Source organism: Halotia branconii CENA392 (assembly GCF_029953635.1).
In the GTDB taxonomy this organism is placed as follows: Bacteria; Cyanobacteriota; Cyanobacteriia; order Cyanobacteriales; family Nostocaceae; genus Halotia; species Halotia branconii.
The window spans coordinates 2,018,505-2,249,190 of the sequence record NZ_CP124543.1; the positions used below are offsets into that span (position 1 = coordinate 2,018,505).

Annotated in this window: 193 protein-coding genes, 2 tRNA genes and 1 pseudogene; 91 read left to right on the forward strand and 105 right to left on the reverse strand. The window is 39.9% G+C overall.

The genetic code is table 11. From position 1 onward, the window contains the following. Positions 1 to 9: 9 nt before the first annotated feature. Positions 10 to 732, reverse strand: a complete 723-nt coding sequence (locus QI031_RS08960) for a response regulator transcription factor (RefSeq protein ID WP_214437518.1) — start codon at positions 730 to 732, stop codon at positions 10 to 12. Positions 733 to 1,130: 398 nt separating this feature from the next. Between QI031_RS08960 and QI031_RS08965 the strand changes: the two genes are divergently transcribed. From QI031_RS08965 to QI031_RS08975, 3 genes are all read left to right on the forward strand, one after another. Next, complete coding sequence (locus QI031_RS08965) at positions 1,131 to 1,487, forward strand: hypothetical protein (RefSeq protein ID WP_281484834.1); 357 nt, start codon at positions 1,131 to 1,133, stop codon at positions 1,485 to 1,487. Positions 1,488 to 2,382: 895 nt separating this feature from the next. Then, the gene (locus QI031_RS08970; RefSeq protein ID WP_281484835.1) at positions 2,383 to 3,705 is read left to right on the forward strand and encodes an ATP-binding response regulator; all 1,323 of its coding nucleotides are present in this window, start codon (positions 2,383 to 2,385) and stop codon (positions 3,703 to 3,705) included. A gap of 37 nt (positions 3,706 to 3,742) precedes the next feature. Continuing rightward, positions 3,743 to 4,867, forward strand: a complete 1,125-nt coding sequence (locus tag QI031_RS08975) for a sensor histidine kinase (RefSeq protein WP_281484836.1) — start codon at positions 3,743 to 3,745, stop codon at positions 4,865 to 4,867. A gap of 65 nt (positions 4,868 to 4,932) precedes the next feature. Here the strand turns inward: QI031_RS08975 and QI031_RS08980 are convergent, their stop codons facing one another. From QI031_RS08980 to QI031_RS09050, 15 genes are all read right to left on the reverse strand, one after another. Continuing rightward, complete coding sequence (locus tag QI031_RS08980; RefSeq protein WP_281484837.1) at positions 4,933 to 5,388, reverse strand: response regulator; 456 nt, start codon at positions 5,386 to 5,388, stop codon at positions 4,933 to 4,935. Positions 5,389 to 5,675: 287 nt separating this feature from the next. Beyond that, positions 5,676 to 7,055: a hypothetical protein gene (locus QI031_RS08985; RefSeq protein ID WP_281484838.1), complete on the reverse strand. Its 1,380-nt coding sequence runs from the start codon at positions 7,053 to 7,055 to the stop codon at positions 5,676 to 5,678. A gap of 26 nt (positions 7,056 to 7,081) precedes the next feature. Beyond that, complete coding sequence (locus tag QI031_RS08990) at positions 7,082 to 8,263, reverse strand: glycosyltransferase (RefSeq protein ID WP_281484839.1); 1,182 nt, start codon at positions 8,261 to 8,263, stop codon at positions 7,082 to 7,084. A gap of 19 nt (positions 8,264 to 8,282) precedes the next feature. Next, complete coding sequence (locus tag QI031_RS08995) at positions 8,283 to 9,497, reverse strand: glycosyltransferase family 4 protein (RefSeq protein ID WP_281484840.1); 1,215 nt, start codon at positions 9,495 to 9,497, stop codon at positions 8,283 to 8,285. A 227-nt stretch (positions 9,498 to 9,724) separates the two neighbouring features. Further along, positions 9,725 to 10,897, reverse strand: a complete 1,173-nt coding sequence (locus tag QI031_RS09000; RefSeq protein WP_281484841.1) for a glycosyltransferase — start codon at positions 10,895 to 10,897, stop codon at positions 9,725 to 9,727. 17 nt (positions 10,898 to 10,914) lie between these two features. Further along, positions 10,915 to 11,874 (reverse strand): glycosyltransferase family 2 protein, encoded by a 960-nt coding sequence (locus QI031_RS09005; protein ID WP_281484842.1) that lies wholly within the window; start codon positions 11,872 to 11,874, stop codon positions 10,915 to 10,917. 65 nt (positions 11,875 to 11,939) lie between these two features. Further along, positions 11,940 to 12,863: a glycosyltransferase family 2 protein gene (locus QI031_RS09010; RefSeq protein ID WP_281484843.1), complete on the reverse strand. Its 924-nt coding sequence runs from the start codon at positions 12,861 to 12,863 to the stop codon at positions 11,940 to 11,942. 126 nt (positions 12,864 to 12,989) lie between these two features. Continuing rightward, entirely contained in the window at positions 12,990 to 14,135 is a 1,146-nt protein-coding gene (locus tag QI031_RS09015; protein WP_281484844.1) for a polysaccharide pyruvyl transferase family protein, read from the reverse strand. A gap of 109 nt (positions 14,136 to 14,244) precedes the next feature. After that, entirely contained in the window at positions 14,245 to 15,357 is a 1,113-nt protein-coding gene (locus QI031_RS09020; RefSeq protein WP_281484845.1) for a nitroreductase family protein, read from the reverse strand. Between the two features lie 79 nt (positions 15,358 to 15,436). Further along, positions 15,437 to 16,912, reverse strand: coding sequence for an MOP flippase family protein (locus tag QI031_RS09025; protein ID WP_281484846.1), 1,476 nt, complete (start codon positions 16,910 to 16,912; stop codon positions 15,437 to 15,439). A gap of 170 nt (positions 16,913 to 17,082) precedes the next feature. Next, complete coding sequence (locus QI031_RS09030; protein ID WP_281484847.1) at positions 17,083 to 17,769, reverse strand: acyltransferase; 687 nt, start codon at positions 17,767 to 17,769, stop codon at positions 17,083 to 17,085. A gap of 183 nt (positions 17,770 to 17,952) precedes the next feature. Beyond that, positions 17,953 to 18,747, reverse strand: coding sequence for a WecB/TagA/CpsF family glycosyltransferase (locus QI031_RS09035; RefSeq protein WP_281484848.1), 795 nt, complete (start codon positions 18,745 to 18,747; stop codon positions 17,953 to 17,955). A gap of 755 nt (positions 18,748 to 19,502) precedes the next feature. Further along, a complete protein-coding gene (locus tag QI031_RS09040) occupies positions 19,503 to 20,066 on the reverse strand; it encodes a class I SAM-dependent methyltransferase (RefSeq protein WP_281484849.1) in 564 nt (187 codons plus the stop codon). 683 nt (positions 20,067 to 20,749) lie between these two features. Next, positions 20,750 to 20,833: transfer RNA gene (locus QI031_RS09045), tRNA-Leu, on the reverse strand. A gap of 84 nt (positions 20,834 to 20,917) precedes the next feature. Continuing rightward, positions 20,918 to 22,036 (reverse strand): alpha-hydroxy acid oxidase, encoded by a 1,119-nt coding sequence (locus QI031_RS09050; protein ID WP_281484850.1) that lies wholly within the window; start codon positions 22,034 to 22,036, stop codon positions 20,918 to 20,920. A gap of 356 nt (positions 22,037 to 22,392) precedes the next feature. Between QI031_RS09050 and QI031_RS09055 the strand changes: the two genes are divergently transcribed. Next, positions 22,393 to 23,064: a Mo-dependent nitrogenase C-terminal domain-containing protein gene (locus QI031_RS09055; protein WP_281484851.1), complete on the forward strand. Its 672-nt coding sequence runs from the start codon at positions 22,393 to 22,395 to the stop codon at positions 23,062 to 23,064. A gap of 223 nt (positions 23,065 to 23,287) precedes the next feature. After that, positions 23,288 to 24,316 carry a GTPase ObgE gene (gene obgE, locus QI031_RS09060; protein WP_281484852.1) on the forward strand — a complete coding sequence of 343 codons (1,029 nt, stop codon included), beginning with the start codon at positions 23,288 to 23,290 and terminating at the stop codon, positions 24,314 to 24,316. Between the two features lie 41 nt (positions 24,317 to 24,357). Here obgE and QI031_RS09065 read toward each other — a convergent pair whose 3' ends face one another. From QI031_RS09065 to QI031_RS09090, 6 genes are all read right to left on the reverse strand, one after another. Then, positions 24,358 to 26,196, reverse strand: coding sequence for an ABC transporter ATP-binding protein (locus QI031_RS09065; protein WP_281484853.1), 1,839 nt, complete (start codon positions 26,194 to 26,196; stop codon positions 24,358 to 24,360). 101 nt (positions 26,197 to 26,297) lie between these two features. Then, a complete protein-coding gene (locus QI031_RS09070; RefSeq protein WP_281484854.1) occupies positions 26,298 to 27,215 on the reverse strand; it encodes a hypothetical protein in 918 nt (305 codons plus the stop codon). 152 nt (positions 27,216 to 27,367) lie between these two features. Continuing rightward, positions 27,368 to 27,550, reverse strand: a complete 183-nt coding sequence (locus QI031_RS09075; protein ID WP_281484855.1) for a lasso peptide — start codon at positions 27,548 to 27,550, stop codon at positions 27,368 to 27,370. Positions 27,551 to 27,662: 112 nt separating this feature from the next. Further along, complete coding sequence (locus tag QI031_RS09080) at positions 27,663 to 29,663, reverse strand: lasso peptide isopeptide bond-forming cyclase (protein ID WP_281484856.1); 2,001 nt, start codon at positions 29,661 to 29,663, stop codon at positions 27,663 to 27,665. After that, on the reverse strand, positions 29,660 to 30,103 hold the full coding sequence (locus tag QI031_RS09085; protein WP_281484857.1) for a lasso peptide biosynthesis B2 protein: 444 nt from the start codon (positions 30,101 to 30,103) through the stop codon (positions 29,660 to 29,662). The genes QI031_RS09080 and QI031_RS09085 overlap by 4 nt, the downstream gene beginning before the upstream one ends. Continuing rightward, on the reverse strand, positions 30,087 to 30,401 hold the full coding sequence (locus tag QI031_RS09090; protein WP_281484858.1) for a PqqD family peptide modification chaperone: 315 nt from the start codon (positions 30,399 to 30,401) through the stop codon (positions 30,087 to 30,089). Before QI031_RS09090 ends, QI031_RS09085 begins: the two co-directional genes overlap by 17 nt. A gap of 565 nt (positions 30,402 to 30,966) precedes the next feature. On the opposite strand from QI031_RS09090, the gene QI031_RS09095 reads away from it, so the two are divergent. Both QI031_RS09095 and QI031_RS09100 read left to right on the forward strand, forming a co-directional pair. Next, positions 30,967 to 31,038: transfer RNA gene (locus tag QI031_RS09095), tRNA-Gln, on the forward strand. A 443-nt stretch (positions 31,039 to 31,481) separates the two neighbouring features. Further along, complete coding sequence (locus tag QI031_RS09100) at positions 31,482 to 33,686, forward strand: GumC family protein (protein WP_281484859.1); 2,205 nt, start codon at positions 31,482 to 31,484, stop codon at positions 33,684 to 33,686. 72 nt (positions 33,687 to 33,758) lie between these two features. Here the strand turns inward: QI031_RS09100 and QI031_RS09105 are convergent, their stop codons facing one another. Further along, positions 33,759 to 34,238, reverse strand: a complete 480-nt coding sequence (locus QI031_RS09105; RefSeq protein WP_281485968.1) for a hypothetical protein — start codon at positions 34,236 to 34,238, stop codon at positions 33,759 to 33,761. Positions 34,239 to 34,468: 230 nt separating this feature from the next. On the opposite strand from QI031_RS09105, the gene QI031_RS09110 reads away from it, so the two are divergent. Beyond that, entirely contained in the window at positions 34,469 to 35,755 is a 1,287-nt protein-coding gene (locus tag QI031_RS09110) for a hypothetical protein (protein WP_281484860.1), read from the forward strand. A 248-nt stretch (positions 35,756 to 36,003) separates the two neighbouring features. Here QI031_RS09110 and QI031_RS09115 read toward each other — a convergent pair whose 3' ends face one another. Continuing rightward, positions 36,004 to 37,149, reverse strand: coding sequence for a SpoIID/LytB domain-containing protein (locus tag QI031_RS09115; RefSeq protein WP_281484861.1), 1,146 nt, complete (start codon positions 37,147 to 37,149; stop codon positions 36,004 to 36,006). A gap of 159 nt (positions 37,150 to 37,308) precedes the next feature. On the opposite strand from QI031_RS09115, the gene QI031_RS09120 reads away from it, so the two are divergent. Next, positions 37,309 to 37,467 (forward strand): hypothetical protein, encoded by a 159-nt coding sequence (locus QI031_RS09120; RefSeq protein WP_281484862.1) that lies wholly within the window; start codon positions 37,309 to 37,311, stop codon positions 37,465 to 37,467. Positions 37,468 to 37,570: 103 nt separating this feature from the next. On the opposite strand, the gene QI031_RS09125 is transcribed toward QI031_RS09120, so the two are convergent. The 3 genes from QI031_RS09125 to ffh all read right to left on the reverse strand — a co-directional run bounded on the left by QI031_RS09125 (position 37,571) and on the right by ffh (position 41,467). Beyond that, positions 37,571 to 38,782: an ATP phosphoribosyltransferase regulatory subunit gene (locus QI031_RS09125; protein WP_281484863.1), complete on the reverse strand. Its 1,212-nt coding sequence runs from the start codon at positions 38,780 to 38,782 to the stop codon at positions 37,571 to 37,573. Continuing rightward, entirely contained in the window at positions 38,782 to 39,726 is a 945-nt protein-coding gene (locus QI031_RS09130; RefSeq protein WP_281484864.1) for a J domain-containing protein, read from the reverse strand. The genes QI031_RS09125 and QI031_RS09130 overlap by 1 nt, the downstream gene beginning before the upstream one ends. Before the next feature lie 277 nt (positions 39,727 to 40,003). Then, positions 40,004 to 41,467: a signal recognition particle protein gene (gene ffh, locus QI031_RS09135; RefSeq protein ID WP_281484865.1), complete on the reverse strand. Its 1,464-nt coding sequence runs from the start codon at positions 41,465 to 41,467 to the stop codon at positions 40,004 to 40,006. Between the two features lie 80 nt (positions 41,468 to 41,547). On the opposite strand from ffh, the gene QI031_RS09140 reads away from it, so the two are divergent. Both QI031_RS09140 and QI031_RS09145 read left to right on the forward strand, forming a co-directional pair. Continuing rightward, positions 41,548 to 41,733 (forward strand): hypothetical protein, encoded by a 186-nt coding sequence (locus tag QI031_RS09140; protein ID WP_281484866.1) that lies wholly within the window; start codon positions 41,548 to 41,550, stop codon positions 41,731 to 41,733. 187 nt (positions 41,734 to 41,920) lie between these two features. Further along, positions 41,921 to 42,148: a hypothetical protein gene (locus QI031_RS09145; protein ID WP_281484867.1), complete on the forward strand. Its 228-nt coding sequence runs from the start codon at positions 41,921 to 41,923 to the stop codon at positions 42,146 to 42,148. Between the two features lie 236 nt (positions 42,149 to 42,384). On the opposite strand, the gene QI031_RS09150 is transcribed toward QI031_RS09145, so the two are convergent. The 6 genes from QI031_RS09150 to QI031_RS09175 form a co-directional block, all read right to left on the reverse strand. After that, positions 42,385 to 45,519, reverse strand: coding sequence for an efflux RND transporter permease subunit (locus tag QI031_RS09150; RefSeq protein ID WP_281484868.1), 3,135 nt, complete (start codon positions 45,517 to 45,519; stop codon positions 42,385 to 42,387). Positions 45,520 to 45,611: 92 nt separating this feature from the next. Then, positions 45,612 to 45,998, reverse strand: a complete 387-nt coding sequence (locus tag QI031_RS09155; protein ID WP_281484869.1) for a four helix bundle protein — start codon at positions 45,996 to 45,998, stop codon at positions 45,612 to 45,614. 48 nt (positions 45,999 to 46,046) lie between these two features. Beyond that, positions 46,047 to 47,654 carry an efflux RND transporter periplasmic adaptor subunit gene (locus tag QI031_RS09160; RefSeq protein WP_281484870.1) on the reverse strand — a complete coding sequence of 536 codons (1,608 nt, stop codon included), beginning with the start codon at positions 47,652 to 47,654 and terminating at the stop codon, positions 46,047 to 46,049. A gap of 709 nt (positions 47,655 to 48,363) precedes the next feature. Further along, the gene (locus QI031_RS09165; RefSeq protein WP_281484871.1) at positions 48,364 to 49,695 is read right to left on the reverse strand and encodes a hypothetical protein; all 1,332 of its coding nucleotides are present in this window, start codon (positions 49,693 to 49,695) and stop codon (positions 48,364 to 48,366) included. A gap of 605 nt (positions 49,696 to 50,300) precedes the next feature. Further along, positions 50,301 to 52,223, reverse strand: a complete 1,923-nt coding sequence (gene mnmG / locus QI031_RS09170) for a tRNA uridine-5-carboxymethylaminomethyl(34) synthesis enzyme MnmG (RefSeq protein ID WP_281485969.1) — start codon at positions 52,221 to 52,223, stop codon at positions 50,301 to 50,303. 216 nt (positions 52,224 to 52,439) lie between these two features. Then, positions 52,440 to 53,705, reverse strand: a complete 1,266-nt coding sequence (locus QI031_RS09175) for a CCA tRNA nucleotidyltransferase (protein ID WP_281484872.1) — start codon at positions 53,703 to 53,705, stop codon at positions 52,440 to 52,442. 86 nt (positions 53,706 to 53,791) lie between these two features. On the opposite strand from QI031_RS09175, the gene QI031_RS09180 reads away from it, so the two are divergent. Continuing rightward, entirely contained in the window at positions 53,792 to 54,040 is a 249-nt protein-coding gene (locus QI031_RS09180; RefSeq protein WP_281484873.1) for a Ycf34 family protein, read from the forward strand. Positions 54,041 to 54,100: 60 nt separating this feature from the next. Here QI031_RS09180 and QI031_RS09185 read toward each other — a convergent pair whose 3' ends face one another. Further along, positions 54,101 to 54,670: a Uma2 family endonuclease gene (locus tag QI031_RS09185; protein ID WP_281484874.1), complete on the reverse strand. Its 570-nt coding sequence runs from the start codon at positions 54,668 to 54,670 to the stop codon at positions 54,101 to 54,103. A 256-nt stretch (positions 54,671 to 54,926) separates the two neighbouring features. On the opposite strand from QI031_RS09185, the gene tsaB reads away from it, so the two are divergent. Then, positions 54,927 to 55,613 (forward strand): tRNA (adenosine(37)-N6)-threonylcarbamoyltransferase complex dimerization subunit type 1 TsaB, encoded by a 687-nt coding sequence (gene tsaB, locus QI031_RS09190; protein ID WP_281485970.1) that lies wholly within the window; start codon positions 54,927 to 54,929, stop codon positions 55,611 to 55,613. Positions 55,614 to 55,623: 10 nt separating this feature from the next. Here the strand turns inward: tsaB and QI031_RS09195 are convergent, their stop codons facing one another. Then, positions 55,624 to 56,328, reverse strand: coding sequence for a P-loop NTPase family protein (locus QI031_RS09195; protein ID WP_281484875.1), 705 nt, complete (start codon positions 56,326 to 56,328; stop codon positions 55,624 to 55,626). A 293-nt stretch (positions 56,329 to 56,621) separates the two neighbouring features. On the opposite strand from QI031_RS09195, the gene QI031_RS09200 reads away from it, so the two are divergent. Next, positions 56,622 to 57,608, forward strand: a complete 987-nt coding sequence (locus QI031_RS09200) for a zinc-dependent alcohol dehydrogenase family protein (RefSeq protein WP_281484876.1) — start codon at positions 56,622 to 56,624, stop codon at positions 57,606 to 57,608. A 270-nt stretch (positions 57,609 to 57,878) separates the two neighbouring features. Here QI031_RS09200 and QI031_RS09205 read toward each other — a convergent pair whose 3' ends face one another. Both QI031_RS09205 and QI031_RS09210 read right to left on the reverse strand, forming a co-directional pair. After that, entirely contained in the window at positions 57,879 to 58,505 is a 627-nt protein-coding gene (locus QI031_RS09205; RefSeq protein ID WP_281484877.1) for a Uma2 family endonuclease, read from the reverse strand. A 222-nt stretch (positions 58,506 to 58,727) separates the two neighbouring features. After that, positions 58,728 to 60,005, reverse strand: a complete 1,278-nt coding sequence (locus QI031_RS09210; RefSeq protein WP_281484878.1) for a serine hydrolase — start codon at positions 60,003 to 60,005, stop codon at positions 58,728 to 58,730. Positions 60,006 to 60,885: 880 nt separating this feature from the next. On the opposite strand from QI031_RS09210, the gene QI031_RS09215 reads away from it, so the two are divergent. From QI031_RS09215 to QI031_RS09230, 4 genes are all read left to right on the forward strand, one after another. Further along, positions 60,886 to 62,109: an alpha/beta hydrolase family protein gene (locus QI031_RS09215; RefSeq protein WP_281484879.1), complete on the forward strand. Its 1,224-nt coding sequence runs from the start codon at positions 60,886 to 60,888 to the stop codon at positions 62,107 to 62,109. Between the two features lie 267 nt (positions 62,110 to 62,376). Continuing rightward, on the forward strand, positions 62,377 to 63,408 hold the full coding sequence (locus QI031_RS09220) for a tellurite resistance TerB family protein (RefSeq protein ID WP_281484880.1): 1,032 nt from the start codon (positions 62,377 to 62,379) through the stop codon (positions 63,406 to 63,408). Positions 63,409 to 63,814: 406 nt separating this feature from the next. Next, on the forward strand, positions 63,815 to 64,267 hold the full coding sequence (locus QI031_RS09225) for a hypothetical protein (protein WP_281484882.1): 453 nt from the start codon (positions 63,815 to 63,817) through the stop codon (positions 64,265 to 64,267). 307 nt (positions 64,268 to 64,574) lie between these two features. Continuing rightward, a complete protein-coding gene (locus QI031_RS09230; RefSeq protein ID WP_281484883.1) occupies positions 64,575 to 65,312 on the forward strand; it encodes a peptidylprolyl isomerase in 738 nt (245 codons plus the stop codon). A 439-nt stretch (positions 65,313 to 65,751) separates the two neighbouring features. Here QI031_RS09230 and ilvB read toward each other — a convergent pair whose 3' ends face one another. The 3 genes from ilvB to QI031_RS09245 all read right to left on the reverse strand — a co-directional run bounded on the left by ilvB (position 65,752) and on the right by QI031_RS09245 (position 69,792). Then, positions 65,752 to 67,659: a biosynthetic-type acetolactate synthase large subunit gene (ilvB, locus tag QI031_RS09235; RefSeq protein ID WP_281484884.1), complete on the reverse strand. Its 1,908-nt coding sequence runs from the start codon at positions 67,657 to 67,659 to the stop codon at positions 65,752 to 65,754. 141 nt (positions 67,660 to 67,800) lie between these two features. Beyond that, positions 67,801 to 69,060, reverse strand: coding sequence for an MFS transporter (locus QI031_RS09240; protein WP_281484885.1), 1,260 nt, complete (start codon positions 69,058 to 69,060; stop codon positions 67,801 to 67,803). Positions 69,061 to 69,228: 168 nt separating this feature from the next. Beyond that, positions 69,229 to 69,792 (reverse strand): hypothetical protein, encoded by a 564-nt coding sequence (locus QI031_RS09245; RefSeq protein ID WP_281485971.1) that lies wholly within the window; start codon positions 69,790 to 69,792, stop codon positions 69,229 to 69,231. Positions 69,793 to 70,154: 362 nt separating this feature from the next. On the opposite strand from QI031_RS09245, the gene QI031_RS09250 reads away from it, so the two are divergent. Beyond that, on the forward strand, positions 70,155 to 71,273 hold the full coding sequence (locus QI031_RS09250) for a ferrochelatase (protein WP_281484886.1): 1,119 nt from the start codon (positions 70,155 to 70,157) through the stop codon (positions 71,271 to 71,273). 739 nt (positions 71,274 to 72,012) lie between these two features. Here the strand turns inward: QI031_RS09250 and QI031_RS09255 are convergent. Continuing rightward, positions 72,013 to 72,558, reverse strand: coding sequence for an NADPH-dependent FMN reductase (locus QI031_RS09255; protein ID WP_281484887.1), 546 nt, complete (start codon positions 72,556 to 72,558; stop codon positions 72,013 to 72,015). 440 nt (positions 72,559 to 72,998) lie between these two features. Between QI031_RS09255 and ftsH the strand changes: the two genes are divergently transcribed. Both ftsH and QI031_RS09265 read left to right on the forward strand, forming a co-directional pair. Then, the gene (gene ftsH, locus QI031_RS09260; protein ID WP_281484888.1) at positions 72,999 to 74,912 is read left to right on the forward strand and encodes an ATP-dependent zinc metalloprotease FtsH; all 1,914 of its coding nucleotides are present in this window, start codon (positions 72,999 to 73,001) and stop codon (positions 74,910 to 74,912) included. 386 nt (positions 74,913 to 75,298) lie between these two features. Further along, entirely contained in the window at positions 75,299 to 75,685 is a 387-nt protein-coding gene (locus QI031_RS09265) for a hypothetical protein (protein WP_281484889.1), read from the forward strand. Positions 75,686 to 75,696: 11 nt separating this feature from the next. Here QI031_RS09265 and QI031_RS09270 read toward each other — a convergent pair whose 3' ends face one another. Continuing rightward, positions 75,697 to 76,278, reverse strand: coding sequence for a hypothetical protein (locus QI031_RS09270; RefSeq protein ID WP_281484890.1), 582 nt, complete (start codon positions 76,276 to 76,278; stop codon positions 75,697 to 75,699). 193 nt (positions 76,279 to 76,471) lie between these two features. On the opposite strand from QI031_RS09270, the gene QI031_RS09275 reads away from it, so the two are divergent. Then, entirely contained in the window at positions 76,472 to 77,059 is a 588-nt protein-coding gene (locus tag QI031_RS09275) for a hypothetical protein (protein ID WP_281484891.1), read from the forward strand. Positions 77,060 to 77,062: 3 nt separating this feature from the next. Here the strand turns inward: QI031_RS09275 and QI031_RS09280 are convergent, their stop codons facing one another. Continuing rightward, entirely contained in the window at positions 77,063 to 78,313 is a 1,251-nt protein-coding gene (locus QI031_RS09280) for a glycosyltransferase family protein (RefSeq protein WP_281484892.1), read from the reverse strand. A 298-nt stretch (positions 78,314 to 78,611) separates the two neighbouring features. Between QI031_RS09280 and QI031_RS09285 the strand changes: the two genes are divergently transcribed. Both QI031_RS09285 and QI031_RS09290 read left to right on the forward strand, forming a co-directional pair. Next, complete coding sequence (locus tag QI031_RS09285; protein WP_281484893.1) at positions 78,612 to 82,598, forward strand: magnesium chelatase subunit H; 3,987 nt, start codon at positions 78,612 to 78,614, stop codon at positions 82,596 to 82,598. A gap of 54 nt (positions 82,599 to 82,652) precedes the next feature. Continuing rightward, positions 82,653 to 83,228, forward strand: coding sequence for a Uma2 family endonuclease (locus tag QI031_RS09290; RefSeq protein WP_281484894.1), 576 nt, complete (start codon positions 82,653 to 82,655; stop codon positions 83,226 to 83,228). Between the two features lie 22 nt (positions 83,229 to 83,250). Here the strand turns inward: QI031_RS09290 and QI031_RS09295 are convergent, their stop codons facing one another. Continuing rightward, on the reverse strand, positions 83,251 to 83,733 hold the full coding sequence (locus QI031_RS09295) for a hypothetical protein (protein ID WP_281484895.1): 483 nt from the start codon (positions 83,731 to 83,733) through the stop codon (positions 83,251 to 83,253). Positions 83,734 to 84,455: 722 nt separating this feature from the next. On the opposite strand from QI031_RS09295, the gene QI031_RS09300 reads away from it, so the two are divergent. From QI031_RS09300 to radC, 7 genes are all read left to right on the forward strand, one after another. Beyond that, complete coding sequence (locus QI031_RS09300) at positions 84,456 to 84,680, forward strand: addiction module protein (protein ID WP_281484896.1); 225 nt, start codon at positions 84,456 to 84,458, stop codon at positions 84,678 to 84,680. Continuing rightward, positions 84,677 to 84,973, forward strand: coding sequence for a type II toxin-antitoxin system RelE/ParE family toxin (locus tag QI031_RS09305; RefSeq protein ID WP_281484897.1), 297 nt, complete (start codon positions 84,677 to 84,679; stop codon positions 84,971 to 84,973). The genes QI031_RS09300 and QI031_RS09305 overlap by 4 nt, the downstream gene beginning before the upstream one ends. Positions 84,974 to 85,137: 164 nt before the next feature. Next, a complete protein-coding gene (locus tag QI031_RS09310) occupies positions 85,138 to 85,260 on the forward strand; it encodes a hypothetical protein (RefSeq protein ID WP_281484898.1) in 123 nt (40 codons plus the stop codon). Between the two features lie 30 nt (positions 85,261 to 85,290). Continuing rightward, positions 85,291 to 85,491, forward strand: a complete 201-nt coding sequence (locus QI031_RS09315; protein WP_281484899.1) for a hypothetical protein — start codon at positions 85,291 to 85,293, stop codon at positions 85,489 to 85,491. A 41-nt stretch (positions 85,492 to 85,532) separates the two neighbouring features. Continuing rightward, entirely contained in the window at positions 85,533 to 85,751 is a 219-nt protein-coding gene (locus QI031_RS09320; protein WP_281484900.1) for a ParE family toxin-like protein, read from the forward strand. Between the two features lie 237 nt (positions 85,752 to 85,988). Next, a complete protein-coding gene (locus QI031_RS09325; protein ID WP_281484901.1) occupies positions 85,989 to 86,135 on the forward strand; it encodes an addiction module protein in 147 nt (48 codons plus the stop codon). Positions 86,136 to 86,319: 184 nt separating this feature from the next. Further along, positions 86,320 to 87,054 carry a RadC family protein gene (gene radC / locus QI031_RS09330; protein ID WP_281484902.1) on the forward strand — a complete coding sequence of 245 codons (735 nt, stop codon included), beginning with the start codon at positions 86,320 to 86,322 and terminating at the stop codon, positions 87,052 to 87,054. Here the strand turns inward: radC and QI031_RS09335 are convergent. The 4 genes from QI031_RS09335 to QI031_RS09350 form a co-directional block, all read right to left on the reverse strand. Continuing rightward, positions 87,048 to 87,380 carry a hypothetical protein gene (locus QI031_RS09335; protein WP_281484903.1) on the reverse strand — a complete coding sequence of 111 codons (333 nt, stop codon included), beginning with the start codon at positions 87,378 to 87,380 and terminating at the stop codon, positions 87,048 to 87,050. The genes radC and QI031_RS09335 overlap by 7 nt on opposite strands. A gap of 487 nt (positions 87,381 to 87,867) precedes the next feature. Further along, positions 87,868 to 89,268 carry a carotenoid oxygenase family protein gene (locus QI031_RS09340; protein ID WP_281484904.1) on the reverse strand — a complete coding sequence of 467 codons (1,401 nt, stop codon included), beginning with the start codon at positions 89,266 to 89,268 and terminating at the stop codon, positions 87,868 to 87,870. A 271-nt stretch (positions 89,269 to 89,539) separates the two neighbouring features. Next, on the reverse strand, positions 89,540 to 90,010 hold the full coding sequence (locus QI031_RS09345; RefSeq protein WP_281484905.1) for an ester cyclase: 471 nt from the start codon (positions 90,008 to 90,010) through the stop codon (positions 89,540 to 89,542). A gap of 33 nt (positions 90,011 to 90,043) precedes the next feature. Beyond that, on the reverse strand, positions 90,044 to 91,216 hold the full coding sequence (locus QI031_RS09350) for a pyridoxal phosphate-dependent aminotransferase (RefSeq protein WP_281485972.1): 1,173 nt from the start codon (positions 91,214 to 91,216) through the stop codon (positions 90,044 to 90,046). 214 nt (positions 91,217 to 91,430) lie between these two features. Here QI031_RS09350 and QI031_RS09355 point away from each other — a divergent pair, with 214 nt between their 5' ends. Together QI031_RS09355 and QI031_RS09360 are read left to right on the forward strand one after the other, a co-directional pair. Beyond that, the gene (locus tag QI031_RS09355; RefSeq protein ID WP_281484906.1) at positions 91,431 to 92,720 is read left to right on the forward strand and encodes a carbamoylphosphate synthase large subunit; all 1,290 of its coding nucleotides are present in this window, start codon (positions 91,431 to 91,433) and stop codon (positions 92,718 to 92,720) included. 254 nt (positions 92,721 to 92,974) lie between these two features. Continuing rightward, the gene (locus QI031_RS09360; protein WP_281484907.1) at positions 92,975 to 94,888 is read left to right on the forward strand and encodes a GTPase family protein; all 1,914 of its coding nucleotides are present in this window, start codon (positions 92,975 to 92,977) and stop codon (positions 94,886 to 94,888) included. A 56-nt stretch (positions 94,889 to 94,944) separates the two neighbouring features. On the opposite strand, the gene QI031_RS09365 is transcribed toward QI031_RS09360, so the two are convergent. Next, positions 94,945 to 100,566 carry a trifunctional serine/threonine-protein kinase/ATP-binding protein/sensor histidine kinase gene (locus tag QI031_RS09365; RefSeq protein ID WP_281484908.1) on the reverse strand — a complete coding sequence of 1,874 codons (5,622 nt, stop codon included), beginning with the start codon at positions 100,564 to 100,566 and terminating at the stop codon, positions 94,945 to 94,947. 660 nt (positions 100,567 to 101,226) lie between these two features. Further along, entirely contained in the window at positions 101,227 to 101,865 is a 639-nt protein-coding gene (locus QI031_RS09370; RefSeq protein ID WP_281484909.1) for a response regulator, read from the reverse strand. A 259-nt stretch (positions 101,866 to 102,124) separates the two neighbouring features. Between QI031_RS09370 and lipA the strand changes: the two genes are divergently transcribed. Together lipA and psaX are read left to right on the forward strand one after the other, a co-directional pair. Beyond that, complete coding sequence (gene lipA, locus QI031_RS09375) at positions 102,125 to 103,030, forward strand: lipoyl synthase (RefSeq protein WP_281484910.1); 906 nt, start codon at positions 102,125 to 102,127, stop codon at positions 103,028 to 103,030. A 220-nt stretch (positions 103,031 to 103,250) separates the two neighbouring features. Further along, complete coding sequence (gene psaX, locus QI031_RS09380; RefSeq protein WP_281484911.1) at positions 103,251 to 103,388, forward strand: photosystem I protein PsaX; 138 nt, start codon at positions 103,251 to 103,253, stop codon at positions 103,386 to 103,388. A 22-nt stretch (positions 103,389 to 103,410) separates the two neighbouring features. Here the strand turns inward: psaX and QI031_RS09385 are convergent, their stop codons facing one another. After that, a complete protein-coding gene (locus tag QI031_RS09385; protein WP_281484912.1) occupies positions 103,411 to 104,277 on the reverse strand; it encodes a branched-chain amino acid ABC transporter permease in 867 nt (288 codons plus the stop codon). A gap of 184 nt (positions 104,278 to 104,461) precedes the next feature. Between QI031_RS09385 and hrmK the strand changes: the two genes are divergently transcribed. After that, positions 104,462 to 106,258: a hybrid histidine kinase/response regulator HrmK gene (hrmK, locus tag QI031_RS09390; RefSeq protein WP_281484913.1), complete on the forward strand. Its 1,797-nt coding sequence runs from the start codon at positions 104,462 to 104,464 to the stop codon at positions 106,256 to 106,258. A gap of 352 nt (positions 106,259 to 106,610) precedes the next feature. Here the strand turns inward: hrmK and QI031_RS09395 are convergent, their stop codons facing one another. Together QI031_RS09395 and QI031_RS09400 are read right to left on the reverse strand one after the other, a co-directional pair. Beyond that, a complete protein-coding gene (locus tag QI031_RS09395; RefSeq protein WP_281484914.1) occupies positions 106,611 to 107,054 on the reverse strand; it encodes a type II toxin-antitoxin system VapC family toxin in 444 nt (147 codons plus the stop codon). After that, positions 107,042 to 107,281: a hypothetical protein gene (locus QI031_RS09400; protein WP_281484915.1), complete on the reverse strand. Its 240-nt coding sequence runs from the start codon at positions 107,279 to 107,281 to the stop codon at positions 107,042 to 107,044. The genes QI031_RS09395 and QI031_RS09400 overlap by 13 nt, the downstream gene beginning before the upstream one ends. A gap of 502 nt (positions 107,282 to 107,783) precedes the next feature. On the opposite strand from QI031_RS09400, the gene larE reads away from it, so the two are divergent. Next, positions 107,784 to 108,608, forward strand: coding sequence for an ATP-dependent sacrificial sulfur transferase LarE (larE, locus tag QI031_RS09405; protein ID WP_281485973.1), 825 nt, complete (start codon positions 107,784 to 107,786; stop codon positions 108,606 to 108,608). Here the strand turns inward: larE and QI031_RS09410 are convergent. Continuing rightward, positions 108,601 to 108,963 (reverse strand): DUF4864 domain-containing protein, encoded by a 363-nt coding sequence (locus QI031_RS09410; RefSeq protein WP_281484916.1) that lies wholly within the window; start codon positions 108,961 to 108,963, stop codon positions 108,601 to 108,603. The genes larE and QI031_RS09410 overlap by 8 nt on opposite strands. Before the next feature lie 19 nt (positions 108,964 to 108,982). After that, complete coding sequence (locus QI031_RS09415; protein ID WP_281484917.1) at positions 108,983 to 110,053, reverse strand: SGNH/GDSL hydrolase family protein; 1,071 nt, start codon at positions 110,051 to 110,053, stop codon at positions 108,983 to 108,985. 263 nt (positions 110,054 to 110,316) lie between these two features. On the opposite strand from QI031_RS09415, the gene QI031_RS09420 reads away from it, so the two are divergent. Beyond that, positions 110,317 to 110,601 (forward strand): DUF2470 domain-containing protein, encoded by a 285-nt coding sequence (locus tag QI031_RS09420; protein ID WP_281485974.1) that lies wholly within the window; start codon positions 110,317 to 110,319, stop codon positions 110,599 to 110,601. A gap of 7 nt (positions 110,602 to 110,608) precedes the next feature. Here QI031_RS09420 and QI031_RS09425 read toward each other — a convergent pair whose 3' ends face one another. The 5 genes from QI031_RS09425 to QI031_RS09445 form a co-directional block, all read right to left on the reverse strand. Next, entirely contained in the window at positions 110,609 to 111,400 is a 792-nt protein-coding gene (locus QI031_RS09425) for a Tab2/Atab2 family RNA-binding protein (RefSeq protein ID WP_281484918.1), read from the reverse strand. A 43-nt stretch (positions 111,401 to 111,443) separates the two neighbouring features. After that, entirely contained in the window at positions 111,444 to 111,602 is a 159-nt protein-coding gene (locus tag QI031_RS09430; RefSeq protein WP_281484919.1) for a hypothetical protein, read from the reverse strand. 530 nt (positions 111,603 to 112,132) lie between these two features. Then, on the reverse strand, positions 112,133 to 112,981 hold the full coding sequence (fghA, locus tag QI031_RS09435; RefSeq protein WP_281484920.1) for an S-formylglutathione hydrolase: 849 nt from the start codon (positions 112,979 to 112,981) through the stop codon (positions 112,133 to 112,135). A gap of 81 nt (positions 112,982 to 113,062) precedes the next feature. Next, complete coding sequence (locus QI031_RS09440) at positions 113,063 to 116,179, reverse strand: GAF domain-containing protein (RefSeq protein ID WP_281484921.1); 3,117 nt, start codon at positions 116,177 to 116,179, stop codon at positions 113,063 to 113,065. Positions 116,180 to 116,471: 292 nt separating this feature from the next. Beyond that, a complete protein-coding gene (locus tag QI031_RS09445; RefSeq protein WP_281484922.1) occupies positions 116,472 to 116,693 on the reverse strand; it encodes a DUF4327 family protein in 222 nt (73 codons plus the stop codon). Between the two features lie 714 nt (positions 116,694 to 117,407). On the opposite strand from QI031_RS09445, the gene glpK reads away from it, so the two are divergent. From glpK to rph, 3 genes are all read left to right on the forward strand, one after another. Next, positions 117,408 to 118,892, forward strand: coding sequence for a glycerol kinase GlpK (gene glpK, locus QI031_RS09450; RefSeq protein WP_281484923.1), 1,485 nt, complete (start codon positions 117,408 to 117,410; stop codon positions 118,890 to 118,892). A gap of 29 nt (positions 118,893 to 118,921) precedes the next feature. Further along, on the forward strand, positions 118,922 to 119,806 hold the full coding sequence (locus QI031_RS09455; protein ID WP_281484924.1) for a mechanosensitive ion channel family protein: 885 nt from the start codon (positions 118,922 to 118,924) through the stop codon (positions 119,804 to 119,806). 207 nt (positions 119,807 to 120,013) lie between these two features. Next, complete coding sequence (gene rph / locus QI031_RS09460; RefSeq protein ID WP_281484925.1) at positions 120,014 to 120,751, forward strand: ribonuclease PH; 738 nt, start codon at positions 120,014 to 120,016, stop codon at positions 120,749 to 120,751. Here the strand turns inward: rph and QI031_RS09465 are convergent. Beyond that, positions 120,740 to 121,375, reverse strand: coding sequence for a PEP-CTERM sorting domain-containing protein (locus QI031_RS09465; protein WP_281484926.1), 636 nt, complete (start codon positions 121,373 to 121,375; stop codon positions 120,740 to 120,742). The genes rph and QI031_RS09465 overlap by 12 nt on opposite strands. A 619-nt stretch (positions 121,376 to 121,994) precedes the next feature. Here QI031_RS09465 and pgl point away from each other — a divergent pair. The 6 genes from pgl to QI031_RS09495 all read left to right on the forward strand — a co-directional run bounded on the left by pgl (position 121,995) and on the right by QI031_RS09495 (position 127,992). Further along, complete coding sequence (pgl, locus tag QI031_RS09470; protein ID WP_281484927.1) at positions 121,995 to 122,717, forward strand: 6-phosphogluconolactonase; 723 nt, start codon at positions 121,995 to 121,997, stop codon at positions 122,715 to 122,717. 654 nt (positions 122,718 to 123,371) lie between these two features. Next, the gene (locus tag QI031_RS09475) at positions 123,372 to 124,211 is read left to right on the forward strand and encodes a double zinc ribbon and FHA domain-containing protein (RefSeq protein WP_281484928.1); all 840 of its coding nucleotides are present in this window, start codon (positions 123,372 to 123,374) and stop codon (positions 124,209 to 124,211) included. Between the two features lie 200 nt (positions 124,212 to 124,411). Beyond that, on the forward strand, positions 124,412 to 125,155 hold the full coding sequence (locus QI031_RS09480; RefSeq protein WP_281484929.1) for a M50 family metallopeptidase: 744 nt from the start codon (positions 124,412 to 124,414) through the stop codon (positions 125,153 to 125,155). A 39-nt stretch (positions 125,156 to 125,194) separates the two neighbouring features. Beyond that, positions 125,195 to 126,691 carry an aldehyde dehydrogenase family protein gene (locus QI031_RS09485; RefSeq protein WP_281484930.1) on the forward strand — a complete coding sequence of 499 codons (1,497 nt, stop codon included), beginning with the start codon at positions 125,195 to 125,197 and terminating at the stop codon, positions 126,689 to 126,691. A gap of 146 nt (positions 126,692 to 126,837) precedes the next feature. Then, on the forward strand, positions 126,838 to 127,203 hold the full coding sequence (locus tag QI031_RS09490) for a VOC family protein (protein WP_281484931.1): 366 nt from the start codon (positions 126,838 to 126,840) through the stop codon (positions 127,201 to 127,203). Positions 127,204 to 127,284: 81 nt separating this feature from the next. After that, positions 127,285 to 127,992: a M15 family metallopeptidase gene (locus QI031_RS09495; protein ID WP_281484932.1), complete on the forward strand. Its 708-nt coding sequence runs from the start codon at positions 127,285 to 127,287 to the stop codon at positions 127,990 to 127,992. Between the two features lie 4 nt (positions 127,993 to 127,996). On the opposite strand, the gene QI031_RS09500 is transcribed toward QI031_RS09495, so the two are convergent. From QI031_RS09500 to QI031_RS09510, 3 genes are all read right to left on the reverse strand, one after another. Beyond that, the gene (locus tag QI031_RS09500; RefSeq protein WP_281484933.1) at positions 127,997 to 129,502 is read right to left on the reverse strand and encodes an FAD-dependent oxidoreductase; all 1,506 of its coding nucleotides are present in this window, start codon (positions 129,500 to 129,502) and stop codon (positions 127,997 to 127,999) included. A 299-nt stretch (positions 129,503 to 129,801) separates the two neighbouring features. Beyond that, positions 129,802 to 130,275: a TspO/MBR family protein gene (locus QI031_RS09505; RefSeq protein ID WP_281484934.1), complete on the reverse strand. Its 474-nt coding sequence runs from the start codon at positions 130,273 to 130,275 to the stop codon at positions 129,802 to 129,804. 77 nt (positions 130,276 to 130,352) lie between these two features. Further along, a complete protein-coding gene (locus QI031_RS09510; RefSeq protein WP_281484935.1) occupies positions 130,353 to 130,826 on the reverse strand; it encodes a TspO/MBR family protein in 474 nt (157 codons plus the stop codon). A gap of 478 nt (positions 130,827 to 131,304) precedes the next feature. Here QI031_RS09510 and QI031_RS09515 point away from each other — a divergent pair, with 478 nt between their 5' ends. Next, positions 131,305 to 131,877 carry a DUF3611 family protein gene (locus QI031_RS09515; protein ID WP_281485975.1) on the forward strand — a complete coding sequence of 191 codons (573 nt, stop codon included), beginning with the start codon at positions 131,305 to 131,307 and terminating at the stop codon, positions 131,875 to 131,877. 176 nt (positions 131,878 to 132,053) lie between these two features. On the opposite strand, the gene QI031_RS09520 is transcribed toward QI031_RS09515, so the two are convergent. The 3 genes from QI031_RS09520 to QI031_RS09530 form a co-directional block, all read right to left on the reverse strand. After that, entirely contained in the window at positions 132,054 to 132,683 is a 630-nt protein-coding gene (locus QI031_RS09520; RefSeq protein ID WP_281484936.1) for a class I SAM-dependent methyltransferase, read from the reverse strand. A 46-nt stretch (positions 132,684 to 132,729) separates the two neighbouring features. Next, positions 132,730 to 133,227: a protein tyrosine phosphatase family protein gene (locus QI031_RS09525; RefSeq protein WP_281484937.1), complete on the reverse strand. Its 498-nt coding sequence runs from the start codon at positions 133,225 to 133,227 to the stop codon at positions 132,730 to 132,732. Between the two features lie 152 nt (positions 133,228 to 133,379). Continuing rightward, on the reverse strand, positions 133,380 to 133,919 hold the full coding sequence (locus tag QI031_RS09530; protein ID WP_281484938.1) for an SH3 domain-containing protein: 540 nt from the start codon (positions 133,917 to 133,919) through the stop codon (positions 133,380 to 133,382). Between the two features lie 153 nt (positions 133,920 to 134,072). On the opposite strand from QI031_RS09530, the gene QI031_RS09535 reads away from it, so the two are divergent. Then, entirely contained in the window at positions 134,073 to 135,062 is a 990-nt protein-coding gene (locus tag QI031_RS09535) for a TauD/TfdA family dioxygenase (RefSeq protein ID WP_281484939.1), read from the forward strand. An 86-nt stretch (positions 135,063 to 135,148) separates the two neighbouring features. On the opposite strand, the gene QI031_RS09540 is transcribed toward QI031_RS09535, so the two are convergent. The 4 genes from QI031_RS09540 to QI031_RS09555 all read right to left on the reverse strand — a co-directional run bounded on the left by QI031_RS09540 (position 135,149) and on the right by QI031_RS09555 (position 138,284). Then, positions 135,149 to 136,657, reverse strand: a complete 1,509-nt coding sequence (locus QI031_RS09540) for a UbiD family decarboxylase (protein WP_281484940.1) — start codon at positions 136,655 to 136,657, stop codon at positions 135,149 to 135,151. Between the two features lie 415 nt (positions 136,658 to 137,072). Further along, a complete protein-coding gene (gene msrA, locus QI031_RS09545; protein WP_281484941.1) occupies positions 137,073 to 137,552 on the reverse strand; it encodes a peptide-methionine (S)-S-oxide reductase MsrA in 480 nt (159 codons plus the stop codon). A 110-nt stretch (positions 137,553 to 137,662) separates the two neighbouring features. Continuing rightward, positions 137,663 to 138,031 carry a DUF5615 family PIN-like protein gene (locus QI031_RS09550; RefSeq protein WP_281484942.1) on the reverse strand — a complete coding sequence of 123 codons (369 nt, stop codon included), beginning with the start codon at positions 138,029 to 138,031 and terminating at the stop codon, positions 137,663 to 137,665. Positions 138,032 to 138,038: 7 nt separating this feature from the next. After that, positions 138,039 to 138,284 carry a DUF433 domain-containing protein gene (locus QI031_RS09555; RefSeq protein ID WP_281484943.1) on the reverse strand — a complete coding sequence of 82 codons (246 nt, stop codon included), beginning with the start codon at positions 138,282 to 138,284 and terminating at the stop codon, positions 138,039 to 138,041. A gap of 550 nt (positions 138,285 to 138,834) precedes the next feature. Between QI031_RS09555 and pstS the strand changes: the two genes are divergently transcribed. The 5 genes from pstS (at position 138,835) to QI031_RS09580 (ending at position 144,191) form a co-directional block, all read left to right on the forward strand. After that, a complete protein-coding gene (gene pstS / locus QI031_RS09560; protein ID WP_281484944.1) occupies positions 138,835 to 139,875 on the forward strand; it encodes a phosphate ABC transporter substrate-binding protein PstS in 1,041 nt (346 codons plus the stop codon). A gap of 86 nt (positions 139,876 to 139,961) precedes the next feature. After that, positions 139,962 to 140,963: a phosphate ABC transporter permease subunit PstC gene (gene pstC / locus QI031_RS09565; protein WP_281484945.1), complete on the forward strand. Its 1,002-nt coding sequence runs from the start codon at positions 139,962 to 139,964 to the stop codon at positions 140,961 to 140,963. A gap of 20 nt (positions 140,964 to 140,983) precedes the next feature. Continuing rightward, positions 140,984 to 141,871: a phosphate ABC transporter permease PstA gene (gene pstA / locus QI031_RS09570; protein WP_281484946.1), complete on the forward strand. Its 888-nt coding sequence runs from the start codon at positions 140,984 to 140,986 to the stop codon at positions 141,869 to 141,871. A gap of 86 nt (positions 141,872 to 141,957) precedes the next feature. After that, on the forward strand, positions 141,958 to 142,737 hold the full coding sequence (pstB, locus tag QI031_RS09575) for a phosphate ABC transporter ATP-binding protein PstB (protein WP_281484947.1): 780 nt from the start codon (positions 141,958 to 141,960) through the stop codon (positions 142,735 to 142,737). A gap of 668 nt (positions 142,738 to 143,405) precedes the next feature. Continuing rightward, positions 143,406 to 144,191 (forward strand): phosphate ABC transporter ATP-binding protein, encoded by a 786-nt coding sequence (locus QI031_RS09580; protein ID WP_281484948.1) that lies wholly within the window; start codon positions 143,406 to 143,408, stop codon positions 144,189 to 144,191. A gap of 143 nt (positions 144,192 to 144,334) precedes the next feature. On the opposite strand, the gene QI031_RS09585 is transcribed toward QI031_RS09580, so the two are convergent. The 3 genes and pseudogenes from QI031_RS09585 to QI031_RS31565 all read right to left on the reverse strand — a co-directional run. After that, positions 144,335 to 145,861, reverse strand: a complete 1,527-nt coding sequence (locus QI031_RS09585) for a hybrid sensor histidine kinase/response regulator (RefSeq protein ID WP_281484949.1) — start codon at positions 145,859 to 145,861, stop codon at positions 144,335 to 144,337. A gap of 23 nt (positions 145,862 to 145,884) precedes the next feature. Then, positions 145,885 to 146,997, reverse strand: a complete 1,113-nt coding sequence (locus QI031_RS31560; protein ID WP_425526029.1) for a PAS domain S-box protein — start codon at positions 146,995 to 146,997, stop codon at positions 145,885 to 145,887. Between the two features lie 27 nt (positions 146,998 to 147,024). Continuing rightward, a pseudogene (locus QI031_RS31565) lies at positions 147,025 to 147,855 on the reverse strand (PAS domain-containing protein); the annotation flags it as partial. Between the two features lie 845 nt (positions 147,856 to 148,700). Between QI031_RS31565 and hppD the strand changes: the two are divergent. Both hppD and QI031_RS09600 read left to right on the forward strand, forming a co-directional pair. After that, the gene (gene hppD / locus QI031_RS09595) at positions 148,701 to 149,738 is read left to right on the forward strand and encodes a 4-hydroxyphenylpyruvate dioxygenase (RefSeq protein ID WP_281484951.1); all 1,038 of its coding nucleotides are present in this window, start codon (positions 148,701 to 148,703) and stop codon (positions 149,736 to 149,738) included. A gap of 153 nt (positions 149,739 to 149,891) precedes the next feature. After that, positions 149,892 to 150,584 (forward strand): HAD family hydrolase, encoded by a 693-nt coding sequence (locus QI031_RS09600; protein WP_281484952.1) that lies wholly within the window; start codon positions 149,892 to 149,894, stop codon positions 150,582 to 150,584. 145 nt (positions 150,585 to 150,729) lie between these two features. Here the strand turns inward: QI031_RS09600 and QI031_RS09605 are convergent, their stop codons facing one another. Beyond that, positions 150,730 to 151,356, reverse strand: a complete 627-nt coding sequence (locus tag QI031_RS09605; protein WP_281484953.1) for a CPP1-like family protein — start codon at positions 151,354 to 151,356, stop codon at positions 150,730 to 150,732. Between the two features lie 691 nt (positions 151,357 to 152,047). On the opposite strand from QI031_RS09605, the gene QI031_RS09610 reads away from it, so the two are divergent. Further along, positions 152,048 to 152,764 carry a response regulator transcription factor gene (locus QI031_RS09610; RefSeq protein WP_281484954.1) on the forward strand — a complete coding sequence of 239 codons (717 nt, stop codon included), beginning with the start codon at positions 152,048 to 152,050 and terminating at the stop codon, positions 152,762 to 152,764. Between the two features lie 264 nt (positions 152,765 to 153,028). Here QI031_RS09610 and QI031_RS09615 read toward each other — a convergent pair whose 3' ends face one another. The 7 genes from QI031_RS09615 to QI031_RS09645 form a co-directional block, all read right to left on the reverse strand. Beyond that, positions 153,029 to 153,226 (reverse strand): DUF2811 domain-containing protein, encoded by a 198-nt coding sequence (locus QI031_RS09615; protein WP_281484955.1) that lies wholly within the window; start codon positions 153,224 to 153,226, stop codon positions 153,029 to 153,031. A 604-nt stretch (positions 153,227 to 153,830) separates the two neighbouring features. Then, on the reverse strand, positions 153,831 to 154,172 hold the full coding sequence (locus QI031_RS09620) for a cupin domain-containing protein (protein ID WP_281484956.1): 342 nt from the start codon (positions 154,170 to 154,172) through the stop codon (positions 153,831 to 153,833). A 2-nt stretch (positions 154,173 to 154,174) separates the two neighbouring features. Beyond that, positions 154,175 to 155,350, reverse strand: coding sequence for a zinc-dependent alcohol dehydrogenase (locus QI031_RS09625; RefSeq protein WP_281484957.1), 1,176 nt, complete (start codon positions 155,348 to 155,350; stop codon positions 154,175 to 154,177). A 283-nt stretch (positions 155,351 to 155,633) separates the two neighbouring features. Next, entirely contained in the window at positions 155,634 to 156,059 is a 426-nt protein-coding gene (locus QI031_RS09630; RefSeq protein ID WP_281484958.1) for a hypothetical protein, read from the reverse strand. 306 nt (positions 156,060 to 156,365) lie between these two features. Continuing rightward, positions 156,366 to 157,064 (reverse strand): SRPBCC family protein, encoded by a 699-nt coding sequence (locus tag QI031_RS09635; protein ID WP_281484959.1) that lies wholly within the window; start codon positions 157,062 to 157,064, stop codon positions 156,366 to 156,368. Positions 157,065 to 157,146: 82 nt separating this feature from the next. After that, positions 157,147 to 158,238 (reverse strand): DJ-1/PfpI/YhbO family deglycase/protease, encoded by a 1,092-nt coding sequence (locus QI031_RS09640; protein ID WP_281484960.1) that lies wholly within the window; start codon positions 158,236 to 158,238, stop codon positions 157,147 to 157,149. Between the two features lie 77 nt (positions 158,239 to 158,315). Further along, positions 158,316 to 158,717 (reverse strand): DUF2267 domain-containing protein, encoded by a 402-nt coding sequence (locus QI031_RS09645; protein ID WP_281484961.1) that lies wholly within the window; start codon positions 158,715 to 158,717, stop codon positions 158,316 to 158,318. Positions 158,718 to 159,043: 326 nt separating this feature from the next. On the opposite strand from QI031_RS09645, the gene QI031_RS09650 reads away from it, so the two are divergent. From QI031_RS09650 to QI031_RS09690, 9 genes are all read left to right on the forward strand, one after another. Next, complete coding sequence (locus QI031_RS09650; protein WP_281485976.1) at positions 159,044 to 159,442, forward strand: DUF6335 family protein; 399 nt, start codon at positions 159,044 to 159,046, stop codon at positions 159,440 to 159,442. A gap of 216 nt (positions 159,443 to 159,658) precedes the next feature. Next, positions 159,659 to 161,131, forward strand: a complete 1,473-nt coding sequence (gene gatB, locus QI031_RS09655; RefSeq protein ID WP_281485977.1) for an Asp-tRNA(Asn)/Glu-tRNA(Gln) amidotransferase subunit GatB — start codon at positions 159,659 to 159,661, stop codon at positions 161,129 to 161,131. A gap of 341 nt (positions 161,132 to 161,472) precedes the next feature. Then, positions 161,473 to 162,276: a hypothetical protein gene (locus QI031_RS09660; protein ID WP_281484962.1), complete on the forward strand. Its 804-nt coding sequence runs from the start codon at positions 161,473 to 161,475 to the stop codon at positions 162,274 to 162,276. A 372-nt stretch (positions 162,277 to 162,648) separates the two neighbouring features. Beyond that, on the forward strand, positions 162,649 to 163,644 hold the full coding sequence (locus QI031_RS09665; RefSeq protein ID WP_281484963.1) for a glycosyltransferase family 2 protein: 996 nt from the start codon (positions 162,649 to 162,651) through the stop codon (positions 163,642 to 163,644). Between the two features lie 234 nt (positions 163,645 to 163,878). Continuing rightward, complete coding sequence (locus tag QI031_RS09670; RefSeq protein ID WP_281484964.1) at positions 163,879 to 164,817, forward strand: glycosyltransferase family 2 protein; 939 nt, start codon at positions 163,879 to 163,881, stop codon at positions 164,815 to 164,817. A gap of 192 nt (positions 164,818 to 165,009) precedes the next feature. After that, entirely contained in the window at positions 165,010 to 165,591 is a 582-nt protein-coding gene (gene hpsU / locus QI031_RS09675; protein ID WP_281484965.1) for a hormogonium polysaccharide biosynthesis acetyltransferase HpsU, read from the forward strand. A 294-nt stretch (positions 165,592 to 165,885) separates the two neighbouring features. Next, the gene (pheT, locus tag QI031_RS09680; protein WP_281484966.1) at positions 165,886 to 168,321 is read left to right on the forward strand and encodes a phenylalanine--tRNA ligase subunit beta; all 2,436 of its coding nucleotides are present in this window, start codon (positions 165,886 to 165,888) and stop codon (positions 168,319 to 168,321) included. 33 nt (positions 168,322 to 168,354) lie between these two features. Further along, positions 168,355 to 168,624: a YciI family protein gene (locus QI031_RS09685; protein ID WP_281484967.1), complete on the forward strand. Its 270-nt coding sequence runs from the start codon at positions 168,355 to 168,357 to the stop codon at positions 168,622 to 168,624. A gap of 175 nt (positions 168,625 to 168,799) precedes the next feature. Further along, complete coding sequence (locus QI031_RS09690) at positions 168,800 to 169,171, forward strand: zinc ribbon domain-containing protein (RefSeq protein ID WP_281484968.1); 372 nt, start codon at positions 168,800 to 168,802, stop codon at positions 169,169 to 169,171. 53 nt (positions 169,172 to 169,224) lie between these two features. Here the strand turns inward: QI031_RS09690 and nblS are convergent, their stop codons facing one another. The 6 genes from nblS to QI031_RS09720 all read right to left on the reverse strand — a co-directional run bounded on the left by nblS (position 169,225) and on the right by QI031_RS09720 (position 174,838). Then, positions 169,225 to 171,174 (reverse strand): two-component system sensor histidine kinase NblS, encoded by a 1,950-nt coding sequence (nblS, locus tag QI031_RS09695; RefSeq protein WP_281484969.1) that lies wholly within the window; start codon positions 171,172 to 171,174, stop codon positions 169,225 to 169,227. Positions 171,175 to 171,294: 120 nt separating this feature from the next. After that, complete coding sequence (locus tag QI031_RS09700) at positions 171,295 to 171,702, reverse strand: XisI protein (RefSeq protein ID WP_281484970.1); 408 nt, start codon at positions 171,700 to 171,702, stop codon at positions 171,295 to 171,297. Between the two features lie 122 nt (positions 171,703 to 171,824). Continuing rightward, entirely contained in the window at positions 171,825 to 172,433 is a 609-nt protein-coding gene (locus QI031_RS09705) for a hypothetical protein (RefSeq protein WP_281484971.1), read from the reverse strand. A gap of 62 nt (positions 172,434 to 172,495) precedes the next feature. Next, complete coding sequence (locus QI031_RS09710) at positions 172,496 to 172,876, reverse strand: DUF433 domain-containing protein (RefSeq protein ID WP_281484972.1); 381 nt, start codon at positions 172,874 to 172,876, stop codon at positions 172,496 to 172,498. Between the two features lie 96 nt (positions 172,877 to 172,972). Beyond that, positions 172,973 to 174,256: a phosphoribosylamine--glycine ligase gene (purD, locus tag QI031_RS09715; RefSeq protein ID WP_281484973.1), complete on the reverse strand. Its 1,284-nt coding sequence runs from the start codon at positions 174,254 to 174,256 to the stop codon at positions 172,973 to 172,975. A gap of 108 nt (positions 174,257 to 174,364) precedes the next feature. Then, positions 174,365 to 174,838: a GNAT family N-acetyltransferase gene (locus QI031_RS09720; protein ID WP_281484974.1), complete on the reverse strand. Its 474-nt coding sequence runs from the start codon at positions 174,836 to 174,838 to the stop codon at positions 174,365 to 174,367. Positions 174,839 to 175,083: 245 nt separating this feature from the next. Between QI031_RS09720 and QI031_RS09725 the strand changes: the two genes are divergently transcribed. After that, positions 175,084 to 176,031 (forward strand): NAD-dependent epimerase/dehydratase family protein, encoded by a 948-nt coding sequence (locus QI031_RS09725; RefSeq protein WP_281484975.1) that lies wholly within the window; start codon positions 175,084 to 175,086, stop codon positions 176,029 to 176,031. A 147-nt stretch (positions 176,032 to 176,178) separates the two neighbouring features. On the opposite strand, the gene QI031_RS09730 is transcribed toward QI031_RS09725, so the two are convergent. The 10 genes from QI031_RS09730 to QI031_RS09775 form a co-directional block, all read right to left on the reverse strand. Then, positions 176,179 to 176,913, reverse strand: coding sequence for a methyltransferase domain-containing protein (locus tag QI031_RS09730; protein WP_281484976.1), 735 nt, complete (start codon positions 176,911 to 176,913; stop codon positions 176,179 to 176,181). A 520-nt stretch (positions 176,914 to 177,433) separates the two neighbouring features. After that, a complete protein-coding gene (locus QI031_RS09735; protein ID WP_281484977.1) occupies positions 177,434 to 181,312 on the reverse strand; it encodes a DUF2157 domain-containing protein in 3,879 nt (1,292 codons plus the stop codon). A 336-nt stretch (positions 181,313 to 181,648) separates the two neighbouring features. Next, positions 181,649 to 182,874, reverse strand: a protein-coding gene (locus QI031_RS09740; protein WP_425526025.1) for an ISAzo13 family transposase whose coding sequence is annotated in 2 segments (ribosomal slippage) — positions 181,649 to 182,391 and positions 182,391 to 182,874 — 1,227 coding nt in all. Because the reading frame shifts where the segments join, the coding sequence is not laid out codon by codon here. A gap of 281 nt (positions 182,875 to 183,155) precedes the next feature. Continuing rightward, positions 183,156 to 184,232 carry a hemolysin family protein gene (locus QI031_RS09745; protein WP_281484978.1) on the reverse strand — a complete coding sequence of 359 codons (1,077 nt, stop codon included), beginning with the start codon at positions 184,230 to 184,232 and terminating at the stop codon, positions 183,156 to 183,158. Between the two features lie 477 nt (positions 184,233 to 184,709). Then, positions 184,710 to 184,919, reverse strand: a complete 210-nt coding sequence (locus QI031_RS09750; RefSeq protein WP_281484979.1) for a hypothetical protein — start codon at positions 184,917 to 184,919, stop codon at positions 184,710 to 184,712. 1,068 nt (positions 184,920 to 185,987) lie between these two features. After that, positions 185,988 to 186,638: a general stress protein gene (locus tag QI031_RS09755; RefSeq protein ID WP_281484980.1), complete on the reverse strand. Its 651-nt coding sequence runs from the start codon at positions 186,636 to 186,638 to the stop codon at positions 185,988 to 185,990. 204 nt (positions 186,639 to 186,842) lie between these two features. Then, on the reverse strand, positions 186,843 to 187,808 hold the full coding sequence (locus QI031_RS09760; protein WP_281484981.1) for a DNA polymerase III subunit delta': 966 nt from the start codon (positions 187,806 to 187,808) through the stop codon (positions 186,843 to 186,845). A 121-nt stretch (positions 187,809 to 187,929) separates the two neighbouring features. Continuing rightward, complete coding sequence (gene ychF / locus QI031_RS09765; RefSeq protein WP_281484982.1) at positions 187,930 to 189,021, reverse strand: redox-regulated ATPase YchF; 1,092 nt, start codon at positions 189,019 to 189,021, stop codon at positions 187,930 to 187,932. A 43-nt stretch (positions 189,022 to 189,064) separates the two neighbouring features. Then, entirely contained in the window at positions 189,065 to 189,262 is a 198-nt protein-coding gene (locus QI031_RS09770; RefSeq protein ID WP_281484983.1) for a hypothetical protein, read from the reverse strand. A gap of 258 nt (positions 189,263 to 189,520) precedes the next feature. Further along, positions 189,521 to 189,778 (reverse strand): DUF4926 domain-containing protein, encoded by a 258-nt coding sequence (locus tag QI031_RS09775; protein ID WP_281484984.1) that lies wholly within the window; start codon positions 189,776 to 189,778, stop codon positions 189,521 to 189,523. 174 nt (positions 189,779 to 189,952) lie between these two features. Here QI031_RS09775 and QI031_RS09780 point away from each other — a divergent pair, with 174 nt between their 5' ends. Further along, positions 189,953 to 191,413 carry an aminotransferase class I/II-fold pyridoxal phosphate-dependent enzyme gene (locus QI031_RS09780; protein ID WP_281484985.1) on the forward strand — a complete coding sequence of 487 codons (1,461 nt, stop codon included), beginning with the start codon at positions 189,953 to 189,955 and terminating at the stop codon, positions 191,411 to 191,413. 75 nt (positions 191,414 to 191,488) lie between these two features. Next, the gene (locus QI031_RS09785) at positions 191,489 to 191,653 is read left to right on the forward strand and encodes a hypothetical protein (RefSeq protein ID WP_281484986.1); all 165 of its coding nucleotides are present in this window, start codon (positions 191,489 to 191,491) and stop codon (positions 191,651 to 191,653) included. A gap of 2 nt (positions 191,654 to 191,655) precedes the next feature. Here the strand turns inward: QI031_RS09785 and QI031_RS09790 are convergent, their stop codons facing one another. From QI031_RS09790 to QI031_RS09810, 5 genes are all read right to left on the reverse strand, one after another. Next, a complete protein-coding gene (locus QI031_RS09790; protein ID WP_281485978.1) occupies positions 191,656 to 192,414 on the reverse strand; it encodes a hypothetical protein in 759 nt (252 codons plus the stop codon). A gap of 92 nt (positions 192,415 to 192,506) precedes the next feature. Continuing rightward, positions 192,507 to 192,614 (reverse strand): four helix bundle protein, encoded by a 108-nt coding sequence (locus QI031_RS09795; protein WP_281485979.1) that lies wholly within the window; start codon positions 192,612 to 192,614, stop codon positions 192,507 to 192,509. Positions 192,615 to 192,636: 22 nt separating this feature from the next. Next, positions 192,637 to 194,340, reverse strand: a complete 1,704-nt coding sequence (locus QI031_RS09800; RefSeq protein WP_281484987.1) for a hybrid sensor histidine kinase/response regulator — start codon at positions 194,338 to 194,340, stop codon at positions 192,637 to 192,639. 248 nt (positions 194,341 to 194,588) lie between these two features. Beyond that, a complete protein-coding gene (locus QI031_RS09805; protein WP_281484988.1) occupies positions 194,589 to 195,044 on the reverse strand; it encodes a response regulator in 456 nt (151 codons plus the stop codon). A gap of 50 nt (positions 195,045 to 195,094) precedes the next feature. Continuing rightward, positions 195,095 to 197,362 carry an ATP-binding protein gene (locus tag QI031_RS09810; protein ID WP_281484989.1) on the reverse strand — a complete coding sequence of 756 codons (2,268 nt, stop codon included), beginning with the start codon at positions 197,360 to 197,362 and terminating at the stop codon, positions 195,095 to 195,097. Between the two features lie 451 nt (positions 197,363 to 197,813). Here QI031_RS09810 and argC point away from each other — a divergent pair, with 451 nt between their 5' ends. The 3 genes from argC to QI031_RS09825 are packed head-to-tail and all read left to right on the forward strand — an operon-like array spanning position 197,814 to position 199,292. Then, positions 197,814 to 198,782 carry an N-acetyl-gamma-glutamyl-phosphate reductase gene (gene argC, locus QI031_RS09815; protein WP_281484990.1) on the forward strand — a complete coding sequence of 323 codons (969 nt, stop codon included), beginning with the start codon at positions 197,814 to 197,816 and terminating at the stop codon, positions 198,780 to 198,782. A gap of 19 nt (positions 198,783 to 198,801) precedes the next feature. Beyond that, positions 198,802 to 199,053 carry a type II toxin-antitoxin system HicB family antitoxin gene (locus tag QI031_RS09820; RefSeq protein WP_281484991.1) on the forward strand — a complete coding sequence of 84 codons (252 nt, stop codon included), beginning with the start codon at positions 198,802 to 198,804 and terminating at the stop codon, positions 199,051 to 199,053. Further along, entirely contained in the window at positions 199,053 to 199,292 is a 240-nt protein-coding gene (locus tag QI031_RS09825) for a type II toxin-antitoxin system HicA family toxin (RefSeq protein WP_281484992.1), read from the forward strand. The genes QI031_RS09820 and QI031_RS09825 overlap by 1 nt, the downstream gene beginning before the upstream one ends. A 354-nt stretch (positions 199,293 to 199,646) precedes the next feature. Here the strand turns inward: QI031_RS09825 and QI031_RS09830 are convergent, their stop codons facing one another. Together QI031_RS09830 and eno are read right to left on the reverse strand one after the other, a co-directional pair. After that, positions 199,647 to 201,302 (reverse strand): mechanosensitive ion channel, encoded by a 1,656-nt coding sequence (locus QI031_RS09830; RefSeq protein ID WP_281484993.1) that lies wholly within the window; start codon positions 201,300 to 201,302, stop codon positions 199,647 to 199,649. Between the two features lie 265 nt (positions 201,303 to 201,567). Continuing rightward, complete coding sequence (eno, locus tag QI031_RS09835; RefSeq protein ID WP_281484994.1) at positions 201,568 to 202,857, reverse strand: phosphopyruvate hydratase; 1,290 nt, start codon at positions 202,855 to 202,857, stop codon at positions 201,568 to 201,570. A gap of 301 nt (positions 202,858 to 203,158) precedes the next feature. Here eno and gloA point away from each other — a divergent pair, with 301 nt between their 5' ends. The 19 genes from gloA to ftsY all read left to right on the forward strand — a co-directional run bounded on the left by gloA (position 203,159) and on the right by ftsY (position 229,696). Then, the gene (gloA, locus tag QI031_RS09840) at positions 203,159 to 203,590 is read left to right on the forward strand and encodes a lactoylglutathione lyase (RefSeq protein ID WP_281484995.1); all 432 of its coding nucleotides are present in this window, start codon (positions 203,159 to 203,161) and stop codon (positions 203,588 to 203,590) included. 410 nt (positions 203,591 to 204,000) lie between these two features. Next, positions 204,001 to 206,643: an ATP-dependent chaperone ClpB gene (gene clpB / locus QI031_RS09845; RefSeq protein ID WP_281484996.1), complete on the forward strand. Its 2,643-nt coding sequence runs from the start codon at positions 204,001 to 204,003 to the stop codon at positions 206,641 to 206,643. Between the two features lie 360 nt (positions 206,644 to 207,003). After that, positions 207,004 to 207,645, forward strand: a complete 642-nt coding sequence (locus QI031_RS09850) for a methyltransferase domain-containing protein (protein ID WP_281484997.1) — start codon at positions 207,004 to 207,006, stop codon at positions 207,643 to 207,645. A 436-nt stretch (positions 207,646 to 208,081) separates the two neighbouring features. After that, complete coding sequence (gene htpG, locus QI031_RS09855) at positions 208,082 to 210,058, forward strand: molecular chaperone HtpG (protein WP_281484998.1); 1,977 nt, start codon at positions 208,082 to 208,084, stop codon at positions 210,056 to 210,058. 255 nt (positions 210,059 to 210,313) lie between these two features. Further along, on the forward strand, positions 210,314 to 210,550 hold the full coding sequence (gene rpmB / locus QI031_RS09860) for a 50S ribosomal protein L28 (RefSeq protein WP_281484999.1): 237 nt from the start codon (positions 210,314 to 210,316) through the stop codon (positions 210,548 to 210,550). A gap of 472 nt (positions 210,551 to 211,022) precedes the next feature. Further along, on the forward strand, positions 211,023 to 215,822 hold the full coding sequence (gene hpsA, locus QI031_RS09865; protein ID WP_281485000.1) for a hormogonium polysaccharide biosynthesis protein HpsA: 4,800 nt from the start codon (positions 211,023 to 211,025) through the stop codon (positions 215,820 to 215,822). Positions 215,823 to 215,958: 136 nt separating this feature from the next. Next, positions 215,959 to 216,612: a hormogonium polysaccharide secretion pseudopilin HpsB gene (gene hpsB, locus QI031_RS09870; protein ID WP_281485001.1), complete on the forward strand. Its 654-nt coding sequence runs from the start codon at positions 215,959 to 215,961 to the stop codon at positions 216,610 to 216,612. Positions 216,613 to 216,683: 71 nt separating this feature from the next. Then, a complete protein-coding gene (gene hpsC, locus QI031_RS09875; protein ID WP_281485002.1) occupies positions 216,684 to 217,670 on the forward strand; it encodes a hormogonium polysaccharide secretion pseudopilin HpsC in 987 nt (328 codons plus the stop codon). 117 nt (positions 217,671 to 217,787) lie between these two features. Further along, complete coding sequence (locus QI031_RS09880) at positions 217,788 to 218,399, forward strand: pilus assembly FimT family protein (RefSeq protein WP_281485003.1); 612 nt, start codon at positions 217,788 to 217,790, stop codon at positions 218,397 to 218,399. Positions 218,400 to 218,665: 266 nt separating this feature from the next. After that, positions 218,666 to 219,631, forward strand: a complete 966-nt coding sequence (hpsE, locus tag QI031_RS09885; RefSeq protein ID WP_281485004.1) for a hormogonium polysaccharide biosynthesis glycosyltransferase HpsE — start codon at positions 218,666 to 218,668, stop codon at positions 219,629 to 219,631. Between the two features lie 13 nt (positions 219,632 to 219,644). Beyond that, positions 219,645 to 220,637 carry a hormogonium polysaccharide biosynthesis glycosyltransferase HpsE gene (gene hpsE / locus QI031_RS09890; RefSeq protein ID WP_281485005.1) on the forward strand — a complete coding sequence of 331 codons (993 nt, stop codon included), beginning with the start codon at positions 219,645 to 219,647 and terminating at the stop codon, positions 220,635 to 220,637. After that, positions 220,630 to 221,628, forward strand: a complete 999-nt coding sequence (locus QI031_RS09895; protein ID WP_281485006.1) for a glycosyltransferase — start codon at positions 220,630 to 220,632, stop codon at positions 221,626 to 221,628. Before hpsE (QI031_RS09890) ends, QI031_RS09895 begins: the two co-directional genes overlap by 8 nt. A 354-nt stretch (positions 221,629 to 221,982) precedes the next feature. Beyond that, on the forward strand, positions 221,983 to 222,552 hold the full coding sequence (locus QI031_RS09900; protein WP_281485007.1) for a prepilin-type N-terminal cleavage/methylation domain-containing protein: 570 nt from the start codon (positions 221,983 to 221,985) through the stop codon (positions 222,550 to 222,552). A 268-nt stretch (positions 222,553 to 222,820) separates the two neighbouring features. Further along, positions 222,821 to 223,456: a TIGR04282 family arsenosugar biosynthesis glycosyltransferase gene (locus QI031_RS09905; RefSeq protein ID WP_281485008.1), complete on the forward strand. Its 636-nt coding sequence runs from the start codon at positions 222,821 to 222,823 to the stop codon at positions 223,454 to 223,456. A gap of 269 nt (positions 223,457 to 223,725) precedes the next feature. Then, the gene (gene hpsJ-B, locus QI031_RS09910; RefSeq protein WP_281485009.1) at positions 223,726 to 224,568 is read left to right on the forward strand and encodes a hormogonium polysaccharide biosynthesis protein HpsJ; all 843 of its coding nucleotides are present in this window, start codon (positions 223,726 to 223,728) and stop codon (positions 224,566 to 224,568) included. Between the two features lie 231 nt (positions 224,569 to 224,799). Beyond that, the gene (locus QI031_RS09915; protein ID WP_281485010.1) at positions 224,800 to 225,696 is read left to right on the forward strand and encodes a glycosyltransferase family 2 protein; all 897 of its coding nucleotides are present in this window, start codon (positions 224,800 to 224,802) and stop codon (positions 225,694 to 225,696) included. A gap of 532 nt (positions 225,697 to 226,228) precedes the next feature. Then, entirely contained in the window at positions 226,229 to 227,008 is a 780-nt protein-coding gene (locus QI031_RS09920) for a DUF502 domain-containing protein (RefSeq protein WP_281485980.1), read from the forward strand. A gap of 105 nt (positions 227,009 to 227,113) precedes the next feature. After that, positions 227,114 to 227,743, forward strand: coding sequence for a transcription antitermination factor NusB (nusB, locus tag QI031_RS09925; protein WP_281485011.1), 630 nt, complete (start codon positions 227,114 to 227,116; stop codon positions 227,741 to 227,743). A 225-nt stretch (positions 227,744 to 227,968) separates the two neighbouring features. After that, positions 227,969 to 229,696 (forward strand): signal recognition particle-docking protein FtsY, encoded by a 1,728-nt coding sequence (gene ftsY, locus QI031_RS09930; protein WP_281485012.1) that lies wholly within the window; start codon positions 227,969 to 227,971, stop codon positions 229,694 to 229,696. Positions 229,697 to 230,686: the final 990 nt, after the last annotated feature.

Genomic DNA, 230,686 nt, shown 5'->3' on the forward strand with positions numbered 1-230,686 from the left:
CTGCCTCTTTTAGGCTACTAACCCAGAGCGTAAGGCGCGAACAGCAGCTTGAGTACGATCATCAGCACAGAGTTTATTTAAAATGTTACGGACATGAGTCTTAACTGTACCAACGGTGATATAAAGTTTTTCGGCAATTTGCCCATTACTACACCCAGCAACAATTAATTCCAAGATTTCCAATTCGCGCTGAGTTAAGGGGTAAGTTTCTAAAACTTGCTCATATTCCGTCGCCAGTGCCTCAATCTTGACTGTTTTTGGCTTGTCAGATGCTTGGCTTTCTCCAGGAATACCTTGACGCATCTTCTGTAAAACTACATTAGCGATCGCTGGATCAATCCAGGAGTTACCTTCGTGGGTTGCTTGTATTGCCTCTGTTAACTTATTGATGCTAGTCTCTTTCATGTAATAAGAGTCTGCTCCTGCTGCAAAAGCGGCAAGCACTGCATCCTCTGTGTGATCCATTGTCAGGATGAGAATCTTTGTTGCCGATTGCCCACTCTCTGCTTGATAGCGTCTAAACTTGCGGGTAAGTTCAATACCATCCATATCCGGCAAGCCAATATCCACCACTGCTACATCTGGCTTCGCTGTTTCCAAAAGTTTTAGTCCTTGGGTGGCATTTGCTGCTTCACCAATTACTTTCAACCCGCTGTAAGACTGTAATGCAGCTCTTAGTCCCATTCTAGTGAGGTCATGATCTTCAATTAAAATAATGCTGATTTCGCTCATCGCTACACTCGCTCTCTCTTGTTGCATATTGCAAACTACGACCTTTTTTAAGCAGCTTCTATGATTTTCCCAAACCAAAGATAGATGATTTTTTAACAAGCCTGCATCCACCGATAGAAATAATTAACTCCCTCTTTTTTCTATCTAGATAGAGTTAAAAATCTAGCTGAGGATATATGGCTATTCTACAAGGAAACGTGAAATAGTTGGTGACGAAATCCAAGATTTGGTAGTTCTTTAGGTGTTACATGGGAATCATAACTTAAAGTTAGTTATTCTCAGGCTTTGAAAAAAGCTAAAAAATTCAATAACCATCAATAAGTTAAAGATGCCATCAAAGTAAAGTTATCAATAGTAGTGTACTATCTTTAACTAAACCTTTTAATTTTTGTAGTTTAATGAAGTTAGATGATATTCTCATTAAAATCAACCAAACGTCATTAAATTTTAATGAAACCATCAGCACAGAATTGATTGTCCCTACCTACAAGGGGATGAAGTTTTCGGGCATGGGGAAAAAGAGGCAGCGCTTCGACTTGCTTCGAGTGCGCCCTTCTCTACGAGAGGCTGCGCCAACGGCTGCGCTCAGGCTAAACTCAGCAACCAACGCTCAGGACAAGCTAAACAATGGTGCAAAGGTGCAAAGGAACAGAGGAAAGAAAAGGAATTGGGGACAAGGAAAATTGGAGAATTGGCAAAGAAATGTCTGTTTGTCTACTCTTGCTCCCTTGCTTTTCCCCGTACCCAATGCCTAAGCGGCAAGACGGGTGGTCACTGAACTTGCCGAAGTGCTATTCCTGTTTACCTATCAAGGAATGGAGTTTCCCGCCACTTTCAATAAAATGTGTGTAATCTTTTACACTTGAGAAGCATATATTTAATCAAGAAAATACTGGCGTTTGTGTGGCGATCAAATAAATTGTGAAAACGACAAGAGGTTTGATTACTCTAAATTATATTTCAGTAACTGGCAGTAACTTCGATTTTACTCAAACTAATTAACCAAATGAATACTATTGCTCAAGCTTACGGTACACAATATTAGTCTCCAACTCTCACTAACGACTGAGGACGGGCATTAACTCGCTCATTTACAATTATGATGAAGCTCGATAAAGTATTTTATTTTACTTGATACTCAATTTTTTCTTATTTGCCCGAAGCCATTTTTAGCTTGCTAATTTTAATTGGTCTATGACTATTGATTATATAGTAGCTCTAATTTTAATTCTGAGATTCTGGTCTATCAACTAGATCGAAGATAAATTTACAAACTCAATCCAATCAAAAAAATGCAGTCACAATTGAGCCATCTATTATAAGGAGGAATGAAATAGATGTCATAAATGTCAAGTAGTCATTCAATAAAATTTATATTACTAACCTTGCTGACTATAATCCGGAAGTTTGTAAACTTTAATAGTTTTGTTGAGTATTACCACGATCTCAATAGATATTTAGATATTATGCGAGATACTTTAGTTCGAGATCCTGGAATTATTGTAGATTGCAAGTAGAAAGACCTAATCAAGTCAGGGGTAAGCATCAATCAAAACCCCATCTAAAAAATCTCAAATTATTTTAGTTGGATAAGTTTGAAAATACCAATGCTATATATCAACCTGTGTTTGGCAGCAAAAATAAAAACCGATGGAAGAGACGCTGAAAATTTTGGTTGTAGACGACGATGAGGTAGCTCGCATGGCAGTACGCCGCGCTCTGACTAAAGCAGGTGTGCGGATGGAACTATCTGAGATGTGTAACGGCAATGATGCGTTTTCTAGTCTGAAAAATACAACTTATGATTGTGTTTTTCTCGACTATCGTTTACCAGACCAAGATGGCTTGACGCTAATTCAAAAGCTACGCTCCTGGCAAATTAAAGTTCCTTTAGTAATTCTTACTGCTCAAGGAGATGAACAAATTGCTGTAGAATTAATGAAGGCTGGTGCGACAGATTACCTTTCTAAGTCTAGAGTCTCTTCAGAAACTTTGGCACAGATTTTGCGGAATGCAATTAGAGTACATCGTGCTGAAATGCAAGCGGCATTAGCAAACCAACAGTTAAAAGAAAGTAACGAACAGTTGATTCGCAAAAATCAACAACTAGAGAGACAAAGGCAACAAATTCAGTTACAAAATTTAAAGCTATCGGAAGCATCAAGGCTAAAGTCCCAGTTTTTGGCAACTATGTCTCACGAATTGCGGACTCCCATGAATGCCATTATTGGATTTTCCCAAATATTATTACGTCCTAAATTTGCTCAGCTTACCCATAAACAAGCAGATATGGTAGAGCGTATTCTCAACAATGGTAAGCATTTGCTAGTGTTATTAAATGAAGTTCTCGATTTTTCTAAATTAGAAGCAGGACGATTAGAATTAAAGCCAGAATTATTTGATTTATTAAAGGTTGTAAATTCTACAGTTACAGAAATGCGTTCTCTAGCTGAGGCGAAAAATTTGTCTTTAATTGTTCAAACTGATTTACAAAACTCTGTGTTGTATAATGACTCAGTGCGTGTGCGCCAAATTTTAGTCAATCTCTTATCAAATGCGATTAAGTTTACAGAGTCTGGCAACATTTGGATTGAAGTCAGAGAACTTCCAGCAAATCGAGTGGCGATCGCCGTTCGGGATACAGGTATTGGTATAGCTCCTAAAGATTTTAAACATATTTTTGAAGCCTTTCGACAAGTCGATCAAAGTATTACTCGCAAATACCCTGGTACAGGACTGGGTTTGGCAATTATCGATTCGCTAGTGCGAATGATGGGTGGTCAAATTTTTTTAGAAAGTCAACTAGGCGTTGGGTCAATGTTCAAGATTGAAATACCAAGGCAAATTTCTTTACAAAACCCAGTTACTAATATTTCGGCTTTTCACTGGGGGGGTGAGAGCATTGTTTGTTCTGTTCGCAATCCTCATGAGTCTAGCAAAGCGTCGATGGGTTATCCTCATCGCCAATTATAAATTAATTTTAATTGATGTAGATAGAAGTTGATAAATCATGTCCGTTGTAGAAAATTCTCAAATTGATCGCATTCTTGCCGTTGATGATACTAGAGATAATCTGATTTTGGTTCAGACTATTTTAGAAAGTGAGGGATATGAGATTGACTTAGCAGCAGATGGTATATCAGCCGTGCAGCATGTAGAACAATCCCCACCAGATTTGATTCTTTTAGATGTGATGATGCCAGGGATGGATGGTTATGAAGTCACCCGTCGGATTCGCAAAAATCCTGCTCTCAACTATATTCCGATTTTGCTAATCACTGCTTTTCACGAATCCAGCGTTGTCGAGGGATTAGATGCTGGTGCTGACGATTTTATTCGCAAGCCATTTGATACTGATGAACTATTAGCACGGGTGCGATCGCTATTACGCCTGAAGCATAGTCTTGACGAGCAAAAAAAGATGGCGCGTCAAAGAGAAGACTTTGTTTCACGTCTCACCCACGATTTACGCACTCCTTTAGTAGCTGCTGATCGGATGCTGGGTTTGTTTGAACAAGAAACTTTCTGCAAGATTTCGCCAGAAATGAAACAAGCGATCGCAGTGATGATTCGCAGTAACCAAAATTTGATGCAAATGGTAAATACTCTATTAGAAGTTTATCGTTTCGAGGCAGGTAAAAAAACCTTAAATTGGGAAAGCTGTAATTTACCGCAGATTATTCAAGAAGTTGTCAGTGAACTGTCTCCCCTGGCTAATGAGAAGAGTTTAACTCTGAAAATAGACACCAGTAAGTTAGCAAAACTGGGAGAAGATGGCGGTGTCATAATGGGAGATGCACTAGAAATTAGGCGCGTGTTTAATAATTTGATTGGTAACGCCATTAAATTTACAGATACCGGAGGTATAGAAATTCGGATTTTTGAAAAATCGAGCAATTCTCCAAGTCCAGATTGGGTAATTATAGAAGTTGAAGACACAGGCTATGGCATTGCTCCTGAAGACCAACCCAACGTTTTCCAACGATTTCGTCAAGGTAGAAATAAACGCTCAGGCAGTGGATTAGGATTGCACTTATCAAGTCGAATCGTTGAAGGGCATAATGGCGCGATCGCAGTTGCTTCTGAATTAGGTCAAGGTACTATATTCACAGTGCAACTACCAAAGCACGATTAAGTTCTTCTATTGAATCCCACACCACTTCTTTTATTTTTCGTTTCTTTTATAAAGTTGCATCACAACTAATCTTGACATAATTCATAAGTCAGTTGAGTACGGAATCTACCCTGTAGATTATGCCGAATTATGGTCTCTAAGTCTTCAATCATATAAGGTTTGCTAATATAGTCATTAAAACCTGCCATCAAAATGCGTTCTCTATCTTGTCTAGTAGCTAAAGCTGTAACCGCAATTACTGGAATTTCGCAAGTTAGAGGTTCTTGCTTGAGATGGTGTACAACATCAATTCCACTTAAACCTGGCAACAAAATATCCAACATAATCAGGTCTGGTTGATACTCTTTTGCCACTAATACTGTTGCAGAACTGTCTGCTTGACAAATGAATCTACAACCAAGTGAATCAAGGGCATAACTCATTAACAGTAGACTATCATCATGATCTTCTACTGCCAAAACTAATGGCTGTTGAATGTTGTGCTTATTTTCATCACTCATGAATGAATGTGCCAAATACATCACTTCTTTAGAGGATTCAATTGAAATTTATTGTCTTTCGTATCAACAATGGGCAGCGTATCTTGTAAGCAATAAAATAGAAATAGTTACCGTATTAGCTCGTATTTTGCTTTAATCTATAATCTTTATCCATCCAACTATAATTGAGGGCAACAAGTCTTAGACGAATAGGTTAAGCATATACCCCTCGATTATACGCAGAATTACAGAATGTGTTTCTAAATATCTTTGATCATAAATTGATATAAAAAATATTTATACTTTAACAGACTATGAAACTCTACAATTTAATTTGAAAAATTGTCATTAAGATTATAACTTTCTAGCCTATTTTCATGCCAGCGCAGACCAATAAACATAGCAATGGAAAGCATATAAGCAGGTTCTTCCAGCTGAGTGAAAATAAAACCAAATATGACTATATTAAGTAACAATAACTTACAAAAATCATCCGTGCAAAGTTTACTCCATACCAAATATCCCAGATAAAGATATGCTCCCAACCCTACAAATCCTATATCTCCCCAAATCCCAGCCCATCCCCAAAAAGGAGAGAAAAAAGTACTGATAGAACCTATAACGCCACCAAAAGCAAGTGATGAGAACCTATCCCAAACAGCTTGACTAGCAGGATGTACTGTAGCTCCAAATGGAATTAACAAGTAATCATAATCCTTAAGCATCCACCCTCCTAAACGCCCAACTGTATGTCCAGGGCCTAAACCGAAAAACCAATTCAGGGGCGACTTATAGTAAGAAGGTATGATTTGTACCGAAGCCAATTTAATTTGCATTGTACGACTATTAAGGTCGTACCATTCAGGATCGAGGTAAGTTTTGAAAGGACGGAAGGCTTGTAAATTTTCAGCACACCAAAGAAGTGTAGCTAATATCAAAACTATACCTATGACAGATAAGAGTAATTTTTTAATATCCTTAACTTTAGTTAGTGCCAAAATACCCCAAGCTAATATGAATACTACTAATACTTGTTTAGAATCGCTAATTATGACCTGCCAAAACGCGGCAATCATCACAGTTATTCGCAACCATAAAGGAGCTTTATTGCCACTCTGAAAATAATACAATCCAAAGAACATTGAAACGCTAGCTGATAAAGAGTTTCCAGCTCCAGATATGTAAAAAACTCCTTGAACTAAATCAACAGTTAGAAGTGTAGTTTTTAAAGAACTATAAATTAAAGGAATTATTATGTAGTGCTGCAAATATGCCAGGATCAGATTAATAAAACAAAAACGTATTATCCAAACTTGCATTCGTTCCAATGTTTTTGGATACATATTAAGACTAATTAATGCTATCAATAACAGAAAAGATTCTGCTAGCAATAAAAAATCCATGATCACATTGATTAATCCTGCTTGATTCAAAAGGGCACTAACCAACAGTACTCCTATAAGGATAAGTAGACCAGATAACAGAGTCCACGTAGCTGCAATTTGATAGCTATTTTTTGTTTTTGTTGTGAATAGTACAATTCCAAAAGTTAATGGAACAGTGGCAAAATGCAGAAAATTGATGTATGAAGGGAAACCTATAGTATCAAAAAGACGCGCAAAAAAAGCACTGGCAAATGCTATTATTATTAAGGTTGAGAGTTTAATATATCCTTCTGCTTTTTTACGAGATGCTATTTCTATATTCATGCTTTTTCCTCTAGTTTTTAATTGTCTTAGTTAAATTGTTTAGATTTAACACTAGAAGCCATCTCGTAAATCTCCATGAGTCTACGGTAGTTTTCCTTATGAGTATACTTAGCCTCAAACTCAGATCTGACTTGTTGACGCATCTGAGCTAATAAATTTGGATTTGCTAAAGCCCATTCTACCTTGGCAGCTAGATCCTCTGGATTCCCAGGAGAAAAATTAAGTCCTGTTCGACCAGCGTCTACTAATTCTGCGATCGCTCCAATGTTAGCAGCAATTACAGGAGTACCTTTAGCAAACGCCTCAACCGCCACACGACCAAAAGTTTCATACCATTTGGAGGGAAATATTAAAAACATTGCCTCCCCCATTAATTGATGTACTTCGGACATTGGTCTACGTCCTAGCCATTCCACCTGAGGTATTTTTTTTATTGCTTCCATTACCTCAGAAGCTAGTGGACCATCTCCAACAATTTTTAGGGGAACTTTTCCATCTAAAATTTGCCAAGCCGCAAGTAAGGTATCTAATCCTTTTTCTATAGAAAGTCTACCTACAAACAGAGCATAACCACCAGAACCTCCCCCCATTCCTGGATCGGGATTGACAAAATTAGGTTTAACTATAATTTTTTTTGCTGGTAGACCACCTGCGATAAATTTTTGTCGCGCAAACTCAGTTAAAGCAATATAAACATCTACCATCTCCGTCCAAGTGCGTATGGTACGGTGTGCAGTTAACATAGTTGCCACAGCAACCGTTGCTGGGCGATTTTTGCGGTAGCAGCTATGCATAACTCCAGGATAAGGAACAAACTTCCCCATACAATCTTCACAGACTTGACCATCACGAAAAAATAAGCCATTAGGACACAGAAGACGGTAATTTCGCAGAGTCTGAACTACTGGTACACCTTCTGACTTAGCTGCATAGTAAACAGATGGAGAAATTAAAGGGAAAAAATTCTGGATATGCACTAAATCGCAGTTAGCACGCCTAAGTTTTTGTTTGACTATGTTGTAAGACTCTTTTGACCAGACGGTTCTAAGTGCCATTGGTATAGTTCCAATAGCTGCTACCCGTTCATTATGCTCTTGGTAAACATCAACTTCATGACCCATTTGCCGTAACAGGCATTCTTCTGACTCGCGAGATTCATCCTCGCCGCCACGAATTTGATAGTTGTTATGTATACTAAGTATACGCATCTTTTCTGTTACCGTGCCTTTAAGCTAAAGCTTTATTACTGTACTCATGATCTTGAACCGTTTTTTCATAGAGTTGCGCTAAAGATTCTGCCTTTTTGCCCCAGTTAAAGGATTGAGCAACTAAATGTTGTCCTGCGTAACCCATACTTAACCTTAATTCTCCATCTTGAGCTAAACGAGTCATTGCCTCAGCTAGTCCGCAAACTGCTTCTTCAGGTGTAGATGCCTGGATTTTAAAGCCAGTTTCTGCCGTAACCTGAACGGTTGGGCCTCCTAAATTTAAACAAATTACTGGGCAACCTGCTGCCATTGCTTCTAAGCAAACCCATCCCCCAGAATCATGTAGACTCGGATGAATTAACACATGGGACTGACTGAGCTTGTTTAAAGTTTCAGATCTTGACAATCTACCCCAGAATTTTACTCGTTTACTAACATCAAGTTCTTCTACAAGAGTTTGTAATCGTTCTCTTTCAGGGCCATCCCCCAAAATCCAGTATTCTGTATCATTAGGTAAATCTGCTTGAGCAAAGGCTTTAACTCCTAAGTGAATACCCTTCCAATGTAGCAATCTGGACATACTAATAAACCGAATTTGATGACTATCAGGAATCGGGCGTTGAGCTAATTGTTGAATTTCCTCTTCTGATAAACCTGATTCAGAATAAACTTGCACATTTATTGCACCCATTTGCCGCAGACGCTTAGCAGTATCTTCGGTAGTTGCTCGAATTAGAGTACTATTTTGTATGGTAAGCCTAACAAATGGATCGTATTCACCTAGTTTGTGAGCTGTATTTCGTATAATTTCATACATTTTGCCTTGAACACTAAAATCTTTCCAAAAGGCTTTAGGAGCTGATTCTGCCCCTCCTACAGGTCCCCAAATAAAGGGAATTGGTAAGAATGAAATAAAACTCGGTGATGAATATCTCACATAAGTTATGTGATGTGAAAGATCAAAACCAATTTCTTGATGTAATTTACGAGCAAGCAAATAAGCTTTTATTTGCCAGAGATAGTGATGAATATGCACTCTTCCAAGACTACGTTTCCAACACTTTGACCCAGGTAAATCAACATCAACATATACAAATTCCAAGCCAGAAATTGGACTACTACTTAACTTCGATTCAATATATGAGCGATTATCCTCTCTAGTAAATACCCATATTTTATGATATTGACCCAACTCACAAACTGTGTTCCAGCCTACTCCAGGCTCTGATCCCATATTTGGTCTACAGGCGTAGGCAGAAGCTACAATTTTTAGAAAACTCATTAATTTAAACCATTAAACATACTGCTTTCAATTTAATTTTCAGTAATATTAGCCAGCTTGTTTTATTAAAGAAACTACTTCATAAAAATATATTTGCATACTACTGAATAAACTAATTAAGCTTCTGTGATATCAGCCAGATAATTTCAATAAATTGTTTGTTGAATGAAAGAGTATTATCAATTAAGTTTTTTTGAATTTCCAATCATAATTGAAAGTTCATCCTTTAATACTGCTTCATAAATCTCTTCTAAAATCTTGTTTTGCTTAGATTTATCAAAGTTAATTTGCATATTTTTCCGTGCTTGTAAACTAAAGTGTTGCCATTGTTTTGGGTCTTTCAACAGCTGTAAAGTATATTCAGCAAGTGCTTGTGAATCTCTCTCTGCTGCCAAAAAACCGGTTTTTCCATGAATTACTGCCTCTGGAATACCTGCATGAAAAGTACTAATAACAGGTACTCCCATAGCTTGAGCCTCAAGAATAACAATAGGTAGTCCCTCAGAATCTCCTTGAGTGGCAGTGATACTTGGTGCAGCGAGTAATTGAGCGCGATTCATCCAACTTTTGACAATATCTGACGGTTGAAATCCCAGAAACTGATATCGGTGGAGTAATTTTGACGCTAGCGCTTCTAACTCTAAGCGTAAAGGGCCTTCACCAATAATGACCAATTCTACATCAGGAAGAACTGATTGTACTTTAGCCATTGCTTGAATCAGGTACTCACAGCCTTTTTTTTCAACTAGCCGACCAACAAATAATACTATCGACTCACGATTTACCTTGGGATCTACTTTAAATAATTCTGTATCTACGCCGATGTAATGCACCAAAATCCGATCTGAAGGGAAACCCTTTTTAACAAGCTCTGCCTTTATAAACTCAGACACAGCAATAAACAACCGAGTCTCTTGTTTGAGGGCTTCTCGACGTTTAAGGTAAATGCGAGTACTAATAGAATCACGCCGAGCATACTCATCTGTCATGGTAGCATCAAGACCATGAAATGTAACAATTAGTGGTATTTGCAAAGATCGCGCTAAAGGAAGAGCTAAAGCTCCACACACTCCAAAATGGGCGTGGATTAAAACAGGAAGTAACTGCTTAACTTGTTTATAGAACTTTGGTGCAAAGCCGAAGAATTTAAAAATAATTTCTTTGGCTGAGCCAAACAAATTTCCTTGATTTATTATAATCATGCGTTCAGGCGGTAAAATTAATCCTTGAACTAAACGCGCGCCCACATAATGGGAAGTAAAATTATGCAAACATTCTCCTTGAGAAAGGATAAAAGTTTCTGATTTTGGTAGAAGGCGACCAGTGAATATAATTAGATTAGGATTAGACATAACTTTAAAAAAAACTACTAAACTTTTATGAGCGATCTGAAATAGTAATATATTGCTCGCGAGTAAATGTTCAGTTTTTCTCTGTTAGAAATTGAAAATAAATAATCATTGATAGTTTTTTCATTTATGGAATCTTTGTTGCCAGATTGCCATTGAAATCCCATACCAACTGCCATTAATTTATTAGCAAATTTATAAAATTTAGGAAATTTTTGTTTGACCCAAAGAGCTGTATACATAAACTTTCTAGCTTTTTGATCTTGTCTATCTTTCCTTAAAGTCGCTGCATTATTACTGTGTATTTTTTGTAATGTTAATGCATCACTTAAAATAAAACCTTTGCTTAGCCCAACTGCCATAAATTTGACATAATAATCATTGTTAGTAATTATTTTTGGAGCAGGCATAGGTAAGATTTTATCCAAAAGCGATCGCCTAAAACAAAGACCAGAACAAGGAGGAATATGGGGAGGGATTCGACCTGCACTGATCAATGGTCGAAAATCACATTCACGAGTTACATAATTTGGTGTATTTGTTATGGGCAACGTGTTGTTGTCTTCATCAATCAACTGCATACTATGAAAACACCAACCAATTTCCTCTGATGATTTAAATGTTTTAACTACTTTTTCTATTTTATCCGGCACAAACATGTCGTCTGAATCTAAAAAGCAAATAATTTCTCCTGTACTTTGGGCAAAGCCTGCATTGTAATTAGATGGTTGTCCACCATTTTCTTTAAAAATAGGAACTATTAAATCTCCATACTGAGAGATAACTTCACGAGATTTATCTTTAGAACCGTCATCTACAACGATAACCTCAATATTTTGATATGTTTGCTTTAATACACTATCTATTGCTTGACCGACAAAACGTTCATAGTTATAGTTACCTATAATGATGCTGACTACAGGAGTGTCACTCAACATGGATGATTTTTCAAGATTTGCAGATTTATTGGAATTTATCATTGTCTGTTAGGGTATAAAATATATAAGTTTAAAACTAAAACTTAGAGAAAAGCTATTAATTACTACTATCCTCTTGCAGATATCCCACCTAAATATAGGCGAATTTTTTCTAAAATGATTATATATCTTGTAAAAAACATGACTAAAATCAACTGAAGCTTTTGTTGAGTGCTTTTTAACTCTTGATTAGTCCAAGCATGATATAAGCTCCTAAAAGGAGGCTTAAAAGTTTCTAATATATCAATTGCTATGTCTATTAATGAAGGATTTTCGCTCATCATTCTGTCAAATTTTCCACCAGTAAGACGTGCAATTCGTTTTCTTAGCTGCAAAAAGGAGTGTCTTGCAGGATGTTTTACACATACATCATCTGCATATACTTGCTCATAGCCAGCTGCAAAGACTCGTTGTCCCCATTGGCGATCGCCACCAGATTTAAGAGTACTATCAAAATAACCTACATTATCAAATACACATCTAAAGGTGAAAATATTTGCAGTCATGCCATAGTGTAGCTCCTCTAATTTTTCTTTTTGAGGAAAATTCAAACAAATACTTTCATATATTTCTACAGATGTTGGTCTATCTGGATTTTGAAAAAAGAGGTCTATTTTACCAGCTACTAATCCACAATTAGAAGTGCTAAGTAAATGTTTTACACCTTTTTCAATCCAGTCAGGATCTGGAATACAATCTGAGTCAGTGAAAGCTAAAATTTCACCTTTTGCAAGTGAAATTCCTTTGTTTCTAGCCTTATAAGAACCGGGAACACTTTCATAAGTAGCTTTTACTTGACCAAATTCGTTAACCACGTCCCCAATAGCTTCATTAGAAGCATTATCAATCACAATTACTTCATAAAACTCTTTCAGATAGGTTTGCCTGTCCAAAGCTAATAAACAGCTTTTTAATCGTTTTGTGTCGTTGAAAACTGGAATTATTACTGAAACGAAAGGTTGAGCCAAAAAAGATGATTCTCTATTTTTCATTTGAATTATATGACCAAATAAAAGTAAATCTTTCTAGCTATGATGCAGAAAAATAACATAATATCGGATATTTGATAACTTAAGTATTCTTTGACGATACTATTAGTTACGGTTTGATAAAATTCGCTAAGAAGTCAACACTTTATAAACTTCTGACCACATATCATAAGATAATTTTTTTTGTTCCAAACCTGCTTTATTTATTTTATCAATTAGCTCAGAACGACTATGGTCTTCAGTAATTAATTTGAGATGATCTCTGATCTTTTCTTGTGAATCAAACGAAGTAACTAAACACTCTACACAATTATAGTCTTCCAATAGTATCCGATATTTATGACTCCACCCAGTTGCTAAACAAGGGATTCCTTGTGAAAGTGCACTAATTAAACCGTGAAATCTAGAACTAACTACTGAGTGACATTTACCAAGTATACCTTTGATATATAAAGGATTACTTTCTGAAATAACTTCTAGCGATTCTCCAAACTTTGATCTCATCTGTGTTCCTAAATTGTTATCAGTGGTATCATGAATTAAAATAAATGGTTTAAGCCCTACTTCTGTGAAAAAATCTAGACAAGTTTCTAAATAGGAAAGATACTTTGATTGAACATTACCTGAAGTTTTATCAAGCATTCTCGTGTTAGGAATAATGCAGGCGCGTTTTGTTTGGGTATCAAAATATTCAGGAATAGACCCTTTAACTAAATTTGTAAAATCTGGCGCCATTTTAATAAGCGACGAATTCGCCCCTAAATCCATTAAATATTTGTAAGAAATCTCATCTCTTGAAAATACCAAATCTGCATTATCTAGCAGTTCAATAAAAGCTTTTTTTAGTTGCGGATTTTCAAAAGGGCCAAAAGCTTGGGGTAATAAAATAACTTTTTTGCCTTCCCTCTTACATTTTTTTGCTAAATTTGCCATTACAACTGTTTGTTGTAAGTTCCATTGGTCGGAATAAGCAAAACCCGAAGCATCCAAAACTGAGTCAATCTCTGGATATGTTATTAATCCCAATGAATGCCTCAACTTTTGAGGCATTAAATAATTAATAGTATTGATTGCCGAGTTCAAAAATGGAATATTTTTATCTGAAGTAATAAGCTGATAAAGTCCAAGTTGAGACCTCTGCTTGTACGTTCCAGTCTTAGGACGAATTGCTACGATATTTTCTTCATTCCAATCGGAAAGCTTTTGTATAACAGCGTGAAGCATTAACTCTGCTCCTTTGTTCTTAAAATTAATGCCTCGAATTTCAACAATCATTTTGTGACTCCATTCAAACAATTTTGTATGCTTTGTTACTAAACCTAAAAATTATATCTATATATAGAGAGTGGATACCTAATTATTAGCAAAAAATTGCCAATACTATTTAACTATATCTACGAAGCTGACTAAGAGATTTTTTGTGTGAATAGGCTACCATCCCATCTGGGTCGGGGTACCCCAAAGATATCAACATGATAGGGCGCTCATCAAGTTCAAGTCCAAGTAATGTCGCCATTTCCCTCTCTTTCAAATCAATGTCAGGCCAGTTTATGGGACAAGAACTGAGACCTAACGTTTCTAAAGCATACATAAAAGACATTGAGGCAAGAGAACCATCGATATAAATCACATGACGATCTCTCTCGCTAAAGTATGCTCTTAATTTACCAACTACAACCACAATCACTGGAAAGTTGTGGCTGAAACCTTGAGTTCCCATTGGAATAGAGGCAACTTTCTGGATTATTTGTGGTTCGTCGAAAACTCGAAATTCAAAAGGTTGTCGATTGCAGGCACTTGGAGAAAGAGCAGCTATTGTAATCGCTTTGTCTATTAGCTCTCTTGGCACGGGTTTTTGCAAATACCAGCGAACAGACCGCCTCCGATAAGAAAGCTCTAGTAAATTTTCATAATTTACAGATGTAGGCTTGCTCAAATCCCGTTTGTATGGAATGCGAGGAACTTCTGCTGAAGCAACATGCTTCAGAGCCAAAAATTTTTTTCTCATCTCATCAATAACTGGATGGGAAGCAACAACTGTAAAATACTTTGATAATACATCACAAGCCCAACCTAACTCACTTAAGTCAGCATAATCATCACACCCTGCTAAAACTGTTTCATAGCTTTGAACAGTCTCCGATATATAATCTGTTGCAAAGACATCACGCCGAGGTTGCATCAGCAAACCTTTTTCTATTCGATGAATATTACGTCGTAACAAATATTGGCTTTCCTGATTAGTTGGGTGGCCTTCAATATATTTTAACTGACCGTATATACAACCTCGATGTTCTTTGGCAAAAGCTCTTGAAAATAAGGCATAATAAAGAGAACTTAACAGTTCTGATTTTACTGCTATTTGCAGTAGGAAATGTGATAATTTATTTTTTATTTTACTACTATTAATTAGTTTAGAACTAACTTTAATTACACTTTGAGGAACAATTAATTTAATCAATTTACTTATCTTTTGGTTATTAAAAGTTGTATTCATATATTTAAGTAAACTTCTGATTGTTTTAAATTGTTTGTGATTACATATTTTTGACGGAGAAATTCATTAATTACCTCAATTACCTCATTTTTTCAGCTACAGGAATTTTAATTAAATAAAGAACTTTTTTGAAAAGGCTTGGTGCGCTTAGTCGAATCATTGCTACATATATTACAGTACCAAATACAATACAAATAGTTAATACTAAGTATAAATTTATTGATGTTCCTAAAAAATATTTTATTCCTAAAATCATAACAACCATTACTAACGAACTAATAAGAGGTGTAATATACTGTTGAAGATAAGTAGTTAAATTGATATGAATTAATTTATGAATCATCCAAACTGGAATGGGTGAAAATAGATAAGCTCGAATAACAAAAGCTGATGCGACAGCAATAATTCCCCATTTAACTACCAAAATATAAGACATAACATTAGCCACAGAATTTAAGACTGTTATTCCAAGTCTCCAGGATGGCTTACCTAGGGCTAATATCACTGAATTATTAAAAAACGAAACTGACTGAAGAAGTCCTACAAATGTGAGGACACGCATTACTGGTACACTCGGTAACCATTGACTACCAAACATAGCCTTGATTAGTTCAGGAGACAGAGCAGCAACTGCTAGAAACATGGGAAAAGCAATGAAACTGGATAGCTGAGTAACACTATAAAAGGCACGTCTCATGCGCTCAGGGTCATGCTGGATCTTAGAAAAAGTTGGCAAAGCAACTTTGCTCGTCGTGCTTATCAAAAGCTGAGTCATGACTAGCAATATACGATAGGCGACGCTGTAGTAACCCAGAGCAATTGGACCTAAGAAGTACCCAATTAAAAAATCATCTCCACGACGACTAAAAAAGTTGAAAACGTTGAATCCTACTTCATTAATGCCAAATGAAAATAATTCTTGGAAATGTTTTGCAGAAAACTTAAATCTTGGTCGCCAATCGCTAACTCCCCAAAGAGTAAATACTTGTACCAAACCATTGGCTAGTTGCTGACCAACTAAACTCCAGACACCGAATCCCGTAAAAACCATAGTCACACCTACAATACCGCCAGCAATCACCGCAGATAGTGTACGTATAGCAAGAGCTTTGAAGGCAAGCTTACGTTGAAATATTGCTTGTTGAACACTGCTCAAAGCGCTAAATAAAAAACTGAAAGATAACCAGCGGATAATCGGTGTCAGTGCTGACTGATTGAAAAAATCGGCAACTAAGCTAGCGCATAAAATACTTAAGATTAATAATAAAGTACTGATACCAATATTTGTCCAAAAGGCAGTATCTAGGTGTTCTGGTTCTAATTCTTGGCGCTGGATGATTGCTGTAGACAATCCTTGGTCGACAAATAATTGAATGAAACTTAGAAAAACACTGGCTAAAGCAACTAAACCAAAAGCCTTTGGCTCAAGTTGACGGGCTAGTAAAAAGAAAACACCAAAGGAAATTACCTGACTGCCCCAACTCTCAATCGCAGACCAAACTAAACCTTTAACAGCCTTTTGTCGTAAATTTGATGATTGTTTTGGTGATTGCATTACAGGATTAATTCAATAAAATGGCTGGAAAAAAACTGATTTAGCCAAATTCAACTTCAACTAAGGTTATGCTCCTTATTAAACCTGCAAATATACGAAATAAATTCACTGAATTAGACTAGACTACTCTGTAAAAACATAAATTTATTATTCTTTTATCATCATGTTATTTACTTTTGGTTTAGAGAAGCTTCAGATTTTTCTAACTTCACTTCACGCGGTTTGACATTATTTGTGAAAAACTTTGCATCTTTGGGGTAGCTTTTTTTCACATTTGCTGGATTTCCTGCAACTAAAACATAATTTTTATCCAAGAAATTTTTCGTAATCACAGAACCAGCGCCGACTAAAGTAAATGACCCTATACCTGCACCAGGTAAAAGTATACAATGACTAGCAATATAACAATAATCACCAATAATAATTGGTTTGTTAGTCTCTCTATAATCAGGATCTGCAATTATGGTATGAGTGTAAAACGATGAACTACTACCAGCTATGAGACACTTTTTACCTATGATTATTTGCTCTTGAAGGTCTAAGTAATGCCTACTCAATATACGAGTTCTTTCACCAATTGTTATACATCCAAAACCTTCTTGACCGTAGTCATGTGTTTTTGAAGCAGTAAACCAATTAAACGAACCATCAATAGCTGACTTTTCCATCATAGTCAGATGAGAGAGATTTTTTAGATAGTTGAAATTTTTAATTCTTACATCATCTTTTAACGTTATTTTTTTTATATTCAATATAGACATACCAATGTAAACATTTTTTCCAATTTCATGCCCCATCATTTTTAAAACTAAGATTTTCAGTTTAGATGGAAGTAAAGCAACTAAAACAGCTACCATGAAGTTGTTCATTGTTTATTTTCTACAATTAGTTTTTGTTTGTTATTTTAGATGCTATCAACAATAATAAAAAGCCATTGGTTTACTTTACTATGTTGATTGAATCTGATTGTGTTACTGCTAAATAATAGCTAAGCACAAATAAAAACTATACTCATGCTTGATATAAAATTGCTAAATTATTTATTCACTAGTCCCAAGGAAAACCCCTGCAAGGCGACTTGATGATAGTAGTTGTTTAGTTGCCAACCATATAAATGGTGGAATTGTTGTAGCATAGCGATGCCAAAGTCTACGTGGTTCTTGAATCCACCGATAAAGCCATTCCATTCCTAAATCTCTTATTATCCGTGGAGCGCGCTTTTGGATACCTGCGTAAACTGGGAAAACTCCGCCTAACCCAATCATGACTGCCTGAATTTTACCCTTGTGCTGAGCCATCCAATTCTCTTGTTTTGGACATCCCAAGGACACTAGTACAATGCCAGCACCACTAGAGTTAATTTTATTAATCAAAGCTTCGTCTTCAGCTTCAGTTAAAGGGCGAAATGGCAAAGGTTCCATTGCTGCTATTTTCAGCTGGGGAAATTCCTGCTCTAACCTTCTTCGCATTCTGGAAAGAATTTCTGTTTGCGAACCGACACAGAAAATACTTAAATTTTGTGCTTGGGCTTGATGGCATAAGGCTAGAAAAATATCCATGCCGGCTACACGATCTTGATAACGCGCTCCCATTTGTCGCATCATCCAAACTAAAGGCATTCCATCAGGAGTTACTATATCTGCACTCTGTAGTACACTACCAAAATCTGGATTCCAGTGAGCTTCCATGAGCATGTGTACATTAGCTACGCATACAGTCTTGCTTGCACGTGCGATCGCCCACTTCATTATTGCTTGTATGTGATCCTCAAAACGTAAGGCAGTAATAGGAAAATCAAGCACTTTTTGAGTAGGCAGAAACACTCTTCCTACCATAAATTACCCCTCATTCATGTCAAAGATGTAAATTTACAGATCAACTAGGGAATTTTTTACCTAAAAAAATAAAGTAGCATAAACCCTAACTTTTATCGGTACTTTGAGCGCTTTCAGATTTGAACACACATAGACAATATCATTCTCTAAGTGATTTTTGTAATTTTTTTGAAGTCAATTATAACTATCTGTAACCGTATATTATTTTACTGGTTGAATTAATTATTTTTACGTTCTTAATGATAAAGTTTATATTTACTTCATAAATTATTTAGGTTTTGTTTACGCAAATATTACAATTTCGTGAAGTATCTTTACGAGATAATCCCTTATATAGCGATAAATCCTGTATTAAAGCAAAATTCTGAAGAATTAATTGATTAAATTGATATATGAAGAAACCAAAAATCATAAAGTTTTTTTTTAATTTGAAATACTATCTTTTAACAAAAAACTAATAAATTTTTCTTATGTTTATAAAAATGTGATTTAAGTAACTGTTAATTTTACTGTTATGTGTACTGTAGCTCGTTATTTTTAGGGTAACACTCAAAAACAAAGGGGAAGATTTACTTTTCTTCCCCTTATCTATTGCTTTGCTTTATCCTTTATGGCAATATTTGGCTTTGTTTTTTGAATTGTTATTTTCTTGCTGAACCACCTTCAGCTTGATTATTTTTCCCTTTTCTACTAAGAAATTAGTATTTTCTTAGTTACATAGTTATGTATATATTAAGTTAAAAATATGCTTCACTTTATAACTTAGTACAGAAAAAAACATCTTCCTTTGAGGAAACTCTCATCTTTTCTATTTCCTCTTGGCTTACAAATTCAAGGGCTTTGATACGTTTGACGTTAAAACCTGCATCAACTAGACGTTGCTCATAATCTTGTTTTCCATAACATCTAACATGCTCTGGGTGACCAAATGCTTTTAATCGTTCATTCGGATCTGTAATTGATGAGTCTTCATAAGTGGTTTCAAGGTTTATAATTGGTACTTGTAGAACAGCCCAACCTTTATTTGTTAAAACTCGATGAAGCTCACGCATTGCCTTCTTATCGTCTAAAACGTGTTCGAGAACATGACTACAATAAATTACGTCAAAAGTATTATCTGGGTATCGGATATCTGTAATATCCATCTTTACCGTTGCAGAAGGTTTAGAAATATCTGCGGTCAAGTAGTCTATTGTATTCATTCGCTCTAAACGCCTTTGAAAACTATACTCTGGCGCTATATGGAGCATTTTTTTCTTATTTAAATCAAAAAGATTAGTATATCTTTCAAAAAATAACCAGATTAGTCGGTGTCGCATTAGTGAACGGCAAACAGGACACTTTACGTGCGACTGTAATTTACCAACAGGAGATATTGACTCAAAGTTTCGCAGATGACTTTGGCAAACTGGACAGAAACGAGTATTTCCAAAAAATCGTATTTGTAAAATGGGTTTTACAAGTTCATAAATAAAAAATTTGATTTGTGAGTTTTTGATATGCACTTTGATTACCTCTTAAAAAAGATTATTAAATATAAACTTATTATAAACATGCACATACGTAATATAATTTGAACTCATCTATGATTAGTAAATTTTATTCAATTGTGTGAAGTACATTTATCGTATTGATAGTTTTTTATTATTGCATTTTGAAAATTACTAAATTAACTTTAGATTTATTTTCTGACATACGTTTAACTGTTGTTTGTTGACAAGTATAAATTGACTGTCAATCTACGTAAAAGCTTTATTTTTTACTTAGAAATGCGAAAAATACGGACACAAGTAAACTAGCTAAAAATAGTATAAATCTCCTCTACCTAAAGATAGACAAAATACCTTACCTCAGATCTTGTAATTTATTCATCTAAAAAGTTCAGTATACGGCTAACTTTGCGAGAGTAGCCACAACTAAGTAATTAATTTTTAGGCTTTAATAGTATAAGCCCAAACAATTTTCTCAATAAAAGCTCTTACTAAACTCATATTTTGGTAAGTGGGCAGGAGGAGAATCGAACTCCTATGACCGCAAGGTCGCCACATTTTGAGTGTGGTGCGTCTACCAGTTTCGCCACCCGCCCTTGGATGGAACTTTACTATAATACTCTATTTAGTAAATTTACAACAACAAGTAAAATTTTTTTGAGAGATTTATTGATTAATCTCTAAATATTGATTGACTTGACTAAACTGAAGTCAATATCTTGTAACTGGGTACAGCCACTGAGAGACATGGCAATATTTAGTTCGTCTTCTAACAAGGAGATGATGTGAGATACACCAGCTTGTCCTCCTACTGCTAAGCCCCATAAAACAGGTCGTCCGATGAGTACTGCTTGAGCTCCTATTGCTAAAGCTTTGAGAATATCTGTACCCCGGCGGATACCTCCATCTATGAGGACTTCTATTTTACCGTCTATTGCTGCAATTATCTCAGGTAGGGCATCTAAAGATGCGATCGCACCGTCAAGCTGTCTACCACCATGATTAGAAACAATAATGGCCTTAGCACCATACTCTACAGCGCGCGAGGCATCATCTGCTCGTAAAATTCCCTTGAGTACTAAAGGCAGTGGGCATATAGACTGCAACCATTCCAGGTCACGCCAAGTAACTGCTGGGTTTAGTTGCTGGGCAAAATAAGTAAATAACCCAGATTCACCCTGCTCATGGCAAATATCTAGCTGTGAAATAGTTGCAAGATTAGCTAAATGCAATCCTGGTGGTAAGGCAAATTCGTTACGTTTATCTCTTTCTCGCTGTCCCAAAACAGGAGCATCCACAGTTAAACACAAAGCTTTGTAGCCTGCGGCATAAGCTCTTTCAACTAATGTACGAGTCAACCCCCGATCTTTATGGATGTATAGTTGGAACCATTGCACTGCATTATTTTGGTGAGCTACAGATGCAACTTCTTCTATACTCTTAGTAGCCATTGTACTCAATATCATACCCACACCTGCTAATGCCGCGGCTTGTGCTGTGGCAACCTCTCCTTGGGGATGAGCTAGACATTGAAAAGCCATTGGTGCAATTAACAATGGTAGTTGCAGAGGTTGTCCTAAAATTGAGGTGGTGAGATTGCGATCGCTCACGTCAACTAGCATCCTAGGTCGCAATTTGATACGTTCAAAAGCAGCACGATTATCCCGCAGTGTGACTTCATCTCCAGCACCACTGCTGTAGTAATCAACAGCCATTTGAGACAAGTACTTTTTTGCTAGCTGTTCATACTCAAATAAGTTAATCGGTTGGAAGTGATTTTCTGATGATAAATCTGTCATAGTGCAATACGGTTTAGTAAGGCTAAAATTCTGTTTCCAAGTCAATTTTTTAATCAACCGCCAAGGGCGCAGCGAAAAGTGTGGTCTTGGGGGTTTCCCCCATGAACAACTTTTCAAGACAGAGGACGCAGAGAGAATAAAAAAATGTTTAGCTCAAATGTATTGTGTCATAGTGGCAATTTATTGTATTTAGCCGTCAAATTAGTTGCTATGTGTAGCTAGCTATAAGCGTTTACGCAGATTGTCGAATTATACAATCTTGATATCCAACCCTTAACCGTTGAATGAATTGTGTAACAATTGAGCCTACTTAAAGGTAGCCTAGTAATGAAAAAGGAAACCTAAGACGTGAGTTTATGATAAGTGCCGTTCAATCACCCTATAGCAGCGAACAAATTGCCGCTTGGTTACGTGGACTGCTCACCATTGCTTGGGCAGATGGTAATTTTGATACACAGGAACAGCAATCAATAGCCAATATTACAAAGGATGAATTAGCTCCTAGTATTGAATGGGATTCGCTAGAAGTAATTACACCGGAAGAATTAGCCGCGATATTAGGTAAAGGCACACCAGCAGCGGCAAATTTCCTACGTACAGCTGTCATGGTAGCGATCGCTGATGGTACATATTCTCCGAGTGAAGATCAAGTTCTACATCAATTGTGCCAAGCCTTAGAACAGCCAGAAGCTTTACTAGAATCTCTACGCCACACCCTAGAACATCCAGAGCAAATTATCCCCACAGATGAACAAACAACGTGTCAAGTTGATCAAGCACTAAACCCTCTACGTGACTGGTTGGATGGGTTAGATATTCAAGACCCTAGAGTTGCCCGCTTTTTATGTAAAATGATTCCTGCTCAATGTCCCTTTGAACGAGATGTCACTTTGTTTGGACGCAAAATTGTTCACATCCCGCCTATGTGTAAGCTTAACCCTCTGTATGAGCAACTTGTAGGGTTACGTTTTCGCGCCTTATCTTATTTAGCAGATGAATGTGGTGAAGATATTTCAGCATATATTTAGTTATTAGTCCAACGTCAATAGTCAATGGTCAATTAAACCCGATCGCTTCTAAACTGGTAAATAGAAGTGAAGTTAATCAGCATTTAACAAAATTTTTACCCTCTTTAAAAGGGCTATTATGTAAACCCTTGACTAAATAATTACTAATTCGTAATTAAATGGGTACAAGCCCCCACTGTCTTGTTTTTCGCTGATTGCAACTACGAATTACTTTGACTAAACTATGCAATTTATTGATCAAGCAGAAATTGAAGTTGAAGCCGGCAAGGGTGGCGATGGCATTGTCGCCTTCCGGCGGGAGAAGTATGTGCCAGCTGGTGGCCCTTCTGGTGGTAATGGAGGAAGAGGCGGTTCGGTGATTTTTGTAGCTGAAGAAAATTTGCAAACACTGTTAGACTTCAGATATAAACATCTTTTTAAGGCCGACAATGGTGGCCGTGGTGGCCCCAATAACTGCACTGGAGCAAATGGTAAAGATTTAATCATTGAAGTTCCTTGCGGTACAGCTATTTATGATGCCGAAACAGGCGAACTACTCGGTGATTTAATTAAAACTGGAGAAAAATTACGTATTGCCGCAGGTGGTAAAGGCGGATTGGGTAATCAGCATTTTTTAAGCAACCGTAACCGCGCTCCAGAATATGCCCTCCCAGGATTAGAGGGCGAAAGAAAGCTGTTACGTTTAGAGTTGAAGCTTTTGGCAGAAGTAGGAATTATTGGCTTACCAAATGCTGGAAAGTCTACTTTGATTTCATCTTTGTCTGCTGCACGTCCCAAAGTTGCCGACTATCCTTTTACTACTCTGATCCCGAATTTGGGTGTAGTCAAGAAACCCACTGGTGATGGTACGGTTTTTGCTGATATTCCCGGATTAATTGAGGGTGCTTCTCAAGGAGTGGGTTTAGGACACGATTTCTTACGCCATATTGAACGTACCAGGGTATTGCTACACTTAATTGATGCTACTAGTGATGATATAGTTAGAGATTACCAAACAATTCAGCAAGAATTGCAAGCTTATGGTAGAGGTTTAGCAGAGCGATCGCAAATTTTGGCACTGAATAAAATTGATGCAGTTGATAGAGAAACGGTAGATTTAGAGGCGTTAGCTCTTGAGCTTAATCATCTCTCTTACGCTCCAGTTTTCTTAATTTCTGCGGTGACTCAGACTGGTACAGAACCGATGTTACAGGAAATTTGGCGAACTCTTGATCAACTCAATATTGCCGAAGAAGTAGAAGTATTTGGGTAAAAATATTCGTTCGTAGTTAGGACTTTAGTCCTTACTAAAAACTAAATTAGACTATTTTTAACCGTAGTTGATGAGCCAGCCTCCATTTGATCTCGCCAAGACTGGGCATAAAGACCATCTAGATTTAGCAATTGATCATGACTACCAGATTCTACAATCTGACCAGCACGCATCACATGAATTATATCTGCCTGCATCGCCAGTGTAAAACGATGGGTGATTACGATCGCAGTTCTACCACTAGCTAAACTGCGAAATCTCTCTAACCAATCGTGTTCAGCCCAAGGGTCCATAGCGCTGGTTGGTTCATCTAAAATAATAATTTGAGCGCGTCTAAAAAATGCCCGTGCTAGCGCTAGACGTTGCCATTGTCCACCACTTAAATCAGTCCCTTCTGGAAATAACTTACCTAACATTGTGTTATAGCCTAAAGGTAAACGTGAAATTTTTTCATGGATACCAGATGCTTGAGCTGCGGCTTCAATTTCTAATTGATTTGATGCTGCTGCAACATCACCTAAGGCAATATTTTCTTTGGCTGTAGTGTAGTAAGGAATTGGCGATTGAAACAAAACAGTAATTAATCGCCGCAGTTCTTTAACTGAAAAGTCACGTAAATCTATGCCATCTAATTCAATGCTGCCAGAATTAGGATCATAAAAGCGGCATAGAAGCTTAATTAATGTGCTTTTGCCTGCACCGTTATCACCAACGATCGCCACAATTTTACCCGCTGGTAACGTCAAGTTAAAGTTGTCTAATACTGCCTCTTGAGTGCCAGGATAGCGAAAAGTAACTTGCCGAAATTTAATATCTTGTTTTAGTGCTGACGGTGCAGGAATCGGGTTTGGAGGATTGATAATTTCAGGTTTGATTTGTAAGAACTCAAATAAATTGCCAATAAATAAGCTGTTACGATAAATTTGTCCTAAACTACCTAACAAGGACTTAACAATATTTTGTCCTTGATTAAACGCTTGAAAAAATAAGGCTAAATCCCCTAAAGTTAAAATTCCTAATAATACTTGTCGCCCCATCCAACCAAGGGCAATTCCAGTAATAATTAAGGCAATAATTGCTGCAAAAAAGCGACCAATAGTTTGGTCTTTGAGGAATTTTAATTGTTCTTTTCTCAGTCGTCGGCGCAGATTTTGATAAGACGATTGGAAGTAATCAGCAAAGTCAAATAATCTGACTTCTGCCGCCATAGTACTGTTTGTCAGCAGATAATCATAATACATCAGCCAACGGCGATCGGTTGTGGTACGTTGTGACCATCGATAATGGGCTTTGTTGAGATACAGTAAAATAAAGAAGGCTGGAAAAGCACTAATCACCAGAATTGTAGGCAACCACAATCCATAGGGCAGCAAAACCGCAGCCATCGCTAACAAAGTGACGCTGTTTTGCATTAAGCTACCAGTGCTTTCTAGTAAAGCAAGCGATCGCCCACTAGCTCCTTCGCGGGCACGGTTAAGTTTATCATTATACTCAGAGTATTCATAAAAGCCATAATCTACTGCCACTGACTGTTGATGAATTAAACCGCTGATGTGATCTTGTACTAATTCTGATTGAGCTGTGCGAATCCATTCCGCAGCACTATTTAACAATTCCCCTACTAGCATAATGCCTGCCATCAACCCCACTGGTACAAGAACCTTCTGAATACTTGCCCCAGAAATGCCAGTTCCACTAACTTGTACTAAAGCATTAACTACTCGTGGTGTAAGAGAAATCAACGCAGCAGGTAGTAATCCTTGAACCAGCACCAAAATTATCCACGCTAAAGTCCAGTAACCAGAAGCACTCCAGACTAAGCTGAGAGTTTTCAATAAATGAGAGAGTACGGTATTAGCGCTACGGAGTTTGCTGTTCAAGACTTTAAAACCTTATAAATTCAGGCAAAGAAGATTCCGAAAGTCGTTTTAGATACAGGATAGTTGTAATTAATATAAGGACTAAAGTCCTTACTACAAACTTACTTATTTAAACTTGATAGATTACTAGAAGTATTAAAGAATGTGCTGTCATTTGCCAAATCATTCTCAACTAATTTCACCAGTTCGGGTAAGTCAACTAGAGAAGGCTTGCGAGTGAAGCGGCGAAAACTCACGTTTCTCACAAGCTCCGTACAAAGACGTAGATGTGAAGTAACAAATTCTTGCTCTGTCACTGCCATCACAGCACGAGTATGACGCACCAATTCAACAAAGGCTTCCTGGGGTTGTAAACTAGCAATTTCGTGTTCGGTTCCCTTAGACAATACATAAATTCGGTGTAGTGGCAGAGGATTTTGCTGGAAACTGCGATGAGGAAATTTATAAGCTAGTTTGAATGAATTTTGCGAAACCAAAGATAAACTTTCGGTATCGTGTCCCAAAGAGGCTGCGGCTTCCGGACAAAGTTTAAACTGAGGATAGGCAGGGAAAACTATCGAGCGACTTGCCTTAATTTCCACAGGCATAACATCATCAGTTAAAGTATTATAACCCTGAGTATGGAATGCTGCCGCTAGAGTTGACTTTCCCCAACCCGAACCACCCATAAATGCCACTGCTTTGTTATTGATATCAACACAGCTAGCATGAAGAACCAGTAGCCCTCGCTGTCGCAGCAGTACACATAATATTGGCCCTAAAACTAAGTTGCGGAGTAAAGCTGCTTCTATCCCAGGCAACGTATCAATAATCACTTCACGTCCCTGAGATATGAAAAACTTACCAACTTCTGCAATATCTCCTAAAAAATTACTACCCTGATCAAATTTTGTCTCAGTTACAGCACTGCTAATCTTACCAAACCGTACAATAACATCTGGATTACCCTGACTCTCAATCAATTCCGGCAAGAGCAACTCAGAAGCAATGCACAAATTGTAGGCTTGATAAACTTTCATATCCTCTCTGCGACTCTGCGCCTCTGCGTGATCAAAATCCATATTTGAGGAAATGCCACAAGGACATACCAGAAGTTTGGTAATGTCCCTGCGGCAATCTAGCTAAATCGTTTCACTCCAAAAATTCTGTAATTTTTCAGAATGGATACGACTTATTTGTAGAAGTCGATAGAACCGTCACCAGTAGCTGGCTGTCCAGTCGCAGGGTTGGTTGCAGGACTAGAACTACCACTAAAGAACAAGAAATCGTTTTTATCGGCTTTGCCAAACAGCTGGGTAATTTCTTCAACATTGCCATGAGTTGTTAAAGAGGGTGTGCTGTATGGTTTTTTCATGATTAAAACTCCTCAATTTGATTTTGTATGTGTATTTCGGGGTAATGCCCCTAAGATTTGGACTTACGGTGTATTTGGGCAGAAGCCACAGCTACAACCTGCCAAGCTGGATTTATAGCATCACTTGCTTGTAGTCGAGCCACAAAGCTAAGGTAACTGCTTGCCAAATAGCCATGCTATCTGCATCGCTAACTTGATTACCGGCTGATATCAACCGCTTATAAGCCGAACGTAGAAAATCTATATCTATGAACTTTTCGATGTTTCCTAATCGATTTGACATCATTTGATCTAAGATATGGCGATCGCGTTTCAACAATCCATCTATAAAATTTGCTGTTAAATCAGTTTTCCCCCCCCGCCATTGCACCTCTTGAGGTAAAATACCTTCTAAAGCCCGACGCATCACCATTCGACCCCAGCCCTGGTAGAGTTTTTGTTCAGATGGTAATGCTAAACAAAATTCTATTAATCGCTTATCCATAAAGGGATGACGAGCTTCTAAAGAAAACATCGCAGCATATTGATCCATCTGCTCTAAGGTATAGGTTAATAACCCTTGGGTGAGACTCAGCCACTGATCCTGTTTTACTGTCAAAGGTGGTTCGCTGGAATCTGCTAATATCTGCATACGCTCATTTAAACGAATGCGCTCTGCAAAGTCAGGATTAATGAGATTGGGAGATTTGTCTTGTCTGCGCCGCCAAAGTTGCAATACAGATTTTAAAAGAGGCTTGATTCCGTGATGGATTAGCAATAATTTACGGGAAACGCCGAAATGCTGATGAATCTGCTGTACTCCTTGAGCAAACGCTATCCACCGCCATTGTTTTGCTAAATCCCGCAGATATGGCAAACCATAACTTTGCAATACAGCGGCGGGCGAGACATGATGGTGGGGTGATAAAGCTTTGACTTCTTGAGCAAAGGTTTTCCACTTTCCTTGATGTATCAGTTCAGTTAATCTAGTTGTGCCGTGGCCAACAGTGGTATCGCCATCAAACCCATCAAGGCAAATCCGCAGTCCCATTTCTTGAGAAATCCGGTTTAAGTTCCAAGGATAAAAATGACTAGGGCCTAGTAAAGCTTCATCTTCGTACTGAAATATTTTATCTAGGTCAGCTAAAGGACTAAATTGCTCACCATGAACATAGTGGGGAATGAATCCGCCTTGGTCAAGAACTGCATTAATAAAGGGACGCTCGTCACATTCGGTAATTTTGTCAAAAATAGTTGAGATTGTGTGTAGTGAAGTTTTTCCATCTTTGGCTAGTAAATTCCTGGCTACACAAGTAACAGCAGAAGAATCTAATCCGCCGCTTAAATGAGTTGCGATCGCAAAGGCGCTACGTAAGCGACAATTAACAGCCTCTGTAAATATCTTGCGAAATTCTGCTGCATAAGCTGCATTTGACTCTAACTGTAGTTCTTTTTGAGCATTAAGTGACCAATATGACCATATATGTACGCCTGATTGATTGACAACCAGACTGTGAGCCGGAGGCAGTCGCCAAATATCTCGGTAAGTAGTGATGGCTTTGTCTGACATCGTTAATGTCAAATAGTCAGCAATTCTGACTTCGTTTAATCGCCGTGGTACATTTGGTACACAAAAGAGGGCTTTAATTTCTGAAGCGAATAAAAAAATTTGATTGGGTTGGTAATAATAATAAAAAGGCTTAATTCCCAAATGATCTCTGGCACAGAATAGAGATTGTTGATGTTGATCCCAAATAGCAAAGGCAAAGTCACCTAAGAGATACTCTGGGCAAGATTCGCCCCATTTTTCATAAGCAGCTAAGATAAATTCGCTATCTGTAATTTTTTCTATCGAACGCTCAGGTAGTGTTAATAATGTCATTAATTGCTCACGATTATCAATACGAGCATCCGCAGTAATCACAAGATTCCCTGTTAGATTCACTAAGGGTAGTTTTTCTATTAAAGATTCAGGGGTTGTCCACAGCATCCGATGACCCAAACCTACAGATTCCTCAACCCAGATATCTGCATGATCAGGGCCGCGATGGGCAAGTATCTCAACCATCTTTTCTAGGTATTGATGATTGACAGGATGACTGTTGAGATGACGAATGCCCATGATGCCACTCATAGTTTCACTTCCTTAAGGGATGGTAGTGGCATATAGCGGGCAAGGTCTTGGAGATTACCCATAACAACCCAGCCTTGATATTCGATCCAGGCATGGGCTTCTAGCTTTCCGGTTTCTCCTTTGGCAACACCAATCCGCAGTTGGGGAGATTGCCCGTGCTGATTCATCAAAACTTGAGTTGTCAACGCACGCGCCAGACATTTGACACCGGGTACATAACGAGTTGCAGTATTAACAGCCCAGACAATTTTACCGACAGTGACTTTGCTAGTAGAGAGCGAACGCTGACTCGGTTGGCTAATTTTTGTTAAAAGTCTCAGCAGAGTGTTAAACCGTAACAAAGACAGCCCTAGTCTAATAGCTACCAGTAAAACTAAGGTCTTGATTAAAAAATAGCGATCGCCTGCACTCAAACGCAGGAAATTACGCACTCGTCTCATTTTTAACCTCAATTAGTCCAGCAGCTAGCAGGTCTTTTAGTAAAGCTATGAGGTCGCGATCGCAACGTTCAGCTTCAACTTCATACTCTTCTAAGAGGATACTTTGAATATCTTTTACAGACTTTGGTTCTTGAATCAAAGTCCAGATCCGTGCGCCTATCTCGTTAAGTCCATGATAGATTCCAGTCTTGAGATGAAGAATCACTGCTTCACCACCGATATCTGAAAAGATTTGTTCCCTATCTGCTACTACAACCGAAGAGTCTAAGATGCGAGTATCTGGTTCTGTAAATTTCATCTTTTCTCAATTTCCTGTGACTATCTTTTCCAGACTTGGCACACTTTACCTAGATATAGCAGTCTTAAGTCATCTGGTGAAAATCTCTCTTTAGTATTTAATTTAGACAACATCAACAGATTTGACTCAAAGGTATTTGCTCTTTTAGCTTTTTTATGTGCAGTGTTTGGATCTATCAGGAATATTACTTATTGTATCTAAAAAATTATTTTATATACGTGTATGGCTTTTTCAATATAAATTCATGAAAAAAACATAAATATGTCAATTTTTTATGAAGCACAAATAAACCCATGCAGTTATTATGTTGTTATTAATTAAGTATACAGACAAGTGAAATAGCCATTGCGATACTCAGTAAAGAAGAGCAATACACAAGTGAAATAGTATTAATTTAAGTTCCTGGATTACCTGCGGGGTTCTTAATTTTTAATTTTGTGAAAAGTGGGCGGTGTCGGTTTCCGTTCCACCCAACTTTCCAAGACCAAATTTTTAATTTTTAATTCCCCCCAAAGGGTTGACATTACCCTAGGATAAACTGCTATATTAGTTAAGACATTAACATTGGGGCGTAGCCAAGTGGTAAGGCAGCGGGTTTTGGTCCCGCCATTCCTAGGTTCGAATCCTAGCGCCCCAGTATATAAGAAGGGTAAAGTACTGCCCTTCTTTTTTATTTCCTTAAAAAATTAAGTAGACAAAAAACACAGTATACTCAGACTTAGCCAGCCTTTTAATTATTGGTTGAGTATAAGTGCTACACAGTTTTAATACCCAGCTAGTTGCAAGAACAAATTAGTCCTCAGCAATGTTACTGTAGTTGTATTGCATCACTCCTTATTAGCTTGTATCTTCAAAGAAGATTGTAGTCATGAATTATGGGCATACTAGCCCGCAATCAAAAAAAATTATCACACTTTGGTCGTTTGGACTATATAATAATCAGTCAATTCACTAGTTTACATAAATACAACGCCAATCAAAGCGATCGCTGACAAGTCCAACTACCTAATACATAACCGAATATTGTATCGGAGTGTTTATCTGTTTAATAAAGTTTTGGTAGTTTAGTTTACAAACATTATGTTGAAGTCAGAGAAATACCCTCACCTATTGGTAAATACTAAAGCTGCTCAGTTCAAAGAAAGTGATGAGGGTGGGTTAAATCTGGGTCAAGTAGCAGCAGTTTTACGCCGCCGAATCTTGTTAATTATAGGTATCACAGGCTTAGTAGCAACGGCAGCAGTCTTGAAGGCAGAAACTGACCCCCCAGTATATCAAGGGACGTTTGACATTCTAACCAAGCCTGTAACCGGTGAAAGTAAGGTAATAGCTGATGTCCCTCAAGCTATTAATTCTCAAGATGGCGTAAGTACTGATTCTAAAAACTCAATTGCCACTACAATTGCAGTTTTACAAAGTCCGCGTGTCCTTAATCCCATTATTGAAAAGCTGCAATCTAAGTACCCAGATCTGACCTACAAATCACTTCTTGCTGGTTTAAGTATTCAGAGTACAGCAAAAAGTAGCGAGATCATAGAAATTCAATACATTGACGAAGACCAACAGCAAGTTATTGATGTTTCCAAATTACTGGCTGACGCGTATTTAAAGTATAGTCTAGAGGAGCGTCAATCAGACGTAGACCAAGCCATTAGTTTTGTTAATCAACAAAGAAAACCGCTAGATGAGCGGGTTAAATACTGGCAAAATCAATTGCGAAACTTGCGATGGGAAAATAGCTTAATTGATCCAGCACAGAAATCTCAAGAATTATCTGAGCAAATAGCTGCTTTTCGGCAACAGCAAATAACCAACCGTGTAGACTTAGAACAACTGGTAGCCAGATATAATGATTTGCAAAAAGAATTAGCGCAACAGCCAGGCGAAAGAGCTGGTAATTCTTTATTAACTGAAAATGTCCGCTACCAAAACATACTGACTCAAATTCAAGAAACGGAAATTGAAACTAGACAAAGGGCTGCTGTATTAACAGATGATAATCCATTAATGGAGACTTTAAGGCAAAGGAAAGCTTATTTACTTCCCTTGCTTGCTGAAGAAGAAATGCGTGTTCAAAAAGATTTTCAAAGCCGTATCCAATCTTTGATAGCACGTGATAAATCCCTGAGTGATAAGATCAAAAACCTCAATAATGAGATGAGGGCGTTAGCAACTATCAGCCGTAATCACGATAACATTCAACGAGAATTACAAATTGCTAACAACGGATTGACTCAATTTACAACTAAACAGCAAGCATTGCAAATAGAGAAGGCTCAAAAGCAACAGCCGTGGTTGTTACTTGATCCGAAACTAGCCACAGTCAATAATCCTAACCCCGTATCAAACAGCGCCAAACTCAACTTAGCATTGGGCAGCATTCTCGGTTTACTATTGGGTGTGGGAGCAGCTTTAGTAGTAGATAAACTCAGTGATATCTTCTACACTGCTCAAGAACTTAAAGATACTACCAGACTGCCATTACTAGGAATAGTTCCTTTAAGAAAAGAACTAGAGCCAGTAACTGAAACAAATTTATCAAGAGAGTTTCAACAGCCAAATCGGGCTTCCTTTTTCGAGGTTTTCCGTTCTCTTTACACCAACATTCTGCTTTTGGGTTCAGATACCCCAATTCGTTCTTTGGTAATCAGTTCTCCAGGACAAGGAGACGGGAAATCGACTATTGCCATACAGCTAGCACAAGCAGCTTCTGCAATGGGTCAACGAGTATTACTAGTTGATGCTAACCTACGTAGTCCTAGTCTACATAATCGAGTAGGGCTAATGAATGTTCAAGGGTTAACCGATATAATTTCCCAAGATTTAGATTGGCACAATGTGATTGAGCGATCGCCCTTAGAAGAAAATTTGTTTGTCATGACTGCGGGGCCAATTCCACCAGACTCAGTGAGGTTATTGGCATCTCAGAAAATGCAAGATTTAATGAATGAACTACAAGGCGATTTCGATTTAGTTATTTATGACACGCCACCACTTTTAGGATTTGCAGATGCCTATCTATTAGCTGCAAACACTAACGGTATCGTGTTAGTGGCTGGTTTAGGTAAGCTAAAACGCACTGCGATGCAACAAGTATTAGAAGAGATTCAGGTATCTGGCACTCCCTTGTTAGGAATGATAGCTAATAAGTCTAAAGAGGGTACACCCGTGTCTCATCACTACTATCAGCAATATTATAAGCAGAGCGTCAGTGCTGAAAGAGTAGGTTCAGTTGTAGAGGTAGAAAATAATTATTCTGCTTTAAGAAGAATGAGACGGCCTTAAATGGTGTAATTGATCAAATAAAAAGTCAAAGGCCAGAATTTTTTCTTACTTTTGACTTTTTGATTTTATAACTTAATTTTCAGGTGATTTTAAAGCCTGATCCAAAACTTGCCGAGCTTGTTCTGCCTTAGCTCGTGCTTCCTGGTAACGTACATTAGCTTGGGCAAAGTTCTTAAGAATTTTAAAACCTTCCTTGAGGCGAGTAATTTCTTCTTCAGTTACTGAATTATCTGAGAACAAAACATCAACAGTTTTGCGAATTTCTAATGCTTCAGTACGTGATTCTTGAACTTTTAACTTGAGCGTAGCCAAATTGTTCAGAACTTGGACAGCCTGTGTAATAGCGTCCTCAGCACTAGCAGATTCAGTGGTTGGTTCCTTCACTTCAATTAATTGTTGAGGACTAAACCCCTCTTCCAATTCTGTGGATAGCTTACCTGCATCCATCAGTTCCATCAACTGATCCATCGCCTTTTCGCGGGCTTTCGCTGAATCTTTACCAGGAACGGTAAGAATGATTTCTGGGCTTTGAGCGAGAGTATACTGAGCCATATTTAGGACAGAAAAATTGCTGGTTAACCAAGCCAAGGCAAATAATTTTAACATGAAAGCTCCATCCATGAAGGAATGGAGTTTTGTCAGTAGTTAGTGGTAAATAAACAATTGACAACACTTCGACTATGCTCAGTGCATCGCTGACAATTAACAACTGACTCGTCTAGCGAAAATAAAACTTTATACTTAAGAAGAGGCAAATGAATTTGAATTAGGAGGGGAGAGCTATGGCTCCCAATCCCACCATCATGCAGGCTGTGGAAAAATTGGGTTACCGCGTTACTATTGGTGACGTGGCAACCCAGGCAGGATTAAATGTCGCAGAAGCTGAACAAGGGTTATTGGCCTTGGCATCTGATGCTGGTGGACATTTACAAGTAGCAGAAACTGGAGATATCGTTTACCAATTTCCGCGAAATTTTCGAGAAATTTTGCGTAATAAATACTTGCAGTTGCGATTGCAGGAATGGTGGAAAAAGGTTTGGGGAATCTTGTTTTACCTCATTCGCATTTCCTTTGGAATTTTCTTAATTGCTTCTATTGCTCTAATTACTATTGCTATTATCATTATTCTCACTGCTCTTAACTCAGATCGTGACGGCGATAATAGGGGTAGTAGTTATGGTGGTGGCTTTTTCTTTTTTCCGGATTTGTTTTGGTATTTTAGCCCTAATTACGACACGCGCTACCGAGAACAGCGGCGCGGTAGGCAGCAAGGCAGCAATTTAAATTTTTTTGAGGCTGTTTTTTCGTTTTTATTTGGTGACGGAAATCCTAACGCCGACTTAGAAGAGCGCCGTTGGCAAGAAATTGCTGCTGTAATTAAAAATCATCGTGGGGCAGTCGTAGCAGAACAAATTGCCCCATACTTGGACAATCTTGGTGAAAGTTATACACAAGAGTATGAAGATTATATGCTGCCCGTTCTGATTAAATTCAACGGGCAACCAAAAGTCAGTCCTGAAGGGCAGATTGTCTATTACTTTCCAGAATTACAGGTGAGTGCAGCTAAAAAGCGTCGTCAATCTTTGCCAGTCTACCTTGAAGAGTCGCCCTGGCGTTTTAGTGCAGCCGATTCCGGACAAATTACTTTGAGTGCTGGTTTGGGTATAGTAAATTTTGTCGGGGCATTGATATTAGGCAATTTGTTAAGAGATGGCACAGTTGCAGCCCAAATAGGGGGATTAGTAGCTTTTGTCCAAGGAATTTATTGGCTACTATTGGCTTACGGCATAGGTTTTCTGGCCATACCATTGGGGCGTTATTTCTGGATTCAGTGGCGTAATAAAAAGATTGTTGCACGCAACCGCGATCGCCTGTCACGAGCTAGGATATTAACCAACCTCGATGCAGGTTTACAGCACAAAATTGACTATGCCAGCCAGTTTGCCACAGAAAAAGTGATTGGTAAAGAAGACTTGGTATATTCTACCGAAACAGACTTATTAGAACAAGAAGCTGAGCGATCGGCACAAATTGACGCTGAATGGCAAAAGCGTCTCAATGAAGGATAAGCTATGGGACTGGGGCATGGGGCATGATAAGGAGGAATTGGGGCAGCACTTCGGCTACGCTCAGTGACCGGGTGCGGGGTGCAAGGGAGATAAAGAAGAGGAATTGGGGCAGGGTGCGGGGTGCAGAGGTGAGGTAAGAAAATGCCTTGAATTTAAGGATGTGTACCTAATCTTTAATTTTTCTCTTTTCCCCCTGCTCCCTGCTCCCTGCTCCCTGCCCCCCTGCCTCTTCTTCCCCTGCTTTTTCACTACTTCGTTTGAATCGGTGTCAGGGCTACGCCTTGGTAATAATGTCCTAAAATTTGTAAGTGGTTTGCTCCTTGACGAGCCAAATTGTAAGCCCCCCATTGACTCATACCTAAACCATGACCATAGCCAAGTCCTTGCAGTACAAAACCGCCATCTCCGCCCTTGGCGACGTTAAAGCGGGTACTTTTAAGTTTGAGCGCAGTGCGTACTTGTTCGCCCTGTAGTACTTTAGTACCTTTGTCGCCGACGATTTTTAAGACTTTAACACTGCGGAAAGGAGAGTAGCTTTCTGGAATCATTTGTTTGACATTACCGACACCGGAAATTTGGGCGCTGATTTCAGATGGCGAGAAGGTCTTTACCCAATTACACTCGCTGACATTTTGATCGTAGTCTTGAACAGCCCGCAGGTAAGGTAAGGTATTTCCCCACACATCTTCTACATTTTCGGTGTGTCCACCAGAACAAGCATGGAAAACTGAGAGAATAATTTTGTTTTTGTAAGTTAATACCTGGTTTGCTGTACCATCAACTGCGGCATAAGTACCAGGAGATTCGCTGTTTACACCTTTGTAAATTTGCCAGCGGTCGGGGCTAGCACCTAAATCATAAAGGGGATTATTGCGCTGTTTTTCCCGTTCATAAAGGGCATAAGTACGGGCTGCGATCGCCTGAGCTTTCAGGGCTTCTTGAGGCCAACTGGCATTCATTTCCCCACCAAGGACACTGTAGAGATATTCTTCCATATCAACCCAATTCACGGCGGTTAAACCTTTTTCGGTAGGAACAACTAAAGTTCTACCGCGATACCAGCGATCGCCAATATAAACGAATCCTTTACCTGTTGGCTCAATCCAGAATAAACCAGACTGCCACTTATCTAAAGCAACTCCGCCCGGAATTGCTTGGGCATAAAATGAACTCATCCCTGGCAATTGTCCGAGAGCCCGTCCGGTACTATCCTTAACAACCGCAGTTGTAGAACTGCCAACTTTTACTTGATTAACTCCCCTCTCAATTGCCACACGCAGAATTACAGATGCTTGAGCTGGAGCGACCAAAGCTATCCAAAAGAATATACCTATCCACCAATGACGTACTTTAATCTGGGAAAATAAAGAGCCTAAGTACAGTTGGAATTTCATGCTGGTCATTTAAATCACAATTAGTATCTGTTTAATGCTCTGGACTATTGCATTTACTACTCAAGATAAGACAGTTCTCCCATAAGGAAGGTTGCCGCTTCCTACTAATTATGCATTGCATTTTGGTTTGCTGTCAGGCCCTAATCTGCTAATTTGGGCATGGGGCATTGGGCATGGGGGAGCAGAGGTGAAGAAGAGGCAGGGGAGCAGGGAGCAGGGAGCAGAGGGGAAGAAGAGGCAGGGGAGCAGGGAGCAGGGAGCAGAGGTGAAGAAGAGGCAGGGGAGCAGGGAGCAGGGAGCAAGGGAGAAGGATTATGATACAAATTCAAGGTATTTTCTTCATTCTCCGGTTGCTGAGCGTAGCCGAAGTGCTGCACCCCGCACCCTGCCCCAATTCCTCCTTCCTAATAATGCCCCGTACTTAACGCAATGCTTCAATGGTTGGTGAACCATCGGCTTTGATCCAAGCGATTTGAGCAATACTGCGATCGCGTGCATATTGCCGAATGGCTTGTGCATCTCTGCCGCCTAAATCCATTTCCACCCGCACCAAATTAGTAGACTCACGCAGCTTTTGGGCGTATGTAAAAGCAGCAGCTTCAGCAGTTGGTGTCTCTGGTACAATTAGCCAGTCACTCACTGGGGTTGCCTGTGGTAATTGCTGAGTGGGTAAAAGAACTTGATATAAGTCTTCGATATTGAGTACAAAACCAATTCCAGGAATTTTTTGTTTTTGGGGATGATATAGTCCTAAAAGTTGGTCATAGCGACCACCCCGCCCTAAAACTCGTGCTTGCGACCCATGATTACTGACCACTTCAAAGACAATGCCAGTGTAGTAGTCTATGGTTTGGATCAAGCTAAGGTCAAGAATAATGGGGATTTTTCTCCCAGATTCTAGTAATTCTACTAGTGATTTCAAGTTATTAACAGCTTCTTGTTGCTCTGCATCTAAATTTAAAGAACTGACTTTTTGTAATACATCGGTACTATTTCCGCGCAGATCTAGCATGATTCTGGCACGTTCGCGCAGTTGATCACTCAAAGGCAAGTTATCTATAGTAATGCGGTCAAGATTAGCGATCGCACTTCGTACCTGAGACCGTAAATCAGCAGGAAAGGCATCCAAAAGCGATCGCGTAATTCCTGCTTCACCTAAAATTAAATGCCAATCTTGTAAACCCAATGCAGTCAAGCAATTTCCGGCTAACAATAGTACTTCTGTATTTGCCAGCAATCCGCCTACACCTAACAACTCAACTCCAGCTTGATAAAACTCTTGTTGGCGATTGTGCCTGTTTGCCCAAGTGCGGCGGAAGACGTTGGCATTGTAGTACAACCGTTGCGGATAAGTAACCCCTGCCATACGCGTGACAACAGCACGAGCAATAGAGGCTGTTAACTCTGGACGCAATCCTAATTCTTCATCTTCGCCATTTTGCAGTTGAATCACCATTTGGCGCTGAATTGCTTCCCCCGCCATTAGCGTATCCATGCGCTCCAGCGTTGAGGTGATAATCCTGTGATATCCCCAGCGATGAAATACCTGCTGTAATCTATCTTCAATCCAGCGTTTTTGAGCGACATCTAAAGGTAATAAATCTCTTGCTCCCGCTGCTGGTTGATACACCATTATTTTTTCTTCCCACCAAACAAACCACCAAACAAACCCCCACCTCCTGATTTATCTGGTTGTTTAGTTCCAGTTTGGGGAGGTGAAGTCACTTTAGAGCTACTAGATTGTTGCCCCAAAGCCTTTTCTATTTTAGGTTTCCATGTCAACGCTGCTTGGTCATTAGGATCTAATTTGAGAGCATTATCAAAGTGAATTTTTGCCATTTTCAGCTGATTTTGCTTCAAATATACCAAGGCGATTAAGCTATGACATTGGCTATTCTTAGGTTCTAGCTTGAGAGCATCTTGCAGTTCTACTTTGGCTTGAGCAAATTGATTTTTGTCAATTAAGCCTTGAGCGCGACGGATATATTGTTCTGAGGGAGAATCTTCTTTAACTGGCGCTGGTGGTGGCGCAGCTGTGTTTGACTTTGACGTACCTGAATTACCTGTGGGTTTAGCAGTTGGCGGCGCTGTGGAAACTTTGCCAGCACTCCGCATTAAATACACTAAATTTAATTCGCTAATTTGAGCAATGACTTGGATTGATTGCTGCAATGAATCATATTGAGTTGCGGCAATTTTAGCGATCGCATTTTTATAGAGAAGATCAATATTTGGAGCAGCAGCCAACTGTCTAGACAAGTCGCTGTTCAGTTCTACTGAAGCAGATTCTTGTACTAGGCGCTTGCCCATCTGAGACAAAACTATAGTATATTCTGTGCGAGTGCGTTCTCCAGTAAGTGTTTCATAAGCTGGGTTAACCAACTTGGATAACAATTCGCTAGCAAGCTGTTTTTCTGTAGCGGTGGAAATCGCACTACTATCAGGGTGTAAGCGACGGGCAATTTGCAAATAACGTTTACGTATATCTTTCACATCCGCATCAACAGGAACACATAAAATTGCGTGATGGTCTATGAAATCATATTTAAACAATCCACGATCTATTCTTAAAGACATATAGCAGTTTTGCACCAAAGGAACCGTTAGATTTTTTCTAGTTTACTTCGGTTGATCGGTGATCCGTCAGTAGCAAATTGTTACTTGTCAATAAGAGGATAAGGATTAGGGGAATAGGGCATTGGGCATTGGGCATGGGGCATTGGGCATGGGGCATAGAGAAGAGGAATTGGGGACAAGGAGAATTGGAGAATTGGGGAAAGAACTGTCCCCTTGTCTCCCTGCCTCCCCTGCCTCCCCTGCCTCCCCTGCTCCTCTGCTTCTTTTTGAGGTTTAACTAAAGATTGCCAAAACCTTTTTTCTTTTTATCTTTACTTTTTTTCTTTTTAGTGCTTGCGCCGCTGTTGTAACCGCGCCATCCTGGGGCAGGGCGATTACCTCCGCCCCCGCCAGCGAAGGCATTACCCATACCACCGCCAAACATTCCCGGCATTCCCGGCATTTGACCTTGACCCATCTGCTGCATGAGCGATCGCATTTTTTGGAAATCTGCAACCAGTTTGCTCACATCCGATTCTTTATAGCCGGAGCCAGAAGCAATCCGTCGCCGCCGACTAGGAGAACTTGCCAATAAATCCGGGTCATGGCGTTCTTGGCGGGTCATGGAGTTAATCATTGCTTCACAGCGTTTTAGCTGGGTTTCTCCCTGCTTGAGTTGGTCGTCTGAAAGCTTGCCCATCCCTGGAATCATCTTCATGATACCTCCCAGTGAACCCATATTTTTCAACAGGCGCAGTTGTTTGAGAAAGTCGGTAAAATCAAATTTTGCTGACAGGATTTTCTCCTGCATTTTCTCGGCATCTGCGAGATCAATTTCTTCTTGGGCTTTTTCTACCAAAGTTAAGACATCGCCCATCCCCAAAATCCGCGATGCCATGCGATCAGGATAAAATGGTTGCAGTGCCTCGACTTTTTCACCCACACCCACAAATTTAATCGGCGCTCCCGAAATCTGCCGTACAGATAACGCTGCACCACCACGGCTATCACCGTCCAGTTTAGTGAGAATCGCTCCGGTAATTCCAATTTGTTCGTGGAAGGTGCGGGTGAGATTTGCCGCCTCTTGACCAGTCATAGAGTCCACTACCAACAAAGTTTCATGGGGTTGGACTGTTTCTTTAATCCGGGCTAGCTCGCCCATCATATCTTCGTCAATTTGCAAGCGACCAGCGGTATCGATAATTACTGTATTGATACCTTCTGTCCTACCACGCTCTACACCTTGGCGGGCAATTTCTACTGGGTCAGCATCGCTTCCCATGTCAAAAACTGGCACATCAATTTGCTTACCTAATGTCACCAGCTGATCAATCGCGGCTGGACGATATACGTCTGTTGCTACCAACAAACAACTGCGATCTAATTTACGTAAATGTAAAGCTAACTTGGCAGTAGCTGTGGTTTTACCAGTACCCTGTAACCCAGCCATTAATACAATGGTAGGCTGCTCCTCAGTTTCCGCCAGAGGAACATTTTCTGCCCCCATCACCTGTACCAACTCATCATGAACAATTTTGATGAATTGCTGGTCAGGTCGCACGCCAGCCAGCACGTCGGCTCCCTGTGCCTTGGCTTCGACTTCGCTAATAAAATCTTTAACTACCTGGAGGTTGACATCTGCTTCCAACAAGGCGCGGCGCACTTCCCGCAAAGCGTCTTGAATATTGGATTGAGATATTTTGTCCTGCCCCCGTAGTTTTTTCCAGGCAGATTCTAAACGGTCAGATAGAGCATCAAACATAATGTAGTTACAGGTAGTTCGCCAATGGGGAAGTTGAAACCGCTGCTGAATGCGATTCGGTATTCCGGTAAAGTGTTAACGTGCTATCTACCAGCTTAGTAGTTTTTACTTCGACTGTAGCAACTGAATACCTATCTTCTATTGAAAGCGATCGCGATCGCTCATCAACCAGACTACTCCCAATTGACTTTCTAGAGCCATATTGCATTAAACCAGCTATAGTCAAGCGATGGCAATTTATTCTTGGAATCACAATCACTTCTTAAAACAAATATGACAAAAATGATTCAGGAAATAATTTAGTATAAAAATAATATAATAAATTCTCAGTAAATGAGTATTAGTAAATAATGTAGTTAAACCCACATTATCGCATTAAATTTATCAGATAAACTTACTTGATGTATGCCACTAAACCAGTGACTTTCATCTAGTAACAAAACAGGATATTTAATGAGCAGAGAATCAGCCAAAGTCATCTTATGGGAAGTCAATCAAAAAGACTTTATCAAAAAGTTTTATGATTTACAATTTGTTCCCAGAGTAGGAGAGGAAGTTTATCTCAAAAAAGAGCAATGGAAAGTAACTAGAGTTGAACATGATTTAGAGGTGCATGAGGTTAATGTTTACTTGGAAACCTTCAGAAAAACGAAGCAAGATAAACCATCTACTAATTCATGAATAAATCTTGAGAGTAAAGCTTTTTGGTATGGCATAATTTATCGGGCGATCGCGTTTGAAAAATACGCGATCGCTTTTTTTGGGATATTTTTTTATGAACTAAACATCATTCTCAAAATCAAAATGCTATCTACACAATCTACGCATCTGTTGCATTTTTTTTGAAATTGGTATTACCAAGGTGGCGGAAAGCCCATTTCTTTAAGAAGTGGGAAAAATAGCCTGTTTCTTGATACCTATGGTTGTGTTTGTTCGCGGTTTGGTTTAATTACGCGCTCTGTAGTTGACTTGATCACAATATACAAAACTGGCACTACAAACAAACTCAAAAAAGTGGCAATCAACATCCCACCAAAGACTGTGGTTCCCAAAGATTGACGACTTCCTGCACCTGCACCTGTGGCGATCGCCAAGGGGAAAATACCCAAAAGTGTAGAAAAAGCTGTCATCAAAATTGGTCGTAAACGCTCTTGAGAAGCCTCAATAGCTGCCTTGGTAATTGAAAATCCTTGTTCTCGCAATTGGTTAGCAAATTCCACAATCAAAATTGCATTTTTACTAGCCAAACCAATCAACATTACTAAACCAATTTGACAGTAAACATCATTAGGAAAACCCCGCAGCGATTGAGCTATTAGTGCGCCAAAAATAGCTAAAGGTACTGCCAAAAGAATAATCAAAGGATCGATGTAATTCTCGTATTGAGCAGCCAATACTAAAAAGACAAAGACAATTCCTAAACCAAAAATCATCGGTGCTAAACTGCCAGAATCTATTTCTTCTAATGCAGTTCCTGACCATTCGTAACCAAACCCTGGTGGTAAAACTGCTTGAGCTACCTGTTCCATTGCTTGAATAGCATCTCCAGAACTAGAGCCAGGAGCCGCAGAACCATTGATTTCAATTGAGCGAAAGAGATTATAATGATTAATTGTTTGCGCTCCCACTACAGAAGTAACTTTGACTAAGTTACTCAAAGAAATCATTTCATTTTTTTGGGAACGAACATATAGTTGACCAATGTCTTTGGGATTAGAACGAAACTGTTTATCCGCTTGCACATACACTCGATAATTACGTTGTTGAAGATTGAAATCGTTCACATATTGCGAACCCAAAGCAGTTTGGAGAGTGCTATAAATATCATCTATGGAAACTTGCAGTGCTTTGGCTTTGTTGCGGTCTACTTCTACTAGTAATTGTGGTGTATCTGCGGCAAAAGTACTAAATACAGCTTGTAATCCTGGTGTTTGATTAGCGCGACCCAGCAATTGACCCATCGACTGTACTAAAGTGTCTAAACCACTGTTACCTCTACGGTCTTGTAGTTGAAAAACGAAGCCGCCAAAGTTACCTAAACCTTGAATAGGTGGTGGATTTACAGGAAAGACTCTTGCTTCGGGGATGGACAACAATTTGCCTTGCAAACCCCCAATAATTCCTTGTGCTGATTGACCTGCTTTTGAGCGTTCAGCCCAAGGTTTTAAAGTAGTAAAAATAATACCGCTGTTGGCAGTACTACCACTGAAGCCAAAACCACCAACGGCGAAAGTTCCTAACACTTCAGGCAGTTGGAGAATTTCTTCTTCTACCTGTTTCATCACATCGCTGGTATATTGCAGCGAAACTCCTTGCGGCCCTTGGATAATTGTGATGAAATAACCTTCATCTTCTTCTGGCAAAAAAGCTGTAGGTACTGCGGTATAAAGCCAAGCTGTCATTCCTAATGAGACAATAAATAGCCCAATAATGATGCTTTTGAAGCGGACTAAAAAGGTAAGCGATCGCTCATATCTTTGTCTTACCCACTCTAAAAACCGATTAATCTGATTAAAAATTTTCCCCAGCCAACCGCTAGGTCTTTCTCTTTGGCGTAATAATAAAGCACACAAAGAAGGCGTAAGAGTCAAAGCCAAAAAAGTCGAAATCGCAATCGAAAAGGCGATCGTCAGGGCAAATTGCCGATAAAGTGCGCCTGTAGTTCCTGGGAAAAAAGCTACTGGTACAAATACTGCCATTAGTACTAGTGAAGTGGCAATCACCGCCCCAAACAATTCTGCCATCGATTCACTAGCAGCACGGCGCGGATTCATACCCTTATCTTGGATAAAGCGGCTGATTTGCTCAACTACAACGATCGCATCATCAACCACCATCCCAGATGCTAAAGTCAGACCAAATAAAGTCAAACTATTAATGGAAAAGTTAAAAACTTTAGCGAAGATAAACGTCCCAACCAAAGACAAAGGCACAGTTAAAGCAGGAATTAAAGTGGTTCGCCAGTCTTGCAAGAATACGAAAATGACAATGACAACCAGCACCACCGCTTCAATCAGAGTCTTGACTACTTCTGTCATCGACTCTTCCACAAACGATGTTGTGTCAAAGGCTACCTGATATTGTAGTCCGGGGGGGAAAGTAGTAGCTAATCGCGCCATTTCGGCTTTAACTCCCTTAGCTACATCCAAGGCGTTACTTCCAGGAATCTGATAAATGCCCAAACCAACAGCATCATTGGCACGATATCGCAGAAATGTATTGTAATCTTGTGCGCCTAGTTCGGCTCTGCCGACATCTTTGAGCTTAACTAAAGTGCCATCATCTTCAGTTTTGATCACAATATTGGCAAATTCTGTTGGTGTTTCTAGGCGGCTAGCAGCCCGCACATCAAGTTGATACCTTTGTCCTTGGGGGGCAGGTTCTTGTCCAATTCTCCCAGCCCCAACTTGCAAGTTTTGTTCGGATAGAGCGTTTGCGACATCTTCAGTAGTTAATCCCCGACTAGCCAGACGACCTGGATCTAACCATAGCCGCATGGCATAGCGACGTTCGCCAAAAATTTGCACATTGCTCACACCTTTAACTCTTTTTAAGGCATCTGCTAAATAAAGGTCAGCATAGTTACTTAAAAATGTATTGTCATATTCATTATTTTCAGCAAATAAACCAATTCCTAAGAGAATATTACTAGACTCTTTGGATACTCTAACTCCCGTGCGCTGTACAGACTCTGGTAGTTGTGGTTGGGCAATAGAAATACGATTCTGCACATCCACAGCTGCAATATCTGGATTCCGTGATGAATCAAAAGTAGCAGTAATACTACTAGAGCCATCATTACTACTACTGGAAGTGATATATCTTATACCCTCAATCCCATTGATTTGTCTCTCTAAGATATTCGTTACCCCGCTTTCCACATCCTCAGCACTAGCTCCGCTATAGTTAGCAGTAACGGTGATTTGAGTAGGAGTAATGTCTGGGAAACGAGCGATCGCCAGCGTTGGAATACTAATTAACCCTAATATCAAAATAATCAACGCAGCGACCGTAGCAAAGACTGGTCGCTTAATAAAGAAATCGACAAACATAGTTTTGGAAATGGGTAGACGTTATGTAGCGGTTTTCATGTAATGGATGTACTACTCCAATTGCTAGGACAGGGGGACAAGGGGAGTATCTTTTATTGCCGAATTACCCAAACACCAGGGTTGTTAATCATGCTCACCAATCCTCCGAGGACTCGGTTATAAAATCCATATAATTCTCGGCCTTTCTCTAAATCTAAATAGTTACAATTAACTGCAAACTTAAGCCAGACTTGAGTTTCTGCTGCTTCTGCTTCACAATCATTCAGTTTAGCGACAAAGGCTGCTTCATATCTTCGCTTGCGCCAAGCTTCAGCTAAATTAGCACATACAGAGCGAGATGAGCGGCGAATTTGGTCAGTTGAAGAATATCGCTCCTCAACAGGAAATTTTTTCGAGATTTTAAATATTTCCATCGCTGCAAATAACGCCAGTTGATAAACTTCCAAATCTTCATGAGTCTTGATGCATTCTTTTCCCATCCCTTGTCCCCTTATCTCCTTGTCTCCTTGTTCCCTTGTCTCCTTATCCTAGGGAGTGGGTGAGGCTTTCTTGTTACCCGTTTCTTCAGATGCAGGATTGATGGGAGCGCCATTAGTGAGATTGAGAATACCAGAAACTACAATTTTGTCACCAGCTTTTAGTCCTTCTAAAACTTGATAATTGCTGCCTTCGATATCTCCCAACTTTACGGGTTTTTGTTGAGCTACTAATTGCGGCGCTTTCGGTTGAGGTTTTTCTGGTGCTTGGGCTACAAATACAAAAGTCTGCCCACCGAGGCGAGATACTGCTGTGACTGGAATTAAAATACCTGGACGTTCCTGCCAAATGACTCTGGTTTGTACAAGTTGGCGATTCAGTAGTTCATCACTAGAATTGCCAAAGGTAGCTTTAGCTAATACTGTCTGGGAATTGGTATTCGCATTTGGCGAAATAAAACTTACCTTACCTGTAGCTGTAGGTTGACCTTGAGTATCTAAAATTTGTACGGGTAATCCCAAGCGCAATTGTTTAGATTGATTCAGAGGAATGGATATATTCAGTTCTAAAGAGTTGTTTTTGTTGAGTGTAGTCAGTTCGTCTCCTTGGCTAACAAACTCTCCCACCTTCACTGGAATATCACCGACAGTACCAGTAAAAGGAGCCTCGACTCTTGTATATTGCAGTTGGACTTGGGCTGCTTTAACTTGGGCTGCTGCTTGAGTAACTTGAGAACGTGCTTGAGCAATCTCTTCTGGACGAGGGCCATTCTCTAATTGCCTTAAGTTTTGTTCTTGTTGCTCTAAAGCAGCAGTTAATTCGCTGATATCAGAGCGTCTACTTTGGCGGAGTTGGTCTAAACGTCTTTGGGCTACCACTAACGCGGCTTCGGCACTACGCTGTTCTCGGATATATCCCTCTAAATCGTCTTGAGAAATTGCCCCCTGTTTTCTTAATTGTTCGTATCGCTTGGCGCGTGATTGTGCCAGTTCTAAATCGGATTTGGCTGATTCAATTTGAGCTTCGGCTTGAGCAATTTCTTCTGGTTGCGCTCCAGATTGGGCATTTCTTAGACGGGCTTGGGCTTGAGTAAATTGCGCTCTAGCTTGGGCAATTTCTTCTTGTCGCGTACCTGCTTTGAGTTCAGCAAGTCGTGCTTGGGCTTGTTCTAGTGAGGCTTTAGCTTGTAGTAACTGAGCTTGTGCATCGTCACTTTGTAGGCGAATTACAGCTTGCCCTTGTTGGACGCGATCGCCTTCTGCAAATAAAATCTGGGTAACTCGTCCATCAATTTGTGGCTTTAGTGCTACCGAGCGTGGAGCCTCTAAAGTGCCAACAAACTCAGAACTATCTTGGATGGTTCCAGTGTCTACAGTGGCTAGTTTGACAGGAATTGCCATCGGTTGACCAGCAACCCCAGCACCTTGGGGTGCATTTCCAGCCAAGCTACTTTGCCACCAGCGCCAAGCAATGCCACCACTGCCTAAAATTAACAGTGTGATTCCCAAAATTAGCGGCCAACGGCGTTTTTGGGGTGGTTTAGGCGATCGCTTTAACTGTGGTAGTGTATCTGATTTTTCAACCTGACTAGAATCATTAACAGCAGATTGTTCTGTTTCAACAGGAGCCAAGGATTCGGGGAACTCAGAATGAGGCATTTTGTTTTCTTATCTTTTAGATTTGCCAATCTATTCTTTGTTGAGAAATCTTTGATATAAAGCTTTCTCAGCTATTTTTTATATCTACAAATTCGCAAAACCGCATCGTAGTGTAGAAACTTTGTACTCTAAGCAAGTAAAAAAATAGTTCAAATTGATTGGCAAGGTGTTAATCATTATACAATTTTGAATGTAACATTAATTACCATGCCTATAAGTGTTTGCAGCATCATTTTTGCACGAGTTTGTGCAGTCTTAAACGCTAAATTAGCGATGATAACCAAGTAAGTACTTGTAAATGTAAGTACTTGCTTGCATTATATCTATATATAAAGAAAATGTGCATAGAGTAGCGTAATTAGTCGCGATCGCGTAAAAACCTACGCCTACTAAGCAATTTATGAAAAAAAGGTCAAAAATTAATAAGTTTTGATTATTAATTTTCCGGTTAAACCATATAAAATCAGAATTATATATAAATAAAAACTATTAATAACGACCAATGAGTTTATTTCTTCCAGGGAAGTTTTGTTCCCATTTCAGTTAACGCAGAGAAAATAAGATAGAGGATAAGCAAACCAACACCTACAAAAAAAGCCAATAAATCGTTATCCATAAAAGGGACTAGGGGCTAGGGGCTAGGGATTAGGGAAATGTACCTCATCCAAATGAAATTTGCTGTATGTTCATACAGCTTTTACCGCAAGTTCTATAACTTTTGTCCGGCATAAATTGATCGCACTTCACCGTTACGCCGAACTATAGCTTCACCCTTGCTAACATCAACTAGTGTCCAACCACTCGAACCAATACTTTCTCCGATATTGATGCGACGAGTTACACCGTCAAACTGAAATAAAGCGGCAGATTTGCTGCCTAATTCTAGTAATCCTTCTAAGGTATGACTAGGAGTCGGCGCAGTTGTGGTAGGTGCAGATTGGATCGGTGCGGGTAGTGTTGATGTTGCTGCACTAAATGGAACAACTGGTAATGCAGGTAGAGGATTAGGCGACTGCTTTACAGTAATGGGTGCAGTTCTTACAGATAAAGGTTTGAGTTCTCCCCGTACAGCAGCTAGCATGTTAACACCCACGGGCTTGGCTGCTTGCTTAACTGTATTCAGGGCAGTTTTCACAACATCAGGTTGAGATGGCTTGGAATTAGTTGCTATTGGTGGTAAAAGTGTAGGAACGCCAGGAATAGTTGGGGGCGCGTAGCGCATGGGTGATGGCGCTTGATAAACAGGAACGTAAATACGCTCAACAACGTTAGCAGAACGGTTAGGAATAGGTGATGTCTTGTTAGCAGCTAAAGGAGGTGGTAGATTTCCTACAGACTGATTACTAGAAAAAGCAATTGTATTAGAGTTAGAGGCTAAGCGATTAGTAAGTCCTGAACGAACAGATTGTTGATTATTTGTAGCATTTTGCTTATCAATAATTGCTAGCGCACCCAGCATGTAATCAACTAACTCTGCTTCAACGTCTACTTTTGTAGTGCGTTGCGTCTGAGGCAGATAAAGAGTCTGCGGTTGTGTCAATTTAGAAGTGAGAAGTAGTAATATTCCAGACTGAAACAAGTAGATTGTACCTGCGATCGCCACGCCTATAGTTGTGCCTAAAATCAGCAGTTTTCTTAACGCACGTCTGGTTTGCTCACGTTTAGTACTAATTGCTCTCGCGCTGGGATTATCAATTACAACCTGACTTTGCTTATTCCTAACTTGGGTAAGTGTACTAGGTAAGACAATCTGCGGTACATTAACTGTCTCATATTCTGTAGTTATTGGTCTGGAATAGTTCCCTGACTGATAGAACCAATCACGGGCGGTAGTTTCTTCTGAGGAACGACGTGGTGTGCGACTACCATGCCTGATAGTTTGAGAGGGCAGACTCACATTAGCGTCCAAAATTTCGTCAATATCGGCAAAGAGTTCATCCATCAAGCCATCAGCATAGAGTTCTATCGACCAAGGCTCGTTGGCGAGCAAGTCTTCTGATGGTTCTGGAATAATTAGATGGGTACTGGTTGCTTGTAACATACGCATTTTGGTTTATGGCTGCCAGTATGGGACACACCGCCCCTACTGCCTGGGAATTAGGATTTTATTTACGCTACGCGGGTTAGTTGTCAGTTGTCAGTTGTCAGTTGTCAGTTGTCAGTTGTCAGTTGTCATTGGAAACCCTTCCACGAGACTGGCTTGATTTTTCGCTGTCTTGAAAAGTTGCTTTTGTTGGGTAGAACCCAAGACCGCACTTTTCGCTGTCTTGAAAAGTTGCTTTTGTTGGGTAGAACCCAAGACCGCACTTTTCGCTGTCTTGAAAAGTTCTGCGCCGGGAAACCCGGACGCACAACGCCAGTTCTCTCAAGTCGGGAAACCCGCCCACGAGACTGACTCGACTTTTCGCTTTACTACTGACTACTAACTACACTTCGACTACGCGGTAGTTGAGCGCAGTCGAAACTCAGTGCATCGCTGACCACTTACAAAACTCTATCTCCTTGTGGGTAGAGTTTTTATTGCTTGGTAGTATTAAGTTCAACTTGACTTCGGAGACTGCTGATAATGCCAGTACTTAATTCGTGTCATCTATCATACTAATCTCTTCTTCTTCTCTACTATACTCACCCTTCACGAAGTTGAAGTTAAGTTAAAGCTGGAAATGCTTGTTGGGGCTGGGTTTTACGCAATTCTAAATATATTAATAAAGCATTTATATCGGCGGGATTCACTCCGCCAATACGTGCTGCTTGACCGATGGTTAGCGGTTTTACCTTGTTTAGCTTTTCCCGTGCTTCTTTAGAGAGGGTATCAATTTTTGTGTAATCTAAGTCCGCAGGTAACTGGCGTTGCGCTTGACGGGCAATTTGTTCAATCTGATTTTGTTGTCTAGCGAGATAGCCAGAGTATTTGATGTCAATTTCTGCGCCTTGTTTCTCGGCTGGTTTGAGATTGGGGTTTCCTAATCCGTAACTGTCGAGGTCAACGTAATGAAATCCCGGACGACGGAGTAATTCAGCTAGGGTAATCGAACCTTTAATTGCTTGCTGGGAAATAGCAGCGATCGCTTGTCCAATTTCGTCATGTTCTTTGACCCGTGTGCTGTATAGTCGCTCTTTTTCAGTAGCAATCTCTAGTTGTTTTTGAGTAAACAATTCCCAGCGGCGATCGTCAATCAAGCCAATTTCTCGCCCTAGAGGCGTTAGGCGTTGGTCAGCATTATCAGAACGCAATAATAAACGATATTCAGACCGACTGGTGAGCATTCGGTAAGGTTCGCGCAAATCTTTAGTACACAAATCATCTACCAGCGTCCCAATGTAACTTTGCTCACGGGGAAAAATAATCATTTCCTTACCCTGCACCAATCTGGCGGCGTTGATTCCCGCCACTATTCCTTGGGCTGCCGCTTCTTCATAACCTGTAGTACCGTTAATTTGCCCTGCACAAAATAAACCAGCAATCTTTTTTGTCATCAGTGTGGGATAACACTGGGTTGCGGGGATATAGTCATATTCCACAGCATAAGCCGGGCGCAACATAAAACATTGTTCTAAACCTGGGAGACTCCGCAACATTTGCAATTGCAAATTTTCTGGCAACCCTGTAGAAAAACCTTGGATATATAATTCTGGAATCTCCCGCCCTTCTGGTTCAATAAATAATTGGTGGCTTTCTTTGTCAGCAAAGCGCACAATTTTATCTTCAATACTGGGGCAATAACGAGGGCCTTTTGCTTCTACCCAACCGCCATAAACTGGCGACAGGTGTAAATTTTCTCGAATGAGTCGATGAGTTTCAGGAGTCGTGCGGGTAATATAGCAAGGTATTTGTTCCCGTTCTACCCACGCTTGGGGGTCAAAGCTAAACCAGCGTACTTCTTCATCGCCTGGCTGAACAGTCATCTTACTATAATCCACCGATCGCTTATCTACCCGCGCTGGAGTCCCAGTTTTTAAGCGTCCAGTTTCAAAGCCCAAGCGATTCAAAGTTTGCGTTAAGCCTTCGGCTGCAAATTCCCCAGCCCGTCCTGCTGGCATGGATTTATTGCCAACCCAGATCTTTCCGCCCAAGAAAGTACCTGTTGTCAAAATGACTGCTTGACACTGAAAAGCTACACCAAAGTAAGTTGCAACGCCAATTACTTCATCGTTAGCGCCCAGCACCAAGTCTGTAGCCATCCCCTCGCGAATGATTAAATTTTCTTGGTTCTCGACAATATTCTTCATTACTGCTGCATATTCACGCTTATCAGTTTGGGCGCGTAATGCCCAAACCGCAGGCCCTCGTGAAGAGTTGAGGATACGCTTTTGCAGGTATGTGCGGTCTGCTATTTTGCCAATTTCCCCACCAAGTGCGTCTACTTCGTGAGTCAGCTGTGATTTAGCAGGGCCGCCTACCGCTGGGTTACAGGGTTGCCAAGCAATTTTATCCAAGTTGAGGGTCAATAGCAGAGTACGACAGCCGAGACGAGCAGATGCGAGGGCTGCTTCGCAACCGGAGTGACCTGCACCGACGACAATGACATCAAAAGCGTCTTGAAATTCAACGGAATTGTGCATAGTCATATTTACAGGGTCAGCAAACTGAGAATTAATCATAATTTTAACTGATCCGTAGCAGTCCTATGATGGCAGTGAGCCAGAGTGAGCGATCGCACTCATGGTCTGTCTCATTAGTTCTAAAGGTTAAAATTATTAACCGTATAAATTACTACAAAATAGCAAACTGAAAATTATTGGTGCTTGTTGTGATACTGACACTGGAAAAGTCTTTGTGGTTATCTAAACTAACTTACGTACAAAAGCGATCGCTTCTGCTGGTGTTGAAATTTTCCCCTCAGCTCGTGCTATGGCAATTTCTGTTAGGAGTTCGCCCACCACTGGCGAAGCTGGAATATTTAATGTTATTATTAGTTCTTTACCACTCACTAATGGAGTGGCATGAGCGACCAGATCATCAGGGTTGAGGTAGCGGCTGATTAATGGTGCGTAAGCGCTAAGCGATTTATTCCCAGACATCACCTCTACCGGAGTATTGTTACTTAAGGCTAAAACTACTGTAGCCACAAATACAATCCCCGCTTCCTGGAACAAAAAATACTGTTCTCGTAAAGACATATTGGTTAAGTTTAACCGTGGGAACAGCTTTAGGGCAGTTGTAACAGCCCGAATTTCTGCACGACTATAGGTAAGTTCCTGTAATTCTATTTCCGCAACTTCTGGATTTGGATGCACAAGACAAGCAAGTTTGGCAATACCCAACCAAGTAGTTTTGACTGTATCACGCACATACTGTTGCAGTTCTATTCCTAGTTGAGACCAGTTTTTTGTTAGTAGGGCTGCTGCTTTGTCAACCGCAGCCAATTTTTGGCAACTTTCAGGTGTAGCATTTCGGAAAAAATGCGTAATTACACCATCTTTTACAGCACTGGCTATCCAAGGAGTGCCTTGAGGACTGGCTAATAAATAGCCAATTTCTACCCGCACTCGTTCTGCTGCAACTTCAGTTATATGTGATGCCAAAGTGCGAATGGTGGTTTGGGTAGTCGGTTCAATGGTAAAACCTAGTTGAGCAGCTTGGCGATAGGCTCGCATCAACCGCAAAGGATCATTTGCTAGATTTATTGGTGATACCATTCGCAATTGACGCTGTTCTAAGTCTGCATAGCCTTGGAGAGGATCAATAATTTCTTGGGTGTAGGGATTGTAGGCGATCGCATTGATTGTAAAATCTCTTCTATGCAAGTCAGTTGTTAAACTATCGCCTTCTTGTTGGGCAAAATCGGCTGTAGCATTAGGAAATACTACACGAGCAATTTTTCGTTCAGCATCAAGTAATACAAACCCAGCTTGATAACGACGAGCGATCGCTCTTGCTACCTTAACAGCATCGGATGGGATCACAAAATCTAGATCCAAGTATTCGCGACTTCTTCCCAAAATGGCATCCCGAACAGCACCACCTACCATGTAAGCTGGTTGTGGTAAATATTCCAGACTAAAAGGCCAATTTTCGGGAGCGAGGGTAGATGGAACTGGAATATGCATTGTAATAAAAATCAATCCAGCAGCTAATGAATAAAGGTTGGACTTAAGCTAAATTAACAATAAAGGTTCCTGGAGTTGGTTCTATTATGTGTATTTGCGTGAACTGCCACTATGTAGATCGCTGTGTAACCTATAATGCCGTAGAAACGCAGCACCAACAGCCCCACTTGACTGAAAACCCCACTTTTGACCCCAATGAACCCTCTATTAATGTCAACATCCGTACTAAAGACGATGTCATTGAGATGGAATGGGATGTTGTTGGTTGTTTAAGCTTTAAACAAGAAATGGGTAAGTGGTCGAAATTACGTCCGGGTGAATTAGTCCCTACTTAATCGCAGATGATGTTAGCTTTTCAGGCGACTACTACTTTTAAATGTGGTAGTCGTACTTTATTACGGAATTACCTTTAACCAGCCAAAAATATCACCGACTGTCAACTGTAACCCCTGACAAAATTCTGGCACTGGTAAAACAGCCTCAACTTCCTCAAAACCCAAAGGCTGTCGTTTTGCAGGATAAGCAGCAATAAATCGCTCATCAGGGTCAATTAACCAACCCATTTGAGTACCGTGATTGAGAGCATGTAAGATTTTTTTTGTAACTTTTGTATGGCTTTGCTCTGGGGAAAGAATTTCGATTATCCAGTCAGGTGCTGCGGCAAATGTATTCGCAATATCACCATTTTCGTCTATGGGAAGTCTTGCCCAAGAGAATACAGCGACATCGGGAACTATAGAACGTCCTCCAAAAGTGCAACGTAATTCTGGAAAAGCCCAACCCATTTTTTGTAATTTGATCACAGAATTGATTGTAGGACAGAGTTCTCCTTGAATAGTGCTATGCTTCCCTTGAGGCATCGGTTTTTGAATGATTTGACCGTCTATGTACTCTAAACTTGGTTGAGTTTCTGGTAGTATAATAAACTCTTCTAGGGTCAATATTTTATTTGGGACTTGTAACATTGTTATCCTAGCCTCAACTTATGAGAGTTTTTTTATCGACTCGCACACCATACTCTCCCGAAATATCTGTTGAATGAAGTCCTTTTGAAATTTTAACCCCACTACTGAGATTAGGTCTGTGGGAGTGCAGAAAGGTTGTTCCCAGCTGATTTAAAACCAGAGATGTTCGGTGTGGGGTAAAAAGTGGAGTATGATTCCAGCACTGATAAATTGCTTATCAGCTTCTTCCTTATCTAAATTTAAAATTGGTAAAACTTTGACGACTGAACTAAAACATCCCACAACTAAAAAATACGCTTTATCGCTACACACAACTACTCCCGAATTGGGTTTAACAATTAGTAATTTTGCTAGTGAAACTCGCACTGATGTTTGGAACTTGGGGCGTGAAGTATCTAGCTATATACATCAATATTTGATTGAATTTCTCAAACCCCAAACTTGGGCAGACTTGGCATTTATTGCAGTTGCCAAAGGACCTGGGGGATTTACAGGAACTCGCATTGGTGTTGTCGTCGCCCGCACCTTAGGACAACAATTAGATATTCCTGTGTTTGCTATTTCTACTTTAGCCGCAGTAGCTTGGTCAAAATATATTTCGGAGATTCCTTCAACTATTGTTGTTAATCAGCCTAACAAAAATCAAGCGATCGCTGTGGAAATGCCTGCACAACGAGGTAAAGTTTTTGCTGCTATTTATCAGCCTACGCCAGATACTTGTGGACTCACAGCCTTATTGCCAGATACAGTGTTTACACCAGAAGCATGGCAGGAAACTTTAGCTAACTGGAATACCGATTATCAACTCATTGAGGCTAAATCTGGGTTAGCAGCAACAGTGACAAGCGTTTTAGAATTGGCTTATTTAGAATGGCAACAAGGCAAGTGTCCTGAGTGGTCAGAAGCTTTGCCGTATTATGGGCAACATCCAGTAGAAATTTAGTCTGAGATTCTTATTTAACCTCTTCATACCAAATACCTACTGTCTCAAAAGCAGCATAAGCAAGTTTAAGAAAATTTACAACTCGTTGTTTACCAAGAACCCCAAACTCTTTATACTCTCGTGCTTCAGCAAAAGTTAGACGATGTTGGTCAATAATGTTTCTTTCTTTGTATGCCAGCTTCGGAAAATCTACAACCTGAATTTTATATTTGCTGACTAAATTTTGAATGGTAGCATCAGAATCAACATGCTCCCAATCGTCGCATAGCCCTAAATTCCTGACCAAAACATGAGGGATTTTGATACCATAGCTGTTTACAGACTGCACAAATAGGTTCAGGCTGTCATATCCTCCTGTAGATACAAACCACTTGCAAAAGCTGACTCCTTCAGAACTTCCCAGGTCAATTAAGTGATTTTTCTCAATCCAATTTTTTACAGCTCTATGGGATTGAGCAGCTAAATTGACAATTGCAGGTTTAGACATCGCCATTTCAAAGATTCTATCTGCTTTATCAGCTTGCCGTTCATCTTCAGTAAACACAGCATACTGACATATTCCTTTATATACACCAGCTACATCAGGATTAGACCTATCAGTTTCCACTGGTACAAACGGTATTTTTTTATCCAGACAATACTGAATCATCGTCCTAGTGAGTAGAGACTTCCCTACCCCACCTTTTTCCCCATCCACTAAATGAATCGTCGGCATAAAAACTAACCCTAATACTGATTGATTGATGTCATTTGAATAATATCTACATTTTGCGTGAACTACCTACAACAGATGCAAATATTTTTCCTATTTTATATACCACTACTAACTTTTCAGGTTCAGGGGATGGACTTACGGCGAATTTATTATAAGTTTTGGGAGTTTGAGACCTAGAAATTTTAGTAACTTTCTCAGACTAGTATAGAAGTAAAGCATAGCTTAGCTGACTAAGTATTTTCATACCAGCTTTGCAGCTAAGATGATCGCATTGTAAAAATTTTTAATTGCTTATGCGTGCAATGATTTTGTCAGCACCACGTCAACCTCTACGCTTGGTTGATTTGCCGATGCCAAAACCTAACTCTGAGCAAGTATTGATTCGCGTTCATGCTTGCGCTATTTGCCGCACAGATTTACATATAGTTGATGGAGAATTGACACATCCAAAACTGCCTCTAGTACTTGGGCATCAAATTGTAGGTACGATAGAAGCCAAAGGTGAAGGCGTTGATAAGTTTAATATAGGACAACGAGTGGGTGTACCTTGGCTAGGTCATACTTGCAATCACTGCCGCTATTGTCTCTCTAATCGGGAAAATCTTTGTGATTACGCTGAGTTTACAGGTTATAACCTGGATGGTGGCTATGCTGAGTACACCGTTGCTGACCATCACTTTTGCTTTCCCTTAGACCCTAGTTATCCTGATTTACAAGCTGCACCCCTATTGTGTGGTGGTTTAATTGGCTATCGCGCTTACAGTATGACTGGTGATGCCCAGAAACTGGGCTTTTATGGTTTTGGTTCATCAGCTCATATACTGATTCAATTAGCTCGCCATCAACAACGTCAGGTTTTTGCTTTTACTCGTCCTGGTGATGAGCAAGGACAAGAATTTGCCCGTCAATTAGGTGCAGTTTGGGCTGGTGGCTCAGATGTATTACCTCCAGAACCTTTAGATGCAGCAATTATTTTTGCTCCTATAGGAAAACTAGTACCAACTGCTTTACGTGCAGTTGTCAAAGGTGGTGTGGTAGTTTGTGCAGGTATTCACATGAGCGATATTCCTGCTTTTCCTTACGAAATTCTTTGGGAAGAACGAGTATTGCGTTCTGTTGCTAATTTAACTCGTCAAGATGGAGAAGAGTTTCTAACTTTAGCTCCCCAAATTCCCATTCATACAGAAGTGAATGCTTTTGCTTTAACTCAAGCAAATGAAGCTTTAGATGCGTTGCGTAGTGGCAAAATTGAAGGCTCAGCCGTATTGGTTGTAGATTAACAAAGGTAAAGTGACAGTGACCTAAAACCATCTGCTCTCCCGTTAACGGCTAAGTTGAGCAGCAGTCAACAGCCTGGAACTCAACACCAATGGCTTTCAATCGTCCGCTGCATTTGATATCATGTCCGGCTTATTAGTTATAAATCCCGCATCTGTGCAAAAATCTGAAAACTCTTTCTCCCCCTGGTTACTGAGCGTAGCCGAAGTATGCCCCCTGCGGTCCTAATGATAAGTCTTTACCCGAACACGATATGAATTGTTATGCCACGATCATCTACCAGCTCTCAGCACTTGTTCAGCCGTCAATTTCAGCCCTGAGAAGGTTAGAGAGGTAATAGTCTGATTGCCTCGAAGCTGCTGAATTTCGTACTCTCCATCCACTAGTGTACAAATAGATAAAGTAGGTTGTTTGGGTTTCCCAATGTATCGAGTCCCACCCAATCCTGCGTAGTCTGCAATCCAATATTCGGGGATGCCTAAAGCCGCATAGTCTTCAACCTCACGGGCATAATCGTTTTGCCAGTTGCTACTCACAACTTCCGCCACAAATTTAATTGAACTGCCCAGCGTCAGAATCGACTGGTCAGACCAAAGCAATTCTTTGGTAAGTTCATCGCGATCAACCACTGCAACATCAGGTCGGAATGCGGTCATCCCACTATTAGAAGGGCGCAATATTCCCCGCTGGAGAACAAACCAAGGCAAGCCTGTTACATCGATCTGGACACAGATCTTTGTGGTAATAAAGGCTGCAACCTCTTCATGCGAACCTGTCGGTTCCAAATCAAATACCTCTCCATCAATAAGTTCATAGCGATTATCGCCACCATAACTGGCAAGAAACTCATCGAAGTTGAGTGGCTTCTTTTGTATTGGTTGGTCAAGCGTAATGGTCACAGGTCAACTTTGCCCAATCAATGCCTTCAGTCTACCAGATCAAAATATGTGACAGATCTAGCTCCTAATTTAACCTCATACCGTTTCACTTTAAAAGGCAACAGGGGGGCAGGGGGCAGGAAGCAGGCAGGGGGAAAGAATTAAAGACCAATCATCTGTTTCAAATATTTCGTGAAATGGTATCACACCACAAAATTATCTCAGTTAAAATTATTAAATTATTTAAGACTGATCGGCTACTTTCCCTTGACTAAGGTAGCCATATACAATTCGGGAGACTTGACTGACAAAATCTCTGGCTTTTGAATCCCCAAAAGGTCTTCTTACCAAAATCCCCGCTAAGTAACGTTTACCAGATGGCATTTCAATAATACCTGCGTCTCCTAAAATAACTCCTAGTGTTCCGGTTTTGTGGGCAATTACTGCACCTTTACCAAGACCAGAAGGTAATAAACTTCTGTTCTCAACACGACGCATAAGATTCAAGACTTGGGTACGGCTGGAATTACTCAAGGCTTGATTATTCACAACTAAAGCTGACAGTCTTACTAAGTCTTTCGCGCTAGTTGTATTAGTACCCTTGAAGTCACCCAGTAGATTACGAATCACAGTATTTTGTAGTCCCCAACTCCGGAAACGCTTATTTAACTTGGCCTTACCACCTAAACGGTCAATAACCATGTTAGTAGCAGTATTGTCGCTAATGGTAATCATTTTGGTGACAGTTTCTAAAAGACTAAACTTAGTTCCAGCCTTTTTATACTGTATTACTCCTGAACCTCCAGTCATTAAATCACGTCGCATTACTAAAGTTTCATTGAGCTTGATTCTCCCTGCGTCTACTTCTTGAAACAAAGCGACTAAAACCGGAAACTTGATTGTGCTAGCAGCAGGAAATGCTTTTTCTCCATTAAAATCTATATAGTTACCTGTATCCAAATCTAAGAAAAACATTCCTGGATCTAGGGAACTATAGCGATTCATTAATACTCTAACTTGAGAGCTAATCTGTGATATTTCTTTGCCTAAAGGAACAACTCCTGCAAAGGGCGAAACATCACCTATTTGAACGGGAATTTTTTCTTCGCTAGAAAGCACAACTTTGTTGTCACTGCGCTCAAATGATGTGAAATTAACTATCCAGTGGGAGGAAGAGTCACCTTTAATCAGTAGTTTATCGGCAGATACTGTATACCCTGGTGCTAATTCAACCACTAATCTAGTTGTATCAGAGTCAACTTTACCGATACGGATTTCTTTAACTGCTGAGCCAAAACTTTGGCGAATTGTATTTCCGGTGAGTTCGGTTTTTGGCAAGTCAATTACAAGTCGCGTTGGGTTATTAACTAAAAATGCTTTTGGCTTAACTCCTGATTGTGTAGTGATATTGAGTTGGTTTTGAGCAGTGTCAAAGTACCAAGATTCTAAGCGAGATGCTTTGGCTGGAGAAGCAAGCAGTACAATACTGACGACGCTAAGCAAAAAAAAGCGTAATCTCATGCGGATTATTTCTAAGTTACAGCAGAATTTATTGGCACAAATTTCTCAGGGTTTACCGATTAATCCGGAAGAAAACCTGATGATAATTTTTGCTAATTCCTTACTCAAGACACTAAGACTACAAAATAGTTCCGCACTTTGGCCCAAAAAGCAGGAGAAAATAAAAAAGCTTATGGCACTTCGGTTGTGTGCAGTATCCTTTAACTGATGAGTGAAAGAAAGTAGGAACTCGCTTACTTAGTATAAGTCCTGACAGTCTTAAAACCCTCTTTCTTACTGTAATCTGCTACAAGTCTATTAACGGACATGATGTTTAGTGTTCCAAAATGACAAAATATCAATCACTGGGATACAATCACAATTCTTGCATTGATCGAAAACGCAGACATTGTGATCAACTGTATCATATCGTGTCCGGTCAAAGACTTATTATTAAAACCGCAGGGGGGCAGCACTTCGGCTTACTTCGACTACGCGGTAGTTGAATCTCGACTTCGCGGCAGTTGAGCGTAGTCGAAACTCGATTACCGCGTAGCGCCGCACTGACTTGTACTGAGCGTAGTCGAAGTAGCCTGTCGAAGTGTCGAAACTTAGTACAAGTCGCTCAGTGACCGGGGGCAGGGGGGCAGGGGGAAAGAAAGTTTCGTGGTTTTTGCACAGATGCGGGAATTAAAACTATTACGCGGACATGATATCAGATGCTTGTGATCGCGTAAATACTTTCTGTCTCGTTAAATAGTTTGCTTCGGACACGGGCTAGCGATCGCTGAAAAATTGTACAACAATACGGAGAACAAATCACGCTAGAAAGTATACTTGGCTAAGGTTCAATCTTTCCAATTAACCTTCCCGCTTTTAGAAACCTCTATTGGGAATCATCATGATTGATCAAAATACTAGTGCCAGATTTCCCAAAGGACGCACAGCCTTTTTGTTGATTCACGGTGTCGGTCAACAAAATCCTTTGGAAACTATGGACTATTTTGCCCGCAACTTGCTCAAGCACTTTCATAAGCAAAAATTACCTTTTAAACTAGAACACTTAATCGCTAGGCGCAGACTATCAACTGGTTCTTATTGGACAGAGAGTTTTGTCAGACTGAGTTCAACAGATTCTGAGCAAGAATGGCTAATTGATGTTCATGAATATTACTGGGCTCCTAATACAGAAAATAAAATTAGTGTACCTGAGATCTTACAATGGGCAGAGAGAACGCTAGAAGGTACAATCGAGTTTTACAACCGTAAGGATAATAAAGACTTATTAGACCAGCTTTTAGCTAACAAAAATAGAACCAGCTTTTTTAAATATCGCCTACGTTTACTCACCATCTTCCTCCGCATATTTAATTTTGTCTATCCAGCTTTAAGAACGGGAATTTGGCTAATTCTATTGTTAATAGGCCCATTTTTGAGAGGTTCTTTTCTCCAATCTGCTTGGAAACTAAGTAAAGAAGTTGCCACGCCACCTTTAGTTAATTTTGTTGGTGACGTTGCTATTTATAGCATTACCGATCCCAAATCACCTTACCGAAAGGTTCGCCAGCAAATACTAGAAGAATCCTTAATATTGCTGAAAGCAATTCTCAAGGATAAACAAGCAAATTATGACCAAGTAATATTAGCAGGACATTCGCTAGGTAGCTGTATTGCTTATGATACATTAAATCTTCTGTGCATAGAATCTAGTCTGTCTCAAGACGAAAATAAAAGGCTATTGCTGAAAAAAATTAAAGGATTAGTAACCTTTGGTTCCCCACTAGACAAAATGGCTTTTTTCTTCCGAGATATGGCACAAGAAGGACAGTACATCCGACGGCGGATTTTAGAACATCTCAACTCTTTCCGCACCAAACCAGAATCTGTCCGGCAAAGTCCATACTTCACCCAAAATCCAGTTATCTGCCAGCTCGATCAAGTGCATTGGGTTAACTATTACTACCTCAAAGATCCCATTAGTGGTCATTTAGATTACTATGAAAACCTAGATAACGTAGAAATGCACTATCAAGCATCTTGGGGAGTAGAAGGACACCTCGGTTACTGGACTGATCCAAGTTTCTATGAAAGCCTCGCTGATCGCTTTTTGTATATTTCACGTTAAGGAATAAGGCAAGTTAAACCCGTCGGGTAATTAAGAATTAAGAGTTAAAAATTAATATCCCTACAAGTCAATCTAGGGGCTTGAAACCCTTGATTGCCGGATAATTTAAGAACATCTCTCCCCTACACCTCTGCACCTCTGCTCCCCTGCTTCTTCAGTTAGCCAAACGTAACAAATCTCCTATAGAAAATGTTCGCTGCATTGCTAAACTGACCATTGTCACTTTTAATCGGTTATTACTATAAAACCATTTTGGAGGTAACAATCATGACCAAGTATGACTATATATTTCACTCGTCAGAGATATCTGAAGAATCCTTGAGTCCAGAAGAAGCGGTAGCAGCAATAGCAGTCGTCACAGCCATTGCAGATTCTGCTGTTGAAGAGGTAGATCCGGAAACTCTAGGAAGTATTCTTTGGGAATTTGAGGTATTTGAAGAATATTCGGAAGATGAAATTACAGAAATAGTTGATAGACTTATAGGTATTGCAGAAGATGAAGGGCTAGGGGCTTTATATAATGCAGCAAGTGAAGTCCTTTCAGATGATTTGGTATTAGATGCTTTTGCCGCAGGGGTAATTGTACTAATAGATGACGAAGAAGAACTGGTTATTCCCCAAAAGAAACAGCCTTACCTAAAAAAACTTCAAGATGCTTTAGACCTTGAAGATGAAGAAGCGCAAGAAATAGTGCAGGAAATCATTGCTGCTTTCCAAGAAGCCGAAAATGAAGAATACTTGGAAGAAGACTATAGCGAAGATATTTATGAGTCACCTTTAGGCAATTTCACTGTGCCGATTCCAGTTGACTCTCAGCAGGGGGGTAAAGTTCAAAGTCAAGAAGGAGTAGTGGGTTTTTCAGATGACTTTGGCACTTTGCTCAGAATTGACTATTATCCTATACCTCCAGAACAAGTAAACGAAATGGGATCTATAGGACAAGAAGAATACTTGCAATCGATTTTAGTAGACAAGTATGTGCCACAAGCGATTTTAGCCAACGTGCCTAATGCTCAGGTAGAATACAGCGAATATCTGTCAGACATGATGGCTGGTGCTTACTTTGTATTAATTAATATGCCGCAAGGTTCAACAATTTCTAAGCAAGAAAACAACGGTACAGCCACCCGATTAGATGCATATCGAGGACTTCTGAGCTTTATTGATGCTGAATTTTTGTATATAGTTAGTAGCCAGCGTAGCTTTTTAAAAGATGAAATTCGCGGCTCTGTTGAAGAAGAGGCCGAGGATATCAAAGAAAGTATTTTAGAGTTTGTTGAGACTATAGATTTCACTTAGTCTAAGGATCTCGTAGATTATAGCGTTTCTCGTTTTAGTGAGGTATATCTCTTTGAAATTAGGGGCTAGGGACTAGAGGCTAGGGACTATGTACCTCTTGTTATTGGGAACTGCTATATAAGTTAAGGAGCGATCGCCAAGACGAGATATTTTACTAGCACACAGATGAGTGCTGGTTTTTTATTGTCTGTAATTGAGAGCGCGAGTTTCAGGAACAATAATGTTTCATATCAGGTTTGCTTGATTAGTTATTATTCTGGGCATCATGCAAAAATATTAAAAATTTCTTTCCCCCTGCTCGGTTGGTGAGCGAAGCCGAACCACTGCCTCCTGCCAGACTAAAGTTGCGCTATCTGTCTAAGTCGCTAAAATATAACTTGAAAGAATTAGTCTAGGATTCTAACAAGTGAGAAAACAGGTATTTTACATCTTATTTGTAGTGAGCTTAGTTGGCATTCTTGGCTTTTCTTACATCTCAGAACAAGCGCCAGTAACTCGTTGTCGTTCATGGGGATTTATTTCCTCTACAAGTGGAAAATACTACTCAAGTCCTGAAAAAATAGTGATTAAGCCTTGGTTTGGTCGCCATCGCGTCTACGGTATATTTATGATCCCAGATGGATATCGCAGCGATCGTTTTGTCACTTTAACGATACCTGGAGAAAAAACTTACTGTGGAGGACTGATGAATGCCGGCGCTCAATTTATTGAGGGAATTTCTGCTCAACCAGGTTATCACTTGATTAAGGGACAATTTAATACACGGATTGCTGTTTGGTTGATTGCTCAAGGTAAAAAAGATCAGTTACAACAACCCAGTAATTGGAGATTAGGTTACGCCCTCAAAAAGAAAAAATAATACCGCATATCGCGATCGCTAAGTTGCTTAAGACATAAAAGGTAATTTCAGCATTGCGATCGCATTAATTAAATACACCCATAGTGTAAGTATGGGTGATTCATCGTAAACTATATCTTAATTTTTACCTTTTTGCCAATTCAGTATAATTATTGATAGAATTTTCCGTAAACTGTATATTCTTGAAATTAAAATCTGAAAACGCAAGCATAAAACATATCATAATTTTTTTGCAAGATGCAAATTTAGCATCTACTTCCAAAGAGCGTAAAACTAAACAACTTATTCTGAATACGCCTAAGAGATAATGACTGAAGTAATCCAGATTGGCAACCGGACAATCGAAGCTAGGGAACTAATTCCTTTACTAGCTAGTTACCAAATGCTACCGCAATTGCTGCGGGAATTAATTATCGATGAAGCGATCGCACCTATAGAGTGTACCCCTGAAGAAATAGCCCATGCCCAACAGCAGTTTTACGCCGAAAAACAGTTAACTCAAGAAGCCGACATTCAAGCATGGATGATCCATTATGGTTTAACTGCAAGTCAATTAGAAACTATTACTCTTCGTAAATTGAAACTAGAAAAATTCAAGCAAGCTACTTGGGGTCATAAACTAGAATCCTATTTCTTTCAGAATAAGAGCAAACTAGATAAAGTAATTTATTCTCTATTACGAACTCAAGATATAGGCATTGCTCAAGAACTCTACTTCCGCATTCAAGCAAATGAGCAATCATTCGCAGATGTAGCACGAGAATATTCACTTGGGCCAGAAGCCCAAACTGGTGGGTTAGTTGGGCCTATTGAACTGAATGCACTTCATCCGGCAATGGTACAAATGCTTTCTACTAGTCAACCCGATCAAGTTCTGCCCCCCACTCGCATCGCTGAGTGGTTTGTAATTTTGCGGTTAGAGAAATTCATCCCAGCCCAACTCGATGAATCTATAAAAGCGCGCCTACTTAATGAACTTTTTGAAACTTGGTTACAGGAACAGAAAAAGCAGATAACATCTTTGCCCAATTTTTCAGACACCTAAATAACCCTGCGTCGTAGTCTGTCAAGTTTAAATTGATTCTTGCTGAGAGAGATACGAACCAAAATATTTATTTGATGCAGTCAAGGAAATCATCAATATAGTAGGCGGGATTTTAAGTGAAGATTGGGCAAAATCAGCAAATTCATTGCTCACTAGGCTGTTTGACGCAGCACTATTAATTAAATATTGATTTACCAAAACTACAACAGACAGAAAATAAATTAGAAGATATATTGTTAATACTGCAATTTAACTTTAAGCAAGCAAAAGCTGATACTAATTGGGACTTAGTAAATAGCGTAAGACCAGCAATTCAAGAATGTAAAGATACCATAGATAGTATTAGATCTGCATATGCGTTATCCCAAACCTTTATAGAGACGTAGCACTGCTACATCTCTACATTCTTTTTCAGCAGATTTTTACTGCTACTATATTTTTACAACTTAGTACCACACTCACAACAAAAGTTGTGACTGGGTTGGTTTGTTGTCCCACAATGGCTGCAATGAACTGGTTCTACTGCGGCTTTTGGTAGTTGTTTAGGTAAGCCAATCATCTGAGCATTACTTTTACCTGGCGCTACCATTGGATAGCAGTTTTCGTCTCTGGTAACTCGCACATCTACAACTACTGGGCCTTTGTGTGCTATCATCTCAGCGATCGCATCTTTTAATTGAGCGCGATCGCTAATCACCATACCCTTGATACTGTATGCTTTAGCCAACAGTTCTATGTCTGGCATCCCGACTTCCATATTCGAGCAAGAATAACGCTCACCGTAGAAAGCTTGTTGCCATTGGCGTACCATTCCCTGCCAGCCATTATTCATAATTACGGTCTTGACATTAATACCATATTGTGCAAGTGTGCCAAGTTCCTGCAAACACATCTGAAAACTGGCATCGCCGCTAATACAAATGACTTCTTCATCAGGGAAGGCAACTTTCGCACCCATTGCCGCAGGTACGCCAAAACCCATTGTTCCTAAACCAGCACTAGAAATCCAGCGTCTTGGGCCGTTCTTGAGAAATTGTGCTGCCCACATTTGATGTTGACCGACATCTGTGGTGTAGAAAGCGTGCGGGGCTTGACGACTAACTTCTACAATGACTTCTTGGGGTGAAATACTGTCAGGATGCTGCGGCACTTCTAATGGATAATCTTGCCGCCAGCGGTTGACTAAATTTAACCACTCTTCGGTTTGATTAGGTCTATTTTTGATCCCTAATTGTTTGCACCGCCGCAATAGTTCGACTAGTACATGACGCACATCGCCAACGATGGGAACTTCTGGAACTCGGTTTTTACCAACTTCTGCGGGGTCAATATCAATGTGAATGACCTTTGCATGGGAGGCAAATTCATCTAATTTACCAGTCACTCGGTCATCAAATCTGGCTCCGACACAGATTAGCAAATCACAATCGCTAACAGCAAAGTTGGCGTAAGCTGTGCCATGCATTCCCAACATACCCAATGCTAGGGGATGATGTTCATCAAAAGCACCGATACCCATCAAAGTTGTGGTGACGGGGATTTGGAATAACTCAGCTAGTTCTTTAACTTCTTGGTGAGCATTAGCTGCGATCGCACCCCCACCCACATACAATAAGGGACGACGACTTTCCCGGATCAACTGAATTGCGCCATTAATCTGACGGGGATTTCCCTTCAATGTAGGACGATACCCGCGTAACTTGACTGATCCTGGTTCTACGGGTACATAATCAAATTGTTCTAATGCTACATCTTTAGGCACATCAATTAAAACCGGCCCTGGCCGCCCAGTACTAGCAATATGAAAGGCTTCGGCAACAATCTTTGCCATATCAGCCGGGTCACGCACTACATAAGAATGTTTAACTATAGGTAGGGTAATTCCATAAATATCGGTTTCTTGAAACGCATCCGTACCGATTGATTTTCGATTTACCTGTCCTGTAACCACAATCATTGGGATTGAATCCATGTAGGCTGTAGCAATGCCTGTCACCAAATTAGTTGCACCAGGCCCAGATGTACCAAAGCAGACTCCGACCTTACCAGTGGCACGGGCGTAGCCGTCAGCTGCGTGAGCTGCCCCTTGTTCGTGCCTGACTAAGATATGTTTGATTGCGCCAGTTGCTTCCACCACTTTGTACAGGTCATCGTAAATTGGTAGGATTGCCCCACCGGGATAACCAAAAATATATTCAACTTCATGGCGCAGGAGGCTGTCAATTAGGGCAAAGCCACCAGATGCACGCTTAGGTGTCGTTACATCTGTGGCATTGGAAACAGCAGCAGATTGGACTTGATTTTCGGTCTGTGAAGGACTAGTTAGGGAAGGCAGGCGCACTGTCACGGTCAAACCTCAGACGATAGCTAAGTTAACGCTTAAATTCTGTAGTTAAGATTTCATTTTAGTGGAAAATTTCCATCAAATCTTGATATGACTTTCTATTTTAAACATGAGAACGGACTTATTATTTTAATATTATTTTGGTTAAATTACGTCTTGTAACACTTTACGAGTATTTTGCCAAGCCCAAACACCAACAACAACCACTACAATACTCATGCCCACCAATACAGTTCGCAAGCCTAAAGCGTCAGTTAATGGGCCTGTAATTGCTAAGGGTGCTGATAGTGCAATATTAACAGCATGATTTTGAAAGCCAAACACTTTACCATGCATATTCGGTGGTGTGTGCTGTTGAATTAAGGTTTGCATCGGTACACCAATTAAGGAAGCACCTAAACCCAATAAAGCACAAAGTCCTAAAGCCACTAATAGATTGTGGGTAAAAGTGAACGCCCCTAAAACTAGCGCCATCATTAAAAATCCTATTAATGGTAAAGGCTTGCGATGAAATTTCTCACCCCAATGACCTAACATAGCTGCACCCAACACCATACCTACCCCTGCGGCTGCCAAGAAAAAGCCAAATTGTTTTTCTTTTAAGCCAAACTCCTCAGCTAATCGAATTGTTAATACTGTTAAAGCTGCAAACACACAATACAAAGTTGTTAGTTGCAGCATGGCATTTAACACTAAACGGTTTTTCCGCAGATAGCGCAAGCCTTGTTTAAAGTCTGTCCAAGGATGAATTACCGCTTGATTTTCATTAATAGGCTTGTTTTCTTGAAAATTAATCGGCTGCATAATTCCAGCGGACAATAGATATAATGCCCCTACCACAATCTCTTGACCATAGGTAGGCCCCAATAAATTTTTCGCAGCGCTTAATATTGGCTCTCCAATGGCAAAGCCAACAATTAAGGCTCCCATCATCGTGCTGCTAAAGAGGGCATTGGCTGCTAACAAATTCTCTTTTCTGACTAAAAGCGGGATGGCGGCTTGTTCAGCTGGCGCAAAAAATTGCGTTAAAGAGGAAATGATAAAAACAAATATCAACAGTACTACAAATTCTTTGGGGAAAAAAGGAATCCCTAGGATCATTAGCCCTCGCACTAAATCAGAGCCAACCATAATCAGCTTTTTGGGGAAGCGGTCCACAAATACACCACCAGCAGAACCAAATAATATCGCTGGGATTGTAAACGCCACCATTAAAGTTGAGTACATAGAGTTTTCCGTTCCAGCCGGGTGCGGATAGTTTTCTAGTAAAGCAACCATCAAAACGAAAAAGACTTTATCTCCTAGTTGGGACACTAATTGTCCAATCCATAGGAGCATAAAAGCACGATTTTTGAGTACAGTGCCAAACCCGTTATTAACAGCAGCCGGTTCAGTTGGAAACATTTAGATACTTGGGAATTTAGTGACTAATTGTAGATGGGGAACTAAAATCAAGTGGGAGTTAGGTAAATAAGTAATAGGAAAATTTCACCCTATCACTCGATCGCTCGATTACTCCACCGTAAAATCCCCCCTATTTCTCACTCCTGTTGGCTCATTCTGGTTTCCGGACTATTTTTGTTCATAGCGTTTGATCAATAGATGTAAAAATTCAGACGCACTTAGACGAACTTGCAACGGAGAAATATCAACAGATGAATCTATTTGCCAGCCTTTGACTTTTTGGGGCGATCGCCATAATAATAAATGGTCTACTGCTGGTTGAGCGTAAAAATTATTTTGCCCACTACCCAATAATGCAGAACTCCAGTGTGTGAAATAATCATGACTGATTCGATGAATTGGAAAATTGCCCCACAGTGGTACTCCCCATCCATCTATAGCAATAAATGCTTTGACTTGACCGCCTATAAGTTGCCATTGCCAAGCAGCAGCTATTGCCCCAACTACACCTGCACTAAAACTAATGAATATAATTGGTGATTTTAGTTTGTTTCCTAGGCGATCGCGCAAAAACTGCAAAATGTGCAGCGATGATAAAGTTAACAAACCTTGTCCTGGAAAAACTATTATATTTTGGCGCATTAAGCTCTGACTACTGGAATCTAACCAACCTGATATAAAGCTTTGGGTTAAAGCTGGTTCATGGATTCCAGGACAAATGATTATACTTATTTGTGATTTCGTGTTTAAAGATTTCACAATTTAAGAATTAATTTATTAGCATTTAGAATTACAAATCATCTCAGTATCTTTTGGTAGATATAATTCAGCAAAATTTGTTCATGTATTCAAATCTGTTACTTAATTATTTGAAAATTTCATTCAGTTACTAAATACAGGATACTAGAGAGTCTGCTTTTAAATACTCAGTATGTAGTAATAACCCCAGATATATCTTTCGAGATATTGTTATCATTTTTGTAGTCATCCTATCCCCCTGGATGGGATAGTAGTTCACGAGTCAGAGCAAAAATGACGCTATATACTAGCTAAATTTGCTTTCCACTCTGGTTATATTGAGTGAGGAATTAATTGTGGTTGCCACGCCAGAAAAACTGCACGCTACCCACGAGCATCTATCAAGTCAAGAACGAGTAGCCGTATTACTTATGGGCTACGGCGAAGTCGAAAGCTACGAAGACTTCGCTAATTATAACGAACAAGCTTTAAATCTCCTAACAGCAAAATTTGCACCAGTACCAACTTGGATTTATCCACCCTTAGCTAAGCTACTAGCATTGTTTGATCGTCATGAGTGGGGACACACACACCATGATTTTATTTCCCCACATAATGCCATCTTTGAACAGCAACGCGCTGGGATTGAAAAGCAGTTACAAGCAAAATGGGGTGATAGCGTCCAAGTTTTCAAAGCTTTTAATTTCTGCGCTCCTTTTTTACCAAATCAAGTCTTAGCAGAAATTCAAAGCCTTGGCTTCGATAAACTTCTGATTTACCCACTACTAGTTGTTGATTCTATCTTCACCAGTGGTATTGCGATCGAGCAAGTTAACAATGCCTTAGCCGATATGGCTGATGGTGAGCAACATTGGGTAAAAGGATTACGTTACATCCCTTCTTTTTTCAACGAACCAGCCTACATCGACTTGATGGCTCATTTAGTTGAGGAAAAGATTAACGCTGATTTAGCAACAGCTTATTTACCTTCTCAAATCGGTATTGTATTGATGAACCACGGTTGTCCTCACAAAGCCAAAGGTTTCACTTCTGGGATTATTGAAAGTCAAGCGCTGTACGATTCAGTTCGTGATCAGTTGATTAACCGTTATCCCTTAATTTCTGTAGGCTGGCTAAATCACGATACACCTTTAATTGAATGGACGCTGCCCAACGCAGAGCAAGCTGCTAATAACCTCATTCAATTGGGTGCAAAAGTAATAATTTTTATGCCAATTGGCTTTGCGACAGAAAATCACGAAACTCTATTGGATGTACACCATATCATTCATACTTTAGAGAAAAAGCACTCTAATGTGGATTACGTGCAGATGGCCTGTGTCAATGACCATCCAGAATTTCTGGCAATGGCTGCTGAGTGGGCAAATGCTCACATTGCTGAGTTAAAGAACGAGCAAGCTGCAACAGTTAATCCTCAGTTAGCAGCTAATCATCACCATCACCATCATCACTAAAAAATATTGACGCTACGCTGGTCAGTTGTTTTTGCTACTGACCACTAGCTACTGAAACCGGACGGCGGTGGGACAATGGTCACTGAGCGCAGCCGAGCCGAAGTGCTATTCCTCCCACTCCTCGTTCGCGTTAGCGTCTCTGAAACAGAAGAAGTGGGCAACACGATCAATCGCCTTTTTGGTGAGCTAGTACGGTCTTATACCATTTCACGAAATTATTGATACAAATTACTTTTCTTACTCCCCCTGCCTCCCCTGCTTGCCCAAATGTATCAACTTTAAAGTGAAACGGTATTACCCGACGTAGTGGCTCCCTAGCGAGTAACTAGCGATCGCGCAGCGTATCCGCAGGATTCATATCGTGTTCGGGTAAAGACTTATCATTAAGACCGCAGGGGGCATACTTCGGCTACGCTCAGTAACCAGGGGGAAAAAGAGTTTTCAGGTTTTTTTGCACAAATGCGGCATTCATAACTAATAAGCCGGACATGATAAGTAGTTGGACAAAAATATTTACAGTCATTGCGAGCAAAGCGAAGCAATCCCAGCCCTTGCGATTGCTACCCTACGGGAAGCCACTTCGTGTCTACATTCCGCTTCGCTCCATTCGTAATGACATTGTGTAATTAATTCTGTCTGGTTACTTATCACCTGCAAGAGTCAGTTGTTTTTGATCTGGTTTAATACTCAAAGCCACTTAATAACAACTGACCACTGACCACTGACAACTGACAAAACTTTAAGCAACACCTCGTAGCTTACGAGTGTTATCAACTAGGCTTTGAGCAAATTGGTCAAACCGTTGGGAAAGTTTTTCATCCAACAATTTGCCTTCAGGATTAAAAGCACCCCAAGCTTGTCCAATGGCAATTTGCTCTGGAATTACCCATCCATGTACCCATCGAATAATTAGTCTAAGGTCATTGAGAGCATTACTATTAGATTGACCACCCAGTACACTAATTAATCCTGTGACTTTATCGGATAGTTCATCAAAACTCATCAAGTCCAGAGCATTTTTGATCACACCACTAACGCCACCGTGATACTCTGGTGTTGCCAAAATTAGTCCGTCGGCATTGCTAACAGCATCACGTAACCGCTGAACGTCTGGATATTCTGGATACTCTTTGCCACCATTACAAAATGGTAACTGTAACTGCCGTAGATCTAATATTTCGACCTCTACACCTAAAGCTTCTACCCGGTGCGCTGCTACTTGCAAAGCCAATTGGGTATAAGATTCGGGTCTTAAGCTACCACCAATACCAGTAATTTTAACCATAATTCACAATTCACCCAGCAATATTAACTAAATTGGCTGCCACAACCAGAATTTATGAAAATGCGTAGTCATTATGACTATGATTATAGTAGCGATTTATCTTTTCATAGTCAAACCTAACAATGCCATTCAGTTGTTTAATTCTGATTTGTGACTTAACCCAATAAGAAACGTTATAATTTCTACTCTACAAGCCTTGTACTGTAATCATCCAACCAAAGATAAAAATTACCCTAAGAGCGAACGCAATGACAATTGGGCATTTTTTTACTTGGAGTACTCTAAATTAAAGTATGCATTCCTTAAGTAACATGGGGAAAGTTTTGCCTAGAAGTTAGACTAGATTAGAAAATAGTGATTTTCAGTTATGGCGATTTTTGCTAAAAGAATAGGCATAAAACCAGCACTTGGCTGATGCCACCAGACAAAGGGTAATTATTATGAAAAATTTCGGGAAAAAGGCATTGATAAAACAGCATTCACCAAAGCGTGTTGCTTGGACTGGAGCATTAGCGGCAAGTTTGCTCATGTTACCGAGTATTTTTGGTGGTACTCCCGCCTTGGCACAGCAAAAAGCAGACCGCGACTCCTTAACTTATGGTCAGTTAATCCAAAAAATTGATAAAGAAGAAGTTAAAAAAGTAGAATTAGACGAAACTGAACAAGTAGCAAGAGTATATCTCAAAGGACAAAAAGGACAACAGCCAAATACTTCACCGATTGAGGTGAGACTTTTGAACCAAAATACAGAATTAATTAATAAATTAAAAGCAAAAAATGTTGATTTTGGTGAAGTTTCTTCTGCCAACAGTAAAGCTGCTGTAGGGCTTTTAATTAATTTGATGTGGATTTTGCCATTAGTAGCTTTGATGCTGTTGTTTCTGCGTCGCTCTACCAATGCTTCTAGCCAAGCCATGAACTTCGGCAAATCTAAAGCCCGCTTTCAAATGGAGGCCAAAACCGGAGTCAAGTTTGATGATGTCGCAGGTATCGAAGAAGCTAAAGAAGAACTGCAAGAAGTTGTCACCTTCTTGAAGCAGCCAGAAAGATTTACGGCTGTAGGCGCGCGTATTCCTAAAGGAGTATTGTTAGTTGGCCCTCCCGGAACTGGTAAAACTTTATTAGCAAAAGCGATCGCTGGAGAAGCAAGTGTACCATTTTTTAGCATTTCCGGCTCAGAATTTGTGGAAATGTTTGTTGGTGTGGGTGCATCCCGCGTCCGCGATTTATTTAAGAAAGCCAAAGAAAATGCTCCTTGCTTGATATTTATCGACGAAATCGATGCCGTCGGACGGCAACGGGGGGCTGGGATTGGTGGCGGTAACGACGAAAGAGAGCAAACCCTCAACCAGTTACTCACCGAGATGGACGGCTTTGAAGGCAACAGCGGCATCATTATTATTGCTGCCACTAACCGTCCAGATGTCTTGGATACAGCTTTATTGCGTCCTGGACGCTTTGATCGACAAGTAATTGTAGATGCACCAGATCTTAAAGGGCGACAAGAAATTTTAAAAGTCCATTCTCGGAATAAGAAAATTGACTCTAGTGTATCTTTAGATGCGATCGCTCGCCGGACTCCTGGTTTTACAGGTGCAGATTTAGCTAACTTACTCAACGAAGCGGCAATTCTCACTGCTAGAAGACGCAAAGAAGCAATCACTATCCTAGAAATTGATGATGCCGTAGATCGGGTAGTCGCGGGTATGGAAGGTACTGCTTTAGTAGACAGTAAAAGCAAACGATTGATTGCCTACCATGAAGTCGGACATGCTTTAATAGGCACATTACTTCAAGACCATGACCCTGTGCAGAAAGTCACACTGATCCCACGAGGACAAGCATTAGGATTAACTTGGTTTACTCCCAACGAAGAACAAGGGTTAGTTTCCCGTTCTCAACTCAAAGCCAGAATTACTGCTACTTTGGGTGGACGCGCCGCTGAAGAAATTGTTTTTGGTAAGCCAGAAGTAACTACGGGTGCTGGCAATGATTTACAACATGTAACAGGAATGGCGCGGCAAATGGTGACAAAATTTGGTATGTCAGAGTTAGGCCCCTTATCCCTAGAAAATCAAAGTACAGAAGTATTTTTGGGGCGCGACTGGATGAATAAATCAGAATACTCTGAGGAAATTGCTGCCAAAATTGATTCGCAAGTGCGTGAAATTGTCAACAATTGTTACATCAAGGCAAAAGAACTGTTGCAAGAACATCGCATAGCATTAGAACATCTAGTTGATTTATTAATAGATCAAGAAACCATAGACGGCGAACTATTCCGCCAAATAGTCACAGAACATATTCAATTAGATGCCCAAATAGTTGATGAACAATTATCTGTATCTCATTAAAGTCCCGCCGCCGTTTGTTACCAGTTGTCAGCGATGCGCTGAGTTTCGACACTTCGACAGGCTACTTCGACTACGCTCAGTACAAGTCAGTGCGGCGCTGCGCGGTAATCGAGTTTCGACTACGCTCAACTGCCGCGAAGTCGAGATTCAACTACCGCGCAGTCGAAGTGTTGTCAGTAGTAAACACAACTGACCACTGACGCGAAATTCCACCTCTTAAAGTGGTGGAATGAGCTTAACTATATTTAGTATTGATTCTCCTAAAAAAAACAGGAGATTTGCCCAGCAGTGGAAATCCTGTTAGCCTTTAGGCTTAAAATTGCTTAAGGGGTCAATTGATCATCGCAAAAAAATCAAGTTGACCATTTGCAGGATTTATCCACGCCATGCTGACTGAAATTTTTCCTTTCCGTTTTGAATTGGATACGATCGCGATCGCTGGAGCTAGTTTGTGGTCATTGGCTTTATATTTAGCTTTTTCCCCCGTTAGTGAATGGGTAACAAAGCAGCTAGACCGTTGGTTTAACTTTGCCGAGCGATCGCTTTATACGAGTCAGTCAGAATTTGAAAAGACTCGTAAAGCCAGAGAATCCCAAAATGCTTTTTACGCTTCACTGTTTAGCATTATTCCGTTTTTGGTCTTTGGCGCTTTATGTAACTGGGGTTTAGAAGTAAGTTTAGGTCAAAGTTGGGCAATTAGTACAGGTATCCTTGCCTGTATTGGTTCTGGCATTTATGAACTGGGGCGACGGGATGGGCAATCTTCGGATTGATTCCTGGTAAATTAGTAATATTGTTCAAGAACCTTGTTCAAGGGTGGCTTAATATTATAAAATCTCCCCTTATCTCGAACTATCACTTCAACAACTGCATAAGCGAGATCGTGAAAAAATGCTTTAGAAGAGCCAATTTCGCCAAATGCACCTAAATTAAAAGAAATTTCACCAGAGCCAAACATGTCGCTAACTCCAGATTCTTGAAGCTTTAATCTTGCACCTTCAAGAATACTACAGGCGTACTCTTCAGTTATGCCGACTCTAACTATATCTAATGATGATGCAAGAGAAGTGTTGAGTTGGCGTTCTGACTCAGTGGAAATACTAATCTTCAATATTAATTTACCAGAGTCGTTAGGCTCAAAAATAGCACCTAAGCAGCCATACAAAAATCTAGCTCCTAAAGGCGTTAATATCTCAATCATTACTTTTCTTGGAAATATCGAACCAATTTTTGCATTATCAAGTATAGTTAGTATCTTTTCATCTACTACAGGATAAAAAACAGTTCGGGAATCTCTAGGAAAATATGATGGTTCATCCTGCCAAATACGAGCTTTTCCAGCTAATCCTAAATCAAGTACTTTCATGTTGACTCAATTCCCCAACCTTTCGTCCAGTTTCTATTGAAATCTTCTGGATAAATCTTCATTACTTCAGAATTTAACTAGAATAAGTAAATGGACAAAAATATTTATAGTCATTACTTCGCTCGAGATAACGTTGTGTAATTAATTATGTGCGGTTACTCATAGAAGAATACAATTTATTAAAAATACAATTATGAAAAAAGCTTTAGTCAGCTTGGGATTAGTTTCAACTGGTATTTGGGCGATATCATCTGTAGCTGCTTTATCAGATAGTTGCTTAATTCAGAATCAATCTAGCAAAATTCCCCCTGAAATACTCAAAAAAATCTCTCCTGAAGAAAATAATCGATTGGCTATATTTCAACAACGTCCACTAACATCAGCTTCGGAAAAAGAAATTAGACAAGCTGCTGTAAACTATACCCTTGCTCACTCGTGCCAATTCAAGATTCTCAGCGGTACACCAGAAGCAATTTTTGCCCGTCCAATCAAAGTTGCTGAAATTCCTGCCACTGGCTTTGGTGAATTTGATTTTATAGGTAAAGAACCGCTAATGATGTTAGTAGTAGTCAAAGGAAACTTTGACATTAGCAGTTCTGGTTTTGGGCTTCCTAGTTTTCAAACTTCAAATTCTCCTCGTTTAACAAAGTATACTGCTTATATTTTTGACCTCAAGTCTGGTATACCGATTTTTTCCGCAACTGGACTAACAGGAAAATACTTTCGTAATGCCCTTAACGACTCAAAAATACCAGATGATTTAAAATCTGTTGGGCTTTAATTATTATTCGATTTCTTCACACACAATCTGTGCAATCTTACTTGCTGCTCCACTTTCACCTCTAACACTCTGTAGTTTGGCTCGCATTTCGTCCAATTTTTGCGGATGATCCAACCAATCTAAAACCATTTCTCCAACTTCTGATGCTTGGAGTTTACCTACAAGTTCTGGAACTATCTCTTCTTTTGCCCAAATATTTGGCCAAGCTAATAAACCTTTGCGTCTTAATACAAGCCAGTTAATTGCCTTTGCAAAGGTTGAACCTACTCCTGGTAAATTAGCTAATAACCCTGGTAAACCATCCCAAGAACGCATAGCATCAAGTTGTTGTGTCGGGAGCAAAACAATCATTGGCACACCTAAAGCACCTAGTTCAGCTGTGTTTGCTCCTACTGTAGTCAGACAAATACAGCATTGCGATAATAATTGATATGCAGGGGTTTCTTGCCATAATTCTATAGTTAAGCCCTTTTCTGTTTTGAGTCTTGGGTTCTGCGTACCTTCCTTTGGGACAATTAAGGAAGCACCATTGAAGCCAAAAGTTTTAGCAAAAGGGTTTTTTTGAGGATCGGCAAAACTAGCTAAAGTTTGTAAATCCAAAGTTGGGGCAAGGGGAATCACAAACTTAGTTTGGGGTCTTTTGGCATGGATGTATTCAGCGATCGCTAAAGTTAATGGTACGCCTTGAGCTAATTTTGCTGCTTTAGAACCAGGGAGTAAACCAATCAATTCAGTTTGAAGTGATGAAGTGATAGGCATCTCGGCTGCTTCTAGCATTAAGTCGCCAACGATGGTGAATTTGTGAGCATATTTTGCAGAGGCATTTTTAATAACTGTCGCTTTCATCACTCCAAAGCGGTCAATCCAATTGTGCCAACGTGCCTCCCATTCGGCGTAAACAACTGTGCGATAGCCCAATTTTTTGCCGATGACTACAGGAAAAATTTGGTCGCCACCGAGAAAAACCACTACACCACGACTTCTCCAATCCCAATTCTCATAAGTTTTTCCCCAAAGCAAGAATTGCCAAAAATGCTCTGCTCCCTGGACTCGATCTACTTCTGGGTAGGATAAGGCGATCGCAGCTTCTTTACCTGTAGCATTGGGACAAGGTGATAAAACTACCGAAATCCTCACTACAGAACGGTCATCTCCTAATTTTTGCCGTAGTGCTTTGACAACTGGACGCACCCACGTCGTTACCTCACCAGGGCCATTCGAGAGAATTAAAATATCAAATCCTTGTTTAGTCATTATTTATCAATTAGTCAGTAACTATTTACCCCATGCCCCATGCCCAATGCCCCATGCCCATAAAAATATATTAATTTTTTGTTACAAATACTGAGTAATTACTTTTGCCATTCTCAATATTCAATAATAAATATTTCATTTTTTATATCGAATTGTGTCAGATAGACGATAAAATTCCCACTGTGTAAGGTTTTTCTGATAAAAAACTCTTATTGCCGAAGAGAGAAACTCACTTTTAGCGTCTAAATGCCGCTAAGAACTTTCAGTAGAGAACACGCATCAAAGGAGCCGAGGAAGCATGTTCACCCACGTCAAGTCCACCATTAGACACATTGCGCCAGATAACTTACGCGGACGTAATTTAATCAAGGTGGTCTATGTCGTGCTTGAGTCCCAGTACCAGAGTGCATTGTCGCAAGCAGTTAGGGCGATTAATTCTAACCACCCCAACTTGGCGATTGAAATCAGCGGGTACTTGATTGAGGAACTCCGTGATCCAGAGAACTATGAAGAGTTCAAACGGGATATGGAGAGTGCAAATATATTTATCGCCTCACTTATTTTCATAGAAGACTTAGCACAAAAAGTAGTTACAGCAGTTGAACCATATCGCGATCGCTTGGATGTCGCTGTTGTCTTTCCCTCGATGCCAGAAGTCATGCGCCTTAATAAAATGGGCAGCTTTTCTTTGGCACAGTTGGGTCAGTCTAAGAGTGTGATCGCCCAATTCATGCGGAAACGCAAAGAAAAATCCGGTGCCGGATTCCAAGATGGGATGCTGAAGCTTTTGCGAACGCTACCCCAAGTGTTGAAGTTCCTCCCAATGGATAAAGCACAGGATGCGCGGAATTTCATGCTCAGTTTTCAGTATTGGTTAGGAGGTTCTCCAGAAAACCTGGAAAACTTCTTGTTGATGCTAGCTGATAAATATGTATTTAAAGATGTAGAGAAACAAAATTTTGCATCTGCAACATATCAAGCGCCAGTGGTTTATCCCGATATGGGGATTTGGCATCCTTTGGCTCCCAACATGTTTGAGGATGTGAAAGAATACCTCAATTGGTACACAACCCGCAAGGATATCCCTAAACAGATCAAAGATCCCCTAGCTCCCTGTATTGGATTGGTACTACAACGTACCCATTTAGTGACTGGTGATGATGCCCATTATGTGGCGATCGTCCAGGAGTTGGAATCCTTGGGAGCAAAAGTATTGCCAGTATTTGCTGGTGGTTTGGATTTCTCCAAGCCTGTGGATGCTTACTTCTACGAACCGAATACCAGCATGGCGTTAGTAGATGCAGTCATTTCGCTGACTGGTTTTGCCTTGGTGGGTGGCCCTGCTAGACAAGACCATCCCAAAGCCATTGAGTCACTCAAACGCTTAAATCGTCCTTACATGGTGGCTTTGCCTTTAGTCTTCCAAACCACAGAAGAGTGGATGGATAGCGATTTAGGGTTACATCCGATTCAAGTAGCTTTGCAAATTGCCATTCCCGAATTGGATGGGGCGATTGAACCGATTATATTATCAGGTAGAGATGGGGCAACCGGGAAAGCGATCGCCCTACGCGATCGGGTTGAAGCTGTAGCTGAACGCGCCTTAAAATGGGCAAGTCTGCGCCGCAAGCCGAAACTGGATAAAAAAGTCGCCATCACCGTTTTTAGCTTCCCACCAGATAAAGGCAACGTGGGAACTGCTGCTTATTTAGATGTATTCGGTTCCATCTACGAGGTGATGAAAGCCCTGAAAAATAACGGCTACGACTTACCAGAGTTGCCAGAATCAGCCGCAGCGTTGATGCAAGAAGTCATCCATGACGCTCAAGCACAATATAGTAGCCCTGAACTCAACATCGCCTACAAAATGTCGGTTCCTGAGTATGAGGCACTCACACCCTACTCTCAACGCCTAGAAGAAAACTGGGGCGCACCTCCTGGACATCTTAACAGCGATGGGCAAAATCTACTGGTTTACGGTAAGCAATTCGGTAACGTCTTTATTGGTGTACAACCGACATTTGGTTACGAAGGTGACCCAATGCGGTTGTTGTTCTCTCGTTCTGCTAGTCCACATCATGGGTTTGCTGCTTACTACACTTACCTGGAGAAAGTTTGGCAAGCTGACGCAGTACTGCACTTTGGTACTCACGGTTCCTTGGAATTTATGCCAGGTAAACAGATGGGGATGTCTGGTGATTGTTATCCAGATAACTTGATTGGCTCAATTCCCAACTTGTACTATTACGCAGCCAATAACCCCAGTGAGGCAACAATTGCCAAGCGTCGCAGTTATGCCGAAACAATTTCCTACTTGACACCGCCGGCAGAAAATGCTGGTCTGTATAAAGGTTTGAAGGAACTCAGCGAGTTAATTGCTTCTTACCAAACCTTAAAAGATAGTGGACGCGGCATTCCCATTGTTAACTCGATCATGGATAAATGCCGGATCGTGAATCTGGATAAAGATATCAATTTGCCAGAAACCGATGCCAGAGACATGAGTGCCGATGAACGGGATAATATTGTGGGCAATGTCTACCGCAAGTTGATGGAAATAGAGTCTAGGTTGTTGCCTTGTGGTTTGCATGTGATTGGGAAACCGCCAAGTGCAGAAGAAGCAGTTGCAACTCTTGTAAATATTGCTAGTCTAGATCGTCAAGAAGAAGAAATTGTCAGCTTACCGCGAATTATCGCCAACAGCATTGGACGCAACATTGACAATATTTACCACAATAACGACAAAGGCATTTTAGAAGATGTCCAGTTGTTGCAAGATATCACCTTAGCAACCCGTACCGCAGTTGGGGCTTTGGTGCAAGCACAAACTGATGCTGAAGGACGAGTTTCTCTAGTGTCCCGGTTAAATTTCTTTAACATGGGTAAAAAAGAACCTTGGGTAGAAGCATTGCATCAAGCAGGTTATCCCAAAGTCGATACCGCAGTTCTCAAACTATTGTTTGAGTATTTAGAATTTTGCCTCCAACAAGTGTGTGCAGATAACGAATTAGGCGCTTTACTCAAAGGCTTAGAAGGGGAGTATGTTCTACCTGGCCCTGGTGGCGACCCCATCCGTAACCCGGATGTCTTGCCCACAGGCAAGAATATCCATGCACTCGACCCCCAATCCATCCCCACTACAGCAGCAGTCCAATCCGCCAAAATCGTTGTAGATAGGTTACTAGCACGCAACAAAGCAGAGAACGGCGGTCAATGGCCAGAAACCATCGCCTGTGTTCTTTGGGGAACCGATAACATCAAAACCTACGGTGAATCCCTAGCGCAAATCATGTGGATGGTGGGCGTGCGTCCGGTTCCCGATGCCTTGGGACGGGTGAACAGGTTGGAATTGATACCTTTAGAAGAATTGGGACGACCCAGAATTGATGTAGTAATCAACTGTTCTGGTGTCTTCCGCGACTTGTTTATTAACCAGATGAACCTTCTAGACCAAGGGGTAAAAATGGCGGCTGAAGCAGATGAACCAATAGAAATGAACTTTGTTCGCAAACATGCTTTGCAGCAAGCCCAGGATATGGGGATTAATCTGCGTCAAGCAGCAACCCGCGTCTTCTCCAACGCTTCTGGTTCCTATTCGTCAAATATCAACTTGGCGGTGGAAAACAGTACTTGGGACAGCGAAGCCGAATTACAAGAAATGTACCTGAAACGGAAATCATTCGCCTTTAACTCCGATAACCCCGGTATGATGGACGAATCCCGGCAGATTTTTGAAAGTACATTAAAAACTGCTGATGCAACTTTCCAAAATCTCGATTCTTCCGAGATTAGTTTAACGGATGTTTCTCACTACTTCGATTCTGACCCCACCAAGCTAGTTGCAAGTCTGCGGGGTGATGGTAAAGCACCATCATCTTACATTGCAGATACCACCACAGCTAACGCTCAAGTCCGCACATTATCAGAAACTGTGCGCTTGGATGCTCGTACCAAATTATTAAATCCCAAATGGTATGAAGGGATGCTATCTCATGGTTACGAAGGTGTGCGCGAACTTTCCAAACGATTGGTAAATACAATGGGTTGGAGTGCGACAGCCGGCGCTGTGGATAACTGGATTTACGAGGATACTAATGAAACCTTCATCAAAGATGAAGAAATGCAGAAACGGTTGATGAACCTCAATCCCCATTCTTTCCGCAAAGTTGTATCAACTTTGTTGGAAGTGAATGGACGCGGTTATTGGGAGACTAGCGAGGAGAATTTAGCTCGTCTGCGCGAGTTGTACCAAGAAGTTGAAGACCGAATTGAAGGGATAGACTAGGATTAATGGGCAGGCATTAAAGCCTGCCTTAATTTTTCAATCTGAGATATGACAATGAATGCTTTAACCGTCAACCTTCAATCAGTATTGGAACTGACAGATGAGCAGTTTTTTAATCTATGTCAGGCAAATCGTGACTTGAGGTTTGAACGCACTGCAACCGGAGAATTAATTATCATGCCACCAACCGGGGGAGAAACCGGAAATCGTAACGCTGGGCTAACTGCTCAAGTTTGGATTTGGAATGAGCAAAATAAACTGGGTATTGCCTTTGATTCCTCTACAGGTTTTAAACTTCCCAATGGTGCAGACCGTTCACCTGATGCTTCTTGGATAAAGTTAGAACGATGGGATGCTTTAACTGAACAAGAAAAACAAAAGTTTCCACCCATTTGTCCTGATTTTGTTGTTGAGTTACTTTCGCCAAGTGATAGTTTGAAAGTTGCTCAAGAAAAGATGAGGGAATACATAGATAATGGTATGCGTTTGGGTTGGTTAATTAATCGTAAATCTCGACAAGTGGAGATTTATCGACAAGGGAGAGAGGTTGAGGTGTTGGAATCGCCTGTTACCTTGTCAGGGGAAGATGTTTTACAGGGGTTTATTTTAAAGATTGAAGCGATTTGGTAACTGAATAACATACCTTTCACTATTATGAAAAGTATTTGTAGTGTTCGTTTTCTGCTATTTCACTGAGTAATCTTTTCCACTGTTCATCATTTTTGGAAATATAATTTGCTACTGTGCCTACACCTACAAATGTGGTAATAGCCAGCAAAAATGCACCTAATGAAAATCCAAATTCAGCTCGGAAAAATAGTATAATTGAGCAAATGAAAATCGAAATAGTAACAAAAAATATAAGCCAAAATAAGATATTTCCTACAAGTTGTATAAAATTATTATTTCTCTGCTTTTTAGATAGATATTTCATTAAACCAGAATTTGCAAAAGATTTATCAGCTATATATTTGAGATGTTCGCAGTGTTGTATGCTATCTTCAATATTTTTATTTAGTTGTATGCAGCGTTGACGTATACTTTTTGTTTTATCCTCGTTACTATTATGCTCTGATACAGCACCTAAAGCCAAATCTATTCCAAATTCTGAAGTAGTCCCTCCAACTAAAGTCAATAAAGTACCTATAGTTGCAGTAATTATAGGAAATCTATTATTTTTTTCAGTACCTTAAAGTACTTCATCTAGGTTTATTTTAATTTTGTTTAAATTGTCTTGACAATTAATAATATGCCGAAGTTGTTGCTTCATGAGGTTAGTATTACCAAAAGTAAGGTTTATACTTACATCTATTTCTTTGACTTTATTTTCTAAAGCAACTAAAAGATTTTCTAAGGTTTCCATGATTAAATATATATGCGATTAATTTAGGTACGCAGTATAGCTTTATAGGTTATATTTCCCTAAAACACATTAAAAATAACAAAAAGTCTACGGTTACTTGTTTTCCACTTTGCAATTGCACTCTCGAATATTGTGCAACGGCTATCAAATAATAGCTATGAGTTCAGGCTTTAGTTTAAGTAGCGTCTACAGTGCAATCATAGAATCAGCGATCGCTTGATTTTTGAGGTATGATGCAAAGCGATCGCACCACTCTTTCATAACAAGTGATTGCTTTATGTTTGAGTTTTTCTGCAAAGCGATCGCACCACTCTTCCACAACAAGTGATGTCTAACGACAAGCTGTTACGCATCTACGCTTTATTTTCGAGGTGTTCTGCAAGGCGATCACTCTATTGGGCTTCAAAGCAAATGCAGCATTTGATTTAATAGACAAAATCTTGTCCGCTATATTTAAGGTGTACCAGTTGCTTCCTCACTCCAAGTTAATCAGTATGGATATCACAGCTACTTTGAACGAAATCGCAACTCTTAGTGTTGAAGATAGAATCCGTATTGTGCAGGCAATTTGGGATAGCATCGCAGCAGAGCAAGTTTACCCTGATTTAACCGATGCACAAAAGCAAGAGCTTGATCGTCGAACTGCTGACTATGATTCAAATCCAGATAATGTGCTGACTTGGGCAGAAATCAAAGCATCAATTAAGAGGGAGCAATGAATTATGTCCTGGTGTTTCGCCCAGAAGTTCGAGAAGAACTCAATGAGGCGCACAGTTGGTACGAGAGCCAAAAACCGGGACTGGGCGACGAGTTTTTAGACTGTGTAGACGAGACAGTGAATCGAATTGCTCAGATGCCAGAATCCTATGTAATTGTCTACGGTGATATTCGACGAGCAGTAGTGCGACGATTTCCCTATGCTGTGTACTATCGGATTGTGTTGAGTCGAGTCATAGTGACGGCAATTTTTCATAGTCGCAGAGATCCAAAATCCTGGCAGACGCGAACTTAACACTACAATGCAGTAAATAGGCAGAGTTTCTATTGCTGAGTTCAAGGTTGCTTACCTCTGCTAACTTTTGCAACTTTATTGTGGCGATCGCTTGATGTTTGAGTTTTTCTACAAAGCGATCACATTACTCTTCCATAACAGGCAATGTATAAGGACAAGCCGCTATGCGTCTACGCTTTATTTTTAAGGTTATCTACAAAGCGATACCTATGGTGAGCTTCTCTACAAGACGCTTCGCGATCGCTACATTAGTTACAACGCAAGAACAATCGGTAGGCAAGCTATAATTTATTCTAAAGTGAAACTGACATCCCTTTATGTTAACGCTTGAGCAAATTGAGTCCGCCATTCTTCAACTGTCACCTGATGAGTATAAAAAATTCATAGAGTGGTTCGCTGATTTGGACTATCAACGCTGGGATCAGCAATTAGAGAAAGACATTGCTGATGGAAAATTGGAAGCTTTAGCGCAGGAAGTGATCGCTGAGTTTAAGGCGGGTCACTGTCGGCAAATCTGATGCACTATACGACGCGACGTTTCTAGCAATGTTACAATACTTTGCCTGAAAATGTGCAACAGACTGCCGATCAATGCTATGAGTTACTGAAAACAGATCCGTCGCATTTATCACTCCATTTCAAAAAGATTGGCAACAAGTATTGGTCAGTTCGAGCAGGACTAAATTACCAAGCTTTAGGTGTTGAGGTAGAAGGTGGAATTTCGTGGTTTTGGATCGGTACACATGCAGAATATGACAAGTTGATCGATAAGTTGTAACTCTGCATAACAAATCCTTTTATTGCCAAATTTTTGGCTGACATGCAGAAGGTGAGTTTGCCTTGTCTGTAACAGGCGATGTCTAACGATAAGCCACTGCGCGTCTACGCCTTGTCTTTGAGGTGTTCTGCAAAGCGATCGCTGTGTTAGGTATCAAAGTAGATACAGCGTTGAGTTTGATGGGCAAAATCTTGTCCGGTATATTTAAAGTGTACCAGTCGCTTCCTCACTTTTACTTTGAACGAAATCGCAACTTTGAGTGTTGAAGATAGAATCCATCTTGTGCAGGCAATTTGGGATACCATTACAGCCGAGCAAGTTTACCCGGATTTAACTGATGCAAAGAAACAAGAACTCGATCGCCGAATTGCTAATTTTGAATAACTAGTCAACCCTTAAAATTGCTTTTTTCTGACTTTTTCAGCAAACCCTAATTAAGAACTGTTATATACAAAAAAGGGAAATTTTGCCAAGATTAAAGATTTTCTCCAATAAAGATGATTTCTATAGTAAACAAGGGATAACTAAAAATAGTTCTATTTAAGGTAACTATTCTCTTAGTTGTTCTATGACCTACTGCCTCAGAATTGCTGATATACCAACAAACGAGCGTCCGCGTGAGCGATTGATAACTCATGGTCCCAAAATTTTAGCCACAGCCGAGTTAATAGCAATTCTTCTAGGCACTGGTCAAGGCCCAGGCAAACTTTCAGCCGTAGGTTTAGGACAATATTTGTTGCAGGAATTGGGTAAACACCAGCGCGATCCCTTAGCAGTTTTACGAGAAGTTACCCCAGCAGAATTAATGCAAATTCCTGGTATTGGCCCGGCGAAAGCGACAGCTATTCTAGCAGCCATTGAATTGGGTAAACGCGCCTTTCAATCTCGTCCCTTAGACCGCACACCCATCGAAAGCCCACTTGCAGCCGCAGCCGCACTGAGTCAAGATTTGATGTGGCAAGCGCAAGAACGTTTTGCAGTGGTGCTATTAGATGTCAAAAATCGCTTATTGGGTACACAAATAATTACTATTGGTACTGCAACCGAAACCTTAGCATCTCCCCGTGAGATTTTTCGAGAAATTATTCGTCAAGGAGCAACACGGGCAATAGTTGCACATAATCATCCCTCTGGTAACATTGAACCCAGCCAAGAAGATATCGAATTAACACGCCAATTACTGATAGCGGGGCAGTTTCTAGCAATACCCCTGTTAGATCATTTGATTTTAGGTAATGGCAACCACCAAAGTTTACGTGAGGTGACGACTTTGTGGGATGAATATCCCCAAGGAGATCAATAAGACGTGAGTTCGATGAACCTCTCCCCAATCCCTCTCCGATGCTGAGAGCTACGGTGTACACACAAGTCATCTAAAACTGCCCCATTGACTAACAATGCGATTGTATCGGCTGACAATGCCAATGTCTCGACTGACAATGCGATTGTATCGGCTGACAGTGCCAATGTCTCGACTAACAATGCGATTGTATCGGCTGACAATGCCAATGTCTCGACTAACAATGCGATTGTATCGGCTGACAGTGCCAATGTCTCGACTGACAATGCGATTGTATCGGCTGACAGTGCCAATGTCTCGACTGACAATGCGATTGTACTGGCCTGCAAAAATTAACCCACCTGACGTTACACAGCAACTCTAAAAGACTTGTGTGTACACGCTAGCACCGTGGGGAAGAGGAATGGAAGCGGGGTTTTTAAAGCCGTCGAACTCACGTTAATAAGTAGTCAGACAGAATTAATTACACAAAGTCATTGCGCTAAGCGTAAAGCCTACGGCATAGCTACGCTTAGCGCGTAGCGTCTCGTTAGAGAAGCCATGCCCAAAGGGCTTTATGGAGCAAAGCGGAATGTAGACACGAAGTGGCTTCCCGTAGGGTAGCAATCGCAGCAGCTAGACTTTGCGATTGCTTCGCTTCATTTCATTACGCTCGCAATGACAAAATATGTTTTTACACATTTGGGATGCTCCCAAAATATATAAGGTGTACTGAGTTTTTTTCAAAAATCAAGTATCAATTCTGTAGTATTTTTAGTATCCAGTGAATGCTAGTAGGGACACAGTGTTTTTTGTCCCTACTCTCATAGTGGTAATTTAACTAGAAAAATTCAACTGTTCTTCCGAAATCCAAGTTCCGTGAAATCCATAGGGTACTCGCTGGGGAATTAGCACCCGCGCCACAGGTTCAGCAGTCATATCTTGGGCATTCACCACTACCATTTCAGAAGTTTTGGAACTTTGATCATGAACAAAAGTGATTAGCCAGCCGTCATCTTCAACTGTACTACCAGGACGAGGAACAAATACCGCTTCACCACCATAGCGTCCCTCTCCAAATTCATGGGTTTTGGACTTGCCCTTACTGAGGTCGTACTTAATGATGCCGTCTAAGAGAGGCTCAGTACTGTTTGCCATCCTAGCAGTATAGCCATATTGGGTGTTTTGTCCTAAAAAGTTTTCGTTGACGCGGGGAAATTCCGCAGGTACATCATCGAGCATTTCTTCGCGTACTGTGCCATCATTTAGGTTAAATCGCCAGCGATGCAAACGAGGAATATTTCCTTCTGGATCAAGTTCTGTCTCTTTACTAGTTAAAACATTAGTAGAACTCATGCGACAGGCGATAAGTACAACTTCGTCTTCTTCTTCGTAAGCGTTGAGGGTATGAAAAACGTAGCAAGAGGGACACTCAAACCAGCTAATGCTACTATTATCGCCGTAACGAGGAACAATACCAAAGCGACTGGGGCGATCGCGCTCAAACAAAATTGGAGGTTTTCCCCGTTGCGCTCGTTTGGCGCTATAAGTCAACGGTAAATCCATAAAAATTGTGTAATTTTCAGTGATGGCAAAATCGTGCATCATCACGCTCGTCGGTAAGTCAATCGGTACTGTGCGTACTAACTTGCCTTCTGTAGAAACTATGCTGTATTGCAAATATGGTGGCTCGAAGGAGTAGCCAAAGAACATCATCTCACCGATAATTGGGTCTATCTTGGGGTGAGCAGTAAAAGCAGAATTGAGTTGACCATGATAAGTGTACTCACCAATTGTCTTTAAATCAGGAAGCCTGATTACATAAGGCGCACCTCCTTCCCACAGCGCTAACATTTGACCTGCGTGCCATACAAGAGCAGTATTGGCAGTATTTTTTTTGCTAATACCGTGGGGAACTTTTGTTTGCTGTGGTTCTAGAAGTCCAGTCCAGATTGCTTTATTGGCTTGTTTCTCGATTTTCCATCCAGTTGTTCGCACATAGCGGTTGCTATAAGTTGCTTTGCCGTCGCTAATTCGCACACCATGTAACATCCCATCCCCATCAAACCAGTGATATTGGCCAATGGGTGCATGTTGAGGATTCGGGCCATTACGCACAAACATACCCGATAGTTCAGGGGGGAGATGACCTATTACTTCTAGGGTGTCACTGGTAATTTCTTTACGGACAGGGGCAAAATTTCCTTTAAGATATGGATTGGTCGCAGTTATTGTCATTGTGTTAATTGTGAGAGCGAGTAAATCTGATAGTGGCACTTTTTCAATAATAATTAGCGATCGCCTTTATGGTTCTTCGCAATACAATTTTTATTTTTTAGAGACTACCTATCACGACCTAACATTAGGTATTTCTATTCATAACTACCACTACGCCCTAGAAATTCTAGACTTTTAATGCGATCGCCAATATACTAGTTTAGCTTTCATCATGGCTGCTGTTTGACAATATGGCGATCGCAACTACAAACCTTTACTTATTTGCGCCGTCCTACTTAAATAGTCTGGACACAACACCTCTCAAAATATGTGGTAACATTTTTGGACTTGGTAAGAAGATTATCCCTAACTGCTGCATCAATCCAAGTACATCTCCCTGTCCCCAATGCTCTACAATTTTTCCGTCTTCTACTTGATCAATGTGCATGATTGACAAGCTGATTTGCTTACCCGTTGGTGGAAGACCCTGAAACTCTCCCAGATGCTTCGCTGTGAATGTTCCGCACGTTACCACTTTATCGCCTGAAACGATGATCTCATCAAAAGTGTGTTGCCCTTGACTAAAAGCTAAATAAAATGACATCCCAAACTGCTTGAATCCTTCCCCATCTAATGGCTCAGGCACACCCGCCAAATGAGCAACAAAATTCGGAGCCAGAAGTTCTAAGGCTTGCTCGATTTTGCGATCATCAAAGGCTTTGTAAAACTGAAGAACGATCTTTTTGTTGTGTTCAGTCAGCATAGGAGATTGGATTTTGAGCTAAATACGGGATGTCTACGACGAGCTAAGCCTACCCACAAATTTCTCTAATCTATCCATGCCCTTTTCAATAGTTGTCATATCTGTGGCATAAGAAAGACGAATATTGTCATCAGCACCAAAAGCAACTCCGGGTATGACTGCAACTTGATGTTCTTCTAAAAGAGCATTACAAAATTCTAAAGATTTAAGACCAGTTTTGCTAATATCTGGAAACAGATAAAAAGCGCCATCTGGTTTAGCGGTACTCAATCCGGGAATGGCGTTGAGTCTATCTAACATCACTTGTCGCCGTTTAGCAAAAGCTTCAAGCATTGACTTTACACAGTCTTGGGAATTTTGTAATGCCGCGATCGCTCCATATTGGGCAAAGGTACACACATTCGATGTACTATGCCCTTGAATGGTACTTGCGGCTTTGATAATCTCCACTGGCCCTGCTAAATAGCCTAGTCGCCATCCAGTCATTGAGTAAGCTTTCGCAAACCCGTTACTAATTAAAGTCCGGTGAAAAATTTCTTGACCTAAAGAACCAATGCTGATATGTTCTGCACCGTCGTAGAGAATTTTTTCATAAATCTCGTCGGAGACAACATAGATATCTGCATCGACTACTACTTGTGCTAAAGCTTTAATTTCCTCTGGCGTGTACACCATCCCGGTAGGATTAGAGGGAGAATTAAGAACAAATAACTTGGTTTTAGGTGTAATTGCTTTGCGTAGTTGTTCGGGAGTAATTTTATAACCCGTTGAAGCATCTGTATGGACAATTACTGGTACACCACTGACTAAAGTTACCATTTCCGGATAGCTTAACCAGTAGGGAGCCGGGATAATCACCTCATCGCCCGGATCAATTAGCGCCACCATTAAGTTGTACAGAGAATGCTTACCGCCGTTAGTGACGATGACATTCTCTGATTTGTAATCAAGACCGTTATCAATTTTAAGCTTGTGGGCGATCGCTTCCCTTAACTTTGGTTCTCCGGCTGCTGGGCCGTACTTGGTTTTACCTTCATCCAAAGCTTTTGCTGCTGCGGCTTTGATATGCGCTGGGGTGTCAAAATCTGGTTCTCCAGCGCTAAAACTACAAACATCTACTCCATCCGCCTTTAGTGCCTTAGCTTTAGCTGCGATCGCTAAGGTTAGAGAGGGTGTCACCTGACTTACTCGTGCTGCCAGTTTCATTACTGCTTTATTTGGCAAATCTTTCACTGTTCTTAGGATATCCCATAATTGCAACTGAGAACTGAGAAATCAGAAAAATGAGAGCAATATTGCTCTTTTATCTGCCTAATCTCCCTTTCTCTTGATAGATTCAATGTAATTAAAAAAGAGTTAAATATAAACAAAAAGAACCTGTAATCATTCTGTAACTTAGGGGAATTTATCATTTTTTTCTATGAAATCAACATTAAATTTTGATTATTTTCAAGGAAATTCTTTTTCTGATTTGTTTGCTGAAGATATTAAAGATCTATCTTATGCTTTCATCCTCAATTACCCTGCAACTGCCAGTTGGGCTGCGTACCCAAATACACAAAAGTATCTGATTCAAGATGGTAGTGATGAAGCTACCAAAACCTCTTTCAATAAAATCCACCAGAAAGAACCTTGGAAAAACTTGGCTGTATTAGGCGATGCGATTCCGGGAATTATAATTAGTTTACCGCCAAAATTGCTACTTGATTATTGGCGGGAACATTTTGGTTTTAGTTACACCAATATAGAAGTATTAGAGCGATCGCGTTATCTAGATGATCTCAACTGTAGCGATGGCTGCGCCAACGCCTTCGGCGAACGCTTCGACAAATTGATTACTTTATTTCCCTTTGATCATCTGCAACCAGCAAAACATGCTGTTGATCCAGATATTCATTATCACTTGCTCAATAAAGCAACGCTAGCTGAGTTGGGAGTACCACATCCCAAATATAAAACTTATAATTTACACTCTTTAAGTCTTGCAGATATTCCCTTACCGCAGCAATTTCCATATCTAATCAAAACGTCCCACGGACTTTCAGGAGAAGGCACTTATATTATTAACAATACCAGCGATCTAAATTATTGCTTTGCAGAATTAAGAAAGTATCTCGATATTAAGTTACTAGATACAATTATTGTCTCAGAGTTCGTCGAAAATATAGTGCAGAACTACTGTGTGCAGTTTTATCTTAGTAAGACAGGAGACATAACCCTGATTGGTACTACTAGCCAACTCGTCACTTCAGAAGGCGATTATTTGGGAGGGCTAATTCACTATCGCCATACAGATATGAGTATATTTTTTGAGATGATTGCTGCCATTGGGAAAAACGCCCATCAACAAGGTTATTTCGGTATTATTGGCTTTGACGTGCTAGAAGATCAAAGCGGACAGTTTTATGTAATCGATGCTAATTTTCGAGTCAACGGTTCGACTCCATTATGTCTACAGCGTCATACTCTATTGGGATTGGGGAAGGAAGTAGCTAAGTATTCCAGTAACTATCAAATAGATGGCACATTGGAATCAATGTTAATGAATTTGCAATCAGAATTAAAGCGTAAAGATTTGATAATTCTGTCAGCAAAAGAGTTAGTTAGATATGGCAAAATTTATACCGAAATTTATGGGATTGTGACTGGAGAAACGATTGAGTCAATGCAGCAGATTGAGCAAAAGTTACAGAAAAAACGATTACGGTGATTTTTGGGAAATTAAAATAGGACTCACGCAAGAACTCTCTGAAACTCTTATTTCTCTGTGTTCTCTGCGTCGCGCCAGTTGCTACCCTGCGGGAAGCCGCAAAGCGTCTACAAGTCGGGGAACCCGACGACAGTCGCTTCAAGTCGGCAAAGCCGCCCACAGCGCTGTCTCCCCAACGCACTGGCTTCTCTGCGGTTTAATTTTCCGTTACTGGTGCAAAAGTTAAAAATTAATTTGAAACTGGGTACAGAATAATGGTGCGATTAAAAATATGGCAATGGGTTGTATTGGCAATCCCGATCGCTTTTATAATTATTTTTCTTTTAGTATCCGCAGGATTGCAAATTCACGCCTGGGGTATTAATTGGATTTGGGGTATATTCACGCTGATATTCGTGGGCTGGCGTTGGTTGTTAGTCAAGTGGACTCAACCTGCACTTAAGCAGATGGAAGCCGTAATGGTAGAAGTCAGAGAAGATCTAGTATCAGCCACAAATAATACAGCCGGGCTACCAGGAAGAAGCGACAACACTCAACAAGCAGAAACCGCACTGCAAGGGATTTTAAAAGCAGCACAAAGCGATCGCCCGATTTGGGAAGATTGGACAACGTTTTGGCAAAGATGTCAAGATTTAGTGACGGCGATCGCTCGTATTTATCATCCTGAAGTTCAGTATCCTCTACTTAATATTTACGTTCCCCAAGCTTACGGACTGATTCGAGGAACCGTAGATGATCTTGATCGGTGGATGCAGAAGCTATCACCTGTCCTGAATCAGGTAACAGTTGGACAAGCTTACCAAGCTTACGAAGTTTACCAAAAACTAGAACCGTCTGCTCGGAAATTCTGGCGAGTTTGGAATTGGGCGCAGTGGGTTTTAAATCCGGTAGCTGCGGTTGCTAATCGCGCCACCAAAGGCTACAGCAACCGGGCAACTGAGCAACTTTTGGTAAATTTGGGTCAAATGCTTCAAGAAGCTGCTTTAAGGAACTTATGTAACCAAGCGATCGCTCTTTATGGCGGTAATGCATTCCCAACTGCTACAGCCACTGTTACCACACCTGCATTACCGAAAGCGAAAATCCAAACCCTGCGAGATATCTTAACTCAAGCAAAACCAACAGCAGCAGTTGAGCAAAAACCCGTCAGTATTCTTTTGGTGGGGCGGACGGGATCTGGTAAAAGCAGCTTGATTAACACTTTGTTTCAAGCTGATTTGGCAAATGTGGATGTCCTACCTAGTACCGATAAAATTCAAAATTACCAATGGCAAACTGCAAACAAAGAAACATTAACACTTTGGGATACTCCCGGTTACGAACAAGCGAATCGGGAAGATTTCCGTAAATTAGTACTTGACTATGCAACAAATGCCGATTTACTGCTACTTGTGACTCCTGCCCTCGATCCAGCTTTGCAAATGGATGTAGACTTTCTCAGAGATATCAAAGCAGAAATTACAGATTTACCAGCAATTGCGATCGTCACTCAAGTAGATCGTCTACGTCCGATTCGGGAATGGCAACCGCCTTATGATTGGGAATTGGGCGATCGCCCCAAAGAAGTTGCGATTCGGCAAGCTACAGAATATCGCACTCAAATGTTAGGACAATTTTGTAATTTGGTTTTACCGATTGTCACCAGCGATATGCAAACAAATCGAGCGTCTTGGGGAATAGAACCATTATCCTTAGGATTAATCGAGGCGATCGCCCCTGCCAAACAACTGCGGCTAGCTCGTTTTTTACGTAACTTAGAAGCCCGTACCGTCGCCTCTGCTAAAATCATTGACCATTACACCTTTCAAATGGCGACTACCCAAGGACTCACATCATTACTTAAAAGTCCTGTGCTTCAGTTCATTTCTACTTTATCTACCGGATCTCCAGCTTTGGCATACGTACTTGCAGAACAAATTCCCGTAGAACAGTTACCCATTGTGATTGGTAAATTGCAAATGGCCTATGAATTGTTCTCGCTTTTGCATGTTGGCGATGCAAATAAACTTAACTTTGACTTACTAGCCCTGTGGCCAATTTTACTAGAAAACCCTGCCTCCCCAGAGCGTAACGCTTGGGCATTTGGTCATGCGATCGTGGAATACTGGACTCAAAATCTAACGATTGCACAACTTAGAAAACGATTCGAGTATTACTTAGTGTCTTAGTGGTGAAAATTTGATTTCTTAACCACCAAGGCACTAAGACACCAATAAGCTTAACTTTAACGCGGGATTTCAATTAAAAACTCAGTTCCTTTACCCAATTGGGAAACACAAGTTAAATGTCCCTTGTGTTTATCAACGACAATTTGATAACTAATAGATAATCCCAACCCAGTACCACTACCTATTGGCTTTGTAGTAAAAAATGGGTCAAATATTTTTTGCCGGACAGCTTCTTTCATTCCAGAACCATTATCAGCAATCTTAATTCTGACAATATGAGGATTTACTAATTCAGTGCAAATGCGAATCTGAGGTTTTGCAGTCATGTTTGCATTTACCACTGACTCTTCTAAAGCATCAATTGCATTGCTGAGGATATTCATAAAAACTTGATTTAGTTGACTTGCATAACAAGTAACTTCTGATAGTTTTCCGTATTCTTTAATGATTTCGATTTCAGAGGAATTTTGATCGGTGCTAACTTTCTTGATGCGGTGCTGTAAAATCATCAAAGTGTTGTCTATGCCTTCATGAATATCTACAGGTTTCATTTCAGCTTCATCCAAACGAGAGAAGTTGCGTAAACTCAAAACAATATTGCGAATGCGCGAACTTCCAACCTTCATAGAATTGAGAATTTTTGGTAAATCTTGTGCTAAGAAATCGATATCAATCTCCTCGGCTTTATCATCAACTAAAACAGAGGGTTGAGGATATTCTTGTTGATAGACAGCAATCAAATCTAGTAAATCTTGGACATAATCACTGGCATGAGCAATATTTCCATGAATAAAATTGATGGGATTATTAATTTCATGGGCAATTCCTGCTACCATTTCTCCCAAAGAAGACATTTTTTCGCTTTGGATCAATTGAGTTTGGGTATGCTGTAATTCCTGAAGAGTTTGTTGTAAATTATGATTTTTTTCGTTCAGTTCTGCCGTTCTAGTCGTTACTTTTTCTTCTAAAGTATGGTTGTATTCTTCCAAGCGCTCATTAGCTTGCGCCAAATTTTTATAGAGCATGGCATTCTCTAAAGATATTGCTGCTTGGGCGGTTAAGAGTTTGAGAATTTCTAGGCGATCGCGTGTAAATGCTCCCGTTGTCAAATTATTTTCTAGGTAAAGAATACCGAGTAATTTGTTTTGATTAATCATCGGGATACATAATAAACTTTTTGGTTCTTCGCGGGTAATGTAGAGATCTACTGTTAAAGAAGCTTGAGCTTTAGCATCATCAATAACTAATATTTCCCTAGTGCGTTTGACGTAATTAATCAAAGTAATGGGAACGTCATAACTAGACTCTAAGGGAATTGCTGGAAACTCGGTGTAGGTAGGTGTAAAAGTTGAGCTAGAACTGACTGCGGTAATAGTTAAATCTAAGTTATTAGCATCGCTTAAAATCAGCACACATTTAGATGCTCCGGCATTTTCCATTAAAACTTCTATTAAGGTAGAAAGTAGTTCTTCTAGCTCAATTTCTCCAGAGACTGCTTGAGAAGCTTTAATTACAGCCGCTAGGTCTAGCATGTCTGAAATGCTAGTATTAGAGCCAATTGCAGTTTCGTTCGTGCTGAGACTAGATTCAGTGCTTTCTAGAGGTATAAATGTGCTAAGTTGAGGTGTACTGCGATCGCTAGTTTGCAAGCTCAGTTTTTCTTGCTGAATAATAGCTGCAAGTAATTGAGGATAACATTTTTGCAAATCGTTCACTTTAGCTAAAGCTCCCCAGCGAACGTAAGCATAGTAAGCATCGATTAAATAAGTTTGACCAATCTTGGTTTTGCCCCATTCTAAATAGAATTTAGCGGCTAATTCGTTAGCGAGAGCTTCTTCATGAAGATACTCGTTTTCTTTAGCTAAAGAAACAGCAAGATCATAATAATCCATTGCTTCGAGATATTGACCTAAAACTCGATATCGTTCAGCCTCTACCAAATAAAACTTATGTAAATGATTTATAGGCATATAATCTGCCCATTTACGTATCTTTTCTTGATTAGCTACTACTTTAGTTAATATTTGTGTTTGTTGAGATAATTCGACATCAAGATATGTTGCTAGTAACGCCAAAGAATTGTAGAAATAGAACTGCGGAACCACAAACTGTCCGGTTCCACTAGATAAATACTGTTCTGCCTTGACAGCATTTTCTACTGCTTGAGGATAGTCGGCAAATAGATAACACAAATGCAGCTTACATAAATACAAATATAAAAGCGCAATTTGATCATTTGCTGCTAACTGAATAGCAAGACTCTGTTCCTCGTTATAAGCTTCACCAATTAAATAACAAGGATTTTGAGTAGCACCCATAATATTCAACACTGCCTGTCGATAAATTTGAATCCAATTAAGAACTCCGTTTTGTTTGAGTTGATTAGTAGCACAACCATAAGTTGTCATTTCCCGTTCAAGTTCTGTTAATTCTTTACCGCTAAAATATGAAATGTAGCAGTATGAATACAAAGAATAGGCAGCAAATTCTAAGTCTCCTGTTTCTAAAGCAGCAGAGTAAGCTGACAAAAGAGGCTTCAGAGTTTTTCTAATAGGTTCTTTCCAATGTCTGACATGAGCATTAAATGTTTGAATGACTTTAGCTTTAGTTTCTTTGAGATTAAATTGTGACAATAAGTTTACCGCTAATTTGCCAAATTGATAGCCAACTTCAATATCATTTAAGGGGCCGCAAAGCATTAATCCGTAAACAACGTATGTAAAAGCTGACAAAGGAGAATTTCCATGTTTGAGCGATAAATTGATCTGTTTCAAACAAATCAGTGGCATCAGTTCAGGCACAGTTTGATAAGCAAGAGCAATCACACGCGATAAAATACGCATCATTGCCAACGGTGCTGCTGCTGTCATCTCTGGCAAGTCAATTAAATCTTCAATGCTTTTATTTGCAAGGTTGGCATTAGTTAACTCCATTTCTTTTTGAATATCTGTCTGGCTGGGATCTTCAGGGAACTCTATCCCCAATAACTTTAAAAAAGTTAGTCCAGTCTTAACACCTTCTAGTGCTTTATTTTGCGCCCCGTATGCCTGAATAATTACTTCATAAGTCTTAACTTTCTCTAGTGGTGTATTAGCCTGTGCTAATACAACTTCTGCTAATTTCTGCATTTGCTTGAAGTTACCACTGAGATACGCCGCCTCAGTTGCAGTTTCATACAAAGCTAGGGTTAACTCATATTTACTATCCCAGCTATCATTTGCTAGCAGTTCAATCCCAATGTTTAAATACTTAATAGCAGCTGAGTAAGCTGTTGATGCTAGGGCTTTATTGCCAGCAGTCAGATTCATCGCAGCTAATTCATTACGCTTAATCTGACGAGTAATGAATTGCACTGCAATATTGAACTGATTAACTAAATCAAAAATCTTTTCTTCCCTTTCTGCAACTGGAGTGTTACTCAACAATAGTAGTCCAATTCTCAAGTGAATTGCCTTCTTTTGATCTTCAGGTATTAGAGAATAAGCAGCTTGCTGTACCCGATCATGAACAAATTTATATCTTGGTAAATGATAGTTATTAGCTGAAGATTCTGCTGATTTTTTATCATTAAATATTATTTGTTGGATATCATCTTCTGGTAAAAAATTATAAACATCTGATTGAGGTAAAACTAGCCCATTTAGTAAAGCTAGCCACAAATCTGATGCTGTATCTACGACAGATTTTTCATGAATGATCGCAATAGTTTTTAAGTCAAATTCGTTACCAATACAAGCAGCTAATTTTAAAACTTTTTGAGTATTTTTTGGCAATTTTCCTATTTGAATTGCCATAAAATCGACTACATCATCTGTAAGAGACAATATCTTAATTTTTTCGATATCATATTGCCAATAACCTGCTTCAAAATTTAATGTTACTAGCCCATCTTCATATAAAGATTTGAGAAATTGGGTTGCAAAAAAAGGATTGCCTTTAGTTTTAGCAAATACCATTTGTGTTAGAGAAACAGTAATTGTCTCTCGACAATGAAGCGCATCTGCAATTAAATGATTTAAATCAGTTTGACTTAATGGTGCAAGATTTATTGTATGAACATTGGCTTTAGTTTTGGCAATTTCTTTAAGTGTTAAATATAGGGGATGAGCATTAGAAACTTCGTTATCTCTATAAGCTCCAATTAGTAATAAATTACCATGATTTGTAACTATATTTTCCCTTTCATCAACAAAAGGAGAAGATGTATTTTCACTCATTAATAACTGGATGAGTTGTAAGGAAGCCGTATCTGCCCATTGCAAGTCATCTAAAAAAATTACTAAAGGATGTTCTTTCGTTGTAAAAACCCGAAGAAATTTTGGGAATAACAAATTGAAACGATTTTGAGCAGCACTACTATAGAGTTCTGTAACTAAAGGTTGCTTGCCAATAATTTTTTCAAGTTCGGGAATTACATTAGTAATTACAGAAGCTTGTGTACCTAATGCCAATAAAACTTTAGCTTTCCATTGTTGAATTTGAGCATCACTTTCAGAAAGTATCTGTCCAATTAAATCTCGAAATGCTTGTACTAATGCAGAGAAGGGAATATCACGTTGGAATTGATCAAATTTTCCCTTAATAAAGTAACTACGCTGTCGTACAATAGGTTTATGAATTTCATTAACTACAGCAGTTTTGCCAATCCCAGAGAAACCTGCAACCAATATCATTTCAGTTTTACCACTGGTTACACGGTCAAAAGCAGCAAGCAAAGTTTCAACTTCATGTTTACGACCATAAAGTTTTTCAGGGATGACAAAACGATTGGAAATATCCTTAACTCCCAAATCAAAGTTTGTAATATTTCCTGTTTCTTGCCATTGATTTTGACATACTTCTAAGTCATACCTAAGACCATGAGCGCTTTGATAGCGGTCTTCGGCATTTTTCGCCATCAATTTGCTAATAATCTCAGATAAAATCGGGGGTATATGAGAGTTAACACGATTTGCTTTTGGCGGTTCTTTAGCAATATGAGAGTGAACCAACTCCATTGGTTCCGTCGCACTAAAAGGCAACTGTCCAGTCAGAAGTTCAAAAAAGGTAATACCCAAAGAATAAAAATCAGTACGATAGTCGATACCTCGGTTCATCCGTCCAGTTTGTTCGGGAGAAATATAAGCTAAAGTACCTTCTAAAACGTTGGGATTGGTAAGAACTTGAATTTCTTTAGGTAAAAGAGTGGCAAGACTAAAGTCAATAAGTCTGATATCATTTGTCACAGGATGAATCAGAATATTAGCGGGTTTGACATCTTTGTGAATGATACGATGGCGATGTAGTCCCTCTAGGGTAGAAGAAATTTCAATAGCAATGTGAAAAAACTCGTTTAAAGAAACAGGAGATCCTACCGATTTTTGCTCTTTTCGTCGCCAATCTTTCAGTGATATACCACCAAAATCGTCCATCACTAAAACATAGCCATTACGGTAGCTTTCTAAGCTATAAGGTTTGACTATTCCCGGTAAATCCAGGTTTTTGGTAATAGTGTACTGATTACGAAACTGAGCAATTTCAATAAAGGTAGGATATTCATTTCGCATCAGTTTAAGAATAACTGATCGCTGATCTTTTTCTCTGATACCCCGATAAACGAGAGTTTTGCTACCTGAATATATTTGCTCAGTAATTTGATAGCCCAGTATAGGATAAACAGTATCTAGTACTACTGACATTGCTGCTGATACTCATAATTTTATTTCTATAGTTAAGTATTCCCATCACTGGTCAGCCACTATCATGAAAAATCCAAAAGTTTCTATGCAGTATGTTTAGTTTATTAATTTAAACTACATAGTTTTAAATAAAATTATGTGGGTGCTTTTAAAATAAAATAGATATAATACTATCCATAAAATTAAAATCTACTAGCTTACACTATAAAATAGTGAGCAGAGTTGAAATTTACTTAAGATATAGCTTTTTCATGTATATCCAATCTGAAAACCCAAATATTTTTATTTTAAGTATATCTGAGGCAACCATAGTAAAAATGAGTATTTTTACTATGGTCACTCAAATAAATATTTGTCTACTTTAAAGTGCGATCGCATCTATTAAATCTCTCTATAGTTGTGAAAAATAAGGAAGGTCTTACTTTCAAACCAGAGTTACATATTAGTGCTATTTGTTTTTGTCTGTTTTTAATTTCTTGGCAATAACTATTTCTACACACCTTTACTTTAATAACCGTTTTCAAAATCATCAGATTAAAGGTGATAAAAAGCATAAGCTGTTGTGCATTTAACTTGCATGAAAGCAGGACTGAAGTCCTTACTACAAGCGAATCATTCTGGGAAAATGAATGACGACGATTAGCTTAGTCAGCACTTATGCTACTTAATTTTCTGTTTAATAAAAGTCACAACTTGAGTTAGCTGTTTCTTCAAACCATCGATTTCTGCTTGCATTTTGACAATTTTCTCATTTAGCGCCTCAATTTCTGCCGCAGAAACTGTCGCAGCATCAGAGGTTGCCATAGTGCCATTTGCAGCACCATTGGTAATACTCACAGTCGTTGTTGAGCCATTTGTGGCGGCAATGGCTGCCACTGTACCATTTTTAGTGGCAAAAGCTGCTACTGGTTCTTGGCGCGGCTGTTTAGCCTTTGCCATTGCTGACTTAATTGCACCAATGAGTTGCTTTTGGTCAAAAGGCTTACCAAGAAAATCAAAATATTGAAAAGGTTCTGGGAGTTTTTCCGTCACCTCTTCCTTACGACCAGACATGATTACCAAAGGAATCTTTCTTAACTCAGGATGAGCTTGAACTTGTTGGAAAACTTCCCAGCCACTCATTTTAGGTAACAGGAAATCCAACATAATTAAGCTGAGTTTTTCCTGGCGGATAAGATTTAGTCCTTCTAGACCGTCTTTTGCTTCTAATACCTCAAAGTTGCCTGGAGGCAACATTTCTCTGACTTTTACCCTGACAACTGTAGTGTCATCGATAACTAAAATTTTGTTACTTGCCACAACTGATTTCTCTAACAGAAAATTTAAGTGTAAATAGCGGTTTTAGCGCTTGACCTTGAGAATGCTCCCACTATATCCAACATTATTGTTGATTGGGGGATAGTATATTTCGGTATAAATCTCATTATTATAAGTGTTTTATAAAACCCTTACTTGTGTAGTTCTGAATTTATGTCATGGTGATATTTAAGGCTGTAACCTGACTATAAGGTATAGGAAACTCGCCCTACAGCACCTTTGAATCTTGCTTTAGATGTATATGAACTCGTCACAATCAGCCCAACTCAGGTCAGAAATTACGGCAATGCCTGACTGGTTACGTCGTCCTATTGGCAAAGCTAGTGAGATCTCCACAGTACAACGCATTATTAAGCAGCGCCAAATTCACACAATTTGCGAAGAGGGACATTGCCCCAACCGAGGGGAATGCTATGCCCAAAAAACCGCAACTTTTCTATTGATGGGACCAACCTGCACACGTTCTTGTGCGTTTTGTCAAGTAGATAAAGGTCATGCACCAATGCCTGTTGATTTAGAGGAACCGCAAAAAGTAGCAGAGGCAGTACAGCTTTTGGGATTACGTTATGTTGTGCTAACCTCTGTCGCCCGTGATGACTTGCCAGATCAAGGAGCAGGTCATTTTGTGAAGACAATGGAAACTATCCGCCAGTTAAACCCAGAAACTCAAATTGAAGTGCTAACACCAGATTTCTGGGGTGGTGCTGGTGCTGGAGAAAAAGGTCAACGCCAACGAATAGCTACGATTGTCCAAGCCAAGCCAGCTTGTTTTAATCACAATGTTGAGACGGTGCAACGGCTAACAGACCCAGTGCGTCGAGGAGCGAAATATGATCGCTCACTGCGGGTGCTTTCTGTAGTCAAAGAAATAAATCCGACTATCCCCACCAAATCAGGTTTGATGTTGGGACATGGAGAAACAACAGCAGAAGTGATCGAAACCATGAAAGATTTAAGGAAAGTAGGGTGCGATCGCCTGACTATTGGTCAATATATGCGCCCCTCCCTAAAACATCTACCAGTTCAAAAATACTGGACACCAGAGGAATTTAATGCGCTTGGCAGCGTAGCATGGGAAATAGGATTCAACCACGTCCGTTCCGGGCCTCTGGTTCGTAGTTCTTACCATGCAGGTGAAGAGGGATGAGGGTCAGGGAGGCAGGGGAGGCAGAGGGAGCAGGGGAAGCAGGGGAAGTCAAGAAAACAATGCCCCACCCATGCCCAATGCCCACTTGCCCTGAGCGCAACCGAAGGGATGCCCAATTTCCAATTTCCAATTCAACTACACAAATATTCTTAAAGAATCTGGCTAATTGGTACGCCTGTTTGGTATTTCTTAAAAAGTCATGACATTAAGGAGAACGCTTATGACCGCTAAAAGCAAAAGTTCCGCAGTAGCTGACACTGGAGCTAAACCTCCCTACGCCTTTCGTACGGGTTGGGCAATACTGCTGTTAGCTATCAACTTTTTGGTAGCGGCTTATTATTTCCACATCATCGAATAATTTAGAAGTGGAATGGTGCTGCTCAAATCGTCCCTTTAAATAAACCCTTGGGGCGAATAAGCAGCACCAAAATCATAATTAACAGTGCTATACCCTGTTTGTACTGAGAACCCAACCAGATAGTACTAACTTCCTGGACAATGCCAATAATAAAAGCTGCAATAATTGCTCCGTAAGGATTGCCAATGCCGCCCAAAATCACGGAAGCGAACAAAGGCAAAATCAAAAACCACCCCATATTCGGGCGTACAGCCGTAATCAATCCGTACATGCTCCCACCCAAGGAAGTAAATATACCAGCTATCAGCCAAGTCCAGAAGATAACTTGGTCTACATTAATCCCAGAAACCCTAGCTAAATCTAAATCGTCAGCAACTGCTCGCATTGCTTTACCGATTTTAGTGTTTTGCAGCAGGTAGTGTAAGGCTAAAATTGCCAGCACTGCTAACCCTAATACCAACAATTGGTTTTGTGGCACTTTTACGCCCCAAATATCCAAAGCAGAGGTAACAGGCACATTGTAATTTTGATTCTTGCCGCCCCAGACTAAGATAATGCCATTGCGGAGGAATAAGGCCAGTCCAATGGAAATAATAATCAATGTAGTAGAACTAGCACGGAGGTCGCGCATCCTTGACCACAGCAACTTTTCGGACAACAGCATCATTACCACTGTTCCTATTGCCGCCAGAACCATTGATAGCCAAATATTTATCCCTACAGCATTTACTAACAGAGTTAAATAAGCTCCTAAAGTGAGAAAATCTCCGTGGGCAAAGTTAGATAACCGTAAAATTCCGTAGGTAAGAGTCAGTCCTACTGCTGCTAGAGCAATAATGCTACCTACAGCAATCCCATTGACAATTAGTTGAATGAGTTGTGTATCCATAGTTTTAACTAGATAAGTTGCTCTCAATAAATTTTAGGTAAGTGATTTTACAGAATAATATTCAGCAGGGCGTAGGTTACAATAGACACTACAAAATATGTTTACAAATAGCAAAAAAATGTGAGTTAATATACATGGGATCCTTTTTGTGTAACACTAAATTTGTTCAGCGGTCTAGTTGACCATGCAGCAGTATTCAAGCTTACCAGAACAGAACTCACAGATAGATATAACGCCAACACCTTTAATAAAAATCCAGCAACTTCGTACTGAATTATGGCTGGAACGTAGTCTAAATCGGTTGCAAAATCGCCTGAATGATTGCCTACTTGGTGCTGGTGACACAGGTTTACAGGTAAAGAAAGCCACAGAAACGGAAATTTTCCAAATTGTGGTGCAGGAACTCGACATTGCTTTGAATAATAGTAAAGTGGCGATCGCACTATTTCAACCAGAAAAAACAGTTGCTCAAGTTTGCTGTGTTTCTCGTTCGCCATCCTTGGCAGAGGTAATGCCCAAAAAAGCCAAACAGTTACCCTTGAGATTGCAAGAGTTAATAGAACTCAAAGATTTACAGCAGCTGGAGAATCAACAACCACCTAGTGCTTGGCGTTTGACTGATGCTGCTGGCGGCGTTATCGGCTGGATAATTGTTACTACAATATCCCCCAGTTCTGATTGCAAAACCGTTACAGCTTTAGAAACTCAACTGCGATCGCAATTAATTACAAAATCTGTCCAACACTGTATTAATGCAATAACACAACTAAGGCAAATACAATATTGGCAACAACAGTCTGAGCAATTAGACAAATTTAATCAACAACTAGAGCGCACCAATCAACTTAAAAACCAGTTTTTGGCAAATACTAGTCATGAAATTCGCACACCGCTGAGTTCTATTATCGGTTTTACCCAGTTGCTCTTAGCCCAAGGCTACGAGCCAAGTCGAGAACGCCATCAAGAATATTTAAATATAATTCAGTCTAGCGGTAAGCATCTATTAGCATTAATCAACGATATTTTAGATCTCTCCAAAATTGAAGCTAACCAGCTAGAAGTGCAGTGGGAAATAGTGAACGTGCCAGATCTTTGTCGTAATGTTTTGGCATTAGTAAAAGAAAAAGCCGCTAACAAAGGTTTAAAACTTTGTCTAGAAATAGACTCTGATATTACAACCTTGGTTGCTGATTCGCTACGACTAAAGCAAATGCTGTTAAACTTACTATTTAATGCCCTGAAGTTTACCAGCACAGGTACTGTTGGCTTACAAGTCATAAATAAAGGTCTATTTGTACATTTTCGAGTTTGGGATACAGGCATTGGTATTTCTCAAGAAGACCAAAAACAACTATTTAAACCTTATTTCCAAATTGCCAACTCTGTAGCCAATCGCAGTGAAGGTACTGGTTTAGGCTTAGTGGTAACTCAAAAACTTGCTGAAATTCATAATGGTTACGTCGAGGTAGAATCTGAAGTTAATCACGGTTCACGTTTTACCATCATTCTTCCTCTCACACCTTTTAAAGAAGTGGTGAAAAATGAAATAAAAATAGTAGAGATAGTAGATAAAATAACTAGTTATTCCTTAAAGATTTTATTAGTTGAAGATGATTTGCCTAATGGCCAATTAATGCAAAGCTATCTGAATAAATTGGGATATCAGGTGACTTGGGTAAATAATGCCGTCGAAATGTGGCAAGCTCTCACACAAATCAACCCAGCCGTAATTTTAATGGATGTAAAACTATCAGATGAAAATGGACTGAATTTGGTGCAACAGCTGCGAGAAAATCAGCAGTATTACCAAATTCCGGTAATTGCCCAAACGGCAATGGCAATGAAAGGCGATCGCGAAACTTGTTTAGGTGCTGGAGTGAATGACTATATTTCTAAACCTATTGACTTACCACTATTAGCCAGTTTAGTTGCCAAATATAGTCAATTACCAAAATCAAAATCATCAGAAGATAATGAATAATTTTTTTTCATATCGCTCTTCCATCACTCTAAGCAGAGGAAAATAATAAATCCTCTCCTTCGTAAGGTTCTGGGATAGCACCTCGCATTCGATTCATCAACGCCATTAGTATTAAAAAGCCAATAGATAAATGAGAAATTGGAAAAACCTTAAGTCAAAGTTTAAGTAAAATAAAAAATTGGTAAGTTTGAATAACTAGTTTTGCGTGTAAAGTTCCTTTTGTATAAACGTGGACATGAGTAAAAAATAACCTACCGCAAAATGTGCCGCTTCTGTTGAGTCGAGAATGCGTTTAATTTGGTCTACTAATTTTTTTGTTACGGTTGTCTATAATATTGTGGGTAGGCATTGTTCAAGATGCTAAAACTTCACTGAGGATAACAACAGGTAAACCCGGAGCATTACGAAAGCCTTTATCGTTGGTGATAAATTGGTTGCAAGTAACAGATAAAGCTGTAGCAGCATGAATAGCATCGGGTGTTTTGAGGTTACTTGTAGCCCGAAGATTAGCAGCTTGTCGCAGTATTGATTGACTAATAGTAATTAACTGCACTTGAGATGATAATAATAGTTCCTCATAGTCTGCTACTAAAAAATTGTTACCATTACGCAATGGAACAATTAAAACCTCCATTAATATTAGTTCGCTGCTAATGATTTGAATTTCCCCTGCGTAAAACTTAGACCATAGTGGTTGCAGCAAAGAATAATAGTCTGGATTACCTTCAATAGTATAAATAACCACCGAAGTATCTATATAAATAGAGCCACTTGTTGCAAGTACTAGCTTTCCCATGATAAGCGTTCTTCTTGTAGTTGTCTGTCTATATCCTCAGCAGTTCGAGAAGGGTGTCTCCTACGGCTTTCTTCTATAATGTTCAGTACAGAACGACGCTTTGGTTCAGCTTTTTCTGGTAAAATCACAAATACATCAACGCTATCGCCAATTTCAGCTTCGGGGATTTCAATTTCTATTTTGTTTCCTGGTAAAACTTTGGTTGTGATACGTAAAGCTGATTGCATGGCTTTTCCCTCAAAATTTCTTAATACTGTAGGCGAGATTGTTATTTTCTATTGTCCTACAGTCCATAGAGGTCGGCGACTCGCTCATTTATTTCTTTCTCCCATGCTTCACACTCTAGACCTTTTGCATTGAGGCATTTTTGGACTAGTTTAGATATTACTTGGCGATCAGTAGTTGAAGCGTTGGGACTTTCTACTTTCTTAAAAGTTTTATGATACTCTCTGAAAAATTGCTGAGTGACATCTTCAAGATCAAACGCTTCATCATGACGTGTTTGAATATCTAACGGTGATGCATCTGGAATGCTTTCTCAATCCAACAGACTGATTCTTTCTGTTGCGGTGCGTAATTGTTCCCCTTCTCCAACGGTAATGCGGCGGAATAATCTTCGTTTTTGAGGTGAACTGTCATACTTAACATTCAGAAAGTGCCAGCACGATTGTGACTTATTGGAAAATACAAATAAAGCGTATGAATGTTCTTGTAAAAGATAAAGAAATTATGTTAATCGAAAAATTAAACCAATTACAAGCTTTATTTGCAGAAATGGAGCAGGCCTTAATTGCTTACTCTGGGGGCGTTGATAGTACTTTGGTAGCTAAGATTGCTTACGATGTGCTAGGCGATCGCGCTTTGGCAATCACAGCGATTTCTCCTTCGTTGTTACCTGAAGAGCTGGAAGATGCCAAAATTCAAGCTGCAACTATTGGCATTTCTCATCAAATCGTTCAAACTCACGAGATGGAAAATCCCAATTACACTTCTAACCCTGTCAATCGCTGTTACTTTTGCAAAAGTGAATTACACGATACTCTCAAACCTTTAGCTTTAGAGTTGGGTTATCCTTATGTGGTAGATGGGGTGAACGCCGACGACTTACACGATTATCGCCCAGGAATCCAAGCAGCTAAAGAAAGAGGTGCGCGATCGCCTTTAGCAGAAGTTGGTGTCACTAAAGCTGAAGTCCGTCAACTTTCACAACAATTAGGATTACCTTGGTGGGACAAACCCGCCCAACCTTGTCTGAGTTCCCGCTTTCCTTACGGTGAAGAAATTACTGTAGCCAAGTTGCAACGAGTAGGTAGAGCAGAGATTTACCTGCGAAAGCTGGGTTGGCAAAATTTACGTGTGCGTTCTGAAGGCGATACAGCACGTATTGAATTACCGCCAGAACAAATTCAAGATTTTGTATTAATGACTGATTTGCCAACAATAGTTTCGGCATTTCAAAAGTTAGGATTTATCTATGTAACTTTAGATTTAGAAGGTTATCGTAGCGGTAAATTAAATCAGGTTTTGCATCAACAAGCCTTGAGCGTTAAATAATTTCAGCTTCCACAGAAACAAGAAAGCAGCCGTTAATCTTCCAAGTATCATCTGGCTGTTTTTCCATCAAATATAAAGCTCTCAGGGGAACACCATGAGGGCTAAGTAGCAATACTGACTGAGTAATATTGCCTTGGATAGTTGTAATCTTCTCAAAAAAGATAGAACGAGGACGATACACGGCTGGGTAGCTGATTCTGACCATCTGCATAAATTTTTCAGCAGTCAAAAATTGCTTCTGGATTCCGGGACTGGCAAAGGCAAAAGCACCTTGAGCATCGTCTTTTTGAAAAGCTGCTAATTGGCGTTCAATTACAAAACGTATGGCGACGGAATCGCTATCAGTAACTTTCATAAATTTAAACTGCGATCGCTCAATTTTCTAGCTGTGTGAGCTTGATTTCTTCTTGCTGTAATGCCCATCGCCAAACGTCATATCCTTCTTGTGATAGATGCAACCCATCTGTAGTTAATTCTGGACGCAAGTTACCTTCAAAATCTGTAAACCAATTATAAATATTTAGATAATTAGCTCCTTCTTGCTTGGCAATCAAAGCTAATTGTATATTGATGCCACGAATGCGGCTATTAGGAATTTTTGTGAGGCGAGTAGGCAAAATTGATTGAACAATAATTTTAGTTTTTGGATGACTCTGCCGTAGACTGCGGATAATTCGGCGGTGATTACGCAAAATCGTGTCATCACTAGTACCTTTGCGTAAGTCGTTAATCCCAGCCATGATGTAAATGACATCTGGTCGTGTTGCCGAAAATGCTCCTAATCTTTTTAAAATTCCTTCAGAAGTATCTCCAGATATGCCTTGATTTAGCCACAATTTCCCAGTAGGTAATTTTTGTCTGGGAAACCACAAACTCAAAGAGTCACCAACTAAAATACTGAGATGATTTTCACCTTGACCTTGGGTAATTGCTTTAGCTTCTAAAATTAATAAACTTTTCCAGTCTTCATAAGTGAGTTGACGTTGATTGACTGACTCCCATGATGATTGTACGCGATCGTCATCCATGCCTGTATAAATCTGTCCTGTTTTCAGAGCAGCCAATCTTTGGTAGTAAAGTTGATTGCCAGATGTCAGTGAGATGTAAGGCTGTTGGTAGCCACGGTTAAGTAATGGCTCTATTGGCTGTGGTAATTCTTGGCTATCAAATTCTGGTAAGGAGGTATCGGAACTAGAGATATTTTTCTGAGCTGCTGCTGCTGGTTGTAAAGTATCTGGAGGTAGCAACATCTGCCCACTAAATTCTGCTAAGGAGATATCAAAGCTGGGAACATGTTTGTTATCTACTGTTGGTTGCGAATTATTTTGTAAATTTGATAGGAATTTAGTACTTTCTGGGATGATAATCGACACCTGTGGAAGAGCCGATGTTGGTAATACTAATCCTGTTAACAAACTTGCTGCCAACAGATAAGGGTCCCTCATCGCTTTGTTTATCCTCTACTTACTGCTTTTTCTTATGACAGTATCAATTACCTGTATTCGGGAAAATTTTACTACTGCTAAGTTATTATTTTTATTTAAACTGTATAGCTCTGTAAAGCGGGTTAACCAGATTATGTTTGACAATTTACAATTTCTTTAAAGCATATTTTGACCGATGATGTTGCTAGGATAATGAAAACCTGCAAGTCCGATCTAGATTAGCTTAAAATTTACTTAGTTGTTTTATGACCAAAAACCCCAAAATGTCTGAAGAGTTTTCTGCTGAAATTAGCTCCCGCATCTGCAAACACATGAACGAAGATCATGCTGATGCGGTGGTTCTTTATGCTCAAGCTTTTGGCGGTGTCACAAATGCTACAACATCACAGATGCGTTCAATTGATGCTCAGGGAATGGATTTAACAGCACAAGTAAATGGAGAAGTTGTTCCAGTTCGCATTCAGTTTGATCATGTTTTGGCAGATGCAGAAGATGCTCACCAAACTTTAATTGCAATGGTGAAACAGGCACGGATTAAGGCAAAGTAGAAATCACTTAATCTTCTGCCCGTAATAACCAAAAACCACTGTAAGTCATACCAGAATCATCAGGTTGCACCAACAAAAAATGCAAACCTTGGCTTTGCTGTTTTCGCTGTTCATAAACTTTAGCAGCAGCAGTCACCTCTAAATCTTCAAAAGTCGCTACAATCCATCTATCTACTAAACCAGCTTCTAAAATTAAGCCGTCAGGCGCACCAGCTATGTAGTTTATAGCTACGGGGCGCACTGAGGCTAACCATTGGGCTAGGCGCATTGATTGCCGTCCACCATAAATTACTATGCCTGGGACTGGTAATGTTGATGCTAAACCGAGATTAATGGGTTGCAGAAATTCTGGCATGGATAAAATGGGAATAGGGCGTTCTGCAAAGATATCTACTAGTTCACCCGCTTTGAGTGTAGCAAAGCGCCATTTTTCTCCCCACAGCTTTTCTGGTAATGGTATTGGCGGTGGCTTATCCAGCGCTAAAGGATATTGTTTTTCTTGCAACCACTGCTTCAATGCCAAAGTGCGACGGGTAGGTTCGACATTAATACCTAAATTTTGTCCTGCGGTTTGAATTAAACTCAAAGATTGCGGACGAAACACTTGAATTACATCTGGTAAATTTTCACCCGCTGCTTGCTGAAGTTGAGTAGTAACCCAATCTGAGTTCGCTGCTGACTGAGGACAAGTGGCTGCATACTCAAAGCTACGAGTCGGATCACAAATCGACAACTCCCATAAAACTTGTTCAGAATCCTGTACCGGACTGCGATAAAAATCAGCTTGCCATATATGCATATAAATGAGAAATTACTGATAAGCTAAATTTAGCATTGCTCAATCAAAGTACGAATTGTGCGATCGCCTTAAGTTTGCGATCACGCAGCATCCGCAGAATATTTTCACCATACTTAAGATATAAATCCATTGAATTTTGATCGCAATGCTGCATAAACAGTTTAATTTTATTTGGTAAATTGAATAGATATAATGGTTGCAATGTCTTTTGTCAAAGTGACTGCATCATTAAACTCTTTATTTAATGGTTCTTCTTGTTTTTGCCTTGTCAAAGATTATCTCTGGTTTTTAACACTTGAGATATGTTTTTATATCAAATTTAGTTGATTTTACTTTACATTATTTATTATCTTGTTATACCAATTCTTGTTAACTTGCACTTAACAATGAAATCCTCAACTGATATCTTTGTTGGTCTAAAACTTATTTGAGTTTTTGAGATCTAGACAAAAAGTTATGTATCATTACCAAAATCATCAAAAGATGACTTGCACAAATAGCGACGCTAAAGGTGATGAATACAGGTAAATTCAACCTTTTAATTAAAATTACTGTTCCAAAACTAAAAATTATACTAGCTATAAAAGCTAATAAATTTTTACTCACAATATTCTCCTAGTTATTAAGTTATTCAGACTTAATTACTAATAAGGTATTGCTTTGGATAAATACAGTAAACAAGGTAACTGATCAAGCTATTGATGAAGTTTATTTAGATTAGTTTAATCTTCACTAAATTTTACCTAAAGCGATCGCATGGTGACGGATGTGATCTGCAATAAAACTAGCAATAAAATAATAACTGTGGTCATAACCCTCTTGGTAACGTAAAGTAAGGGGCTGTTTGACAGCCCTACAAGCCTCCTCAAACACCTCTGGCAGTAATTGTTCAACTAAAAATTTATCAGCAGTCCCTTGGTCAATCAAAATCGGGCTATGATATTGGGTCTGTTTAATTAATTCACTAGCATCATAACCACGCCAAGTTTCTTGATTAGTTCCTAAATAAAGACTAAAAGCCTTTTGACCCCAAGGACAACTTATAGGTGCAGCGATAGGTGCAAAGGCAGATACCGATTTGTATAGGTGCGGGTTTTTCAAAGCACAAACTAACGCCCCATGTCCGCCCATTGAATGACCGAAAATGCCTTGTTTGTCTGATTGTACGGGGAAATTAGCAGCAATTAAAGCAGGTAATTCTTGAACGACATAACTATACATTTGGTAGTGCGATCGCCACGGTTTCTCTGTAGCATCAACATAGAAACCTGCACCTGTACCAAAATCCCCTTCATCATCCTCACCTGCAATCCCGGTATTACGAGGGCTAGTATCTGGCACAACTAGCATTAAACCATATTCAGCTGCGTAGCGTTGCGCCCCTGCCTTTGCCATAAAATTTTCTTCAGTACAAGTCAAACCAGAAAGAAAATAAAGAACTGGTATTGATTGTTGAGTAGCTTGTGGTGGTTGATAAACGGCAAAGCGCATATCACCATTACAAGTAGAAGAAAGATGAGAGTAAAAGCCAAGTTTGCCGCCAAAACTTTGATATTCTGAAATCAGTTGGAGATTATTCATTTTTCCAGACATTCCCCCATTGGCTAGGATGCGATCGCATTTTAAGTATTTTCTGCTTATCTTAATTACGAATTAATATAACTACTTTAGGGGAATTTCGATCCAAAACTCACAGCCGTTGCCCGGTTCAGAAACACACTTAATTTGACCACCGTGTTTTTCTACAATAATTTGGTAGCTAATAGATAGCCCCAAACCAGTGCCTTGTCCAGGTTTTTTGGTTGTAAAAAAAGGTTCAAAAATACGCGATCGCAGATTTTCTGGAATCCCACAACCATTATCAGCAATACAAATCAAAATAGCTTTTTTTTCTATAACTTCTGTACAAATACAAATTTTAGGATTATCTACAACTTTTCCAGCAATTAATGAATATTCTATTGCATCAATAGCATTGTTCAGAATATTCATAAACACTTGATTGATTTGAGCTGCGTAACAGCTAATTAAAGGCAATTCTCCATATTCTTTAATTACCTCAATAGCAGGATAATTAGTCTGCGGTTGCAGTCGATGTTGTAAAATTAGCAGCGTACTATCAATACCTTCATGAATGTCAACAGGCTTTATTCCTGATTCGTCAAGTCGAGAAAAAGTACGTAACGATAACACTAATTCTTTGATGCGTTCTGCTCCCATCCCCATTGAAGTAAGAATTTTAGGTAAGTCTTCAGCAATAAAGTCTAAATCTAGTTCTGCTGCTTGTTTTTTAATTTCTGCTTTGGGCTGGGGATAGTTTTTTTGGTAAAGACGCAATAATTTAAATAAGTTTTCACTGTGTTCATTAACATAAGTGATGTTGCCGTAAATGAAACTAATTGGATTATTAATTTCATGGGCGATTCCAGCAACTAACTGTCCTAAGCCAGCCATTTTTTCACTTTGAATCAATTGACTCTGAGTTTGTTGTAATTCTTTGAAAGTCTGGGTAATTTCTTCTTTTTGACGCTGAGTTTGTTCGAGTAATTCTGCTTGTTGAACTCCCACTCCTAGTTGAGTTCCAATCTGCACCAGCAAATCTATCTCATCTTCTTGCCAATCACGGGGTTCAGTATTTTGATACGCTGCTAGTAATCCCCAAAGTTTCTCACCTGGAAAAATTGGCACAATCATATATGCTCTAGCTATTATTGGCTCAAGCAGGGCAAAATGACTCACAGAAGAATTGGTTTTGTAAATATCGTTAATCACAAGAGTTTGACCGTTAGCAAAGTCTCTTCCTTGGGTTTTTTGCAAATAATCATCAGCGATCGCAGGTATAATATCCTTTACGGATGCCCAATTTGGAGCGAATGACTCAGCCACAAATTCACCACTCCAATCAGGCCGAAAGCGATAAATCGTGACTCGGTCAACTTCTAATAATCGTTGGACTTCTTTTGTACTAGTAGCAAAGATAGTTTTCAAATCAAGAGACTGACGAATTTTTTCTATCGTTGCAGCTAAGGTTTTCTCTCTTTGTGTGGCTTTGCGTTCTCGTTCAGCGGCTTTAGCTAGTTGTTCAGCTTGCATCTGCATCTGTTTTAAAGATTCAGCTTGCTGTAATGCTATCCCTAGTTGTACGCCCACTTGCGCTAACAAATTAATTTCTTCATCTTGCCAATAACGAGGCTGAGAATTTTGATAAGCTACTAATAATCCCCATAATTTCTCACCCTGGCAAATCGGTACAAACATTTCATGACGCGCGTACTTACCTGCTGACGTTTTTTTCACAAAAAAGTGTTCTGTCTCAGATTGCGGCTTAACTAATGGCATCCAACCATCAATCATCGAATCGGCGACAAATTCGCCACTCCAGTCAGGGTAAAAACGATAAATAGCTACTCGTTCTACTTTTAGTAGTTGCAAAACTTCTTGAGTAGTAGCTTTAAAAATAGTATCGATGTCAAGAGACTGACGAATCTTCTCTACAGTTTTGGCTAGCGCCCTTTGTCGTTCTGCTGCTTTGCCAATCTCTGCGGCTTGGCTTTGCACTTGTTGTAAAAATTCTGCTTGCTGCAAAGCTACACCTAGTTGAGTGCTAACTTGGGTAAGCAAGTAAATCTCATCTTCTTGCCAATCACGGGTTCCAGTATTTTGGTAAACTGCTAGCAGTCCCCAAAGCTTTTGACCGTGATAAATGGCAATAATCATATAAGCTCTGGCTTGATAACTTTCTAGGACTTGAATGTAACAGTCACTAAAGCCAGCATTGTAGATATCATTACAAATCCGGTATACTTCACCTCTAACAAAGCGACCACCACCAGTGTCTTGTAAGTAAGTATCCATCACTGGAGTTTGAGTCAAATCTTTAACGCTGCATTCGCTAATATTTTCACTTAATTGCGATCGCTGCAATTGCTCATGCATCACAGAGTTCCAATCCTCTGTGACAGATTCAAATACAAATTCTCCACTCCAATCTGGATTGAAACGATAAATAGCGACGCGATCAACATTCAGTAGTTGTCTAAGTTCTGCGGTGCTAATGCGGAAAATGCTTTCTAAATCAAGGGACTGACGAAATTTTTCAATAGTTATAGCTATGGTTTTTTGCCATTCTGCTACTTTTTCTCTGGCTTTTGCTTGTGCTAGTTGTGCTGATTGGAGTTTTACTTGTTCTAGATAATCTGCTTGCTGCAAAGCAACGGCCAGATGTTCAGCGATAAATTGCACAAATTCAATTTCCGATGCTTCCCATTCTCTAGGAGCATCACACTGATGAATACATAGCAATCCCCATAAATCTTTACCTTTCATTAGGGGAGCCGCTACATTAGCACGAACTTGGAATCTTTCTAAAATCTGAACATGGCAATTACTAACATCAGCTTGATATATATCAGCCATTGCTTTTATGCGACCTTGCTGATACAACCCAGCAAACTCCGTAGCAAAGCAATGATCCCGCAGTTTAGCCGCTAGGGCAGAATTCCATTCTACTCCCACATCCTCATAAATAAACTCTCCTTCCCATCCCAACTCAGGATAAAAACGAAATACACCAACTCGGTCAGTTTTCAAAAGTTGGCGTACTTCAGTGACTGTAATTTTGAAGATGCTATCTATATCTAGAGACTGACGGATTCGGGCAATTACTCCAGATAAGGCTTTTTGTTTCTCATCCTGATACTGGGTAAGTTTCATTTCTGACCGAGGTTGTTGTAGCTCTAAAGTTGGTTGTATGGGTTGTGTAGTAGAAGAGTTTTCCATTCCCAGTAGGACTTTAAAATATAGAAAGTCTTTTTTTCATAATTCCCTCAGGAACTCAAAAGCTAACACAATATTAATTTGATCTATCTCAGGTAATAAGCATAAACACTTAGGCAAATTTTCAGATGCTTTCTTTAGTGCATATTTAAATTAGCCATAAAAGCGCTATTGCTGCAATTATTCCTCTTTTTTGACCTGAATCCTGGCATTTATTCGAGGTTTTTCTGTTTTGTTTTTTAACTTGTAATTGATTTAGTACACTATTGACTAGCAGTCACTTTAAGTTGACGTTTCAATCTTCTGCCCAATTTTCATCACCTAATAGGTCAATCACCCGATCTCGAAGCAAAAATTCATTTTTTTCTAGTTCTAGTTCAAAGCAAGTCCAGTCGCGATCGCAAATGTATTTGCAAAGCACGTAAATTGGTTGCTGACGGTTAACAAGTCCCTTTTTGACAAGTTGACGTGCTTCTTCTTTAATCACTTCAATGTCATATTTGATAGTAGTATCCATAGCTTGTCTCTTTGCTCCTAATCCAAGAATCAAAAGAAAAATCAATTTAGCTTTTGACTCTATCTTAAACTTATCAAAAATTTTTGACGAAATTGTGAAGAATCAAAACATTGATATTTAACAGAAAACATCTGTTATTTAAGTCTTTAGATAGACCTTTTGTGGTAAAATATGTGCAGTAAAACAAGACCGTCTTCTTCAATCTAGATATTAGTTAGTTACAGCAAAAGTCAGGAGTTTAAATCAAACACTTTAGAGCTTGATTTATTTAAATAATGTTAGCCGATTACAAATCCAAAGAGAAGAAGTAAAGAGAAATAACATTGGGCAAAAGGAAACGCTTTTAATAGTTATAGAACTCATATTTGGTTTTTGAAAAAACTTAGTACACCCCTAAATCCCTTTTTTCCTGCGATGCACTGAGTTTCGACTGCGCGGCAGTTGAGCGAAGTCGAAACTCAACTACCGCGTAGCCGAAGTGTTCCCCGTCAAGAGTTCCCTCTCTCCACAAATGAATTTAATTTTGCATGACTACTTAAGTGCGTAATACCATTAACGCTAAGAGGGTATTTGAAAAGTTGTGAAATGTTAAATTTTATACTATCCTTCTTACCCTGATGCGAATTATAGCAAGGTAAATAAACGTTTCCAATGGTTTAGAAAAACCAAAGCTAGTGCTAGTGCTTCATTACAAACAAATTTAAGATATATTTTATGACTAAATATATTCTGGCATTCGATCAAGGTACGACTAGCTCGCGCTCTATCATATTCGACCGCAATGGTAATATTGTGACCGTTGCTCAAAAAGAAATTACCCAAATATTCCCGCAGCCTGGTTGGGTAGAACATGATGCTGATGAAATTTGGTCTTCACAAATTGGTGTTGCTAATGAAGCCTTAGCTCGCATTAGTCTTAAAACTAGTGATATTGCTGCTATTGGCATTAGCAATCAACGAGAAACCACGATTATCTGGGATCGAAAAACAGGTAAGCCACTTTACAATGCGATCGTTTGGCAAGATCGCCGCACGGCTGCTGACTGCGATGAACTTAAAGCATCTGGATACGAGACAATATTCCAGCACAAAGCAGGACTAGTAATTGATGCTTACTTTAGTGGTACTAAACTTAAGTGGTTGTTAGATCATATACCTAATGCTCGTTCTCAAGCCGAGCGAGGAGAACTGGCATTTGGAACCGTCGATAGCTGGTTGATTTGGAAACTAACTCAAGGAGAACTTCATATTACCGATGTCACTAATGCTAGCAGGACATTGTTGTTCAATATTCATACTCAGCAGTGGGACGATGAACTACTGTCTATTCTGGATATTCCTCGTTACCTGCTGCCCCAAGTGCAGAGCTCATCACAAGTGTATGGTTATACATCTGAAGGTCTTTTCGGTAGCCGTATTCCCATTGCCGGAATTGCCGGAGACCAGCAAGCTGCAACATTTGGGCAAGTATCGTTGCAATCTGGCATGGCCAAAAATACTTACGGTACAGGCTGCTTTATAGTTCTAAATACAGGTAATAAACTCACACTATCCAACCACAAACTGCTGACCACCATTGCTTGGCGCATCAATGGACGAACCGATTATGCTCTAGAAGGCAGTATATTTATTGCCGGCGCAGTTGTACAATGGCTGCGTGATGGACTTGGCATTATTAAACACAGTGCAGAGGTGGAATCTTTAGCTGGCAGTGTTCCTAATAATGGTGGCGTGTATTTTGTACCTGCGTTCGTCGGTTTGGGCGCACCTTATTGGGATAGCTACGCTCGTGGCACAATTATGGGTTTAAGTCGTGGTTCAACTAGTGGCCATATTGCTCGTGCAGCCCTGGAAAGCATTGCCTATCAAACGGCTGATGTAATTGATGCTATGCGTCAAGATTCTCAGCTTGATCTTTTTGAACTGCGGGTAGATGGTGGTGCTTCTGGCAATGATCTGTTGATGCAGTTCCAAGCAGATATTTTAGGTGTGCCTATTGTTCGTCCCAAAATCACTGAAACTACTGCCTTGGGGGCAGCTTATTTAGCAGGTCTAGCTGTTGGTTATTGGGAAAGTGAAGCAGAAATTACGTCTCAATGGCAGGCCGAGAAATGGTTTGAGCCGACAATCAGCCATGATCATCGCTTAACATTACTAGATTCATGGCATCAGGCGATCGCCCAAACTCGACATAGATAATTTGTTGTTTAAAGATGATTACGGAGTATATGAATAAGTTGGTAGATACAATATCAAACAGTTTAAGAGACATACTTTCTAGTGGCATCAAAATATTACCAGGATTGCTCATAGGGCTAATTCTGGTGATATTGACTCGCTACATGGCTCAGTTTTTAGAAAGACTAGCTACTCAAGTTGGTAGACGGACAATTCGCAATTCATCCTTAAAACTATTATTATCGAAAACTGCTTATGTAACGGCCTGGGCTGTAGGGATTATAATTGCTTGTGTAGTTGCTTTTCCAGGCTTAAGTTTAGGAGACATAATTGCCACATTAGGACTGGGTTCTGTAGCAGTTGGTTTTGCTTTCCAAGATATATTCAAAAATTTCTTAGCAGGCATACTACTATTATTGCAGGAGCCATTTCGCATCGAAGACCAAGTAATTATCGGTGATTATGAAGGTACTGTAGAGCGCATCGATATCCGCACGACGAAAATTCGTACTTATCAAGGAGAGCGAGTCATAATACCCAACTCAACTGTGTTTACAAGTGCAGTACAAGTGAGGACAGCTTTTGATTATCGCCGAACAGATTTAGCAGTAGGCGTAGACTATAACACACCGCTGCCTAGAGCAAAACAGATTTTGCAGCAACTGATATCTGGTGTCAATGGGGTGTTAGAACAACCTGCTCCGGAAATCGATTTGCTTGGTTTTGGTGACAGTTCCATTGATTTTGTTGTCAGATATTGGACATCACCCCAGCAGAAAGATGTACGTCGGATTCAAACTCAAGCAGTTGTCGCTATTAAAAAGGCATTTGATGAAGCAGATATCAATATTCCTTATCCAATTCGCACTCTTTATTTCTACGATCAGCAACAATTTCAAGATTATCTTCCTAGTGCTAGCGAACAAAATAAGTAGACCGATGGAGTTTACCCAAGTAAACTAATTTCAGGTTGGGGTAGGGAGAGTAAAAAAATCGAACTGAATATGATAAAGCTTTAGGATTTGTTGTATGCTTCACGGTAATATAAAGCCGCTGTCCAATCTATGATCTCGACGAGTTGCGACACTAAGGTAATCTTAAGACAGTATTCTTCATAATATAAAAATCTTGAGGCAACTTTAATGGTTTGGCAACGTCCTGACGAGCGACAACCTTACCAACTACGTCCTGTAAGCTTTCATCAAGGCTTTACTCGCTTTGCTCCTGGTTCAGTTCTCACAAAATGTGGCGATACTCAGGTGCTGTGTACTGTCAGCATAACTGAGGGTGTACCCAAATTTTTAGCCGGAACTGGCAAAGGTTGGTTAACATCTGAGTATCGGATGTTACCTTCAGCAACCCAACAGCGGCAGGAACGGGAATTATTGAAATTATCCGGTCGGACTCAAGAAATTCAGCGTTTAATTGGGCGTAGCTTACGAGCAACGCTAGATTTTGAGGTATTAGGAGAACGTACTTTAACCGTAGATGCCGATGTCTTACAAGCAGATGCTGGCACTAGAACAGCAGCAATCACAGGGGGATTTGTAGCTTTAGCTAGTGCAATTTCACAATTGTTACAGCAAGGAATATTAGAGCGATCGCCTCTATGTGGACAAGTGGCAGCAATTTCTGTAGGTTTATTGCAGGGTGAGCCATATTTGGATTTAAACTACATCGAAGATGTGGCAGCAACAGTAGATTTAAATGTGGTGATGAATCAACACTTGGAAATCATTGAAGTCCAGGGAACAGCAGAAGAAGACAGCTTTAGCCGTACCCAATTAAATCATCTGCTGGATTTTGCCGAAAAAGGCATTCAACAATTATTGATTGCCCAACGAGAAATGATCTCTGACTGGGAGGTGCTATTTGGATAAAAAACTCCACCTACAAAGGGATAGAGTTTTTAGGCATGGCTTTTGTCGGCACTTGAGGGTTGTAACTACTCCTAGTACGCCAAGAGTTAGAAAACCGAGGCTAGATGTAGGTTCAGGGATAGATATTGGCTCAGGAACACTAGCTTTTCTAATACGAATGTAACCTCGACCAGCATCCAAAGATTGTCCAATTGCTTGAATTGTGAGCGAGTAAGAACCTGGACTAACTAAAAATGAACCACTGCTATAAGTCGGATCGGCAAAAGCAATATTTGGACCTACTTCTATGGCATCTTCTACAACTGGTACTAAAGAGGTAAAGCCAATAGAAGTGCCAAAATTAAAGACCTCAAATTGGTCTCCTTTTAAAAAATCATCTGTAATATCGATAATGGTGGGATAAGAACTACTGTAGGTAAATGGGCCTTCATCATTATCTTGATTAAGACCAGTCCAAAAGAATGCTGGAGGCGTATCAGCGGTAGCAAACCAGTCATCTTCACTCAATATATTAGCATTGGCGGTAGCATTAAACACAAAGACTGGTAGCCACAGAAAAATATTAAAAGTAAGAATACCTAAAATATTACTACTAATTTTTCTATTTTTGGCAAGACTGGACATGATAATACTGTTTAGATTAGTGAGAATCTAATACAAAATCTTTAAGCAAGATTATGTAGTAGGTTTGTTTATAAGGCACACTAAATCTCACCAGATCATTCGGTGGGAACACATCAAAGCGATGTTGATTAACGTGAGTCTTCAACAAAGGTGTACGTTAAAGTTAAGAGATAGTAGGCATAGCTTGCTTTACCTGAAGGGATAAACCAAAAAAAGTTTAATTTACACCTTCCTAGTTAATTAAAACCAAATTATCAAGCACATAACATCATCTTAGCTCCTACATGACTTAATAGCAAGGTCATTTCTCAAGGCTTTTGGGTTTCATGAGAGCCGAAATGGTTGATATGTAAGAGATTGGGCTAAATTGCACCATGCCGCTATTATTTAGCTATTCGATGAAGATCTTAATAATCGGGCATCAAAAAAAATTATTTTAAAACTAGTCTTGGGTTCGTACAACTGACTACTGACAATTAACACTCGTAAGTGCTAACGATGGTCTATGTTTATCTATCCCCACTTAATTGATGATGTTAAAAGTTTCAAAATTTAAAAAGGAGGATTGTCATAAGTTCGGTATTGTATTGCTGGAAGATGGCAATGTGATGGTAAAACTATGAAGAAAACTGTTGAAGTTCTATCAGATAAGTCAGCGCTGATTGCTCGATCGCTGGATTTGATTTTATCCAAGTTGGAAACTGCCATTGAGCAACGGGGGATATTTACCATCGCCTTATCCGGCGGTAGCACACCAAAGCCTTTATATGAAGCGATCGCCAATCAAAAACTGCCTTGGGATAAAATACATGTATTCTGGGGAGATGAGCGTTATGTATCACCAGATCATCTTGATAGTAATGAATTAATGGCGCGGCAAGCTTGGCTGGATCGAGTTGACATCCCAGCGGCTAATATTCATGCTACCCCGACCTTAGAAGGCGATCCAGCAGTGTCAGCTGCTAAATATGAACAGCATCTACAAAAATTTTTTCATTCTGCACCAACCGAGTTTCCGTCTTTAGATGTAGTATTGCTAGGAATGGGTGATGATGCACATACCGCATCTTTGTTTCCTCACACAGACGCTTTAAAAGTGTGCGATCGCCTAGTTACTGTAGGCAACAAAGATGGAAATCCCCGCATAACCTTCACATACCCATTTATCAACGCAGCTCGTAGTGTGATTTTTGTGGTTGCAGGCGCTAATAAACGACCAGCTTTAGCGCAAATCTTCACACCTGTAGCAGATGATTTTGCTTACCCATCCCGCTTAATTCAACCCCAAGGAGAACTTTGGTGGTTACTGGATGCAGAGGCAGGTTTGGAACTTCAATCTTAACTTGACTATCACAAGTAATTGTTAAAATCGGAAGCTAGAGTTGCTTTTGTGGCAAACTTCCTACGTCTACCCTCACCGAAAGCGGCGGGAAGCACACTTCTTCTCTTTCAGAGACGCTGACGCGAACAAGGAGTGTCCGGGATAGCACTTCGGCTTACTTCGACTTCGCTCAGTAACCAACGCTCAGTGACCGCCGCCCCGCCACCGGACGGTGTCAGTAGTCAGTGGTGAGCCAGCGCGGTCTTGGGGAGCCAGTCCGCCCTTGCGGTTTCCAAGGCACTCCGCCCTTGCGGTTCCCCGACTTGTAGGAAGTGCCGCCGACTTGTAGGAACTGGCGTGGTTCCCCCCATGAGCGACTGGCGTTAGCGACGCAGGAGCGTCACCCCGAAGGGGTCAGTAGTAAAAACAACTAACAACTGACTACTGACCACTGACACGAAATCCCATCCCCTGTTAGGGGTGGGATGAGCTTAAAAACTCGCGCAGCGAAGCGCTAACGGCGGGAAAACACAGCGCTGTTTTTCTGTAATAGCAAAGATTTGTAGCGTTTACAGTAAAAACTGCCTTATTTTGTGAAAAGTTGCAGAAGCATCTACTAGTTCTCTCTGCTTGCCAGCACTATTTTATGATGATCTTGAACAAAGGCTTAAATTGATGATCGTCTGTCCTAATTGCAATCACCCTAACCCAGACGGCGCTGTCCAGTGTGAAGCTTGTTATACGCCGTTACCAACGACTAGCAACTGTCCTAACTGTGGGGCAACTGTGCAGGCAGATGCCGCTTTCTGCGGTCAATGTGGTTTTAACCTGCATTCAACAGCCGCCCCTGCTGCTGCTACATCTGTAGCTACAGTTGCTCCCGACATCCCAGTAGAAGTACCACCGTTAGTTGAACCTGACCCGCTTTTAGAGCTTTTACAACCAGACTCCTTAGGAATCAACCAGCCTGCTGCTTCACCTCTACCACCAACAGCAATGGCTGCACCACCACCAGATGTTGAGGCTCAACCTGTAGTTTCTGAGGCAGAAGTTCCAGCAGCGAAACCAGAACCAATACCGCCTTCAGAGCCTGCAACACCACCATCAGAAGCGGCAGCACCTCCTGAACCAGCAACACCACCCGCTGCACCGCCTCCTATGGCTGCTTCTAGAACGCAATTACAGCAGGTAACAGCGCGACTATTTCATGTGCAGAGCGATCGCGAAATTGAATTACCGCAAACTTTGTCTGTGATTCATATTGGTAAGCCCAATGACCGTATTCCCCCAGATATAGATGTTTCCGGGTTTACTAATTCCGAAATTGTCTCCCGTATACATGCGGATATTCGTGTTGAGGGCGACGCTCACTATATAGAAGATGTAGGTAGTTCTAATGGTACTTACATTAATAATTTGCCCTTGTTACCAGGGAACCGACACCGCCTCAGACCAGGCGATCGCATTAGCCTCGGTAAAGGAGACTTAATGACATTTCTCTTTCAACTGGCTTAGTTGATTCTGTGTCAGATTGCATCCACCGTCAAAAAGAGGCAGGGAAGCAGCACTTCGACTACGCTCAGTGACCAAAGCAGAGGGGCAGGGGAGAATAACAAATAATAATTAATCTCCTATGCCCCATGCCCAATGCCCAATGCCCCTCTGCCATACACTAGTATGGAAGAAACTACACTTGAGGCTCAGAAAATTGACTTATGAGGGAACCAGGAAAAAACGTTGAACCCTTACTTGCCAAAGAAGCTCCGCCACAAGTCGAACGTATGGGTTTAACTTGGTTAACAGCAGCTGCGATCGCCACTATCCTGCTGTGGCAAGTCCCAGGAGGGGATTACATTTTATACCCATTTACTATCCTAGCAACTTGGTTTCACGAAATGGGTCACGGTCTGATGGCTCTCATTTTAGGAGGACAATTTCAGAAATTACAAATTTTTAGTAGTGGTTCTGGTGTGGCAACTTATGGCATTTCGCGGTCTTTGGGGCCAATTGGTCCGGCTTTAGTCGCAGCTGCAGGGCCAATGGGGCCACCTCTTGCCGGTGCAGCTTTGATTTTGGCTTCTCGCAGTTTTAAAGCCGCTTCTTTGAGTTTAAAAATTTTAGGCAGTTTTTTACTACTTTCAACAGTAATTTGGGTACGTTCCTGGTTTGGTTTGGTAGCAATTCCCTTGCTGGGTTTAATTATTCTAAGTATTTCCCTAAAAGCTCCTCGATGGATGCAGGGGTTTGTGATTCAGTTTTTAGGTGTGCAAGCTTGTATAAGTACTTACCACCAACTTAATTATTTATTTAGCTATAGTGCTGGTCCTTTAGGACTGTCTGATACAGCACAGATGCAGCGGTATTTATTTTTACCTTATTGGTTTTGGGGTGGATTGATGGCGATCGCATCTTTGGTAATTTTAGTCCAAAGTCTTCGCGTCGCTTATCGCTCTGAATAAATTAATCAACCAGAATTAATAAATATTAAAAATTTAATTATGGAAACTCCACTATCTTGTCGTAATTATATCGATGGTCAATGGTTGAGTGCCGCAGCAGGAACTACCCTAGAAAGCCGCAATCCAGCTTTGATACATGAAGTTGTTGCTACTTTCCCTCGTTCTCAAGCCGATGATGTAGATACAGCAGTAACCGCAGCTAGCCAAGCTTACCGAAGTTGGCGCAAAGTACCAGCCCCAGCCAGGGCAGAATACGTCTTTCGTGTCGGGGAACTATTAGCTAAACATAAAGAAAAACTTGCCCAGTTGATTAGCCAGGAAATGGGTAAACCCCTAACAGAAGCTAGGGGAGATGTACAAGAAGGCATTGACTGCGCTTTTTATAGTGCTGGTGAAGGGCGGCGACTTTTTGGGCAAACGACACCTTCAGAAATGCCTAATAAATTTGCGATGACAGTGCGGATGCCTATAGGGGTTTGTGCTTTGATTACTCCGTGGAATTTCCCGATGGCGATTCCTTGTTGGAAAGCTATGCCTGCCTTAGTTTGTGGTAATACGGTCATTCTCAAACCCGCAGAAGATACCCCCGCCTGTGCAACTAAATTAATTGAAATTTTTGCCGCCGCAGGTTTTCCACCTGGAGTTGTCAACTTAGTGCATGGGATGGGTGAAGAAGCCGGGAAAGCTTTGGTTGAGCATCCCGATATTAATTTGGTATCTTTTACTGGGTCTAGTGAAACTGGTGCTTTTGTCGGCGCTACTTGTGGACGCACTCACAAGCGGGTGTGTTTAGAAATGGGTGGGAAAAATGCTCAAGTGGTAATGGAAGATGCTGATTTGGAACTGGCTTTAGATGGTGCTGTTTGGGGTGCTTTTGGCACAACTGGTCAGCGATGTACAGCTACTAGCCGCTTGATTTTGCATCGTGACATTAAGGAAAAATTTACTACCATGCTTTATCAGCGTACCAGCAAGTTACGCTTGGGTGCTGGCACTGACCCCGATACAGAGATTGGCCCGATAATTAATCAAAAGCAACTACAACGGGTCAGCGAATATATGAATATTGCCCGTGAAGAAGGTGCAAAAGTTTTAATTGGTGGAGAAATCGCCAGGGAAGACTCACTAAAAAATGGTTATTTTTTTCAACCAACAATTCTAGATGGTGTTACTCCTGAGATGCGCGTTGCCCGTGAAGAGATATTCGGGCCAGTGGTGTGTTTAATTGCAGTGAGTTCATTTGAGGAAGCGATCGCCATTCTCAACGATACTAATTATGGTCTTTCTTCCTCAGTGTACACCCGCGATATCAACCGGGCTTTCACTGCTATGCGTGACATTGAAGCTGGTATTACTTACATTAACGGCCCTACTATTGGTGCTGAAGTACACTTGCCTTTTGGGGGTGTTAAACAAACTGGTAACGGACACCGCGAAGCTGGAACTACTGCTTTAGATGTTTTTACAGAATGGAAGAGTGTTTATGTTGACTTTTCTGGTAATCTGCAACGCGCCCAAATAGATAACCGCAGTTAATAGAAAAAATGCCAGGGTTCTAAAGATTCTGGCAACTATTTCTCAATTGTCAAGATAAAATAAAAGAACGCTATACCAACACTAATCAAAAACTCTATTCGAGTTGATATTTGATTACCGCCTCAATTAAGTAGCGGAGGTATGAGATGACTATTACTTTAAATCACACCATAGTACCCGCATTTGATAAAGAAGTATCAGCAAGGTTCTTTGCCCAAATTTTTGGTTTAAAAGTTCAGTCTTTTGGTAGTCATTTTGCTGCTGTACATGTGAACGATAAGCTAACGCTTGACTTTGCCGACAGAGATAGATTTGAGTCTCATCATTATGCATTCCACGTTAACGATGAGGAATTTGATGCCATCTTTGCACGAGTCAAAGAAGCAGGTCTGGAATACAGTAGCGACCCTATGCATCAGCATAAAGGTGAGATTAATTACAGAAATGGCGGGCGTGGTTTTTATTTTTATGACATTGATGGTCATAACCTAGAACTTTTGACCCGTACTTAGTGGTTGCAGCGATCGCCTGTATGCTTGTAGACTTATTGAGACTATTTATCTGCAAACACAACACTTATTGAGATTTATAGGATGAGACCTTATCACCAAATCCCTATTGTCGAATGTGGTGAATTACTGGTAAAGATTCCTTTAGAACTGTTTGCAGTAGAATCTCCCCATCCTTACCAGAAACTGGGTGCGCCTTATGGGGAACATTCTCCTTATTATCTGCGCCAAAGTGTTGTTGATCATTTAATCCAAGCTCAAAATTATCTGCATTCACTTGTTCCTAATTGGCAGATCCAAATTTTCGATGCTTACCGCCCAGTAGCTGTACAACAATTTATGGTGGATTATAGCTTTAAGGAAGTAATACAACAGCAAAAATTAACTGAGGCAGATTTATCAACAAACCAACGTCAAGATATTTGGCAAACTGTTTATGAGATTTGGGCTGTACCCAGTTTGGATGTACAAACTCCTCCTCCTCATAGTACTGGTGCAGCAGTGGATGTGACATTAGTGAATGATAGAGGACAAATAGTGAATATGGGTTCGCCGATTGATGAATTGTCACAGCGATCGCATCCCGATTACTATGCCAATAGTTCCCACCCAAAAGCACAACAATATCATACCAATCGTCAATTATTGCGAGAGGTGATGTTAAAAGCAGGATTCCAGCGCAACCCTAGAGAGTGGTGGCATTTTTCTTATGGCGATCAAATGTGGGCTTGGCTAAGTAATCAAGCCAACCCAGCTAATTGTTTCACAGCACGCTATGGACGTTTGGCATAGGTGTCTAAAATTTCTTCAACTCTTTCACTGTGGGCCCGTGCAGAATTTCTCCATTGCAACTAAAACGCGAACCGTGACAGGGACAGTCCCAACTTTTCTCGCCACTGTTCCAAGCCACAACGCAACCTAAGTGAGGACACACGGCAGAAACAGCGTGTATTTCTCCTGTTTCATCTCGGTAAGCGGCTACCTTGTCACCATCAACAGTAACTAGTTGTCCCTCACCAACTGCCACATCTACCAGAGATTTACCCAATCCCTTGAGGCGATCGCCTATCCAATGAGTGCCGACTTCCAAGTTTTTCTTTATACCTTCAGGACTAGCAAAAGGAGTAGCGCGGGTGGCATCGTACAAATCAGCCGCCGGATTTTTAATACCTAAAATACTGTCTGCAAGGATCATTCCAGACAAAGTTCCTTGAGTCATGCCCCACAGACTAAACCCAGTTGCAACAAAAGTATGCTTGCTTAAAGGAGTCAATTTTCCTACGTATGGAACTTTATCAAAAGATACAAAATCTTGAGTAGACCAACGATAGTCAATTGACTCAATATCAAAGCGAGAACGGGTGTAATTTTCCAAATCTAGATATTTTTCTTCAGTATTTTCTACTGTTCCCACTTTATGACCACCACCACCCACAAGTAACAATAAGCCATCTTTATCAGGAGTGGTACGAATAGAATAGTATTTTTCTCCTGTGCCTATGTACATTCCTTGAGGTGCATTATCCTCTGCAATTCGCGCACCAATAATATAAGAACGTTTGGGGTAAGTTTTAGCAAAGAATAATCCCTCATCGGTGATGGGGATATTAGTTGTAACTATGACATCTTGTGCTTGAATAATTCCTCTGTTGGTAGTGACTTGGCAGAGATTATTTTCCTCTACCTTTTCTACTTTTGTATTTTCAAATACGTAACTTCCATTACCAGGAATCTGCTTGATCAGATGTAACAGGTACTTGCGAGAATGAAATTGTGCTTGATTATCAAACTTAATAGCACCAGCAATCGGGAAAGTTAGAGAAGTTTGACGCACAAATGTTGCTGGTAATCCCAGTTTTAGTGCTGCTTCTACCTCTTTTTCAATGTCACTAAGATTCTCTTGAGTCTCTGCAAAAGTATAGGCGCTTTGACGACTAAAGTCACAATCAATTTGTTCTTCTGCAACTGTTTTAGCAACAAATTCTATTGCTGCTTGGTTTGATTGTGCATATATACGTGCCTTTTCTTCACCATGATTTTTAATTAAATCTGCATAAATCAACTGGTGAAGCGAAGTAACTTTAGCTGTAGTGTGACCGCTAACACCAGTAGATATTTGTTGCGATTCAATTACTGCAACAGTTTTACCTGCGCGTTTCAGTAATGTAGCAGCAGTAATTCCCGCAATCCCTGCACCAACAATTGCAACATCTACAGATAGATTATTGCTAAGTGGTGAAAAATTAGTTGTAGGTGTAGAGTCAATCCAGTAAGAAATGTGTTTTCCTGATAGATTAGGCATAATTTTTGAGATACTGCTGGAGAAGTGAAATACTTAGACGACAAAATTAGTCTTTAAGAACAAAACTTAAAAATTTAGTTTTACTGACTTCCAACTTAAACGTATTTTTGTGTTTAAATCACTATAAAAATAACGCTTTAATTAAATTAGATGTTTTCGCAGATAAAATAAAACTATCCTGCGGACAATTTTGACTAAATAAATTGAAATATATATATCAGTCTTAAGGTATAGAGCAATTGAATTTAGTTAATTTAGATCCCCGACTTCTTCAAGAAGTCGGGGATCTGATTGATTTACTATGCATCTTCAGGATTTAGCTGCCTTAATTCTTCGGTAGTATATGCTCCCACAGGACTCCAAACCAAATAAGGAATAAGTAATATCGCTGCTAGTCTAGAAATTGGTAAAACGCAGATAGCAAGAACAATAGCTGTAATTAATCCGGTTAGCCCAATAATTTCTCCTGCTTTTAAGCTGCGAAACCTCAACATTAGAGGTATGTATGCAACGGTAATTATTTCTACCAACAGATACAAACCCATCAGCAGCCAAGTAATTATGCTTCCAGGATTTTTTTGCCAGACAATATTAGCTGAAGCAGCACCACAAATAAAGATTACAGTCCAGATCAGTGGTATAATTGGCTCAAAAACTAGCCATTGGGGGCGACTCAACTGACCAAACCACTTGACATCGCGGGGTGTAATGAAGAAACTAGCGATCGCCACGAAAAAAGTTATAGCCCCAATGATCATTTCAGATGTAATCATAACTTGCACCCTTACTGTTGTGTACTACAAGTCTGACAATTGAGTAGCCTAGGTTTAATCAGTCGCTAGTGGGAATCTCAGACTTCTTCAGGATTGAGACTCATCATCTGCCAAGTGGTATATGTACCAATGGGACTCCACAATAAATAAGGAACTAATAACAATGCTGCCCAACCAGAAATAGTTAAGACTACAAATGTCAACAAAATACCGATAATGAAACCTATACCACCAAGAATTGTTCCTGCTTTCAGACTACGAAGCCTAAACATAACAGGAGTGTAAGCAATTGTGACAATTTCTAAAAGCAGATATAAACCCATGATTAACCACGTTTTCGTGCTTCTGGGGTCGTTTTCCCAGACAATATAAGCTGACCAAGCACCACAAATAAAAATTACAGTCCAGATGACGGGAATTGCAGCTTCAAAAGTTAGCCATCTGGGTCTTTGTAAGCGTTTGAACCACTTGCGATCGCTTGGTGTAATCAAGTTAGCTGCCAAAGCAACCAAGAAAGCTACACCCCCAATTACCATCCAAGATTTAATCATGCTGTTCCTTATCCTTTAGCTATCGCTACCTATCGCTTAAATATCACTCTTTATAGAGGAATTTTGTCAATTTAATTGCTAAAAGCTCATCATCCCTGAGTTTGATAACTAACTTTAGTCGGTCATATTTATAGCAGGGAACAGGGAAGTTTTTACGCCATTTACCAGATGCGTCGGTTGGGTTTCACTTCGTTATACCCAACATCTACAAAGCTTTGAGGCGTTGGATTACCCCTGCGGGAAGCCCCTTCGGGTCTACGTTATGGCGATATGAATTGGTATCACGCCAAGGCGCAAAGGCGCAAAGATTAAGAGTTTTTTATTTTGAATTTTTCAAGTTCATACATAGATTCAGCAACGCCGATAATTCTATATCTTTAAGATGCAGAGGGTTCTTTCTGTGGATGGGGGTATACAACAAGCCAACAGAAATATGATTTATTAAGTAGAAAGAAATATGAATCAGATGGAAAATAATATGCAAACTGAGTCAGAAGCGAAACCACTTGTACCACCATCAGTTCATGGAATTGCTAATAATATTCGCCTTACAGGTTGGATTGCTTTCTGGGTGCAATTAACACTAGCTGTGGTTTCCGGCTTAGTTTTATTGTTTGTTTCTACTGGTCGTGAATTTTCTAGTCAACCAAATGCAGGGCTGGGGGTTGGTATATTTTGGGCTGTATGTGGAGTTTTGATATTGTTATTCAGTGTATATTTAAATTTTCGTTACACTCGTTTAGGTAAACGTTTAGATAATCCTAACCCTTCTCTACATCCTAGTAAAGCAGACACGATCGCAACTATACGACTAGGAATCATTGTAGGTTTAGTAGGAATGTTACTATCTTTATTAGGTGCTGGCTCAACCCTAGGAGTATTAGTAGCAAAATCGATCTCTCAACCCCCAGGTGTAGCCATTACTGACCCTTACAAAATCATTCGAGCGATGGATGTGTTCGTAGAAGTCGCGAATGTCAATGGAATTGCTGCTCACTTTTTAGGTACTGTTGCTTCTCTATGGTTGTTGGAGCGAGTAAATCAACATTAAGAGGGAAGAGGGAACAGGTGAGTCAGCGCGGTCTTGGGGGTTTCCCCCATAAGCGACTGACGTTAGCGAAGCGTTAGCGACGCAGGAGCGTCACCCCGAAGGGGGAACAGGAAAATCCTCGGCAGAAATCAACTACCCATTCCAAGAAAAGTTTATGCTGTGTTTATTTTTAATTTTTAATTCCGCCTTGCGGTGCTAGGTTTAGCGAAAATTGTCAGCAAGACAGGCCCCAGCAAATAGTGATGGTTTAAACATAACAGTCCCGTAGAAGAGGCGAGAAATTCACGTTGTTTTGGGCTATAAAGCTTAATTCCTGACGGAGATATGGGCAACTGCTGTGGTTGGGTCTCTTTTTTAGTAGTAATATCAACCAAGTAAAAACGTCCACCAGGAGCAAGCACCCGCGCCACTTCACTGAGGACTTGTTGTGGTTCCAAATAGTGTAAAAAACTTATGGTGTTGAAAACAGCATCAAATTGACTCTCACCGAACAAAAGAGACTCTGCTTTACCTTCAACATAAATTAAACGTGGATGGTGACGATTACTCAATCTTGCAACGTGCAACATTTGAGAAGAGAAATCTAATCCTGTGCCTCGCAAATCAGGAAATTGAGCTACTAAACGATTTAACAAACGTCCAGTCCCACAGCCGAGGTCAAGCACATTTGCTCGTTCTGGTAAATCGACGTATTCTAGCAAGCGTTTGTGGATAGCTAGGTAAATCACTGACGGAAAGAGCCAATCATAGCTCATCGCCCAGCGATCAAAAAGTAATTTTTTATTATTAAGAAAGTTCTGAGTCATCAGTTTTCGCAGCCGATTGTCTCAAATGAGTTGACTATTGCTAGAGTTAGCGATCGCAGTTTGGCAATCTGATAGTATCTAGCCTAGCGTGATTCATCTCTATCACCTGTTGGATAAATTTATTCCAGATTTTATTAGGAATCCAAATTTTATGTAAATCTTGTTTAGCCTCTTGCTCCTGAATGGCTGTATACAGGCGACGATAAAGATAGACAAAAGCTGAAACTCTTTTATTAGCAGCACAGTGGACAAAAATTTTTTTATCGGCATTCGCTTCCATGACGCTAAAAAATTCTGTCACATCCTCAATAGTAGGATTTTCCCAAAGCACAGGAATATGTACATACTCCATACCTTGAGATTCCACAATTTGTTTTTCATCAACTAAAGCGTTGTCTGATGTTGGTAGTGCCAGATTCACAATTAGTCTGTATCTAAACTGTTTAATTGCGAGAAATTGTTCTGCGGTTGGTTGCCCAGAAGTGGCAATTTTATCGGATATCTGAAGAAAGTTATGTATATCTTCAAGAAGTTGGGTAGACATATTTTTACTGTAAAATACAGATTATTATCGGGACAAAGCGATGCCTTGCCCCTGAATTAGATATAACAGGGAACAGGGAACAAGCTTGAAAGTTTCTTGGTATCAGGGTTTTATGATCAGCTTATGTCCTAAACTATTTGGCAACAGCTATATTATGAACAAGTAGTCAAGGCAGCACCACACTGATCTTCTCTTGCTAACCAACCTTGAACACCTTGATATTCTACTAGCGCCCAGTTTTTATGACAGCTTAATAATTTGACATTCACATTGGGGGCAACTCGCCTTATTTTTCGGCTTTGCTGATTGGCACTGGCATAAAGATTTACTCCATTAGTACCATAGCCCCGTGTTGATATACCTAGCTTGGGTATAAAAACCCATCCAGTTCCTTGAAACCCATCACTGGCATTCGTAATCTGCGCCCATTTGTGAAGCGCAGCAATTACCTTAACTGTTTCATTAATTGGGATTCGCCCTAAAATTTTGTTACTAGTATTTGCACCACTCCGCACATTTAAGCCTTGTGCATCTGTATCAGTGACGTAGGCTAAAATATCGCACTTTTTGATATTAGTTGATTTTGCTAAAACAATTTGATTGGCTATACCAGTATTGATTAGCACACTTGTACCAATTAATCCTAACCCAATCGCTAGTTTTAATACTGGATAATTACTATTTTTCCTCATAATCTTTCCTATCTTTTAGTATCAATTGCAAGATTAAGTGTTTCCTTTATAACTCAGATTCTATATCAGCCAAGTTATTTAACTTTGTCAGCAGATTGCTAAAACTATATTTTATAAATGTATTAACAATTACTACCTTGAAGCACCTGGGCAGTGATTGTTAAGTTAAATCCCGTGGTAGAATTGAGTACAAGCTGTCAATATGGTCGCTCCTTCGAGTTAACAGCAAGTATAAATTTTAATCAAGATTTATTAATTACTATGAATATTTGTACAAAGCCAATTTCTGAAAGTTTAGGAAAACAAATCATTAATGCTGACAATAAAAGCATTTTAGAAATAGATCAAGAAAAAATTATTGGTATCTTTAAGACTTATGGTGTTTTGTTGTTTAGGGGGTTTACAACTGACACGAACATTTTTAGAGAATTTAGTAATTTATTTAGTAAAGACTTTATTAATTATGCAGGTGGAGCTTTTAATAGAAGAGTAATTAATGGAGATAATACTCTTTTAAGTGTTAATGACTATCAATTTGGCATTAAGTTACACGGAGAAATGTACTACCAAAAAAATATGCCTTTGATGTTATGGTTTTACTGTGCTAATCCGGCATTGGAAAAGGGCGAAACAACTGTCTGTGATGGTAGACAATTTTTTGCCCAATTAAGTCCTGATACCAGAAATATATTTGCTAAAAATCAGCTAAAATTTGTTGTGCAGATGACTAAAGAAGAATGGCAAAAGAAGTATAAGATTGAAGATTTTCAGGAGTTTCAAAAAATATGTAAAAGCAATTATACTAACTTGAAAAGATATGACGATGATTCAGTTTGCATCGAATATATTTGCCCAGCAGTGATTTCTAGTAGATGTGGCAATCATCAAGTATTTATCAATAGTATTTTGCCAACTATGCAACTAAATCCCCAGGTTCTAAGGTTTGAAGATGATTCAGAGATTCCTGCTGAAGTGATGACAGAACTCAATGAAATTGCTGAAAGATTAACTACGGAAGTTGCTTGGAGAAAAGGAGATATTTTAATGATAGATAATACGAGAATTATGCATGGTAGAAGAGATTTTACCGATGAAAAACGAGATATATATATCCGTTTATGTTCGCCAGCTTTTTCCTATTAAAACAACGTAGAGACCTTTGCAGATAAGGTCTCTACCCAAGATTACTGATAGGAAAATAATCTAATTTGAATTGTATTGGTTTATTTTTACTTCACATCGTAACCAAACAAATTTGGATCAACTTCTCCTAACTGCAAATCAGCCAAACCATACTCTGCCCATCGCCTCTCTACCAACGCTGCAACATCGGGATCTGATTCTAGAGGCGCGCCCCATTCATGGTCTATTTCTGGCGTAATTTTAGTAGTAGCATCAATTCCCATGCGTCCGCCCAAGCCAATTTTTTCACTGGCAAAATCTAAAGTATCAAAGGGTGTATTCGGTAAAATAAATACATCTCGTACAGGGTCAACTTTGGAACTAATTGCCCAAACCACTTGACGCGGATCACGAATATTGATGTCTTTATCTACAACAATGACAAATTTAGTGTAAGTAAATTGTGGTAAAGCACTCCAAAATGCTAAAGCTGCCCGTCGTGCTTGTCCGGGATATGCTTTATCGATGGAAATAATAGCTGCTTTGTAACTTAAAGCTTCCATTGGTAGGAAGAAATCGACGATTTCTGAGACTTGTTGCCGCAGAATAGGAGTATAAATCCGATTGAGTGCGATCGCCATCATCGCTTCTTCTTTGGGTGGACGACCGCTAAATGTGGTTAAATAAATCGGGTTTTTGCGGTGTGTCATACACTCAAAGCGAATCAAAGGCGAATCTTCGACACCACCGTAGTAACCCATGTGGTCGCCAAACGGCCCATCAGGTAAGACTTCGCCTGGGGTAATCGTTCCTTCTAAAACAAATTCGGAATCAGCGGGAACTTCCAAATCTACAGTTTTACATTTTGCTAGTTGCACACCCGAACCGCCATATAATCCTGCAAACAGCCATTCTGATAAATCTACAGGTATCGGCGTAGCAGCCGCCATGATAATTAGAGGATCTACACCAAGAGCGATCGCTACTTCTAATTTTTTCCCACGTTCGGCCGCTTTTCGCAAATGCCTCGCCCCTCCCCTTACAGATAACCAGTGAACAGTCATTGTGTTTTGAGATTGCAGTTGCAAGCGATATACACCTACATTTGGCGTACCTGTTTCACAATCCTTGGTAATTACCAACCCCAGCGTGATTATTTTGCCAGCATCACCAACATAAGGACGAATCAAAGGTAATTTGTGCAAATCTACATCATTACCTTGAATTACTACTTGCTGACAAGCAGGGAAAAAGTCCCGTCCTGGCTTGGCTTTCACCACATCAAACAGTACTTTGCCAAAATCTATCGCCTGAGAAATCTTTTTTGGAGGTTTTGGTTGTTGCAGCATACTTAGCTTCTTCCCCAAAGTTTCTAATTCCTCTGGGTGTTGCATATTCATCGCCCAGCAAATCCTTTCCACCGTTCCCATCAAATTTACCGCCACCGGAAAATCAGCACCTTTGACGTTTTCAAATAACAAACCCGGCCCACCTTTTTGCAGCATCCGGTTGGAAATCTCAGCAATTTCTAATTCCGGGTCAACTAAAGCAGAAATTCGCTGTAATTGTCCTCTTTGTTCCAGAATTTTCATGAAGCCCCGTAAATCTCTCGCCATTGTTCTAATAAATCTAATTATTTAAGAAGTATGAAGCGCTTTCTTAATATTATGTAGACTTTATGGCGGCTTAAGTAGGTCGATGTCAATAATTATCGTTGGGATAAAACAGGGGGCAGGGGGCAGGGAGCAGGGGGAGAAAGAGTTTGAGCCTTATTTACTTCTATTCACATAGTTTGATTTTATTTCACTGACTTACTTAGATAGTTATTATAGACTTCAAAATCAAAAAATATCCCAAAACTTACGCAAAAATCCTCTGTATTTGTCCTCTCTCTGTTTTCTTTGTCTTGATTGTTACGGAGGGAAACCCTCTTGACAACTTTTCGCTGCGCCTCTGTGGTAGCCTACGGCAAGCCGCTTTGCGTCTACGTTTATTTGGATAATTTATTTTTTGGAAATCCTCTAGGCAAAATTATCTATCTGATTGGTGTTTTGCCTTTTTCTCAAAATACTGCTGATGTTCTGCTGTTGCTAAGTAATATTCTTTAGCAGGCGTAATTTCCGTTACAATGTCTGGCTCAAATCTTCCAGACATTTGCAGCTTGTTCTTTGATTGCTGTGCTGCTTGTTGTTGCTGAGTATTATGAAAAAAGATCACAGACCTGTATTGTTCCCCTCTGTCTGGCCCTTGACGGTTTAGGGTTGTCGGGTCATGGATATCCCAAAACACCGCCAGTAAGTCATTATAACTCACAGATTGTGGGTCATACTCTATCTGCACTACTTCAGCGTGACCCGTTATCCTCGACAATACATCAAGATAGCATGGATCAGGAAAATGCCCGCCCATATAGCCGACTGAGGTTGATATTACTCCCTTGACTTGACGAAATGCTGCCTCCACAGACCAAAAACATCCAGCACCAAACGTTGCTTTTTCTATTATTGTCATGCACGGTTCCATAACATACTATAAAAACTTTTGACGTTGTATATTTACGAGAGAAAACATTGACCCGTAATTAACTTTTATTTAATAACTCTCGCTAAATAGTAGGCAATCTATTCAAATCTAGCATGACGAATCCGAAACTTATTTTTCATAGCAATCACAATTCTGCCATTAAATAAATCTTCACTATGTAATTTCAAAACATCTATTAATAACACCTTTCTTACTTCACTAGGTAAATTTTCTAAACGTAAAACTCCACAATGACACTTTCGTTGCTGCCAAATCATCTGTTCAAAGTCATTATCGGTGGTTACAATAATTCTTTGTTCGGCAACTGCCCATTCCAAAATATGCTCGTCTATCATTTTAGGGTCGGTATCACTTACATAAACCACATCATGACCCATTTCTTGTAATCCACTACCCAATCCACTACCCAAAGTGTGACTAGCATTAACATCTATTAAAAATTTCATGTATGGTTTAAGGTACAGTCAATCTGTCTAAAACCTCTTCTTGAGAAACAAGATAATAAGCGTAAAATAAGGCTGCTTGTATATCTTCTGGTTCCAATTCCGGATAATCTTCAAGAATCTCTTGATTACTAGCACCTTTAGCTAGTAATTCTAAAATCATTGCTACTGATATTCTTAATCCGCGAATTATTGGTTTACCAGCCAAAATATTTTTGTCAAACTTGATCCGTTCTAGCAATTTTTTATCGCTCATCTTTACTACGTATCTTTAGTAATTTAGTCAAATATCTCATACTTTTGGGGATACCCTGTAATAAATACGTCAATGATAACTCTTTTTTGTAAGGCTAGGAGTTTTACAATTTATTATTGTGTTTTGCTTTTATTATAGCTATAACTGCAAGATGGCAGCCAAAAGTCAAAAAAATTGTTTATAAAAATGAATATTGACTAATAGCATATAGCAGTCATAAATCATTTGTACAAATAAATTAATCGCAGAGCAGCAAAGAGCGCAGAGAGAGAAATCAGAGATTTTTACAACTCATTTGGGATTTTTGTAAGTTTTTATAAACTATTATTTATATCTCTCTTATTTAGCTTTATAAAAAGTTTAATTAAATTTACCAAAATTTTATAACACTTTGGTCATCTAATCATTGAATGATACTTGTTGAGTTTGTAACTTTTAAACATAGTTTAATTTATTTTTTACCCAACATTAAGCTTAGTAACTAATAAATAACATAGCTTACTTTAAAGCTGCGATCGCAGCAGAAACTATTGCTTAAAAACGGAGTAATATGAATTTTTCCACTACTGTTTTGCACCGAGTATTTACTGCTTCAGTCGTGACATCTGCTGTTGCCCTTAGTCCTATTTTTACAGCGATCGCTCAAGCTGAAACTCTCAATGGTGCAGGAGCAACTTTTCCTGCTCCCCTTTACGAACGCTACGCTCGTGAAGTTAAAAAGAAGCATCCAGAATTGAAAATTAACTATCAAGGAATTGGTAGTAGTGGTGGTATTCGTCAAATCACTGCTGGAACTGTTGATTTTGGCGGTAGTGATGCTGCGATGAAAGATGAAGAAATTGCTAAAGTCAAAAATGGTGTCATATTAGTACCTACCGCAGGCGGGGCTGTTTCTGTTGTTTATAACCTGCCAAACGTTAACGGGCTCAAATTATCTCGTACTACATTGCCAGCAATTTTTTCTGGTCAAATTACCAACTGGAACGATGCCAAAATCAAAGCTGATAATCCAGGCGTGAACTTACCAAATCAACCAATTAAATCTGTGGTTCGTGCCGATGGTAGTGGTACAACTTTCATTTTTACCAATCATTTAAGTTCTGTTAGTCCTTATTTTAAAGGTCGAATCGGAGCAAATACTTCTCCTAAATGGACTCTACCAAATGTCTTAAAAGGTAAAGGTAATCCAGGCGTAGCGGCTTTAGTAGCTCGGACTCCTGGTTCAATTGGTTATGTAGAATATGCTTATGCTAACCAAAACAAATTGAAATCAGCACTGCTACAAAATAAAAAAGGAGAATTTATTGCTCCTTCTTTGCAATCTGCCAATGCAGCTTTATCATCTGTAACTTTTCCTAACAACTACCGCGTTTTTGTTGGAGATCCAGGACAAGGTTATCCTATCGTTGGTCTTACCTGGATGATGATTAATAAGCAGTATGATAATGCTGCTAAAGCTAATGCTGTCAAAAAATGGATCAATTGGGTATTGAAAGATGGTCAACAATACAATGATGACCTCAACTACACCAAAATTCCTGCTGATGTTTCAAATCGGGTACTTCAAACAGTAAATAGCACCGTTAAATAAAGTCTAATTGTAAGTCTGAACAACAGGGTGGGTATCAATCGGCTCACCCTAAAAAACATAAAAATAGCCTAACTTATTAATTATTCATGGCAAATTCATCGGAATCAGATAATTTTAATTCCTCACTTCAGCCAAATTATAGTGATGAGCATATTGAATTAATAGCTAAGGACGGAATGAATTTTTGGTTTAACCAAGGATTTACATGGCTAGTTTATGTTTTTGCCACAATTACCGTTTTAGTGTTATTTTCCATGAGTTGGGTAATTTTTGATGAAGCTAAACCAGCAATTATTCAATTTGGCATAGGATTTTTATGGGGTAATGATTGGGATACAGGTAATCAAGTTTTTGGTGCATTACCCTATATTTATGGAACTTTGGTAAGTAGTGCGATCGCAATTTTATTTGCTGTACCAATTGGAATTGCAGTTGCATTAGTAACTAGTGAAAATTTCTTACCACAATCCGTGCAAACCACCTTAGGATTTATTGTGGAATTGATTGCCGCAATTCCCAGTGTAATTATTGGTTTGTGGAGTATTTTTATTTTTATTCCAGTTTTGGAACCTTTGCAAAAATGGTTAGCCAGCAACTTCAAATGGATACCACTGTTAAATTCCCAAGATCCCGTAGGCACAAATATGTTAACGGCGGGAATCATTCTCGCCATTATGATTTTGCCAACAATGGCAGCAATTACCCGTGATGTGTTCATAGCCACACCTAAAGAACTACGTACCGCATCTATGGCTTTGGGTAGTACTCGTTGGGAAACAATTTTTCGAGTACTTTTACCAGCTGGCTTTTCAGGAATTGTCAGTGCAGCAATGTTAGCTTTAGGACGAGCTTTAGGTGAAACAATGGCTGTAACTATGGTGATTGGCAACTCTGCTCAAATTAGTGCATCTTTACTCGATCCGGCTTATACAATTCCTGCTGTATTAGCTAATGAATTTGCTGAAGCTGAACCAGGATTACATATTGGTGCTTTAAGTTATTTAGGGTTAATTTTATTTGCTTTAACTTTAATGGTAAATATGGGGGCTGGGTTATTAGTACAGTGGGTTAGTAAGAAGAATAGATAATATCAAGATTTAAAATTAATATGAGTAATTATCAAAAGTCTGAAATTGATGAATCTTTAACAGCAGAATTATATAGCCCCTTACCAACAAATAGAAAACTATTTACTTATGGAATGAATGCGATCGCCTTTGGTTTTACAGGCTTAGCATTAATTCCTTTATTATCTATTTTATGGGAAATTTTCAAACGGGGAATATCGGGTTTTAAACCAGAAATGTTTGTCAAATCAGTGATTGACTACGGATTTGGTAATGCCATTCTAGGAACAATCACAGTTGTAGCTATTGCTTCACTATTAAGTATTCCTGTAGGTATATTAACGGGTATCTTCTTAGCAGAATTTGGTCAATCCAACTTTACAGCTCATTCTGTGCGCTTTATTACCACTATCCTAGCTGGTGTACCTTCCATTGTGGTCGGTATATTCGCTTATGGTGTTATTGTTTTAGTAACTAAAAGTTTTAGTGCGATCGCAGGTGGTTTTGCTTTAGCTGCAATTATGTTACCTGTAATCGTTCTCACCACAGAAGAAGCCTTAAAACTAATTCCCACAGACCAACGCCTCGCTTCCGCCGCTTTAGGAGGTACTCGTTTTCAAACAACTTTTCGCATCGTGGTTACATCTGCTTTACCTGGAATTACCACAGGCATTTTATTAGCCGTAGCCCGTGCAACTGGCGAAACAGCACCTCTACTATTTACTGCTTTATTTAGTTTAGATTGGTCAGCCGGATTGTTGAGTCCTACAGCTTCTTTACCAGTATTAATTTTTAATCTCTACAACGATCCCAACCCGGAAAAAAATCAATTAGTTTGGACTACTTCTATAATCTTACTTGGTTTAGTACTGTGTGTTAGTGTCTTCTCTCGTTTAATTACAAGTAACAGAAAAATCAAAAACAACTAACCACTAACCACTGACAATTGACCCGCCTAACATAAATAAAATAATATCAAGTCCGTCGAATTATTTATTTGCATATTTTTTCATTTATGAATAAATTAATCCCTGCGATCCAAGTTAAAAATCTGAGTTTTTACTATAGAACTTCCAAAGCAATTGAAGGGATATCAATAGATATCTACCAAAACCAAGTAACTGCAATTATTGGTCCCAGTGGTTGCGGTAAATCTACCTTTATCAAAACCCTCAATCGTATTAGTGAATTAGAAGGTGCTGTCAAAGTAGAAGGACGTGTAGAACTTTTTGGTCAAAATATTTATGACCCCCGCATAAACTTGAACCGCTTACGTCGTCAAATTGGCATGGTATTCCAAAAGCCAAACCCCTTTCCCATGAGTATTTACGAAAATGTTGCTTATGGGATGAGAATAGCAGGTAGGCGATCGCCTATAGAATTAGATGAAATAGTTGAATCTGCTCTTAAAGATGCTGCTCTTTGGGATGAGGTTAAAGATAAACTACATCAATCCGCTTTGGGGCTTTCTGGCGGTCAACAACAGCGTCTTTGCATTGCCCGTGCTTTAGCTATTAAACCAAAAATTTTACTCATGGATGAGCCTTGTTCTGCTCTTGATCCAATTGCCACAATGAAAATTGAAGAACTAATTCATAGTTTACGCTCAGAATTGACGATCGCGATCGTTACTCACAATATGCAGCAAGCTGCTCGTATCTCTGATTTCACAGCTTTCTTCAGCACCGATGAAAGTCGTATCGGTCAAATGGTTGAATTTGGGATCACAGAACAAATCTTTAACAACCCATTAGATCCCCGTACTCATGACTATGTTTCAGGGCGTTTCGGTTAAGTTTGACTGTTAATTGTCAGTTGTCAGTTGTCAGTTGTCGGTTGTGTTTTATCTGGTTTAATATCCTATTCTCTTGTGGGTAGTCTCAAAAAAACATCTTCAAAGAAAAGTTTTCTGAGGCAGGGGGTGGTTTAAGAGTATCAACCACGTTTTGCACCCAGCATGGAGATGTATGTATGTATATGGTAGACCAAATAAAGGGAGAAGACCTTACTGGCTTGACTTTTCGCTACTCTCTTTTCGCTTCACCACTGACAACTGACCACTAACCACTGACAAAACTCTCTTTTCTCTTGTAATGAAGGTGATAAAGTAACTATTCTCCTGACATCAGTCCAAAGGAATGAGATAATTGAATTACAACTTAAATTAACGAATATATTATTGCAATCTTAACTCATTAGTTAATTGCAAAAAGCTAGTGTGTTGTTACTTGCTTGATTTTAAACTGATGAAATTAATGTAAGACATTTTTTTAATTTGAGATAAACACTTGCATTTGACAATAACATACCCAAATTAGTATTTATATTGATAAAAATATTTATCTACTCAGTCAATTCTAGACTTCGCTCTTGAGAGCCATCACAAATCCATATTGGCTTCATAAAAAATAATGATTTTTACTATTTTGTTTAGTAAATATTTATTGCATACGTTTTTTCAGCATGAATAAACTAATTACCGCTATTAAAGTTAAAAATCTCAACTTTTATTACAATACCCAAAAAATACTTGAAGGGATATCAATAGATATTTATCAAAGTAAAGTCACTGCTATTATTGGCCCTAGTGGTTGTGGAAAAACTACTTTTCTTAAATGTCTAAATCGCATGATTGATTTAGAAGGAGATGTAAAAGTAGAAGGACGGGTAGAATTTTTTAATCAAAATATTTATGAACGCCGAATTAATTTAAATCGATTACGTCGCCAAGTTAGTATGGTACTCCCCAAGCCAAATCTTTTTCCGATGAGCGTTTACGACAATGTTGCCTATGGGGTGAAATTAGTGGGATGGCGACCCAAAACAGAATTAGATGGCATTGTAGAATCTGCTATCAAAGATGCTGACCTCTGGGATGAAGTAAAAAATAAACTGTATAAATCGGCTTTAGAACTTTCTGGAGGTCAACAGCAACGACTCTGTATTGCTCGTAGTTTAGCAGTCAAACCAAAAATTCTGCTAATGGACGAGCCTTGTTTTGGTCTTGATCCCGTTGCTAGCATGAAAGTTGAAAGTTTAATTCAGAGTTTGCGTTTGCGTTCTGACTTAACAATGGTTTTTATTAGCCACAATTTACAACAAGTAACTCGTATATCTGATTTTACTGCTTTTTTTCAAAGCAATGAAAATCGGATTGGTCAAATGGTTGAATTTGGTATCACCAAAAAAATTTTTTCCAACCCTTGCGATTCTCGTACTCGTGACTATGTTTTAACCCGTCTTAATTGAAGTACTTCCTAGAACTAAATAAAATTAGTGTTAAAAAATAAACTGGAATCAAGATTAATGGTTACTAGTTTTAACAGTAAATTATTTATATCTATAATTGAAAACACTTCTTTTAGTTATTATCTAAATTGAACATAGTTAAATCAGGTAATAAAATCATTTAATTTGAGGGTAAACGTCGTCCATCCTTCACTACTTTCTACTTGAATACTTCCTTGCAATTGTTCTACTAACTTTTTTACTATGGCTAGTCCCAAGCCTGTACCACCCTGTTTTCGGAGGTCTGCGTTAGGAATACGATAGAATTTATCAAAAATTCGTGGTAGTGCTGCTGCTGCGATTTCTGCTGAATTACTAATAGTAATGATGGTTGATGCGGGTGTTTCAGAAAAGTTATGACATACACTTACGATGATTTCACCACTAATAGGAGTATATTTACTAGCATTATGGAGCAATTCTGTCAATATGCGTTCTAAGCTTGGGCGGTCTGAAAACAGCGATGGCAAATTTGCTGGGAGATTAAGTTGTAGAGTTTGCTGATATTCTTGAAAACGGACTTGAAATGGCTCAATTACCCAAGGTAACAATTTTTGTAAAAGTAAGATTTCAGGGTTAATAAGCAGATGAGATAAAGTTTCTAAACGTTGTAAATCTAGTAAATCATTAATCAGTTCCATTTCGCGATCGCACTCAGTTTCCAAAAGTTCTAGATAACGCTGACTTTCCTCTGGGTCAGGAGAAATCTGTAACATTTGAATGATCATCTTCATATTACTGAGAGGCGATCGCAGTTCGTGGGAAACTAAATTTAAAAATTCACTTTTAAGCTGATTTACTGCTTCTAATTGTGCTACAAGTTGTTCTTGTTCAATTTGCTTTTGACGAGCTTCAACAGCATTTTTAATCTCAGTAATGTCTCGAAATATCAATACTGCACCCGTGATATTTTCTTGGTCATCTTTAATTGGTGCAGCACTATCATCGATTGGTATTTCTGTACCATTTTTAGAAATCAAAATTGTTTCTCTGGGTAATCTAAAACTATGACCATCTTGTAGAACTTGTTTTATAGGGCTTTCGATAGAATTACGAGTTTCTGCATTGGTAATATTGATTACCTCTGAAGATTTTTTGCCGTAAGCTTCTTCTTGTTTCCATCCTGTCAAACTTTCCGCTACAGGATTCATGAAAGTTATTAACTCTTGTATATCACTCGCGATCACACCATCATTGATACTTTTAAGCAGGGTAGACAACCATTTTTGGCTAGATTTTAATTGTCTTTCTAGTTGATGTTTTGTGAGTGCTATTTCGATATTAGTTTGTAGTTCTTTTTCTTTAAAAGGCTTGAGTAAATAGCCAAATGGATCTGTATTTTTTGCTCTTTCTACAGTATTTTCATCAGCATAAGCAGTGAGATAAATTATAGGTATATCCAAATGCTTACGAATCTCTTGAGCAGCTTCCACACCGTCAATTTGACCTTTTAAGCGAATATCCATTAATACTAAATCTGGACGAGATTCTAGTGCTTTATTAATTGCTTCTTGTCCAGAAGAAACCGTTGCAATAACTCTATAACCAAATTTTTTGAGTTTATTTAGTAGATGTTTAGCTACAATAGCTTCGTCTTCTACGACTAAAATATTAGTATTGGCAGAACTCATATTTTCCTCTTTAGATGATTATTTTATACTGAGAATAGGATTTGAAACTCCGATCCTTTCTCACTTTTAATATTTAGATTTCCATTAATTTGGGTTACTAAAGCATCTACTAACTGCCAACCTAATGAAGCTGTATTGTCAAAACTAAAATTTGATGGTAAACCAACTCCATTATCACTCACTTTGAATAAAATGTTATTTTTATAAACTTGTTTAATTTCAACTTTTATTTCACCTTTTCTCCCTTTAGGAAAGGCATGTTTTAATGAATTAGAAACAAGCTCATGGATAATTAATCCACAAGGAACTGCCGTATCTAAGCCTAGTAAAATATGCTCATCTATATTTATATTCAGAGTAATAGCATCTTCATTTAATTCGTATGAAGCCCATAAAATGGCTACTAAATCTTGAACATATTCACCGAAATTAATTTTTGCTAAATCTTGTGAGCCATACATTTTTTCGTGAACCAAAGCCATTGATGCAATCCGCCGCTGACTTTGTTTAAATATTTCCACATATTGTTGCTCTTGAATATAGTCAGATTGCAAACTAAGGAGACTAGAAATAACCTGTAAATTGTTTTTTACACGATGGTAAACTTCCTTTAAAAGGACTTCTTTTTCTAAAAGAGAAGCTTGGAGGCGCTCTTGTGATATCTGGCGATCGCGTAGTGCAGCTTGCCGTTCACTAATGTCTTCAACAACGGCAATAAAATACTTTGGTAAACCAGAAATTTCCCGCACTAAAGAAGCAGTAAGATTAATCCAAACAATAGAACCATCTTTTCGGAAATAGCGTTTTTCCATAGAATAAGTTTGAATATCACCTGCTAACATCTGTTCCATGTATTTCAAATCAGTGTCAAGATCATCTGGATGAGTAATATCTTGGAAAGTTAGTAATCGTAGTTCCTGGAGTGTGTAACCAACAATCTCACAAAGCCTCTGGTTAACTAATGACCAAGCTCCATTTGTTTCTACATGGGCAATACCAACAGCAGCTTGATGAAATGTAGCGCGAAAACGCTGTTCACTTTCCCGTAATGCTTCTTCTATTTGCTGACGATGAATGATTTCACTCTCTAGAGATTCGTTGATTTTGGTTAGTTCTGCGGTTCGCTGCTCAACTATGGTTTCTAATTGGTTGAGTAGGCTACTTAATGCTTCTTCTGCTTGCTTACGTTCTGTAATATCAGTGTGCGAGCCTACCATCCGTATTACTTTCCCATTCTCATCCCACAATGCCTGACCCCGATCCAAAATCCACTTATAAGAGCCGTCTTTACATAAAACTCGATGCTCATTAGTGTAAAACGATGTAGCTTTAGCAAAGTGATCTTCAATTGCTTGTGTCGCACACTCAAGATCATCTGGATGCACTCGTTTTGACCATTCATCTAAATGATTAGAAATCTCCTGTTCTTCATAACCAAGCATTTGCTTCCAACGAGTTGAAAAGAACACTTCATTAGTTTTAAGGTTCCAGTCCCAAATACCATCATTATTACCGCGTAAAGCTAACTGCCAGCGCTGTTCACTTTCTCTAAGAACCTCCTCAGTTCGTTTGCGTTGAGCAACTTCTTTGGCTAATTGGCAGTTTGCAGCCTCTAATTGGACAGGGCTAGGTAGAGCAAGTGCCTGGGGAGTTAATGACATCAATTCTAAAGCTGTATATATAGAAACAAAAGCGGTGATAGTTTTAATCAATCCTGATAGCCAATATGTGGGATGCCACAGTGTCCATACTTCCAGCAAATGTGTTGTACCGCAAGCAACGATGAATAAGCCAAACAAAAGAAAAATCCAGTCAAAAGGCACATCTCTTCGTTGGCGGACAAAATAGAACAACATCGCTGGAATTGAATAATAAGCCAGTGCAATTAGCGAATCGGAAATGATATGTAACCAGACTAGTTCCGGTTTCCAGAGGTAGCAATGTCCATGAGGAATAAATTGACTAGAAAAAAAATTCTGGAAAAATTCAGTCATAAAATCTGTTTACTGTAAGAATCTTCACTAAAACTTCAGATGCAAAGGAAGAAATCTCCAGCCTAGCGCCGCTAGATTTCTAGATAATATTCATAATCTCTTATACTTTAATGCTTTTTTAACTTATTAATCAGCTTATTAGCTTGATAACAGAATATTTTTTGTTCTTAATTTATCCCAATGCTGGCTTTTATAACCGTAACTAACCTGAGCTTTTCATTAGCGAAAGTAATAATAAGAACTAATCAATAATGCTAGATTACTTAGTCTTTGTAGAAATTGCTGAGTGTTAGGGTCAATACCAGAGGAATCCGATTTGATTAATGAACATATTTGCGTAGGGAGAGAACAGGGAACTCTTAACGGGGAACACTTCGGCTACGCTCAGTGCATCGCAGGAAAAAAGGTATGTAATTACTTTTGTAAACACTAAGGTTAACGACTATCATTTTTGCACAGCAAGGGTTTTAAGCATGTTTAGCATAACAAGTAATGAAGAGTCTTAAATTTTTGCAGTTTTGTGATTCTTGGAAATTTCAGAATACTAAAAAAGTATAATAAGTGGTTTTAAACTAAAACTCAGTCCGTTTTTTAGTCCACCCATACAGGTATATACTCAAGAGAGTATGTAAAAAAATGTAAATGGAAAGATGCAGGATAAAGTCGTTGTCGTTGTTGGTGCGATCGCTAGCATTAATTCATCCTTAACTTGCCAATTATGTTTTTCTAGTTTGAAGGACGCTTGAGTGCATCTAGACAATTATTGCTTATGAAGGAATTGATAATCTAGCAAAAGAGGCAGAATTTAAAGATAGATAAGCTTTGGTGCTGGATTTTCGGGAATTATGAAAATTGATCATGTTCACTTTTATGTAAAAGATGCCAAAGCATGGCGAGATTGGTTTATACACCATCTTGGGTTTAAACCTGTAGCCAGTGGCATCAGTTCATTTCACACTTGTACTGAAGCGGTCAAAAATGGTGTTGTTTACTTTTTGTTATCTTCACCACTCTTACCTACAAGTCCAGTGGCTGAGTTTTTGAGTCAACACCCACCCGGTGTAGCCGATGTTGCTTTTGCAGTTGAAGATGTGGAAGCTGCGATCGCCCTAGCACAAGCATACGGTGCTACAATCATCCAACCTATTCAAGAACGGCAAATGCATGGTGCTTCTGTTAAGTGCGGCAAAATTGCCGCTTGGGGTGGATTGACTCATACACTGATTGAAAAGCCAGTGGTTAATGATCAATTGCAAGTGGCAACAGATAGCAACTTTATCGCCATAGATCATATAGTGCTAAATGTGGCAGTTGGTGAATTAGAACATGCTGTTGCTTGGTATGAAAAAATTCTCGATTTTCAACCCCAGCAAACATTTAAAATTCAAACCGATCGCTCTGCTTTGCACAGCCAAGTAATGGTTTCTCACAATGGCAGCGTCCAATTGCCAATTAATGAACCAGCTTCTCAAAATTCTCAAATTCAAGAGTTCTTAGATGTTAACCAAGGGGCAGGTATTCAACATATCGCCCTGCGGATGTCTAATCTCATCGATGCGATCGCTCAATTTCGGGCTTCTGGTTTATCTTTGCTCTCAGTTCCTCAAACTTACTACTCGCGACTGCAACAGCGCCCAGGACTACCATTGACACCCCTAGAACTAAAGGCGATCGCCCAACAAGAAATTTTGGTAGATTGGCAAGAAGATGTCCAAAACGCACTGCTACTACAAATTTTTACTCAACCCATCTTTGGAGAGCCGACCTTTTTCTTTGAATTTATTGAACGTCGTTATCAAGCTCAAGGCTTTGGAGAAGGTAACTTTCGCGCCTTGTTTGAAGCCATTGAAAGCGAACAAATTAAACGCGGTACTCTGCGTTAAAAGACTGACAAGTAAAAAAGTAGGTTATTGTCGATACTTTCTTAAAAAAAAGCTGACAGAAAAAATGCCAAGCTGAAATTTAGGTACAATTTGCCTCTCGAAAAATAGTCACACAACTGAGATAATTTTAATAAAAATTAACATTTTCCGCCGATGCTAAGATTAATTACTGACTTCGACGGCCCTATTATTGATGTTTCTGAGCGTTACTACCATGTTTACCAATTTTGTTTGGAGAAAACACAGCGTCCAGGTCAAGTAGTGCAACAACTTTCTAAAGCTGAATTTTGGCAAATGAAGCGATCGCGGATTCCTGAAAAACAAATTGCTTTAAATTCTGGTTTAGACGCAGCGCAAGCCCAAGAATTTGCTCAGTTGCGGCGACAAACAGTGCATACAGAACCTTATTTTGAGTATGACAATTTATTACCGGGTGCTGTCGATGCACTATTAAAAATTCAACAAGCTGGCATCGATTTAGCAGTGATGACAATGCGTCGGGTTAGGGAATTAGATTATGCCTTTAAAAAACACGACTTAGGCAGATTTTTCCCCGAAAATCGCTGTTATTGCCTCAGCAATGACTATGTTAAAACTCGTGATATTGAAGATAAACCTTTGTTAATGGCTAGAGCATTAGCAGAACTACCCCCCGCAGCTGATACTTGGATGGTGGGGGATACAGAAGCTGATATTACTGCTGCGAAAAAACACGGTATTAAAGTCATGGGTGTGGAGTCTGGTATCCGCGATCGCGCTCAATTAGAACTTTACCACCCAGACTTAATTGTTAAAGATTTAAACTCTGCTGTAGATTTCATCTTAGACCCTAGTACATCAATTTAACTACCAATCAAAAACCCCCTTACCAGACAGGAAAGGGGGACAGGAGATTTTAAATATTACTGAGTTGGTTTTTGAAAAATTTAGACACACTCTTGGGCAGTTTTTGTACAACTTAGCAGTTTCTCAATCTATAAGACTAAGGAATCTAACGCAGAAAGCTACTAACTAACCACAACAATATAAATGTCAGTACTGTAGAAAACTGATTTGAAGTCAAACTGACAAATTGCGTTTGTGGTAAGAACCAATTAGCAAATAGCCCCCCGATAATCAAACCCATTATGAGTGCAACGAGTGTAAGTAAAACTGCTCTACCGAACTTACCTTCTTTACGATTAAGAAAGTAAATACTAATTCCTACTCCTACCACTAACACCAACTGCAAAACTTGATCGCCTGTAGTTGGATAAAAGATACTAATAGAACTTAAACCCAAGTACCAAGCTCCAGGCAATAGTACATCTGTGGGCGTTGGTTGATCCAGCATTCGTTGCAGCCACGCTGGCGACTGTTCACGGGGGGTTGGAGTTTCTTTAACAGGCGATTGTACTCGTAGTTCTGGAAACCGAATGCGTTCAGGTACTTTTATTTTACCTTCCTGACGCATCCGTAAACGCTCCATTAAAATCGCATCGTAAGCAGTCTCGATGAGTTCTAGACTCTTGGAATCGCCACCGTACTGCTCCATTAGGCGATTGCGAGCATCTTGAATTTCATCGAAGCTAGCATCTTCTGATACCCCAAGTTTTTCGTAGGGATTTTGATCGCTCATGGGAGTTTATACTTTAGCCTTAGTCAGTGGCAATTTTTTACTTAAGGAAAAACAAATTTAGATTTTATCAGGATCGAAACTAAAAACGTACCGACCCAATATTCATGCTCTACCACGAATGGTAGCACGGGTTAGTTAGATTGACTTGGGAATTTTAACTACAGCCACTTTAACATATTGCCAGAACTCCGTGTATCCCCTCATGTCGTTGACAAGCGAGGGCTTTACTCTAGAATTTGAACTGAGTATACCTAAAACGCATTTTTCATGGAAAAATTAGCTTTTTTGGTACAAATTTAGTAACTTAGTATTTCTTGAGGAAATTTTTATAAATTATCCTCATAATTGTTCAGTGGTATCGATCCGCATATAGATTTAGAATTGAAAAGTTTTAAATCAACAGGTACTTCGGATAGGAACCTGTCCTAGTTTAGTAAACTACTGTGGCTAATGTTCCGAATATATGGTGACTGGACATCAAGTTAACAATTACAGTACCTTCACTTGAGTGTGGGGATAACTACCGAAATTCTTGGCTTTCGTTGTTCAGAATCCTGATTACACTATTATTTTGAATAATCAGGAAATTCGTTCTTAGCTCTTGTAGATTTTTAAATAACCCCCAAGTATCAAATGCGTTTTTACGCAATTCTCTTGTTAATCTTACGAATTTTTGTGCAAAGTGATGGTCATGGCTCCCGCCAAGATTCTTGTAGTTGATGACGACCCTGCGGTTCGGAACTTAATTCAACGCTTTTTGATTAAACAGAGCTATCAAGTAGAATCTGCTGAGGATGGTAAGTCAGCCTTAGCGCTATTTGAGCAATTTAACCCGGATTTGGTGATTTTAGATGTAAATTTGCCAGATGTCATTGGGTTTAACCTCTGTCAAGAAATGCAAAGTCGGAATGGTGTTTTTGTACTCATGCTCACTAGTCGTGCAGATGAGGCTGACAAGATTCGTGGCTTTGCTAAAGGTGCTGACGACTATCTCACCAAACCTTTTGGTTTGGGAGAGTTAGAAGTCAGAGTAGGAGCTATTTTGAGGCGGCAGCGGGTTGTGACTACCGCCGAACAAAAACGCCTAGTATTTGACAAGTTGACGATTGATCCAGTACGACGGGAAGTATCACTAAATAACCAACCAGTGCTATTGACCGCCCTAGAATTTGATTTGTTGCATTTTTTAGCTGGCCATCCTGGTCGAGTTTGGCGGCGAGCAGAACTTATTCAAGAGGTGTGGGACTATGAATATGTAGGCGACCAGCGGGTTGTGGATGTGCATATCGGCCAAATTCGCAAGAAAATTGAAGTTGATGCTAGTCAACCAGCATTAATCCAGACTGTACGTGGCGTGGGATATAAGTTTGAATGTCCTCCTCACGGCCAAACAGAAACCAATCCCTAAGTCTTATAGTCTCTAGTCTAGAGTTTTTAACTATAAATTAACTCTCGACTCTTGACTTAAGTTACTAGTATTTCTAGGTGTAAGTCAAAAGTCAAACAGTTTATGCCTTTGATCATGCCTTTAATCTTGAGGGGAGAGGCATAATATTTTTCTTTAAAAACCTATGCTTTAGGCACAGCATGGCGTACCCATAGATGATAACCATAATAGCATTGTTTATATGTACCAGACACTCTTAGGTGCTGGTACATTTAGCTATTTTAATTAGCAATGGTGGAACAAAGTTTCCAAATAAACACGAGCAGCACGGCGATCGCTGTCTCCATTTTGTAGTAAAAACAGTGACAATGCTGCTGTCAGCACTCGGTTTTGATCCCAATCGGGATGCTTTTCTAAGTAAATTTTTAAGGATTCGTCAAGGGTTTCGGGAATTTCTGTAAAGATGCTAACCGTTGCTTTCATGAGATTTTCCTTCTCTGAGGTCAATCAAGAGGGACAAGTTATTTAATATGAGACCACTTACCTAAAAAATCTGTGCCAACATTTATTAGTATTACTTTATACTATTGTCTTACAGACTACAAAAGAAGCAAGTCGCATCATTGTGCGGCAAGAGGGGGTGGGTTTGTCAATGCTGCGAAATGTTAAAAACGTATGTATAAAAAATATTTTAATACGCAAACATCAGGGTTTAAGGCTATTTTTTGTTACCTTTCTTAATAAAAACTCGGTCTTTCCTATTTCTAACCTCTAGTAGTAAAAATCCCCAATAATACGGCAAGAGCTGATCACCTCGTAGAAAATCTGTGGAAAACCTGTAAAATATTTGTGGAAACCTTGTGGAATCAGTGAGGAAAATTGTAGTGAATGATAAGAATTACAAAAATATTATCCTCTGCTGACATTTAAAATCTAATGGACAAATTTTGCTTTATGAGCCATAGCACAGACAAAATGCCTGTGCTACGAGCTAGAAATCGAACTTGTGTGGAAACATCCTTGGCTTACTCAATAAGCCAAGCCCATGTTTAAAAACCAAGTTGCTTGCTATATCAACCAAAAGTCCTTAATTTTCGTCCCGCCCGTGAATTTGAGCAGGTGGGCTAGTAGCTTCAACAGCAGTGAATGATTCTAGAATTTTGTATGTATGGTTCGCTCCTTTTGGTACTACCCAAGAAGTTCCAGGTTCTAGCAAAACCATTTGCCCTTCAATATGCAATTCTGCACGGCCATTAATTACATAACCAACTGTTTCGTATTCCCGTGTAGTTGGCTGCTTATCTTCACTAGGTTGCTCGTTTTCCCAAAGACGCATAGAGAGAGATTTGCCAGATGCTAGATACTTCTGACCCTCTTTACCTTTAGGAGAATTAGTAGAGTCTATTTTCTTAACGCTTGTATCACTCATGATTAATTTGATGGTTTAAGTACAACTTTGATGCAATGGTCTTTCTTGTCTTTAAATATTTGGTAGCCGTGGGGCGCTTGTTCTAGAGGTAGGCGATGGGTAATAACAAACGATGGATCAATTTCGCCATTTTGAATGTGTTCTAGCAAGGGTTTTAAATATTTATGGACGTGGGTTTGTCCCATTTTCAAAGTTAGACCTTTGTTCATGGCAGCACCCATAGGTACTTTGTCAATAAAGCCGCCATAAACTCCTGGAATTGATACGTGACCCCCTTTTCTGCAAGAGACAATCACCTGCCGTAATGCTGTGGGGCGGTCTGTTTCTAAACGAACTGCTTGCTTTGCTTGGTCATAGAGAGCCATTAAATCAGTACCATGTGCTTCCATTCCTACAGCATCAATACAAGCATCAGGGCCACGCCCACCAGTCATTTCTTTGAGCGCTTCCCCAACATCTATTTCTTCGTAATTCAGAACTTCAGCTTTACCATCTTCTTTAGCCATACGTAGGCGTTCTGGAACTCTATCAATGGCAATAACACGTTCTGCGCCTAACATGTATGCACTTCTAATGGCAAATTGTCCAACTGGGCCACAACCCCAAATAGCGACAATATCACCGGGTTTGATATTGCAGTTCTCCGCTGCCATATAGCCAGTCGGAAAAATATCAGTTAAAAATAATACTTGCTCATCCGTCAGCCCATTGGGAATTTTGAACAAACCAACATCGGCAAAGGGAACTCGTGCATACTCTGCTTGACCACCTGCGTAACCTCCGAATAAGTGGGAGTAACCAAACAGACCTGATGGTGAATGACCCATTTGCTTTTCTACCATCCAAGCATTGGGGTTAGAGTTATCGCACAGCGACCACAAATCTTGATTACAAAAAAAACAGTTACCACAGGATATTGTAAAGGGAACAACGACGCGATCGCCTATTTGGACATTTTTAACTGCACTTCCTAGTTCAACAACTTCCCCCATGAACTCATGCCCAAGGATATCACCTTTTTCCATAGTAGGAATGTAGCCGTTATAAAGGTGTAAATCTGAACCACAAATTGCAGTAGAGGTGATTTTAATAATGGCATCACGCGGATTGATAATTTTAGGATCTGGAACTGTTTCTACCCGCACATCATGTTCACCGTACCAGCAAACTGCTTTCATGATTCTTATTCCTGGTTATTGTTGATTAGTCATAGGCCTTTTGTGTAAAAACAAAAAACCTATAACAAATTTTTTAACGAGATTTCGCTAATATCCTGCTTTAGTTTCAGTCAACTTAATTCATAATTGATAATGGGCTACGTCCTGTTACGCTTAGAGCGCAAGCGTTAGCTACACAGGAGCGTCATTACAAATTAGTAATTATTTAGTTATTGAACTTTCCCCATTTTCAACTTTTGATTCAAGTTGACTAGAAAAATTGTTTCAATTCTGTGTACAGTAGTTAGTTCATGTTCATCTGCTGTTTAATATTTTCTGCTGTTCCTTGTAAGCTGTCTTTAGCTTTTTCAATTATATTAGTGCCGTTACTATTAGGCACTCCTTTGTAATAAGTACCTTCTGGTGTTTTTACAGTGTCACCAATATTGGTATTACCAGAAAACTGGCGATAATTATTAGGATTTTGTCTAACATTATTGTCAGCACTTTGCTTAAAGCTGCCTTTGGCTTTTTCAACAATGTTAGTGCCATTACTATCAGGCACTCCTTTGTAATAAATACCCTCTGGCGTTTTCACAGTATCAGCTTGAGCTACCACTCCATTACCGTAGCCGAAAGCTTGCATTCCCAAAAACGCCAAACTTACTAGAAAAGCGATCGCAACCTGGCGTAGAACAACATTTTTTAGCCAAGAAAATACGTGTTTCATAATTATCCTCGATTTCATTACTTACGATGTGTCATTTAAAAACAGCTCAGAGCTATTTCATGGTTAGAGAACAACTTTGATCAAGTTGTCTTGTTTCTGTTGAAACATCTGTTAGGCATAAAATACTTGTTTCAGTGGTAATTGAGGAGTAACCACCAAGAATGGATCAAGTTTGCCGTTTAAATATTTAGTTGTGTTAGCAAACGCATATATTGTTGTTGATGTATTTGCTCTATCTAAAAAGATACAGAGGAAATTTTAATGAGTTGCTCAAACTCAGGATAAAAATTATCTTAGTTTGAGGGTTTATCCTTTACCCATTGACTGACCTGCGGTAGTGGCGATTTCGCCTGCTTCCATCAGCATTTTAAAACGACGCAAATCATCACCGATTTGCTGTTCTGGTTCTTCACCAAAAAGTTTGGCTATTACCGAAGCCAGCACTCCACCAGGAGGATTATATTCTAAGACAACCTTAACTTCTGTACCCCGGTTTTTTGGTGCTTTTTGAAAACGCACAAAACCAGAATTTTCAATATCTGCACCTTCAACAGAAGCCCAAGAAATAAACTCATTTTCTCGGTCTTCTAAAATATCTGCATCCCATTCGACACTATTACCTAAAGGTGCATTAGCAATCCAGTGAGAGCGTTTCTCGTTGTATACCTTCACAAATTTGAGATGCTTCATGAATGTAGGCAAATTTTCAAAGTTGTGCCAAAAGTGATATAGTTCCTCTGCCGATTTATTAATCGTTACTGTCTTTTCAACTTTGATAGGTTGGTTCATACCCATTGCTTCTTGTGCTTGCTGAATCGTGCTATGTTTTGTTGCACTTTGATAAATCAAACCGCCGCCAGCTAAAGCAGTTAGCACTCCCCGTAAGGAACCTTGTCTTAAACCCATTAGTACTAGCGCCCCTCCACCGATGAGAGATGCCCAACGCTCAGTTTCACTAGCTTCACTGTGACTACCAGTCAGTTTATTTTCCTGTGTCGAAGCCACTTTTTTTATCTCCTAATCACAATCAAATAACCGCAGGGGTGCAAAGCAAGTTGCCTGCGGTATGCTTTTTATGCTTGCCCGTCTATACAGCCGCACCTGTTGTTGGTTTGGGAGGTTTTGCCCCAACTGCTACCCGCGCTCGATATAGCTCTACCAATCGCTGTTCAGATTTCAACAAATCTTGGTAAATTCCTTTGAAAATAGCAGTTGCTACCGGGTCGGTGTACATTGCACACAAATTACCAATATCGCCAATACCAGTTTGTGCATCTCCTAAAGCGCAACGTAACTGATATATGTCATCACTGCCCGTAAAAGCAGACTTCACTTTGGCATATTGATTAGCAATATTTGCCGCGAAAGAAGGTTTTTCGCCTAGTGTGTGAAGATAGGTTTCTAAATGTTCAATGTGGCGTTTTTTGTCAGCAATCATCTCTTGAAAGAGTGACTTTATTTCTGTATCTGATTCTTTTTGGGCGTATTGCTCTAAAGCTTCTAAGGAGTAATGCTCACCGCCCAAAGCAGTATTTAATCCTTTGATAATATCGCCTTTGGTTGAACCACCCCAAGCATCAGCTAATTTCCACCATTCAGCACTTATGTCTTTTTCATTTGGCAGCGCTGCATCTTTACCGCCATAACCTAAGCGGCTGAGAATAGCTGTGGTAAAAATCGCTAAGTCTCCAGGTTCACGAGAGGTGATCAAATTGCCATCAACTACTAATGGTTCGTCAAGATAATTTGCACCCGCATTGATTATGTCTTTGCGGATAGCGCTAAAGCCAGTAGCTTGCTTATTTGTAAGTAAGTCACCTTCAATTAAAAGTTGTGGGCCATGACAAACCGCTGCTACCAACTTTCCTTGCTGCATTGCCTCTTGCACAAAACGCACCATATTGGGATTTCGCCGCATTTTATCGGGAGCCATACCGCCAGGAATAATCACTGCATCAAATTCTGAAACTACAGCTTCTGTTGCAGTGGCATCGGCTTCTGTGGTCAATTTGCCACGTTTACCTTTGTATTTTTCGTTCATACGGGAACCGAGGACAACTACCTCCATTCCTGCCTGTTTAATCCCATTAGAAGGGATAATAAATTCTATATCTTCTACTCCATCTTCAATGAGGATAGCAACTTTTTTATTACTGGAATAGTTGTTATGGTTGGTCATGTATTTTACCTATTTTTGGAATTTAATTAGCTAAATTTGAACCTACTTAGATATTTATGTTGTTTACTAAACATTTACTAAGCAGACATTTCATTTGTTGGTGATGTAGCAAACAATTCTTCATAATCGTGAGATAAATGAGCGTGAAAGGCAGCAAATATTTCGGGTTTAATGGCATTTTGCAACACAGCAAAAACAGCCCGTACATGCATAGCAGCGTTAGTTGGTTCTATATTTTCTTTTTGACTTGCGCGAGTAATAAACTCTTGCAAATTAAAGGATTCAAAACTCTCTTCCTCTTCGCTTTGTAGATAGTCGCTTAACTTCTGGGGTAAATTAGCAGCTAATTCTTGTGCTTCATTGCCAGCAATACGTTCTTTAATTGTTTCTAATGTTGCACGAGTAGCGCGTTCTGCTTCTTCACGAGAATTTGACTGAGCAAGACTTTGTACATGTGTAATAAATTCTTCGTATTCCATTTTCCACCTCTAGGGAGCAAAATCACTAATTGACTCGCTACTTGATTTTTTAGACATTTCAAATTACTAAATTTAAATACTAAGAAAATAGCAATGAGTTAAAAAGTTGGAATTGAGGGAGAGTTAAATGTTGATAAATTTTAACTCATAGCTTAAATTACATCAGGATTGATCGTGAATTTACACTTATAAGGTTATGCTGGAATAGCTACCCTAGCTTCGTTCTCAGGGGATAGATTTTTTTATTTCTAAAGTCGTACATCTTCAGCAATACAACTTTTTGCGTTGAAAACGTTATGGTGAGGATGCAGAAAAAGCTAAATATTATGGTGGAAAATAATAATCACGACGAAGTTAAATCTGATGATTTACCACAGGAAATTACCGAATCTTACGGCACTGGTGTAAAAGATCTGCCAGGATACAATATTGGTGGGCGATCGCTACAAGAAAGAAAACACGAATATACAGACACTAGTCCAGAACTCACCGGTGGCGATGTAGATGCTTATTGGCAAGATGCCGACACAGTAGGAGATGAAGCTGTGGGTGGTACAGCGCATACTCCTGATCAAAATGTCACTGAAGATTTAGAAGCAGCAGTAGGGTTGGAAATGAAAGACAACGCCTCTCTCCGCACTGAGACAGTTTTAGAACGACGTGATGATAATCGCTGGGAACTAGATCCGATGTCTTCTGACGATTATGAACAACGGGATAGTTAAGTAGTGTGGGGCATCCCTACCCTTCGGGAACGACTCCGTCGAACGGCTTCGCTCAGGCCAAGTGGGCATGAGGCACTTGTACTGAGCGAAGTCGAAGTATTGGGCATGGGGCGTTAGGGGTTCTATGCTGAAGTTGCCAAACAGGTGCAAACTTTCAGGGCAACTCAGGACACCGTTACAATAGTAGTCTAAAGAAGATTATGTCTAGATAGTTCTATTATGACGACTACTACTGTCAAAACTGAGTATGAAGCGATTATTGGTTTAGAAACCCATTGTCAACTGAGTACGAATACCAAAATTTTCTCTACTAGCTCCACGGCATTTGGTGGTGATCCCAATACTAACATCGATCCAGTGTGTATGGGTTTACCTGGTGTTTTGCCTGTACTTAACCAAAAAGTATTGGAATATGCCGTTAAAACTGGGTTGGCACTGAATTGTCAAATCGCCCCATACAGCAAATTTGACCGTAAACAGTATTTTTATCCTGACTTACCGAAAAACTACCAAATTTCTCAATATGACTTACCCATCGCAGAGCATGGATGGTTAGAAATTGAGTTGGTAAATGCTGATGGTAATCCGATTCGCAAACGCATTGGCATCACGCGGCTGCACATGGAGGAAGATGCAGGCAAACTTGTACATGCAGGTAGCGATCGCTTGTCTGGTTCTACTTATTCTTTGGTAGACTACAACCGCGCAGGTGTACCATTGGTAGAAATTGTCTCAGAACCCGATTTGCGTTCCGGACAAGAAGCTGCTGAATACGCCGAAGAATTACGCCGCATCGTCCGCTATCTTGGTGTCAGTGATGGCAATATGCAAGAAGGATCTCTGCGTTGTGATGTGAATATTTCTGTGCGTCCAGTGGGACGAAAGGAATTTGGCACGAAAGTAGAAATTAAAAACATGAACTCGTTTAGCGCTATTCAACGAGCGATTGACCACGAAATTGAGCGACAAATCGCCGCCATCGAAGCAGGCGATCGCATTGTACAAGAAACTCGCCTATGGGAAGAAGGCGCTCAACGTACAATTAGTATGCGGGTTAAGGAAGGTTCTAGTGATTACCGCTATTTCCCAGAGCCAGATTTAGCACCAATTGAAGTATCTAGTGAACAACTAGCACAATGGCGTAATCAATTGCCAGAATTGCCAGCCCAAAAACGTCGTCATTATGAAAACGAATTGGGACTTTCGGCTTATGATGCACGAGTGTTGACAGAAGATTGTACAGTAGCCGAATATTTTGAAGTTGCGATCGCAGCAGGAGCTAATCCTAAAGCTGCTGCTAATTGGATTACTCAAGATATCGCTGCCTACCTCAACAAGCAAAAACTTACTATCACTGAAATTGCTCTGACTCCTGTCAATTTAGCTGAAGTGATTACTCGAATTGAAAAGGGCAAAATTAGCAATGCTCAAGCGAAAGCAAAACTGCCCGATTTACTCACAGGTGTCGCTCCTGAGAAAGCGTTTGCTGGTCAGGAGTTAATCACTGATCCTAGTGTGTTAGAACCAATCATTGATGAAGTGATCGCCGCCAATCCCAAAGAACTTGAAAAGTATCGCAACGGTAATACCAACCTTAAAGGCTTCTTCGTCGGTCAGGTTTTGAAAAAGACTAGCAAACGTGCTGATCCTAAGCTAACTAATGAATTAGTGGAGAAGAAATTGAGTTAGAGACTAGTTTGTGAGGCTGCGAGATCCCCGACTTCTTGAAAAAGTCGGGGATTCTGATCTCTATGAACTATCAGAATTAATGCGATAGATCACTAAGGCTTATTTTCAAAGTTTTAAATCTCCCTAACTTTACTTTGTAGAGTCAGGGCATTTTGGCGAAATACTGAATATTAGATATAATTTTTTATTTCAGGGATGAGATAGTTGGGCGTAAATAACTTTTAAGAGATAAAATTAGCACCAGCATTGTTTATGCCGAAACTGGCAAAAGCTAAAAATCCCAACAACCCCATAAAGAATTATCCAAGACTATATGGGAGCAGCAAATCTAGGTTATTTTTATGAAATCAGGTATAAAACGCATTGAAGCAACTCTACACGATTTAGGGCATCGTAGTACAGACTCCACCGATGTCAGTGATGCTACTAAGCGACCTTTCTCTTTTAGAATTAGTGTAGGAACTACAGAAAGTTCAACGGATGTGGATAACTCATCTGAAGGGGAAATTAAGACACTAGATATTGATATAGACTCCCAAAGTGAACATACCACTGAGCAGAGTTTATTTCCTCAACATACCTCCGTACAAACATTTCCGGCACAAGATAGCGGTAGCAAAACACCCAGCTTACCAAAGTTCAAAAATCCTACCTTTAGTAGCCATCGCCACGGAGCTAATCCAGCATTAGCAATGAACATTTTGCAAGAAATTCAACAACATGTGGCTGGGTGGCAAACAGAGCTACAAACAATCTTGCAGCAAATACAAGATATTTATTTAGAAGGCCCTATTGTTAATGGTTGGTTAGAGTCCAATTCTAAAGAACCAGAACAGGGAGGAACAGCAACACTGCGCCATGCAGAAGTTGACCGCCTCATGGACTATGTAGAAGAAATTTGCACGACTAGCAACAAAGCATCTTATCAATCTTCTGGGACTGGTTATCGCCTCTGCGGTTTGGATACTTCTGGTAAAGTTTGGTCGCGTCCCTGTCCACCAGAGCAGTTACCTACAGTGAGTATGGCAATTGCCCGTCATCAAAAGTTACGTCAACTTTTAGGCCGCAAACAAGACTTAGAGTCTCACCTCAGTCAATTGGCTGAAACTTTAGTAGTTTTACACAGTCATATCCAACAAACTTGAAGTTTTTATGGGTATTTCCGAAAAAACGCGGTTGGTGGGTTGGAAAATTTTGGTATAGATTAGCAGGCAGTCGGCGATTATTGGATGTTGTCATTAATCAATGGTTAGTAGTCATTAGAAAATAAAAACTCTACCCCCTTGTAGGTAGAGTTTTGTCAGTAGTTAGTAGTCAGTAGTTAGTAGTTAAAAATATTTTAAGACCACGTTCCTTGCGCTTTGGGGGTATTAAACCAGATCAAAAACAACACTTCGACAAGCGGTAGTTGAATCTCGACTTCGCTCGATTGCCGCGTAGTCGAAACTCAGTGCATCGCTGACAACTAACAACTGACAACTGACCCGCGTAGCGTAATAAAATTTACAGCCCATCCTATGCCAGACACCCAAATTTCTGCCATTATCTGTACTCACAATCGAGACACCTATTTAGGCGCTGCAATTGATAGCCTTTTGGCACAAGATATTGCAGCTAATTTTGAAGTTGTAGTAGTAGATAATGGGTCTAGCGATCGCACCCGCGAAGTTGTAGAACAAAGAGCAAGCGATTTTCGGTTAAAGTATGTCTATGAGCCTACTCTCGGCTTATCTGTGGCTCGTAACACGGGCGCTAAGGTTGCCGAGGCTGAAATTCTTGCTTATTTAGATGATGATGCTGTAGCTAGTACTCACTGGTTACAAGTTTTGCATTCTGCCTATAAAAATAACTCTCAACTAGCGATCGCAGGTGGCAAAGTCACCCTTTTATGGCCTCAAGACATTCAACAACCGCGATGGTTATCTCCTGGACTAGCTGCAAATTTGGGTGCATACGACTTGGGAGACAGCACGACATATATCGAACAACCAGGTTTAACTCCTAGAGGTTTAAATTACTCTATACGCCGCAGTTTTCTAGAACAAATTGGTGGTTTCGACCCTCATTTAGGGCGAGTCGGGAAAAACTTGCTCTCGAATGAAGAACTGCAAATGACCGAATTTGCCTTACAAAAGGGTTGGCAAGTTGCTTATCTTCCAGAAGCTTTAGTCGCTCATAATGTTGCTCCTGAGCGTCTCAAGCGCTCTTGGTTTTTAAATCGAGGCTGGTGGCAAGGAATCAGTGAGTGCTATCGCGAACAACTAGCGGGTAAAGCTGGTATGGGTCAATTACAGCGGGGTGGCGAACGATTTATACGTGGTTTATACAAATCATTACAATATTTTTCTGACCCAGCAGAGCGCTTTGATAAACTTGTGTATGCTTACGGTCAAGTAGGTTATTTAAATGCAGCTATTCAAGGTCTGTTGTTTACATCAAATAAGAAATATACTGCTTCTCATTTATGTGCAGTAGAGTCTTGTGAAGAGAAGGGACTAGGAACTAGAGATTAGGGGCTAGTAAAGAAGCAGAGGGGCAGGGGAAGACAAGAGGAAAAGGAGCAGGGAGCAGGGAGCAAGGGAGAAGGATTATGGTACAAATTCAAGGTATTCTCTTCAATCTCCTCTGCCTCATGCCCCATGCTCCATGCCCCATACTTCGGCTACGCTAAGTACAAGTACCCTATGCCCTATGCCCTATGCCCTATGCCCCATGCCCATTTAGTTACTTAATCAATAATAATTATTATGTTATCTAAAATCCCAGTTTCTGTACTTATTCCTGCAAAGAATGAACAAGCAAATTTACCGGCTTGTCTCACGAGTGTCCAAAGAGCAGATGAAGTATTTATCGTCGATTCTCAAAGTACTGATAAAAGTGCCGAAATAGCTAAAAGTTACGGCGCAAATATTGTGCAATTTCACTTCAACGGACGCTGGCCGAAAAAGAAAAATTGGTCTTTAGATAATCTACCTTTTCGTAATGAATGGGTACTGATTGTAGATTGCGATGAACGCATTACTCCCGAATTGTGGGAAGAAATCGCCAAGGCAATTCAAAATGATCAATACACAGGTTATTACCTCAATCGCCGGGTATTTTTCTTAGGTAAATGGATTCGCCACGGTGGCAAATATCCCGATTGGAATCTCCGTTTATTTAAGCATAAACAAGGACGCTACGAAAACTTAAATACCGAAGATATCCCCAATACTGGAGATAACGAAGTTCACGAACACGTTATTTTGTCAGGACAAGTCGGATATCTCAAAAATGATATGCTGCACGAAGATTTTCGTGACCTTTTCCATTGGTTAGAACGACATAATCGTTATTCTAACTGGGAAGCTCGTGTTTATTTCAATTTGCTCACAGGTAAAGACGACAGCGGAACCATTGGTGCAAATTTGTTTGGTGATGCAGTACAACGCAAGCGCTTTTTGAAAAAAGTTTGGGTGCGTTTGCCGTTTAAACCATTTTTGCGATTCGTTTTGTTCTACATTATTCAGCGCGGTTTTTTAGATGGTAAAGCTGGATATATCTATGCACGTTTGCTGAGTCAATATGAATATCAAATCGGAGTTAAATTGTATGAGTTACGCAGTTGTGGCGGTCAATTAAATACAACTACATCTAAGTCTGTACCCTCATCTTTAACTCAAGAAATTGGGCAAACAGTAAGTTAAAGCAGGGAGTAAGAAGCAGAGGGGCAGAGGGGCAGGGGAGACTAGGGGACTAGGGGACTAGAGGAAGCAAGAAGAATAACTACTGACAACTGACAACACTTCGACAAGCGGTAGTTGAATCTCGACTTCGCTCGATTGCCGCGCAGTCGAAACTCAGTGCATCGCTGACAACTGACAACTGACAACTTACCAATGACAACAGACAAACCTTTTGTAGACTTACGTAAGTATGACCAATCCTGGTTTGATCGCGGGCGTGCAGGTTGGTATATTTTGTTATGGTGGTTAGTGCAGGCGATCGCTTTTCCCTTAACTCCTCAACCATTAAGTATATTGCGCTGCTTTCTACTGCGATTATTCGGCGCTCATATTGGTAAAGGTGTATTAATTCGACCTACCGCCCGCTTTACTTACCCGTGGAAAATCAGTATTGGCAACTACAGTTGGATTGGAGATGATGTAGTTTTATACAGCCTAGATGAGATTAACATCGGTGAACATTGTGTAATATCTCAAAAAAGTTACTTATGTACTGGTAGTCATGATATCCAAGACCCTGCATTTGGGTTGAAAACAGCAAGTATTATTATTGGTAATGGGGCGTGGGTAGCAGCAGATTGTTTCGTAGCGCCAGGAGTGGAAATTGGAGCTAATGCTGTGATTGGCGCTCGTAGTAGTGTTTTTACTTCTATGCCTCCTGGACAGGTTTGCTTGGGAAGCCCCTGTCGTCCACGGTATTCCAGATTATTACCACAAGGCGAAATTAAAAATTAAAAATTAAAAACTTTATCTACTTGTGGGTGAAGTTTTCGGGTATGGGGCATGGAAAGAAGTTATCAGTTACCAGTTATCACTGTTTACTGTTCGCTGATTTAACCACCCATGAAGGAATAGAGTTTCTCGCCGCTTTCAATGGATACAGCGTCAGCAACAACTAAAAAATAGGCATAGAGATTCGCAAGTGCAACGTAGTAGGATTATGCAAGTGAAGGGGTAGAACTGGCGAAGTTGCGATCGCTTGCTAGCAGACACCCTAAAATTAGAGCAAAAGACGATTCCTCAAACAAGATGCGTATTTCTCTCAATTGGCTGCGGGAACTAGTAGAAATAAAACTTAGCCCCGAAGAATTAGCCGAAACTCTGACAATGGCTGGGTTTGAAGTAGAAGATATTGAAGATCGCCGCACTTGGGCAAATGGCGTTGTTGTGGGGAAAGTGCTTGAGCGTCAACCCCATCCCAATGCTGATAAATTAAGTGTTTGCCAAGTAGATGTCGGTGCAGCAGAGACTTTAAATATTGTCTGTGGTGCTGCCAATGTCCGGGCAGATATTTATGTGCCAGTGGCAACTACAGGTACTTATTTACCAAATATCGATTTAAAAATCAAACCTGCAAAACTGCGTGGTGTCCCATCTCAGGGCATGATCTGTTCTTTAAAGGAACTTGGTTTACCCACTGATATCGATGGGATTTATATTTTTCCCCAAAAAGATCTGCCATTGGGTAGTGATGTGCGTCCTCTATTAAATTTAGATGACGTAATTTTAGATGTCACAGCCACAGCCAACCGTGCTGATGCCCTCAGTATGGTAGGTATAGCGCGAGAAGTCGCAGCTTTAACGGGTGAAAAATTAAGCATCCCTGAACCAAGTGAAGTATCAATCACTCAAAATGACGGAAATTTAACTTTAAAGATTACTGATCAACAAGCTTGCCCTGCTTATATTGGCACAGTAGTTACAGATCTAAAAATCGCTTCATCTCCCGATTGGTTGCAACAGCGCTTGCGCTCAGCTGGAGTCCGACCAATCAATAATGTGGTAGATATAACTAACTATGTATTGTTGGAATGGGGACAACCTCTCCACGCCTTTGACAAAGAACGTTTACAATTTGTTACAGGCGAGGCAAGTTTAATTGTTGGTGTGCGCTTTGCCAACGCTGGGGAAACTCTCAAAACTTTAGATGGGCAAACTCGCACCCTCACAACCCAAAATTTGTTAATCACTGCTAACGACAAACCTGTGGCGTTAGCGGGCGTTATGGGTGGCGAAGAAACCGAAGTTCATGAAAATACTCAAAGCTTAGTTTTAGAAGCAGCATTATTTGATTCTGTAGCGATTCGCCGTTCTTCCCGGAGTGTGGGACTGCGAAGTGAAGCTTCGGGAAGATACGAACGGGGCGTTAATAGAGCTGAGTTAGAAATAGCCAATCGTCGGGCTTTATCGTTAATGAGTGAATTAGCCCAAGGAGTAATTGTCCACCAAGAAATTGCTGACACTCGCCCTGATCCTGCTACTTGGAGTCGTTCTATTGCTTTGCGTTTAGAGCGAGTCAATCAAGTTCTAGGGCCAGTCGATTTAGGTGAAGAAACAGGAGAACTCAAAGAACAAGACGTAGAGCGCGTTTTAACAGCTTTAGGATGTCAGCTAACTGCTTTTGGTGTAGGTACTTGGAATGTTGCTGTGCCGCCTTATCGCTACCGTGACTTAGAACGAGAAATTGATTTGATTGAAGAAATCGCCCGTCTTTATGGTTATGATAATTTTTGCGATACTCTCCCAGAAAAGTCGGAAGCAGGCTATTTATCTTTAGATCAAGAATTAATCCGTAAGTTACGCGCTCACTTGCGGGCGGAAGGCTTAACAGAATTAATTCACTATTCTTTAGTAAAGCCAGGAGAAGACAGACAAATAGTCTTAAGTAACCCATTATTTACAGAATATTCGGCGTTGAGAACCGATTTAATTTCTGGTTTGATTGATGCTTTTCAGTACAACTTAGAGCAAGGTAACGGTTCGCTGAACGGTTTTGACATAGGGCGAATCTTCTGGCAAGAAGAAGAAGGTTTGCAAGAAGCAGAAGCCCTGGCTGGAATTATGGGAGGGAATCGCACTGTTGGTAAATGGTCAAAAGGCAGTCGTGAGCAGCAGATGAGCTGGTTTGAAGCTAAAGGAATTTTAGAAAGCGTCTTTCAACAATTAGGCTTACAAGTAGAATATCAACCCGATCGCCGCGATCCCCGCTTGCATCCGGGACGCACTGCTTCTCTATGGGTGAGGGGCAATAGCCTGGGGATTTTTGGGCAACTGCATCCGCAATTGCGTCTAGAAAAAGGTTTACCAGATTCCGTTTATTTGTTCCAGCTAGATGTAGATGTGCTGTTAGATTCTTTAGATGAAGACGAAATCCTCACTCCTGCCTTCCAACCTTATTCAACTTATCCTGCTAGCGATCGCGATATCGCCTTTTTCGCACCTGTAAAAATCTCGGTTGCCGACATCGAAAAATCTATTACCAAAGCGGGTAAGGGTTTGCTGGAATCAGTAGAATTGTTTGATGAATATCGTGGTGAAAATGTGCCAGAAGGACAGCGGAGTTTGGCTTTTCGCCTGATTTATCGCGCCAGCGATCGCACCCTCACCGATACAGAAGTTGAACCAGTCCACAACAAAGTTCGTGAAGCTTTGGTGGAAAAATTCGGCGTTAATCTCAGAAGTTAGTTGTTAGTTGTCACCTTTTTTACATTGATTGCCATGCCTAAATACATTATGTGGGGAACTTACTGCGAAGACGTTCTTGAAAAACGTTCCCCTTATCGTCAAGCTCATTTAGACGGTTTAGCAAAACAAAAAGAATCAGGTGTACTGATTACTATTGGCCCTACCAAAGATGTCACTCAAGTTTTCGGCATTTATGAAGCCGCAGAGGAAGCCACTGTGCGTCAATTGATTGAGAATGATCCTTATTGGAAAAATGGCATCTGGACTGAATATTTTGTTAAAGAATGGATTCAGGCTTTTTAACAATAAGCTGTTCGAGAACAAAACCCCATATCCGCAGAATGATACGAGTTGTAAATGAATTTACAGTTATGCACTGTATAATGTCCCGGATGCAAGCTAATCGCTCCAGGCATTAAATTCACTTTTGGTACAAGAGCTAAAATCAATAATGTTTACCTACATTTACACTTAGGTTGTGGCTACAACATCTTGTCCTCGCTGCCATCAACTCGTTGATAATCAGGCTATTACTTGTCCATATTGTCGTACAACGCTCAAAGCTTATGGACATCCCGGTATTCCGTTGCACCGTGCGACAGGGGATGAATATCTGTGTGAAAGCTGTACCTATCATGCTGATAACACCTGCAATTTCCCCCAACGTCCATACGCCAAGGACTGTACTTTGTATGACAATATTGACAATAGCCAATTGAATTTGCAATCACAGCCTTACACCAGTAACTTGAGTGCAACTGTCAAAGCCTGGATGAAACGCAATCAAGCTTTACTGCTAATACTGGGTTTATTATGTCTATGTTTGCTCATAGCCCTGTCGGCATCTTGACTAGAAGAAGCAGGGGAGCAAAGTCAAAGTATTACGAATTATGTACAGCGGTACTAGGTTGCAGGAATTTTAGGTACTTCAGCTTTAGGCTCTACGACTTTTTGTAGTGCTTCGTCATCAAAAACGTTTAAGTCAAACCAAAAAGTCGTACCTACCCCAACTTCACTGACTAGATGCACTACGCTACGATGCCTTTCCATAATGTTTCTGACAATTGATAGACCCAAACCAGTACCTTCTAAAGTGTGAACTCGATTTTCTACACGGAAAAAGCGGTCGAAAATTGCTTGTTGATCTTCTGGGGCAATACCAATACCAGTATCGGAGATTTCTACCCGTACTTGAGAAGACAGAGTATGAGAAGTGGGCTTGGGATCTAATTTGTAGGTACAGATCGCTACTTTACCACCTGACTTGGTGAATTTTAAAGCATTGCCAACTAAATTAGCTAAGACTTGCAGCAACAAATCATAATTACCAACAACAAATGGTAAATTAGGAGCGACTTCCTGAATTAATTCAATGCCTTTGTCTTTAGCATTGAGTTGGTAAGTACGCAGTGTTTGTTCGATCGCTTGTGCCAAATCCACCCCACCGAAGTTGTAATTGCGACCTGATTCCAGTTTGGATAAATCCAAAACATCGTTAACTAAGCGAGTTAGGCGATCAGTTTCATGATTGACAGTCTGCAAGAAATCTTGCCGTTGTTCTAAACTCAAGTCTTCGCCGTAGTCATGCAAAGTTTCAATAAAGGATTTGATATTAAACAGAGGCGTTCGCAATTCGTGAGAAACGTTACTGATAAATTGGCTTTTGGCCTCGTTCAGTTCTACCTCACGGGTGATATCTTGCACAGTTATAGCAATACCTTTAATACTTTCCCGTTGCAAGTTAAGCACTGTGGTTAACAGAATACGGATCGTGCGCTTGGTAGGTTGACTTAGATGAATACGAAACTCGGCACTTTCGCATTCGCCAGCGGCCATTTCATATAAAGGATTGGTGATTTCAATTTGGACAGCTGGAGGCAGATTATGTAAAACATTGCTTCCTACGACCTCATCACCTTCCCAGCCAAAAATTCGTCTTGCCGTGGGGTTGACTAAAATCACTTGCATACTATTGTCGATCAAGACAGCACCATCGGCGATTGTGGAAACCAAGGTTTCTAATTTGGCTTTTTCTGCTGTCAGTTCTTCAATATTTTGTTCTTCATAGCTTTCTAGGCGTTCTGCCATTTCATTAAAGCTAAAAATTAATTCTCCGAGTTCGCCTCCTAGGGGTAAGTCAATTCGTTGCTTGAAGTTGCCGGTAGCAATTTGTTTTACCCCTACTAAAAGTTCTTTAATCGGCTTAGTGATAGTTAAAGCGTTAATGACTCCTGCTAAAATTACCATTACCCAAATTGTGATAAAAACAGCGATCGTCACATCACGGGTAAAGTTTGTAGAAATGACTGCTGCTTGATTAGGATTGATCCCAATCGCCAATACACCTAAGTATTTTTTATCGACAATTAGAGGAATAAATACATCGGTGACAGCCCCATCTGGGGACATGTGTTGCCGCACCATTGGTTTATCCCCTTCACCGGGGTAATCTTCTGGCAGTTGTATCCGCCGTTCAATAGTGAGGGAATTTTCTACCTCTGGTTCCCAAAAAGGAATGCCAAAATAGATTTTCCCGGTTTCATCAGCGTAGAGCATGTAACGCACACTAGAGGTGCTGCTGTAGAAACGTTGGGAAAATTGGGCAACCTCAGTGAGATTTTGATCAGCAACGAGAGGGGCAACGTTGGCAGCCAGCAGCAGCCCTAAGTCACTACCGAAGCGGGTATCGTTCATCCGCGCATCCTGCTGGATTGTATTTACAGCCCAGAAGGTCAGACCACTCATCACCAACGAAACTACCAACGTGGCGACAGCCAAAAGCTTGGTTTGGAGGGTGAACTCCGACCACCAATTGGCGATCGCTTCTCGGATTGTTGTAAAAAGAGCTAGCATTTTAAATAAAGTTGTTAGCAGTCTTTGTTATAAAACCTAACAACTAAAAAATTAACAGTTAATTTGACAAATATGTTAGGAACATGGGGAGATTAAAGGTTTGCGCTCAGATTGCCACAGCTATGAAGCTACTGCAAAATCTGTATACTGCCGCATCTTAGGCTCATGGAATGCCAACACTATATCTTCCTTAGGAACACCTGCGCGAACGAGGTCAGTTGCGATACCATCTTCAGTCCAATCTTCTTCGATCCAAAATTTGCCATCTCGAATCCGAACATAAACAGTCATACCAGTAATGCGTTCGCTATTTTGCCAACCTAGATTCATCCAAATATAGTGACCCTTTGGCTGATCGATAATCAAGAATGTTTCGATGTCTGGGTTCGGACGACGGTTACATAGTTCTACATACTCCGTCAGAATATGCTTAATTATCTTGGGATACTCAGTTAATTTATCCTCTAATGACACTTGGACAACGACCTTTTCTAATTCGCTTTTTTGTCTTTGTCTGAGTTGTTTCATAGTTTTATCTCCTCCGGCATTACATCACCGCGCTTGTGGTTGCATGAACGACAGCCAAGCTAAAATTTATTAGTCTGTTGCTCCCACCCTTGGGCTTGGCTTTTGGAGTCAGGCGATCGCTTTTAAATGGGTTCTTTTAAGAACTTGTAACAAGATACGGACTTATCTTTGTAGACAATGCACACATCTTTGGTTTGTTCGGTGATAGGGTTGAAATCGTCTACTCCGAAACGTTCAAAACCACTTTCGGCTTCTAGTTCCAAAACAAATTTATCGTTTTCGCCATTTTTAGGTGTTACCCGTGCCACTACATCAGGCGTAAATGAGCCAATTTTGATGTACTGGCAAGTGGAATACAAAGCAGTGCTGGCTCCGTTAACTGGAAAATAAGCATCCGTTTTGCATACACTTGGATCAAATGCGACAAATTCAGGCGTGGGTATCGGAGTTGCCTTTACTGGTGTAGGTGTAGGCGATAGTTTCGTCTCCGGTGGAAGTGTGGGTACTGCTTCTGCTATTGTCCCTGGCGGTGGCGCAACTACCACTAATGGCTCATGCTTTGGAACAAAAACAAGCATTCCAATAAAAGAAAGTACAAATACAGACAGATATACCTCAGAGCTTTTGCGTCGAGTGCGATTGTCACCGCGAAGTACCAGTTTTGGATTAATTAGCCCAATCGCAAAAGCAACAAGCGAAGCAAAGTTGACCAGTAAAAGCAAGTTAAACATAGGATGACACTCATGGTTAATGAGCTGTCTTAGCAAATGTTTCGGCCTTTGTGTGTGATTTTTCAACGAGTTTGCGATCGCTTATGTCTAGCTTTCTGCTCTTTGAGTTTTGCCCAAAGAACCTCTTTACCTAGTTTTGGTGGCATCGCTGCAACACGGTCAAAGTGTTCACGATTACGTTCTTCCCAGTACTGCCGAATTTCCTCAGCTTGCTTTAGAACAACTTGATATTCTGCTTCAACTTCAGCACAATTTGCCTCAATGTAGGATAGAGCAGCGTTAATTTGCTCATCTGTAAGATTAAAAAGAGTGCGAATAAATTTTGATGGATACTGGGCTATTACATAATCCATTACATCATAGATGGTAATCCGTGTGCCTGAGATCGTTAATCCGCGCTCTGTACGAATAATAGCTGCTTTTCCATTAAATACTGGAGTCATATCGGCAGCCTCCTAGAATTTGTTTCTTTAGTATCTTACAAAAAGATAAGGTGTGCGATCGCCAGCCACCTAATACTTAAATTGAGTATGCAAAAGTTACTCTTTGTTCACTACTCTATGCCCAATATCTCTTCGGTAATATATCCCATCAAACTGAATAGCTTTGATGCTAGCGTATGCTTGGGCGATCGCTTCTTCAAAGTTTTTGCCGACTCCGGTGACATTTAAGACCCTTCCTCCATCTGTCACTATTTGTTGTTGCTGGTTCAACTTCGTGCCAGCATGAAATACAGTTGCTCCTGCTGCTTCTGCCTCTCTAATACCAGTAATAACTTTACCTTTCTCATAAGCTCCAGGATAACCACCTGAGGCGGCGACGACAGTAGCACATGCCCCTTCTTGCCAAGCAATGGGCGGTAATTCACTTAAACGCTGCTGTACACAAGCTAGCAGCAAATCTTCTAAGGGTGTTGCCAAAAGTGGCAAAATTACTTGGGTTTCGGGATCGCCAAAGCGACAGTTAAATTCTAAAACCTGAAAATCGCCATTAGGTGCAATCATCAACCCAGCATAAAGTACTCCTCGATAGTCAATACCTTTAGATTTTAAAGAGGCGATCGCCTTTTCTAAAACTTCTGTTTGAACGCGTGCCATCAATTCTGGTGTAGCAATGGGCGCTGGGGCATAAGCTCCCATACCACCAGTATTGTCTCCTGTATCACCTTCACCAATTCGTTTATGATCTTGAGCAGGTAACAAAGGTCTAATTGTCAAGCCATCAGTCAGTGCTAACACTGAAACCTCTTGACCAATCAAACATTCTTCGATAACGACAAAATTACCTGCACTACCAAACTGCCCTTGAAAAATGGCATCAATGGCAATCTCGGCTTGTTCTAACGTTGCGGCAACTATTACACCCTTACCAGCTGCCAAACCATCAGCTTTGACAACTATAGGTGTTCCTTGTGATTTAATATAAGATTTTGCTGCTACTGCCTCTGTAAATACCGCAGCTTTAGCTGTAGGGATTCCTGCTGACTGCATAAGAGCTTTTGCCCAAGCCTTACTCGCCTCAATCTGCGCTCCCGCTTTGACAGGCCCAAATACCATTATTCCTTGACTTTGGAGGTAGTCTGTAATTCCCTGTGCTAAAGGCACTTCTGGCCCTATTATCACCAAAGAAATACTATTTTTCAGAGCGTATTCACTGATGCCCTCAAAATTATCTACTGCCAAAGGCAAATTCCGGCAACGTTTCATGCTTGCTGTGCCTCCATTTCCTGGCACACACACAACTTGCTCAATTTGCTTAGATTGCAATAGTTTCCACGCTAGAGCGTGTTCGCGCCCCCCGTTACCTACAACTAAAACTTTCACTGATTTCCTCGTGCGTCCCTTGCCAAACGAGAATACCCTAATGTTACTCGCGGATCAATTCTTCACCAATTCTCATACTTATGCAAGTCTGCTCATTCACACCTTCTACTACGACTTTTCAAGTTTAAAGAACAGTATAGGATTACCATTCACAATTTTTTCTTCTATCTTTTTCATTCCAAGTTTTTCCGCTACTTTCTGGGACTCAAGGTTTGACCGATCACAGCTTGCTACAAGATACTCATAACCAAGTTCATCAAAACAATACTCTAGTATTTTGGTTGCAGCTTCAGTAGCGTAACCTTTTTTCAGCGCTTTAGGTAGCAAGGCATAGATTAACTGGGGTTGTTCTTCATCAAAAAAATACCACAAACCAACAAATCCAATGACTTCACTCTCACTATTTATGTTGATAAACCAAAGACCAAACCTTTCTTCTTCAAAGTAAATTCTGCTCTGTTTGAGCATTTCTTCAACCTGTTGTAAAGAAAATATTTTGTCGTCACATAGATACTTTCTCACATAGGAATCAGTAAGAATCATGTGGAGTGTGCTAAGTTCGCTCTCCAAAATCGGTTTCAAAAGTAATCTGTGTGTTTTAAATATCATATACAAGCTGCACTAGCTATTCAGTAATAAACCTTGGATAATCTCAATAAATTTACGGTAGATTTATAAACTCTCAGAAAAACAATAAAGTATTTCTAATTAGATTTTAAACGCTAGAATAGTTAATTGAAAAACCAAAAACAAGTAATTAAGTTTACTCATTTTAAGTATTAACCTAGTAATACTGAAGTTAAGCAGATATCCATAAAATAAAGGACATGACTAAAATTATCGTTACTGGAGCAGCAGGGTTTATTGGTTCTCAACTTGTCGAAGTGCTGTTGCAACAGGGTGAAGAAGTTATCGGAATTGATGAATTTAACGATTACTACGATCCGAAATTGAAGCGCAAGAATATTGCACACTTACAATCGTTGCCCAACTTTACCTTAGTAGAGGGAGATATTCAGTTTTTAGATTGGCAATCCCTGCTCAAAGATGTTAACGTTATCTACCATCAAGCAGCACAAGCAGGGGTAAGAGCAAGTTGGGGTAAAAGTTTTCGTTATTATACAGAACGTAATATTAGTGCCACACAAGTTTTATTAGAAGCCGCAAAAGATGCTAAACATTTAAAAAGATTAGTATATGCTTCTACGTCTAGTGTATACGGTGATGCTGAAACATTGCCTACCCATGAAGGCATTTACCCTCAACCTGTTTCTCCTTATGGCATTACTAAGCTAGCAACTGAGCGTTTGTGCGGAGTCTATTACAAAAACTTTAGTGTGCCTGTTGTCTCATTGCGTTATTTTACGGTTTATGGCCCAAAACAGCGTCCAGATATGGCATTTCATAAATTTTTCAAGTCTGTTTTACAAAATGAAGCAATTTCCATTTATGGCGATGGACAACAAACAAGAGACTTTACATTTGTCAGTGATGTCATTGCTGCTAATTTAGCCGCTGCTACTGTACCCCAAGCAGTAGGCGAAATCTTTAACATTGGTGGTGGTAGTAGGGTGATTTTATCAGAAGTTTTGGACATGATGGAAAAGATTGTCGGCAAACCTATCAAAAGAAACTACATAGAAAAGGCTATGGGAGACGCACGACACACGGCTGCTGATGTATCCAAAGCGCGAAAAGTTTTAGGATATCAGCCACAGGTTTCTCTACCAGAAGGATTAACTCAGGAATGGCAGTGGATTAAGTCGTTATATTAATTAAAAGTTTGTTTAACTCCGTCATTACGAGCGATAGCCAAGTAATCTACCCTAACGCTGGGATTGCTTCCTTACACTCCGTTCCGGTCGCAATGACAATATCGGCGTTGCGTAAGTCCTATAAAAAATGGAGCAGCTAAAGATAACTTATTTGGAGGAAGCAATAAATGTCCAACTTGCCATATATGTCCCTACAAATATACTTGAATAATCAGCGTTACTATCAGAAACAAACCAATCAGGCAGTACTTTCTGCTCTCTAACCTTTTTATCTAAACCAATTTGTAGAGAAATATTCTCGTGAATAATTTTTGCATTGGCAATTTCTAGCATTTTTTCTACAAAATTCTGTAGCCATTCTGCTCGCACAAACAAATTGTGAGATGGATGATTACCATAGCAAAAAGGTACAATAATTACGAGATATCCTTGATCGCTGAGTATTTTATTCACGCAAACATCAATAATTTCTTGATCATTTTTTTGATCCAAACTTTCCTTGTCAATGCTGTGAAATAGCAAACCCGCCAGTACAACTGCATCAAACTTATGATTTGACTCTACAAGTTCAGAAAAAAAAGATGATAAATCTTTAGTAACAAAGTTTTTATTTGGGTAGAGTTTTAAACACTTATCAATAGCTAACTCGCTGTGATCAACTCCCAGGTAATCACATCGCTCAGGCAAATATTTAGTTAAAGCCCCGTTTCCACATCCTAAATCTAAAACAGAAAATGACTGTTTTTTAAAAGCGTTATCTAGAAAACTTGCTGCTGGCGTATATCGGGTGGTATTTTCAACCGATTCAAAGTAAGAATAATAATCGTCTTGAAAACGTTCTTCTTCCGAGGTCTTGCGTTCAGGAGTTTGATTTCTGCTCATATTAATACCTCATTTTAGCAATACATTTTATAAAAACTTAGTGTGAAAATAGCTTTAAGTCTTTAACTTGTAAAGATGATTGAGAAATAATTAAATATAGATAGAAGTTTTTTTTATGAAGAAAATACACCTCTCTAGTCTCTAGTTACTAGCCCCTTTTTCTTAATGGATTGTATTGCACACAACCGAGAAGCGTTATAGATCAATTTATTTTCACGTTCTCAGTTTAATATCTCTAATCTAGAAATCAATAAATAGCAAACAAATTACTTATAATAGCTTATTTGTTTTTGTTAATTTTTAAAATATCTTTCTAGATAGATTACAAAACTGTCCTTGGTAGGATTGCAAAAGTAACAGTATGGGCATTTGTAAAAACTACAAAAGCGTATAAATCGAGTTTTTCAATTGCCATCTTTGGATGGACAATAAGTAATTGACCTTAATAGATCACCGTTTTCAAGAGAGAATAAGGCATGAGTAAAGTTAAAAATTAAAAAATTATCACTCCTAACTATCTCTATTCCCATGCTTGAAATTCATCGATGGCATTGCGAATCAAAGAAGTAAATTGAGCGCGACGGGTTTCAAAGTTAGCTGCAATTGAAATTAAGGCGATGCCAACGAGTAAGCCAATAATCCATTTGATAAAAGGGTAGCGCCAGCTAAAAATCACTGATTGATAAATACTAGTGATCAAAAATGTGGCTGTGCCGACATAGAGAAAAGCCCGTATTCTTAAAGCTAATCCGGCAAAAATGGCGATGAGGCTAAAAATTCCCGGTATCCAGGCGGTATCTTGATGAAATAAAATTGCCCATCCACAAATTAAACCACTACCTAGCACTCTGAGAAAATGACGAGCAACTTTATACTCTGGTAGCTTGAGTTGGGTGTCTACTTGGGCAATGTATAACAACGATAATCCAATTGGTGTTACATACCATAAATCATCAGTCAGGTGTAAATCATTAAACCAACGCCATAACGCCCAATCAATCAATGCCACACTGATATAGGTAAAACGGATGTTTTCACTCAATTTCGCCAAAAAGAGATAAAACCCAGCAGCTAGTAGCAAAGTGATTGGGTAAATTTGCAGTCTGGTTTCCCATAAAATCACTAACGGTACAATGTATGAGGCTAATTGCCACGGTCTTTTAGACCATCCCCAATTTTCCCAAGGTAAGATGTATAAAAAATAGGCAACTACACAGGCGATCGCCCCGTTCCAAGGAATTAACGGCCCAGCTAACCACTGTCCTACTGCTGTCTCCCGCCAATAAACCCTCATCGCGGCTACCTCTAGTAATCCGAGGTAAACCCACATTTCTCCTAATGTTATTCTCCCCAAGATGCGGGGTGAATCAGAGGTATGCCGTCCCTGAAAGATGGCATAGCGAATCAAAAATATCCCTGTTGCTAATCCCACCAAACGGTTAACTCCGATGGAAAGAGGAATAGCAGCTATTAATAAGCAACTACTCCAAGCCCAATGAAGATGAGCAATACCTTTGAGTTCTTGGGGAGTTAGGCGTAAGTAGCTTACAAGCCAAGGTGAAAGAAGGCGATAAGTATACATGATGCTAGTACCAAGGGCAGACATGGCAATTAAGCCATCGCCTAATCTTCCGCCTGAAGCTTGGGACATTTGATAAAACAAAAGTTCATAGGCAGAAATTGATACGCCAATAATTCCCAAATAAAGTAGAGGTTTGAAAGCATGATTGCGCCGCCCGACACCAATGACAATTAAAGCTACACCTAAAGAATACAAACCTGTCCAGTCAGTAAAGGTGTGCAAACGTAGCAGTACACTGAACGCACCATAAATTAATGGCAAAATATGAAAGCTACTAGGCAGCCTTTCTAGTTGGTATCGTCGCCGCCACCACTCCCCTAAAAGCTGAGTGATTAAACCCAAGGCAATGTTAGCAGCAGCAATTTTAATAACTGAATGTTCCCCAAAGCCCAACACTTGGGCAATCAACAATTCCAAACACCAGCCGATGCCATAAAATGCCCAATTTGTCGGTTCTCCCCAACTGCGATAAACGATCGCCCCTAATGTAATAACAGTGGCGGTTAGGTAAAATATTCCTGAGGCGACAACATTCCAGTAAATTAATATTGAGTGTAGTGTCATAGTCACTAACTCAAAACTACACAAAGCGATCGCCCATTGATCATTTGCTTGTGCATATAAAATTGCTAACTGATTGCCGCGTCGGCTGAGAAATGTCTGCCCTAACCATAAACTGAAAATAGCGATCGCTCCGACGACAAACCAACCTGCTATAGTTAGGCGTGGTAATCCGGGCAATCCTTCCCATAGCAATACACTAATAAAACTTAAACCAAAACCTACCGTAATCGCCGCAGTTATCTGGTTGCGTAAGTAGTTCGTATTGACAAACATTACAGCCACAGCTACAGCTAAACCAATTAATCTGGTTTCTGGTAAGGGTAAAGTTAGTGCTTGGGACATGCCCACAGCCAAGACACTTAATAAACTATTGGTAGTACGCTGTGGGACAGTTGCACGACTGGCTAAACCTGTAAGTGTTAAAGGTGTAATTAGCCAAGTTATACCCCAATAATCTGGGTTATTAGTCAAGCCATACCAAGATGATTCGGCATTGATCCACAGTAGAGCGAAACTAATAACGGCAAGTCCTAAACCGATATACCATGAACTACGTTGCCATAACCCATTTTTTAGGCTGAATATCCATTCAGTTACCATCAAAGTTAACAAAATGCTTGCCCAGACTTCTTTGCTGAGAGTTGGTAATAACCAATCAATAACAGAACAAAGCGTCAACACCCCCATGATGTGAGTAAAGTAAATCAAAGGAGCAGGGTTAGAAGCACGGCGTTTAGTGACAATGGCGATAGTGATTGTCGAAAATAGCAGATTTAGCGATCGCAATGTGGGATTTACCAAAGAGATCGTCGTCAAACAACTGCCAAATAATAGTGCTAATATTTCGCCAAACTGAGCTAATTCTCGCTTTTGGTTGCGATATAAATAATCTGCGATCGCCACCATCAAAATTAAGTAAGGAAACAAAACTACACTTAGCAATGCCCAAGGTTCATTTTGAGCATTAGTGAGCATAGTACCAGTAGCGATCGCCCATGCTTGTACTCCAGCAGGAATTAACCGCCAACCCAGCCAAATTGTCTGTAAGCCAATAGCAAAAATGACCGCTAAATCAATCTTTAAACTATGCCTTTGCAAGCGATGAGTTACAAACCATAAACTCAATCCACTGACAGCTATCGCTTGCCCAGGATAATCAAATACAGTCACCAGCCAACCTAGAAACAGTAAAACCCCGCCAAGTCTCTCCCAGACTAAAAGACTCAGGGGTAAAGAAGATTCTGCCTCCCCTGCTTTTTGCTGTGCTAACCAAGTTGCCAGCCAGCCACAAATGCCAATAGCTAAGCCTAACTGAGTGACATTTACCCCAGCCACAAAAATTGCCCGTACCAGTAGCACCAATAGAGCATAAATAATGACAGCTGCGTACAAACTCATGTTAGTTGCAGTACGTCGCCTATCCTCATTTGCGAATGTATAGCGATTTTGATGAATGGTAATGATAGTTGTACCTACCATTGCCACATAAACAGCAATTAAAGGAAAGCTTGGTAATTGCCAACCCCAATGCAGGTAACTCAGTCCGAGAATATTAACAAGAGGTAATTTTCCAGTTGGTAAATTATGAAAAACTGCTCGATTGCTGCAAAGTAAAACAGTAACCAACGTCAAAATAGGACAAGCGATCGCTACTGTCAACCAATCCAATGGATTTTGCCATAATCGGAAACTATCCATTGCCCAAAAATTAACTGGTATTAATAACAGGGTGACAATCAGCAATGTTTGAGCTGTTAATCTGAGGTTGTTTTGTTTACCTGTCCAAAAACTGAATCCCCAGAAACTCAAGGTATAAGCGAATAAAACTCCATATTGTCCAGAAGCGGGAAACCTCTCCCACTGACTAGCAGCTAATACCCCAGAAGAAACTATAACTAAAAATACACCCAAGAACAGCAGCCAGCGCACACTTAATTCTGCCCCCAATGACTGCAACATTGTGGTTAAAAAGTTCGGTTTAGCTGGCGACGCTGGCGGTTGTCTGCGGCCTTGTAAAACTCCTACGGGTAACTGGTTAACAGGATCAGAAATGGCAACTGTCACCTGTGGTTCAGGTTCAATCTGAGGTTGTAATACTACTCTACAAACTAGAAACTCGCAGCATAGCTGCCTGACTTGAGCATCAGATATCAAACCTAAACGTAGCCATACATCCAATCCTGCCAGCAAGTCAGGATGGGAAGATGGCAATCTGATTTCAATTTTTAAAGGGCGTTCAAGCGGTGATGACATAAGTGGCAGCCCTACAAATATGTACTTAAATCATGGGTTTGATTAAGTATATTTTGGTTCTACTTGTGCCACTTGTTCACCTGACTCAACATTAATTTTTACTTTAATCTTCTCTAGGGACTTCCAAGAAATAAATTAATCAGCAAAAATCATAAGTTAATCTTTAAGAGATAATGATAATCATTCTGAAAGGGTAAGAGGTGGTTGCCGTCGGCAACCACCTCTTACCCCCTCAAACACAGAAGGAAAAGTCTGCATCTGCACTCTGTAAATAATTTCAGTGCAATATCATAATTAATATTCATGTTTTTAGATTTAAAAACTGAAGAGTGAAAATTAAGTGCTGCCACAACAAATATCAACAAACCATTTGCCTAAATCGGGAAATTTTTCATGTTCCGAGTTAGTGAGTCTTTCTATTTGTTTTTCAACAGCAGACATAGCCTCCTTAGTAAGAGTAACCCCAGTTTCATAAGTTTGAGTCACTAACTTAACCACAGGATTCTTACCTTTCCACGTCATGTTTTGAGCAAATTTTAAAGCGGTTGCAACTTCATCTAAAATACTGCCATTCCAAGAATTTTCTAATATCCCCCATACTCGCTCGATGGGATTATATTTGCTGTGATAGGGTGGATAGTAGGCTAAACGTATATTCAGTTGATATTCATGAACAAACTCAACGATACGTTTCATAAACTGGGTACGTCTAGAATTATTATCTGTCCCATTATCCTGGTTAATAATCAGGGTTTTTATTGAGGAAAATCGCCAACTCTCACTCTTCCAAAAATCTTCTAGAACGTCTACAATAAAATCACTCGTTACATTAGACTCTGTAAAGTATAAAAATAGTTCGTCTAATTCTGGAAGGAAGATGCCGTAAGGAGTTACGGTAGTTTTTGGATGAAAATTATGGTCTTCTGTTTCTGTGACAACTCGGTTTTTACCTCCTCTGTCAAAGTAGCCAATATCTACACGGGCTTTGGCATCCAGACTGAGACGTAAGATACTTGGATCATCCAGGGCGGATTGATTAACTATTGCTAATTGTTCAAAGATTGCGTCTGTTTCTGGAATTTTTTTTGAGGTAAAACTTTTGCTACTCGCTTGAGTCTATAACCTAAATCATTCAATTTAACTCTCATTGTTTCTTCAGTAGGTAACTGTTCATCCGTATAACCAAATTTATCAATTAATAGCTTTCTGACCTGACTAGCAGTTAGGCGTGTATACAGCCTTTGGCTTTTAAAACTTGGATCTGTTTGGCTTTGGAAATCAACTAATTTTTTGATATCTTCTAACAGGTTTGGTAAATGCTCTTCTACTTTCCATCTACCCCTAGCTGAATAATTATCTATACAACTAATCCCACTGGTTAGTTCTTTAATTCCTTTACGAATAGTATTTCTATCCCAGCCCAATTCTTTTTGAGCCAGTAATTGTCCTCCGTAACCTAATTCCATGACAATTTGTGCTTGAAAACGCCGCCTTGCTGCACCTTTGAGTTGGTTTGCTGTTTCCTTGAATACTTTTTTGACTGAATCAGTTAATTCGAGCAACACTCCTGTCCACCCACAAAATTCCCTCCAAATTGAATTTACTACGAATAGGGGGGAAGGAGAAGCAGCCTGCGGCTGCTTCTCCTTCCCCCCTTAGAATGATTATCATTATTATAATTGGTCATTTTATTCCTTGGAAGTCCCCTATGCCCCATGCTTCTCAACGAGAGGCTTCGCCCTTCTGTGCGAGACGCTATGCGCTAAGCGTAGCTACGCCGTAGGCTTTACTCAATTTTTAATTTTTAATTTTTAATTTTTAATTCCCAAAGGGATGCCCTTTATTAGTGCAACTTCAAAGGATAATTTCCATTTGAAGATTGATTACCATTATTCATAGATTGCAACATTTTTTCTCGCTTTTTACGGGCAATTTGTTGTAAATCGACGGTTCTATCAGTCTCATCTACAATTTCACCAGTTATTACCTCAAGCACATCTTCCAAAGTAATTACACCAGCAACATTGCCGTATTCATCTACAACTACTGCAAGATGTTCACGCGCTTCTATAAAATGTTTAAGTAGTTTATCTGCTCTTATACTCTCAGGAACAAAGAAAGCTTTTCGAGCCATAGTAGCAATTTTTTGATTGCTATTGCCCTCAACCATTGCTGTTAATAAACTCTGTTTTAAGGCGTAGCCAATAACTTGATCAAGAGAGTCATCAGTCACAATAATCCTGGTATGTTGAGATGTGATAATGTCATTTTTTCCTTCTGCCAACGTCAAATCACCTTTTATAGATGTCAGCATAATTCGTGGTGTCATTAAGTCAGACGATGTCACATCATTTAATCTAAATACCCGCTGGATCATCTCTGCTTCATCACTTTCAATAATTCCTTCTTGTTTACCAATATCTGCCAACAATTTTATTTCTGCTTCATTGGTTGTTGGTCGTTTTTTACCTTTAGAAAAAGGTGCAGTAACATTTTCTAAAATCCAAACTAAGGGTGTGAAAGCAATAGATAAACCTGTGACAGGTATAGCTACTAGCAGAGCAATTTTTTCTGAATAACGCTCTCCAATTGTTTTTGGAATAATCTCACCAAAGATAATAATTAAGAAAGTCAATAAACCTGAAAATATGCCAAGCCACTGATATCCTAGTACTTGAGTAGCAATACTACCCATGAGAATACTGCCAATAATATTGAAGGTATTATTGAGGATTACAATAGTTGCAATAGGCCGATTCATATTCTCACGAATTGCCAAAAGTGCAACTGCTGAGGGATTATGTGATTGCGCTAATTGTCGAACTCTCAATGTAGAAACAGAAAATAGTGCTGTTTCTGCACCAGAACAGACAGCAGAACCCAAAAGAACAAAAATTATGACGGTTATAAGCTGTAACATATTATTTTATTATAGAGAATAGCAAGTTAAAACTAGCTGATAATCATCTAAATTAATGCTTGACTCATTAATAATGGGAATATTGCTGAAATGAAGCGGGTTACAATTTGGAAAATCTTTAAGTGCCGCAAGCAGTCGCATGTTTACTTTGTTACTTAGTTTGGTGTTAATACAATTAAGCATGAAGTTAAGCAAGTTTATACCATAAGCTTTTTTAAGCTTTTTCTACCGAGTAAGTATTTATGCCAATTCGTATTATGTGGATGTCAAACCTTATTAAAATTTGAGCTAAAAAAGCTGATAACCTTGTTATGCAAGGAAAACTGTGCCTATTCTCTAATATTTTTTTTTCAGATTCCCTCTTTTCACTGTTCCCTGTTCCTTGTTTCCTGTTCCCTTTTCAGCAAGTGTTTATTTAGCATAACAAGTACGATAGAGCCTGTAATTTCATTTTCTAGATTTTGTTGTTCCTAGAGTTTAATCGTCTAATAAACTCATTAATGCTTGCAGTTGATGGTCTTGTGGCTCTGACAAGTGACACCGCAATTCTAGCAGTTGAATCTCTAAAGCTTCTACTACATAGACCATATTAGATTCTTGTGCGATTTTTAGCTGATTTTCTTTAATTTCGATTTGTCGAAGTAAACGGTCTTCAACATGAATTGAATCGTAATCTTGAGAAATCATAGCTTTGTATCTAATCAGTATTCATGGAATTAAACTAAATTTCTTGTTTATATATTATCTCGCAATTGTATCAAAATTTTAAATAAGTAGTATTAGGTTTGAGATGAATCAGTCATGAAATTACCTTGTAATCGGCGGCTCAGCCCTGTAGGGAATGTATTGAAAGACTCAGAGTACTTGTTACAAATTTTTAATTATTTACATTACACCAATTTGCTTATGAGCGATCGCCTATAAATAAGTTCTGTTTGTATAGAAATATAAATGTTTTAATAAAGTATATTAATCATTTATTAAGATACTATCAAAAATATGTCTAAAGTCCGATACCGAGTTTTGAATTAAAATCAGTCTTTTATAAGCTTTACTTTTTACTAGAAAATAGTATTTTTAAGTAATATAATGCCCGGCTTATTAGTTATGAATCCCGCATCTGTGCAAAAACCTGAAAACTCTTTCTCCCCCTGCTCCCTGCCCCCTGCTCCCTGCGTTCTTAATGATAAGTCTTTACCCGGACACGATATAACTAATTCGTTATAAATATTTAAAGAATTAAATATTGGATATAGTCTTGTGCCTTTTAGGCAATGGATTAGCTTATTAGCTTTGATTATATTACTTGGCAAATCAGACAAATACTTTTAGTAGCATTTGCATCTATATTTTTGGCTACATTAAGTCGGGTTTTGCAAAGCAAAACCCAACACTAGTCTGGATGTTGAATCTGATTTTTCAACCTAACCTACAAACGTTTTTACATGAATTTAGTCTTGCCACGTCAGTAGCCTTGCTTTTTACAGAGATTTAGAATCAAGCGCATCATTGCGATCGCTCTCACAATTAGTTTTTTATTAGTACTTTGTCAAGAGCGATCGCAGGCTGTATTGCAGTCAATAACTGCTTCTATGAATCAGTGCTTTTAATGTGTCATTTTTTAACTACAAACAACTTTACGCTTACACTCTTTCAAAGATGTAACTACTACTGTTGGCTTACTTTCCTAGTTGTATACTAAGTTAGTAAATGCCTGATGATAAGGCATTACCAACTTTTTTTAAGATTGACAGCTTAACGAACGTGATCGCGTTTGTCAATAATTTCCACAATATTTTCATGGGTAGTTGTTCTATCGATATCTCGATTCATATTAGCAGCACGACTAACATCAGAACTGGAACTACGATTATCAGAGATGTCGTATACTTTCCACTCACGAATACCCCGATCGCTCAAAATAGAAGCAGCACGCTCAACTTCTTCTTCGTAACCTTCTATGGTCACTAAGTAATGTCCTTGAGATACGCTATTGCTATAAGTTCTTGCTTCCTCTTCAGGAATACCTAAACCAGTTAGAGCGCCTACTATACCACCTGCTGCCGCCCCAATACCAGCACCAGCTAAAGTAGTTGCGATAGTACCCGCTGCTAGAAAAGGCCCTGCACCGGGAACCAGCAAAGCTTCTAAACCTACAAGTAAGCCACCCAAACCTCCTAAGACAGTACCCGTCGTAGCCCCAATACCAGCTCCTTCTTGAGCTTCATTGTCACCACGATCTTTGACATCAGCCCCAGCAATTTGATCATTACGGTCTGTATCTTTAGCTAACACAGATACTCTATCCATCGAGAAACCTGAGTTTCTAAGTTCATGCAATGCTTCTTCAGCTTGCTGTCGGCTAGAAAATGTCCCAATTGCGCGTTTATATTGTCGAGTTGCCATTTTTCCTCCTTGCATAATTACAAATGTGCATATACATCAAGTAATTTTTGCAGTGATACTTATATTAGTTTCTCTATTAGCATCAAGGTATTCATCAATCCATAGGTTTAGCTTAAATCCATCAGAAGAGAGGGATTTATTAAAAATAATTGGCAATTGTTCTATTTTTAATGTGCTAAAAACTCAAGTTGAGTTGCCTGACTACTAATTTAGTTCGCGGTGCGAAACTCCAGACATAAATAACAATGTACATTCCCAAACAAGGCGCGGTTGGGCGTAAACAAGTAAAGATTTACGTGCCTTTTCTAGCTGATTGATAATTTCTGGTTGATGCCACTCCTGCCAATAAGATTGCTGGAGATAATCAACTAACCAAAGTTGCGCTTCTGTGTCTAAACTTTGATCAATTTGCTTGGCTAACTCTAAAGCGTTACGGTAAGATGCAGGCGCTTTTTTGAGGTCTTGGAGTAACTGAAAGGGAATTGCTTGTAATTGCTCATAAGATGCGATCGCACTTCCAGGACTACCAGCTGCTATATTCAAAATCGCCTGATGCTGCAAAATTTCCTCATGACCTGTTTGTGTCAGTACTTGAGTTAAAGACGATATATTTAAGCGATAAAAAGGAATACGTTGACAGCGTGACACCAATGTTGGCAATACAGCTTCACAAGAAGGTGCAATTAAAATCAAAGTTGCCTGTCCTGGTTCTTCCAGTGTTTTAAGTAAAGCATTCGCAGCGGCTTCAGCCATTGTTTGAATTTCTTCTAACACCACCATATTTCTTGGTGCTTCCAAGGGAGGACAGCTGAGAAACTCGGTAATTTCACGAATTTGCTCTAGCCTAATTACAGGTGGTGCTTTCCGCTTGAGTTTTTTCTCAGCCGCTTCCGCTGCCGTCAATCGTTGTCCTTGGTATTGATACGTCGGTTGCACCCATAACAAATCTGGATGGTTGCCTTGACGCAAACGATTTTGTAAAGAAGCTAAGTTACGCGTCTGTGCAGAAAAGAGCAATTCTACAAAACACCGTGCCGCTAAACTCCGGCCTACACCATCTGGCCCCACAAACAGATAAGCTGGAGCAACACGATTTTGCTTCACAGCTTGAGTCAATAATTCTATGGCTTGCTGTTGCCCTACCAGTGGTGTAAACGGGTCATTAGTCATTAACAGTAAACAGTGATAACTGATAACTGACTTAATTATGACACTATGCCCCATGACGACAGTTGCTACAAGTTGGCAGAGCCGCCCAACGCACTGCTTTCCCCATGCCCCATGCCCATAATCAAACATTAAACCTAAATAACATCACATCCCCTTCTTGCACAATATATTCTTTACCTTCACTACGAACTAAGCCTTTTTCTTTTGCCCCATTCATAGAACCATGAACTACTAAATCTTTGTAGGCAACGGTTTCTGCACGAATAAATCCCCGCTCAAAATCAGAGTGAATCACTCCTGCTGCTTGAGGTGCAGACATTCCAGCGTGAATTGTCCAAGCACGAGTTTCTTTGGGGCCAGAAGTGAAATATGTCCGCAAACCCAAAAGAGTATAAGTAGCACGAATTAAAGATTTCAAACCACCTTCTTTGACACCCAAAGATTCTAGAAAATCAGCTTTATCCGCCTCTGGCAATTCCACCAATTCAGCTTCTACTTGAGCAGAAACTATCACCACTTGAGCATTTTCTTGAGATGCAATTTGCCTAACTTGTTCGACAAAATCATTACCCGTCGCTAAGTCATCTTCAGACACGTTAGCGGCATAGATAATTGGTTTATTCGTAAGTAGTTCTAATCCCTTAATAATCTCTGCTTCTTCTTCATCCAAGCTTACCTGGCGCACCGATTTACCTTCATTTAAAGCCGCAGCTAATTTTTCTAAGACTGTGATTTCAAACTGTGCATCTTTGCTAGTGCGGGCTTGTTTACGAGTGCGGTCAATGCGGCGCTCAACTTGTGCTAAATCTGATAAACCCAGTTCCAAATTAATGATTTCAATATCTCGCGCTGGGTCAACAGAACCAGCAACATGAATAATATCGTCGTTTTCAAAACAACGCACCACATGAACAATCGCATCAACTTCCCGGATGTGGGATAGGAATTGATTTCCTAATCCCTCACCTTGGCTTGCACCTTTGACCAAACCGGCGATATCTACAAACTCAACACGCGCCGGGATAATTTGTGCCGAACCGGCAATTTCAGAGAGAACATTTAAGCGCTCATCCGGTACTGCGACAACGCCGACATTCGGTTCAATCGTGCAAAAAGGGAAGTTAGCAGCTTCAGCTTTGGCGTTAGCCACTACAGCATTAAATAAAGTAGATTTTCCGACGTTGGGAAGTCCGACAATTCCGGCTCTTAGCATTTTGGATTTTAGATTTGGGATTAGACTAGACTACAAAGATAATTCAAACAGGTTCAGGTATCGGTTGAGGAATAGGCCCTGGAACCGGTTGAGGAATAGGGCTAGGTATTGGTTCTGGTGCAGGTCCTGGTATGGGTTGGGGAATTGTTGGCCCCGGTGTAGGTTCAGGAGTGGGTAAGGGATTTGGTTCAGGATTGGGAATTTGTGGATCTGGGATAGAAATAGCATTGAGATCAATCATGGTAAGTCTAATCTAAATTGTTTGACTTTCCCAAGCTAGATGAAAATTAGAACTTTTGACATCTCCCCAAATAACTATACCTGTTTAATTCTTTGATTCTGGGCATTAGTTTTTTATTTTACTTTGTCTGTTATGCTTTCAGATGTTCGGGTGGCGTAACCTGTGAGTTTCGCCAGCAGAGTTGATCAGTTATTATCAACTAGGTGGATAATTAACGCGATCGCATCTTCATTTAGAAAGAGACTCTACAATAAAAACTTAGGCAATTGCTAAATCATAATGTAAAACTAAGATTTCATCTGCTTTGAAAGTAGCCATTGCATATTCACAACCTTGGGTATCAGCAAACTCGACTAAATAATAATCTTCTTGTTGCTCATACACATCTACAATTGTTCCAACTTGTCCAGTTGGTAAGTTTTCGATAGCATTATAATCTTCTTCCACGAGTTGTAATCTCTCAATTGGAATAGCTTTGAGGGTAGCAACAATATCCAAAAGTTTAGCTTTTTTCATTGAAAATAGCGGTTTTCTTATAGATAAAATACACTACTCTAGCTCCCAGTCCCTAGTCCCTAGCCCCTAGCCCCTAGCCCCTTTTTCTTACTGGAGTATATTGCATACAAACGAGAAGCACTATGTACCCTAACAAACTTCAAATTTTCTTGTTTGTGATTCATTCTTTCAAAAATGCTCAATCAAAACCAAACACCCTTGTTAGATGCCATACAAGCCTGTATAAACCATCCTCACGCACCTTTTTATACCCCAGGGCATAAAAGAGGTAAAGGAATTTCTCAATCTTTGGCTGATTTGCTTGGTAAGGCTGTATTTCGTGCTGATTTAACAGAGTTAGCAAATTTAGATAATTTGTTTGCACCCCAAGGCGTAATTCAAGAAGCGCAACAACTAGCGGCGGAAGCTTTTGGGGCTTCACAAACATGGTTTCTTGTCAATGGTTCTACTTGTGGAGTTGAAGCAGCGATTCTGGCTAGCTGTCGCCCAGGCGATAAGATTATTCTGCCTCGAAATGTACATTCTTCTGCGATCGCTGGCTTAATTCTTTCTGGTGCTATTCCCGTTTTTCTTAACCCTGAATACGACGCAGTTTTAGATATTGCCCACAGTATTACGCCAAGCGCTTTACAATCTGCGTTAACACAGCATCCAGAAGCAAAAGCAGTGTTAGTAGTTTATCCAACATATTACGGCGTTTGTGGAGATTTAAGAGCGATCGCTCAAATCACCCATCAATATAATATTCCTTTACTTGTAGACGAAGCACACGGCGCGCACTTTGCTTTTCACCCCGAACTACCTACCTCCGCTTTAGCCGCAGGTGCAGATTTGACCGTACAATCCATTCATAAAGTACTCGGTGCAATGACACAAGCATCGATGTTGCATGTCCAAGGCGACAAAATAGATATTGACCGAGTACATAAAGCCTTGCAACTCTTGCAGTCTACTAGTCCTAGTTACATACTTTTGGCTTCTTTAGATGCAGCACGTCAGCAAATGGCATTATCTGGAAAACCGTTGATGTCTCGGACTTTGCAGCTTGCAGATATAGCAAGCCAGAAAATTAGTCAGATTTCCAGGTTATCAGTTTTAGAAATGCCTTCATCTGAGTTTGTGGCTTTAGACAAAACACGATTAACTGTTAGCGTTTCTGGTTTAGGTTTATCCGGATTTGAGGCTGAAGAAATTTTAGATGAAAAATTAGGCGTTACTGCTGAATTTGCGTCATTGCAAAATCTTACTTTCATTATTAGTTTGGGCAACACTCAAGCTGATATTGATCAATTGATACAAAGTTTCACCACCCTTGCCCAAGTATATCGCCAAACTAACTTGACTGTAAAAAACCCAATTTTGCCCAACCTATTCAGTAACTTCGAGTATTCTGGGCAAATTTCTCCCCGTGAAGCTTTTTTTGCTAACAGTGAGACTTTACCATTAGAACAGACAAGCGATCGCATCTGTGCTGAAATTGTTTGTCCTTATCCTCCAGGGATTCCTATCTTAATGCCAGGAGAAATAATTACTAAAGAATGTTTAGCATATTTGCAACACATTCAAGTGATGGGTGGATTTATTAGTGGTTGTACAGATAGTAGTTGCAAAACTTTTAAAGTTGTTAAACATTAATTTTATTCTTGAGATTTAAAATATTATTTTGCTGTCTTCATTAACAGCATTAACTAATAATTACTAGTATAACAAATGCTGAAATATGCTAATACCAAGTTGAAGAATGATCGCTACGATATAGGTTGGATTGAAGAACCAAACCAACGCCTCAAAGCCTTGCATCTGCTGGGTTTAACTTCGTTCTACCAACCTATGCATATACTAATAAGTACAAGATGTGTGATGAATTTATTCTAAAGCTATACAGGCAAGTTTAAATTCGCCGCGATCGCATCTAAGTAAGGTTGAAAAATTGCCAGATTTTCCAGCTTTTCAAATTTACCAGTTACAGAGCCAGGATCAAAAGCTGTATTAATTACGTAAAGTGCTGTACCATCAAAAGCTACATGACCTATATGTTGTTCTTGAACTCCACCTTCTTGTTTGAGTCCTACAAATCCATAGCGCAGTCCTTGAAGCTTACCAATTTGTAGTTCTTGTGGTGGGTAGGCTGAGAAAATAATCTTTTTACCATAGCTACTTTGACGATCTTTTGCCAAAGTCGTATCTAAGTCTGCAACCCAATTTTTGAGTGCTGTTAACACTTGATTTTGGTATTTGGGGCTTTGGTAGTCTATCTTTGAACCAAGTGGAATCCCACTTGCAATTAGATTCTTTTGGAAATCGGGATTATTGTTTACTGGATAAATTCCGACTTCAATAGTACCGAGAATTTCCCCTTGAGAAGATACGCATAATAGAGGGGCATTTCCCTGACAAGGAAAAACTTCCCAGCCATTTGGGGCTGAAGTTGTCCCCAATATTTTTTTCCAAATATTTTCTTCTACAGGAGTAGGAGTAATTGCGGGAGTTGTTTGAGAGGAATTGCCTACAGTCGGCTTGACTACAGAATTGGGTTTTTCTACTTTTGTAGAAAACTGGGGAAGAACAAATTTTGCTCCCAGTGGCATCACAACCAGTAAAATAGCACCAAGCAAAAGATGATAAACGCGCAACATTTTTCTTGAAAATCCCAAGCCAGAGTTTGCAGACATACCATTACTAAGATACGGGAAAAAGGGAAAGGTAAAGGGGGAAAGGTTTGGTTTTATTATTTTAATGATTGGTTTATGGATTGAATTTGATTAGACAGCATACGGCTCAACTCCATAGCTTGGTTATAAAGTTTTGTATAAGTTGGTTGCTCTAAATAGCCCACTTCTAGCGCTACTCTCAAAAGGCTACGAACTTCTCCCTTCCCCCTTCCCTGTGCCCCTCTTCGGTAAGCTAACTATAAATTTAGTTCCTTGCCCTACCTGACTGTATAAGGTAATGTTACCGCCATGCAAGTCTACGCAAGCTTTAGAAATTGCTAGCCCTAAACCTGTTCCAGGAATTGTATCAACGTTGCTTGCACGACTGAAAGATTGAAATAAGTTTTTTTGATCTGCGATTGGTATCCCTATCCCTTGATCTTGGATGGAAAACACCACCTGTGATTCTTTACCGATGAGGTGAAACTTGATCGCGCCACCATCTGGAGAGTACTTAATTGCGTTAGACATTAAGTTAACAAAGATTTGCTGTAAAAGTCCGCGATCGCCCCAGAAGCCTTTGGTATTACCAGTGACTTGAAAAATTAACTCGTGATGTTCATCCACTGTCTCTCGTTCTTGTTCAATCAACTCAGAGAAAAATTGCAGCAAATCCAGGGGAACTGGCTTAAATTTAGTGTTGTCCAATTCAAATTGGTTAACCAAAAGCATATCATCCACGAGTTTGGACATATACCTAGCTTTATGCTCAATAATTCCTAAAAATCTCTGTTGTCTAGACTCATCTAATTGCTGGCTGTGGTTTACCAAAGTTGATGCAGCTGCCAGAATTGAAGTTAAAGGCGTTCGACATTCATGGGAAACTGTACCAATGATTTGGGATCTAAATATATTGAGTTGCTGTTCTTTGACTAAAGCTGCTTGAGTTTGGGCTAATAATTCCGCTTGTTGGATAGCGATCGCTAATTGTATTGATACTTCATAAAGCATGTCCACATCATCATGTTGCCATTGTCGCTCTCCTAAACTGTGTTGAGCCACCAATAAGCCCCAAAGCTTCGGCGTTGGGTTGCCGTTATTACTAATATTAATCGGAACTACTAAATTTGCTTCAGTATTAAATTGCTCTTTAAGAGTGACACAATTACTTAAACCAACTTCATAAATATAAGAAATAGGAATCTGAATATTAGACAAAGACAAAGTAGACAAGTTAGGAGAAATTTCTGTTTGTCCTTTTGTTTTTAAACCCCAGTTCCCAGTACCTACGCAATTCTCCAAAGCTAAAGTGCAACTTGACTCCATTGAAGAGGCGACTATCTTACCAGTCATATCTGAAGCGAATTTATACACTATCACGCGCTCACATTGCAGAAGTTGTTGTACTTCTGCTACAGCAGTGTTCAAAATTTGCTCTAAATTCAAAGACTGGCGAATCCTTAGCGCAGTTGTGGCTATAAGGCGTTGTCGCTCTTGAGTTTTGTTGAGTTGGGCTTGCAGGTACGATTGCTTGATGGCGTTGCGGACTGCTATTTGCAATACATCTGGTTTCAGGTTTTGCTTGACCAAATAATCTAAAGCACCTCGTTTCATGGCTTGCACTGCGAGTTCTTGATCACCACGCCCAGTTAACATAATCACGGGTACGGCAGTCTCAAATATCTCCTGCTTCAGTTTATCGAAGAGTTCTAACCCACTTAAATCAGGTAGACAAAAATCAAGCAGAATAGCATCGCAGTGATTTTCTTGACATAGGGTCAGGGCATCTTCTGCACAGTCAGCCTCCAAAATATTGTAAGACTGATGCGGATCTCGTAAAAGATGTCGCCGATAGATTTTTCGATCTGCTGCACAATCATCAATGATGAGTAGCGTCCGTATGTCCAACATAGAAGTATGAGGATCGGGGAGCTATATAGATCCCTTTTATCCAGATTGTGTTTTTATTGCATAATTCTAAAAATAATATAAAATAAGTATAAATAAAATATAATTTCTTTACTAATCCTAAAGCGATACTCAGTAATAGCAAAAATCAAGGACAAATCAATAGACACAGCAATGCACACAGAAAAATTTCTCTGCGTCTTTAAGTCTTCCTTGTTTGTCTACTGCTTCATCGACAAAAAATCAACAAATCAATCCAAGACAGGCGGAGTGTTCACTTCCAGCCAGTAGTCTACGAATGCCTGAATCGTCTTTTTTAGTTCCTGAGCATCCATTGGTTTTACCAGATAACCATTTGCACCCTTTCGGTAACACAATTCAATATCCTTGGGGTTAGATGATGTGGTAAAAACCACAATGGGAATTTCCCTAAAACTTTTGTCTTGCTTGAGACGCTCTAGAATATCACGACCATCAATACCGGGTAAATTAAGGTCGAGCAGGATAACAGAGGGTTTAAGCGCTACTTTAGAATTGCCTAAGGTATCGCTTTTTTGTTGATAGAGGAACTCTAAAACCTCATCTCCATTAGTACAACGGTGTATGGGGTTCCGGACTGCCATACGCCGCATAAGGCGTTGTAACATCCGAAAATCTTCGTTGCTATCCTCAACAACGAGCAGCGGTTCATTAAGTTTTGTTGTCATTCGGAGTCTGAAAAACTTAACAAAAAGTAATATTTTGTTATTATTTTAAACTATTCCAGCGTAAAGTAAAACGTCGAGCCAACAGTTACGGTAGATTCAACCCAAATTTCACCTTGATGGAGTTCGATAATCTTCTTAACAATAGCGAGTCCTGCACCTGCGCCCCCGCCGTACTTTTCTTGAGAGTGCAGCCGTTTAAAGAGTCGAAAGATGGTTTCTAGATGATGCTCTGGAATGCCAATACCGTTATCTTGGACATAAAAAACAGGGGTTATAGAAGTTTGGTCTACAAAATGCTGGTCTGCATCTAAATAACCAATTTCCACCCATTGCTCTGCTTTATCGTTGTATTTAAATGCATTGCCGATCAGATTACTGAAAACTTCGTTAACAAGAACTTGATAACACTGAATTGTCGGCAAAGGGCGGGGAACGCGAATATCAATCGCTTGTGAGTTTTGGCGGCTAGCACGAAAAACTTCAATCACTTGATTGAGCAATTGGTTAAGGTCGGTTGTTTGTAGGTGCAGTTGTGCTTGTCCTAACTGTGAGAGCCTTAGCAAAGCATTAATCAGAGTTTCCATGCGTACAGACAAAGACACCACTGTCTGCAAACACTCAACTCCCTCATCATCCAAAATTTCGGTGTAGTCTTCTAGCAGAACTGTCGAGAAGTTATAAATACCCCGCAAAGGTTCCTTAAGATCGTGGGAAGCTGCATAAGCAAAAGCAGCTAGTTCTCGGTTACTGCGCTCTAACTCTAGGTTAATTTTAGCTAACTCATCCGCTTTCGAGAGAACAATACCCACGATCGCATGTTTGAGAGCAATAGCACTCTCCAGTTCACATGGCTGCCAAGGTAGGGAAGTTAATTGAACGGTTTCTTGCCATTGTTCAAAGGATTTTCGCGGACAAAGGATAATGCTACCATCTGCCTCAATTTGTATGGAATCGTTGGGATTACCCGCCCAATTAACTGTTTGAATGACTTCAGGGCGAAACCAAAGGATGTAATAGTGCCGGACTTGAGAAATTCGTAATAACAGCAAGCCACTGGCTGCATCTTTAAATGCAACAGCCCTAGGATAAAGTTGCGGCAGAGAATCGGTAGAAAACAGATTGTCACTAACTTGATTATTTGCCCATTCTATTAATGCCCGCACCTGATCAATATCTGGTGTTGCTCCCACAAGGGTAATTTCATGATCTAGACAAATCGCTGCCCCAGAAGCACTGACCAGATCTAACAAGCGAATTTCTGGTTTAATTAGAGCATCTATAAAATTGTCTGCTTGCGAAATAGATTCTAGTAACTCAGACTGTAGCGATTTGAGTTTTCCTGTATAGTCCCATTTTGCATGACTTATTTTGTGTGCTAACTCTGATGACACAATCTGTCCCAAAAATTCGCACATCTTGCGGACTTCGTAAGAGATATATTTGGGAGTTTGATGATGGCAGGATATTAACCCCCAAAGTTGCTGCTCTTGAATTAACGAAATCACTAAAAGAGCCGCCACACCCATATTTTGATGATATTCGGCACAACATTCTCCAAAACTGCGTAGCCCAGAGTGGCTTAAATCCAGAGGCTGATGTGTTACAGGATTTTCACTAGGAACTAACTTGACAGGTTGAGCAGTCAAATCAGGAATAAATCGCAGCCGGCAGCGCTTGTATAATTCCCTAGCTGGTTTGGGAATATCTGTTGCCGGATAGTGGAGTCCTAAATAAGGTGATAAATTATCTTTTTTAACTTCGGCAATTACAGAACCCGCTTGCTGTTGATCAAATTGGTAGATCATCACTCGGTCAAAACCTGTGATTTTTTGGATTTCTTCAGCTACTACATGCAAAAATTCTTTCAGGTTTAATGTATTTTGCATAGTAGCGATCGCTTCACTTGCCCAAGCCTGGAAACTTAAAAAACTCAACTCTGACCTAGAGTCAATCAATTCCAATTCCAAAATTAAGGCATCTTCAGTGCGATGAACAATACTTTCAAAGCATCGTTCACCATCCACAGTCATGATTGATACTTTAAAAGCAGTAGTACTACCAGTTTTTTGGTTGAAGGAATGCTGAATAACTTCCGTTTGCCGAACATCAAACAAATTGCTTAAAGGTTGACTTAGTAAATCTTCTGGCTCTTTACCCAAGTATGCTTGAGTATTATCGCTAACTTGCAGAATCTCCAGCTCGTTACTCAGTACAATTAGTACTCCATGAGGCTGAATAGAGCCAGGTGAATGAATAGCTTTGCGATCATAATTAATCAAAAAATTAGTTTCGGTTGTAATATTTTCAGACTGGCTCATAAATCAACTGACAAAAAGCTGATTTTTACAAAAATGCAATTAAATGTTACATTTCTTTAAAGTATCAGATTAGTTATACCATGTCCGGCGCTGTGTAGGCAGAGGGAGAAAGAAAAATAGGCGTTGCTGAATCTAGTGATGAAATTTATGTGTTGATATCTAATACCATTTCACGAAAAATCTAATACAGATCCAAACCCTGAAAGCTTTGCTGCATCTAGGTTTTTTAATTGCGAATTGTGAATTGGTATAAAATTCCTTATTCTCTCTGCGCCTCTGTCTTGAAAAGTTTGTTACGGAGGGAAACCCTCCTGACAACTTTTCGCTGCGCCTCTGCGTGATCAAAATCATCCCGCATTTACGCAACGCCGAATTTTCAAGTATTTATGAATCTATTTTCTGAGAAGATAATCATCTAACATTTCTGCAAGTGAGCATATCTTAAGCAAAAATGACTAAACCTAAGATTTTCATTGATGGGGAAGCAGGAACCACAGGTTTACAGATTTACTCACGTCTCAACAAACGTGATGATATCGAGTTAATTAGTATTGCCTCCTCTCAGCGTAAAGATGCGACTGAGCGAGCAAAACTGATCAATGCTGTTGATGTTGCTATTCTTTGCCTACCTGATGATGGAGCCCGCGAAGCTGTCAGTTTTGTCACCAATCCTAGAGTTAAAATCCTTGATGCGAGTACTGCTCATCGCACTGCTGAGGGTTGGGTATATGGCTTTGCTGAGATCAATCCAGGACAGCGATCGCAAATTGCCCAAGCTCAGTTTATCAGCAATCCGGGCTGTTATCCTACAGGATTTTTGGCTTGTGTGCGTCCTTTAATAGCTAAGGGCATTATTCCTCAAAACTTTCCTATGACAGTGAATGCAGTATCGGGCTACTCTGGTGGTGGTAAGAATCTGATCCAAAAGTACAATACCTTGCACCAAGAGCAAACCACAGAAACATCACTTTATCCATACAGCATTTACGGTTTGCAGTTTGGACACAAGCACGTCAAGGAAATGCAAAAGTATTCTGAGTTAGCATCGCCACCGCTGTTTGTACCAGCAGTGGGAGACTTTGAGCAAGGAATGGTGGTACAAGTACCTTTGCCATTGTGGATTTTAGATCATCCTCCATCAGGTGCAATGATTTATGATGCGATCGCTGACTATTTTCAAGGTGAAAAATTTGTCCAAGTAGCTCCCTTTGAAGATGCTACTTTGTTGCGAGATGGAACTTTTCTTGATGCGATCGCTGTAAATAATACTAATATTGTTCAGGTTTTTGTCTTTGCTAATGACACCACCAAAGAAGCACTGTTGGTTGCTCGTCTCGATAACTTGGGCAAAGGTGCATCAGGAGCCGCTGTCCAAAACCTTAATATTATGCTGGGTTTCCCAGAAGAGTTGGGATTGTGAAAGCTGAAAAGCTCATAAAATGAAATTAGACCTCTACAGCAAACAAATGAGAGCAATCAAAATTATTGTTGAAAAACATAACGACGGCTATGTAGCCTATCCGTTAAGTATTAAAGGGGTTGTGGTTGGTGAAGGTAGCACCTATGAAGAAGCACTAGCCGATGTGAAATCAGCTATCCGCTGCCATATTGAGATATTTGGTGAAGAGGTTCTAGAAGAGGAATCACAAGTACTAGAAGCTTACATTGCAGAAGCTCTTATAACTATTTGATGGCTAAATTTCCTATAGATGTACCTAAAGCTAGAGTAATTAAGACATTGAATTTACTTGGATTTATTATTGTTAGAGAGCGAGAGCATATTGTCATGGTTCGAGAAAATGAGGATGGCACAAAAACCCCATTGACTATGCCTAATCATTCCCAAATTAAAGGTTCGACACTGAGATCCATCTGTACTCAAGCAGGTATCTCACGAGAAGAGTTTTTGTCAGCTTCCGATCAAAGCTAAAAAAATCTAGAAACCATTTTCTGTAAATCATTTAATACAGATAAGTAATCCGGTTTGATTACCGAATTTATTTGTGTAGGTAGGGAACAGGAAACAGGAAACAGGGAACAGTTAAGAAGGAATAGATATGTACTGAATCGTGTTCAAAAATCAAATAGGAGTCCTATAGAGCTTAGAAGTTAGAATTTTGAGATGAAAACTAGAAATTTCTAGTTCTATGCTTTAACTTCCAGCTTCTAAGCTCTAACTTTTAACTTCTCAAGCAGAAATTTGGAGATATTTTATATACTCCTAATGCTTGTAACTGCATTTGTTGAGATTGACAGATCAACATGCGTCACAAAACATCAAATTTTAACCTCTGCTTTTAAAGGAGTTGAGCCACTCTCTAACTTGCTCGTGGGCAATATCGCGTCCACCTAGACCAAAAGCTAGAGCAATAGCAACAGCGATCGCACCTAGTAACAATCCAAAAGCTAAATTTACAATATCACTAGCTACGCCAACTTGTTGCAATGCCATTGCTGAGACTAAAGCAATAATTGCCACCCGTGCTACTTGACCTAAAATTCTTGCTTGGGGATTACCAGAACTAGTAATCACACTAAAGGCAAGATTTGCCAAGAACAAACCAATGGCAAAAACTATCAATCCTGCTAAAATTCGTCCCAAAATGATGAGAATGCCAGCTACCAAAGTTGTTAAGGCTGGAATATTCAGGATATCAACCGCAGCCAAAGCTGCAAACAGCATGATACCGACTAAAACAATAATGCCAGCAATTTCCGAGGGTGTCCGAGTTGTCGGCGTAGATGGCGTTGGTTCTGCTGGAATGACAGTTCGTCTAACAGGTGTTGGCAGACCCAATATAGAGAAGATATTGTTGAAACCTATACTAGTCAGGATACTAGTCACTAACTCCGCTACAAACCGACCTAAGAAATAGGCAACGATTAAAATTGCTATGGCTGTAAAGATAGCGGGTAAGGCGTTGAGAATCTGCTGTAACATAGCGATCGCTGGCACTGAAATTGCCTCAATTCTCAAGGCATTAAGAGCAGCGATCGCGATTGGAATCAAAATCAAAATATAGACAATTGTGCCTATAATATTCGACAAAGATTGCACTCCAGCAGACGAGGAAAGTCCAAAGCGACTTCCTAAATGGTCAATTCCAGTTGTTGCTAATAAATTGGTAACAATTCGCCGCACCACAGTAGCTATGAACCAGCCCACTGTAGCAATTAGCGTCGCCGCTAGAATGTTGGGCAGAATTGAGAGAATCTGGGTAATTAGAACTTGTACTGGTAGTAATGCCTGTTGCAGTCCCAGAGTATCTAATATCGGGATTAGAAACAATAAAAAGATGAACCAATACAAGGCATTACCAATTGTCTCGCTCAAAGACACCTGATTAGGAGTAGTGTCTTGTGTTTCTTGATTGAGACGTTCATCTAATCTAACTGCTTGTAGACCGCTGATAGTCACTAGCTTGACAATAGTTGCGACTAACCAAGCAACTCCCAACCAAATTGCTGCACCTACGAACCTGGGTAAGAAGCCAACAAGTTGATCGAGAAAATTATTCAGAGGTCGAGAGGCTACTTCCAGTTGTAGTGTCTGTAAAACAGCTACAACCGTCAACAGAATAACACTCCAAAATACTAAACCGGAGATGAGTTTCTCTACTTGGGGAAGTTCTCCACTGCTGCCGCGGCCTGTGATTCCAGAGGCGATGCGGTTATCTATATTAGTGCGATTTAGGATACCTCGTGTGACTGCTGCGGCGATCGCTGCTATTAACCAACCAACTAGTAAAATTGCTACAGCCCCTAATAAACGGGGCATAAACAGAATTATCTGTTGAATGGTTCCTTGCACATAATCGATTCCTTGGTTTGCTCTTGATTGATCCAGTTGCATACTTGGCGATTGTGCCAAAAATTGCTGTACCCTCATCGATAAACCACTGTCTATCAACTGGGTTATTCCTGGCCAAGTTGTGTTCATGGTTTTCCGGTATAAAGCTTAAGTGTTTGCCAAAAACATTTGAGATGCTTGTGGGTTAGTTTGATTTGTACAATCTTACACCCCAGTAAGTTCACTAGTATCTGGCATATACATTTAATAGTAAAAACTTATATGGAATCGATAGCAAGAGTAATTTTTTACTTTATTAAGTAATTTCTTCTTATATCAATTAATACTTTGAGAGGCTGCGAGATCCCCGACTTCTTCAAGAAGTCGGGGATCTGACTACTCCCCTAGCCCCTAGCTACTTTGGCCCTAAACCTACAGTCCCAGCATAAACGGCGCGATCGCCTAGTTCATCTTCAATTCGTAGTAAACGATTATATTTTGCAACTCGTTCGCTGCGACAAAGTGAACCAGTTTTAATTTGACCGGCGCGGGTGGCTACAGCTAAATCAGCGATCGTGGTATCTTCTGTTTCACCAGAACGATGGCTAATTACTGACCGAAAACCGTTACGGGTTGCTAAGTCAATTGTTTCTAAGGTTTCCGTTAAAGAACCAATTTGATTGAGTTTAATCAAAATGGAATTACCTGCTTTCTCTTGGATACCTTTTTGTAAACGAGTGGCATTAGTCACAAATAAATCATCCCCTACCAACTGCACCCGCGAACCTAACTTCTGGGTAAGCAGTTGCCAACTTGACCAATCTTCCTCGTGTAACCCATCCTCAATTGAGACAATGGGATACTGTTCAACCAATTGCCCTAAGTAATCAATAAACTCAGCGGGGGCATGAGGCTTACCATCATAGACATACTGCCCATTTTTGTAAAACTCACTAGCTGCTACATCCAACGCCAAAGCCACTTGTGACCCTGGTTTGTAACCAGCTTTTTCAATGGCAGCCACCAATAATTCTAAAGCTACCTGATTAGATTCCAAATTAGGAGCAAAGCCGCCTTCATCACCTACGCCAGTCAGTAAACCTTTATCATCCAAGACTTTGCTAAGAGTGGCAAACACTTCTGCACCCCAACGCAATGCTTCTTTAAAAGAAGGCGCGCCGATGGGAACAATCATAAATTCTTGAAAATCCACGTTGTTTGACGCGTGCGCCCCACCGTTAATCACATTCATCAACGGTACTGGTAACAAATTCGCTAAAGGGCTACCCAAATAACGATATAGAGGAATTGCCAAAGATTCAGCCCCAGCTTTAGCCGCTGCTAAAGAAACCGCCAAAATTGCATTAGCCCCTAAATTTGATTTATTTGCCGAACCATCGAGAAAAATCATGGTGCGGTCGATTAGTTCTTGGTCAAGGGCATCCAAGCCTAATAACTTTGGAGCAATTGCCTGTTGGACGTTCTTGACCGCTTGAAGTACCCCTTTGCCCCCATAACGGTTTTTATCGCCATCACGTAGTTCATGCGCCTCAAAAGAGCCAGTCGAAGCACCACTGGGAACCTGTGCTAGTCCCACAACACCGTTAGCTAAATGTACTTCGGCTTCAATTGTCGGTCTACCCCGCGAGTCCAAAATTTCGCGGGCTGCGATCGCTTCAATGGCAGTATCTAGAATATTATTCATCTGTCGTTTATCCTTGTTTGTGTTGGTTACGTACAATTCCAGTTGCTGAGCCTAATCGCTAGCATAGGTGTTTAATCCACTCTGTCTGCTGAGATTAAAGAAGATTTCCAGAGTTTAAGTAAATCGATGGTGGATGCGTGGACTTTGGATTTTGAATTATTTTTTGGTTAAAAGTCAACTAACCAGTAAAAATGATGCGGCAACTTGCTGTATTGAGGTTCGGTAGATTTTTAACCTTGGGACTTTAAGCTTTGTAAAATGTTTATAGATAAAGTGAACTGAGTACAGAGAAAAGATCAATATGCGATTACTACACACAATGCTGCGAGTGGGCAACCTTGAAGAGTCCTTGAAATTTTACTGCGAAATCCTGGGAATGAAATTACTGCGGAGAAAAGATTATCCAGGAGGAGAATTTACCTTAGCTTTTGTAGGCTACGGTGATGAAAGCGACAATACAGTACTAGAACTCACTTATAACTGGGGAGTAGAAAAGTACGAATTGGGTAATGCTTACGGTCACATTGCTCTTGGTGTAGATGATATTTACGCTGCGTGTGAAGAAATCAGGAATCAAGGCGGTAAAGTTACACGCGAACCAGGCCCCATGAAACACGGTTCAACAGTAATTGCTTTTGTAGAAGATCCAGATGGATATAAAGTTGAACTAATTCAATTGGCTAAATCCTCATTAGAAGCAGAAAGCCGTGAACGGGAAAAAGTAAAAGGGTAAGGTTGAAGTGAAAAAAACTTTTTTAACCTCTTACCTCTGTGTCCTTTGTGTCTTTGTGGTTAAATTAATTACTTTTTGACAGCATATTAAAGAGTGATCGTAACCATAAATTTCCACAGCACTATCTAGCAAAGTAACCTCATAACCGTGTTTTCGTTTTAAATTAAGGAATAGGTAATGAGTCGAACTCTCACCTATTCCTAGCCCCAAACTGCAACCGCAGATACAAGCGAATATATGCTGATCATGTTTGGATAATTATTTGGGGAGTGATACTGGCAAAGTTTTGTGCAGAAAAGAATAACAACTGACCACTGACCACTAACCACTGACCCCCATAGCAAAATAAAAAATACCAAATCTTTACACTAAACTTCAAAAACTAAAATCTCACATTCAAATTTCTAAAGATGCAGCCTACAGATCCTAATAAATTTACTGATAAAGCCTGGGAAGCAATTGTGAAATCTCAGGATATAGTCCGTGCATATCAACAACAGCAACTAGATGTTGAACATTTAATCATTGCCCTTTTAGAAGAACCCACTAGTTTAGCAATCCGTATTCTGGCTAAAGCCGAGATCGATCCCATCCGCTTGCAACAACAACTAGAAGCATTTACTCAACGTCAACCTAAAGTGGGCAAAAGCGATCAGCTATATCTTGGTCGCAGTTTAGACGTGATGCTAGACAAAGCCGAAGAAGCTAGGGAGAAAATGAAAGATGATTTCATCTCTGTAGAACATATTCTCTTGGCTTTTGCTGAGGACGATCGCATCGGCAGACGGGTACTCAAAAGCTTGAATGCAGATAGTATCAAGCTGGAAGCTAGTATTAAAACTGTACGTGGCAGCCAAAAAGTGACAGATCAAAACCCAGAATCCCGCTATGACGCTCTACAAAAATTTGGCAGGGACTTGACAGAACAAGCCAAAGCTGGAAAATTAGACCCAGTAATTGGCCGGGATGATGAAATTCGACGAGTCATTCAGGTGTTATCACGGCGTAGCAAAAATAATCCAGTTTTAATTGGTGAACCAGGAGTAGGTAAAACTGCGATCGCTGAAGCATTGGCACAGCGCATGGTCAATGGTGATGTTCCCGAATCTTTAAAAAATCGCCAACTAATTACTTTAGATATTGGTAGTTTGATTGCTGGGGCAAAATTGCGAGGAGAATTTGAAGAACGTCTCAAAGCAGTTCTCAAAGAAGTTACCGAATCGAACGGTCAAATTGTTTTATTTATTGATGAACTACACACCGTTGTCGGTACTGGTTCAAGTCAACAAGGGGCGATGGATGCCGGAAATTTACTCAAACCAATGCTAGCGCGGGGAGAACTGCGCTGCATTGGGGCTACTACCTTAGACGAGTTTCGTAAACACATTGAAAAAGACGCAGCCCTAGAACGCCGCTTTCAGCAGGTATTTGTCGATCAACCGAGTGTGGAAAATACTATTTCCATTCTCCGGGGTTTGAAAGAACGCTACGAAGTTCATCACAACGTCAAAATTTCTGATTCGGCACTAGTAGCAGCAGCAACTCTGTCAGCGCGTTATATTAGCGATCGCTTCTTACCAGATAAAGCCATTGATTTAGTAGATGAAGCAGCCGCGCAATTGAAAATGGAGATTACCTCCAAACCAGCAGAATTAGAAACCATTGACCGCCGCTTGATGCAGCTAGAAATGGAAAAGCTATCATTAGCTGGAGAAGAAAAAAGTATTTCCCCAACAAAAGAGCGTTTAGAGCGAATCGAGCAAGAAATCGCCGATTTAACGGTCAAACAGCAGGAATACAACGAGCAATGGCAAGGGGAAAAACAATTATTAGAAGCTATCAGCACCCTGAAAAAAGAAGAAGATGCCCTGCGGGTGCAAATCGAACAGGCAGAACGCGCTTATGATTTGAATAAAGCTGCTCAATTGAAGTATGGCAAATTAGAAGGAGTGCAGCGCGATCGCGAAGTTAAAGAAGCCAAACTGATAGAAATTCAAAGCCAAGGTTCTACCCTATTGCGAGAACAAGTCACTGAAGCCGATATTGCCGAAATCGTTGCCAAGTGGACAGGAATCCCCGTTAATCGCCTTTTAGAGTCAGAACGGCAAAAATTGCTGCAACTCGAAAGTCATTTGCATCAACGAGTCATTGGACAACAAGAAGCCGTAGCCGCAGTCTCAGCAGCAATTCGTCGCGCCCGTGCCGGGATGAAAGATCCCAGCCGTCCCATTGGTTCATTTTTATTCATGGGGCCAACTGGCGTAGGTAAAACCGAACTTGCTCGTGCTTTAGCTCAATTTCTCTTTGATTCTGATGATGCTTTAGTGCGGCTGGATATGTCCGAGTACATGGAAAAACACTCAGTTTCTCGCCTTGTCGGCGCACCTCCAGGCTACATTGGCTATGAAGAAGGTGGTCAACTTTCTGAGGCGATTCGCCGCCGCCCTTACTCGGTAGTGCTGCTAGATGAAGTCGAAAAAGCGCATCCAGATGTGTTTAATATTTTATTGCAAGTCCTAGATGACGGTAGAATTACAGACTCTCAAGGTAGAGCAGTAGACTTCCGTAACACTGTGATTGTGATGACTAGTAACATCGGTAGCGAATACATATTAGATGTATCTGGTGATGATACCAAGTATGAAATGATGCAAAAACGAGTAACAGATGCCCTGCGCTCGCACTTCCGCCCTGAATTTCTCAACCGCGTAGATGATATCATTCTCTTCCATACACTCAGTCGCTCAGAAATGCGACACATCATCCGCATTCAACTCAAACGGGTAGAAAATCTCCTGCAAGAGCAAAAAATCTCCTTTGATATATCCGCCGCCGCCTGTGATTACCTCGTCGAAGCAGGTTACGATCCAGTTTATGGCGCACGTCCTCTCAAACGCGCAATTCAGCGAGAAGTCGAAAATGCGATCGCCACCAAATTATTAGAGAATACCTTTATCTCTGGAGATACAATCGTAATTGATAAAGGAGAACAAGGTCTAACTTTTAGTAAAAAACTATCAGTAAAAGTCTCAGTTCCACAAAGTACGACATAGGTATTTCAATTAACCTTTGTGTTCCTCTGCGTTTAAAAACATTTCTTTTTGAACGTTGCATAAATGCGGGATGATTTTTATCACGCAGAGGCGCAGCGAAAAGTTCCTCGTTCGCGTAAGCGTTCCGCAGGAAAGCCGGGTTTCCCGGCGTAGGAAACTTTTCAAGACAGAGGCGCAAAGAAAATAAGGAGTTTTAGATCTCAACACAAATTTCATCCCTAGATTCAGCAATGCCTCTTTTTTAAACGCAAAACTGTAATGAAAATTTGCTTGTCATGTTACTTGAACTAATTTTTGGGGAAGAATTTAACGTAATACCCACCATTTTGGTCATTTCATCAAGTTAGACAGGTAATTTTTATGGAATTAATAACATCGTTAGACCTGAGAAAATCTGAGTATTTATCCAAAGATCGATTCATCAGTTATCATCACCAGTTGCGGCTAATATTTTCTCTTGGTAGTCAGGTAAACAACATTCTTGAAATTGGGATTTTTAACTCATTCTTAACAGATATCCTTAAACGAAATGGCTACCAAGTATCAACTGCTGATGTTGACCCTAAATTAGATCCAGATATAGTTTTAGATCTTACAACTGACTTTTCACTACCTAAAAACAAATTTGATGCAATTGTACTATTCCAAGTCTTAGAACACCTACCTTATGAACAGTCAGAACAAGCCCTCAAAAACCTTGCAGAAGTAACTAAAAAGTTTTTGGTGATTTCATTGCCTTACAATACGCAATTCTTTGCACTCCAGTTGAGATTTTCTTATATACAAAGGTCAAGATATTTATTAATGAAAATGCCAAGATTCTGGAGTAGCAAACCCATGTCAGATCAGCACTACTGGGAAATTGGACTCAAAGGATATCCCAAAAAGCGAATTTTAAACTCCATTACTAAAGCTGGATTAACCCTTAAGCAAGAATTTATCGATCCTGTTCATCCATATCACCTCTTTTTCGTATTAGAGAAAAATAGTAGTAATACTTAAATACCAGCCTTAACTAAGGTAATATAGGACTCATATTTGATTTGGAGAAAAAACTCAGTACACCCCTAAATCCCTTTTTTCCTGCGATGCACTGAGTTTCGACTGCGCTCAACTACCGCGTAGCCGAAGTGTTCCCCGTTAAGAGTTCCCTGTTCCCTCCCTACGCAAATATGTTCATTAATCAAATCGGATTGCTATATGCATCTAACGCCTCGCAAAAATTTCCCAGACTCAATGTATAAAGGTAGGGAAATCCGAATCGCAGTAGGGGGCAAACAATGCTGAAAATTAGGAGCGATCGCCTAAACTATTCTTTTAAAATCCTAAGTGGTATCATGCCCTCTTGTCTTCTTAAGGTTTACCTTTGAAAATGGAGGGCTGTGGGATATATGCCACAACCATAATTTCAAATACTTACATCTGAAGATTACCAATCATGCTAGAACAAGGCACTATCAGTATTCATACTGAGAATATTTTCCCAATTATCAAGAAGTCACTTTACTCAGACCATCAAATCTTCTTGCGGGAATTGGTATCCAACGCTGTAGACGCAATTCAAAAGCTAAATATGGTATCCCGCGCCGGGGAATACGCCGGAGACATCGGTGAGCCAGAGATTCAAATCGCCATAGATAAAGACAAAAAAACCCTTTCCATTACCGATAATGGCATTGGGATGACAGCAGAGGAAGTTAAAAAATATATCAATCAAGTTGCTTTCTCTAGTGCCGAAGAATTTATTCATAAATATCAAGGCAAATCAGACCAACCAATTATCGGTCACTTTGGTCTAGGCTTTTACTCCTCCTTTATGGTGGCGCAAAAAGTCGAAATCGATACTCTCTCCTACCAAGAAGGCGCGCAAGCGATTCACTGGAGTTGTGATGGTTCTCCAGAGTTCACCCTCGAAGATTCAACCCGCACAACTCGCGGTACTACCATTACCCTCACCCTCCAAGGAGAAGAAGAAGAGTTTTTAGAAGCAGCACGTATTCAAAATCTTGTCAAGACCTACTGCGACTTCATGCCAGTACCAATAAAAATGGATGGTGAAGTCTTAAATAGGCAAAAAGCACCGTGGCGGGAGTCTTCTAATAACTTGACTCAAGAAGATTATTTAGAGTTTTACCGCTATTTGTATCCTTTTCAAGAAGAACCATTGTTGTGGGTGCATCTAAATACTGATTATCCCTTCATCATCAACGGGATTTTGTATTTTCCCAAAATGAGACCCGATGTCGATGTCGCCAAAGGTCAGATTAAGCTATTTTGCAATCAAGTTTTTGTCAGCGACAACTGCGAAGAAATTATCCCGCAATTTCTCATGCCGATGCGGGGTGTCATTGATAGTACCGATATTCCTCTCAACGTATCACGTAGTGCATTGCAAGGCGATCGCACAGTAAAAAAAATCGGCGATTACATAGCCAAAAAAGTAGGCGACAGGCTCAAAGAACTTTACCGCGATAACCGCGAACAATACATCAGTGCCTGGAAAGACCTTGGTACATTTGTCAAATTCGGTGTTCTCAACGACGAGAAATTTAAAAAACAAATCGAAGACATCATCATCTTCCGTACTACAGCAGAGAAATTAAAAAACAGTGAAACTGCTTCAGTTCAAGTTCAATCTAACGAAGATGACGCTTGGCAAGATGTCACCACTGCTGGTGATTCCCCAATTTCTACTTCTCCATATACCACTCTCAAAGAATACTTAGAACGCAATAAAGAACGCCACGAAAATCGAGTTTTTTACTGCACCGATGCAGCCACCCAAGCTACCTACGTAGAACTGCACAAAAACCAAGGTTTAGAAGTCCTATTTATGGACTCCTTCATCGACACCCACTTTATCAACTTCTTAGAACGGGAATATCAGGATGTCAAATTTACACGGGTAGACTCCGACTTAGATAACACCCTGCTAGAACAAGACAAATCTGGGGAAATAGTTGATCCCAAGACTAATAAAACCCGTAGTGAAGTCATTAAAGAACTATTTGAGAAATCCCTCAATAAACCTAAGGTAAATATCCGTACCGAGGCTTTAAAATCCGAAGATCCTCAAGGTACACCACCAGCGATGGTACTTTTACCAGAGATTCTCCGCCGCCTCCGGGAAATGAACGCCATGATGCAACAGCAGAATGCAGAGTTTCCTGAAGACCATATTTTGCTGGTAAATACTGCCCATCCCCTGATTCAAAATCTGGCGAATCTCAACCAAGGCAGTATTATTCAAGGTGATGGCCAGTCACCTACATCACAATTAGTAGACATGATTTGCCAACACGTCTATGATTTAGCGCTGATGTCTCAAAAAGGTTTTGACGCTGAAGGCATGAAATCTTTTGTCGAACGCTCAAACGAAGTACTCACCAAACTCACAGAACAAGCCAGCAAGTAACAATAAGACGTAGGTTGGGTTAAGCGCAGCGCAACCCAACATGGATGAAAGTGTTGGATTTCCTTACGTCAACCCAACCTACATTTTTATTTTTTTGCATCATTTTAGTCGTGTTAGTCCAGTAGTAACTCTTCCCAATGCCCCATACTTCGGCTACGCTCAGTACAAGTGCCCCATGCCCACTTGCCCTGAGCGAAGTCGAAGGGATGCCCTAAAATAGAAAGGCTGTACCAAAATCATCATCTGGAGATACTTATGTCTCGTCGCTGTGAATTAACTGGCAAAAAGGCCAACAACGCCTTTGCAATTTCTCACTCTCACCGCCGTACCAAGCGCCTTCAACATGCCAACCTGCAATCAAAGCGTGTTTGGTGGGCAGGCGGAAACCGCTGGGTAAAAATGAAACTGTCTACCAAAGCAATCAAAACCTTAGATAGCAAAGGTTTAGAAGCAATGGCTAAAGAAGCTGGGATTAATTTAAATCATTACTAAGCTTCTCAACTAAGTAATAGAGGTTCAGATCCCCGACTTCTTAAAGAAGTCGGGGATCTTGTTGTTCACAAGCCCCCCTGATGACTGTACATATTTTTATCTATTACCAACTGATATATTTCCTTGATAAATGGGTACTTTAAGCTTAATCCGCTAACTATATCTTCATAAACTGACACCTAGGTAAAATGCATTTTTGCAAAGTTAATGTGAAGTTATTCTTTGTCATATAGGAGTTACATAATTTTGAAAAAATCAGTATTTTCCGGAAAATCTAAAATCTTAACAAATGATATAACTTAAGCAAACCATTCTTGATGTTTTGATATTGCATTGGGGAGTTAGTTCAACAGGGTAGATAGTTACATAAAACAGAATTTTTAATTATGTCTGTAAGTGGTTTTTACAGGCAAAATTTCTAGTTGCCAAAAAATGATATGTCCGCGATTCACCACCTGACAGGAAAGTAGCTATGTCTTTAAAACGCCAGCTATTCAAGACAATCAAACAAGTCTTCAAATATCTGAATAAGAATATTGTATCTGCAATTAAAAAGCAAATTGTTTGGTTACTACGAACTTTATTTATTACCAAAAGACGGCGAGGTTCGGTAAACGCTGGTTTTGTGTTGCCAACAGTGGTAATGGTATCGCTAGTAGTTATACTGCTGACCACAGCAATTTTATTTAGATCATTTGAACGGGCAAAAAATGCAAGTAACGTCCGGGTGAATGAGGTTACAATGCAAGCCGCTACACCAGCTTTAGAAAGGGCTAAAGCAAAAATATCTGAATTATTTGCTGACCCCACTTTGCCACGTTCTGTCCCATCAAACACAACGTTCTACACTACTTTAATCTCTAAACTTCCTGTCTATACGTTGGGCGACGAGACTCCTATAACCCTGAATTATGATATCGATGCAAACAATGTAATTGAAGAACCTGATACTTTAGAAAACAAAGAAAACTCAAAAGCAGCTTGGAAATTTCCTGCCGATACAGATAATAATGGTAAATTTGATAGTTTTATTCTTTACGCGATCAACTTTCGGACTCCACCTCAAGTTGGTGCAACTCAAACTAGAAAGAGAATACCGCTAGATGCGAGAACTCCTCCTATGTTGCCAGCTAAGGCAGGTGGAGCCTGTGATATAGCAGGTGAAACTAGCGCTAGCTTGGTAGGCGCTTCTGGTTGGTATAAACTACCCACTGGAGAATTGAAAAAAAGCTTTTTCGTATATACGGCAACAGTTCCTATTACTAGTATAGGTAGTCTCGATTCGAGCAAATATGAACCGTATCGAGGTAATAAAGGCTTCTCGGCTTTAGAAATGCAACAAGACCGCAGCCAAGTTCCTATTACTAATAATGCTGTTGTTTATGAGGATGACTTAGACATCACACCAGGGCCTAGATTTCGTTTGAATGGACGCGTTTTCACCAATAGCAATTTATTGACTGGTAAAAGTGATCAAGAGATTAGATTATTTCAGGTCAGTAGCAGATATTCTTGTTATTACGAGCGAGAAAATGGCAAAATAATTGTTGGTGGTAATGTCGCAGGTAGTTCACCAATAAGTGCTTCAGACCTTGGGTTAGTTAAAGTAGATTTGTTTCAAGAGAATAATACTCCTGCAACAGCAACAACTGCAACTACAAATAAATCTACCTCGAATAACTCAAATGAAATTGCCTATAACAGTCAGGCTTATGCTCAACGCATTGACTTGTTGGTAAATGCACAATTAATTCATACTACAAGTACTGATCCTCAAGAGGTCGAAGAGAAGAGAAATAAACGGATTACAGCCGATCCCAGCTTAGACTCAGATAAAGTACGTCGGGAAGAATTAGAAATTTACTTTAAAAAACGTACTAGGCGCGTACCATTCAAAGAAGTACCTTATAACGATCCTACTAAACCTGCCATTGGTACTTATACTACAGCAAATGTTTTGCAAGGATATAACGCTTCAGGAAGAAGTAACGGATTACGTCCACCAGATAGCTGGATATATCCAACAGATACCAATACAACACTAACGCTAAATACGGCACAGCTACCTGCTAAAGATCCGGATGCTGTAGCTACTTCTCCTGTTACAGAAGCAAATTTAGGCGATCGCATTATTGTAGGTAATAATTTACCTGAACTCAAGTGGAACGATACAAAAGGAATTTTTGTTGGAGAAGAAGAACCTGAAACCGTAGCTGCTGGTGTGACTTGGGCAAGTAGTACTAAAGATCGCACTCGTACTACTAGCGTTAAACAGTTGGCAGATTTGGGGGTAACTGGACGTGACGGATTCTGGGAAATAGCCGCTGCTTCACCCCGCGCTGATGCTCTTGATGTAATTGGAGGATTACGAGTAATTACAGGTGCAGGTGTATATCGACGTACAGGTTCAGGACTACCTACTATTGCTTCAGCATTAACAGTCTGGCCTGACACTATGCCGATGTCAGTGCCTGATCCTACCGATCCTCTTGATGCGAGTAAACAAAAACGTGGTGATTTGGTAATGCGTGCTACAGCAGTCTATCACTACAACAGTGATTCTTATGCTCCTAATGCGGCTACAGCAGATGATTATCAAACACCAATAGCCTGTGTAAGTAGTTACTACAACCCCACTAATGCAACAACAGCAGCAACTTCTAATAATGGGCTAGTTTACGGTGTTCCCGCTACTACATCTGCTAGTGTAACTAGAGGACAGACCTTAACCGCTGGGTTGTTTACAACTGCGGCTAATGCTGATGATGTAGCAAACACTGGTGTAGATTTGCTAGAACGCTTAAAATATCAAGCTAACTTGAAATTTCCCAACGGTCGCCTTGTTAATCCTCTATTACGGCAAGCACTAGCTAAAGCAACAGCCAGCAAACTTACTTTATCTGAGCAATCAGCAATTGACTCTACTATCTGTGCAATCAACATTGCCGATGGCTCTTTAGCTCGTAATGCTACTGTTATTCCTGATGGTGCAATCCAAGAAACTACATTTCTTGATGCGAGACAAATTAAGGCTATAGATAAAGGTGCTGCATTAACTGGAAACTACAATCTAGAAGTTGAACAGCGTCAACCATTAGAAATTCGTGCCACAGTCATAGATTTAAATTTGCTTCGCACAACTTCAATCACTGGTACATGGGCTAATGAATATTTATTACCCAATAGTGGCATTATCTATGCCTCTCGTGAAGATGCTCAAAAAGATATCAGTGATTCAACCAGTGAAAACGTCAGCGCCAGTGACTACAGGCTTGATCCAGAACGCCGCCCTAACGCCGTTATGTTGATTAATGGCAGTAACTTGAGCCGCCAAAACAATTATAGAGCAGAAGAAAAAGGGTTAATTTTAGCAACTGATTTGCCAGCGTATGTTAAAGGCAATTTTAATCTGCACACTAAACAAGAATTTAAAGGTACAGATCTTTTGCCTGCTCCCAGTGATGCTACTTACGATAGTAAATTTTATAGTCGCGCTGCATCAAATCGCGATCGTGATTTTGCTTGTCGCCCTAGTGACCCTAGGTTACCTAATTGCACAACAGGCGAAACTTGGCGTTCTGCATCAGTTATTGCCGATGCTGTTACCTTGCTGTCTAATAACTTCCGCGAAGGTTTCCGCGATGAGGGTGATTACGACTTGCGGAATAACCAAGTTAACGATCCTAATGCCGTACTCAACCGACTGAAGGCAGGTTTCTGGAATAACAACTTCGTTACTTCATCGAATTTCTTCATTAACTCTGGTGGTGATGCCTACTACACAGGTACTCCTACAGCTACTGACAATAACAGTTCTTACTTAAATAACTTCGTCACACCTATTCAGCGCCGAGGAGATTTCCCAGAGTATGTAATGGAAATGTGCTTCAAGATACCAGTTTCAGAATGTAAAACAGAGCCTGGAGTAAATGATTGGTATATTGGTTACGACGGTGATAGAACAATACAATCTCATAATCTCCCAATAGATGCAGATCCTACCAAACTTATGGCTGGAACTACTGCCCAGCCAGCGATGGCAAATTTTAGAAGATTTGCCCGTAGGGTTGCGTTCAAACGAAATAGTTCTGGACAACTGGTTAATGCTGCTAATGTTGCTATAAGTATTACTGCTACTCCCATTCCATTAGGTATTAAATCAGGTGTAGTAAAACGATTGCCAGTAGTTCTAACAGGTACACCTAGTAAGGTAGATGCTGCTAGCTTACCTGACGTAGCACCTAATGCCTTATGGTTTGCAACCACATCAAGTACTTCTACTAGTCCACCAGCGTTCAACACTGGCGAGATAAAATACAACTTCACTAATACTAATACTAGTACTCCTGGTTCTAATTTTTACCGTCTATTCTTCAGGTATCCCCAAGCACCAGATCCTACTGCACTTCTCCTGTCACCCCCTAATTATTCTTCGTTTAGAGATTTTCCTGGAGACACGACGACAACGCCACCATTCACGTCTTTGTCAAGAAATGAGTATTTTCAACCGTTATTAGAACCTGTCTTGCAATTACAGGTAACAACCGCAGCACCTCAAGATCAAGGTTATGCCAGTTTAGCAGGATCATTGTCCAGCGTCGTTAAAAATACTAGATGGTTATCTAAAGCAAGCGACACAACTTTTAATCTCATAATTGCGGCTGGTGATACTCCTGCTCGTGTGGGTGCAAGTACTTATGAAATAAATGGGGGTTTACATAATTTTGTGCGCTTCTTAGAAAACTGGGATGGCGTTAATGCTAATATCAGCGGTTCATTTATCCAATTTAAACGCAGTATTTATGCTACTGCACCATACCAAGCTCTTGTCAGACCAGGGGCAGCAACTGCTGCTACAACCTCTTCTAACGTCAATGCTCTTTCTACTACTGCCATTAACAGTGTTTTTATTAGAACACTAAATACTTCAAGACCTGGTTATACATCAGATAGTACTTCTGTAGGTAGTACTGCTGCTGGGGAAGCGCCTTATTATATGCCTCCCAACCGTAACTGGGGTTTTGATGTAGCATTATTAGCCCAAAACCCCGACTTGTTTGCTCAGCGCTTTGTAATTCCAGCAACAGACCCTCCAAGTGAATATTTCAGAGAAGTTGGTCGGGATGACCTTTGGGTGAAAACTCTGTTGTGTGCTGTCCAAACTCAAACATCAGATGGATTTGATACCCCAGACACTACTTATTTTGGCAGCGGTTTAAAATTTGCACTCCCTGCAACTGAACGCCCTGGCGACTGCAAACTCCATCCATAATAGTTTTTCATCGCATTAATTCTGATATCTGATGGTGGTCAGATCCCCGACTTCTCTAAGAAGTCGGGGATCTCACAGCCCCTCAAAATTAATTAATTGGACAGACCACTAGTACCATTTTTGATTTTCAATTTCTATGAACTCACATCCACTACAAAAATTATCTTCTGTCAAGTCCAGCGAGTCTGGTTTTACCATTATTGAGTCGCTGGTGGCGATCCTTGTGGCTACTATTTTGCTAGCTGCGATCGCACCTATTCTAGTTATGTCAACAGCAACCCGTGTGCAAGCTAGACGCGTTGAATTAGCAACAGAAGCAGCTAAATCCTTCATTGATGCTATTAAGTCTAAAACAGTTTCAGATCCAACGATCACCACCACACTAGCTGCTAGTACAACTAGAACAGTATCAAGCTCAACCAGTGACTATTTAATTAGTGGTGCGGCGGTTCCCACAGCTACAACTGGTTTGTATTGCTTTAACAAAAATAGCAGCATCGCTAATCCCGACTGTACCAGCGATCTGTTTTATATTCAGGCTATTCGGCTAGCAGTTTCAGGTAGCAACCCTGATCAAGGTCAAGGCTATCGTTTGGGAATTAGGGTATATCGTTCAGATGCCTTCATCGGTTCTGCTCCTCTAACATCTAGTAGCACTGGAAAAAAAGCAGCAACATTTACTGGGGCATTAGGCGATCGCAAAGCACCGCTAGTAGAAATGACAACCGAAATTGTTAGAGGTCAAAGCTCTTATAGCTCTTTGTGCGGTCGTCTTGGTGGTTGTCGTTAACCATAATTTATCCAGCAAACATAAATGATTTCACAACTCAGTTTTCGTTACTAAGGATAAACTTTAATAAAATGAATATACTCAGATGGCTGTTAAATGTTCAGTTAAAAATCTCTCAAAAGCAAAATAAAAATAGTGGTTTTACTTTAATTGAATTACTCGTAGCTTTAATTTTGGCATTTCTTGTAATCACGCCGTTATTAGGTTTTATGATTAGTGTTTTAAACACTGACCGCCAAGAACAAGCAAAAGTCACCTCTGAGCAAGAAATTAAATCAGCACTTGATTATATAGCTCGTGATTTGCAACAAGCATTATACATATATGATGATACGACTACTACCACAGGTATCGTTTCCAAAATTCCTGCGGTAACAGATGGCGCTCCAGTTTTAGTATTTTGGAAGCGAGAATTTGCCAAAGAATCTGCTGAGACAAAAAATTCTGGCGGTGTGGTTCAATTTAAAGATGATTCTTTTGTGTATTCATTGGTAGCTTACTATTTAATTAAAGACACTAATACTACTTGGTCTCAAGCTGCCCGTATTGCCAGATGGCAAATTAAAGATGGTGTTACAAATGCTACTGGTAGAAGCGATTGTCCGGGATTTACTGCTTCAACTGACGAAAAATATAGCCAATGTCCAGATAAAGGTTTTAAGCCTTTTGACTTATCAGCAAAAGACAAAACATTAAAACAAAAAATGGATAGTTGGACAAATAGTTTAGCAGCAGGGGAAAATTACACTCAAGTTCCTGTAGTTTTGGTTGATTTTATAGATCAAACAACAACAACGCAGGGAGCGCCAGGAACGACTTGCTCTACTGGCTTTACAACAATAGCAAGTGGTGTCAGAACAGGTTTCTATGCTTGCGTAAAGTCTCCTAGTGCAGATACAGATAATAGAAGTACTGCTGAAGTTTATTTAAGGGGTAATGCACAAGCTCGGCTAATACAAAACGATGAAACTAAAATACGTTACGCTCAGAACAAATCTAGTTATTTTCCGAGTGGAAATATTAAGGTACAGGGACGCAGCTTTGTCTTTACTAAATAGCTATCTGTCTTGACAAAGATTATTACAAGCAGTGTACTTATACGAAATATGCCTAGTTTAAAATTATTAAATTCTTTTCAATCATCCAGTTTCAAAACAAAGTTAAAGCAGCAATATTTGGCAAATAAACGCGCCAATACTTACAATCAATCAGATGCCGGATTTAGCTTGGTAGAAGTCATAGTAGTAGTGCTGATGATTGGAATTTTAGCAGCGATCGCGGCTCCTAGCTGGTCAGCGTTTGTCAGCCGACAGCGAGTGAGTAAGGCTAATGATGCCGTTTTAGGAGCGCTACAGTCAGCACAGACAGAAGCTAAAAAGAAAAAACTTAGCTACAGCGTCAGTTTTAAAGTTGAAAATAATCTTCCCAAGTTCGTTATACATGAGGGTACTTCTACACCTTTATCTTCAGATATTCGGTGGAAGACTTTAGGTGAAGATATGGCATTTCAGCCAAGGCAAGTTTTTTTGTATACAAATATTGATGCTTACAACACAAAAAATACTACTGGTAACATAGTTAATACTGCAACTGGAACTGGTACGATTACCTTTGACTACATGGGTATTTTAGCTCCTAAAGCTAGCGGAAGTGCCGATATTCCTTTAAAAATTATGGTAGCTGCACCTAAACCAGGAACTACTCAAGCTAGTGGATTGAAACGCTGTGTCATAGTAGACACTCTTCTTGGAGGAATGCGAACATATAAAGACAGTGATTGCAATTAAAAAATTGTGTTTTCAGCAAAACTCAAGATAAATCCGGTAAAATACGGTACATTAAACTGCATTTTGATAGCAAAATTGTAACATCAGATGCAGTTTTTTTATTTTAAGTATTATTGTTTATTAGTAGCTAAACAGCTACATAGTAAATCATATTAGATTTTTAGCGTTTACCAAGCATTACTCAATTAAACCAGATCAAAAACAACTGACAATTGACAACTAACAACTGACACGCGTAGCGTAAATAAAGATATAACTTTGTGAAGATGACTGATAACCTTGATTTTACTGTAGCAATACCAACATACAATGGTGCAAGTCGTTTACCAGAATTATTAGAACGACTGCGAAATCAACTTAACACCGAAAACTTCTCTTGGGAAATTATTGTTGTAGATAACAATAGCATCGATAATACAGCTAAACTTGTCCAAAGTTATCAAGAAAATTGGCAATGCCCATACCCCTTAAAATATTGTTTTGAAGTCAAACAGGGGGCAGCTTATGCTAGAAAAAAAGCCGTTGAAGTCGCTTTAGGCAAACTTATAGGCTTTCTTGATGATGATAATTATCCTGTATCAAACTGGGTAGCAGCAGCTTATGCTTTTGCTCAAAAATATCCTCATGCTGGTGCTTATGGTAGTCAAATTCATCCGGATTGGGAAGTAGAACCACCAGAAAATTTCCGGCGAATCACTCCCTTTTTGGCAATTACAGAACGCGGAGATATACCCCTACTATATGAACCCAAAAAACGATTATTACCTCCTTCGGCTGGGCTTGTTGTGCGCCGCCAAGCTTGGTTAGAAAGTGTACCAAATCAGCCTATTTTAACTGGTAGAGTAACTGGTAATATGCTGACTAGTGAAGATTTAGAAATGTTATGCTACCTCCAAAAATCAAGATGGGAGATTTGGTATAACCCTGAAATGGAAATTTATCATAAAATACCTCAGGCAAGATTACAAAAAGATTATTTAATTCCCTTTTTTAGAGGTATCGGACTTAGCCGCTATGTTACGAGAATGGTAAATATCAAACCTTGGTATAGACCAGTTGCTCTTGTAGGTTACATAATTAATGACCTACGTAAAATTATTTTACATTTACTCAAATATCGAACCAAAGTAAAACATGATTTAGTGATAGCTTGTGAAATGCAATTATTTTTCAGCAGTTTAATTAGTCCTTTCTATCTTTGGAAAAATGGATATTTAAATAGTAGTAAATAAAATTTATCAAATTATGAACGAACTAGATTTTACAGTTGCCATTCCCACATATAATGGAGCAAAACGTTTTCCTCAAGTTTTAGATCGGCTTTTGACACAGACGGGATTAGAAAACATTTATTGGGAAATCATTATTGTTGATAATAATAGTTCTGATGATACATTTGAAGTAGTTCAGAATTATCAGGAAAAATATAAATTTAATAGCAATTTTCAATTAAGGTACTGCTTAGAAACAGAACAAGGAATAACCTTTGCACGTCTCCGGGCTGTCAACGAGGCCAAAGGAAAGTTTATTGCCTTTTTAGACGACGATAATCTACCTGCACCAGACTGGGTTTTACAGTCTTACATTTTTGGTCAAGAACATCCCCAGGCTGGTGCTTGGAGTGGTCAAATCCACGGTGCTTATGAAGTAAAACCGCCAGAAAATTTTTCTCGAATCCAGGCTTTTTTAGCTATTAGAGAACATGGACAAAAATCATATTTATTTGATGCAGATAAATTAATCCTTCCTCCTGGTGCTGCATTGGTGATTCGCAAGCAAGCTTGGTGTGAAAGTGTACCTCAACAATTAAGCTTGAAGGGTAGAATCGGTAAGTTAATGGTTAGTGGAGATGACTTAGAAATACTCCTGCATCTACACAAATCCGGTTGGGAAATTTGGTATAACCCTGCAATGCATGTTGATCATCAAATACCACATTGGCGATTAGAAAAAGATTATTTAATGAATCTAGCGCGTGGATGTGGTTTGTGCATTTTTCAATTACGCTTAATCAACGCAAAAAACTGGCAAAAACCAATACTTGTTTGCAAAACTATTTTAGGTAATTTTCGCCGAATTTTACATCATCGCGTTAAATATAGAGGACAATTAGAAAACAATATCATTGCACTGTTTGAAATTGAGTTTTATTTGAGTAGTATGTTAAGTCCTTTTTATTCATTGATGTTCTATTTCAATCAGCTTGCAGTCAACAATATAAATATAAAAAATGACTGATTCAAGCCAAAAATTACCAAAAATTTCTGTTGTAATTCCTGCTTACAATAGTGAAAAAACCATTAAAGCAACAATAGATTCTGTCTTAAACCAAACGTTTATAGATTTTGAATTAATTATCATTAACGATGGTTCACAAGACTCAACTTTAGATATTATCTCGCAAATTCAAGATTCCCGGATAAAAATATTTTCTTTTGAAAACGCTGGTGGAAACGTCAGCCGTAACCGTGGGCTACATCAATCAGTTGGGGAATTTGTGAGTTTTTTAGATGCAGATGATCTTTGGACATCTGATAAACTAGCAAGTCAATTACAGGCTTTGCAAGAAAATATAGATGCTAAAGTTGCTTATAGCTGGACTGATTATATCGATGAAAATGGTGATTTTTTATATTCAGGTACACATGACACTTTCAATGGAGATGTTTATGAAAAATTGCTAGTAAATAACTTTTTAGAAAATGGTTCTAATCCTTTGATTTATCGAGAAGCTTTAATTAAATTGAACGGATTTGATGAATCACTCAAAGCTGCTCAAGATTGGGATATGTGGTTACGATTAGCTGCTAAATATAATTTCGTAGGTGTACCATCTGTACATATTTTGTATCGAGTCAGTGCTAATTCATTGTCTACTAATCTTGTCAGGCAAGAACAAGCTTGTCTGCAAGTGCTTGAACATGGCTGTAAATTAAGACCATCAATAAATAAAAATATTTGGCATTTAAGTCTAGCAAATCTTTATAAATATCTAACTTGCAAAGCTTTACAACAACCATATAATCGTCGTAAAGGTGTAATTGCTGCCATATTTTTATGGAAGTATTTTATCAACGATGCTTCGAGACTTCAACGGATAAGTTTTACCTTGAAGTTGTTATTTAAAACTGTTATTATTCTTGTTTTACCTGCTACTTTTTCTACAGCATTACTCACAAACTTAAAAACAGAATCTAAGTCACTTGAGCTGTCCTCAACATCTGGGTGAGATACACGAATAAGTAAGTAGGACGGCACAAAAAGTTAAAAGTTTGTAGTAAGGGCTTTAGCCTTTTTTAGAGGACTAATACCGTTTCACTTTAAAGTTGATACATTTGGGCAAGCAGGGGAAGCAGGGGAAGCAGGGGAAGCAGCACTTCGGCTACGCTCAACTGCCGCGCAGCGCCGCACTGAGCCTGTCGAAGTGTCGAAACTCAGTGACCGGAGGCAGGGGGAGTAAGAAAAGTAATTTGTATCAATAATTTCGTGAAATGGTATAAAGTCTTTACTACAAAATTAATTACAATAATTTTACATTGTGAAACATAGTTTTATTCCAGCCGACTTACTTAATTAACCGCAGATGGACGTAAATAAGTCTGTACAGAAACAATATTTAATTAATAAAAACAAATGTTTTAAAAATCACTCTAATAGCGGTTTCACGTTAGTAGAGATGTTAGTAGTTGTGATGATAATTGGTATATTAGGCGCTTTGGCAGTACCTAATTGGCTGGCTTTCGTTAATGTTCAGTCTCTCAACACTGCACAAAATCAAGTTTATCTTGCTATGCGTCAAGCCCAAAGCCAAGCTACTAAAGAAAAATTAACTTGGCAAGTTAGTTTTCGTGAACAAAATGGCGTTATTCAATGGGCAGTTCATCCTGCTACAGTTAATCCATCTGCTGCTAAATGGAATAACCTAGATTCCAACGTGCGCTTAGATTCTGAGACAACTTTGCAATTGTCAAATGGAATACGCAAAGCTCAATTTGACTACAAAGGTAATGTTAATGTGTTCAGACGAATCACGTTATCTAGCAAATATGGTGGTAAAGTTAAACGTTGTGTCTATATCTCCACACTTTTAGGCGCAATGCGAACCGCAAAAGAGCATACTAGAGCTAATAGTGACGGTGACTATTGCTATTAAAATATTTTTAGTACTCGTAATGAAAAACTAAGCCCTTGCCATTACTTCGCTGCGTACCCTGCGGGAACGTTAAGAGCAAACGTAATGACATAAAATCATAAGCCGTGCGTAACTTCTATTTAGTTAACTCAAATTAAGGTATTAGGTGCTAAAACCGTCAAGATTAGGGTGTTGGGTTTCCTTACGTCAACCCAACCTACTGACTAAAGCACTGTTTAAGGCTTAACAAACTAATACAATTTAATTTTATTAACAAGGTAAAAATTGTGTGCTGAAATCATCCAAAAGTCTCAAGCAGCACTTAATTATTTTCACTCGTTATCCCGAACCAGGAAAGACAAAAACCAGAATGATACCTGCTTTGGGCGCTGTTGGCGCTGCTAATTTGCAACGAGAAATGACTGAACATACGATATCTCAGGTTAAAGAATTACAAAAAGCAACTGATATATCTTTAGAAGTGCGGTTTAGTGATGGTAATTTGCAGTTAATGCAGAATTGGCTGGGGCTGGATTTATTTTACCAGTCTCAGGGTGAGGGAGATTTGGGTTTACGGATGGCGCGATCGCTTTTCGATGCCTTTGAATTTGGTAGAGAACAAGTAATTGTTATCGGCACTGATTGCCCTGATGTAAATTCCCAGATTCTTACCAAAGCCTTTGAACAACTGCATACCTGTGATCTTGTACTCGGCCCGGCAATTGACGGTGGTTACTATTTGATTGGTTTGCGTCGCCTCATCCCAGAATTATTCGTTAACATCAACTGGGGAACCTCTCAAGTATTGCAACAAACTGTGGACATTGCTGAGGAACTCAAGATATCACTTGTATATTTGCCACCTTTGGCTGATGTTGATTTTCCAGAGGATCTGCCGATTTGGGAACGAGCTTGCTCAAAGTAGATAGTTGGTCTTATAGAAGCGGTAAATTGCGTCTCTACTAGCTACTCTCGTCGTATCTTGAAACACCTAGAATTTCCTGAAGACACTCAAGATAACAAATGTTACTGTGGTGTAATTTCAAACTAAGAGGCCGAAAACCCTGACCAGTATTCTATTTACCTTTTTCCCATATAACAGACAGGTTGATGGAATAGGCAGGGTCATGGGAACAATATTCAAGTAACTTTAAATAGGACAATCACTCTGATCTACCACAAGTTTAAACAACTATGACTAAACGTTTTACCTCTTTTAACGCTGCTCTCACACTAAAAGTGGTGGGAATCATCTTAATTTTGTCCTTTTTGCTTGACTTTTTGATTCTATTATTGCCTTTCCAGCCAACTGATAGAGCATGGCAAATCAATCTAGCAACTGCACTAGTGGATAGAGGAATTGTGCCTCTGGTAGGTTTGGGAATGTTGTTCGTTGGCTATTGGATGAATGAAGCTACTAGTGATAGCGATCGCCCACAAGCTGTAGACTTAAGATTTCCCGCCTTGATACTATCCAGTGTTTTGGGTTTAATTTTCTTGCTGATTTTTCCTCTGCACCTCAACAATGTCCGTCAAGCTAGCGCTCAAACGGTAAATCAAATTAACCAAGATGCTGAACAGGCAGAAAACCAGCTGAAAAACCAATTATCTCAATTTCAAGCCCAACTCAACAACGACCAAGGAAAAGCTCAGTTAGAACAGTTGCGGAACCAAGCGAGAGCTCAGTTTAGTGAACTGCTCAAAGACGATCAAAAATATCAACAAGCACTTAATAACCCTCAAATTCCGCAAGCGCAGAAAGAATTACTTAAGAAATTTAAAGCAAATCCCCAAGAACTTGACAAGTTTATTGCCCAACAAACAGATCCTCAAGGATTGGCAAATCAAAGATTGAGCCAAATTCGCCAGCGCAAGGAAGAAGCTCAAAAACAAGCTAAAGACAACGCTTGGAAATCTGGTTTACGGATTGGTATTAGCAGTTTACTGTTATCTATCGGTTACATTATTATCGGCTGGACAGGGTTACGTGGTGTGGGTGGCTTACAAAGTAGTGGACGTAAAGCAACTGCACGTTAATTCTTAAAGCAATGGGGAAAAGAGGCTAGGGGCTAGGGGCTAGGGGTTAGAGTTGTGAATTTAATTCATCAGAAAACTGCTATAACTCCTAACTCCTAACTTTAACTATTAACTATAGGACTCATATTTGATTTTTACGAAGCTAACTATACCTCAAAGAGCCTTGTTCCCTACCTATGCAAGTAATTTCACCAAATCAAACCGGATTCCTATATTAACTAAAACTTAGAAATGTTCTCAATTTACATACTCACATATAACGAAGAACTAGATATTGCTGCTTGTATTGAATCGGCAATGCTATCAGATGACATTATAGTTGTGGATTCATGCAGTAGCGATCGCACTGTAGAAATTGCCAGCCGTTATCCTATCCGCGTCGTCCAACATCCTTTTAAAAGTCACGGACAACAACGTACTTGGATGTTAGAATCTATACCTCCTAAATATGAGTGGGTTTATATTCTCGAAGCCGATGAACGCATGACACCAGAATTATTTGCTGAATGTGTACAGGCAAGTCAAAATCCAGATTATATTGGCTACTACGTTGCTGAACGCGTAATGTTTATGAATCATTGGATTCGTTACAGTACCCAATATCCCCGTTACCAAATGCGTTTGTTCCGTCATGGTAAAGTTTGGTTTACAGACTACGGTCATACTGAACGGGAAGTTTGTGAAGGTGTCACCAGTTTCTTAAAGGAAACCTATCCTCATTACACTTCTAGCAAAGGTTTAAGTCGCTGGATTGAAAAACATAACCGTTATTCCACGGATGAAGCCAAGGAAACTTTATATCAATTACAACAAGGTAAAGTTAACTGGCGAGATTTGTTCTTAGGCAAGTCGGAAGTTGAAAGACGACGCGCCCTCAAGGATTTGTCGTTGCGTTTACCCGCTAGACCTTTACTACGCTTTTTATATATGTATTTTATTTTAGGTGGTTGTCTCGATGGACGTGCTGGTATGGCTTGGTGTACATTGCAGGCATTTTATGAATACCTGATTTTGCTGAAAGTTTGGGAAATGCAGCATCTACCCACCCCCAATTTAGAAGCAAAAATATCTCCAGATATGGAAATACCTAACACAGCTTCCACAACCACAAAAGTTGATGCAGTTTAAGCTTTTTTATTCATGTTATGTAAGTAGACTGGAATAAGGTAAATTCCATTAATGAATTTACCGCAGCCGTTGGTTTCGACTTCGCTCAACCAACGGAAGAATCGAGAGTTGAGCGAACTTGTACTGACTTGTACTGAGTTTAGCTGAGCGTAGCCGAAGTAGCGCAGTCGAAGTAGCGCAGTCGAAGTAGTCGAAACTCGTCAGCACAAGTCACTAGCTAAAACTAATCATCTGTTGAGCCTGTGGTACTTTGGGAATCGTAGGCAGCTTTTGATAGAGCGCGGTAAGATTAGTAATATCCCAGAGGCTTGCAACAATCATTTACAAGTCATACAAAGAAAAGTAACATTCTCAAAGACAAACCAGCCATCATTTTGGTTGATGCATGACAATATGTACGGTTGTAGAAAAACATTCAGCAGTCAGTGCGTATTCTTGTGTTAGTAAGCCGGATGCTTGCAGTTTTGGGTATAAAGCTTGGGGCAAAAAAACGCCACAAGTGATGTCTTTACAATTGGACAAATCTGCTGGTATGAGTACCAATAACAAACGTTCCACTAGCCTAGAAAAGGAGAATACGGGCTTGGGAATTAACCGCTTAAAACAGGATTTAAAAAATGACCTGATTGCTGGTTTGTTGGTGATAATTCCGCTAGCAACCACTATCTGGCTAACGATTACTATTGCCAGTTGGGTCATTAATTTCCTCACTCAAGTTCCCAAACAACTTAATCCCTTTGATGGGTTACACCCTATATTAGTAAATCTACTTAATTTAGCAGTGGGACTGGCTGTACCACTACTGAGTATTTTGTTAATTGGGTTAATGGCTCGGAATATTGCTGGGCGCTGGTTATTAGATTTTGGGGAACGGTTATTGCAGGCGATTCCCTTAGCTGGACAGGTATACAAAACTCTAAAACAACTTTTAGAAACATTACTAAAAGATTCCAATAATAGGTTTCGTCGGGTAATTTTAGTAGAATATCCCCGGCGCGAAATGTGGGCGATCGCTTTTGTCACTGGTGCAGTTGGTAGTGATATTCAAGCTCAAATGTCTCGCCCCATGCTGAGTATTTTTGTTCCCACCACCCCAAACCCAACTACAGGATGGTATGCGATCGTTCCAGAGGACGAAGTAGTAAACCTATCAATGTCGGTAGAAGACGCTTTTAAGGTAGTAGTTTCTGGCGGTATTGTATCTCCAAACGCTTCCCTGCCTTCCTTAATGATTTCTAAAGACCATAATTTGGAAACACCAACCCTACAAACCAAGCGCCCAAGTGTTCCTGTAGAAGAAACTTCAACTTAAAGTCAATCCGGTAAATTCACCAGCAATATAGATAAGATGGTTGTCTGACTCTGCCACAATGTATTAACTCCTAACCCTTTAATTAGTGCTTAGACACTCACTTCCATGCAAGACAGAAAACCCCAGCAAATTGCTCGTGAATTGGCGCTGTTAAGTCTTAGCCAATTGCCGATAAATGCGAAAAAAATAACCGAAGAACATCTACCCAAGTTGGTGCTAGCAACAGTACGCACCCTCAGATCAGAAGTGCAAGATAGTCTAGATAATGCTGCTGCTGAACTACAACGCAGCAGCGATCGCCTCTTAACTAGCGAAACTCGTGCCTCAGATCTCAATAGTGCTAGAACTATGCTCAAAGAGGCGATTGAATGCACCCAAACAGCAATCAATCAACTGGGTGCAGCAGTTGAATTTCCAGAATTAATTCAGCTAGCTAATCAAGATCGGGAAGTTGGCAGATATGCCATCCAAATTGTCAAACTTGTCAATGAAGAGCGAGTTGCGATCGATGAACGAATCGGTTCTGCTTTGGTAGATTGGCAAGTCACTCGCCTAGCCCAAATCGATAAAGATATCCTCCGCATAGCTGTAGGAGAAATGCTGTTTTTAGGACTTCCAGACAGCGTAGTTGTTAACGAAGCTGTGTTGCTAGCCAAACGTTACAGTGGAGACGATGGTCATCGTTTCATTAACGGTGTTCTACGCCGAGTTACAGAGCAAAAAAAGACTGCATAATCGTAATTCGTAATTCGTAATACTCGCCAAAGGCGAGAAGCAAGCTACGTAATTCGTAATTTAAGAGGGACAGAACAACGGCTAATTATCTTTTCTCTCTGCCCCTCTGCTGTATAAGAGGTGAGGATAACCCGGAAGTTTTTACCCCAAGAAAGAGTAAAGAGTTAAATTAAACTTATAACTAATAACTCATAATCCATATAACAACTAATACCGCTAGGTGCAATGGTTTTTAATTGGTTCCGTCGTCAACACAACGATTCTTCTAACACCCCCTCTGAAAAAACACAACAAGAAACTCCTTTAGCAAAAGAACCCCAACCAGAACCAGCCGAAACGGCAAACCCAACAACAGAAACTGCACAAGATTCAAGTACAGATTTGTTGGCGTTTGCTAAAGCTGCTTATAAAAATATCCAGCAAAAACAACAATCTCCAGAAGTTGCAACGCCACCTAACTCAGAAATTGCCTCATCACCAATACCAAAAACCGAGGCGATAGAAACCGCACAACCACCAGAAGCAGTTTCTACCGTAGCTGAAGCCAATGAAACAGCACAATCTCCAGAGATAGCTGCAACTGTTGCTGAAACCACTGAGGAAGTAGCAGAAATTACTGAGAAACAGTCTGTATCTACTGCTGGGGTTGATTCGGTTACAGAAATTACTGAGGAACAGCTTGTATCTACCTCAGAGGTTGAATCGGTGGCAGAAACTACTGAGGAGCCAGTAACACTTAATCCAGAACTAATAGTAGAAGAAACCGAATCACCAAAAGCAACACCAGTAAATTTATCTTTTTTAGAAAGAGCCGCAGCAGAACGGCAAGCAAAGCAAGAACGACTAATAGCTAGTGCGATTGAAGTACCAGAACCAGAAGTATTAACACCTGCTGTAGCATCGACAACTACCACATCAGAAACAGCAGAGGTACTACCTGAACTGGCTTTTGATGAAGGATTTATGTGGTCAACAGAAGTTTTGGCAGCCCAAGGTAGGCGACCAGAAGATGTTTCTATTGAAGAGATTACTTGGTTGAAGAAGTTACGGCAAGGGTTAGATAAAACCCGTCGTAACATTCTCAATCAATTGAAGGCGATCGTTGGGCAAGGGCCGTTAAACCAAGCGGCGGTGGCAGAAATCGAGGCTGCACTTTTGCAAGCTGATGTGGGTGTAGAAGCAACAGATTACATTATTAGCGAATTACAGAAAAAACTACGAGCAGAAGTTACTGCACCAGAAGAAGCGATCGCTTTCCTCAAAGAAATATTGCGGGATATGTTAGATCAGCCGCTGAAGGAATCCCACAAATCTAGCTTTGCTCCAGACAAAGAAACTCTGAATATTTGGTTAATTACTGGGGTTAATGGCGCTGGTAAAACCACTACGATCGGCAAAATCTCTCACTTAGCCCAAAAATCGGGCTATAAATGCCTAATTGGGGCAGCAGACACATTCCGGGCTGCTGCTGTAGAACAGGTGAAGGTTTGGGGTACTAGAAGCGGCGTAGAAGTAATTTCTAATCCTGGGAAGAATACAGATCCGGCTGCTGTGGTGTTCGATGCGATCGCCGCTGCCCAAGCACGAGAAACTGAGTTACTTTTGGTAGATACTGCTGGGCGACTGCAAAACAAGAAAAATTTAATGGACGAACTCAGCAAAATTCGCCGGATTATCGATAAAAAAGCCCCTAAGGCCAAAATCGAATCTCTGTTGGTTTTAGATGCTACTCTGGGTCAAAATGGCTTGCGGCAAGCTGAAGTTTTCTCCCAAGCGGCTCAACTTAGCGGTGTAGTGTTAACCAAACTGGATGGTACTGCCAAAGGAGGAGTTGCTCTGGCCGTTGTGCAGCAACTCGGTTTACCCATTCGCTTTATTGGGGCTGGCGAAGGAATTGAAGATTTACGTCCTTTTTCTAGCTACGAGTTTGTCGAAGCTCTATTGAGTGGTTAATTTCAAATTTTTCAGTTAAGCTCTTTTCTGAGAAAACCAAATTATTTTAGGACTTAGTACTCTGGTATTGTCATTGCGATTAACTAGAAATACAATACTGGCAAAAACCTAAGTCCTAAAACTGTTAGTTTGCTATCAAGTATGGTAAATTCTGCTAAAACCTTACTTTAACGCTGTTGTTCTGGGAGCATCTTATCCGTTTATGGCAAATCGCCCTGACAAAATTACCTGCAAATATTCTCTAGCGGTAAATTAAAAGTCGTAAATATAACACTCTAATTACAATGACTAGTTGAATTTTAAAGTTAAAAATTTTGGGTAATGGTCTTTCTTAACCAAATGTCACTAGCTTTATATAGCAGTTCTCAATTACATGAGGTACATAGCCACTAATACCGTTTCACTTTAAAAATTGATACAAATAGTCAGGAGGGGAGCAGGGAGCATACTTCGACTACGCTCAGTAACCAGGGGGAAAAAATTAAAGACCAATCATCTGTTTCAAATATTTCGTGAAATGTTATAACCACTAGTCCTTGAACTCAACGAGATGTACCTCACTAAAAGGATAAGCGCTATAGTTATTTTTTGAGTAAGCTAAAGTGCATCTAAAAATTTGCTGATTTTCAGTTTTAGATGTGATTGTTAGCTTTTTATTCCCTGAAGCTAATCTCTGAGAATACTCTTATCCACTAGACTATGATCTTATTAGCTTGATTAACCAATCGAAAACCATAACAAAATAATTTTGCTACTAAAAGATTTATCTATGTCTAAAGTAGTATGATTTGCTAATTAAGTTATGGAAAATGGAGTAACTTTCTAAATGCTGAGAAGAATTACTGACTTTTGCCAGGAATTTGCCATTAAAAATAAGTTGTAAGAAGTTACTATATTTATCTAGAAAAGTCACAAGCAAATGCAATACTTGTATCAAGTCGCATCCTACGTCTTTCTACTCTTGCTAAAGGGACAAATCTTGTCTCAATA

Bases quoted from the DNA above. Each gene is read 5' to 3' on its own strand.
- pstS (WP_281484944.1), top strand. From the start codon at position 138,835: ATGAATTTTTCCACTACTGTTTTGCACCGAGTATTTACTGCTTCAGTC.
- QI031_RS09760 (WP_281484981.1), bottom strand. From the start codon at position 187,808: ATGACTAATGACCCGTTTACACCACTGGTAGGGCAACAGCAAGCCATA.
- QI031_RS09500 (WP_281484933.1), bottom strand. From the start codon at position 129,502: ATGCCTAATCTATCAGGAAAACACATTTCTTACTGGATTGACTCTACA.
- msrA (WP_281484941.1), bottom strand. From the start codon at position 137,552: ATGACAATAATAGAAAAAGCAACGTTTGGTGCTGGATGTTTTTGGTCT.
- QI031_RS09640 (WP_281484960.1), bottom strand. From the start codon at position 158,238: ATGACCAACCATAACAACTATTCCAGTAATAAAAAAGTTGCTATCCTC.
- QI031_RS09280 (WP_281484892.1), bottom strand. From the start codon at position 78,313: ATGACTAAACAAGGATTTGATATTTTAATTCTCTCGAATGGCCCTGGT.
- QI031_RS09340 (WP_281484904.1), bottom strand. From the start codon at position 89,268: ATGACAATAACTGCGACCAATCCATATCTTAAAGGAAATTTTGCCCCT.
- QI031_RS09615 (WP_281484955.1), bottom strand. From the start codon at position 153,226: ATGAAAGCAACGGTTAGCATCTTTACAGAAATTCCCGAAACCCTTGAC.
- QI031_RS09550 (WP_281484942.1), bottom strand. From the start codon at position 138,031: ATGAAATTTTTAATAGATGTTAATGCTAGTCACACTTTGGGTAGTGGA.
- QI031_RS09120 (WP_281484862.1), top strand. From the start codon at position 37,309: ATGGGGCATTGGGCATGGGGGAGCAGAGGTGAAGAAGAGGCAGGGGAG.
- pheT (WP_281484966.1), top strand. From the start codon at position 165,886: ATGCGTATTTCTCTCAATTGGCTGCGGGAACTAGTAGAAATAAAACTT.
- QI031_RS09505 (WP_281484934.1), bottom strand. From the start codon at position 130,275: ATGATTACATCTGAAATGATCATTGGGGCTATAACTTTTTTCGTGGCG.
- QI031_RS09165 (WP_281484871.1), bottom strand. From the start codon at position 49,695: ATGTTACAAGCAACCAGTACCCATCTAATTATTCCAGAACCATCAGAA.
- QI031_RS09710 (WP_281484972.1), bottom strand. From the start codon at position 172,876: ATGACTCCAGTATTTAATGGAAAAGCAGCTATTATTCGTACAGAGCGC.
- obgE (WP_281484852.1), top strand. From the start codon at position 23,288: ATGCAATTTATTGATCAAGCAGAAATTGAAGTTGAAGCCGGCAAGGGT.
- QI031_RS09055 (WP_281484851.1), top strand. From the start codon at position 22,393: ATGATAAGTGCCGTTCAATCACCCTATAGCAGCGAACAAATTGCCGCT.
- QI031_RS09685 (WP_281484967.1), top strand. From the start codon at position 168,355: ATGCCTAAATACATTATGTGGGGAACTTACTGCGAAGACGTTCTTGAA.
- QI031_RS09275 (WP_281484891.1), top strand. From the start codon at position 76,472: ATGAAAAAAGCTTTAGTCAGCTTGGGATTAGTTTCAACTGGTATTTGG.
- hpsJ-B (WP_281485009.1), top strand. From the start codon at position 223,726: ATGACTAAACGTTTTACCTCTTTTAACGCTGCTCTCACACTAAAAGTG.
- QI031_RS09445 (WP_281484922.1), bottom strand. From the start codon at position 116,693: ATGGATACTACTATCAAATATGACATTGAAGTGATTAAAGAAGAAGCA.
- ffh (WP_281484865.1), bottom strand. From the start codon at position 41,467: ATGTTTGATGCTCTATCTGACCGTTTAGAATCTGCCTGGAAAAAACTA.
- hrmK (WP_281484913.1), top strand. From the start codon at position 104,462: ATGCAGCAGTATTCAAGCTTACCAGAACAGAACTCACAGATAGATATA.
- QI031_RS09350 (WP_281485972.1), bottom strand. From the start codon at position 91,216: ATGAAACTGGCAGCACGAGTAAGTCAGGTGACACCCTCTCTAACCTTA.
- QI031_RS09105 (WP_281485968.1), bottom strand. From the start codon at position 34,238: ATGGCTCAGTATACTCTCGCTCAAAGCCCAGAAATCATTCTTACCGTT.
- htpG (WP_281484998.1), top strand. From the start codon at position 208,082: ATGCTAGAACAAGGCACTATCAGTATTCATACTGAGAATATTTTCCCA.
- QI031_RS09050 (WP_281484850.1), bottom strand. From the start codon at position 22,036: ATGACAGATTTATCATCAGAAAATCACTTCCAACCGATTAACTTATTT.
- QI031_RS09920 (WP_281485980.1), top strand. From the start codon at position 226,229: ATGAGTACCAATAACAAACGTTCCACTAGCCTAGAAAAGGAGAATACG.
- QI031_RS09725 (WP_281484975.1), top strand. From the start codon at position 175,084: ATGACTAAAATTATCGTTACTGGAGCAGCAGGGTTTATTGGTTCTCAA.
- QI031_RS09825 (WP_281484992.1), top strand. From the start codon at position 199,053: ATGGCTAAATTTCCTATAGATGTACCTAAAGCTAGAGTAATTAAGACA.
- pstB (WP_281484947.1), top strand. From the start codon at position 141,958: ATGAATAAATTAATCCCTGCGATCCAAGTTAAAAATCTGAGTTTTTAC.
- QI031_RS09115 (WP_281484861.1), bottom strand. From the start codon at position 37,149: ATGAAATTCCAACTGTACTTAGGCTCTTTATTTTCCCAGATTAAAGTA.
- QI031_RS09025 (WP_281484846.1), bottom strand. From the start codon at position 16,912: ATGCAATCACCAAAACAATCATCAAATTTACGACAAAAGGCTGTTAAA.
- QI031_RS09605 (WP_281484953.1), bottom strand. From the start codon at position 151,356: ATGAGCGATCAAAATCCCTACGAAAAACTTGGGGTATCAGAAGATGCT.
- QI031_RS09660 (WP_281484962.1), top strand. From the start codon at position 161,473: ATGAAATCAGGTATAAAACGCATTGAAGCAACTCTACACGATTTAGGG.
- clpB (WP_281484996.1), top strand. From the start codon at position 204,001: ATGCAGCCTACAGATCCTAATAAATTTACTGATAAAGCCTGGGAAGCA.
- QI031_RS09155 (WP_281484869.1), bottom strand. From the start codon at position 45,998: ATGGGAAAAGAATGCATCAAGACTCATGAAGATTTGGAAGTTTATCAA.
- QI031_RS09790 (WP_281485978.1), bottom strand. From the start codon at position 192,414: ATGTTGCGCGTTTATCATCTTTTGCTTGGTGCTATTTTACTGGTTGTG.
- QI031_RS09485 (WP_281484930.1), top strand. From the start codon at position 125,195: ATGGAAACTCCACTATCTTGTCGTAATTATATCGATGGTCAATGGTTG.
- ftsH (WP_281484888.1), top strand. From the start codon at position 72,999: ATGAAAAATTTCGGGAAAAAGGCATTGATAAAACAGCATTCACCAAAG.
- QI031_RS09355 (WP_281484906.1), top strand. From the start codon at position 91,431: ATGAAATCAACATTAAATTTTGATTATTTTCAAGGAAATTCTTTTTCT.
- rpmB (WP_281484999.1), top strand. From the start codon at position 210,314: ATGTCTCGTCGCTGTGAATTAACTGGCAAAAAGGCCAACAACGCCTTT.
- QI031_RS09585 (WP_281484949.1), bottom strand. From the start codon at position 145,861: ATGAGTTCTGCCAATACTAATATTTTAGTCGTAGAAGACGAAGCTATT.
- QI031_RS09125 (WP_281484863.1), bottom strand. From the start codon at position 38,782: ATGGTGTATCAACCAGCAGCGGGAGCAAGAGATTTATTACCTTTAGAT.
- QI031_RS09490 (WP_281484931.1), top strand. From the start codon at position 126,838: ATGACTATTACTTTAAATCACACCATAGTACCCGCATTTGATAAAGAA.
- QI031_RS09270 (WP_281484890.1), bottom strand. From the start codon at position 76,278: ATGAAAGTACTTGATTTAGGATTAGCTGGAAAAGCTCGTATTTGGCAG.
- hpsC (WP_281485002.1), top strand. From the start codon at position 216,684: ATGAATATACTCAGATGGCTGTTAAATGTTCAGTTAAAAATCTCTCAA.
- QI031_RS09145 (WP_281484867.1), top strand. From the start codon at position 41,921: ATGAGCAGAGAATCAGCCAAAGTCATCTTATGGGAAGTCAATCAAAAA.
- QI031_RS09075 (WP_281484855.1), bottom strand. From the start codon at position 27,550: ATGAAAAAACCATACAGCACACCCTCTTTAACAACTCATGGCAATGTT.
- QI031_RS09010 (WP_281484843.1), bottom strand. From the start codon at position 12,863: ATGAAAAATAGAGAATCATCTTTTTTGGCTCAACCTTTCGTTTCAGTA.
- QI031_RS09440 (WP_281484921.1), bottom strand. From the start codon at position 116,179: ATGGAAAACTCTTCTACTACACAACCCATACAACCAACTTTAGAGCTA.
- eno (WP_281484994.1), bottom strand. From the start codon at position 202,857: ATGAATAATATTCTAGATACTGCCATTGAAGCGATCGCAGCCCGCGAA.
- pstC (WP_281484945.1), top strand. From the start codon at position 139,962: ATGGCAAATTCATCGGAATCAGATAATTTTAATTCCTCACTTCAGCCA.
- QI031_RS09365 (WP_281484908.1), bottom strand. From the start codon at position 100,566: ATGTCAGTAGTACTAGATACTGTTTATCCTATACTGGGCTATCAAATT.
- QI031_RS09670 (WP_281484964.1), top strand. From the start codon at position 163,879: ATGTTATCTAAAATCCCAGTTTCTGTACTTATTCCTGCAAAGAATGAA.
- QI031_RS09770 (WP_281484983.1), bottom strand. From the start codon at position 189,262: ATGATTGATCTCAATGCTATTTCTATCCCAGATCCACAAATTCCCAAT.
- QI031_RS09630 (WP_281484958.1), bottom strand. From the start codon at position 156,059: ATGAAACACGTATTTTCTTGGCTAAAAAATGTTGTTCTACGCCAGGTT.
- QI031_RS09020 (WP_281484845.1), bottom strand. From the start codon at position 15,357: ATGAATACAACTTTTAATAACCAAAAGATAAGTAAATTGATTAAATTA.
- psaX (WP_281484911.1), top strand. From the start codon at position 103,251: ATGACCGCTAAAAGCAAAAGTTCCGCAGTAGCTGACACTGGAGCTAAA.
- nusB (WP_281485011.1), top strand. From the start codon at position 227,114: ATGCAAGACAGAAAACCCCAGCAAATTGCTCGTGAATTGGCGCTGTTA.
- QI031_RS09080 (WP_281484856.1), bottom strand. From the start codon at position 29,663: ATGAGTGGCATCATGGGCATTCGTCATCTCAACAGTCATCCTGTCAAT.
- QI031_RS09495 (WP_281484932.1), top strand. From the start codon at position 127,285: ATGAGACCTTATCACCAAATCCCTATTGTCGAATGTGGTGAATTACTG.
- QI031_RS09385 (WP_281484912.1), bottom strand. From the start codon at position 104,277: ATGGATACACAACTCATTCAACTAATTGTCAATGGGATTGCTGTAGGT.
- QI031_RS09230 (WP_281484883.1), top strand. From the start codon at position 64,575: ATGACTGAAGTAATCCAGATTGGCAACCGGACAATCGAAGCTAGGGAA.
- QI031_RS09800 (WP_281484987.1), bottom strand. From the start codon at position 194,340: ATGTTGGACATACGGACGCTACTCATCATTGATGATTGTGCAGCAGAT.
- QI031_RS09750 (WP_281484979.1), bottom strand. From the start codon at position 184,919: ATGATTTCTCAAGATTACGATTCAATTCATGTTGAAGACCGTTTACTT.
- QI031_RS09755 (WP_281484980.1), bottom strand. From the start codon at position 186,638: ATGGCAACTCGACAATATAAACGCGCAATTGGGACATTTTCTAGCCGA.
- QI031_RS09240 (WP_281484885.1), bottom strand. From the start codon at position 69,060: ATGTTTCCAACTGAACCGGCTGCTGTTAATAACGGGTTTGGCACTGTA.
- QI031_RS09810 (WP_281484989.1), bottom strand. From the start codon at position 197,362: ATGAGCCAGTCTGAAAATATTACAACCGAAACTAATTTTTTGATTAAT.
- QI031_RS09580 (WP_281484948.1), top strand. From the start codon at position 143,406: ATGAATAAACTAATTACCGCTATTAAAGTTAAAAATCTCAACTTTTAT.
- gloA (WP_281484995.1), top strand. From the start codon at position 203,159: ATGCGATTACTACACACAATGCTGCGAGTGGGCAACCTTGAAGAGTCC.
- QI031_RS09850 (WP_281484997.1), top strand. From the start codon at position 207,004: ATGGAATTAATAACATCGTTAGACCTGAGAAAATCTGAGTATTTATCC.
- QI031_RS09285 (WP_281484893.1), top strand. From the start codon at position 78,612: ATGTTCACCCACGTCAAGTCCACCATTAGACACATTGCGCCAGATAAC.
- QI031_RS09895 (WP_281485006.1), top strand. From the start codon at position 220,630: ATGACTGATTCAAGCCAAAAATTACCAAAAATTTCTGTTGTAATTCCT.
- QI031_RS09315 (WP_281484899.1), top strand. From the start codon at position 85,291: ATGTTAACGCTTGAGCAAATTGAGTCCGCCATTCTTCAACTGTCACCT.
- QI031_RS09200 (WP_281484876.1), top strand. From the start codon at position 56,622: ATGCGTGCAATGATTTTGTCAGCACCACGTCAACCTCTACGCTTGGTT.
- QI031_RS09410 (WP_281484916.1), bottom strand. From the start codon at position 108,963: ATGAAAGTTACTGATAGCGATTCCGTCGCCATACGTTTTGTAATTGAA.
- hppD (WP_281484951.1), top strand. From the start codon at position 148,701: ATGAAAATTGATCATGTTCACTTTTATGTAAAAGATGCCAAAGCATGG.
- hpsB (WP_281485001.1), top strand. From the start codon at position 215,959: ATGAACTCACATCCACTACAAAAATTATCTTCTGTCAAGTCCAGCGAG.
- QI031_RS09525 (WP_281484937.1), bottom strand. From the start codon at position 133,227: ATGTCTACCCAACTTCTTGAAGATATACATAACTTTCTTCAGATATCC.
- ftsY (WP_281485012.1), top strand. From the start codon at position 227,969: ATGGTTTTTAATTGGTTCCGTCGTCAACACAACGATTCTTCTAACACC.
- QI031_RS09600 (WP_281484952.1), top strand. From the start codon at position 149,892: ATGCTAAGATTAATTACTGACTTCGACGGCCCTATTATTGATGTTTCT.
- QI031_RS09360 (WP_281484907.1), top strand. From the start codon at position 92,975: ATGGTGCGATTAAAAATATGGCAATGGGTTGTATTGGCAATCCCGATC.
- QI031_RS09455 (WP_281484924.1), top strand. From the start codon at position 118,922: ATGAATAAGTTGGTAGATACAATATCAAACAGTTTAAGAGACATACTT.
- argC (WP_281484990.1), top strand. From the start codon at position 197,814: ATGACTAAACCTAAGATTTTCATTGATGGGGAAGCAGGAACCACAGGT.
- QI031_RS09210 (WP_281484878.1), bottom strand. From the start codon at position 60,005: ATGAGATTACGCTTTTTTTTGCTTAGCGTCGTCAGTATTGTACTGCTT.
- QI031_RS09820 (WP_281484991.1), top strand. From the start codon at position 198,802: ATGAAATTAGACCTCTACAGCAAACAAATGAGAGCAATCAAAATTATT.
- QI031_RS09160 (WP_281484870.1), bottom strand. From the start codon at position 47,654: ATGCCTCATTCTGAGTTCCCCGAATCCTTGGCTCCTGTTGAAACAGAA.
- QI031_RS09475 (WP_281484928.1), top strand. From the start codon at position 123,372: ATGATCGTCTGTCCTAATTGCAATCACCCTAACCCAGACGGCGCTGTC.
- pgl (WP_281484927.1), top strand. From the start codon at position 121,995: ATGAAGAAAACTGTTGAAGTTCTATCAGATAAGTCAGCGCTGATTGCT.
- QI031_RS09395 (WP_281484914.1), bottom strand. From the start codon at position 107,054: ATGGGAAAGCTAGTACTTGCAACAAGTGGCTCTATTTATATAGATACT.
- QI031_RS09400 (WP_281484915.1), bottom strand. From the start codon at position 107,281: ATGCAATCAGCTTTACGTATCACAACCAAAGTTTTACCAGGAAACAAA.
- QI031_RS08960 (WP_214437518.1), bottom strand. From the start codon at position 732: ATGAGCGAAATCAGCATTATTTTAATTGAAGATCATGACCTCACTAGA.
- QI031_RS09625 (WP_281484957.1), bottom strand. From the start codon at position 155,350: ATGAAAGCAGTTTGCTGGTACGGTGAACATGATGTGCGGGTAGAAACA.
- QI031_RS09185 (WP_281484874.1), bottom strand. From the start codon at position 54,670: ATGTTACAAGTCCCAAATAAAATATTGACCCTAGAAGAGTTTATTATA.
- QI031_RS09830 (WP_281484993.1), bottom strand. From the start codon at position 201,302: ATGAACACAACTTGGCCAGGAATAACCCAGTTGATAGACAGTGGTTTA.
- QI031_RS09530 (WP_281484938.1), bottom strand. From the start codon at position 133,919: ATGAGGAAAAATAGTAATTATCCAGTATTAAAACTAGCGATTGGGTTA.
- QI031_RS08985 (WP_281484838.1), bottom strand. From the start codon at position 7,055: ATGAATATAGAAATAGCATCTCGTAAAAAAGCAGAAGGATATATTAAA.
- QI031_RS09100 (WP_281484859.1), top strand. From the start codon at position 31,482: ATGTTGAAGTCAGAGAAATACCCTCACCTATTGGTAAATACTAAAGCT.
- QI031_RS09310 (WP_281484898.1), top strand. From the start codon at position 85,138: ATGCGTCTACGCTTTATTTTTAAGGTTATCTACAAAGCGATACCTATG.
- mnmG (WP_281485969.1), bottom strand. From the start codon at position 52,223: ATGACTATGCACAATTCCGTTGAATTTCAAGACGCTTTTGATGTCATT.
- hpsE (WP_281485004.1), top strand. From the start codon at position 218,666: ATGACTGATAACCTTGATTTTACTGTAGCAATACCAACATACAATGGT.
- QI031_RS09255 (WP_281484887.1), bottom strand. From the start codon at position 72,558: ATGGTTAAAATTACTGGTATTGGTGGTAGCTTAAGACCCGAATCTTAT.
- ychF (WP_281484982.1), bottom strand. From the start codon at position 189,021: ATGCTAAGAGCCGGAATTGTCGGACTTCCCAACGTCGGAAAATCTACT.
- QI031_RS09785 (WP_281484986.1), top strand. From the start codon at position 191,489: ATGCTGAAATATGCTAATACCAAGTTGAAGAATGATCGCTACGATATA.
- glpK (WP_281484923.1), top strand. From the start codon at position 117,408: ATGACTAAATATATTCTGGCATTCGATCAAGGTACGACTAGCTCGCGC.
- QI031_RS09220 (WP_281484880.1), top strand. From the start codon at position 62,377: ATGACCAAGTATGACTATATATTTCACTCGTCAGAGATATCTGAAGAA.
- QI031_RS09300 (WP_281484896.1), top strand. From the start codon at position 84,456: ATGGATATCACAGCTACTTTGAACGAAATCGCAACTCTTAGTGTTGAA.
- QI031_RS09015 (WP_281484844.1), bottom strand. From the start codon at position 14,135: ATGATTGTTGAAATTCGAGGCATTAATTTTAAGAACAAAGGAGCAGAG.
- QI031_RS09265 (WP_281484889.1), top strand. From the start codon at position 75,299: ATGCTGACTGAAATTTTTCCTTTCCGTTTTGAATTGGATACGATCGCG.
- fghA (WP_281484920.1), bottom strand. From the start codon at position 112,981: ATGAATAATCTCCAACTGATTTCAGAATATCAAAGTTTTGGCGGCAAA.
- QI031_RS09150 (WP_281484868.1), bottom strand. From the start codon at position 45,519: ATGTTTGTCGATTTCTTTATTAAGCGACCAGTCTTTGCTACGGTCGCT.
- QI031_RS09180 (WP_281484873.1), top strand. From the start codon at position 53,792: ATGTGTATTTGCGTGAACTGCCACTATGTAGATCGCTGTGTAACCTAT.
- QI031_RS09705 (WP_281484971.1), bottom strand. From the start codon at position 172,433: ATGTTTAACTTGCTTTTACTGGTCAACTTTGCTTCGCTTGTTGCTTTT.
- QI031_RS09700 (WP_281484970.1), bottom strand. From the start codon at position 171,702: ATGAAACAACTCAGACAAAGACAAAAAAGCGAATTAGAAAAGGTCGTT.
- lipA (WP_281484910.1), top strand. From the start codon at position 102,125: ATGAACTCGTCACAATCAGCCCAACTCAGGTCAGAAATTACGGCAATG.
- QI031_RS09780 (WP_281484985.1), top strand. From the start codon at position 189,953: ATGCTCAATCAAAACCAAACACCCTTGTTAGATGCCATACAAGCCTGT.
- QI031_RS09090 (WP_281484858.1), bottom strand. From the start codon at position 30,401: ATGAAATTTACAGAACCAGATACTCGCATCTTAGACTCTTCGGTTGTA.
- QI031_RS09110 (WP_281484860.1), top strand. From the start codon at position 34,469: ATGGCTCCCAATCCCACCATCATGCAGGCTGTGGAAAAATTGGGTTAC.
- pstA (WP_281484946.1), top strand. From the start codon at position 140,984: ATGAGTAATTATCAAAAGTCTGAAATTGATGAATCTTTAACAGCAGAA.
- hpsU (WP_281484965.1), top strand. From the start codon at position 165,010: ATGACAACAGACAAACCTTTTGTAGACTTACGTAAGTATGACCAATCC.
- hpsE (WP_281485005.1), top strand. From the start codon at position 219,645: ATGAACGAACTAGATTTTACAGTTGCCATTCCCACATATAATGGAGCA.
- QI031_RS09665 (WP_281484963.1), top strand. From the start codon at position 162,649: ATGCCAGACACCCAAATTTCTGCCATTATCTGTACTCACAATCGAGAC.
- QI031_RS09085 (WP_281484857.1), bottom strand. From the start codon at position 30,103: ATGAGACGAGTGCGTAATTTCCTGCGTTTGAGTGCAGGCGATCGCTAT.
- QI031_RS09540 (WP_281484940.1), bottom strand. From the start codon at position 136,657: ATGGCGAGAGATTTACGGGGCTTCATGAAAATTCTGGAACAAAGAGGA.
- QI031_RS09520 (WP_281484936.1), bottom strand. From the start codon at position 132,683: ATGACTCAGAACTTTCTTAATAATAAAAAATTACTTTTTGATCGCTGG.
- QI031_RS08980 (WP_281484837.1), bottom strand. From the start codon at position 5,388: ATGTATTTGGCACATTCATTCATGAGTGATGAAAATAAGCACAACATT.
- QI031_RS09420 (WP_281485974.1), top strand. From the start codon at position 110,317: ATGTCTGAAGAGTTTTCTGCTGAAATTAGCTCCCGCATCTGCAAACAC.
- QI031_RS09515 (WP_281485975.1), top strand. From the start codon at position 131,305: ATGCAAACTGAGTCAGAAGCGAAACCACTTGTACCACCATCAGTTCAT.
- QI031_RS09070 (WP_281484854.1), bottom strand. From the start codon at position 27,215: ATGAAAGTTTATCAAGCCTACAATTTGTGCATTGCTTCTGAGTTGCTC.
- QI031_RS09650 (WP_281485976.1), top strand. From the start codon at position 159,044: ATGGTGGAAAATAATAATCACGACGAAGTTAAATCTGATGATTTACCA.
- QI031_RS09425 (WP_281484918.1), bottom strand. From the start codon at position 111,400: ATGCATATATGGCAAGCTGATTTTTATCGCAGTCCGGTACAGGATTCT.
- hpsA (WP_281485000.1), top strand. From the start codon at position 211,023: ATGTCTTTAAAACGCCAGCTATTCAAGACAATCAAACAAGTCTTCAAA.
- QI031_RS09215 (WP_281484879.1), top strand. From the start codon at position 60,886: ATGATTGATCAAAATACTAGTGCCAGATTTCCCAAAGGACGCACAGCC.
- QI031_RS08995 (WP_281484840.1), bottom strand. From the start codon at position 9,497: ATGGGATCAGAGCCTGGAGTAGGCTGGAACACAGTTTGTGAGTTGGGT.
- QI031_RS09000 (WP_281484841.1), bottom strand. From the start codon at position 10,897: ATGTCTAATCCTAATCTAATTATATTCACTGGTCGCCTTCTACCAAAA.
- QI031_RS09035 (WP_281484848.1), bottom strand. From the start codon at position 18,747: ATGGTAGGAAGAGTGTTTCTGCCTACTCAAAAAGTGCTTGATTTTCCT.
- QI031_RS09610 (WP_281484954.1), top strand. From the start codon at position 152,048: ATGGCTCCCGCCAAGATTCTTGTAGTTGATGACGACCCTGCGGTTCGG.
- QI031_RS09290 (WP_281484894.1), top strand. From the start codon at position 82,653: ATGAATGCTTTAACCGTCAACCTTCAATCAGTATTGGAACTGACAGAT.
- QI031_RS09730 (WP_281484976.1), bottom strand. From the start codon at position 176,913: ATGAGCAGAAATCAAACTCCTGAACGCAAGACCTCGGAAGAAGAACGT.
- QI031_RS09005 (WP_281484842.1), bottom strand. From the start codon at position 11,874: ATGATAAATTCCAATAAATCTGCAAATCTTGAAAAATCATCCATGTTG.
- QI031_RS08975 (WP_281484836.1), top strand. From the start codon at position 3,743: ATGTCCGTTGTAGAAAATTCTCAAATTGATCGCATTCTTGCCGTTGAT.
- QI031_RS09480 (WP_281484929.1), top strand. From the start codon at position 124,412: ATGAGGGAACCAGGAAAAAACGTTGAACCCTTACTTGCCAAAGAAGCT.
- QI031_RS09415 (WP_281484917.1), bottom strand. From the start codon at position 110,053: ATGAGGGACCCTTATCTGTTGGCAGCAAGTTTGTTAACAGGATTAGTA.
- larE (WP_281485973.1), top strand. From the start codon at position 107,784: ATGTTAATCGAAAAATTAAACCAATTACAAGCTTTATTTGCAGAAATG.
- QI031_RS09620 (WP_281484956.1), bottom strand. From the start codon at position 154,172: ATGAGTGATACAAGCGTTAAGAAAATAGACTCTACTAATTCTCCTAAA.
- QI031_RS09555 (WP_281484943.1), bottom strand. From the start codon at position 138,284: ATGAGCGATAAAAAATTGCTAGAACGGATCAAGTTTGACAAAAATATT.
- QI031_RS09040 (WP_281484849.1), bottom strand. From the start codon at position 20,066: ATGCGACACCGACTAATCTGGTTATTTTTTGAAAGATATACTAATCTT.
- QI031_RS09775 (WP_281484984.1), bottom strand. From the start codon at position 189,778: ATGAAAAAAGCTAAACTTTTGGATATTGTTGCTACCCTCAAAGCTATT.
- QI031_RS09900 (WP_281485007.1), top strand. From the start codon at position 221,983: ATGGACGTAAATAAGTCTGTACAGAAACAATATTTAATTAATAAAAAC.
- QI031_RS08965 (WP_281484834.1), top strand. From the start codon at position 1,131: ATGAAGTTAGATGATATTCTCATTAAAATCAACCAAACGTCATTAAAT.
- QI031_RS09130 (WP_281484864.1), bottom strand. From the start codon at position 39,726: ATGTCTTTAAGAATAGATCGTGGATTGTTTAAATATGATTTCATAGAC.
- QI031_RS09195 (WP_281484875.1), bottom strand. From the start codon at position 56,328: ATGCCGACGATTCATTTAGTGGATGGGGAAAAAGGTGGGGTAGGGAAG.
- QI031_RS09915 (WP_281485010.1), top strand. From the start codon at position 224,800: ATGTTCTCAATTTACATACTCACATATAACGAAGAACTAGATATTGCT.
- QI031_RS09345 (WP_281484905.1), bottom strand. From the start codon at position 90,010: ATGCTGACTGAACACAACAAAAAGATCGTTCTTCAGTTTTACAAAGCC.
- QI031_RS09735 (WP_281484977.1), bottom strand. From the start codon at position 181,312: ATGTCATCACCGCTTGAACGCCCTTTAAAAATTGAAATCAGATTGCCA.
- QI031_RS09510 (WP_281484935.1), bottom strand. From the start codon at position 130,826: ATGATTAAATCTTGGATGGTAATTGGGGGTGTAGCTTTCTTGGTTGCT.
- QI031_RS09030 (WP_281484847.1), bottom strand. From the start codon at position 17,769: ATGGTAGCTGTTTTAGTTGCTTTACTTCCATCTAAACTGAAAATCTTA.
- rph (WP_281484925.1), top strand. From the start codon at position 120,014: ATGGTTTGGCAACGTCCTGACGAGCGACAACCTTACCAACTACGTCCT.
- nblS (WP_281484969.1), bottom strand. From the start codon at position 171,174: ATGCTAGCTCTTTTTACAACAATCCGAGAAGCGATCGCCAATTGGTGG.
- QI031_RS09645 (WP_281484961.1), bottom strand. From the start codon at position 158,717: ATGGAATACGAAGAATTTATTACACATGTACAAAGTCTTGCTCAGTCA.
- radC (WP_281484902.1), top strand. From the start codon at position 86,320: ATGACCTACTGCCTCAGAATTGCTGATATACCAACAAACGAGCGTCCG.
- QI031_RS09175 (WP_281484872.1), bottom strand. From the start codon at position 53,705: ATGCATATTCCAGTTCCATCTACCCTCGCTCCCGAAAATTGGCCTTTT.
- QI031_RS08990 (WP_281484839.1), bottom strand. From the start codon at position 8,263: ATGCGTATACTTAGTATACATAACAACTATCAAATTCGTGGCGGCGAG.
- QI031_RS08970 (WP_281484835.1), top strand. From the start codon at position 2,383: ATGGAAGAGACGCTGAAAATTTTGGTTGTAGACGACGATGAGGTAGCT.
- QI031_RS09465 (WP_281484926.1), bottom strand. From the start codon at position 121,375: ATGTCCAGTCTTGCCAAAAATAGAAAAATTAGTAGTAATATTTTAGGT.
- QI031_RS09745 (WP_281484978.1), bottom strand. From the start codon at position 184,232: ATGTTACAGCTTATAACCGTCATAATTTTTGTTCTTTTGGGTTCTGCT.
- QI031_RS09305 (WP_281484897.1), top strand. From the start codon at position 84,677: ATGAATTATGTCCTGGTGTTTCGCCCAGAAGTTCGAGAAGAACTCAAT.
- QI031_RS09805 (WP_281484988.1), bottom strand. From the start codon at position 195,044: ATGACAACAAAACTTAATGAACCGCTGCTCGTTGTTGAGGATAGCAAC.